At 55.9% G+C, this 230686-nt stretch carries 195 protein-coding genes, 4 tRNA genes, 1 other RNA gene and 1 pseudogene (1 of these 201 running past the window's edge); 123 read left to right on the forward strand and 78 right to left on the reverse strand.

Features of this window, described 5'->3' with window-relative positions:
* The 3 genes from RB602_RS08465 to RB602_RS08475 form a co-directional block, all read right to left on the reverse strand.
* Positions 1-675: the 5' portion of a hypothetical protein gene (locus RB602_RS08465; RefSeq protein WP_317080127.1), read on the reverse strand. Its footprint begins 435 nt before the window's first position; 675 of the gene's 1110 nt are visible here — the first part of the coding sequence; its start codon is at positions 673-675; its stop codon lies off the left edge, out of view.
* Positions 676-754: 79 nt separating this feature from the next.
* On the reverse strand, positions 755-1246 hold the full coding sequence (locus tag RB602_RS08470; protein ID WP_317080128.1) for a hypothetical protein: 492 nt from the start codon (positions 1244-1246) through the stop codon (positions 755-757).
* A complete protein-coding gene (locus RB602_RS08475; RefSeq protein WP_317080129.1) occupies positions 1246-2274 on the reverse strand; it encodes a hypothetical protein in 1029 nt (342 codons plus the stop codon). The genes RB602_RS08470 and RB602_RS08475 overlap by 1 nt, the downstream gene beginning before the upstream one ends.
* A 226-nt stretch (positions 2275-2500) precedes the next feature.
* Between RB602_RS08475 and RB602_RS08480 the strand changes: the two genes are divergently transcribed.
* Together RB602_RS08480 and RB602_RS08485 are read left to right on the forward strand one after the other, a co-directional pair.
* The gene (locus RB602_RS08480) at positions 2501-3697 is read left to right on the forward strand and encodes an AI-2E family transporter (RefSeq protein ID WP_317080130.1); all 1197 of its coding nucleotides are present in this window, start codon (positions 2501-2503) and stop codon (positions 3695-3697) included.
* Positions 3698-3754: 57 nt separating this feature from the next.
* Positions 3755-3831, forward strand: a tRNA-Asp gene (locus tag RB602_RS08485).
* Between the two features lie 56 nt (positions 3832-3887).
* On the opposite strand, the gene RB602_RS08490 is transcribed toward RB602_RS08485, so the two are convergent.
* The 5 genes from RB602_RS08490 to RB602_RS08510 all read right to left on the reverse strand — a co-directional run bounded on the left by RB602_RS08490 (position 3888) and on the right by RB602_RS08510 (position 5476).
* On the reverse strand, positions 3888-4097 hold the full coding sequence (locus RB602_RS08490) for a DUF2842 domain-containing protein (RefSeq protein ID WP_317080131.1): 210 nt from the start codon (positions 4095-4097) through the stop codon (positions 3888-3890).
* 1 nt (position 4098) lies between these two features.
* Complete coding sequence (locus RB602_RS08495; RefSeq protein WP_317084467.1) at positions 4099-4680, reverse strand: 5-formyltetrahydrofolate cyclo-ligase; 582 nt, start codon at positions 4678-4680, stop codon at positions 4099-4101.
* 75 nt (positions 4681-4755) lie between these two features.
* A non-coding RNA gene (ssrS, locus tag RB602_RS08500) (6S RNA) lies at positions 4756-4912 on the reverse strand.
* Positions 4913-4923: 11 nt separating this feature from the next.
* On the reverse strand, positions 4924-5265 hold the full coding sequence (locus RB602_RS08505; protein WP_317080132.1) for a cell division protein ZapA: 342 nt from the start codon (positions 5263-5265) through the stop codon (positions 4924-4926).
* A 1-nt stretch (position 5266) separates the two neighbouring features.
* Positions 5267-5476, reverse strand: a complete 210-nt coding sequence (locus tag RB602_RS08510; protein ID WP_317080133.1) for a hypothetical protein — start codon at positions 5474-5476, stop codon at positions 5267-5269.
* 216 nt (positions 5477-5692) lie between these two features.
* On the opposite strand from RB602_RS08510, the gene tkt reads away from it, so the two are divergent.
* The 7 genes from tkt (at position 5693) to thiE (ending at position 12719) form a co-directional block, all read left to right on the forward strand.
* Entirely contained in the window at positions 5693-7672 is a 1980-nt protein-coding gene (gene tkt / locus RB602_RS08515; RefSeq protein ID WP_406568415.1) for a transketolase, read from the forward strand.
* A gap of 69 nt (positions 7673-7741) precedes the next feature.
* On the forward strand, positions 7742-8749 hold the full coding sequence (gap, locus tag RB602_RS08520; RefSeq protein WP_317080135.1) for a type I glyceraldehyde-3-phosphate dehydrogenase: 1008 nt from the start codon (positions 7742-7744) through the stop codon (positions 8747-8749).
* A gap of 33 nt (positions 8750-8782) precedes the next feature.
* Entirely contained in the window at positions 8783-9967 is a 1185-nt protein-coding gene (locus RB602_RS08525) for a phosphoglycerate kinase (protein ID WP_317080136.1), read from the forward strand.
* Positions 9964-10473: a GNAT family N-acetyltransferase gene (locus RB602_RS08530; RefSeq protein WP_317080137.1), complete on the forward strand. Its 510-nt coding sequence runs from the start codon at positions 9964-9966 to the stop codon at positions 10471-10473. The genes RB602_RS08525 and RB602_RS08530 overlap by 4 nt, the downstream gene beginning before the upstream one ends.
* A 15-nt stretch (positions 10474-10488) precedes the next feature.
* Positions 10489-11376 carry a fructose bisphosphate aldolase gene (locus RB602_RS08535; RefSeq protein WP_317080138.1) on the forward strand — a complete coding sequence of 296 codons (888 nt, stop codon included), beginning with the start codon at positions 10489-10491 and terminating at the stop codon, positions 11374-11376.
* A 15-nt stretch (positions 11377-11391) separates the two neighbouring features.
* The gene (locus tag RB602_RS08540; protein WP_317080139.1) at positions 11392-12054 is read left to right on the forward strand and encodes an O-methyltransferase; all 663 of its coding nucleotides are present in this window, start codon (positions 11392-11394) and stop codon (positions 12052-12054) included.
* Positions 12055-12065: 11 nt separating this feature from the next.
* The gene (gene thiE / locus RB602_RS08545; RefSeq protein ID WP_406568341.1) at positions 12066-12719 is read left to right on the forward strand and encodes a thiamine phosphate synthase; all 654 of its coding nucleotides are present in this window, start codon (positions 12066-12068) and stop codon (positions 12717-12719) included.
* A 14-nt stretch (positions 12720-12733) separates the two neighbouring features.
* Here the strand turns inward: thiE and RB602_RS08550 are convergent, their stop codons facing one another.
* Complete coding sequence (locus RB602_RS08550; RefSeq protein ID WP_317080141.1) at positions 12734-12928, reverse strand: hypothetical protein; 195 nt, start codon at positions 12926-12928, stop codon at positions 12734-12736.
* 238 nt (positions 12929-13166) lie between these two features.
* Here RB602_RS08550 and efp point away from each other — a divergent pair, with 238 nt between their 5' ends.
* The 23 genes and pseudogenes from efp (at position 13167) to RB602_RS08665 (ending at position 34018) form a co-directional block, all read left to right on the forward strand.
* Positions 13167-13727 carry an elongation factor P gene (efp, locus tag RB602_RS08555; protein ID WP_317080142.1) on the forward strand — a complete coding sequence of 187 codons (561 nt, stop codon included), beginning with the start codon at positions 13167-13169 and terminating at the stop codon, positions 13725-13727.
* Between the two features lie 22 nt (positions 13728-13749).
* The gene (locus RB602_RS08560; RefSeq protein ID WP_317080143.1) at positions 13750-14574 is read left to right on the forward strand and encodes an inositol monophosphatase family protein; all 825 of its coding nucleotides are present in this window, start codon (positions 13750-13752) and stop codon (positions 14572-14574) included.
* Positions 14575-14836: 262 nt separating this feature from the next.
* A complete protein-coding gene (ndhC, locus tag RB602_RS08565) occupies positions 14837-15211 on the forward strand; it encodes an NADH-quinone oxidoreductase subunit A (RefSeq protein ID WP_317080144.1) in 375 nt (124 codons plus the stop codon).
* Positions 15212-15221: 10 nt separating this feature from the next.
* Positions 15222-15764, forward strand: a complete 543-nt coding sequence (locus RB602_RS08570) for a NuoB/complex I 20 kDa subunit family protein (protein ID WP_317080145.1) — start codon at positions 15222-15224, stop codon at positions 15762-15764.
* A 3-nt stretch (positions 15765-15767) separates the two neighbouring features.
* Positions 15768-16373 (forward strand): annotated as a pseudogene (locus RB602_RS08575) (NADH-quinone oxidoreductase subunit C); the annotation flags it as partial.
* A 136-nt stretch (positions 16374-16509) separates the two neighbouring features.
* The gene (locus RB602_RS08580) at positions 16510-17742 is read left to right on the forward strand and encodes an NADH-quinone oxidoreductase subunit D (RefSeq protein ID WP_317080146.1); all 1233 of its coding nucleotides are present in this window, start codon (positions 16510-16512) and stop codon (positions 17740-17742) included.
* Positions 17739-17966, forward strand: a complete 228-nt coding sequence (locus tag RB602_RS08585) for a hypothetical protein (RefSeq protein ID WP_317080147.1) — start codon at positions 17739-17741, stop codon at positions 17964-17966. Before RB602_RS08580 ends, RB602_RS08585 begins: the two co-directional genes overlap by 4 nt.
* A complete protein-coding gene (locus tag RB602_RS08590) occupies positions 17966-18634 on the forward strand; it encodes a complex I 24 kDa subunit family protein (protein ID WP_317080148.1) in 669 nt (222 codons plus the stop codon). The genes RB602_RS08585 and RB602_RS08590 overlap by 1 nt, the downstream gene beginning before the upstream one ends.
* Entirely contained in the window at positions 18634-18861 is a 228-nt protein-coding gene (locus RB602_RS08595; RefSeq protein WP_317080149.1) for a hypothetical protein, read from the forward strand. Before RB602_RS08590 ends, RB602_RS08595 begins: the two co-directional genes overlap by 1 nt.
* Positions 18858-20189, forward strand: coding sequence for an NADH-quinone oxidoreductase subunit NuoF (nuoF, locus tag RB602_RS08600; protein ID WP_317080150.1), 1332 nt, complete (start codon positions 18858-18860; stop codon positions 20187-20189). The genes RB602_RS08595 and nuoF overlap by 4 nt, the downstream gene beginning before the upstream one ends.
* Positions 20186-20785, forward strand: a complete 600-nt coding sequence (locus RB602_RS08605; RefSeq protein ID WP_317080151.1) for a hypothetical protein — start codon at positions 20186-20188, stop codon at positions 20783-20785. Before nuoF ends, RB602_RS08605 begins: the two co-directional genes overlap by 4 nt.
* Entirely contained in the window at positions 20785-22797 is a 2013-nt protein-coding gene (nuoG, locus tag RB602_RS08610; protein WP_317080152.1) for an NADH-quinone oxidoreductase subunit NuoG, read from the forward strand. Before RB602_RS08605 ends, nuoG begins: the two co-directional genes overlap by 1 nt.
* A gap of 124 nt (positions 22798-22921) precedes the next feature.
* A complete protein-coding gene (gene nuoH, locus RB602_RS08615; protein WP_317080153.1) occupies positions 22922-23968 on the forward strand; it encodes an NADH-quinone oxidoreductase subunit NuoH in 1047 nt (348 codons plus the stop codon).
* Positions 23965-24444 (forward strand): NADH-quinone oxidoreductase subunit NuoI, encoded by a 480-nt coding sequence (gene nuoI / locus RB602_RS08620; RefSeq protein ID WP_317080154.1) that lies wholly within the window; start codon positions 23965-23967, stop codon positions 24442-24444. The genes nuoH and nuoI overlap by 4 nt, the downstream gene beginning before the upstream one ends.
* Positions 24445-24554: 110 nt before the next feature.
* Complete coding sequence (locus RB602_RS08625; RefSeq protein WP_317080155.1) at positions 24555-25169, forward strand: NADH-quinone oxidoreductase subunit J; 615 nt, start codon at positions 24555-24557, stop codon at positions 25167-25169.
* Entirely contained in the window at positions 25166-25471 is a 306-nt protein-coding gene (gene nuoK / locus RB602_RS08630; RefSeq protein WP_317080156.1) for an NADH-quinone oxidoreductase subunit NuoK, read from the forward strand. Before RB602_RS08625 ends, nuoK begins: the two co-directional genes overlap by 4 nt.
* A gap of 5 nt (positions 25472-25476) precedes the next feature.
* Positions 25477-27468 carry an NADH-quinone oxidoreductase subunit L gene (nuoL, locus tag RB602_RS08635; protein ID WP_317080157.1) on the forward strand — a complete coding sequence of 664 codons (1992 nt, stop codon included), beginning with the start codon at positions 25477-25479 and terminating at the stop codon, positions 27466-27468.
* 1 nt (position 27469) lies between these two features.
* Entirely contained in the window at positions 27470-29026 is a 1557-nt protein-coding gene (locus RB602_RS08640; RefSeq protein ID WP_317080158.1) for an NADH-quinone oxidoreductase subunit M, read from the forward strand.
* Complete coding sequence (gene nuoN, locus RB602_RS08645) at positions 29026-30492, forward strand: NADH-quinone oxidoreductase subunit NuoN (protein ID WP_317080159.1); 1467 nt, start codon at positions 29026-29028, stop codon at positions 30490-30492. The genes RB602_RS08640 and nuoN overlap by 1 nt, the downstream gene beginning before the upstream one ends.
* Complete coding sequence (locus RB602_RS08650; protein ID WP_317080160.1) at positions 30452-31234, forward strand: biotin--[acetyl-CoA-carboxylase] ligase; 783 nt, start codon at positions 30452-30454, stop codon at positions 31232-31234. The genes nuoN and RB602_RS08650 overlap by 41 nt, the downstream gene beginning before the upstream one ends.
* Entirely contained in the window at positions 31234-32016 is a 783-nt protein-coding gene (locus RB602_RS08655) for a type III pantothenate kinase (RefSeq protein ID WP_317080161.1), read from the forward strand. The genes RB602_RS08650 and RB602_RS08655 overlap by 1 nt, the downstream gene beginning before the upstream one ends.
* A 10-nt stretch (positions 32017-32026) precedes the next feature.
* Entirely contained in the window at positions 32027-33679 is a 1653-nt protein-coding gene (locus tag RB602_RS08660; RefSeq protein WP_317080162.1) for a ribonuclease J, read from the forward strand.
* 30 nt (positions 33680-33709) lie between these two features.
* Positions 33710-34018: a DUF1467 family protein gene (locus tag RB602_RS08665; protein WP_317080163.1), complete on the forward strand. Its 309-nt coding sequence runs from the start codon at positions 33710-33712 to the stop codon at positions 34016-34018.
* A 151-nt stretch (positions 34019-34169) separates the two neighbouring features.
* On the opposite strand, the gene RB602_RS08670 is transcribed toward RB602_RS08665, so the two are convergent.
* Entirely contained in the window at positions 34170-36470 is a 2301-nt protein-coding gene (locus RB602_RS08670) for a hypothetical protein (protein ID WP_317080165.1), read from the reverse strand.
* A 122-nt stretch (positions 36471-36592) separates the two neighbouring features.
* On the opposite strand from RB602_RS08670, the gene RB602_RS08675 reads away from it, so the two are divergent.
* The 4 genes from RB602_RS08675 (at position 36593) to RB602_RS08690 (ending at position 40655) form a co-directional block, all read left to right on the forward strand.
* Positions 36593-36907: an Hpt domain-containing protein gene (locus RB602_RS08675; protein ID WP_317080166.1), complete on the forward strand. Its 315-nt coding sequence runs from the start codon at positions 36593-36595 to the stop codon at positions 36905-36907.
* Positions 36908-37004: 97 nt separating this feature from the next.
* Complete coding sequence (locus tag RB602_RS08680) at positions 37005-38180, forward strand: hypothetical protein (RefSeq protein WP_317080167.1); 1176 nt, start codon at positions 37005-37007, stop codon at positions 38178-38180.
* A gap of 34 nt (positions 38181-38214) precedes the next feature.
* On the forward strand, positions 38215-39249 hold the full coding sequence (locus RB602_RS08685; RefSeq protein WP_317080168.1) for a hypothetical protein: 1035 nt from the start codon (positions 38215-38217) through the stop codon (positions 39247-39249).
* 32 nt (positions 39250-39281) lie between these two features.
* Positions 39282-40655, forward strand: a complete 1374-nt coding sequence (locus tag RB602_RS08690; protein ID WP_317080169.1) for a sensor histidine kinase — start codon at positions 39282-39284, stop codon at positions 40653-40655.
* 106 nt (positions 40656-40761) lie between these two features.
* Here RB602_RS08690 and RB602_RS08695 read toward each other — a convergent pair whose 3' ends face one another.
* On the reverse strand, positions 40762-42000 hold the full coding sequence (locus tag RB602_RS08695) for a citrate synthase (RefSeq protein WP_406568416.1): 1239 nt from the start codon (positions 41998-42000) through the stop codon (positions 40762-40764).
* A gap of 82 nt (positions 42001-42082) precedes the next feature.
* On the reverse strand, positions 42083-43465 hold the full coding sequence (gltX, locus tag RB602_RS08700) for a glutamate--tRNA ligase (protein ID WP_317080171.1): 1383 nt from the start codon (positions 43463-43465) through the stop codon (positions 42083-42085).
* 101 nt (positions 43466-43566) lie between these two features.
* On the opposite strand from gltX, the gene RB602_RS08705 reads away from it, so the two are divergent.
* Complete coding sequence (locus RB602_RS08705; protein ID WP_317080172.1) at positions 43567-45720, forward strand: ComEC/Rec2 family competence protein; 2154 nt, start codon at positions 43567-43569, stop codon at positions 45718-45720.
* 246 nt (positions 45721-45966) lie between these two features.
* Here RB602_RS08705 and lexA read toward each other — a convergent pair whose 3' ends face one another.
* From lexA to RB602_RS08735, 6 genes are all read right to left on the reverse strand, one after another.
* Positions 45967-46656, reverse strand: coding sequence for a transcriptional repressor LexA (lexA, locus tag RB602_RS08710; protein ID WP_317080173.1), 690 nt, complete (start codon positions 46654-46656; stop codon positions 45967-45969).
* Between the two features lie 96 nt (positions 46657-46752).
* Entirely contained in the window at positions 46753-47547 is a 795-nt protein-coding gene (trpC, locus tag RB602_RS08715; RefSeq protein WP_317080174.1) for an indole-3-glycerol phosphate synthase TrpC, read from the reverse strand.
* Positions 47544-48536, reverse strand: a complete 993-nt coding sequence (gene trpD, locus RB602_RS08720) for an anthranilate phosphoribosyltransferase (RefSeq protein WP_317080175.1) — start codon at positions 48534-48536, stop codon at positions 47544-47546. Before trpD ends, trpC begins: the two co-directional genes overlap by 4 nt.
* Entirely contained in the window at positions 48533-49162 is a 630-nt protein-coding gene (locus RB602_RS08725; RefSeq protein WP_317080176.1) for an anthranilate synthase component II, read from the reverse strand. The genes trpD and RB602_RS08725 overlap by 4 nt, the downstream gene beginning before the upstream one ends.
* Positions 49159-50712, reverse strand: a complete 1554-nt coding sequence (gene trpE, locus RB602_RS08730; RefSeq protein ID WP_317080177.1) for an anthranilate synthase component I — start codon at positions 50710-50712, stop codon at positions 49159-49161. Before trpE ends, RB602_RS08725 begins: the two co-directional genes overlap by 4 nt.
* Complete coding sequence (locus tag RB602_RS08735; RefSeq protein ID WP_317080178.1) at positions 50712-52610, reverse strand: SurA N-terminal domain-containing protein; 1899 nt, start codon at positions 52608-52610, stop codon at positions 50712-50714. The genes trpE and RB602_RS08735 overlap by 1 nt, the downstream gene beginning before the upstream one ends.
* Positions 52611-52838: 228 nt before the next feature.
* Here RB602_RS08735 and tpiA point away from each other — a divergent pair, with 228 nt between their 5' ends.
* From tpiA to RB602_RS08755, 4 genes are all read left to right on the forward strand, one after another.
* A complete protein-coding gene (gene tpiA / locus RB602_RS08740; protein ID WP_317080179.1) occupies positions 52839-53576 on the forward strand; it encodes a triose-phosphate isomerase in 738 nt (245 codons plus the stop codon).
* Positions 53577-53709: 133 nt separating this feature from the next.
* A complete protein-coding gene (gene secG / locus RB602_RS08745) occupies positions 53710-54126 on the forward strand; it encodes a preprotein translocase subunit SecG (RefSeq protein WP_317080180.1) in 417 nt (138 codons plus the stop codon).
* 98 nt (positions 54127-54224) lie between these two features.
* Positions 54225-55859 carry a CTP synthase gene (gene pyrG / locus RB602_RS08750; protein ID WP_317080181.1) on the forward strand — a complete coding sequence of 545 codons (1635 nt, stop codon included), beginning with the start codon at positions 54225-54227 and terminating at the stop codon, positions 55857-55859.
* Positions 55860-56064: 205 nt separating this feature from the next.
* A complete protein-coding gene (locus RB602_RS08755) occupies positions 56065-56754 on the forward strand; it encodes a Crp/Fnr family transcriptional regulator (protein ID WP_317080182.1) in 690 nt (229 codons plus the stop codon).
* A 169-nt stretch (positions 56755-56923) separates the two neighbouring features.
* Here RB602_RS08755 and RB602_RS08760 read toward each other — a convergent pair whose 3' ends face one another.
* Positions 56924-57409, reverse strand: a complete 486-nt coding sequence (locus RB602_RS08760) for an Hsp20 family protein (protein ID WP_317080184.1) — start codon at positions 57407-57409, stop codon at positions 56924-56926.
* A 516-nt stretch (positions 57410-57925) separates the two neighbouring features.
* On the opposite strand from RB602_RS08760, the gene RB602_RS08765 reads away from it, so the two are divergent.
* The 7 genes from RB602_RS08765 to RB602_RS08795 all read left to right on the forward strand — a co-directional run bounded on the left by RB602_RS08765 (position 57926) and on the right by RB602_RS08795 (position 67896).
* Positions 57926-59164: a lipoprotein-releasing ABC transporter permease subunit gene (locus RB602_RS08765; protein WP_317080185.1), complete on the forward strand. Its 1239-nt coding sequence runs from the start codon at positions 57926-57928 to the stop codon at positions 59162-59164.
* Positions 59157-59840 carry an ABC transporter ATP-binding protein gene (locus tag RB602_RS08770; protein WP_317080186.1) on the forward strand — a complete coding sequence of 228 codons (684 nt, stop codon included), beginning with the start codon at positions 59157-59159 and terminating at the stop codon, positions 59838-59840. Before RB602_RS08765 ends, RB602_RS08770 begins: the two co-directional genes overlap by 8 nt.
* Positions 59837-60322, forward strand: a complete 486-nt coding sequence (locus tag RB602_RS08775) for a glutathione peroxidase (protein ID WP_317080187.1) — start codon at positions 59837-59839, stop codon at positions 60320-60322. Before RB602_RS08770 ends, RB602_RS08775 begins: the two co-directional genes overlap by 4 nt.
* 86 nt (positions 60323-60408) lie before the next feature.
* Positions 60409-60732: a hypothetical protein gene (locus tag RB602_RS08780; RefSeq protein WP_317080188.1), complete on the forward strand. Its 324-nt coding sequence runs from the start codon at positions 60409-60411 to the stop codon at positions 60730-60732.
* A gap of 294 nt (positions 60733-61026) precedes the next feature.
* The gene (dnaE, locus tag RB602_RS08785; protein ID WP_317080189.1) at positions 61027-64518 is read left to right on the forward strand and encodes a DNA polymerase III subunit alpha; all 3492 of its coding nucleotides are present in this window, start codon (positions 61027-61029) and stop codon (positions 64516-64518) included.
* Positions 64519-64748: 230 nt separating this feature from the next.
* Positions 64749-65273, forward strand: coding sequence for a hypothetical protein (locus tag RB602_RS08790; protein ID WP_317080190.1), 525 nt, complete (start codon positions 64749-64751; stop codon positions 65271-65273).
* A 1015-nt stretch (positions 65274-66288) separates the two neighbouring features.
* Positions 66289-67896 (forward strand): long-chain fatty acid--CoA ligase, encoded by a 1608-nt coding sequence (locus RB602_RS08795; protein ID WP_317080191.1) that lies wholly within the window; start codon positions 66289-66291, stop codon positions 67894-67896.
* A gap of 133 nt (positions 67897-68029) precedes the next feature.
* On the opposite strand, the gene RB602_RS08800 is transcribed toward RB602_RS08795, so the two are convergent.
* The 4 genes from RB602_RS08800 to RB602_RS08815 are packed head-to-tail and all read right to left on the reverse strand — an operon-like array spanning position 68030 to position 72322.
* Entirely contained in the window at positions 68030-69190 is a 1161-nt protein-coding gene (locus RB602_RS08800; protein WP_317080192.1) for a PA0069 family radical SAM protein, read from the reverse strand.
* A gap of 55 nt (positions 69191-69245) precedes the next feature.
* Positions 69246-69773 carry a molybdenum cofactor biosynthesis protein B gene (gene moaB / locus RB602_RS08805; RefSeq protein ID WP_317080193.1) on the reverse strand — a complete coding sequence of 176 codons (528 nt, stop codon included), beginning with the start codon at positions 69771-69773 and terminating at the stop codon, positions 69246-69248.
* Positions 69763-71541, reverse strand: coding sequence for a lytic transglycosylase domain-containing protein (locus tag RB602_RS08810; protein WP_317080194.1), 1779 nt, complete (start codon positions 71539-71541; stop codon positions 69763-69765). The genes moaB and RB602_RS08810 overlap by 11 nt, the downstream gene beginning before the upstream one ends.
* Positions 71534-72322: a uracil-DNA glycosylase family protein gene (locus RB602_RS08815; RefSeq protein WP_317080196.1), complete on the reverse strand. Its 789-nt coding sequence runs from the start codon at positions 72320-72322 to the stop codon at positions 71534-71536. The genes RB602_RS08810 and RB602_RS08815 overlap by 8 nt, the downstream gene beginning before the upstream one ends.
* A 175-nt stretch (positions 72323-72497) precedes the next feature.
* Here RB602_RS08815 and RB602_RS08820 point away from each other — a divergent pair, with 175 nt between their 5' ends.
* The 7 genes from RB602_RS08820 to RB602_RS08850 all read left to right on the forward strand — a co-directional run bounded on the left by RB602_RS08820 (position 72498) and on the right by RB602_RS08850 (position 80604).
* On the forward strand, positions 72498-74153 hold the full coding sequence (locus RB602_RS08820) for an electron transfer flavoprotein-ubiquinone oxidoreductase (RefSeq protein WP_317080197.1): 1656 nt from the start codon (positions 72498-72500) through the stop codon (positions 74151-74153).
* On the forward strand, positions 74153-75010 hold the full coding sequence (locus RB602_RS08825; protein WP_317080198.1) for a 4-(cytidine 5'-diphospho)-2-C-methyl-D-erythritol kinase: 858 nt from the start codon (positions 74153-74155) through the stop codon (positions 75008-75010). Before RB602_RS08820 ends, RB602_RS08825 begins: the two co-directional genes overlap by 1 nt.
* Complete coding sequence (locus tag RB602_RS08830; protein WP_317080199.1) at positions 75000-75746, forward strand: N-formylglutamate amidohydrolase; 747 nt, start codon at positions 75000-75002, stop codon at positions 75744-75746. The genes RB602_RS08825 and RB602_RS08830 overlap by 11 nt, the downstream gene beginning before the upstream one ends.
* Positions 75747-75807: 61 nt before the next feature.
* On the forward strand, positions 75808-77529 hold the full coding sequence (ilvD, locus tag RB602_RS08835; RefSeq protein WP_317080200.1) for a dihydroxy-acid dehydratase: 1722 nt from the start codon (positions 75808-75810) through the stop codon (positions 77527-77529).
* 18 nt (positions 77530-77547) lie between these two features.
* The gene (locus RB602_RS08840; RefSeq protein ID WP_317080201.1) at positions 77548-77940 is read left to right on the forward strand and encodes a hypothetical protein; all 393 of its coding nucleotides are present in this window, start codon (positions 77548-77550) and stop codon (positions 77938-77940) included.
* A complete protein-coding gene (locus RB602_RS08845) occupies positions 77930-79396 on the forward strand; it encodes an NAD(P)H-hydrate dehydratase (RefSeq protein ID WP_317080202.1) in 1467 nt (488 codons plus the stop codon). Before RB602_RS08840 ends, RB602_RS08845 begins: the two co-directional genes overlap by 11 nt.
* On the forward strand, positions 79393-80604 hold the full coding sequence (locus RB602_RS08850) for a class I SAM-dependent RNA methyltransferase (protein WP_317080203.1): 1212 nt from the start codon (positions 79393-79395) through the stop codon (positions 80602-80604). Before RB602_RS08845 ends, RB602_RS08850 begins: the two co-directional genes overlap by 4 nt.
* Here RB602_RS08850 and RB602_RS08855 read toward each other — a convergent pair.
* From RB602_RS08855 to RB602_RS08870, 4 genes are all read right to left on the reverse strand, one after another.
* A complete protein-coding gene (locus tag RB602_RS08855; protein WP_317080204.1) occupies positions 80601-81560 on the reverse strand; it encodes a carbon-nitrogen hydrolase family protein in 960 nt (319 codons plus the stop codon). The two genes, RB602_RS08850 and RB602_RS08855, sit on opposite strands and share 4 nt — an antisense overlap.
* A 78-nt stretch (positions 81561-81638) precedes the next feature.
* Positions 81639-82076, reverse strand: a complete 438-nt coding sequence (locus RB602_RS08860; RefSeq protein WP_317080205.1) for an MAPEG family protein — start codon at positions 82074-82076, stop codon at positions 81639-81641.
* A 29-nt stretch (positions 82077-82105) separates the two neighbouring features.
* The gene (locus RB602_RS08865) at positions 82106-82531 is read right to left on the reverse strand and encodes an MAPEG family protein (RefSeq protein ID WP_317080206.1); all 426 of its coding nucleotides are present in this window, start codon (positions 82529-82531) and stop codon (positions 82106-82108) included.
* 86 nt (positions 82532-82617) lie between these two features.
* Complete coding sequence (locus RB602_RS08870) at positions 82618-83808, reverse strand: type III PLP-dependent enzyme (protein ID WP_317080207.1); 1191 nt, start codon at positions 83806-83808, stop codon at positions 82618-82620.
* 508 nt (positions 83809-84316) lie between these two features.
* Here RB602_RS08870 and RB602_RS08875 point away from each other — a divergent pair.
* The gene (locus tag RB602_RS08875; RefSeq protein ID WP_317080208.1) at positions 84317-84814 is read left to right on the forward strand and encodes a hypothetical protein; all 498 of its coding nucleotides are present in this window, start codon (positions 84317-84319) and stop codon (positions 84812-84814) included.
* 89 nt (positions 84815-84903) lie between these two features.
* Here RB602_RS08875 and RB602_RS08880 read toward each other — a convergent pair whose 3' ends face one another.
* Positions 84904-86076 (reverse strand): carboxynorspermidine decarboxylase, encoded by a 1173-nt coding sequence (locus tag RB602_RS08880; protein WP_317080209.1) that lies wholly within the window; start codon positions 86074-86076, stop codon positions 84904-84906.
* Between the two features lie 320 nt (positions 86077-86396).
* Between RB602_RS08880 and RB602_RS08885 the strand changes: the two genes are divergently transcribed.
* Positions 86397-87602, forward strand: a complete 1206-nt coding sequence (locus tag RB602_RS08885; protein WP_317080210.1) for an MFS transporter — start codon at positions 86397-86399, stop codon at positions 87600-87602.
* Positions 87603-87606: 4 nt separating this feature from the next.
* Here RB602_RS08885 and RB602_RS08890 read toward each other — a convergent pair whose 3' ends face one another.
* Complete coding sequence (locus RB602_RS08890) at positions 87607-88092, reverse strand: hypothetical protein (RefSeq protein ID WP_317080211.1); 486 nt, start codon at positions 88090-88092, stop codon at positions 87607-87609.
* Positions 88093-88095: 3 nt separating this feature from the next.
* The gene (locus tag RB602_RS08895; protein WP_317080212.1) at positions 88096-89316 is read right to left on the reverse strand and encodes a saccharopine dehydrogenase family protein; all 1221 of its coding nucleotides are present in this window, start codon (positions 89314-89316) and stop codon (positions 88096-88098) included.
* Positions 89317-89376: 60 nt separating this feature from the next.
* On the opposite strand from RB602_RS08895, the gene RB602_RS08900 reads away from it, so the two are divergent.
* The 6 genes from RB602_RS08900 to RB602_RS08925 all read left to right on the forward strand — a co-directional run bounded on the left by RB602_RS08900 (position 89377) and on the right by RB602_RS08925 (position 94339).
* Complete coding sequence (locus RB602_RS08900; protein ID WP_317080213.1) at positions 89377-90369, forward strand: threonine ammonia-lyase; 993 nt, start codon at positions 89377-89379, stop codon at positions 90367-90369.
* Entirely contained in the window at positions 90366-90908 is a 543-nt protein-coding gene (locus tag RB602_RS08905; protein WP_317080214.1) for a sigma-70 family RNA polymerase sigma factor, read from the forward strand. The genes RB602_RS08900 and RB602_RS08905 overlap by 4 nt, the downstream gene beginning before the upstream one ends.
* Entirely contained in the window at positions 90905-91600 is a 696-nt protein-coding gene (locus RB602_RS08910; protein WP_317080215.1) for an anti-sigma factor, read from the forward strand. Before RB602_RS08905 ends, RB602_RS08910 begins: the two co-directional genes overlap by 4 nt.
* 126 nt (positions 91601-91726) lie before the next feature.
* Complete coding sequence (locus RB602_RS08915) at positions 91727-92269, forward strand: fasciclin domain-containing protein (RefSeq protein WP_317080216.1); 543 nt, start codon at positions 91727-91729, stop codon at positions 92267-92269.
* Positions 92270-92442: 173 nt separating this feature from the next.
* Entirely contained in the window at positions 92443-93663 is a 1221-nt protein-coding gene (locus RB602_RS08920; protein ID WP_317080217.1) for a BtaA family protein, read from the forward strand.
* A 4-nt stretch (positions 93664-93667) separates the two neighbouring features.
* The gene (locus tag RB602_RS08925) at positions 93668-94339 is read left to right on the forward strand and encodes a class I SAM-dependent methyltransferase (RefSeq protein WP_317080218.1); all 672 of its coding nucleotides are present in this window, start codon (positions 93668-93670) and stop codon (positions 94337-94339) included.
* A gap of 156 nt (positions 94340-94495) precedes the next feature.
* Here RB602_RS08925 and RB602_RS08930 read toward each other — a convergent pair whose 3' ends face one another.
* From RB602_RS08930 to murI, 3 genes are all read right to left on the reverse strand, one after another.
* Positions 94496-96094: a cisplatin damage response ATP-dependent DNA ligase gene (locus RB602_RS08930; RefSeq protein ID WP_317080219.1), complete on the reverse strand. Its 1599-nt coding sequence runs from the start codon at positions 96092-96094 to the stop codon at positions 94496-94498.
* Positions 96095-96213: 119 nt separating this feature from the next.
* Positions 96214-97242 (reverse strand): ligase-associated DNA damage response exonuclease, encoded by a 1029-nt coding sequence (locus RB602_RS08935; protein WP_317080220.1) that lies wholly within the window; start codon positions 97240-97242, stop codon positions 96214-96216.
* 49 nt (positions 97243-97291) lie between these two features.
* The gene (gene murI / locus RB602_RS08940; RefSeq protein ID WP_317080221.1) at positions 97292-98092 is read right to left on the reverse strand and encodes a glutamate racemase; all 801 of its coding nucleotides are present in this window, start codon (positions 98090-98092) and stop codon (positions 97292-97294) included.
* A 99-nt stretch (positions 98093-98191) separates the two neighbouring features.
* Here murI and plsY point away from each other — a divergent pair, with 99 nt between their 5' ends.
* The 3 genes from plsY to topA all read left to right on the forward strand — a co-directional run bounded on the left by plsY (position 98192) and on the right by topA (position 102664).
* Positions 98192-98803: a glycerol-3-phosphate 1-O-acyltransferase PlsY gene (plsY, locus tag RB602_RS08945; RefSeq protein WP_317080222.1), complete on the forward strand. Its 612-nt coding sequence runs from the start codon at positions 98192-98194 to the stop codon at positions 98801-98803.
* Between the two features lie 4 nt (positions 98804-98807).
* Positions 98808-99989, forward strand: a complete 1182-nt coding sequence (dprA, locus tag RB602_RS08950) for a DNA-processing protein DprA (protein WP_317084469.1) — start codon at positions 98808-98810, stop codon at positions 99987-99989.
* A 104-nt stretch (positions 99990-100093) separates the two neighbouring features.
* Complete coding sequence (gene topA, locus RB602_RS08955) at positions 100094-102664, forward strand: type I DNA topoisomerase (protein WP_317080223.1); 2571 nt, start codon at positions 100094-100096, stop codon at positions 102662-102664.
* A gap of 143 nt (positions 102665-102807) precedes the next feature.
* Here the strand turns inward: topA and era are convergent, their stop codons facing one another.
* The 3 genes from era to lepB are packed head-to-tail and all read right to left on the reverse strand — an operon-like array spanning position 102808 to position 105238.
* Positions 102808-103713: a GTPase Era gene (gene era, locus RB602_RS08960; RefSeq protein ID WP_317080224.1), complete on the reverse strand. Its 906-nt coding sequence runs from the start codon at positions 103711-103713 to the stop codon at positions 102808-102810.
* Positions 103710-104381, reverse strand: coding sequence for a ribonuclease III (gene rnc, locus RB602_RS08965; protein ID WP_317080225.1), 672 nt, complete (start codon positions 104379-104381; stop codon positions 103710-103712). Before rnc ends, era begins: the two co-directional genes overlap by 4 nt.
* A complete protein-coding gene (gene lepB, locus RB602_RS08970) occupies positions 104378-105238 on the reverse strand; it encodes a signal peptidase I (RefSeq protein ID WP_317080226.1) in 861 nt (286 codons plus the stop codon). Before lepB ends, rnc begins: the two co-directional genes overlap by 4 nt.
* 96 nt (positions 105239-105334) lie before the next feature.
* Here lepB and pgi point away from each other — a divergent pair, with 96 nt between their 5' ends.
* The 17 genes from pgi to alr all read left to right on the forward strand — a co-directional run bounded on the left by pgi (position 105335) and on the right by alr (position 124278).
* Entirely contained in the window at positions 105335-106849 is a 1515-nt protein-coding gene (pgi, locus tag RB602_RS08975; protein ID WP_317084471.1) for a glucose-6-phosphate isomerase, read from the forward strand.
* Positions 106850-106879: 30 nt separating this feature from the next.
* Positions 106880-108229 (forward strand): glutathione-disulfide reductase, encoded by a 1350-nt coding sequence (gorA, locus tag RB602_RS08980; protein WP_317080227.1) that lies wholly within the window; start codon positions 106880-106882, stop codon positions 108227-108229.
* Positions 108230-108274: 45 nt separating this feature from the next.
* Positions 108275-109303, forward strand: a complete 1029-nt coding sequence (locus tag RB602_RS08985; protein WP_317080228.1) for an NAD-dependent epimerase/dehydratase family protein — start codon at positions 108275-108277, stop codon at positions 109301-109303.
* 70 nt (positions 109304-109373) lie between these two features.
* Entirely contained in the window at positions 109374-110906 is a 1533-nt protein-coding gene (locus RB602_RS08990) for an acyl-CoA carboxylase subunit beta (protein ID WP_317080229.1), read from the forward strand.
* A gap of 323 nt (positions 110907-111229) precedes the next feature.
* On the forward strand, positions 111230-112231 hold the full coding sequence (locus tag RB602_RS08995; RefSeq protein WP_317080230.1) for a DUF808 domain-containing protein: 1002 nt from the start codon (positions 111230-111232) through the stop codon (positions 112229-112231).
* A gap of 69 nt (positions 112232-112300) precedes the next feature.
* Positions 112301-112600: a hypothetical protein gene (locus RB602_RS09000; RefSeq protein ID WP_317080231.1), complete on the forward strand. Its 300-nt coding sequence runs from the start codon at positions 112301-112303 to the stop codon at positions 112598-112600.
* Complete coding sequence (locus tag RB602_RS09005; protein ID WP_317080232.1) at positions 112597-112809, forward strand: hypothetical protein; 213 nt, start codon at positions 112597-112599, stop codon at positions 112807-112809. Before RB602_RS09000 ends, RB602_RS09005 begins: the two co-directional genes overlap by 4 nt.
* Complete coding sequence (gene mce, locus RB602_RS09010) at positions 112806-113240, forward strand: methylmalonyl-CoA epimerase (RefSeq protein ID WP_317080233.1); 435 nt, start codon at positions 112806-112808, stop codon at positions 113238-113240. The genes RB602_RS09005 and mce overlap by 4 nt, the downstream gene beginning before the upstream one ends.
* A gap of 118 nt (positions 113241-113358) precedes the next feature.
* Positions 113359-114156: an enoyl-CoA hydratase-related protein gene (locus RB602_RS09015; RefSeq protein ID WP_406568342.1), complete on the forward strand. Its 798-nt coding sequence runs from the start codon at positions 113359-113361 to the stop codon at positions 114154-114156.
* A gap of 110 nt (positions 114157-114266) precedes the next feature.
* Positions 114267-116399 (forward strand): methylmalonyl-CoA mutase, encoded by a 2133-nt coding sequence (gene scpA / locus RB602_RS09020; RefSeq protein WP_317080235.1) that lies wholly within the window; start codon positions 114267-114269, stop codon positions 116397-116399.
* Between the two features lie 5 nt (positions 116400-116404).
* Positions 116405-116983 carry a hypothetical protein gene (locus RB602_RS09025; RefSeq protein WP_317080236.1) on the forward strand — a complete coding sequence of 193 codons (579 nt, stop codon included), beginning with the start codon at positions 116405-116407 and terminating at the stop codon, positions 116981-116983.
* 87 nt (positions 116984-117070) lie between these two features.
* Positions 117071-118345, forward strand: a complete 1275-nt coding sequence (locus RB602_RS09030; RefSeq protein WP_317080237.1) for an O-acetylhomoserine aminocarboxypropyltransferase — start codon at positions 117071-117073, stop codon at positions 118343-118345.
* 5 nt (positions 118346-118350) lie between these two features.
* The gene (bioB, locus tag RB602_RS09035) at positions 118351-119370 is read left to right on the forward strand and encodes a biotin synthase BioB (RefSeq protein WP_317084473.1); all 1020 of its coding nucleotides are present in this window, start codon (positions 118351-118353) and stop codon (positions 119368-119370) included.
* Positions 119371-119375: 5 nt separating this feature from the next.
* Complete coding sequence (locus RB602_RS09040; RefSeq protein ID WP_317080239.1) at positions 119376-119597, forward strand: hypothetical protein; 222 nt, start codon at positions 119376-119378, stop codon at positions 119595-119597.
* Positions 119579-121549: an acetyl/propionyl/methylcrotonyl-CoA carboxylase subunit alpha gene (locus tag RB602_RS09045; protein ID WP_317080240.1), complete on the forward strand. Its 1971-nt coding sequence runs from the start codon at positions 119579-119581 to the stop codon at positions 121547-121549. The genes RB602_RS09040 and RB602_RS09045 overlap by 19 nt, the downstream gene beginning before the upstream one ends.
* Positions 121550-121615: 66 nt before the next feature.
* Positions 121616-123247, forward strand: a complete 1632-nt coding sequence (locus tag RB602_RS09050) for an MFS transporter (RefSeq protein ID WP_317080241.1) — start codon at positions 121616-121618, stop codon at positions 123245-123247.
* Entirely contained in the window at positions 123247-124278 is a 1032-nt protein-coding gene (gene alr / locus RB602_RS09055; RefSeq protein ID WP_317080242.1) for an alanine racemase, read from the forward strand. The genes RB602_RS09050 and alr overlap by 1 nt, the downstream gene beginning before the upstream one ends.
* A gap of 484 nt (positions 124279-124762) precedes the next feature.
* Here alr and RB602_RS09060 read toward each other — a convergent pair whose 3' ends face one another.
* Positions 124763-125836, reverse strand: a complete 1074-nt coding sequence (locus RB602_RS09060; RefSeq protein WP_317080243.1) for an alpha/beta fold hydrolase — start codon at positions 125834-125836, stop codon at positions 124763-124765.
* A gap of 30 nt (positions 125837-125866) precedes the next feature.
* Here RB602_RS09060 and phaR point away from each other — a divergent pair, with 30 nt between their 5' ends.
* The 3 genes from phaR (at position 125867) to rnr (ending at position 130422) form a co-directional block, all read left to right on the forward strand.
* A complete protein-coding gene (gene phaR, locus RB602_RS09065) occupies positions 125867-126445 on the forward strand; it encodes a polyhydroxyalkanoate synthesis repressor PhaR (protein ID WP_317080244.1) in 579 nt (192 codons plus the stop codon).
* Between the two features lie 57 nt (positions 126446-126502).
* Entirely contained in the window at positions 126503-128035 is a 1533-nt protein-coding gene (gene proS, locus RB602_RS09070; RefSeq protein ID WP_317080245.1) for a proline--tRNA ligase, read from the forward strand.
* A 149-nt stretch (positions 128036-128184) separates the two neighbouring features.
* Positions 128185-130422 (forward strand): ribonuclease R, encoded by a 2238-nt coding sequence (gene rnr / locus RB602_RS09075; protein ID WP_317080246.1) that lies wholly within the window; start codon positions 128185-128187, stop codon positions 130420-130422.
* 131 nt (positions 130423-130553) lie between these two features.
* On the opposite strand, the gene RB602_RS09080 is transcribed toward rnr, so the two are convergent.
* Positions 130554-131009, reverse strand: coding sequence for a universal stress protein (locus RB602_RS09080; protein ID WP_317080247.1), 456 nt, complete (start codon positions 131007-131009; stop codon positions 130554-130556).
* Positions 131010-131159: 150 nt separating this feature from the next.
* Here RB602_RS09080 and RB602_RS09085 point away from each other — a divergent pair, with 150 nt between their 5' ends.
* The 4 genes from RB602_RS09085 to RB602_RS09100 all read left to right on the forward strand — a co-directional run bounded on the left by RB602_RS09085 (position 131160) and on the right by RB602_RS09100 (position 135623).
* Entirely contained in the window at positions 131160-132476 is a 1317-nt protein-coding gene (locus RB602_RS09085) for a pyruvate dehydrogenase complex dihydrolipoamide acetyltransferase (RefSeq protein ID WP_317080248.1), read from the forward strand.
* A 111-nt stretch (positions 132477-132587) separates the two neighbouring features.
* On the forward strand, positions 132588-133982 hold the full coding sequence (gene lpdA / locus RB602_RS09090; RefSeq protein ID WP_317080249.1) for a dihydrolipoyl dehydrogenase: 1395 nt from the start codon (positions 132588-132590) through the stop codon (positions 133980-133982).
* A gap of 13 nt (positions 133983-133995) precedes the next feature.
* Positions 133996-135219, forward strand: a complete 1224-nt coding sequence (locus tag RB602_RS09095) for an APC family permease (RefSeq protein ID WP_317080250.1) — start codon at positions 133996-133998, stop codon at positions 135217-135219.
* A 68-nt stretch (positions 135220-135287) separates the two neighbouring features.
* On the forward strand, positions 135288-135623 hold the full coding sequence (locus tag RB602_RS09100) for a hypothetical protein (protein WP_317080251.1): 336 nt from the start codon (positions 135288-135290) through the stop codon (positions 135621-135623).
* Positions 135624-135665: 42 nt separating this feature from the next.
* On the opposite strand, the gene RB602_RS09105 is transcribed toward RB602_RS09100, so the two are convergent.
* The gene (locus RB602_RS09105; RefSeq protein ID WP_317080252.1) at positions 135666-136559 is read right to left on the reverse strand and encodes an alpha/beta fold hydrolase; all 894 of its coding nucleotides are present in this window, start codon (positions 136557-136559) and stop codon (positions 135666-135668) included.
* A 433-nt stretch (positions 136560-136992) separates the two neighbouring features.
* Here RB602_RS09105 and RB602_RS09110 point away from each other — a divergent pair, with 433 nt between their 5' ends.
* On the forward strand, positions 136993-150864 hold the full coding sequence (locus RB602_RS09110) for a hypothetical protein (protein ID WP_317080253.1): 13872 nt from the start codon (positions 136993-136995) through the stop codon (positions 150862-150864).
* Between the two features lie 239 nt (positions 150865-151103).
* On the opposite strand, the gene RB602_RS09115 is transcribed toward RB602_RS09110, so the two are convergent.
* Positions 151104-151193, reverse strand: a tRNA-Ser gene (locus tag RB602_RS09115).
* Positions 151194-151317: 124 nt separating this feature from the next.
* On the opposite strand from RB602_RS09115, the gene RB602_RS09120 reads away from it, so the two are divergent.
* The 13 genes from RB602_RS09120 (at position 151318) to RB602_RS09180 (ending at position 164368) form a co-directional block, all read left to right on the forward strand.
* Positions 151318-152412, forward strand: a complete 1095-nt coding sequence (locus RB602_RS09120; RefSeq protein WP_317080254.1) for a lytic murein transglycosylase — start codon at positions 151318-151320, stop codon at positions 152410-152412.
* 91 nt (positions 152413-152503) lie between these two features.
* Positions 152504-153412, forward strand: a complete 909-nt coding sequence (locus tag RB602_RS09125) for a septal ring lytic transglycosylase RlpA family protein (protein ID WP_317080255.1) — start codon at positions 152504-152506, stop codon at positions 153410-153412.
* A 34-nt stretch (positions 153413-153446) separates the two neighbouring features.
* The gene (locus RB602_RS09130; protein WP_406568343.1) at positions 153447-154595 is read left to right on the forward strand and encodes a D-alanyl-D-alanine carboxypeptidase family protein; all 1149 of its coding nucleotides are present in this window, start codon (positions 153447-153449) and stop codon (positions 154593-154595) included.
* Between the two features lie 8 nt (positions 154596-154603).
* On the forward strand, positions 154604-155242 hold the full coding sequence (gene tmk, locus RB602_RS09135; RefSeq protein WP_317080256.1) for a dTMP kinase: 639 nt from the start codon (positions 154604-154606) through the stop codon (positions 155240-155242).
* Positions 155239-156246 (forward strand): AAA family ATPase, encoded by a 1008-nt coding sequence (locus RB602_RS09140; protein WP_317080257.1) that lies wholly within the window; start codon positions 155239-155241, stop codon positions 156244-156246. The genes tmk and RB602_RS09140 overlap by 4 nt, the downstream gene beginning before the upstream one ends.
* Positions 156247-156277: 31 nt before the next feature.
* Entirely contained in the window at positions 156278-157885 is a 1608-nt protein-coding gene (gene metG, locus RB602_RS09145) for a methionine--tRNA ligase (RefSeq protein WP_317080258.1), read from the forward strand.
* Entirely contained in the window at positions 157885-158661 is a 777-nt protein-coding gene (locus RB602_RS09150; RefSeq protein ID WP_317080259.1) for a TatD family hydrolase, read from the forward strand. The genes metG and RB602_RS09150 overlap by 1 nt, the downstream gene beginning before the upstream one ends.
* Complete coding sequence (locus RB602_RS09155; protein WP_317080260.1) at positions 158658-159458, forward strand: MBL fold metallo-hydrolase; 801 nt, start codon at positions 158658-158660, stop codon at positions 159456-159458. Before RB602_RS09150 ends, RB602_RS09155 begins: the two co-directional genes overlap by 4 nt.
* The gene (locus RB602_RS09160) at positions 159455-159730 is read left to right on the forward strand and encodes a hypothetical protein (RefSeq protein WP_317080261.1); all 276 of its coding nucleotides are present in this window, start codon (positions 159455-159457) and stop codon (positions 159728-159730) included. Before RB602_RS09155 ends, RB602_RS09160 begins: the two co-directional genes overlap by 4 nt.
* 117 nt (positions 159731-159847) lie before the next feature.
* A complete protein-coding gene (locus tag RB602_RS09165) occupies positions 159848-160888 on the forward strand; it encodes a glycosyltransferase (RefSeq protein WP_317080262.1) in 1041 nt (346 codons plus the stop codon).
* Complete coding sequence (locus RB602_RS09170) at positions 160854-161291, forward strand: GtrA family protein (RefSeq protein ID WP_317080263.1); 438 nt, start codon at positions 160854-160856, stop codon at positions 161289-161291. Before RB602_RS09165 ends, RB602_RS09170 begins: the two co-directional genes overlap by 35 nt.
* A 196-nt stretch (positions 161292-161487) precedes the next feature.
* A complete protein-coding gene (locus RB602_RS09175) occupies positions 161488-162780 on the forward strand; it encodes a glycosyltransferase family 39 protein (protein ID WP_317080264.1) in 1293 nt (430 codons plus the stop codon).
* Between the two features lie 145 nt (positions 162781-162925).
* Positions 162926-164368, forward strand: a complete 1443-nt coding sequence (locus RB602_RS09180; RefSeq protein ID WP_317080265.1) for an ISNCY family transposase — start codon at positions 162926-162928, stop codon at positions 164366-164368.
* An 85-nt stretch (positions 164369-164453) separates the two neighbouring features.
* Here RB602_RS09180 and RB602_RS09185 read toward each other — a convergent pair whose 3' ends face one another.
* Positions 164454-165263, reverse strand: a complete 810-nt coding sequence (locus tag RB602_RS09185) for a hypothetical protein (protein ID WP_317080266.1) — start codon at positions 165261-165263, stop codon at positions 164454-164456.
* Between the two features lie 367 nt (positions 165264-165630).
* Here RB602_RS09185 and RB602_RS09190 point away from each other — a divergent pair, with 367 nt between their 5' ends.
* The gene (locus RB602_RS09190) at positions 165631-166758 is read left to right on the forward strand and encodes an ISNCY family transposase (protein WP_317080267.1); all 1128 of its coding nucleotides are present in this window, start codon (positions 165631-165633) and stop codon (positions 166756-166758) included.
* A 163-nt stretch (positions 166759-166921) separates the two neighbouring features.
* On the opposite strand, the gene RB602_RS09195 is transcribed toward RB602_RS09190, so the two are convergent.
* The 13 genes from RB602_RS09195 to RB602_RS09255 form a co-directional block, all read right to left on the reverse strand.
* A complete protein-coding gene (locus RB602_RS09195) occupies positions 166922-167497 on the reverse strand; it encodes a recombinase family protein (RefSeq protein ID WP_317080268.1) in 576 nt (191 codons plus the stop codon).
* 291 nt (positions 167498-167788) lie between these two features.
* Positions 167789-168196, reverse strand: a complete 408-nt coding sequence (locus RB602_RS09200; protein ID WP_317080269.1) for a hypothetical protein — start codon at positions 168194-168196, stop codon at positions 167789-167791.
* Positions 168197-168203: 7 nt separating this feature from the next.
* Entirely contained in the window at positions 168204-170144 is a 1941-nt protein-coding gene (locus RB602_RS09205; protein ID WP_317080270.1) for a hypothetical protein, read from the reverse strand.
* Positions 170145-170667: 523 nt separating this feature from the next.
* Complete coding sequence (locus tag RB602_RS09210; RefSeq protein ID WP_317080271.1) at positions 170668-170985, reverse strand: hypothetical protein; 318 nt, start codon at positions 170983-170985, stop codon at positions 170668-170670.
* 182 nt (positions 170986-171167) lie between these two features.
* Positions 171168-172001 carry an IS5 family transposase gene (locus RB602_RS09215; RefSeq protein WP_317080037.1) on the reverse strand — a complete coding sequence of 278 codons (834 nt, stop codon included), beginning with the start codon at positions 171999-172001 and terminating at the stop codon, positions 171168-171170.
* 34 nt (positions 172002-172035) lie between these two features.
* Positions 172036-175770, reverse strand: a complete 3735-nt coding sequence (locus RB602_RS09220) for a hemagglutinin repeat-containing protein (RefSeq protein ID WP_317080272.1) — start codon at positions 175768-175770, stop codon at positions 172036-172038.
* 159 nt (positions 175771-175929) lie between these two features.
* Positions 175930-176781: a hypothetical protein gene (locus RB602_RS09225; RefSeq protein WP_317080273.1), complete on the reverse strand. Its 852-nt coding sequence runs from the start codon at positions 176779-176781 to the stop codon at positions 175930-175932.
* Positions 176768-177034 (reverse strand): hypothetical protein, encoded by a 267-nt coding sequence (locus RB602_RS09230; RefSeq protein WP_317080274.1) that lies wholly within the window; start codon positions 177032-177034, stop codon positions 176768-176770. Before RB602_RS09230 ends, RB602_RS09225 begins: the two co-directional genes overlap by 14 nt.
* Entirely contained in the window at positions 177027-177860 is an 834-nt protein-coding gene (locus RB602_RS09235; protein ID WP_317080037.1) for an IS5 family transposase, read from the reverse strand. Before RB602_RS09235 ends, RB602_RS09230 begins: the two co-directional genes overlap by 8 nt.
* Positions 177794-183643, reverse strand: a complete 5850-nt coding sequence (locus RB602_RS09240) for a two-partner secretion domain-containing protein (protein WP_317080275.1) — start codon at positions 183641-183643, stop codon at positions 177794-177796. Before RB602_RS09240 ends, RB602_RS09235 begins: the two co-directional genes overlap by 67 nt.
* 2 nt (positions 183644-183645) lie before the next feature.
* Positions 183646-185277 (reverse strand): ShlB/FhaC/HecB family hemolysin secretion/activation protein, encoded by a 1632-nt coding sequence (locus RB602_RS09245; RefSeq protein ID WP_317080276.1) that lies wholly within the window; start codon positions 185275-185277, stop codon positions 183646-183648.
* A gap of 371 nt (positions 185278-185648) precedes the next feature.
* Positions 185649-185858 carry a hypothetical protein gene (locus RB602_RS09250; RefSeq protein ID WP_317080277.1) on the reverse strand — a complete coding sequence of 70 codons (210 nt, stop codon included), beginning with the start codon at positions 185856-185858 and terminating at the stop codon, positions 185649-185651.
* A 4-nt stretch (positions 185859-185862) separates the two neighbouring features.
* Positions 185863-186114: a hypothetical protein gene (locus RB602_RS09255; protein ID WP_317080278.1), complete on the reverse strand. Its 252-nt coding sequence runs from the start codon at positions 186112-186114 to the stop codon at positions 185863-185865.
* Positions 186115-186827: 713 nt separating this feature from the next.
* Here RB602_RS09255 and mazG point away from each other — a divergent pair.
* On the forward strand, positions 186828-187553 hold the full coding sequence (gene mazG, locus RB602_RS09260; RefSeq protein WP_317080279.1) for a nucleoside triphosphate pyrophosphohydrolase: 726 nt from the start codon (positions 186828-186830) through the stop codon (positions 187551-187553).
* Here mazG and hflX read toward each other — a convergent pair.
* The 7 genes from hflX to dusB form a co-directional block, all read right to left on the reverse strand.
* A complete protein-coding gene (gene hflX, locus RB602_RS09265) occupies positions 187525-188880 on the reverse strand; it encodes a GTPase HflX (RefSeq protein ID WP_317080280.1) in 1356 nt (451 codons plus the stop codon). The two genes, mazG and hflX, sit on opposite strands and share 29 nt — an antisense overlap.
* Before the next feature lie 14 nt (positions 188881-188894).
* Complete coding sequence (hfq, locus tag RB602_RS09270; protein WP_317080281.1) at positions 188895-189389, reverse strand: RNA chaperone Hfq; 495 nt, start codon at positions 189387-189389, stop codon at positions 188895-188897.
* Positions 189390-189527: 138 nt separating this feature from the next.
* Positions 189528-190910 carry a nitrogen assimilation response regulator NtrX gene (gene ntrX, locus RB602_RS09275; protein WP_317080282.1) on the reverse strand — a complete coding sequence of 461 codons (1383 nt, stop codon included), beginning with the start codon at positions 190908-190910 and terminating at the stop codon, positions 189528-189530.
* A gap of 1 nt (position 190911) precedes the next feature.
* On the reverse strand, positions 190912-193152 hold the full coding sequence (locus tag RB602_RS09280) for a sensor histidine kinase (protein WP_317080283.1): 2241 nt from the start codon (positions 193150-193152) through the stop codon (positions 190912-190914).
* Between the two features lie 95 nt (positions 193153-193247).
* The gene (locus RB602_RS09285; protein ID WP_317080284.1) at positions 193248-194645 is read right to left on the reverse strand and encodes a sigma-54-dependent transcriptional regulator; all 1398 of its coding nucleotides are present in this window, start codon (positions 194643-194645) and stop codon (positions 193248-193250) included.
* Positions 194642-195829, reverse strand: a complete 1188-nt coding sequence (locus RB602_RS09290; protein WP_317080285.1) for a two-component system sensor histidine kinase NtrB — start codon at positions 195827-195829, stop codon at positions 194642-194644. Before RB602_RS09290 ends, RB602_RS09285 begins: the two co-directional genes overlap by 4 nt.
* Positions 195802-196815 carry a tRNA dihydrouridine synthase DusB gene (gene dusB, locus RB602_RS09295; protein ID WP_317084476.1) on the reverse strand — a complete coding sequence of 338 codons (1014 nt, stop codon included), beginning with the start codon at positions 196813-196815 and terminating at the stop codon, positions 195802-195804. Before dusB ends, RB602_RS09290 begins: the two co-directional genes overlap by 28 nt.
* Before the next feature lie 124 nt (positions 196816-196939).
* Here dusB and RB602_RS09300 point away from each other — a divergent pair, with 124 nt between their 5' ends.
* Genes RB602_RS09300 through RB602_RS09310 form a run of 3 tightly spaced genes read left to right on the forward strand, consistent with a single transcriptional unit; the run spans position 196940 to position 199211 of the window.
* The gene (locus RB602_RS09300) at positions 196940-198145 is read left to right on the forward strand and encodes a bifunctional 2-C-methyl-D-erythritol 4-phosphate cytidylyltransferase/2-C-methyl-D-erythritol 2,4-cyclodiphosphate synthase (RefSeq protein WP_317080286.1); all 1206 of its coding nucleotides are present in this window, start codon (positions 196940-196942) and stop codon (positions 198143-198145) included.
* A gap of 12 nt (positions 198146-198157) precedes the next feature.
* Complete coding sequence (locus RB602_RS09305; protein WP_317080287.1) at positions 198158-198697, forward strand: hypothetical protein; 540 nt, start codon at positions 198158-198160, stop codon at positions 198695-198697.
* A 10-nt stretch (positions 198698-198707) separates the two neighbouring features.
* Positions 198708-199211: a CinA family protein gene (locus tag RB602_RS09310; protein WP_317080288.1), complete on the forward strand. Its 504-nt coding sequence runs from the start codon at positions 198708-198710 to the stop codon at positions 199209-199211.
* Here the strand turns inward: RB602_RS09310 and RB602_RS09315 are convergent.
* Together RB602_RS09315 and lipA are read right to left on the reverse strand one after the other, a co-directional pair.
* Positions 199172-199633, reverse strand: a complete 462-nt coding sequence (locus RB602_RS09315; protein WP_317080289.1) for a type II toxin-antitoxin system RatA family toxin — start codon at positions 199631-199633, stop codon at positions 199172-199174. The genes RB602_RS09310 and RB602_RS09315 overlap by 40 nt on opposite strands.
* Before the next feature lie 3 nt (positions 199634-199636).
* The gene (gene lipA / locus RB602_RS09320; RefSeq protein WP_317080290.1) at positions 199637-200581 is read right to left on the reverse strand and encodes a lipoyl synthase; all 945 of its coding nucleotides are present in this window, start codon (positions 200579-200581) and stop codon (positions 199637-199639) included.
* A 112-nt stretch (positions 200582-200693) separates the two neighbouring features.
* Between lipA and putP the strand changes: the two genes are divergently transcribed.
* Genes putP through RB602_RS09335 form a run of 3 tightly spaced genes read left to right on the forward strand, consistent with a single transcriptional unit; the run spans position 200694 to position 203539 of the window.
* Positions 200694-202163: a sodium/proline symporter PutP gene (putP, locus tag RB602_RS09325; RefSeq protein ID WP_317084478.1), complete on the forward strand. Its 1470-nt coding sequence runs from the start codon at positions 200694-200696 to the stop codon at positions 202161-202163.
* A gap of 3 nt (positions 202164-202166) precedes the next feature.
* Complete coding sequence (locus RB602_RS09330; RefSeq protein WP_317080291.1) at positions 202167-202781, forward strand: pyridoxamine 5'-phosphate oxidase family protein; 615 nt, start codon at positions 202167-202169, stop codon at positions 202779-202781.
* Positions 202782-202819: 38 nt separating this feature from the next.
* The gene (locus RB602_RS09335) at positions 202820-203539 is read left to right on the forward strand and encodes an NYN domain-containing protein (protein WP_317080292.1); all 720 of its coding nucleotides are present in this window, start codon (positions 202820-202822) and stop codon (positions 203537-203539) included.
* Between the two features lie 148 nt (positions 203540-203687).
* Here RB602_RS09335 and RB602_RS09340 read toward each other — a convergent pair whose 3' ends face one another.
* Both RB602_RS09340 and RB602_RS09345 read right to left on the reverse strand, forming a co-directional pair.
* Positions 203688-204836: a hypothetical protein gene (locus RB602_RS09340; protein ID WP_317080293.1), complete on the reverse strand. Its 1149-nt coding sequence runs from the start codon at positions 204834-204836 to the stop codon at positions 203688-203690.
* Positions 204837-204877: 41 nt separating this feature from the next.
* Positions 204878-205420: a DUF2846 domain-containing protein gene (locus tag RB602_RS09345; RefSeq protein ID WP_317080294.1), complete on the reverse strand. Its 543-nt coding sequence runs from the start codon at positions 205418-205420 to the stop codon at positions 204878-204880.
* Between the two features lie 218 nt (positions 205421-205638).
* On the opposite strand from RB602_RS09345, the gene RB602_RS09350 reads away from it, so the two are divergent.
* Entirely contained in the window at positions 205639-206202 is a 564-nt protein-coding gene (locus tag RB602_RS09350; RefSeq protein ID WP_317080295.1) for a Uma2 family endonuclease, read from the forward strand.
* A gap of 23 nt (positions 206203-206225) precedes the next feature.
* Here RB602_RS09350 and ettA read toward each other — a convergent pair whose 3' ends face one another.
* The gene (ettA, locus tag RB602_RS09355) at positions 206226-207905 is read right to left on the reverse strand and encodes an energy-dependent translational throttle protein EttA (protein WP_317080296.1); all 1680 of its coding nucleotides are present in this window, start codon (positions 207903-207905) and stop codon (positions 206226-206228) included.
* Between the two features lie 117 nt (positions 207906-208022).
* Here ettA and RB602_RS09360 point away from each other — a divergent pair, with 117 nt between their 5' ends.
* Both RB602_RS09360 and RB602_RS09365 read left to right on the forward strand, forming a co-directional pair.
* Positions 208023-209402: a M20/M25/M40 family metallo-hydrolase gene (locus RB602_RS09360; protein WP_317080297.1), complete on the forward strand. Its 1380-nt coding sequence runs from the start codon at positions 208023-208025 to the stop codon at positions 209400-209402.
* Positions 209399-209635 (forward strand): hypothetical protein, encoded by a 237-nt coding sequence (locus RB602_RS09365; RefSeq protein WP_317080298.1) that lies wholly within the window; start codon positions 209399-209401, stop codon positions 209633-209635. Before RB602_RS09360 ends, RB602_RS09365 begins: the two co-directional genes overlap by 4 nt.
* A gap of 36 nt (positions 209636-209671) precedes the next feature.
* Here the strand turns inward: RB602_RS09365 and RB602_RS09370 are convergent.
* The 4 genes from RB602_RS09370 to RB602_RS09385 all read right to left on the reverse strand — a co-directional run bounded on the left by RB602_RS09370 (position 209672) and on the right by RB602_RS09385 (position 212458).
* Positions 209672-209748, reverse strand: a tRNA-Pro gene (locus RB602_RS09370).
* Positions 209749-209906: 158 nt separating this feature from the next.
* Positions 209907-209983 (reverse strand) — tRNA-Ile (locus RB602_RS09375).
* Between the two features lie 86 nt (positions 209984-210069).
* On the reverse strand, positions 210070-211077 hold the full coding sequence (locus RB602_RS09380) for a polysaccharide deacetylase family protein (protein WP_317080299.1): 1008 nt from the start codon (positions 211075-211077) through the stop codon (positions 210070-210072).
* A 121-nt stretch (positions 211078-211198) separates the two neighbouring features.
* Entirely contained in the window at positions 211199-212458 is a 1260-nt protein-coding gene (locus RB602_RS09385; RefSeq protein WP_317080300.1) for a hypothetical protein, read from the reverse strand.
* 174 nt (positions 212459-212632) lie between these two features.
* Between RB602_RS09385 and RB602_RS09390 the strand changes: the two genes are divergently transcribed.
* Positions 212633-213100, forward strand: coding sequence for an Lrp/AsnC family transcriptional regulator (locus tag RB602_RS09390; RefSeq protein WP_317084480.1), 468 nt, complete (start codon positions 212633-212635; stop codon positions 213098-213100).
* A 101-nt stretch (positions 213101-213201) separates the two neighbouring features.
* Here the strand turns inward: RB602_RS09390 and RB602_RS09395 are convergent, their stop codons facing one another.
* Entirely contained in the window at positions 213202-214479 is a 1278-nt protein-coding gene (locus tag RB602_RS09395) for a hypothetical protein (protein ID WP_317080301.1), read from the reverse strand.
* A 299-nt stretch (positions 214480-214778) separates the two neighbouring features.
* Here RB602_RS09395 and yaaA point away from each other — a divergent pair, with 299 nt between their 5' ends.
* The 3 genes from yaaA (at position 214779) to gyrA (ending at position 219149) form a co-directional block, all read left to right on the forward strand.
* On the forward strand, positions 214779-215537 hold the full coding sequence (gene yaaA / locus RB602_RS09400; protein WP_317080302.1) for a peroxide stress protein YaaA: 759 nt from the start codon (positions 214779-214781) through the stop codon (positions 215535-215537).
* Positions 215534-216244, forward strand: coding sequence for an SDR family NAD(P)-dependent oxidoreductase (locus tag RB602_RS09405; RefSeq protein WP_317080303.1), 711 nt, complete (start codon positions 215534-215536; stop codon positions 216242-216244). Before yaaA ends, RB602_RS09405 begins: the two co-directional genes overlap by 4 nt.
* A gap of 238 nt (positions 216245-216482) precedes the next feature.
* Complete coding sequence (gene gyrA / locus RB602_RS09410) at positions 216483-219149, forward strand: DNA gyrase subunit A (protein ID WP_317084482.1); 2667 nt, start codon at positions 216483-216485, stop codon at positions 219147-219149.
* A gap of 198 nt (positions 219150-219347) precedes the next feature.
* Here gyrA and RB602_RS09415 read toward each other — a convergent pair whose 3' ends face one another.
* On the reverse strand, positions 219348-220007 hold the full coding sequence (locus tag RB602_RS09415) for a lysoplasmalogenase family protein (RefSeq protein WP_317080304.1): 660 nt from the start codon (positions 220005-220007) through the stop codon (positions 219348-219350).
* A gap of 183 nt (positions 220008-220190) precedes the next feature.
* Between RB602_RS09415 and trmFO the strand changes: the two genes are divergently transcribed.
* Positions 220191-221546: a methylenetetrahydrofolate--tRNA-(uracil(54)-C(5))-methyltransferase (FADH(2)-oxidizing) TrmFO gene (gene trmFO, locus RB602_RS09420; RefSeq protein ID WP_317080305.1), complete on the forward strand. Its 1356-nt coding sequence runs from the start codon at positions 220191-220193 to the stop codon at positions 221544-221546.
* 299 nt (positions 221547-221845) lie between these two features.
* On the opposite strand, the gene RB602_RS09425 is transcribed toward trmFO, so the two are convergent.
* A complete protein-coding gene (locus RB602_RS09425; RefSeq protein ID WP_317080306.1) occupies positions 221846-222310 on the reverse strand; it encodes an EF-hand domain-containing protein in 465 nt (154 codons plus the stop codon).
* Between the two features lie 46 nt (positions 222311-222356).
* Entirely contained in the window at positions 222357-223016 is a 660-nt protein-coding gene (locus tag RB602_RS09430; RefSeq protein ID WP_317080307.1) for a hypothetical protein, read from the reverse strand.
* A gap of 161 nt (positions 223017-223177) precedes the next feature.
* On the opposite strand from RB602_RS09430, the gene RB602_RS09435 reads away from it, so the two are divergent.
* Genes RB602_RS09435 through RB602_RS09445 form a run of 3 tightly spaced genes read left to right on the forward strand, consistent with a single transcriptional unit; the run spans position 223178 to position 226256 of the window.
* Positions 223178-224953 carry a TadE/TadG family type IV pilus assembly protein gene (locus RB602_RS09435; RefSeq protein WP_317080308.1) on the forward strand — a complete coding sequence of 592 codons (1776 nt, stop codon included), beginning with the start codon at positions 223178-223180 and terminating at the stop codon, positions 224951-224953.
* Entirely contained in the window at positions 224950-225555 is a 606-nt protein-coding gene (locus tag RB602_RS09440) for a TadE/TadG family type IV pilus assembly protein (RefSeq protein ID WP_317080309.1), read from the forward strand. Before RB602_RS09435 ends, RB602_RS09440 begins: the two co-directional genes overlap by 4 nt.
* Positions 225549-226256, forward strand: a complete 708-nt coding sequence (locus tag RB602_RS09445) for a TadE/TadG family type IV pilus assembly protein (RefSeq protein WP_317080310.1) — start codon at positions 225549-225551, stop codon at positions 226254-226256. Before RB602_RS09440 ends, RB602_RS09445 begins: the two co-directional genes overlap by 7 nt.
* Positions 226257-226265: 9 nt before the next feature.
* Here the strand turns inward: RB602_RS09445 and RB602_RS09450 are convergent, their stop codons facing one another.
* From RB602_RS09450 to eno, 4 genes are all read right to left on the reverse strand, one after another.
* The gene (locus tag RB602_RS09450) at positions 226266-227636 is read right to left on the reverse strand and encodes a pyruvate dehydrogenase complex E1 component subunit beta (protein ID WP_317080311.1); all 1371 of its coding nucleotides are present in this window, start codon (positions 227634-227636) and stop codon (positions 226266-226268) included.
* The gene (gene pdhA / locus RB602_RS09455; RefSeq protein ID WP_317080312.1) at positions 227636-228667 is read right to left on the reverse strand and encodes a pyruvate dehydrogenase (acetyl-transferring) E1 component subunit alpha; all 1032 of its coding nucleotides are present in this window, start codon (positions 228665-228667) and stop codon (positions 227636-227638) included. Before pdhA ends, RB602_RS09450 begins: the two co-directional genes overlap by 1 nt.
* 135 nt (positions 228668-228802) lie before the next feature.
* A complete protein-coding gene (locus RB602_RS09460; protein WP_317080313.1) occupies positions 228803-229114 on the reverse strand; it encodes an FtsB family cell division protein in 312 nt (103 codons plus the stop codon).
* Positions 229115-229216: 102 nt separating this feature from the next.
* Complete coding sequence (eno, locus tag RB602_RS09465; protein ID WP_317080314.1) at positions 229217-230494, reverse strand: phosphopyruvate hydratase; 1278 nt, start codon at positions 230492-230494, stop codon at positions 229217-229219.
* Between the last annotated feature and the right edge of the window lie 192 nt (positions 230495-230686).

Here is a 230686-nt window from a genome sequence, read left to right on the forward strand (position 1 = left end):
GTCGCGATTGGCATCGGTATCACCAGCGGCATCCGCGAACACGGTTTCAACCGTGTTGGCACCGTCTGCTCCAGTGTCCTCTGTCAGTACTGCACCTAAAGAACCCGCGCCAGCGCCTTCTCGACCGGTGGCCGTCAGAGTAACAGCTGCAACGTCATCCGTGACCTGGCTTACGGGAATGTCGCCAAGAACAAAGACAGTTATGCTGGCATCTTCAGCCAGTTCATCAATAAATGTCTCAGTATCGGTGCCGGCGTCATACACACCATTGCCATTGCTATCGACAAAGATCTGCAGGCCAGTTGCATCAAAATTGTCAGTGCCACCATTGGGCGCTGCACCGCCAGCCTGGTTAGTAACGCCCAGTTCAAAGTCGAGCACATCGTTAGACGTATTGGTCACGACAAAGGTGGTTACCTGGTCCTGCTGGTTCGGTGAAACCGAGGTGGTTACGGAGTCCGAGGCGGCTACCGTCAGGTTGATTTTACGGTCAACTACGAACGTATCCGAGTTATCAACCGCTGTCTGGGCGACACCGCCGACTTCAAAATTGACGGTCACCTGGTTGGTGATGTCGGTACCGGCAGTCGTACCTTCGGCAAATGCCGGGCTACTGACCCCGATGGTCAAGGCTACGGCGGAAGCAGCCGCGGCCAGTTTTAGTTTCCTGTTCATTCTGGTCTCCTGTGTTAAACTTCGTATTCCCTTGTTAAGTCCTTGCCGTTTTGGTTTATCCGAACGACAAAAATCGTGGCTATTTCACTACGCCACGAAATGTTAATTTCCCTTCAGAACCTCTTGTTATATCTTGTAATATTTTCCACCTAATGTGCGTTACATCGGCGGATGATGCCGCTCTGTAGCGGCCATCACCCAAGGGCACGCGCAACTCATCGAGGGAACCCCAGCTGTTTCCGCCATCGATGGAAACCTGTTCCTCGCCATCAAGCGTTTCCAGAAACGCGACGGCGCGAGGAAGGGGATTAGTGATGACAAAATCGGATACGCGCGTGGCGCTCGCATTGCGGTAATTGATGACAAAGATCAGACGGTCTCCGGGAAGAACCTTGTCGGGGCTCTCCAGTCGGACAGATTGACGATCACCAAGCTGAGTAATGCGTTCCACAAATACTTGGCTGTTGAGCTCAATGGCACTATTTGCCGATGCAGGAGCCGCGAAACCGCCCAGGCTGGTTATCGCGAGGGCGGCAAAAAGCTGAATCAGTCGCTTAAAGGTGTGAAGCATCAGTTGACCTCCACCTGAAACGTGATTGTTCTCGTCTGATCGCCGGTAAGATCACCCAATTGCACGGCGATCGCGGTGCCATCAAAAGCGCCGCCATCGGCGTCGGCATCGGTATCCGTCAGTGCCGCCCCTTCTAAAGTCAGGGTTTCCGGACGATAGGTGGTGTTTTCCGGGATTGGGTCACCGACAGTCAAATTGGGCAGGGTGCCGCTGCCTGTGATGGTGGCGACCAGTGTATAGGTGATTACTGACCCCGGAACGACTGTCTCCCCGCCAAAAGGATCAGCCACTTGCGCAGACTTTTGCAGGCTGACGCTCGCTGCCTGTACCAGGAAGAAGCCGGGGGCATCATCATCGGCGCCTGTGGTGCCGACAACGGCATCCCCGCCGCCATCGCCAGCGCCATCAAAGGTTGTGCCTGGTGTGCCGGTTCCGGTGACAGCGGCAGCCGCCAGTGTGACCTCGGCGCGATTGCCGTCAACCGGGTCAGAGGGGATATTGCTGATAATGAAGATGGTGACATTGCCGTCGGGGGCCAGCAAAGGATCATTTGAACCCGCAGCGTAAACTTCATCAACGCCGGGATCAAACACGCCATTATCGTTCGTATCAATAACAATCTGGACAAAATCGGGATCGAAATCATCACCCGGTCGAGCGGTATCAGGGGTCAGTGTAAACGCTTCCTGACCGTTACCGTTGTTGGTGACAGTGTAGGTCAGGACTTGCTGCGTGGCATCGGGTTGCGTGCCGACATCGCCAGGATCAGTCGATTCCACCCCCACATCCAGAATCTCGTCGACAATGATCGTGGCCGTATTTGACTCTCGTTCGATACGGTTGCCATTTGCGCCATCATAGGAGACGCGTGCGGTGTTCTCGATCGGCGTACCCGCTAGCGTGCCTGCCGACGGATTGGCATCTTGTGCCAATGCGATAACAGGCACAACAAAGGCCATGGCTGAGATGAGTGCAGCCGGCAATATGCGCAAATGCTGCGCAGTTTCAAAAGGTCGTAATGTGGTCATTGCCCCTAATCCAATTGCTCTAGGGGCTTATCTCAACAAAAGGACAAAAAAAGGTTAACGCGCGGCAAACCATAATATAGAGATGGCACAGATAAGCATCTGTAAAAAAAGGATTATAAGAAATTCTGACAGGATTTTACATCCACTATGGACACGTCTTTTCGGCCATTGCGGGGTAAAGGGAAGTAAAATTGGCAAGTCACCGCCATTGGGCTAAAGATCGGTAATGGATATTCAGGAATCTCAAGGAGAATCGCTCGAGCGTAATCGGCTATTGGCGTCTGTAGCCGTTATTGGCGGAACCGCGTTGCTTCTGGGAGCACCGTTTGCCTTGCGCGCCGGGAGCGAGTTCTTTCTGCCGCTGACTGTGGCCTTGATCCTATCCATCGCTCTGGTGCCCTTGCTGGAATGGCTTGAGCGGCATCGCATTCCGTCCGCGCTGGCTGCATTTCTGTGCGTTATAGCGTTTCTGGTGGTAGCCAATGGGGCCTTGGCATTGATCATCGTGCCTGCGACAACCTGGTTCATAAACCTTCCCGGGCGTATCCCGAAAATTACCTCAAACCTACAGCCATTGATTGATTTTTATGCGGATGCTCAACGCTATCTGGATGAAACTTTACAAATGATGCGAACTGAGGCTGTGGCGGAAGTGCAGAAGGTTACGACCGATTCCCCAACCTCGCTAATCGACGTTTTTATCAGCGCTGCACCTGCTGTCGGCATCCAGATGGTCTTTGCCATATTGGTGATCTTTTTCTTCCTGGCAGGCTGGACCCGGCTGCGGACAGGCGCGATTAACAGCCGTGGCAGTTTTACCGGGGCTATGGCGACGGCACGGGTGATACAGAATGTTGTTTCGGCAACATCGGCCTATCTGACGACCATTACCCTGATTAACATCCTGCTGGGAGTGTCAGTGGGCTTTGTCTTGTATCTGATTGGCATGGAATCTCCGGCGATGTGGGGTGGAATTGTCGCCTTGCTCAATTTTATTCCCTATTTGGGGCCGGTTCTGGCGGCAATCATGTTGGCGCTCGGCGGTTTGATGACCTTTGATGATCTGACATGGGCGCTGTTACCTGCAATTATTCAGATTAGTTTTCATACGATTGAGGCCAATCTGGTGACACCAATGATCCTTGGCCGTCGGTTGACGATGAATCCTTTGTTGATCCTAATCTCACTCAGCTTTTGGAGCTGGATTTGGGGGACATTGGGTGCGCTACTGGCAGTTCCTTTACTCATTATTATTCAAACTATCATAGCTGCGGCGGGCAAACCTGATATTGCAGGCTTTCTGTTTGAATCCGGTACTTTGACTAGGGGGCACAACGGAGAATCGCGCGCTTCATCGACCTCAGATGCGGATGGCAAAATCCAAAATGCAGCGGAGACAGGAAAAGTGACGTCGGACAGTTGACAGGCGTCCGTGCCTCCGTTAACTGCCGCGCTTCCAACGCAGATGTCGCGTACATATGCGGGTGTAGCTCAGTTGGTTAGAGCGCCGGCCTGTCACGCCGGAGGTCGCGGGTTCAAGTCCCGTCACTCGCGCCACTTTCGGTAAAGTGGCTTTTCCTTACAACATTACTGACAAACTGGATTGGCCCAGATTATTGGCCAAATTTTCCTGTTTCCATCCAGGTGAGGATAGGCCGCACCGGGAAGACCCAGACGATGCCTGCTACTAGATAAAACACCATTTGCAGCAATATCGGCCAACCGACAATGCCATCAGCGACATTGATGACAATCACCGACCAGATGGCGATAATCATTAATATGGCGATAATACCCATAGGCTTGCGCAGCGTTGGCTTCATCTTATCGTTCCTGTGTTTGCGCTGCGGCATAGACGCGCAAGCGCGATGAGGCGGGGGTGATGACACCTTCCTGGGTGATGATGCAGTCGAGCAGCTGATCATGCGCTTCCAAGGGAATTGCCTCGCATTGCTGTACAGACCACGCCAGACCGATCCGCAAGACGTCAGGGTGGCGCGCGAAGTAGTGATCATAATGTCCGCCGCCTTGGCCTAAACGCCTGCCATTACTGTCAAAGCCGACAAGTGGGGCTATCAGCAAATCTGGCGTCACTTCTTGCGCTTGTGCCAATGGCTGCATGACGTCAAAAGGACCACGCTCCAATGGTTCACCCGGGTTCCAGCGGCGAAAAACCATATCGACATCACGCGTGGCGAAATAGGGTAGTGCTAAACATTTCCCTCTATTAACAAAAAGGTTATGATAGATTTCTGTTGTCGCTTCTGAAGTTATCGCGTGGTAGCTTCCGACTATTTTCGTGTCATCGAATATGGCGCGTACCGGACCGGGGGTAGCCGAAAAGCAAAGCTCTTTCGCTGATGGCGATAATGCAGCGAAAAAGCTGTTCCGCCGCTTGCGGAGCATGGCGCGTAAGGCCGCTTTTTCGGTGCTGATATCGTTCAAATCGCAATATCCTGCCTATGCTCACAAATATTGGGTGGCGGAACCGCGTGCGTCGTTTGCTGGAATATCCTCTGACGCCAAAACGTCAGGTGGGCGCCATGTGCATTGGGCCAAGGCCCAAACAGGGACGGCTCCCTTAGGAAGATGTATCGCCTCAGGGATGTTCTCGTCAGCTCGTACGCGGCAGTCCCGCCATCTGGCTATTTAGGCGTTCGGTTCTGGCTTCTCAAGGGTGTCGGCCAGCGTCTCGACACGTTCTGCCAGGCGCTCCAGTCCCTGAATGGCACCTTCAGGCAAGGAATCGGCATCAGACTTGTCCGGGGCTGGCGCCGCGCCATTCTGCGCTTGTTGCTCCTTTACGCTGTCTGCAAGGAACAGAGCCGCATAGAGCAATCCGCGCACCTCGGTCATGCCTGTGCCGCCTGATGAGGCCCTGCGGACCTGTTCATCCACCATTGCGGCCAAAGACAGGACATTGTCCTCCTCGCCATCGGGGCAGGTTACCGGATAGCTGTGTCCGCCGATTTCCAGAGTCAGATTGGCCATTTTATGCGCTTTCGGCCTTGATGATGCGATCAATGCGGCTCACGGCATCCTCTGCCGCTTCGCGCAGCCGGTCATATTCGGAACGTGACACATAGTCCTCTTCTGAAGGCGCACTATCGTCCTTGGCCTTTACGGAATCCAAATTGCTTTCCAATCGGCTGATCGCGCGTTCCAACCGGCCAATAGCAAGAATAAGATTATCTTCGCTCATTCGGTCTGGATAGCATCGCTGCGGACAAAGTCCAATGCTTGCAACAGCATGTATTGCAACATGCACGATCATCTCATGCGCAAAGCGGCGGCGCTGTGTCTTGACGGGCCTTCTCAGGCATCGCAAAGGATCGGCTCAACTTACGAATCGCCGCTGTACTCACCCAGTGCAGCCCTGATGCAAGGAAAGCCGTTTCGCCTTATGACTGAACCGACCATGTCTCAGGAATCTGCAAGTTTTGAAGAGTGCGCTAACGCCATTCGCGCCCTTTCCATGGATGCCGTGCAACAGGCGAAGAGCGGCCATCCCGGTATGCCCATGGGCATGGCGGATGTCGCGACGGTGCTGTTTCAGGAATATCTGAAATTTGATCCGGCTGATCCTGATTGGGCTGATCGCGATCGTTTCGTCCTGTCTGCAGGTCATGGCTCGATGCTTATCTATTCGCTGCTGCACCTCACCGGCTATGCGCGTCCGACAATGGACGATATCCGCAGTTTCCGGCAATTAGGCAGCCCTTGTGCCGGGCATCCGGAGAATTTTGAGCTTCCCGGTGTGGAATCGACCACCGGGCCATTGGGGCAGGGACTCGCCATGGCGGTTGGCATGGCGATGGCTGAGCGGCGGCTTTCTGCTGAATTTGGGGCCGATCTGGTGGATCACCGTACATGGGTGATCGCTGGTGATGGTTGTTTGATGGAAGGCATCAACCATGAGGCGGTTGGCCTTGCCGGACATCTCGGTCTGGGCAAGCTGAATGTGCTTTGGGATGACAATGCCATCACCATTGATGGCGCGACAGACCTTTCCACCAGCGAGGACGTTTCTGGCCGCTATCGTGAGTCAGGATGGCATGTTGTTGAGTGCGACGGTCATGATCCCGCAGCCATCCGTGCGGCCATGGATGAAGCCATTGCCGATGCGCGGCCTTCATTGATTGCCTGCAAGACGATTATCGGCAAAGGCGCACCGAACAAGCAGGGCACCGCCGCTACCCATGGCGCGCCCCTTGGCGAGGATGAAATTTCCGCCGCGCGCCGCGAATTGGACTGGCCGCATGCCGCCTTTACTGTGCCGGACAATGTGCTTGAAAGCTGGCGTCAGGCGGGTGCACGGCATCAGGAAGTGCATAAAGCATGGCAAGAACGCCTCGCAACTGATTCAAACAAAGATGAATTTAAGCGCCGCATGGCGGGTGATCTGCCTGAGCGTCTAGGTCTGAACCGCCATATCGATGCGCTGCTTAAGGAGCCGCAAAAGGTTGCTACGCGCAAGGCGTCCGAAATGGCGCTGTCCGCGATTAACGCCAACGTGCCCGAAACCATGGGCGGTTCTGCAGACCTCACCGGCTCTAACAATACCAAAACCGGGGATATGACTGCCTTTACCGCCGATAACCCAGCCGGTCGCTATGTCTATTACGGCATCCGTGAATTCGGTATGGCAGCCGCGATGAACGGAATGGCGCTGCATGGCGGGCTGATCCCTTATGGCGGCACATTTCTGGTGTTCACTGATTATTGCCGCTCGGCCATCCGTCTTTCCGCGATCCAGAAGCAGCGGGTCATTTATGTGATGACGCATGACAGCATCGGCCTTGGCGAAGATGGCCCGACGCACCAGCCGGTCGAGCATGTGATGAGCCTGCGCATGATGCCCAATGTTGATGTGCTGCGTCCCGCTGATGTCGTGGAAACGGCGGAATGCTGGGAAATTGCGCTGCGAAACAAGGATAAGCCGACAATTCTCGCACTGACCCGTCAGGGACTACGGCAATTCCGTATGGAGCCATCGGAAAGCAACCGCTGCGCCAAAGGGGCCTATCGCATCAAAAGCGCCGGCCATGTCCGCCGCGCGGTACTGGTCGCGACCGGTTCCGAAGTGTCCCTGGCACTGGAAGCCGCAGAAAGACTCGAGAAACAGGCCATTGGGTGTGATGTTGTCTCGATGCCAAGCTGGCGTCATTTTAACGAGCAGCCGCAAAGCTATCGCGACGAGATACTCCCCGCTGAGGCGCTGATTGTTTCCATTGAGGCGGGTGTGACGCTGGGTTGGGAACGCTATATCGGTCGTGATGGTCTATCCATTGGCATAAACAGTTTCGGGGCCTCTGCACCGGGCGACGATCTGTTCAAGCATTTCGGCTTTGACGCAGAGGCCATCACCGCGAAGATTATCGACAAATTGGCCGACTGAGAGGCGGCAAGGATTAAGCGGATCACGCGCAAAAGCGCGGTTCCATAGAATGTTAGCAGGAGCAAAGACATGACAGTCAAGGTATCGATCAACGGATTTGGGCGCATTGGACGGCTCGTTGCCCGCGCACTTCTGGCCCGCCCGGACAGCGGCCTTGAGCTGGTTTCGATCAACGATCTGGCCGATGCCAAATCCAACGCCCTGCTGTTCAAGCGGGACTCGGTGCACGGCTCTTTTGTCGGAGATGTCCATGATGATGGCGACCATATGGTAGTCAATGGCCATCGCATTCGTGTCACTGCAGAGCGCGATCCAGGCAATTTGCCGCACAAGGAAATGGGTGTTGATATCGTACTGGAATGCACTGGTTTCTTCCAGTCAAAAGAAGCCGCGCAACCGCATATTGATGCTGGCGCGAAGCGGGTATTGATCTCTGCCCCTGCCAAAAATGTTGATAAAACCGTGGTCTATGGCGTCAATCATGACGTCTTGACGTCAGATGACCTTATCGTCTCGAATGCCAGCTGCACCACCAACTGCCTCGCGCCGGTTGCCAAGGTTTGCCACGAGACTGTTGGTATTGAGCGCGGCTTTATGACCACCATTCACAGCTATACCAATGATCAGCGCATTCTCGACCAGATCCACAAGGATATGCGTCGTGCCCGTGGTGCCGCCATGTCGATGATCCCGACCACTACCGGCGCTGCCCGTGCGGTCGGTCTGGTGCTTCCAGAACTGAACGGCAAGCTGGATGGCTCCTCGGTGCGTGTCCCGACACCAAATGTCAGCCTGGTTGATCTGACGTTTACGCCGTCGCGTGATACCAGCGTTGAGGAAATCAACGGCGCGTTGAAGGCTGCTGCGGAAGGCCCGCTTAAAGGTGTTCTGAACTATAGCGAAGAACCTCTTGTATCGATTGACTATAATGGCGACCCGCATAGCTCCAGCATCGATGGTCTGGAAACGGCCGTTATGGAAGGCAAGCTGGTCCGCGTGGTTAGTTGGTATGACAATGAATGGGGCTTCTCCAACCGCATGATCGATACCGCAGGCGTGATGGCGGGCTTGCTGTAAGGCCTCCAGAATAAAGCTTCGGGGGAGGGGATTATGGCTGATTTCAAGACACTCGATGATATCGGTGCTGTTGCCGGGCATCCGGTGCTGGTGCGTGTCGACCTGAATGTGCCGATGGCCGATGGTGTCGTAACCGATGACACAAGGCTACGTGCATTGGTGCCGACAGTGAGTGAGCTCGCCGATAAGGGCGCCAAAGTGCTCCTATTGGCGCATTTCGGTCGTCCCAAAGGGATAGCCAACCCTGAGTATTCGCTCCAGCCCTTAGTAGAGCCCTTAAGCAATGTGCTGGGCCGTCCGGTGGGTTTTCTCGCATCGCCTGAGCGCCATGCCATCGATATTGTCGAGGGTGGTCATATCATCGTTCTGGAAAACAGCCGCTTCTACCCTGGCGAAGAAAAGAATGATGCCGAACTGGCGCATCAAATGGCCAGTTTTGGCGATTTCTACGTCAATGATGCCTTTTCAGCCGCGCATCGTGCCCATGTCACCACCGAAGGACTAGCGCATTTGCTTCCGGCCTTTGCCGGGCGTGCGTTGGAGGCTGAACTAAACGCGCTGGATCAGGCATTGGGCAATCCCGAGCATCCGGTCGCTGCCATTGTCGGTGGTGCCAAGGTCTCCACCAAGCTTGATGTATTGCGCAATCTGGTCGCCAAGGTCGATCATCTGATCATCGGTGGCGGCATGGCCAACACCTTTTTGGCCGCGCAAGGCGTCGATGTTGGCAAATCACTGTGCGAGCATGATCTGGCCGATACCGCCAATGCGATTATGCGGGCTGCCGATAGTGCGGGATGCACCGTACACCTTCCCTATGATGTTGTTGTCGCTAAGGAATTCGCCGCCAACGCACCGAGCCGCAAGGTCAATGTGCATGAGGTCGGCGCGGACGATATGATCCTCGATATTGGTGCGTCGGCAGTCGAGGCGCTGGCGGATGTCCTGAAAACCTGCCGCACATTGGTATGGAACGGTCCTTTGGGCGCGTTTGAAACCCCGCCTTTTGATGCGGCTACCGTCTCTCTGGCGCAGACTGCAGCCGCACTCACTCAGGAAGGCCAGTTGGCCAGCATCGCTGGTGGCGGGGATACTGTGGCCGCGCTTAATCAGGCGGGTGTTGCCGAACAATTCAGCTTCGTCTCGACCGCAGGCGGTGCGTTCCTCGAATGGATGGAAGGTCGCGAATTGCCCGGAGTGGCCGCGCTCAAACAATGATTATCCGCCCGCTCAAGGATGACGACCGTTCGGTGATAGCCGATATTCATGCCTTGAGCTGGCAGCAAAGCTATCGCCAGCAAATGCCTGCGGATTTCCTTGATAACGAACTGCCGGATATCATGCGCAAGCGCTGGCGGGATGCCGAGATCAAAGACAAGGATATCGTCCTGGTCGCCGAGGAAGATGGCAATATTGCGGGCTTTGTCGCAGCATGGGATGGCGAGCCCGTCTATCTCGACAATCTGCATGTGCTGAAAAAGCATCGCTCATCGGGCATTGGTCGCCAGCTTATGGGTGCTACAGCGCGGCAGGCGGTGGAAAACGGGCGCGAGGGCATTGAACTCCATGTTGTGATTGGCAATGACCGGGCCAAGGCGCTGTATCTCGCGATGGGGGGTGAGATTATGGCGGAAGAAGACAAGGTTCTAACAGGGATAACCGTGCCGCATTACCGCATTGGTTGGGCGGATTGCGGGACATTGATTGCAAGAACAGGCATATGAGCGAAGGGGATCACCATGGCTAATGCACAAATGATGGAACAAATGGCAAAGAGCGCCGGATTTATCGCTGCGCTCGACCAGAGTGGTGGCTCCACGCCCAAGGCTTTGCGTGGTTATGGCGTTGCCGAAGATGCCTATAGCAATGATGAGGAAATGTTCGCGCTGATCCATGATATGCGCAGCCGCATTGTTACATCGCCCTGCTTTAATGGCGAGAAGGTTATCGGCGCGATCCTGTTTGAGCGCACCATGGATGGTGATGCCGATGGTACGCCGGTGCCGCAAAAGCTTTGGGAGCGCGGCGTTGTTCCGTTTCTCAAGGTTGATAAGGGTCTGGAAGACGAAGCCGATGGCGTGCAGCTGATGAAGCCGATGCCTGAACTGGATGCGCTGTGCGAACGCGGTGTTTCCAAGGGTATTTTCGGCACCAAGATGCGGTCGGTGATCCATCAGGCGTCACCCAGCGGCATCAAGGCGATTGTTGACCAGCAATTTGCGGTCGCATCGCAAATTGGCAAGCATGGCCTGATGCCGATCATCGAACCGGAAGTGAACATCAAAAGCGAGAGCCGCGCCGAATGTGACGCGATCTTGCATGATGAGCTAAAATCCGCGCTCGATGCTCTGCCCGAAGGCGAGCAGGTTATGCTGAAGCTGTCTATCCCGGCGGAAGCCAATCTCTATTCCGATCTGGTGGCGCATCCCAATGTGTTACGCGTCGTTGCTCTGTCGGGTGGTTTTTCGCGCGATGAGGCGTGCAGCGAACTGACCAAGAACCAAGGTATGATCGCCAGCTTCTCCCGTGCGCTGCTGCAGGATCTGCGTCATGATATGGATGATGGCGGTTTTGATTCAGCGCTGGGCGGCGCGATTGACGAGATTTACGAAGCTTCGGCAACCTGATTGCGGATTACGGCCATGAACGATGCTAAATGGTCAGAGGTTGATAATTATATCACCAATCATCTGATTGGCGATGATCCGGTCCAGCGGCAGGTGCTGGAGCGAAATCGTGAAGCTGGTCTACCACCTATCGATGTTTCGACGCCACAGGGACGGATGCTGGAGCTGCTTATCAAAGGTGTAGGCGGCAAGAATGTGCTGGAGATAGGCACATTGGGCGGCTTCTCGACAATCTGGCTGGCAAGAGGATTGTCTGAAGACGGTCGAGTGGTCAGCCTCGAATTAGAACCTGAATACGCCAAAGTGGCGCGTGAGAATATCGCTTCTGCCGGGGTGCTGCCCAGTGTCGAAGTAAAGATAGGGCAGGCCGCAGACTCCCTTGCAGAACTTGCAGAGAGTGGTAGCCATTTCGATTTCGCCTTTGTCGATGCTGATAAGGAGAACTATCCGGTATATCTCGATTGGTGCTGTCGGTTGGTGCGCTCTGGCGGGATGATCGTGTTCGATAATGTTGTCCGCGAAGGCGAGATACTCAATCCGCAAAGCGCTGATCCCAAGGTTCCGGGAACGCGGCAGCTTTATGAGAAGATAGCCGGTCGCGATGATGTTGAAGCAACAGCTATTCAGACTGTCGGTGAGAAGCACTGGGACGGGTTCTTGCTCGCAATAGTGAAATAGGGCGAATGTCGATGGACAACATTCCACCATGCCAGCTTTATCTGATTTCACCGCTCGACGTGGGTGGCGATTTCCCCCAGCAGCTCGAGGCAGCATTGAAAACCGGCGAGGTCGCTGCGTTTCAGTTCCGGGTGAAAGGGTTGGAGCAGCATGAGGCCGCGCGCCTTGCTGAGCCGTTGCAGGCGATTTGTGCCGAGCATGATTGTGCCTTTATCGTCAACGATGACATTGCACTGGCCAAACGGCTAAATGCCGATGGGGTGCATTTGGGCCAATCCGACGGAACGGTTGCCGAAGCGCGTGAGGCTTTGGGTAAGGATACGCAAATTGGCGTGACCTGCCATGCCAGCCGCGATCTAGGGCTTGATGCAGGCGACGCGGGCGCGGATTATGTTGCCTTTGGCGCGTTTTTTGACAGCCAGACCAAGGACACCCAGCATCGGGCATCGACCGAGCTGATCCAATGGTGGTCATTGATGGTGGAACTGCCCTGTGTCGCTATCGGCGGAATTACGCCCGATAATGCCGGGCCGATTGTGGCTGCGGGTGCCGATTTTCTGGCGGTAAGTGGCGCGGTATGGAATGATCCTGGAGGGCCAGCGGCAGCAGTCGAGCGTTTTGCCGAAACGATTGCCGCCAATCCACCGCCTAGCGTCGATGACTAATCCACAGCGCAGGGTTAGGCGGAGACCGTGCCTTTATTTCTTCGGACGTGCCGTCCCAGCCGCTTCAAATAGCTGGTAAAATCCTCCTCAAATGCGGCGCATTCCGGCACAGGTCTGTCGGCTGGCAATGGCTCGGGCAGGGGCATAGGTGTCGTCTTGCCGAACAATCCCGCTGCCTTGATACTTTTTGCTTTCACTTCCTTTTTCATTTTCGTGTCCCTCAACACCAGCCTTATAGGCCCTTATTCGCTTAACTGTAAAATTATTTAACAGATTCGCGCTGTGATGCATTGCATGAAACGGACATTTATCTCGCATTTGGCAATATTGTCAGGATCGCGGTGCTGGCAGGTCACAAACCTTGCCAATGCCGCATCGGCGCTATAGAGGCGCGCAAATACGCACAAAACAACAGGGCAATGCCCCTATCAGACAGGCAGAAATTTCATGAAAATCAGTGGTGTCGATATCCGCCCCGGTAATATCCTGGAATATGAGAACGGTCTCTGGAAAGTCGCGAAAATCCAGCATACCCAGCCGGGCAAAGGCGGCGCCTATATGCAGGTTGAGATGAAAAACCTGATCGATGGCCGCAAAACCAATGTGCGTTTCCGCTCGGCTGACACGGTGGAGAAGGTGCGGCTGGACACCAAGGACTTTCAGTTTCTCTTCGCTGATGGCGAAATGCTGACCTTTATGGACAAGGAAAATTACGAGCAGATCATGCTGCCGACTGATCTGTTGGGCGATGCAGCGGCTTTTCTTCAGGATGGCATGGACGTGATGCTCGAGTTGTATGAGGAAAAGCCGATCTCTGTGCAGCTTCCCGATCAGGTTGAGGCGGAGATTGTTGAGGCCGATGCTGTGGTTAAAGGCCAGACCGCATCTTCCAGCTATAAGCCCGCCGTGCTCGACAATGGCGTGCGCGTGATGGTGCCGCCGCATATTGAAAGCGGAACGCGTATCGTTGTCGATGTCTATGAACGTACCTATGTCGGCAAAGCCTGAGACCGAGGCAGGGACGTAAGCAATGCCAGCATTATCAGGCCTGATGCGTATCATGGAGCGCGCCGCGCGCAAGGCGGGGACGCGCCTGCGCCGCGACTTTGGCGAAGTGGAGCATTTACAGGTTTCCAAAAAAGGTCCGGCGGACTTTGTTTCCAAGGCCGATCAACGGGCCGAGCGGACTATCTATGATGAGCTGCTTTCAGCGCGGCCCGATTGGGGCTTTGTGCTGGAAGAGGGCGGTATCATCGAAGGCGATCCGACGCGCCCGCGCTGGATTATCGATCCGCTCGATGGCACCATCAATTTTCTCCACGGCATCCCGCATTTCGCGATTTCCATTGCGGCGCAGGAACCCAAGCTGGACGGTTCCGGCTGGGGCGATGTCATTGCCGGGCTGGTTTATCAGCCGCTCACCGATGAAAGCTATTGGGCCGAACGCAATCAGGGTGCCTGGCTGGGCGATCGCAGATTGCGCGTTTCAGCACGCAAGCGTCTCGATGAAGCACTGGTGGCCACTGGCGTTCCGTTTATGGGCCACGGCGATTTTGCTGAATGGTCGCGGATTTTTGGCGCCATCGGCCCGGAAGTCGCAGGCATAAGACGCTATGGCTCCGCTGCTCTTGATCTCGCCTGGCTTGCGGCTGGTCGTTATGACGGCTTTTGGGAAAGCGGACTGAATAGCTGGGACGTCGCTGCTGGAATATTGCTGGTGCGCGAGGCCAAAGGCTTTGTCACCGATTATCGCGGCACGCCCGATGCCATGGGCAAACAGCAGCTATTGGCGGCCAATGACCAGCTACACAGCCGCATGCACAAGATTGTTGCAGGAGCTTTACGCAACGCCTGATTTGCTCCTGATTGTGCGACTGCACCATTTTCGAGCTTTTTGATGCCAATTTACACCGCTTTATGCTACGCAAAGTGGCAGATGGTGCGGTGCAATAATCATTCTTTGACGGGCCTAACCGAAGCCGTTGAACGTAATAGTTTTTCACTATGCATTTGTGATGGCAAAAAAACCGAGTCTATGGCTTGCGATGCGCAACCCTCTCGCTTAGAAGCCCGTCAGTTTAGCGCGCTGCGTAGTACAGATTGATCAAGGTGTTTGTGTGGTCGACCTTATTGAATATCTGCCGATCCTGATTTTTGGCGGAATTGCTGTCGGTATATCCGTCCTTTTCGTCTTTCTGCCCATGGGCGTTTCGCGTTTAACCGGCGTGCATAATCCAACGGTCGACAAACTTACCGAATATGAGTGCGGCTTTCCGGCTTTTGAGGATTCGCGCAGCCAGTTTGATGTGCGCTTCTATCTGGTGGCAATCCTGTTCATTATTTTCGACCTTGAGGCGGCCTATCTCTTCCCCTGGGCGGTGTCGCTTGAGGAAATTGGCTGGGCCGGCTGGCTCACCATGATGGTATTCCTGTTCGAGCTGATTGTGGGCTTTGCCTATGCCTGGAAAGTCGGCGCGCTGGAATGGGAGTAAGGACAGAGCAATGAATGATATTTCCCCCAATGCTCCGCTTGCTGAAAACACTCCGCCGGATGAGGCCTTTTTCAAGGACTTGAATGCCGAGGTGAATGATAAGGGCTTTCTGGTCACTTCGACCGAAGAGCTGTTCCAATGGGCGCGTACCGGCTCTTTATGGTGGATGACCTTCGGACTCGCCTGCTGCGCGGTCGAGATGATCCATGTCAACATGCCGCGCTATGATATGGAGCGCTTTGGCGCTGCGCCGCGCGCTTCACCGCGCCAGTCGGATGTTATGATTGTCGCCGGCACGCTGTGCAACAAGATGGCCCCGGCGATGCGCCGGGTTTATGATCAGATGTCCGATCCGAAATATGTTATTTCGATGGGGTCCTGCGCCAATGGCGGCGGCTATTATCATTATAGCTATTCGGTGGTGCGGGGCTGTGATCGCATTGTCCCGGTGGATATCTATGTGCCGGGTTGCCCGCCAACCGCAGAGGCTCTGCTTTATGGCGTGATGCAGCTACAGCGCAAAATTCGCCGCGTCGGTACGTTGGAGCGGTAATCCATGGCGCATAGTGCACCCCATATCGCGCCGCGTGAAGGCATAGTTGATACGCTCAAGACTAGCCTGGGCGCGCAGCTGATTGATGTGATCGAGGCCAAGGACGAGCTTTCATTGGTTGTGCAGCGCGACGCAGTGGCGGATGTGTTGCAGATTCTGCGTGATGAGCATGATTATCAGCAGCTGATGGAGATTGCCGGGGTTGATTATCCTGATCGCGCCGAACGGTTTGAAGTCTGCTATCATCTGCTCAGCCTGACGCTTAATCATCGCATCCGTATCAAGGTGAGCACCGATGAGGATCATCCGGTTCCCAGCGTGACCCATCTTTGGCCCGTGGCCGGTTGGCTCGAACGCGAGGTGTTTGACCTTTACGGGGTGATATTCAGCGGCAACCCTGATCTGCGCCGTATCCTCACCGATTATGGCTTTAAGGGCCATCCTTTCCGCAAGGATTTCCCGCTGACCGGCTATGTCGAGATGCGCTATTCCGAGGAAGCCAAGCGCGTCATCTATGAACCGGTCGAACTGGCGCAGGATTTCCGCAGCTTTGACTTCACCTCGCCATGGGAAGGCGCAGATTATGTGCTGCCCGGCGATGAGAAGGCCGAGGGCGAGGGGGAAGAGAAGTGATGGTTTTATTCTCCCTCAATACGGTGCCGACTCTTGTTTTTATTCGTCACCCTGAACTTGTTTCAGGGTCTCAGGAGATGCTGAAACAAGTTCAGCATGACGAGGTGCTTTAATGGCGAACTATATCGAAGAAATGCTCGGCGAAGCGAGTGAAGCCGATCCCGAAGTCGGCGATCTGGAAATCCAGAACTACACTATCAATTTCGGCCCGCAGCACCCGGCGGCGCACGGCGTGCTCCGCATGGTAATGGAGCTTGATGGCGAGATTATCGAGCGCGTCGATCCGCATGTCGGCCTTTTGCATCGCGGCACCGAGAAGCTGATCGAGTACAAGACCTATTTGCAAGCGCTACCCTATTTTGACCGGCTCGATTATTGCTCGCCGCTGGCGCAGGAATATAGCTATGTGCTGGCGATCGAGAAGTTGCTCGATCTCGAGGTGCCCGAGCGGGCGCAATATCTGCGTGTGCTGTTTGCCGAGCTGACCCGTATCTGCAACCATATGCTCAATATCGGCGCGCATGTCATGGATGTTGGTGCGATGACACCAAACATCTGGATCTTTGAAATCCGTGAGCAATGCCTGGAATTTTTCGAGCGGGCTTCGGGCGCGCGGATGCACAGTGCCTGGTTCCGCCCCGGTGGCGTGCATCAGGATGTGCCGCTGAAACTGCTCACCGATATTGCTGACTGGCTCGACGAATTCCCCAAGCTGTTCGAAGACGCGATGAGCCTCGTCACCGATAACCGCATCTTCAAGCAGCGCAATGTCGATATCGCCACGGTCAGCAAGGATGATGCGATCAAATGGGGCTTTTCCGGCCCGATGATCCGCGGTTCGGGCATCGCCTGGGACCTGCGCAAATCGCAGCCTTATGATGTTTATGACCGGATGGAATTTGATGTGCCGGTGGGGACACGTGGCGATTGCTATGACCGCTTCATGGTCCGCGTCGAGGAAGTGCGCCAGTCAGCACGGATTATGCGCCAGTGCCTGCAGCAAATGCCCGAAGGCCCGATTGCCTCAACCGACCGCAAGGTCGTACCGCCCAAGCGCGGTGAGATGAAGCAGTCGATGGAAGCGCTGATCCATCACTTCAAGCTCTACACCGAGGGTTTCCATGTGCCCGCTGGCGAAGTCTATGTCGCCACCGAAAGCCCCAAGGGCGAGTTCGGGGTATATCTTGTCGCCGATGGCAGCAACAAACCCTATCGCTGCAAAATCCGTCCGACGGCGTTCTCGCATCTGCAGGCGATGGATTTCATGTGTAAAGGCCATATGCTGCCCGACGCCACCGCCATTCTCGGCGCGATTGACGTTGTATTCGGGGAGTGTGATCGGTGACTGAGAACGTCGAGAATCTGATCCTTGAGCGCCTAAAGCGCATAGACCAGCGTCTTGGCACTATGGAGGGCGACATTCAGGATCTGAAAATTCGTATGACAGCGATGGAAGAGCATATGGCTGGTTTGTTTACGTCCATGGCCGGAGTGCACAGCCGACTTGATCGTTTCGATGAGCGGCTTTCCCGTGTCGAGAAGCGTCTCGACTTGCAGGATGCGAACTGATGGCTGATACTTCCAACATCCCCGATGAAGCCGAAGTCCGCGCCCGCTGGGGTGGTTTCGCCTTTACCGCTGCCAATGACAAGCAAGCCAAGATCATCGTTGCGCGCTATCCTGAAGGGCGTCAGCGCTCGGCGGTGATGCCATTGCTTGATCTGGCGCAGCGTCAGGTCGGTGCTGAAACCGAAACACAAGGCTGGCTGCCTGTTCCGGTGATCGAATATGTCGCCGATTATCTCGATATGCCGTTTATGCGCGCTTATGAGGTCGCGACCTTCTACACCATGTACAATCTCGTGCCGGTCGGCCGTTATCATGTGCAGGTCTGCGGCACCACGCCGTGTATGCTGCGCGGATCGGATGACGTCATGGCCGCGTGCAAGAATAAGGGCATGGTCAAGGGCAAGACCACGCCGGATGGTATGTTCACCCTGACCGAGGTGGAATGCATGGGCAATTGCTCTTCCGCACCGATGTTCCAGATCAATGACGATAATTATGAAGACCTAGACTATGACAGCGCGACCGCCATTCTCGAGGCCCTAGCCAATGGCGAGCAGCCCAAAACCGGCAGCCAGATAGAGGGACGCCAGTCGAGCGAGCCGGAAGGCGGGCCGACAACGCTGAAAGATATGGTGGATGCCAATCACGACTATCGGGGAGAGTGGTGATGGCTGATAATGAGAGCCTTGTGCTGGAAATCCTAAAGCGATTGCAAGCTGATATGGCTGAGATCAAAGAAGATATATCGGATATCAAGCTGCGTGTTACAGCTACCGAAGAACATCTCTCGACTCTGATGATGTCGGTTTCGGGCGTTAATCACCGCCTCGACCGCTTGGAAAAACGCGTAGAGCGTATTGAAAACCGCCTCGATCTTGCGGAGTCTGATCAATGAGCTTCGATTTCCTTCAGGATAAAGATCGCATCTTTACCAATGTCTATGGCTTTCAGAACTGGGGCCTGAAGGCAGCGCAGGCGCGTGGTGATTGGGACAAAACCAAAGACCTGATCGCGCTCGGCAATGACAAGATCATCGACGAGATAAAGGCATCAGGACTACGGGGTCGTGGTGGTGCGGGTTTCCCGACCGGTCTCAAATGGTCATTTATGCCCAAGGAAGCGCCGAAAGACGCCAAGGGCAATCCGCGACCCAGCTTTCTGGTTATAAACGCAGATGAGTCCGAACCGGGCAGCTGCAAGGACCGCGAGATTATCCGCCATGATCCGCATAAGCTGATCGAGGGCGCGCTGGTCGCTGGTTTCGCGATGCGCGCGCGGGCCGCCTATATCTATATTCGCGGCGAATATATCCGCGAGGCGGAAACGCTGCAGGCGGCGGTGGAAGAGGCTTATGCTGCCGGGTTGCTCGGCAAAAATGCGGCAAAATCCGGCTATGATTTCGATGTCTTCGTCCATCGCGGGGCAGGGGCGTATATTTGCGGCGAAGAGACCGCGATGATCGAGAGCCTGGAAGGCAAGAAGGGCCAACCGCGCCTCAAACCGCCCTTCCCGGCAGGCGCAGGGCTTTATGGTTGCCCGACTACGGTTAACAATGTCGAGAGCATCGCCGTGGTGCCGACGATCCTGCGGCGCGGTGCCAGCTGGTTCAACGGTTTTGGGCGCGAGAATAATCACGGCACAAAACTGTTCCAGATTTCCGGCCATGTCGACAAGCCGTGCGTTGTCGAAGAGGCGATGAGCATTCCGTTCAAGGATCTGATCGAAAAGCATTGCGGCGGCATTACCGGCGGATGGGACAATCTGCTGGCGGTCATCCCCGGCGGCTCCTCGGTGCCGCTGATCCCGGCCGAGCAGATTATGGATGCGCCGATGGACTTTGACGGGCTCAAAGACCTCGGTTCGGGCCTTGGTACGGCGGCGGTTATCGTGATGGACAAGTCCACCGATATTATTCAGGCGATCAGCCGCATCAGCTATTTCTACAAGCATGAAAGCTGCGGACAGTGCACCCCGTGTCGTGAGGGCACAGGTTGGATGTGGCGCGTGATGGAAAAAATGCGCACTGGCGATGCCGATATCGGCGATATTGACACGCTGTTTGAAGTCACCAAACAGGTTGAAGGACACACTATCTGCGCCCTAGGCGATGCCGCGGCATGGCCAATTCAGGGCCTGATCCGCCACTTCCGCCCCGAAATGGAACGCCGCATCCGCGAGCGTCAGGGCGGCGGTTCCGATGCAATGATGGAGGCGGCGGAATGAGGGTCGCTTTTTTGCCTGTCGCTGTCGGAATAATGCTGACAACAAGTTCAGTCGCTGCTCAGGAGACGGCAGTTATCGATTTGAATGCGAAGCCAGCGCCTTTCTCTCAGAGCGATTATGACAACCTCCTTGCATGTACTTTGCGTGAGCAGCCGGAAAAAACGCGCCGCTATTCTGAATATCATTTGCTTAGACGTAACAATCAAACCGTCGAAGAGAATGAGGCTGATCCTGACAGTGGATTGATGATGGAAGCCATCGGCGATTGTTTTGAATTTGAAAATGGCAAGCCGATTCCGTTCTCGTTGAACGCTTTGGTTAGTGACTGGGGCAAGGCATATGAGGTGTACGGTCGAAGTGGGATACAAGGAACCATGGTTTTCAAGAATGCCGCGGAGCTTGCTGATTGTGCCGTCCTTTATCACCGGGCGTTGGTGGATGAGATGCTCTCCCTTCCCCGTCCAATGGGAGCAATCCAATATCTTAATGACTTTATGGGTTCGCAATGTCTGACCGAAGGCGCAGTGAAGTTGAACCTAGATGAATTCTATGCGGCGATTGACCAGCAGATCAAAGATGATGGAGCTGCCGAATAATGCCTAAAGTCACCGTAGATGGCGTAGAACTGGAAGTCCCGCAGGGCGCGACTGTGCTGCAGGCTTGTGAGCTTGCAGGCAAGGAAATCCCGCGTTTTTGTTATCATGAGCGCCTGTCCATTGCCGGCAATTGCCGCATGTGTCTGGTCGAGGTGAAACCTGGGCCGCCCAAGCCGCAGGCGAGCTGTGCGCTGCCTGCTGCCGAAGGACAGGAAATCCGCACCGATAGCGAGATGGTCAAGAAGGCGCGCGAAGGCGTGATGGAATTTCTGCTGATCAACCATCCGCTCGACTGCCCGATTTGCGATCAGGGCGGCGAGTGCGATTTGCAGGATCAGGCCATGGCCTATGGTCGCGGATCGACGCGTTATGAAGAGAATAAGCGCGCCGTTACCGAAAAATATATGGGCCCGATCGTCAAGACGATCATGACCCGCTGCATCCACTGCACCCGCTGTGTGCGCTTTGCCGAGGAAGTGGCGGGCGTTGAGGATATCGGCGCGATTGGTCGCGGCGAGAATATGCAGATCACCAGCTATCTTGAACATGCGGTGCAGTCTGAGCTTTCGGGTAACGTGGTTGATCTCTGCCCGGTCGGTGCGCTGACCAGCAAGCCCTATGCTTTCGAGGCGCGTCCTTGGGAGCTGAAAAAAACGCTCGGCATTGATGTCATGGATGCGGTCGGCACCAATGTCCGTTTTGACAGCCGGGGCCGCGAGGTTCTGCGGGTTTTGCCGCGGGTCAATGATGATGTGAATGAGGAATGGGCAACCGACAAGACGCGCTATGCCATTGATGGCCTGATGCGGCGGCGTCTCGATAAGCCCTATATCCGCAAATCCGGCAAGCTGGTTGAAGCAAGCTGGGACGAGGCGTTCAAGGCGATAGCCAAAAAGGCCAAAGATGCCGGCTCTTCGGTCGCGGCGATTGCAGGTGATCTGGTCGATTGCGAAACCATGTTTGCCGCGCGCGAGCTGGTCGGGGCGATGGGCTCTAACTTGCTCGAAGGCCGTCAGACGGGCATGGCCTATGACGTTTCCAATATGGCGGCGGTCAATTTCAATTCCGGTCTGAATGGCATTGAGACCGCTGACGCTATCCTGCTGATTGGCACTAATATCCGCTGGGAAGCACCGCTTGCCAATACCCGCATCCGCAAGGCGATCAAGCGCGGCGCGAAGGTCTTTGCCATTGGTCCCGAGGTTGATTTGACCTATAAGGTTGAGTGGCTGGGCGAGGACCTTAAAGTGCTGAAACGCCTGCCGAAAAAGCTCAGTGATGCGCTGAAAGCGGCGGAGCGTCCGGCGGTGATTGTCGGCGGTGCGGCGCTGGCGATTGATGGCGCGCATGGCGCGGCGCTGAAGCTGGCGGACAAGTTCAACATGGTCCGTGATGACTGGAACGGCTTTAACGTGCTGCATTTCTCCGCCGCGCGTATGGGCGGGCTGATGCTCGGCTATGCGCAGCCCGGTGGTATGGCTGACATTGTTGCGGCCAAACCTAAGCTGACCTTCCTGCTGGGTGCCGATGAGGTCGACTTCACGGCGTTTGAAGACAGCTTCAAGGTGTTTATCGGCCATCATGGTGACAAGGGCGCGCATGCGGCGGATATTATTCTGCCAGCAGCCGCCTATCCCGAGAAAAACGGCACCTATGTCAATCTGGAAGGCCGGGTGCAATTCTCCGACAAGGCGGTGTTCGCCCCGGGTGATGCCCGCGAAGACTGGTCGATCCTGCGTGCGCTTTCCGATGTGCTGGGGCATACCCTGCCATTTAACAGCTTTGCCGAATGTCGCGCGGCGATGGTGGCTGCCGTGCCGGAACTGGCGGAAGAAGGCGTAATCGATTTTGAATGGGCGCCGCCCAAGCTGGACGACAAACCCGAAGGTGCAGTGCGCTATCCGATTGAGGATTTCTACCTCACCAACGCGATTGCCCGGGCGAGCCAGACAATGCAGCGCTGTTCTGCGGAATTGCTCAATGCCGATGATATGCTGGAGGCGGCGGAATGACCGGAACCTCCATCCAACCTAATGTCGTTCCCGCGAAGGCGGGAACCCAGGGCGTAACGCACACGCTCGTTCTTGTTGCTCTGGACCCCCGCTTTCGCGGGGGTGACGGTGAAGGAGTAGTGGCGTGACCGAATTTTTCCAATCCTTCGGCCTCAGCTATGAAGCGGCCTGGTTTATCGCCACCATAGCGGGCATCCTGCTGATCGCGCTGCCGGTGATGCTGGCAGTGGCCTATATCATCTATTTTGACCGTAAGGTTATCGCCGCGATTTCGCTGCGCCGTGGCCCCAATGTGGTCGGGCCTTTCGGCCTGTTGCAGAGCTTTGCTGATGGCCTGAAGGTATTCCTGCAGGAAACCATCATCCCGTCCAGCGCCAATAAGGGCCTGTTCCTGCTGGCGCCGATCATCACCTTTACTGTGGCGCTGATGGCCTGGGCGGTGATCCCGTTCAGCCCGGAAATGGTACTGGCGGATATCAATGTCGGCCTGCTCTATGTGCTGGCGATCAGCTCACTGGGTGTTTACGGCGTGGTGATTTCCGGTTGGGCATCCAATTCGAAATATCCCTTCTTTTCCGCCATGCGCGCCGCGGCGCAGATGATTTCCTATGAGGTTTCGATCGGCTTTGTTCTGATCTGCGTCGTATTATTTGCGGGCACCTTTAATCTCAACGGCATTATCGAGGCGCAGCGCGGCCATGGGCTGGGCTTTGTCAACGCCTATGGGTTCAACCTGCTGCTCTTCCCGATGTGGGTGGTGTTCTTCATCTCCTCACTGGCGGAAACCGCGCGCGCGCCGTTTGACCTGACCGAAGCGGAATCCGAGCTGGTTGCCGGGTATCAGACCGAATATAGCTCAATGAGCTTCGCGCTGTTCTGGCTTGGTGAATATGCCAATATCCTGCTGATGTGCGCGCTCAATGTCATCCTGTTCTGGGGTGGCTGGCTGCCGCCATTCGACTGGGAACCGCTTTATGCGGTGCCGGGCATCATCTGGCTGTTTCTCAAAATGTTCCTCACCTTCTTCCTGTTCTCCTGGATATGGGCGACGGTGCCGCGCTATCGCTATGACCAGTTGATGCGTCTGGGCTGGAAAATCTTCCTGCCGCTGTCGCTGCTGTTCGTGGTGCTGACCAGTGGTTGGGTAATGTACACAAAGGTTGGGTTATGATTCAGACTATCAAAGCCTTTACGCTTTACGAATTTATCCTCGCGCATGCCAAGACGCTGCGTTACTTCTTCAAACCGAAGAAGACGGTGAACTATCCCTATGAGAAGAACCCGATTTCGCCGCGGTTCCGGGGTGAGCATGCGCTGCGTCGTTATCCCAATGGCGAGGAGCGTTGCATTGCCTGCAAGCTGTGCGAGGCGGTGTGTCCGGCACAGGCGATCACCATTGAGGCCGAGCCGCGCGATGATGGGTCACGCCGCACCACGCGCTATGACATCGACATGACCAAGTGCATTTATTGCGGTTTCTGTCAGGAGGCCTGTCCGGTCGACGCCATCGTTGAGGGGCCGAATTTTGAATATGCGACGGAAACGCGCGAGGAACTGATTTACGACAAATACAAGCTGCTGGAGAATGGCGACAAGTGGGAGCGGGCGATTGCCGCAAACCTTGAAGCCGACGCTCCCTATCGTTAAACGCTGCGCAACAGAATCAACCGGCACCATATAGGTGCGCCACTTTCGACTATTACTGCTCTGATAAGACCTTGCCTCGGGCCGGGTCCGGGGCCCACAGGGATCAGGATTTGATACAGATATTTGCCTTCTACCTGTTTGCTGCGATCCTGATTGCCTCCGGGGCATTCGTCATCCTGTCGCGCAACCCGGTGCATAGTGTATTGTGGCTGATTATGGCGTTCTTCAACGCTGCTGGCCTGATGATTTTGGTCGGTGCCGAGCTGATCGCCATGCTGCTGGTGATTGTCTATGTCGGCGCGGTGGCGGTGCTGTTCCTGTTTGTCGTGATGATGCTCGACATTGATTTTGCCGAACTGCGCGCAGGTTTTATCAAAAATGTGCCGCTTGGACTGGCACTGGCCTTTTTGTTCCTGGCCGAGTTGATCCTTGGCATTGGTGCCTATCAGGCGGGTAGTGTCACTCTGGCCGATAGTGCGGTTAATCCGGCTCGTGATGGCGCAACCAACACCCAGGCTGTTGGCGAACTGCTCTACGGCAAATATCCATTCCTGTTTGAAGCGGCGGGCGTAATCCTGCTGGTCGCTATGGTCGGCGCGATTGTGTTGACCCTGCGTCAGCGCGCCGGCGTGCGGCCGCAAAATGTTGCGCGTCAGGTCAGCCGTCGCCCGGAAGAAGCGGTCCGCAATACCCAGCCCGAAGTCGGCAAGGGGGTATCGCTATGATCGGCATTGAACATTATCTCGTCGTCAGCTCCATCCTTTTCGTAATGGGCGTTCTCGGCATCTTCCTCAATCGCAAAAATGTGATCGTCATCCTGCTGTCGATCGAGCTGATCTTGCTGGCATGCAATATCAACCTCGTCGCCTTCAGCGCCTTTCTCGGCGATATGACCGGGCAGGTTTTCGCCATGTTCGTGCTGACCGTATCGGCGGGGGAGGCGGCTATTGGCCTCGCCATTCTCGTTATCTATTTCCGCAAACGCGGCACCATCGCTGTTGATGATGTCAACCGGATGAAGGGCTGAACCTCGTGGACATTCAGTTGATCGTCTTCCTGCCGCTTATCGCGGCCATTATCGCAGGGCTGGGCAACCGGGCCATTGGCAATATTCCCGCAAAGGTGGTGACGACAGGCGCACTGCTGGTCTCCTGTGCGCTCAGTTGGCCGATCTTTATCGGCTTTCTCACCGGCGATGCCGGAGCGTATGTCGCGCCGGTACTGACATGGGTTTCTTCGGGCGCGCTGCAATTTGACTGGGCGCTGCGCGTCGACACTATGACCGCAGTGATGCTGGTTGTGGTCACCAGCGTTTCCTCATTGGTGCACCTCTATAGCTGGGGCTATATGGAGGAAGACCCGGATCAGCCGCGTTTCTTCGCCTATTTGTCGCTGTTCACCTTTGCCATGCTGATGCTGGTGACGGCGGATAATCTGGTGCAGATGTTCTTTGGCTGGGAAGGCGTGGGTCTGGCGTCGTATCTGCTGATCGGCTTCTGGTTCAAAAAGCCCAGCGCCAATGCCGCCGCGATCAAGGCTTTCGTCGTCAACCGTGTCGGCGATTTGGGCTTTATGCTCGGCATTTTCGGCACCTTTCTGGTGTTCCAGACGGTGTCTATCCCGGAAATTCTCGAGGCCGCGCCTGCTATGGCAGGCTCAACCATCGGTTTCCTCGGCTATCGTCTCGATACGATGACAGTGCTGTGCCTGTTGCTGTTTGTCGGCGCGATGGGCAAATCGGCACAGCTTGGCCTGCACACCTGGCTGCCCGACGCGATGGAAGGCCCGACGCCGGTGTCGGCTTTGATCCATGCCGCGACCATGGTGACCGCGGGCGTCTTCATGGTCTGCCGCCTGTCGCCGATGTTTGAGGCCAGCGATGTTGCTCTGACAGTTGTGACGGTTATCGGCGCTTGCACCGCGATCTTTGCCGCTACAGTCGGTCTGGTGCAGACCGATATCAAGCGGGTGATCGCCTATTCGACCTGCTCACAGCTCGGCTATATGTTCTTCGCTGCAGGCGTTGGTGCTTACAATGTCGCGATGTTCCACCTGTTCACCCACGCTTTCTTCAAGGCGCTACTATTCCTCGGCGCCGGTTCAGTGATCCATGCGATGCACCATGAGCAAGACATGCGTTACTATGGTGGCCTGCGCAAACATATCCCGATCACCTTCTGGGCGATGATGGCGGGCACGCTCGCAATTACCGGTGTTGGTGTGTACTGGCTGCACGCAGGCTTTGCCGGGTTCCACTCCAAGGATGCGATTATCGAAGCCGCCTTTGCCAGCGGCACCGGGGCAGGGCAGTTTGCCTTCTGGATCGGTGTTTCCGCAGCGCTTCTCACCAGCTTCTATAGCTGGCGTCTGATGTTCCTGACTTTCTGGGGCACGCCGCGCTGGATCCAGTCCGAGCATATTCAGCACAGCGTCCACAAAACGCCAGAAGAAGCAGGCGCGGATCAGACCGGCGGCTATCATCCGCATGAAAGTCCCTGGGTGATGTTGCTGCCGCTTTTGGTGCTGTCCGTGGGCGCGGTGTTTGCCGGTTATGTGTTCAGCCATGCCTTTATCGAGGAGGGCGCGTTCTGGAACGGTTCGCTCGCCTATAATGCCGGGCTGATGCACGATATGCATGAGGTTCCGCTTTGGGTGAAACTCTCGGCAACCATTGCGATGCTGATCGGCCTCGCCACCGCTTACTGGATGTATATGACAGGCGAGGGCAAGGCCGAAGCTTTGGCCAGCCGGATGCGCGGGCTTTACAACTTCCTGCTCAACAAATGGTATTTTGATGAGCTGTACGACCTGATCTTTGTCCGCCCTGCCTTTGCGCTTGGCCGTTTGTTCTGGAAAGCGGGCGATCAGGGCACGATTGACCGTTTCGGCCCCAATGGCGCCGCCAGTGTGGTCAGCATGGGCAGCCGCATGGTGGTCAAAATGCAATCGGGATATCTCTACAGCTATGCGCTGGTGATGCTGCTCGGCCTTGTTGCCGCAATCAGCTGGGTGATGGTGAACTGACATGAATGATCTCGGCTTCCCCATTCTCTCGCTGATGCTGGCTGTCCCGGCCATTGCTGCGGTCATTTGCCTCTATGTGCCTGCCTCGACCGCGCGCATGGTGGCGCTGCTGGCGACGCTGGCTGATCTGCTTCTCGGCGTCATCTTGTGGATGAACTTCGATATTGGCGGCGCGCAATGGCAGTTTGTTGAGAGTGCACCGCTGTTCGACCGCTTTAGCTGGGCGCTCGGCATTGATGGTATCTCGCTGATGCTGATCATGCTCTCGGTCTTTCTGATGCCCATCTGTATCGGCGCGAGCTGGCAGGCGATCCAGAGCCGTGTCGGTGAATATATGGCGGCCTTCCTGTTGATGGAGGTGCTGATGATCGGCGTCTTCGCGGCGCAGGATATCTTCCTGTTCTACATCTTCTTCGAGGCAGGCCTGATCCCGATGTATCTCATCATCGGCATATGGGGCGGCGATAACCGCATCTACGCTTCGTATAAATTTTTCCTCTATACGCTGCTCGGATCGGTGTTGATGCTGATTGCCATGTTCTGGATGGTCAATGAAGCGGGTACGACCGATATTCCGACGCTGCTCAACTATGACTTCCCGGTCGCAGCGCAGACCTGGCTGTGGCTGGCCTTCTTCGCCAGCTTTGCAGTGAAAATGCCGATGTGGCCGGTGCATACTTGGCTCCCCGACGCGCACGTTCAGGCGCCAACGGCGGGTTCAGTTATCCTTGCAGGTGTCTTGCTGAAACTTGGCGGTTATGGCTTTATCCGCTTCTCGCTGCCGATGTTCCCCGAAGCCTCGGCGGAATTCATCTGGCTGATCTTCGGACTGTCGATGGTCGCGGTGGTTTACACCTCGCTGGTCGCGCTGGTGCAGCATGATATGAAGAAGCTGATCGCCTATAGCTCGGTCGCGCATATGGCGATTGTGACTATCGGGCTATTCGCGTTTAACCGTCAGGGTCTTGAGGGCGCGATGGTGGTGATGCTGAGCCACGGCCTTGTTTCCGGTGCGCTGTTCCTCTGCGTCGGCGTTATCTATGACCGTCTGCATACGCGGGAGATTGACCGCTATGGCGGCCTGTCGATCAACATGCCGCGCTATGCGATCTTGTTCCTGCTGTTCACCATGGCGAGCATCGGCCTGCCGGGCACCAGCGGCTTTGTTGGGGAATTCCTGTCGCTGCTCGGCGTTTATGAAGTGTCCAGCCTTGTCGCGCTGGTGTGCACCACCGGTATTATTCTCGGCGCGGGCTATATGCTCTATCTTTATCGCCGCATTGCCTATGGCGATCTCACCAAAGATGATGTGAAAGCCATGCCGGACCTGTCAGCGCGCGAAATGGCGCTGCTGGCGCCAATTGCTGCGGTGGTTCTCTGGATGGGGGTTTATCCCGAGAGCTTCCTTGCGCCGATGCGCAATGACATCACCACATTGGAGGCGCGCATTGCCCGGGCCAAGCCTGAGGGTGATGCGCAGCTGGTGATGGGCGCGGCACCGGCCAAAGCAGCCGAGGACCATGGTGATACGCATCATGGTGAAGAAGGGGCGCATTGATGAACTATTCGCTTTGGTTCCAGCTTATTGCGCCGGAACTTATTCTTTCTGTTTCCAGTCTGGCGCTGCTGCTTTTCGTTGCCTTTGGTGGTGAGCGGGTAACCAAATTGGTCAGCATCCTGTCGGTGACTGCTTTGGTTGCGTCGTCGGCGGTTGCGCTCGATTTCCTTACCGGTGACGGCTTTTCCGAAGGCGCTGATGCGTTTTACGGCCAGTATCGCATGGACCGTTTCGGCTCGCTGATGAAACTGCTGATCTATGGCGCGGCGATTGTGACCCTGATTGTCTCCCCACGCTGGATGGAAGCGCGCAAGGCAATGCGCGGCGAATATCCGCTGCTGGTGGTCTTTGCCGCTATCGGCATGGGCATGATGGTGTCATCGGTCGACCTACTGACCGTCTATATCGGCCTCGAACTCAACAGCCTTGCCGCCTATGTCCTCGCCAGTATCGCGCGGCAGGATGAGCGCTCGAGCGAGGCGGGTCTCAAATATTTCGTCCTCGGCGCGCTTGCCAGCGGTATTTTGCTGTTCGGTATGTCGCTGCTCTACGGCTTTACCGGCACCACCAGCTTTATCGGTATCCAACAGGCTATGAGCGATGGCATAAGTAACGGCGCGCTATTCGGTCTGGTCTTCGTGCTGGCTGGTCTGGCGTTCAAGATCAGCGCCGTGCCGTTCCATATGTGGACGCCCGATGTCTATGAAGGTGCGCCGACGCCGGTCACCACCTTCTTCGCCAGCGCCCCCAAAGTCGCCGCCATCGCGCTGACCATGCGGATGCTCGCCGAAGCCTTTGGCGGCATGGGCGAGGTCTGGCAGCAGATCATCATCTTTGTGGCGCTGGGCTCGATTGTTCTTGGTGCCGCCGGTGCTATTGGACAAGCCAATATCAAGCGCCTGCTTGCCTACAGCTCGATCAACAATGTCGGCTTTATATTGATCGGCTTGGCCACCGCCACAGAAGCCGGCGCGAGCGGCGCGATTGTCTATCTGCTTATCTATGTCGCAATGACGCTAGGCTCTTTCCTCTGCGTGCTCGAATTGCAGGACAAGGAAGGTCGCGCGGTGGAATTGCTGCCCAATATTGCCGGCCTCTCCAAAACGCGTCCTGGACTCGCTGCGGCTTTGGCGATGTTTATGTTCTCGCTCGCCGGTATCCCGCCACTTTACGGCTTTTACGGCAAGTTTCTGGTGTTTGATGCGGCGGTGCAGGCGGACCTGTTGCCCTTGGCAGCATTGGGTATCGCCGCCTCGGTTATCGGTGCCTTCTACTATCTCAAGGTCATCAAGGTGATGTATTTTGATGAGCCTGCCGATGTCGTAGCTACCGATCGCATTGCGCCCGAGCGTATGATCATCATAACGCTGCTTGCTGCGTTTATCTCGCCGCTCGGCTATCTGCTCAGCGGAGTTATCGGCTATTATGCTGATGATGCGGCGCGCGCCTTGTTCTGGGCGCTATAATATCGCCCATTCTATCGAAACGGTTGCGATAACCGCATCGACCAATGCCGATCTTCTGCTGCGCGCACAACAAGGTGCGCCGGAAGGCACTTGGCTGCGCGCCGAGCAGCAACAGGCAGGGCGCGGACGGTTGCAGCGCAATTGGGCCAGCCCACCGGGAAATCTCTATATCAGCACCATAGTTCGGCTCAGGCACGATGACCCGCCGCCAGCGACATTGGCGCTGGTCGCGGGGCTCGCTTTTCATGCAACGGCGGCACACTGGTTCGGCAATGCTGCGCCGATGCTCAAATGGCCGAACGATCTGTTGGTCAATGGCGCCAAGCTGGGCGGGATATTGCTCGAGCGCACCGGTGATGCGGTGGTCGCAGGCTTGGGCATGAATATCACCAGTGCGCCCGATCTCCCGGATCGCGAGACAATAGCGTTGCATGACATGAAAGGCGGCAAAACCGCCACCGCAGAAGCGGTCGCCGAAAAACTCGCAACAAGCTTCGCCGCTACGCTGAATCTCTGGCGTGATCCGCAGCGTGGATTAGGAGCCATCATCCAGGAATGGGAGAATTGCGCCCATTCACGTGGAACAGCACTGTCTGTCACCGGCGCTGATGGTAAAAAGCTTGGCGGAACATTTGACGGATTGGCCCCTGACGGGGCATTACGTTTGCGCGACGGGCACGGGACTGTCCATATGGTCAATGCAGGCGATGTCGACCTGCTGGTTCAGACAGGAAATGATTGATGCTGCTGGCAATTGATGTGGGCAATACAAATGCGGTGTTCGCCATTTATGACGACATGGAACAGAAAACCCGCTGGCGTATTTCTACTGATCCGCGACGCACGGCGGATGAATATGCGGTCTGGTTGCAGCAACTGTTTGAGCTTGAGGGCTTTGACCGCTCTGCCGTCAAACAGGTGATTATCTCCACTGTTGTGCCGCGTGCGCTGCATAATCTGTCGCTGCTGTCGCAGAAATATTTTGAGCTTAAGCCGCTGATTGCGGGCAAGGGACCGACCGAATGGGGCATTGAGGTTGATGTCGACCAACCGGAATCGCTGGGTGCTGATCGTGCGGTCAATGCGATTGGCGCGCATAGGCGGCATGAGGGCGATCTGATCGTTATTGATTTCGGTACCGCCACCACGCTCGACTTTATTGACTATACCGGTGCCTATAAGGGTGGCATTATCGCGCCGGGCATCAATCTGTCACTAGACGCATTGGTCAACGCCGCAGCGAAATTACCGCGTATCGCGATTGAGGCGCCGGATAGGAGCAATGGCAATGTGCTTGGTCGCAATACCGAAGATCAGATGCATATCGGTGTCTTCTGGGGCTATGTCGGGCTTATGGAAGGGCTTATTGCCAGGATGAAAGCGCAGATCGGCCGTCCGGCTAAGGTTATCGCCACTGGCGGCCTGGCTGTACTGTTTGACGAACATACCGATATTTTTGATTCCATAGAGCCGGACTTGACCATGTACGGTCTGGCGCTGCTCGCGGCGAGAGTCGCAGACTGACGAGAATTTTATGAAACCCAAAGACGAATTACTGTTCCTGGCCCTTGGCGGTTCAGGCGAAATTGGCATGAACGCCAATCTTTACGGCTGTCAGGGCAAATGGGTCATGGCCGATCTGGGCATGACCTTTTCCGGCGGTGACTATCCCGGCGTGGATCTGGTCTTTCCGGACCTTGAGTTTATCGAGGAGCGTGAAGAGGACCTGCTCGCCATTGTCCTGACCCATGGCCATGAGGACCATATCGGTGCCTTGCCCTATCTGGCCGGCGATCTCGGCGTGCCGCTCTATGCCACCGCTTTCACAGCCGGACTGATCGCGCGTAAGCTCGAAGAGGCGGGCCTCAAGGATGAGCTCGACCTGCATATTATCGAGGAAAATACCGATTTCGCCATTGGTCCGTTCAGCTTCCGCTATGTGCCGCTGGCGCACAGTATTGCCGAGGGCAATGCGCTGCTGATCGACACGCCGCATGGCAAGATATTCCATACTGGCGACTGGAAACTGGATGATGAGCCGCTAATCGGCACGCCATCAACCGAGGCTGAACTGCGCGCTATCGGTGATGCGGGTGTGCTCGCCATGGTGTGCGATTCCACCAATGTTTTCAATCCGAACGCTTCGGGTTCGGAAGGCGATGTGCGGCGCGAGCTGTCTGACCTGATTGCCGGGATTAAGGGCAGGGTGGTGGTTACCACCTTTGCCTCCAATGTCGCACGCATGGACACGTTGGGCCAGATTGCGAAAGAGACAAAGCGGACGGTGAGTCTGGCGGGGCGATCACTCCACCGCATTCTCGAAAATGCACAAGCCAATGGCTATTTGATGGACTTCCCGGAAACCATTGATTTTCGCGATGTTGACAGCCTCGACCGCAGCCAAACCATGGTTATCGCAACCGGTGGGCAGGGTGAGACCAACGCGGCGCTGGCGCGCATGGCTTCGGACAGCCATCCGATCAAACTCAGCGCGGGTGATACTGTTATCTTCTCAACCAAGGAAATTCCCGGCAATGAGAAGTCCATTGGCTATCTGATCAACAATCTGGTGGCCAAGGGCGTCAACATCATAACCGAAAAGCAGTTTCATATCCATGTTTCCGGCCATCCCGGAAAGCCCGAGCTGGCGGCTATGTATGATTGGATACAGCCGGAGATATTGGTACCGGTCCATGGCGAGTTGCGGCATATGACCGAACAAGCGCGCTTTGGTGAAGAGTGTGGCATTGCCAAAACCGTTGTGCAGACCAATGGCGATATGATCCGCCTGGCGCCCGGTGATCCAGAGCGTGTGGATCAGGTACGCAGTGGTCGGCTTATTCTTGATGGTGATGTCATCCTGCCCGCCGATGGGCAGACGATGAACCAGCGCAGGAAAATTGCGTATAACGGAACCATCAGTGTTGCCATCGCGTTGGATGAGCAAAATCGACGCGTGGGCAATGTCGAGATCATGCCTTTTGGCGTTCCTCTGGATGAAGATGAAGATCTGTTCCTCGAGGAAGCCGATGAGGCGGTTCAAAAACTGTTCAGTCGCAAGGGTGTAGCCAAAACTGGCGATATAAACATATTGCGTGAGGACATCCGTCTAGCGGTGCGCCGCGTGGCAACGCGCTGGACGGGGAAAAAGCCAGTTGTCAAAGTGCTCATTGTCGAGCAAGGCTAGGCTAGGAAGAGGGAGCAGAGCTTAAGGGCGATGGAGTGGACCTCTATCATTGCGATTTATCTGCTTTTCTGGGTGATGGCATTCATGGTCGTGCTGCCCTTTGGCATCAAGACGCATGATGAACTCGGTATGGCCAAAATACCCGGACAGGCGGATAGCGCGCCGGGCAACTTCCGCCCCGGACTTGTGGCTATACGCGCGACCATAGTGTCGGCAATCGCTTTCGGTCTGTTTTACCTCAACTATACCAATGGCTGGATTACGACCGAAGATGTCGACTTGTTTGCCTGCGCGCCAAGCGTGACGATGGGCGAACGGACTTTGCTATTGCTGTATTGATCGGCGGAACCGCCCACTAGAGTCGATTTCATTTACAATTGATCGTCATTGCGAGGAGCGAAGCGACGCGGCAATCCAGAGCAGGTGCGTGTTGCCCTGGATTGCTTCGCTACGCTCGCAATGACGGGTTTCAAGCTAAGTGAAAAACAGTCTAGCGAAAGCGCTCAATCGCCTGGGCCAGCGCAACATACAGCTTGCCTATATCTGACGACAACAGGGCCACACTGAATGCCTCACCGTTACGCGTGGAGAGCAAGTCTCGCAGCATCGCCTCAAAATCGTGGATATAGCGGTTCACCGTCTCGCGAAATTCCGGTTCCTGCTCATAATGGCTGGCAATCTCGCGCACTTCTCCAGCGCTCAGAAGGCGGACGGCACGGCGGGTAAAGACGCCACGGTCGCCCTTGAGATAAGCGGCCCAGGCGGTGTCGGTAACATCATTGGACAGACTCTTGGTGATGTCTATCGACGCCGAATTGAGCGATTCCGTGATCAGCGCCAGATTGCGAGTAAATTCCTGATCGGTGTGCATTTCCGCGCGCTCGCGCGCATGTTCGACTCGGCTTTCCAGATTGGCGGTCAGCGCATCGACCTTGCCTAATTGATCGACCAATGAGGTTGAGGCTTCGCGGGTGGCGCCCAGGGCCTGATTAAGCGCCAGTTGCAGCTTGCCGATAACCTCTTCCGACTTACCGCGCATTGCGGTTTCCAGCACTGCTTCGCTGCGCTCGCCCATGGTTGCGGTTAAAGCGGTAATAACCTCTTCAAGCCGCTTCTCGACCTCAGAAAGGCGCTCTTCGGCATTATCCCGAATATCCTGAAACGCGCTCGACAATTGCGCATGGCTCTCGGTTGAGACGCTGTTCATCCGCTCGCTTAGTGTTTGCAGCGTGGCATCGGCATTTTGCAGTGCATCGCTGTTGCGCGCAATAAAGTCGCTGAAATCGCCGCTTATACGCTGAACATGCTGCTCCTGATCGGCAAGAGCGACCATGTTGTTCTCCAGCAGCTTCTCCAGATCACGGCCATATTGCATGACCATTTCCAGTTCCTGACGCGATTTCAGGCCATGCTGCTCGCCGCGTTCCAGCGTTGTTGATAGTGTCGCGACCTTGTCCTGTATGTCCTTGCCCAATTCGCTGGACAGCGCCGCTGTACGTTGACTCAGCACTTCACCCTGCGAGGTCAGCTGTTCCGTAGCGGCATGAGATTTTTCCAATGCCTCGGCAACGCTGGCGATTTCATTATTCAGCGCAGAGACTGCGAAGGCGATTTGCGCGGTGGTCTGGCTGGCATCATTGTCCATCGTCCCGATGTCCGAGCGTATCGCTTCCAGCTTGGCACCCATGGTATCGATTATTGCGGCGATGGCATCACCTTCAACCTGACGCTGTTGCGACATGGCTTTGATCGCCTCGTCATAGCGGTCGATATTGTGCTGCAAGGCGCTCGCGGCTTCGTCGAGACTGGAGTTGAAGCTCTGTGCAAACTGGTCGAGTCCGGTCTGCGCCGCTTCCTGTTGCTCGCTAAGCTTTTGCGCCGCGGTCTCGCTATTGTCGATAAGCTGTTGCGACGTATTGGTGCTGCTGATTTCCAGCGCGGTGATGTGGTTTTCCCATTGGGTGAGGGCGCGGGAAATGCGCTCATTGAGCGCGTCTACCTGGGTGGTGCTGGCCTGACCAAATTCATTGATCTTCTTGAAACCATTGATCATGTCGCGGATCTGGCCCTGCGCCATACGCCCGGCATTGCCGATCTGGTTGGCCATATCCTTTGCCGAGGTGGTTACCACCGGCATATGTTTGCGCAGTTCCTCCAGATTATTGGTTGCAATGGTGCTGACTTCGGCGATGGACTGCATGGATTTATCGCCACCATCAATCATATCGCGGACATTCTCCGCACGCTCGGTCAGTCGGTCGATGGCAGAGCGACCAAGGCTGTCGAGCTGGGTCGACTGGTTGTTGATAAACTCGCGCGCCATGGACAGTTCGCTATTGGTCGTGCGCAAGCGCTCGTCGAGCAAGTGGCTGGCCTCGGCAATGCCGGTGACCTGCTGCTCAAAATAGCGCGCATCGGCGCGGCGCCTGCGGCTCACCAGCATATAGGTCACCAACAGGATAAGCGGCGGCCCGGACCATGCAGACAGCATAGCGGTGGCGCTTTGCGGCGTTACCCCGCTGACCCAAAAATCAATATTGGCCCAGAGATAGAATCCTGTCCATGCCAGCGCCAAAACCGCGCAGATTATAGCAGTATTACGGCTTGGCGCATCTGTGCCTGCTTCTGCTGCGGCTGCTTCCTCAGACTCATGCCATTGGTCATCAAGGCTGGCACCTTGCTCAGGCGCAACCTGTTCGTCGCTCGTATCGAGTGTCTGTTCCACGCGCACTTCCTCATCGCCTTCGGCGGCGCAGTCACCAATAGGGTAAATTTTTGGGTCTATAGACATGGCTAAGCTGTACTCGCGCGGCAAAAATAGCACAAGTCTCAAGCGATTGGCAGTTTGGTCTCATTTGGTGGCATTGTCGAACCGCAAGCTTTGCTTAACCGATTACGATTATAGCTCCTGCTATGGCGGAGTATCACTCAGATTTCAGCCTTCTACGCGGTTCGCCGCTGGGCGATGATCCTGCACTTATCGAGGAGTTGCACTCGGCCTTGGCCGACAGCGTCGGTCGGCAAGTCGATTTGCTGGCGCGGGCACGGTGCGATGGAAACTGGCACATAGCGGCTGCGCGTCTGGCAGGCCTTGCCGCCAGTTTCGGCGTCGATCAGTTGGCGGCGCTGGCGAGCGAAGCGGAAAGCGCTGCGCCCGGAGATCCGGTGATTATCGCCAAATTGCGCGCATATCTTGCCGAATTGAGGGCGGCGTTAGCACAGACTTAGCGCCATTAGCGCAGTTTGCGTTCCACAGTTGTTCGCTCCGCCTTGGCTGTGGCATAGCATTGTCCAAACAAGACAGAATCATTTGGACAAAAGCAATATGCGCATAGCGCTAATTTCCCTTTGCCGCGAAGTATCAGGCGACGATGCAGGCTACTCCGGACTGTTGCCGATCGGCAATGACAGCCTGTTGGCCTATCAGATCAGCCTCGCCAAACGGGCAGGGGCTGACATGGTCCTTTGCCATGTCGACACAGTTCCGGGCGATTTGATGCGGCATGAAAAGATGGCGCTGGCCGGGGGCATGCAATGGCAGACCATACGCCATTTCGGCGATCTGCTGGCGAATGTCATGGCTGATGATGAGCTGTTGGTTATCGGCGACGGGATTTATCATACTATTGCTCTATTTGATAAATTCCTCGCAATTGATGCTCCATCGGTGATGGTGGCGCAGGTGGATAACGATGATCAGGGGTTTGAACGATTAGACCTTAATCATGTCTGGGCTGGGCTGTTGCTGGTCAATCGCGAACAATTAGACGGTCTCAGCGATGTGCCGTCGGAATGGAGCCTGGAATCTGTGCTGTTGCGCAGTGCGATGACAGGGGAAGCACAGTCATTCATGGTTCCGGGCGATGCGATGGACCATGGCGATGTTCGCCCGCTTGAAGGCGATGACGTCTTGAAGCAGATACACAAAGGCTTCCTCTCGCAATCCCACGACGGCGATCCATCATTCAACCATCCGCTTAGCGACATGCTTGTCACACCACTCACACGTGCCGCCGCAAACTGGATATGGGGCAATAGGTCACGTGGCGGATGGCTGGTGGCTTCCGGTATGATATTGCTGGTCGCCATGCTGGCCCTGTTTGCAGTCAAATGGTCCATTATGGCGGCGATTATTGGCTATTTCGGTTATCTCGCTGTCCGCATTGCCCGCCTGCTCGATCAGCCGGTCCCCAGCCTTAAAGCCACTGCGTACCATGGGCGTGCTATAGCTATGTTGGTGAGTCTCGGCATTGGACTGTCGCTCTATACCGATATGGTTACTATAGCCGTACCTTATACTGCCCTCATCTGGCTGTCTTTGCAGGGTTTTTCTTCGTACTTTGCGCCATTGCCAAAATGGAAGGCGGTGGCTTTTGATCCGCTGGTTTTGGCGGTATTAGCCGCGACGGCAGCCGCATTTGGTCAACTTTTGATTGCATTTATGGGGCTAACCCTCGCACAGGCGGCTATGCTTTTGGTCCAGAGTGAGAGTAAAGCCTAACCATATCTTAACCAACGCCAGATAAGGCCGCAGGATGATCGAGGAGCAGCCCGAACAGCCTGAAAATGCAGGTGAAACCGCGCGTCGAGCTGTTGATGCGGTGGGTCCGGCTTTTGTCGCAAGTGAGTTGCAGCTGGCGCTGTTTCGTTCAGATATTCTCTACATTCCGGATCAGGTCCGCGCCCGAATCTATGGCTTTATGGATGAATTATGGCGCTCCTGCTCCGCGATGATTGATGGGATTGTCGATGATGGCGAGCGGACCGTGGTCAGCAAGATGGCTGCGCGCGAGAATCTTCCTGATAAGGACAGTCTGATTGCGTCGGTGTTTATTGATCCGGCTTGCTTGGTTTTGCTGTTTTCTCGGGCATGCGAGGTTAATCTCGTCCAATGCTGGGCCGATGCTGGGCAGGCTGTGGCGGAATGTCCACCCGTCTGGCGTAATCGTGAGACGGCAGATCATCAGCAGCTGATCAATTCGCAGTCGCGATTTCTAACTAATGCCGAATTCATGCGATTGGACAGCGCGGAGTTTTCCGCGCTGCAATGGCGGCGTATAGTCTTGCGCTTTGCCGATGTTATCAGCCTGCATTGTGATGCTGATGCCACTGAGATGCGTGATACGATCCAGCAATTACTCGCCGATCATGATGAATCGCAGGCGCGATTGACACAGTTTGCCATGTATGTTGACGGCAAACGGGCCGAGACGCTTACCCATGCGCATTGGCAACAAAGCGGACCGACACTTTTCATGTTGGAACTCGCAGCGCGGTTGAATGTGCCTTATGATGCTCTCTTGGTCGCCAGCGCTATGCGCGATCCGGCTTTATTTGCACTGGCTTTGCGGGCCGCGGATGTCGCAGCGCAGGATATTGTGTTAATCATGGGCGAGACGCCTTTGGCTGCTGTGTGGTTTTCTTCGGTTACCAAGGCGCAGCAACATGCCGCGATGATAGCACGGCATGACCCGGCAGCAGCGCACAAGGCGCTGTCCGCTTGGTCGGATAATGACATGATCGCCGGTGAGGCTGTATTTGACCACTGGCCCTGGACGATGACCGTATGAACGATCAGCAAACTCCATCAAAAGCCTCTGCCATGCGGGGAAGTTTGTTGCTAGACCGTGATGACAACGTCATTGGCGGCGATCCGGCGGTGATCGATTATCATCTGATGCAGGGGGGAGAAGAGGGCAGTTGCCTAGCGATTCCGGCATTGCTGCATCTCGTTGCGACCGCGCGTGGGCTGGATATGAAGCTACACCGGCGTGTTACTTTTCCTGCTGGCAAGCGTGATATTACTGGCTGGGCTTCTGTCCATCCGGGCGAGCGCGATACCATGATACATCTTAGCCAGATCAGGTCTGAGCGGCGATTTGTGGAGGCCGGGCCTATTCCGTCGCAATTTGCTCTTAAGTTGGTGGCGGATATCTGGTTTAATGTCGATGCAGAGCATCGCATCCTGTCGGTGCATAGGCAGAGAAGTCTGAATCCGGATATAGGTCCTTCGCTGTCATTCCTCGACTCCGCTCAGGGTCATCTGTGGCACAGCATATTGCGACCCGCCACTGATGAGGATTTGATAACGCTGTATCAGCGTGGGCAATGGCCAGCCTGGCAGATGCTCGACGGCGCGAGGGTGCAGGCTGTTGAGGCCCCAGAGCAGAATTGGACCTTACGGATTTTTCAAAAGAATGAGGGAACGCTCTTTGAATGGCTGCTCCTGCCAGATAGCGGGATTACCCAATCTAAGACTGTTGAAACGCCAATCTCGAGTACAGATAGCGGGCAATCGCAAAACGACAATCGCCTGTTTGTCGACAAGGTAGCTCCGGCGCTGCGTGGGCCGGTGGGGCGGATTATGGCCAATGCCGAATCCATTCGCGATCGTGCCAATGGGCCACTGCGCCGCGATTATGTCAGCTATGCGGGTAACATCGCCGATGCAGCGGGGCATTTGCTGGCGCTGATTGAAGATGCTTCGGCGCTGGAGGAAGTGGACAGTCCGCAAGTGTCTCCGGATATTGAGGATATTGACCTTGTCGATATCGCGCGGCGTGCCGCTGGACTGCTCTCGGTTAAGGCTAAGGCGCGCAACATAAAGGTCGATTGCCCCGCGACCGATGAACAGGTGCTGTGTCGTGCGGATTTTCGCAGGGTGCTGCAGATCGTGCTTAATCTTCTGGGGAATGCTATTCGCTACAGCCCAGAAGACTCTATGGTCTGGCTACGCGCAGAGGATGACGGTGATGTATCGCGTCTGATTGTATCGGATCAGGGCAGCGGCTTGTCCAAGGAAGAACAGGCCATCATCTTTGACAAGTTCGAACGTCTTGGCCGCAGCGATGATGGTGGCAGCGGGCTGGGGCTCTATATCTCACGGCGACTGGCGCGCGCGATGCAGGGCGATATCATTATTGACAGCGCCCCCGGTCAGGGCGCCCGGTTCATATTGGAATTACCGAGCGCCTGAAGCGATTAATCCAATTTGGTTATCCGTTCGCCTCGAGCGAAGTCGAGAGGCCGGTGCGCGCCGAGGCAGTGTCTCGACTGCGCTCGACACGAACGGTGAAGACGATTTAGCGTTTATCCAGCGGGATATAATCGCGCTGTGTCGGGCCGGTATAGAGCTGACGCGGGCGGCCGATTTTCTGACCGGGATCAGAAATCATCTCATTCCACTGTGCAACCCAGCCCACGGTGCGGGCTAGCGCAAACAGCGCAGTGAACATGGTGGTCGGGAAGCCGATTGCTGACAAGATCACGCCTGAATAGAAGTCAACATTCGGGAACAGCTTCTTCTCTTTGAAATAGTCGTCGTTGAGCGCCATTTCCTCAAGCTGCCGTGCGGTTTCAAACACTGGATCGGTGACCTTCAGCGCATCAAACACTTCGCGCACCGTTTCCTGCATCACTGTCGCGCGCGGGTCATAATTCTTGTACACGCGGTGACCGAAGCCCATCAGACGGAACGGATCATTCTTGTCTTTGGCGCGCTCAATATAATGCGGAATTTTGTCGGGCGTGCCGATTTCGCGTAGCATGTTGAGCGCCGCCTCATTGGCGCCACCATGCGCCGGGCCCCAGAGACAAGCGATACCCGCCGCGATACAGGCGAACGGATTGGCACCCGAAGAACCGGCGAGACGCACGGTTGAGGTCGAAGCATTTTGCTCATGGTCGGCATGCAGGATGAAGATCCGGTCGAGCGCACGCTCGATCGCCGGATGTATTTCATAGGGCTCTGCCGGCACGCCAAAAGTCATACGCAGGAAATTGCCGGTATAGGAGAGCGAATTATCAGGATAGAGAAAAGGCTGACCGATGGAATATTTATAGGCGGCGGCTGCGATGGTTGGCATTTTTGCAATCAGGCGATGGCTCGATATCTTGCGATGTTCCGGATCGGCGATGTCTGTGGAATCATGATAGAAAGCCGACAACGCGCCGACAACGCCGCACATAATCGCCATCGGGTGCGCGTCACGGCGGAAACCCTGATAGAATTGCATCAGCTGTTCATGCAGCATGGTGTGGCGGGTAATGGTATAGGTAAAGTCGTTCAGCTCATCCTGTGACGGCAATTCGTCATTGAGCAGCAGATAGGCAACTTCCATGAAACTGCTATGTTCGGCGAGCTGGCCGATGGGATAGCCGCGGTGCAGCAATACGCCTTCGCCGCCGTCAATATAGGTCAGACCGGATTCACAACTCGCGGTGGAGGTAAAGCCGGGATCATAGGTGAAGGCCCCGGTCTGGGCATAGAATTTGCGGATATCGACAACTTCGGGGCCAACACTGCCCTGATGCACGGGCATGTCGAGATTGGCTCCGTTCAGATTTACCGTTGCGTTCTTATCGCTCACGCAAATTCTCCTTCATATTGTCTCAAAAGCGTTTTCACATTTGGTCCGCGATACGCGCCAGGGATTCATCGCGGCCTAAAAGGACCAGAACGTCAAAGATACCTGGCGAGTTACTCTGGCCGGTCAGGGCAGCGCGCATGGGCTGCGCGACCTTGCCAAGGCCAAGTCCTTCATCGTCGGCTAGCTGTTTAACGATTATCTCAAGATTTTCCAGCGTCCAGTCGCCAGTAGAGGCCAATTTTTCATGGATTTTGCCGATTATGCCCTCTGCCGCAGCGTCAAGCGCCTTTTGCGCCTTTTCATCCGGTGCCAAAGGGCGCTGGGCGAACAGGAAACCGGCACCATCGGCCAGCTCATGCAGCGATCGTGCGCGTTCTTTCAAGACCGGCATGGCTTGCAGCAGCAATTCCGGGTCGGCATTGGCAATCATCGGCGTAGCAATCTCGACCAGTCGCGCATCATCGGCTTCGCGGATATAAATGCCATTGAGATTGGCGAGCTTTTTCGGGTCAAAGCGTGACGGGGATTTGCCGACATTATCGAGCGAGAACAGCTTGATCGCTTCCTCGCGGCTGATCTTCTCGGTGTCACCATATCCCCAGCCAAGCCGCAGCAGATAGTTGAACAAAGCTTCGGGCAAAATGCCCATTTCATCGCGATAGGCGTCCACACCCAGCGCGCCATGGCGTTTGGAGAGCTTGGCACCGTCATTGCCATGGATTAGGGGGATATGGGCATAGACCGGCTCTGGCCAGCCCATGGCGCGGATCAGCGCCAATTGGCGGAAGGCGTTGTTGAGATGATCATCGCCGCGGATGAGATGGGTGACGCCCATATCATGGTCATCAACAACAACGCTGAGCATATAGGTCGGCGTGCCATCAGAGCGCAGCAGAACATAATCGTCGAGCTCTGATGCCTGCCAGCTCACTATGCCCTGCACCGCGTCTTCAATTTCCAGCTTGCCCGATTGCGGCGTTTTCAGCCGTACCACATAGGGTGCGCCTGCGGGTGCTTCGGACGGGTCACGGTCGCGCCAGCGACCATCATAGCGCATCGGCTTTTTCGCCGCGCGCTGCTCCTCGCGCATCTGTTCCAATTCTTCGGGCGTGGCGAAGCATTTATAGGCATTGCCGCTGTCGAGCAGCTGTTGCGCCACTTCGGCATGGCGTTTGGCACGCTGGCTCTGAAATACCGTTTCATCGTCCCAATCGAGGCCGAGCCAGTCAAGGCCGTCGATAATCGCGTCAATCGCTTCCTGGGTGGAGCGTTTTTTGTCGGTATCCTCGATCCGCAGCAGCGCCTTGCCGCCATGATGCCGGGCGAACAGCCAGTTGAACAAAGCGGTGCGCGCGCCACCGATATGCAGAAAGCCGGTGGGCGAGGGAGCGAAACGGGTAACTACCGGACTGGTCATAGCCTGATGCCGCTGACCCTTGCGGTCTGGCGGACTTCCTTTCATGATCGTTTTGGGCCTGAAATGGCGGAAAGGTGTTGGAGAATTGGGGGCTCCCTAACATGGCGATTGCGATCCGACAATTCCCGATATGGGCCGATCTGGCGCATCGCTGGCGGACGCTACGGCCAGCGCTTTTGGCATGGGCGAAAGAGGATGCGAAACAATGGCCGCTGGTCATTCCGCTGGCCTTTGCGACCGGGATCGGAGCGTGGTTTGCGCTGCCGGTGCGCGAGCAATGGCTTGGGTTGATTATTGGGGCAGTTCTGGCTGGTATGACGCTCTGGATGCTGGCTACACGCTGGCCGATAGCGGCGCGGTCCCTGCGCTGGTGCGGGGCCGGTTTGTTGATAGTGGCAGCGGGGACGCTGACCATCTGGACAAAATCGGAGCTGATCTCTGAACCGTCATTAGCCTCGCCATGGATCGGCACGATGGAAGGCGAGGTCGTCCAGCGCGAGATTTTGGCGGCGCGGGGGATGGAACGCTATGTTGTAAAGATCGCACAGCCTGAAGGTTTGCCATCAAAGGTGCGGATCAATGTGCCATTTCGCCTGGTGGAAGACAAAACGACTACGGTTTTCACAGGTGATCGGATCAGACTGAAAGTGCGCTTGATGCCGCCGGGGGAACCGGCTTTGCCTGGCGGCTATGATTTCGCACGTCGTGCCTGGTTTGCTGGACTGGGCGCTACCGGGAGCGCGCTCACTGCACCGGATGTTCTGGAGAGCAGCGGGCAGGGCGGTATTGCCAGTCTTCGCAGCCGGTTGTCGCAGCATATCCAGAGACAGATACCCGGATCCGAAGGCGCTATAGCCGCCACTCTCGCCACCGGCGATCGCGGCGGCATATCCGAAGCCGATGCAGAAGCGATGCGGCGTAGCGGTTTGGCGCATCTGCTGGCGATAAGCGGCCTGCATGTCAGCGCGTTGATCGGTGCGGTGTTTCTGTTGGTGCTGAAACTGTTGGCATTGTCGCCGACATTGGCTTTGCGTTGGCGCTTGCCCGTTGTCGCAGCCTTTGCCGGGGCGCTGGCGGGGATTGCCTATACTGTCTTCACCGGCGGCGCCGTTCCCACCATACGCGCCTGCATCGCTGCGCTATTGATTCTGTTAGCGTTGGTTCTGGGACGCGACCCCTTTTCCCTGAGACTGATCGGTTTTGCGGCGCTGGTGATATTGCTGATCTGGCCTGAAACACTGGTAGGGCCGAGCTTCCAACTCAGCTTTGCTGCGGTGGTGGCGATTATCGCGCTCTATGATGCACCGCTTATGCGCCGCTGGTCCGCCGAGCGCGATGAGAAGCAATTCGGCCTTGTGCAGCGCATAGGGCGCTTTGCTTTGCTGCTGTTTCTCACCGGGCTGGTCATCGAGATTACCTTGATGCCGATTGCACTCTACCATTTCCACAAAGCCGGCATTTACGGCGCGCTGGCTAATATTGTCGCTATTCCACTGACCACCTTTGTCATCATGCCGTTGGAAGCCATGGCGATGTTGGCGGACAGCATAGGATTGGGCGCACCGTTCTGGTGGCTATGCGGCAAAGCCATTGGACTGCTGTTGAGCCTTGCGCATTTCGTTTCGGAAAGCCCGGGAGCGATTATCCGCTTTCCCGCAATTAGTATCTCGACCTATCTGCTTGCGATAGTGGCGGGGCTGATCCTGTTCCTGTTGCGCAGTCCGTTGCGTTTGCTCGGCCTGGTTCCGGCTGCTGTTGCTGTGATCCTGATGCTGGCAACACCACGTCCCGACCTGCTGATTGCGAATGATGGACGGCAGATAGCAGTGCGCAGCAAGACATCGGGGAGTGGCGATTTTGTGCTTCTGAAACCGGACTCGGAATCCTTCACCACCGATATGATGCGCGAGCAGGGCGCATTTGAAGATGAGCCTGTGGGACTTGATCAATGGCCAGAGGCGCAATGTTCTCGCGAATTTTGCAGTTTTGTTCTGACACGATCAGACCGCGATTGGGTGGTATTGGTTAGCCGCAAAAACGAATATGTCCCCAAACGCGCGCTTGCTGCAGCTTGTGCCCGAAGCCATATCGTGATTGCAGGACGCTTTTTACCCGGCAGTTGCCGCCCGCGCTGGAGAAAACTGGACCGGCGCTATTTGCGCCAGAGCGGTGGGGTGGCCATCTATCTTGATGATACGCGCATTGATCAGGTTGCCGATAGCCGATCCGATCATGGCTGGAGCTATGATCGCTAGATCAGGAATTTTAGTGCGCACAAAGCCACAAAGTCACTAAGACGTTATGATGGGAATACCTCTTTGTGCCTTAGTGGCTTTGTGTGAGATATGACTATGTCGAGAAAGCCGCTAGGGCTGAACTTGTCGAAGCCCGCTTCTCAACATAGTCCAAAGCAGCAAGACGCCCTTCGACAAGCTCAGGGCTAGCGGTTTAGCATAATCGCCATGTGCACGAATATGGTGCGATTTCGGGACGGCCTGAACCTAATTATACCGTCGCAATAGCCCCGCTAACTGCCCCTGAATCTGCACTTCATCAGCGCGGTAGATTTGTGGCTCATAGCTGGCGTTAGCCGGGTCGAGGCGGATGGTGTTGTGGTCACGCCGCAGATATTTCAGCGTCGCTTCCTCGCCGCGCACCAGTGCCACGACAATCTGTCCATCACGCGCGGTGTCGGTGCGGCGGATCAGGGCAAAATCACCGTCGAAAATCCCGGCTTCGACCATCGAGTCGCCGGAAACTTCCAGCGCATAGTGATCGCCGCTGCCGAGAAGGGCGGCAGGAACAGGCAGTACTGACTGGCCCTCGAGCGCCTCAATCGGTGCGCCGGCCGCGATGCGTCCGTGCAGGGGAATTTCGAGCACATCATTGGAAGCATCGGGGATTGAGACATTCGAGCCGACCAGATTGCGGTCTGCACCGCCCATGGTGACCGAGGGTGCAGGGGTCGCTGTTCCGCCTTCGGGTAGCTTCAACACTTCCAGCGCGCGGGCGCGATTGGGGAGGCGGCGGATAAAGCCGCGTTCTTCCAATGCGCTCACCAGACGGTGCACACCAGATTTGGATTTGAGATCAAGCGCTTCCTTCATCTCTTCAAAGGACGGCGAAACGCCGCTGGCTTCGAGCCGGTCCTGAATGAAGCAAAGCAGTTCGTGCTGTTTACGGGTTAGCATTTGTCCCTCCGCATGAAACGAATAGGGAACAATTATGAAACAAAAGTGATCAAGTCAAGTGGGAAGTTTTCGTATCGCGAAAAAAGTGACCGATTATCAATTACCTTGCAGTAAATCGCGGGTTGCCTGAGCGACATCATGCTGGCGCATCAGCGTTTCGCCCACCAGAAAGGCGTGAACATTTGACTGTGCCAGTCGCTCGCAATCATCATGGCTGGCAATGCCGCTTTCGGCGATGACAAGCCGCTCTTTGGGAATCAAGGGAGCCAGAATCTCTGTCGTTGCCAAATCTGTTTTGAAGCGCGTGAGGTCGCGGTTGTTGATCCCGATGAGTGGCGTATCGAGCATCAGTGCACGCTCGAGTTCAGCGCGATTATGCACCTCGACCAGCACATCCATATCAAAGCGTTTGGCCTCTGCGACCAGATCCTGCATCAGTGCGTCGTCGCACGCGGCAACAATGATCAGAATCGCATCGGCCCCGAGCGCGCGCGCTTCGCCCACCTGCCAGGGGTCAACCATAAAGTCCTTGCGCAGACAGGGCAGCGAGCAGGCATTACGCGCCTCTGCAAGGTAATGGTCTGCGCCCTGAAAATAGGGGACATCGGTGAGCACCGAGAGGCAGGTCGCACCGCCAGCTTCATAATCGCTGGCATGCATTGGCGGGTCAAAATCCTCGCGGATCAGGCCTTTGGAGGGACTGGCACGCTTGATCTCGGCGATCAGCGCCCAGCCTCCGGCGGCGACTTTATCCTGCATCGCTTTGGCAAAACCGCGCGGGGCGGTTTTCACGGCGATGGCAGCATCTCGGTCGGCCAGCGAAAAGACCTGTTTGCGCGCCGCGACATGGGCGCGTTTGTCGTCGCATATCTGTTTGAGGCGGTCTGTCATATCGCAATCCAGCAGTTGAGCAGGGCATTGGCCAGACCTTTATCGAGAGCTTCTTCGGCTTCTTCCAGCCCTTCGGCCCAGCTTTCGGCTTCGCCCGCAATCTGCAACGCAGCGGCGGAGTTGATCAGAACCGCATCGCGATAGGCGCTTTTCTCGCCTGCCATAAGGCCGCGCAGGGCAGCCGCATTATAGTCGGCATCTCCGCCGCATATGGCCGAGAGAGGAGACAGGGTGAGATCATGCTCTTCGGGATTGAACATATGCTCGGTCATCTGGCCATTGTGCCAATTATGAATCAGCGTTGGCCCGGCGATTGAGATTTCATCCAGGCCTTCCATGCCCGAGACAATCATCAGCCGCTCATAATCAAGCATCTGCGCGGCCTCTGCATAAACCGGGACCAGATCAGGATGGGCAACGCCGATTAGCTGACGGCGCACAAGCGCCGGATTGCACAGCGGGCCAAGCAGATTGAAAATCGTGCGGCGGCCCAGCGCCTTGCGGATCGGGGCGATGGCACCAAGCGCCGGATGATGCGCCGGGGCGAAGAGAAAGGCGATGCCAAGGTCATTAAGCAGGGCGCTGTTTTCCTCTGGCGTCCGGTCGAGTCTGATACCGAGGGCTTCGAGCGTATCGGCTGCACCTGATTTACTGCTGGCCGCGCGATTGCCATGCTTGGCGACGGGCACTTCACAGGCGGCGACCACCAGCGAAACCGCGGTTGATACATTGAGGCTGTGGCTGCCATCGCCGCCGGTGCCGCAGACATCAATCGCGTTTTTTGGGGCATTGGGGAGCGGGACCATGCGTTGCCGCATGGCGCGTGCGGCCCCGGCGATTTCCGTTGCCGCTTCGCCGCGATCAGCAAGGGTAACCAGTATGTCACTGATCTCCTCGGCGCTATATTCGCCATCAAGGACAGCGCTGAAGAGCGCTTCTGCATCCTCTAACGCGAGCGGTTCATCCAGCGGAGGAACGGCGTTGCTCATACCAATGCGCCTTTGGGTGCTTTCGGGACACCGCCATGTTCGATCCCGGCAATATCGAGAAAATTGGCAAGCATCTGATGGCCATGCTCGCTGGCAATGCTCTCCGGGTGAAACTGCACGCCATGAATGGGCAGGGTTTGGTGGCGAAATCCCATAATCAGGCTGTCACCGCCATCTGCAGACGGTGTCGTTGCGTTGATATGCAGGCAATCAGGCAGGCCATCACGGGCCACAATCAGCGAGTGATAGCGGGTGGCGATAAACGGATTGGGCAGGCCAGCAAACACCCCACTGCCATCATGCTCCATCGGCGAGGTTTTGCCGTGCATTAGGCCGCCTTGTTCGACCGTGCCGCCAAAATGCTGGCCAATAGCCTGATGGCCGAGGCAGACGCCGAGCAGGGGGAGTTCTTTATCGGCACAGGCAGCGACCAGATCGAGCGAGATACCTGCTTCATTAGGCGTGCATGGGCCGGGGGAGATGATAATAGCCTGGGGATTGAGCGCTATGGCTGCGTCGGCAGTCAGCGCATCATTGCGTTCCACCCGCACCTCAACGCCCAATTCCATGACATAATGCACCAGATTGAAGGTGAAGCTGTCATAATTGTCGATCATAAGGATCATTGACCAAAGCCCCCCTCTCTTGCCCGGCTGATCGCGTCATTGGCAGCGGCAAACAATGCGCCTGCCTTGGCCTGACATTCGCGCAATTCATAGTCCGGGTCACTATCTGCAACAATACCGGCTCCGGCCTGGACATGCATGGTGCCATCTTTGACCACGGCGGTGCGCAAGACAATACAGCTATCGACCGAGCCATCGGGCGCGAAATAGCCGACGGCACCGGCATAGGCTCCGCGTTGTTCGGGTTCCAGTTCGGCAATAATCTGACAGGCGCGAACCTTGGGCGCGCCGCTCACCGTGCCTGCGGGGAAGCCAGCGAGTAGCGCTGAAACCGGGTCCATGTCATCAGCCAGATCACCGACAACATTGGAGACGATATGCATTACATGGCTATAGCGTTCGATGGTGAAGCTATCGGTTACGCTGACGCTATTGGCCTTGGCAACGCGGCCGACATCATTGCGACCGAGGTCCAGCAGCATCAGATGCTCTGCTCGCTCCTTGGGGTCAGCGAGCAGGATTTCGGCATTGGTGCGGTCTTCTGCAGCGGTTGCACCGCGCGGGCGGGTGCCTGCAATCGGGCGGATGGTAACCTCACCATCGCGGACTCGCACCAATATTTCCGGGCTGGAGCCGATCAATGCGAAATCCGGCAAGTCTAGATAGAAGAGAAAGGGCGATGGATTGATGCGTCTGAGCGAACGATAGAGCTGCATCGGAGGCAGCGGGAAGGGTGCGGTGAAGCGCTGCGCCAGCACCACCTGGAAGATATCGCCTGCGTGGATATAGTCTTTGGCCTTGAGGACCATGTCCCGATAACGTTCGGGGGCAATAACGGCTTCGGGCGCAATCTGTGACAGCGTAGCGGCATCGCCTGCTGTAGTAGCGTCGGAGCCCTGTGGTTCTACTAAAGTGCGCTCGACTTCGTCCAGACGTTCCTTGGCCTTTGTGATGTGATGGTCTGCATTGCCACTTGTCTTCGCCCATAAAGGCGTGATCAGGAACATCTCGTCCTTCAACCGGTCGAGAATAATCAGCAGCGAGGGACGGACGAAAACCATATCCGGCAGATTTAGTGGTGCATCCTCAGCACGTGGGATTTTTTCTACCAGGCCAACGGTTTCATAGCCGAAATAGCCTACCAGAAAGGCCAGTACTGGAGGTAATTCTTCAGGCACGTCCATCTGGCACTTGTGCGCCAGAGCTTTAAGGGCATCGACTGCGTTGGTGTCTTCATCGCCGTCGTTGTAGGCGTCAAACTTATCGCGCTGATGCTGCCAGTCGGGGTTGATAAACCCACGACCATTCTGGGCCCGATAGACAAGGTCCGGGTCTAAGCCGATCAGGCTGTAGCGCCCGCGTGTCTCACCGCCCTCAACCGATTCCAGTAGAAAGTCGCCGCGATCCGGGCGGAATAGCTGCATCGCCAGCGAAACAGCGGTATAGGTATCGGCAACAACGCGGCGATAGAGCAGGGCGGATTGTCCGCTTTCCAGTCTGGCGCGCGCCGCTTTCTCCTGATCGCTGCTATTCCGGTCCGGCTGATCCATTAGCGCAGCTGGTTAGTGCCGGTCAGATCGTCGATGACCGACTTGATAACAGCCTCGTTACGCTTCACCTCAATAGTAGCCTTCGCAGCCGCAACCATCTGGTCCGCATATTCGCGCGCCAGAACAGGTTTGAAGTCCTGCGCTACGCGTTGGGTGAGGGCGGGGCGCTCGCTGGCATCGCCGCGGTCGATATTTTCCAGATGGACGATAAACCATGCTTGGTTATTCGGGCCTTCCAATACCTTGGTGCTGCCCTCTGTCATGCTGAACATCAGTGCCAGTGGCGGCGGCACGCGCTGCCCACCGGCGTTGAGCTGGGCACGCCGTGCACCGACATTTTCTACCGGTGGCAGGCGTACGCCCAATGCGGCAACGGCACTGTTAAGCCCCTCACCATTTTCTGTCTTGGCGGCGATATCGCGGGCCGCTTTCTCGGCGCGTTCAGACCCCTTATCGAGGCGATAAACCGTCAGCACATCCTGTTTGACGGTTGCAAATGGCGGTGGCGCTGCCGGTTTGATCTCGCCAACATCAAAGATCGCAAATTCCAGACCCTGGGTCGTCTCAACAATCTGAGCCGTGCCAGTCGCTTCCATCTTGAACGCATCTTCCAGTACGGTGCGGGCAATGACATCGGTTTTGAATTCGGGATCAACAATCGAATTGCCATTGGCGATAAGTAGCGGTGTAGTTGTGATTGTCAGATTTTCAGACTGCGCAATATCATTGAGTGAAGCGCCGCTTTGCAGCCGATCCTCGACATTGACGGTAAAGTCAGACAGTGCCTCTCGCGACTTTTCTTCCATAATGTCGCGCTCCAATATGGCACTGACATTCTCCAAAGTGCGTTCAGGAACCTGTTCTATGTCGGTGACGCGGATAACATGCCATCCGAGCGGGCTCTGACTGATCGGTGCCATGGTATTTATCGCGGTGCCAAAGGCGGCATCGGCAACGGCATTGGAGGTTTCGCTGGCAAATTCGCCCTTGGTGATCTGCCCGATTTCGCTCGCGGCCAAGCCAATGGCTTCAGCCGCATCGACGATCGATGCGCCGCCATTGATGCGGTCCATCAGCGCTTTTGCGCCGTCTTCGGTGGGGAGAATGACCTGCAGCAGCAGCCGGGTTTCGCGTGCGGCAAATTCCTCGCGGCGCTCTTCAAAGGCGGCCTTTAATTCGGTTTCACTGACGCTAATGTCATCAATAACCTGATTGCGGGTAAACACGGTGTAGCGAATGGTGCGCTGTTCCGGCAGGGTGAAGCGACTGCTGTTATCGGTATAATATTTCTCCAGCGCCTCATCGCTTACCGCCTCATCGGTCATAAAGGCAGTCGAGGGCAGTGTAGCAATGCGTCCGCGGCGGCCTTCAAGCAGCAAAGAGGCATAGGGCAGCACCAGATTTTCCGGCGGCTTGGTGCCGATCTGGATCGGATCGATAAGCTGTTCGGCGAGCAGGGTACGTTTCAGCTGTTCGCGGAACCGTTCTTCGTTGATGTTGTTGTCGGCCAGTACCCGCCGATAGGTCGCCTCATCAAAGTTACCGGCGGCATTGCGAAAAGCGCCAAGCTTGGTGATCTCGGCATCCACAAGTCTTTTGCCCGCGCCCAGCCCTATGGAACGGCCATATTCTGCAACGGCATAGCTGTTCACTAGCTGATCAATCACCTCGTCAACACCGCCGCCCTCAATAAAGGCGGCCATGGTCAGAGTAGGGTCTTGCTGGCGCGCTTGTGAAAAGGCGTTGTCCACTGCTGTGCGCAGTTCGGACGTTGAAATACTCTGCTTGCCGATTTTCACTGCGGTCTGGCTGTTGCCGATGCCGCCAAACATGCCGCCGGTGACATCGCTGCTGGCAAAAGCAATGGCAATCAGGCCGACAAAAGCCAGGGTGAGCACAAGGCCGATCTTAGATTGAAAAATGGAACGAAAGAAACCGATCATTATACGCTACGCCATACCTTTAAGGGATGTTTCGGGACATCGTGTCTGCCCAAGCCTTTAGGGTCTGCCCCGGACAATCGCAAGAGCGGTGATGGCTTGCGCAAAATCATGCCGTTGATATAGCCCCAGCATATTGATCTTTCGGCATTTGATGCCGGACAAATACAAGAGATGAGACAGAATATGCGGCCCTATATTATTGCCAACTGGAAGATGAACGGCTCGTTTGATGCGCTTGATGAGGCCTGGGGCATTGATGAGGCCGCGGGCGAGTATCGTGATGTCGATGTCGCTATCTGCCCGCCGGCAACTCTGATTGCGCCGATGGCGGATGAACTGAGCTATGCCAAAGCCGGAGCGCAAGACTGTCATCAGGCCGAGTCCGGGGCGCATACGGGCTGCCTTTCCGCCAATATGATCGGCGAAGTGGGTGGAACGCTCGCAATTGTCGGTCATAGCGAGCGGCGCCAGGATCAAGCGGAAACCAGTGCGATCGTCGCCGAAAAGCTGATCGCGGCGCAAAAGACGGGTCTCGAAGCGATATTGTGTATTGGTGAGCCGCTGGATGTACGCGATGCGGGGGAAGCAGAGAGCTATGTCTGCCAGCAGCTGGCGGAATCGCTGGTTGGCGATATTGATCCTGCGATGCTGACCGTTGCTTATGAACCTATCTGGGCAATTGGCACCGGACGGGTTGCAGGCGAATCAGATATTGCCGCTATGCATGCCGCCTGCCGTGCACAATTAGTAGAACGGTTTGGCGATGTAGGTGCTGGCGTGCGACTGCTATATGGCGGTTCGGTCAAGGGCGAAAATGCGCCGCAAATTCTGGCTATCGATGATGTCAATGGCGCGCTGGTCGGCGGGGCCAGCCTGAAAGCAGAGACGTTCGCGCCGATTATTGCGGCGGCGGCACAATAACCGTCCTTCCGGCTAGTCCTTGCCAGCGATATTGAAACAATCGGGCGAAGTCGCTATGTGCGCTGCCAATGCAGAGGCACGCACAGTTTATCAGGCGCTGCCATATAGCTTTTACAGGACTTAGTGAGACCGCATGTTTACTTTTCTGACCGTCGTTCAGGCGATCGTCGCCGCCGCCCTGGTTGGCGTTATCCTTATGCAACGTTCCGAAGGCGGTGGCCTGACCGGAGGCGGCAGCCCGGCTGGACTGGTTTCAGCACGTGGCGCGGCTGACCTGTTGACCCGCACCACTGCTATTTTGGCGGTTGTGTTTGTCTCGCTGAGTATTGCTCTGGCGGTTCTTGCTGTTGATGAAGGCTCGGGCGAAGCTATCGACCAGAGCCTTGATCGTTCAGCACCAGCGCCTGACCCTCTGGCACCGGCTCCTGATCCATTGGCACCATCTGCACCGATCTCCGGCGATCCGCTTTCCGGCGCCGCGCAAGAAGCGCTGCAAGGCGAAGAGGGTGATGCTGCGGCCGGTGCGGCGGAAGGCGAAGCCGCAGAATAAGCCACTGCACTTTTTACAGTTGCCCACAATAAATTTTTGATTGGCGGCGATTCGGCTGCTTGTCAGATAGTGCGTATTGAGCCTAAGGCTTCCCTCCCATGGCGCGATATATTTTCATTACAGGCGGCGTGGTCTCCTCCCTTGGCAAAGGCCTTATGGCGGCAAGTCTCGGCGCACTGCTACAGGCGCGTGGCTATAAGGTCCGCATCCGCAAATTTGACCCCTATCTGAATGTCGATCCGGGCACGATGAGCCCGTATCAGCATGGCGAGGTCTATGTCACCGATGACGGGGCGGAGACCGATCTCGATCTTGGCCATTATGAGCGCTTTACCGGCGTTCCATCACGTCAGTCGGACAATGTGACCTCAGGCCGTATCTATCAGACGATTATCGCCAAAGAGCGACGCGGCGATTATCTCGGCGCGACGGTGCAGGTGATCCCGCATGTCACCGATGCTATCAAGGAATTTGCCCAGGCGGATACCGATGATCTCGATTTTGTGCTGTGCGAGATTGGCGGAACGGTTGGCGACATTGAGAGCCTGCCCTTTATCGAAGCGATTCGTCAGTTACGCAATGAATTGGGACGCGATCAAACAATCTCGATCCATGTGACATTGGTGCCGTACATTACAGCGGCGGGCGAGTTGAAAACCAAGCCAACCCAGCACAGCGTGCGCGAACTGACCGCATTGGGTGTGCAACCCGATCTGTTGCTCTGCCGCTGTGAAAAGCCGCTGCCCGAAGGCGAGCGTCGCAAAATCGCGCAATTTTGCAATGTCCGGCCTGAAGCGGTGATTCAAGCGCTTGATGCACCCAGCATCTACACCGTTCCGCTGCAATATCATGGCGAGGGCCTGGACCAGGAAGTGCTGCGCGCCTTTGGCATCGATAGCAGCGACCAGCCGGACCTTAGCCGCTGGTATGATATCAATGACCGCCACGCTAATCCCGAAGGCGAAGTCACGATCGGTGTTGTCGGCAAATATGTCGGCCTGCAGGATGCCTATAAATCACTGCATGAAGCGCTGGTCCATGGCGGCATGGCCAATCGGGTCAAGGTGAACATCCGATGGCTCGATGCCGAACTGTTTGAGGAGGACGAAAAGGATATCGCCGCGCGGCTTGAGCCGATGCATGGCATTTTGGTGCCCGGCGGCTTTGGTGAGCGCGGCAGTGCGGGCAAGATCGCCTCGGTGCGTTTTGCGCGCGAGCATGATGTGCCGTTTTTTGGCATCTGTCTTGGCATGCAGATGGCGTGTATCGAGGCGGCGCGAAACACATCGGGCATAACCAATGCCTCGACCACCGAATTTGGCGAGGCTGAGGAACCAGTCGTCGGCCTGATTACCGAGTGGATGAGCGATGAAGGCTTGCAAAAACGCGAGCAGGGTGGCGATTTGGGCGGGACGATGCGTCTTGGTGCCTATCCCGCCAAACTGTCAGAAAACAGCCATGTCGCCAGCATTTACGGTGTCAGCGATATCGATGAACGGCACCGTCATCGCTATGAGGTCAATAATAGCTATGTGGACCGGTTGGAAAAGGGCGGCCTGATCTTTTCGGGCATGTCGCCCGATGGCGAGCTGCCGGAAATTGTCGAACGTCCTGATTTGAGCTGGTTCGTCGGGGTGCAGTTCCACCCGGAACTGAAAAGCAAGCCATTCGCGCCGCATCCGCTGTTCGCGAGTTTTATTTCTGCAGCGGTTGAACAAAGCCGCCTAGTATAGAGGCTGGTGTATTAACCATATTTTGCCGCGTGGCGAAACAATATGTGTTCCATTATGCGCCATGGCTGGTTCAACAGATTGTAACTGACCTTAAACACGTTTTTTTATTTCACACTTGTAACCATCACAGTGTATATGCCTCTAAAGCCTTACTTCGCCGCCCTTGGGAATGATCGGCAAATAAGGCTTACAGGGGAGATGCACCTTGCACGCACATGAGCTGCAAAAGCTGCTTTCGCAGCATAGCCTTTTTGCGGACAGCGACGACGATGCGCTGGCGGCGATCATCCTGCGTGGGCATTTGGTGACGGCACAAGAAGGCGACGTCCTGCTGCATCAAGGCGACAAGGGTGATATTCTTTATATCATCCTGTCGGGCATGGCCCGGATCAGCATGGTAGCGAGCAATGGCCACGAGATCGTACTGGATTATGCGGAAGCAGGCCATGTCATTGGCGAGATTGCCTTTCTCGATGGCGGCGAGCGCAGCGCCAGTGTCGATGCGCTAAGCGATATGACTATGCTCACCTTGTCACGCGACGCCTTTGCGGAGATATTGGGCAGCTACCCTGATCTGGCGATGCAATTGATGAAGGCGCTGGCGCGTAGATTGCGTCAAACCAACGAGATTGTTGAGGCTGATCGCGCCTTTCGGTCTGGTCCCCGCCTGGCGCGCTATTTACTGCGGCTTATGCTGTCAGGCTCTGAAGGTGATGGCCGTTTGAAGCTCAAGCTGAGCCAGAGCGAATTGGGCAATTTTGTTGGCTTATCGCGCGAACAGATTAACCGCCAGCTTTCGGCCTGGTCCGAGCATGATGTTATCAGCATCGACAGCGGGAATATTCATATCAAGGATCAGGAAATGCTGATGGAGATTGCCGAAGCCATACCCTGAACCAGGCACAAAACGGATTATATTGCCTGATCCATGCGACCCTGGTCTGGCAATATAATGGCGTCCTAAAAGGCGTCGGGGGGTAAGGTCTTCGGACTTTACCCCCTTATATATGGAGAAGGGCGCGGCTATGAACCGCGCCCTTTAATGGTCTGATTGGATGTGATGCTCAGGCAGCGTCTTTGTCGTCGCTGCCATCGTCATTCGATAGATCCACAATCTTGCTGGCATCGCTGCCATTGATCGCGATCTTTTTCGGCTTCATCGCTTCAGGCACTTCGCGTACCAGATCGATAGCGAGCAGGCCATCGGCAAGCCGCGCATCCGAAACGCGGACGAAGTCGGCAAGCTCGAAACGGCGTTCAAAGTTGCGGTTGGCGATACCGACGTGCAGGAACTCGCCATCTGCGTCGCTGGCTTCCGCTTTGCGGCCGGTGACGGTCAGCAAATTTTGTTGCGCGGTAATCTCGATCTCATCAGTTTTGAAACCCGCAACTGCGAGGGTCACGCGATACTCGCCATCATCAAGACGGGCGATGTTGAAGGGGGGATAGTTATCGCCACTGCCATTGCGCTGGTGATTCTCCAGCAGGTCGAAAAGACGATCAAAACCGACTGTGGTGCGGCGATAAGGGGTGAAATCAAAACGCGTCATTTGTGTAATCCTCCAAAGAGCAATTATGTCGCCATGACCCATTTGGCGTCATGGTGAACCTGGTTGAATATGTGCCCCATCATGGCGGCACATAGTGAATCTGGTGAGAGATTTCATGATTTCAAGAGGCCCTAATATGCTGAAAAATAGCGCTTATTAGGATATTGCCAAATTGTTTGGACTTGCCAGAAGCAGGAAACGCCTGATCGCGTGAGCGACCAGGCGTCCCGTGACGATTTCGTTCTCGACGCCGTTAAGCGGAGTCCCTGAAATCGTATCAGTAGAAAAGCAGCTTCCCCAAACCGCTTTTCCGTTCCCCGAAAATTCGAATGCGTGTTCGAAGTCTCGTGCGACATAGATTCCGTAAAGTAACGCATTTGACCAGCGTGAAATGCCCGATACGGCCCATTTTGCTTCACAATGTGTTCATTGGGCAACAGTAAATTGCACTTTAGGCGCATTCGTGCCAACGCTGCCTCTCATCCGAATCCTCGTTCAGGAGCTGACCCGAACGTCATGCTGTCGACATTTGAATGGACCATCGCCAAGCGGTATCTGCTGCCGGCGCGATCCGAGGCGTTTATCTTTCTCGTCGCCGGGATCAGCCTGGTCGCCGTTATGCTCGGTGTGGCGGCGTTGATTATCGTGATGAGCGTGATGAACGGCTTTCGCGCGGAGCTACTCGACCGAATTGTCGGGTTGAATGGCCATGCACTGATCCAAGGCTATGGCGGGCGGCTCGACAATTGGGAAGACCTGCTTAAACAGGCGCGAGAGACCGAAGGCGTTGTCTCGGCCTCACCTCTGATCGAGCAACCGTTGTTAGGCTCTTATGAAGGCCGTGTTGAAGCGGTGCTGGTCCGCGGCAATGATGCGGACGATATTGCCGGTCTTAATGACAAGTTGGTTGCGGGGTCAGTTGCCAATATCAAACCCGGCAATGAGACCATCGCCATAGGCTCGCGTCTGGCGCAGAATCTCGGCGCGAGGCTCGGCGACCGGATGACGATTATCAATCCGCAGGGCCGCTCGACACCGTTCGGCACAGTGCCGCGAGAGATCAGCTATCAGATCGGCGCGATATTCGAGATTGGCGTTTATGATTTCGACAAGGCCTTTGTCATCATGCCGATCAAGGATGCGCAGACATTGCTGCTCACCGGCGATCAGATCGGAATGATCGAGATTACCACCGAAGATGCGGATAGTGTCGGTGAGATATTGGCACCGCTCGCGCCCAAGGTCGGCAATCGCGGCATTATCGCCGACTGGCGCACCATAAACGCCAATCTGTTCGAGGCACTGGCGGTCGAGCGGGTGGCGATGTTCGTGGTGCTGTCGATCATCATATTGGTCGCGGTGTTCAACATATTGTCGTCGCTGATCATGCTGGTACGCTCGAAAACGCGCGATATCGCCATATTGCGCACTATGGGCGCATCGCGACGATCCTTGCTCAAAGTGTTTATCTTTATCGGCACAGTGATTGGCATTTTGGGGGCGATTGCCGGATTGGGGCTCGGCTTTATCTTCCTGTTCTTCCGCCAGTCGGTGGTCAATTTCGTGCAATTCGTCACAGGGCAGAATCTCTGGGATCCTTCGGTGCGGTTCCTCACTGAATTGCCGAGCAAGACCGACCCGGTCGAGGTTACGGTGATTGTAGTGATGGCGATTGTCTTCAGCTTCCTGGCCACGCTGTATCCGGCGATGAAGGCGGCGAGCACCGATCCGGTTCAGGTTCTGCGTTATGACTGATAATAGGCAGCCTGTCGCCGAGCTGATCGATGTCACTCGCAGCTTTACCCAGGGTGATATCACCATCGACGTGCTCCGCGGTGTCAATCTGACCATCCAGCCCGGCGAGATCGTCGCTCTGCTGGGGCCTTCGGGCTCGGGTAAATCGACTTTGCTACAGGCTCTTGGATTACTGGAAGGCGGTTTTGGTGGCCAGATCAATATTGGCGGTACCAACACTGCAAGCCTCGACAGCAATGGCCGGACAAAGCTGCGCAAAACCAGACTCGGCTTTGTCTATCAGTTCCACCATTTGCTGCCCGATTTTGATGCCACCGAGAATGTGGTTTTGCCGCAGCTTATTCAGGGCACATCACGCGATGAGGCGACGGCGCGGGCCCATGGCCTGCTCGATGCGCTGGGCCTTGGTCAGCGTTATGAGCATCGGCCGAGCAAGCTATCCGGTGGTGAGCAACAACGCGTGGCGGTGGCCCGTGCGCTCGCTAATCGGCCGCTATTGGTGCTGGCTGATGAGCCGACGGGCAATCTCGATGAGGCAACGTCGGAAGTGGTGCTGGCGCAATTCCTTGAACTCGTCCGCGAACAGGGCAGTGCCGCATTGATCGCCACCCATAATGAGCGGCTTGCCGAGAAGATGGACCGCGTCGTGCGGCTGCATGAAGGAATATTGTCATGACTACTTTATACGATCTGCAAGCGCGCAAGCCCGATGGCAGCGCCATGCCGATGAATGACTATGCCGGTAAGGTATTGCTGATCGTTAACACCGCCTCCAAATGCGGTTTCACCCCGCAATATGAGGGGCTGGAAGAGCTGTATCGCGACTATAAAGATCAGGGCCTCGAGGTGCTGGCCTTTCCCTGCAACCAGTTTGGCAATCAGGAGCCAGGCAGCAATGAAGAGATAGCGGAGTTTTGTTCGCTCAATTTCAGCACCAGCTTTCCGCTGTTCGACAAGGTGGAGGTCAATGGCGATGATACCGACCCGCTATGGCGCTATCTGAAAAGCCAGCAATCCGGTCTGATGGGCAGCAAGGCGATCAAATGGAATTTCACCAAATTTCTGGTGGATCGCTCCGGAAAAGTCGTCGCGCGGCACGGTTCGATGGTAAAGCCGGAGCAGTTGCGTAAAGATATTGAAGCCCTGCTGAAACAGTAAGGCCCCAAAACTCTCAATCGCTACGCAGGCGTAACCTTTTCCGCCGCAAGGGCGAATAACCGGCCAGACTGGCAGGAGACAAGAATATGTGGGAATCACTTCAGACATGGTTTTTGAGTCTGGGTGCGGACTATGGCGTTAATCCGCTGATTTTCGGCGCGATTTATGTGGGAGCGATTCCGTTCTTCATGCTCTCGATCGCCTGGCTGGTGCGGCGCAAAAAGGCGGGGGAGTCTATTGTCCTACCGGTCCTGTGCGCGGGTAGCTGCTTTGTATCCGCCTATGTCTATCTCGCCATAGCGGGCAAGAATATCCCGCTTTGGGTGTGGTTCTTCCTCGGTGCGCTGATCGTCTATGGAGCATGGTCGACGATTAAAAGCGTACGCAGTAAGATAGCTGAAGGCGAGTAACCCTTAACAACGTCGGCCCCGCCCTTCGACTGCCTGCAAGGCAGGCGCTCAGGATAAACTCGGCTATGCCGAGGCGGGGCCTGGGCTTTTTCTTAGCGCACACAAAGCCACAAAGGCACAAAGCGGTTTAGCTTGCCTCTAAATCTTCGTGCCTTTGTGGCTTTGTGTGAAATTCAGCCTTACCCCCGCCTGCGCGGGGCTGACGGAGAGGTTGTCGGCATTCAAAGCACTTACTTGGTGTGTAAGTTTGCCTCGCCTATTGCTAGAATCGCGTAAGTTTAAATAACCTAAGGTATGCCTACCGACCCCTTCGTCCCGCTTTGTATCTTCTCGTCCTACACCATGCTGGACGGCGCTATTGACCCCAAGGCGATCGCTTCTGCGGCCAAGGAGCGCGGCTTTCCCGCCATCGCCATCACCGACAGCAACGGTCTTTACGGTTCGATGGCTTTTGCCGATGCCTGCTTCAAGGAAGGCGTGCAGCCGATAGTCGGCGCGCGCATCGCGGTTGCTCGACCCGGCGCCAGCGACAATGGTACGCCGATCATCGACTGGCTAGGGATATTGGCGCAGGATGAAGCGGGTTACCAAAATCTGTGCGCGCTGGTTTCGGCGGCGCATCTGGATCGGCCGATTGAACAGGCACCGCATATCTCGCTGAAGACTCTTGCGCAGCATGGCGAGGGCCTGATTGTTCTGACCGGAGCGGGTGAGGGGGCTATTACCCGTCTGCTTGCCGAGCAACAGACGGAAGCGGCACAAAGCTATCTCGCGACGCTGACCAGCAATTTACCGGGGCGCGTCTATATTGAGCTGGCCCGGCGCAATGATCCGGTCGAAGAAGACGCCGAGGAAGCGCTGATCGATCTCGCCTATGCCCAAAACATCCCGCTGGTTGCCACCAATCCAGCCTGTTTTGCCGAGCCCGGTTTTCACAAAGCGCATGATGTGATGCTGTGCATCGCCAATGGCGAATATCTCGAAAGCGAAGACCGTCAGCAAGGCGCGCCCGAAGCGTGGATCAAGAGCGGCGCGATGATGCGCGAGCTGTTTGCCGATCTGCCCGAAGCCATCGACAACACGCTCGTGATAGCCCAGCGTTGCGCCTTTGCGCCGCCCAAGCGCGATCCGATCCTGCCCAGCCTTGCCGGTGATCTGGAGGGCGAGGCCAAACAGTTACGCGAAGACTCTATCGCTGGCCTCGAAAAGCGCCTAAGCGTTTATGCAGACCTCAGCGAAGACGACCGCAAAGCCTATTTTGACCGGCTCGATTATGAAATCGGCATTATCGTCAATATGGGCTTTCCCGGCTATTTCCTTATCGTTGCCGACTTTATCAAATGGTCCAAGGAGCAGGGCATCCCGGTCGGGCCGGGCCGTGGTTCGGGTGCCGGTTCAGTGGTCGCCTGGGCGCTCACCATCACCGATCTTGATCCGCTGAAACTCGGCCTGCTGTTCGAGCGTTTCCTCAATCCTGAACGTGTGTCGATGCCGGACTTCGATATCGACTTTTGCGAAACCCGGCGCGGCGAGGTGATCCGCTATGTGCAGGAGAAATATGGCAGCGACCATGTGGCGCAGATCATCACCTTTGGTAAGCTGAAGGCCCGCGCGGTGCTGCGCGATACCGGGCGGGTGCTGCAAATGCCCTATGGTCAGGTAGATCGGCTGTGCAAGCTGGTGCCCAATCACCCCACCGATCCGTGGAAGCTCGACCGCGCATTGAATGGCGTTGCCGAACTGCGCCAGGAATATGAGCGCGAGGATGATGTGCGTCAGCTATTCGATCTGGCGATGCAGCTCGAAGGCCTGCCGCGGCACAGCTCAACCCATGCCGCAGGCGTAGTGATCGGCGACCGTCCACTCGATGCTCTGGTGCCGCTCTATCGCGATCCACGCTCGGATATGCCGGTAACGCAGTTCGATATGAAATTTGTTGAAACCGCAGGGCTGGTGAAGTTCGATTTTCTTGGCCTCAAAACCCTCTCCGTCCTCCACAAAGCCGTCGAGATGCTCGCACGGCGCGGGGTCATGGTCGATCTGGATGGGCTGACATGGGATGATCCGGCGGTCTATGAGCTGCTGCAGCGCGGTGATACCGTTGGTGTGTTCCAGTTGGAATCCGAAGGTATGCGTCGCACCCTGTCTGCGGTGAAGCCCACCAATTTCGGCGATATCATCGCGCTCGTCTCGCTCTACCGCCCGGGTCCGATGGACAATATCCCGCTCTTCGGCCGCCGCAAAAATGGTGAGGAAGAGATTGCCTATCCGCACCCGCTGCTCGAGGATGTGCTGAAAGAAACCTATGGCATCTTCGTCTATCAGGAACAGGTGATGCAAGCAGCGCAGATCCTCGCCGGATATACGCTGGGCGGTGCCGACCTGCTTCGCCGCGCCATGGGCAAGAAAATCCAGGCCGAGATGGACAAGCAGCGCGATATCTTCGTCAAGGGCTGTGCCGAGCATAATGATATTCCGGCGGACAAGGCCAATGCGCTGTTCGATTTGATCGACAAGTTTGCCGGCTATGGCTTCAACAAGTCGCACGCCGCCGCCTATGCGCTGCTCGCTTATCAGACGGCATGGCTCAAGGCACATCACCCACAGGAGTTTTACGCCGCCTCGATGTGCTTTGATATGCACCAGACCGACAAGCTGACCATCTTTGTCGATGATATGCGCAAGAACCAGATTGCCTGTCTGCCGCCATGCATCAACCGTTCAGAAGCAGAATTTTCGGTGCAGAAAGAGGATAATGGGCTGGCGGTGCGCTATGCGCTGGCGGGCCTGAAAAATGTCGGCACCAAGGCGATGCAGGCGGTGATTGCCGAGCGCGAAAATGCAGGCTGGTTTGAGGATATGGGCGATTTTGCCGGACGCATTAGTCCGACATTGGTCAACCGCCGCCAGTTGGAGAGTCTGGCCGGGGCAGGGGCTTTTGACCAGATCGCGCCCAATCGTGCCGCCGTCTATGCGCTGGCCGATACGGTGCTCGCAATAGCAAGCGCCGCCGAGGAATCGCGCACCAGCGGGCAGGCGGCGCTGTTCGGCGAGGATGACAGTGCGACGCGCCAGACGCTCAAGCTGGATGACAGCCTGCACTGGTCCGCCGGGGAACGCATGGCGCAGGAGAAAGAGGCATTCGGCTTTTTCTTCTCCGCCCATCCGGTCAGCCATTATGAGGTCGTCACCAGCGCCAATGGCGCGCGGCCCTTTGCGGCGGTGATTGAGGGTATGTCGCTCAAAGAAGGCGAACGCCGTCCGGCGACACTCGCGGTACTGGTCGAAGGCGCAAACCGCCGCCAGACCAAGCGCGGCCGCGATTTCGTGATGCTCGACCTGTCCGATGCCTCGGGCGGCTTTTCCGCCAGTTGCTTTGAGGAGCATCTGGTGCCGCAATTTGTCGAATGGGCGAAGGAGGGCGCGTGTGTGCTGCTCAATGTCGAACTTGACAGCAACAGCCCCGACCAACCCCCACGCGCCACCGTTCGCTCGGCGCAACCGCTGGATGGTTTGCAAACCGCAGCACGCCTAAAACTGACCTTCGAGACCAGCGAGGCGGCGACACTGAATATGCTGGCGACGATATTACAGAAACGCGGGGCAGGGCGCGGCGAAGTCGCGGCGCGGTTGATCCAGCCCGATCTGCCGCCGGTGGAGATGGTGCTGGGGCGGCGGTTCCGACTGGATAGCGAGCTGGTCGAAGAACTGGAACGGACGCCGGGTTTTGGGGATATTAGCTTGTCGGCGATACGTTCGGCGCGGCCAGAGGCGGTTGCTGGTTAGGGGTGGTTGGTTGAGGCTAATGGCGATACACGCATTCGTGTTCCCTCGCCCAACCGGCCACCACAGCAATCGGATAATAACGGCAGCAATAGCAACAATGCTGGTCAGCGCAGTACATCTAGCCAGAACAACAGTGCCGATCAGGAGGATTCTGAATAGCGATGGAGAGGCACAGATTGAACCTGCGGTCCACTCCACCCTTTGGTCGGACCCGCTGGCTATCCTTTCGTATGCATCCGGTTAATTGGATTACTATTATCGTGGGTGTTGTTGTTATCGGTAGTTATTTCGATTTATTATTGGGTGTTGACCTTCCGAAACGGGATTATATTGGAATTCCTCTGGTGATGTTGTTAGGGTGTTTAATAATATTCATCGCTGTTTACCCGGAATGTCTCTATCGCATCAGCTATGATGACGATGCGATCTATATGCGGCCACCCTGGTTTACCTGGGAATTGCGTCCCAAGCCCTTTGTCCGTCTGCCCTTTGACCATATTGGTCTGGTGACCGGAGAGCGTGCACCGATCAATCAGCTCTTCTATGGCAGCAACACCTTCACCCCGTTCCAACACGCCACTGTCTATCCCAGCATCTGGCCCGAGGACTGGGATGCAGACCAGGTGTTTCTGCTTACCGGCGCACAGTTGAAGGATCAGGAGTTTCGCGATCTTCTGTGGCTGATCAACGAGAAAGCCCCCGGCACGCTGGACGAGAATGTGATCGCTTTCCTCGAGAGTGAGCGCAGATTCTGATATGGTTTGGCACCCTTACTGGTATGAAAGTCAGCGGGATCGCGCCTTTGTATGATTTGAGGCCTGTCGCACAGGAATTACGAATTACAGTGCAGTTTACTCAACCCTTCGATCCTCTTTCCTGAGCCTTTCTGTCCTACATCAAAAGGCGCTGTTATGATTGTAGTGGCTCTTTCTCAATCTCGGTTTTGCGATTTTGCTTTGCGATAGAATAGGAGCTGGTGGCAATATCCTACGCTAGCATGCTTTTCTGAGCTTTATAGGTGTGAACTTTGTGAACTTAAGCGAGCGTGCCTGACACTCGTAACGGCATGACTTGATTCCTGATTGCCTTTTGTTTCACGCGAAGGCCGCGAAGATTTTTAAGGGGTTGCGCCTGGAGGAAACCCCTCCGCGCCTCCGTGTCTCCGCGTGAGAATAGATAGGTTGTTGCGTTAGGGTATGGCGCTTTCGTCGGCCCCGCAGAGACGGGGCCTGGGCTTCCTTTTAGAGACTCGCGCAAAGGCGCAAAGGCACAAAGAGGGTTATCCTTGATGCGGTCCCTTCGCGTCTTTGCGTCTTTGCGTGAGAATACTAGCCCCTACCCTTTAGGGGAGGGGTTGGGGTGGGGGCGTTCCAGAGGCGCGGCGCAAGTGGAGAACCCCCACCCCGCTGCGACTAAGCGCCTTCGCTAAAGCTACGGCGCTAAGTCTCACTGCCCCTCCCCTGAAGGAGGAGGGGGAGGAGTTGCGCGACCCCTTAAAAATCTTCGCGTTCTTCGCGTGAAACACTTTTGCGCAGATTCCGCAAAAACTGTCACCCACCCAAGAAAGGACAATCCCACAATAAAATACCTTATTCCCCAAAGCGATAGACAACCACACCCCGCCAAAACCCAAGGGTGACACACTGTAACCCTGTGTCACCTTTTGTTGGCTTTCGCCGCGACACGAGCCCCACAGAACCCATGGCTTGCACAACGCCAGAGAAGCGATACAGTGCGCACAAAATCACAACATATTCCAAGGAGAGAACAATGCTGGGTGCGATGCAGGATTTTGATTTGCGGGTGATGCATTTGCTCGACCATGCCGAGCGTGAGCATGGCGACAGGGAGATCATATCCTATTGGGCCGATGGCAGCGAGACGCGCAGCAGTTGGGGCGAGGTGGCCCGCGATGCGCGGCGTCTGGCCAAGGCACTGACCGCTATGGGCCTGCGGAAAACGGATCGCGTTGCCACTTTGGCGATGAACCATAGCCGCCATCTGGTGAGCTGGTATGGCGCGATTGGCATGGGTGGGGTGATCCACACCGTTAACCCGCGGCTGTTCGAGGATCAGCTCGAATATATCATGAACCATGCCGAGGATAAGGTGCTGCTCTATGATGCGATGTTCCAGCCGATCATCGACAAGATGAAGGACAAATGGACCACCATCGAGCATTATATCTGCTATGACCCACCTGCGGGCTCCGATGTTCAGGGTTTCGAGGCGCTGCTCGACACACAGGATGATGATTTTGCCTGGGTGACCGGCGATGAGCGCGATCCTTGCATGCTTTGCTATACCAGCGGCACCACGGGCAATCCCAAGGGCGTGCTGTATGAGCATCGCTCGACAGTGATCCATGCCATAGCCGAGATACAGCCGGCGGTGTTTGATTTATCGCCTGCCTCGGTGGCGCTGCCGGTGGTGCCGATGTTCCATGCGGCGGCCTGGGGCCTGCCTTTTGCCAGCGCGGTTGCGGGCGTGAAGATCGTCTATTCGGCGGTGAATGACCCGGCGGTGCTGACCATGTTGATGAACCGCGAAAAGGTAACCCACAGCGCCGGGGTGCCGACGGTCTGGCTTGCCATGTTCCAACATATGGACGCGACCGGCGAGCAGCCACAGCATCTGCAGGTGGTGACCATCGGTGGTTCTGCGGCACCGCGTGCCATGTGTGAGCGGATTATGAAAATGGGCTGCCGCGTCAATCATGCCTGGGGCATGACCGAGACCTCGCCCATTGGCACCATGGGCGCGCCTGCGCCGGGCTGGGATGAGCTAAGCCTGGACGAGCAACTTGATGTCGTTACCAAGCAGGGCAAAGTGCCATTTGGTGTTGAACTGCGCGTCGTCGATGATGACGACAATGTCCAGCCGCGCGATGGCCAGTCGAGCGGACGGCTGCAAATTCGCGGTCCCTGGGTGGTGAAGCGCTATTTCAAGGCCGAGGAGCATTCGCTGACCGAGGATGGCTGGTTCGATACCGGCGATGTCGCTGTGATCCATCCCGACAATGTGATGCAGATTACCGACCGCTCCAAAGATGTGATCAAGTCCGGCGGCGAGTGGATCAGCTCGGTCGAGTTGGAAAATGCCGCTGTCGGCATGGAAGGCGTGGCCGAAGCCGCGGCCATTGGCCTGCCGCACCCCAAATGGGACGAGCGGCCTTTGCTGATCGTGGTGCCCAATGAAGGTGCAACGCTGGAGCCGGACGCGGTGAAGGGGTATCTCTCCGACAAGATCGCCAAATGGTGGATGCCCGATGATGTGGTGTTCGTCGATGAACTGCCGCACACGGCGACCGGCAAGATCCTGAAGACGGCTTTGCGCGAGCAGTTTAAGGATCATGTGCTTTCGAGTGTTGAGGGGTAGGCGCTTGGAATAGTTTCACGCGAAGAACGCGAAGATTTTTAAGGGGTATGTGCGTTTTGCCTCTTCTTCGCGCCTTTGCGTCTTTGCGTGAGCATAATGTTTTTCTCCCCTGACGGGGAGAGACTTAGTTGGACTAAAACCCGAAATCGCCTTGTGCACCATGGTGGCGGGGCGGGATGAACAGGTCGGTACGCAGGCTGTAGCGGGTTTTGTCCATACCGTATTTGCGGCGCAAGGCGGTCATGCGTGTGGCGAGCAACTCCGCCCATGGCCCCTGTCCGCGAAAGCGGTTGAAGAAGCGTGGATCATTTTTGCGGCCGCCGCGCAGCGATTGAATGATGCTCATCACCTTTTTGGCGCGGTCGGGATAATGGGCGTCGAGCCATTCCTCGAATAAGGGCGCGACCTCATGTGGCAGGCGGACAGGAATGGCGGCAATGCCTTTGGCCCCGGCTCTTGCGGCTTCCATGGCGATGTTTTCCAGCTCATGATCGGTGATCGCCGGGATAATCGGGGCGATATTGATATTGGTGAAGATACCCGCTGCCGACAGCCGCCGCACAGCGTCCAGACGCTTAAGCGGGGAGGGCGCGCGTGGTTCCATAATCCGTGCTGTCCTACTGTCGAGCGTGGTGATAGAAATGGCGACCGCGGTAAGCTGTCTGCGCGCCAATTCTGCCAGCAGATCGATATCATCGGTCACGCGGTTCGATTTGGTGGTAATGCCAATGGGATGCAGCGTGTCGAGACAGACCTGCAAAATAGAACGGGTAATGCGATAGCGGTCTTCAATCGGCTGATAAGGGTCAGTATTGGTGCCGATCGCCAGCGGCTGCACAATATAGCCAGGCTTGGCCAGTTCGGTCAGCAACAGGTCGGCGGCATTGGGTTTGGCAAAAAGCTGGGTTTCAAAATCCAATCCCGGAGACAGGTTGTGATAGGCATGGGTCGGACGGGCATAGCAATAGATGCAGCCATGCTCACAGCCGCGATAGGCATTGATCGATCGGTCAAAGGGAATATCGGGGGATTTGTTGCGGGTGATGATAGTGCGCGGCTTTTCGACATGCACCTGGGTGCGTGGGCGCGGCTGTTTGCCGTCAATCTGTTCCTGCGCATCGCGCCAGTCACCATCCATGTTGGCTTGTTTATCGTCAAAGCGTGAGGAGGTGATGTTGCTGGCCGCGCCCCGGCCTTTATGAACGTGGCGATTGGCGTCGGGCCCCGGCGCAACCACGCCTTCGCCCGTCTCTGAAGAGCGGTTGGAGTGGGGATCGGGAACAGCTTTTGCCATGCCCCAAGGATAGAATGAGGGTTGAAACAAAACAAGAACAAAAATGTTCCTGCTGCTATTTCTCCGACAGTCTGGGCATCAGTTCGACGAAATTGCAGGGGCGATAGCGGCTATCGAGCTGATATTGCAAAATGCCGTCCCAGCCATCTTTCACCGCGCCATTGGAACCGGGCAGGGCGAAGATATAGGTTCCGCGCGCCAAGACCGCGCAGGCGCGCGATTGGATGGTTGATGTGCCGATATGTTCATAGCTCAGCCAGCGGAACAGCTCGCCAAAGCCAGGGATATCCTTCTTCTTGACCTGGTCCAGCGCCTCGGGTGTCACATCGCGACCAGTGAGGCCGGTACCGCCGGTGCTGATGATCGCATCAACATCGCGATCATCAATCCAGTTTAAGAGGCGCGCGACCAGCTTTTGCTTATCGTCTTTCTCAATGGCGCGGGCCTGCAGGTGATGGCCAGCAGCTTTGATGCGGTCGGCCAAGATATCACCGGAACTGTCGGTATCAGGGGTGCGCGTGTCGGAAACGGTCAAAAGCGCGATATTGATCGGGAGGAACCGGCGGCTCTCGTCAATCGCCACCGCTATGTACCTCGCTCAGCCGCACCAGCTCGCTGCCATTGCGATTGGGGAAGCGCGGCCACAGGCCCTGCGCCATGCCATGAGCGCTCTGGGAAGAGATGCCTGCCTGGGCCTCATATTTCCAATAGTTGCGCATCACGGTGCCAACATAGGCGCGGGTTTCATAATAGGGGATGGATTCGATATAGAGCAGCGGATCGTCCTGATCCTGGATGGTGCTGTTCCAGCGACCGACCGGAACCATGCCGGCATTATAGGCCGCCATGACTTTTGGCAGCAGGCCCTGTGTTTCGGTGCGCTTGCTGAGGGTCTCGAGATACAACTGACCCAGCGCCAGATTGACCTCCGGCTTGTTAAGATCTGCGGTGGAGACATCGAGACTATAGGCGCGCGCCATATCCTTGGCGGTGCCGGGACGCAGCTGCATCAGACCGCGGGCATTGGCCGGGCTGACAGCATTGGTGCGGAACGCCGATTCCTGCCAGACATGGGCATAGACCAGCGCCGGGTCGACCTTCCAGCCATTGACCGGCGTCCATGATGGTGCCGGGAAATTGGCAAGATCAGTCGGCGTAGCATTGTCCGGTGCATAATGGCCGAGCCAGGCCTGCAGGCGCGGCATTGCCATCTGTCCGGCGATCTTGACCAAGATATCATGATCCAGACCATTGGCGCGGCGCGCTTCATGGCGGATCAGCTCATCGGCAAGGCTGTCGCGGCCCAGGCTGGAGAGAGCGAGCGCCATCTTTGCATTGGGACTGCGTTGCAGCGCCTTGCGTTCATCAGAGGTCAGCTCGGTGCTGACGGTCTGGCTGGCCAGCGGCATACCCAGCGCCTCGCGTGCCAGCAGGCTGTAGAGAGCATCCTTCTGCTGTGCGGCCGCGCGCAGTGAGGCTTCCACCTTTGCAGGTTGGCCAGAACGCATCGCCGCGCGCGATGCCCAATAATAGCCCGCGCTCATCAGCTCGGGATTGCTGGCGAAGGTGCCAGCGCGATGAAAGGCGTGCTCGGCCCGTGCATAGTCTTTCAAACGCCATGCCGCGAGACCATGCACCCAATGGCTGTCAGCGAGCCATGGGCCAGAGCCGGTGATCGCCTGTGACGAAACATCGAGAGCCTTTTGTGGCTGGTTTTCAATATAATAGGACCAGGAAATACGCTGAAGCCACTCGGTGCGGCTTGCATCGTCAATGCCATCATCAACGGACTCAAAATAGCGCATAGCCCGATCGGGGTTGCTGTCCTTGATCGCGTCCAGAATGGCACCGGCATGGTGTTTGTGCAGACTGTTCCCGCCCTTTACCGAGCGGGGCTTGCCGCGCACCGGCGGACCTTTGTGATAAGAGAGGTGACGCTGGGCGTCATATAGCGAAATATTGGTGGCGCCGCGCCTCTCGGCAAGGCGGCTCAACTGCGCAGCTTGCGGAATATAGGGCGCATCGCGCAAAAGCTTTTCCAATGGCTCGCGCTCCACGCGAGGCGAGTTAGCCGCTAGATAAAGCTCGGCACGGAAGATCGGCGAGAGCAAATCATCTTTCGCGGTATCTGCAAGCTCCTGCGCGCGTGCCCAGTCCTGACGATCCAGCGCGGCGAAGAAATCGCGCGCGCGCCCGCGTTCTGAGCGTGACAATGCATTCTTGCTGTCTTGCGATGGACCATGTTCGGCATAATAATCAAAGCTAGTGGTTGCCGGAGCAGTAGCCATGGCAGGTGCGGCGGGTAAAGCCACACAAGCCGCCAGACTAAGTCCTATCAGCGATTTACCCATTCATCAGTCCCTTCAGCCTGAGCCAGTCTCTCCAAGCCGATCCCTTTATCGCCGGTGTTTTGGCCAGGGAACGCGGATGGAAGCTGGCGCTTGCCGGAATATTGCCGCCGTTAAGGTTAATAAAGCGTAAAGACCTGCGATTCTCGGCAAGGTCTTTTTCGGTCACAGCCATATTTGCGGTCTTGCTGCAAAGCATCACATATTCTGGCTGAAGCAATCCGGTCTGATGCGCGACCAGTTTGCGCCAGAACGGTCTCGTGCTGAGTTCTGCGTCAGCGTCAGCGCAATATTGCGGCAATATGCTGACAAATGCGCAATGATTCCGAGAGATTCCAATGGCATGCAATATCGCATCAAGCATGGTACCAGCCGCGCCGGAGAACAAAGCATCACTATCGTCCTCATCCGGCATATCGCTGATGACCAGCAATCTGGGTTTGGCCTGTACTGTCGGCGCTATGCTCGGGCCTATGCCGCTGACTGTTTTCAGTGCGTCGCTCTCGGGCCACCATTGCAACAGAGCATCCAGCGTATCGGGGAGTGCGATGTCCGTATCTGGTGGAGGCTTTTGTTCTTCAACTCTTGCAATAGGCTTTGGTGTCTGTCTAGTCGAGGAAGGCTTGGGATTGATTGGTGCAGGCGCAGTCTCTTCTTCAAACCAGCCTTGTGGTGCTTCGACATAATCCTGATCAACGCCCAGTTCTTGCCACCACTCCCAATAGCTTTGCAGCGCCTCAGCGGACATGGTGTCAGCGGCATTGGGGGCAGAATTATCGCTCATATTGGCTTTTGAACCGGTTTCTTTCCGCTTTCAGGCTGCGATGCCGTAGGGCAAATGACAAGCCCCTTGGTCAATGCGTCGCTTTTCGCTATCGGATTATGCAATCCAGCGCAATTGCGCACCATATATGTTCAAGCATTACCGCCGTGGGAGAGACGGCGATACAGGAGTGAATATGAGCGAACGGGAATCCATGCCTTATGACGTGGTGATTGTTGGCGGCGGCCCGGCGGGTCTGTCGGCGGCGATCCGATTGAAGCAGCTTGCCGCTGAATCAGGCAATGACATTGACGTCTGCATATTGGAAAAAGGTTCGGAAATCGGCGCGCATATCCTGTCCGGCGCGGTGATTGATCCGCGCTCGCTCGATGAGCTTATCCCCGATTGGCGCGAAAAAGACTGTCCGATGGCGCAGACACCGGTGACGGATAACCAGCACTGGATCCTCACCAAGACCAAAAAGTACGAAATTCCGCACTTTCTGCTGCCCTCGTTCATGAACAATAAGGGCACCTATACCGGCTCACTCGGCAATCTCTGCCGCTGGCTGGCGGAGCAGGCGGAAGAGCTGGGTGTCGAGATTTTCCCTGGCTTTGCTGCTGCGGAAATTCTTTATAACGAAGATGGTTCGGTTAAAGGTGTTGCCACTGGCGATATGGGCATTGCGCGTGATGGCAGCAAAAAGCCCGACTATGAGCCTGGTTTGGAGCTGCACGCAAAATATACCTTCTTTGCAGAGGGTGTGCGTGGACATCTTACAAAGATTCTCAAGAAGCAGTTTTCGCTGGATTCGGACAGTGAGCCGCAGGTTTATGGCCTCGGTATCAAGGAACTTTGGGATATTCCTGCCGACAAGCATTTCCCCGGCCGCGTTATTCACTCACAGGGCTGGCCACTGACTGAAGGCTCCAATGGCGGTGGTTTCCTCTATCATCAGGCCGATGGTCAGGTAGCGCTCGGCTTTGTCACCTGGCTTAACTATAAAAACCCGCATTTGCGCCCATTTGAAGAGATGCAGCGCTGGAAAACCCACCCGGAAATCCGCGCTATTCTCGAAGGCGGCAAGCGTGTTTCCTATGGCGCGCGCGCGATCAATGATGGCGGGTTGCAATCCATCCCCAAGCTGACCTTCCCCGGCGGTGCACTGATCGGCTGTTCTGCCGGTTTCCTCAACGTGCCGCGTATCAAGGGCACGCATACCGCGATGAAATCAGGCATGATGGCCGCAGAAGCCGCTTTTGCCGCGATCCACGAGCAGCGCAGCAGCGATGAGCTGACCGCCTATACGGATGCTTTTGAAAGCAGCTGGGTCAAGACCGAGCTCAGCAAGGTGCGCAATGTCGTGCCGCTGGTGAAGAAGTTCGGCGATACGCTGGGATCATTCTTTGCTGGTATCACCATGTGGGGTGAGCATCTGGGTATCAAAATGCCGTTCACTATGGGCCATAAGCCTGATCACACCTATCTGGTGCGCAAAGAGCATGCGCATGAGATTGAATACCCCAAGCCAGATAATGTCATCAGTTTTGATCGTCTGTCTTCGGTGTTTCTCTCCAATACCAATCATGAAGAGGATCAGCCGGTTCACCTGACGCTGAAAGACGCCGATATCCCGATTGCGCACAATCTGCCGCTCTATGATGAGCCTGCTCAGCGCTATTGCCCGGCGGGTGTTTATGAGGTGGTGGAAGAAGATGACGGCTCCAAACGCTTCCAGATCAATGCGCAGAACTGCGTCCATTGCAAAACCTGCGACATCAAGGACCCGACCCAGAATATCAACTGGGTAACGCCCGAAGGCGGGGGCGGGCCAAACTATCCCAATATGTGATGCCATCTGAGCTTAGCCAGATAGCGCCAGCAAAGTTAAACCTCGCGCTGCATGTAAGACGGCGGCGCGACGATGGCTATCATGATCTGGAAACGCTGTTCTGCTTTCTGGGTCATGGTGATTGCCTGACCGTGGGCGCGGCAGATGCGCTTTCGCTGGAGATTGTCGGGCCATTTGCTGATGAACTGGCGGTGGACGAGGATAATCTCGTCCTGCGCGCCGCACGCCTTATGGCTGGGCAGGCAGCTTGTGCGGCCAAAGCGCATATCATTCTGGAGAAGAACTTACCCATAGCCTCGGGCATTGGCGGTGGTTCGGCAGATGCGGCGGCTGCCCTGCGGTTGCTCAATCGCCTTTGGGGGCTGGACTGGTCGCCGGTACGTCTCGCTGAGCTCGGACTGGCGCTGGGTGCGGATGTCCCGGTCTGCGTGCATAGCCGCTATTGCGAAGCGCAGGGTGTGGGTGACGTCATGACGTTCAGTGCGCCTATATTGCCGGACAATACCCCGATATTGCTGGTGAATCCGAAGCAAGCGATTTCCACTCCGGCGATCTTCAAAGGCTGGGATGGTATCGACAAAGGGGCATTGCCTAAAGCCCGTTCACTGACAGCATTGCAGCATGAGATGCGCAATGATCTGACGCCATCGGCGGTTGCGATCTGCCCAGAAATTAAGCGGATATTGGATGCTTTGGGTGAGACCAATGCCGAACTGGTCCGCATGTCCGGCTCCGGTGCTACCTGTTTTGCCGTCTATGCCGATACAGCCAAGCGCGATGCGGCGCAGCGGACGATAGAAACACGCTTTCCCGACTATTGGACGTTGGCCAGCCATACGCTGAACCATGACTTTTAATCCGGTCGATTTCACACCATCACAACAGGGTGCGCCGCTGGAATCGCTGCTGATTATCGGCGATCATGCCTCTAACAGAGTTCCCGATGATCTTGATCTCGGCCTTGCGCCCTATGTGATGGATACCCATCGTGCGGTTGATCTGGGTACGGCGCAGGTCTCGGCGCTACTGGCCAGGCAATTTGGTTGTGCGGTTGCCAATGCCGCCGCCTCTCGCTTGGTGGTCGATCTCAACCGCCATCGCGATGACCCCGATGTTATCCCGCATGCCAGCGATGCGGTGGAGATCCCGGCCAACCAGATTGGAGAGGCTGCACATGAGGCAAGGCTGGTCACCTTTTATGACAGCTACCACGCCCGTGTTGGCGAAATCATAGAAACCATCCGGCCCAAGTTACTGATCTTCCTGCACAGTTTTGCACCGATGCTGGATAGCAAGCGGCATCAGGCGCGGCCTTGGCATTTCGGTATCATGTATGATCATGATCCAAGGGCAGGGCAGATTGCGCTCGATTATCTTTATGCCCGCGATATTCCGGTCGGCGATCAGCTGCCCTATTCGGGCAAAATCTATAACAGCACTATCAACCGCCATGGCGATGATCGCGGTATTGCCAATCTCGGGCTGGAGATACGGCAGGACTTACTGTTGGATGATCCGCGCTGTGCCGCCATGGCACAAACCGTAGGCGATATGGCAAAGATGATATTGAGCGCGCTCAAAGGGCAGATATAAATCACCTGATTCTGCACTTTGGCTCTGTTTTTTGGAAACTATCTTTCGTAAGAGGCTTTTCATGAGCAACAGATTTGACAAAAACAGCCTTCCCAGCCGCCATGTTTCTGTGGGGCCAGAACGTGCGCCGCATCGCAGCTATTATTATGCCATGGGCCTGACCGAAGAGGAGATTTCGCGTCCCTTTGTTGGTGTGGCCTCTGCCGGTAATGACAGCGCACCGTGCAACACCACTTTGAATGCGCAGGCGGATATCTGCCGCGAGGGTGTGAACGAAGGTGGCGGTATGCCGCGTCGGTTCAACACCATTACCGTGACCGATGGCATCGCCATGGGGCATCAGGGGATGAAGGCCTCACTGGTCAGCCGCGAGGTGATTGCCGATTCGGTGGAACTCTCGGTACGCGGCCATTGCTATGACGCACTGGTGGGCTTTGCCGGTTGCGACAAGAGCCTGCCGGGCATGATGATGGCGATGCTGCGCCTCAATGTTCCGGCGATCTTTGTCTATGGCGGCTCGATCCTCCCGGGCGTTTATCGCGGCGAGGATGTGACGGTCGTCGACGTGTTCGAAGCGGTGGGCCAACACTCTGCTGGAAACTGCCCGCTCAAGGAACTGACAGCGTTGGAAAAGGTTGCCTGTCCGGGACATGGTGCTTGTGGCGGCCAGTTTACCGCCAATACCATGGCCTGTGTCGGCGAGGCGATCGGCCTGTCACTGCCGAGCAGCAATATGGTCCCTGCAGCCTATAAATCGCGCGAGGAAATTGCCCGTGCCGCTGGCAAACAGGTGATGACGCTGGTCGAAAACAATTTGCGCCCACGCGATATCTGTACCCGTGAGGCATTTGAAAATGCAGCTAGGGTAGTCGCGGCTACCGGCGGGTCAACCAATGCCGGGCTGCATCTGCCCGCCATGGCGCATGAAGCCGGTATTGATTTTGGCCTTGATGATGTCACCGCCATGTTCCGTGATACGCCTTATATTGCCGATCTGAAGCCGGGCGGCCGCTATGTCGCGAGTGATCTGCATGACGCCGGCGGCGTTTATATGGTGATGAAGAGCCTGATGCGCGAAAATCTGCTGCATCCTGACTGCATCACCGTGACCGGCAAGACGCTGGGCGAAAATATCGAGGAAGTGACGTGGAACCCCGACCAGAAGGTGGTGTATGACGTCAAGGCGCCCATCACCCCGACGGGCGGCGTGGTCGGCCTTAAAGGCTCGCTCGCGCCCGAAGGCGCGATCGTCAAAATTGCCGGCATGCAGCGGTTGAGCTTTACCGGCCCGGCGCGGGTGTTTGAGTGCGAGGAAGATGCCTTTGCTGCTGTCGAAGCGCGCGATATTGCCGAGGGCTGCGTTATTGTGATCCGCAATGAGGGACCACGCGGCGGCCCCGGTATGCGCGAAATGCTGGCAACAACAGCAGCACTTTATGGTCAGGGCATGGGTGAGAAGGTCGCGCTGATTACCGATGGCCGCTTCTCCGGCGCGACACGTGGTTTTTGTATCGGCCATGTCGGCCCGGAAGCGGCGATGGGTGGCCCTATCGGGCTGGTGCAGGATGGTGATACGATCAGCATTGATGCCGAAGCAGGCACGATTGACCTGCATGTTGACGATGCTGAATTGGAAAAACGCCGCGAAAGCTGGAAAGAGCATCCCAATGAATATGGCTCTGGTGCCATATGGCGTTACGCGCAAAATGTCGGACCTGCCGCCAATGGCGCGGTAACCCATCCCGGAGCCGTAGAAGAGCGACATGTTTTTGCTGATATTTGATCAGAGGTTTGGCAAATAATGCACTATAATATCAAATTTTCTGTTCTGCTGCTTTCATGCGTACTAGTGGCCGGATGCTCTGACCCAGAGGAAGAGGCCGCTGAGTTAATCAACCGCGATGACGGCACTTTGGCCTGTGCATTGGCCGGGGCAGAAGACTTTACCCGCAATTGCGATGTTGAGCGCGTCAGTAATGATGACGGCAACCAGATGATCTTCCGTCATCCCGATGGCGGATTTCGCCGCTTTGACGTGGTGACCGACGGCCGAGCATTGGTATCAGCCGATGGTGCGGACGAAGCAAAGGTCACTATTGTCGAAGACGGGCTTATCGAGGTGCAGGTCGAGGATGACCGCTATCAGCTACCTGCGCGCGTTGCAGACACAGCTACGGACACAAATGCCAGCTGACCATCTGCGTCGTGATCTTACGGGCCGCGCCATTCTCTCGGTGGCCGAGACGCAGGCTGCTGAACAGGCGGTTTTTGACAGCGGGACATCGGTTGAAGAGCTGATGCAACTGGCTGGCGAGGGCGCTGCCGAACTGATCTGGCGTATTGGCGGCACGACCCCGACGCTGATCCTGTGCGGACCCGGTAATAATGGCGGTGACGGTTATGTTATCGCGGAATATCTGCGGCAAAAGGGTGTGGATGTTCAAGTCGCGGCTATGCGCCTGCCATCCAGTGCTGCCGCAAAATGGGCTGCCGAGCGCTATCAGGGTAAGACGGTGCCGTTAGATCAGGCGACATCAAGACCACAGGCCGTTGATGCGCTATTCGGCACCGGGCAGGATCGTGACCTTTCGCCGGAAATTGTTTCTGCCGCATGTCCTCTACTGAAAGCAGCGCATCGGCGCATCGCTGTAGACCTGCCCAGCGGCATCGACAGTGACAGCGGCGCGGACCGGGAATCCATGGTGCATTATCATCATTGCATTGCGCTTGGTGCCTATAAATATGCCCATTTTGAGGGCTATGGCGCCCATATCTGCGGCGAGCTCTCGCTGGTGCCCTTGCCGATTACTCCACCAGATATGGTGCCCTTAACGCTTGCAAAACCAGCTCTCCCGGCCCCTGAAACTGACAGCCACAAATATCGTCGCGGCATGGTTGTCGTGGTGGGTGGCCCTATGACGGGAGCGGCCATATTGGCGGCTCAGGCTGCGGCCAGCTCGGGCGCAGGCTATGTTTTGATTGCCGGGCAAGGGCAGGTGCCTGGCCAACTTCCGGCAGATATCATCTGGCGAGATACCCGGAGTGACGCATCCTTGCGCGAATTGCTGGAAGATCCGCGTATTGATACGGTAGTTATTGGTCCTGGGCTGGGCCGCGATGATAATGCACGTCAACGTCTGGCGATTGCGCTTGATGCAGATGCCAAGCTGATGATCGATGCCGATGCACTCTACATATTGGAGCGGGAAGCGCTGGAGAATGTTGCATCGCGTGCTGTTCTGACGCCGCATAGTGGCGAGTTTACGGCGCTTTGGCGCTTATTGCCCTCGGATGAGGCGAATGATTATCTCGGCAAGATCAAGCGCACCCAATTGCTGGCGGATGGGCTGGGATGCACCATTGTGCAAAAGGGACCGCTCAGCGTCATCGCTGCGCCCGATAATTCTCCGAATGTTGATGTTCTGGGTAGCAACTGGCTTTCTGTGGCCGGAACCGGCGATGTTCTGTCAGGCGCCATTGCGGCGCGACTGGCAACGGCGCGCAGCACGCCGTTTAAGGCCGCGCAACAGGGCCAATGGTTGCATAGCCATGCCGCGCGGCTCTTGCAGCCTCCGTTTACGGCATCACAGCTTAGTCATGCTTTAACAGAGGCTGTTCATGCCTGCTTGGACGAAGACAGCAGCCAATGACCGAAGATGACCGGCTGATTGTCCGCCTCGCAGCACGCGGCGATGGTGTCACTGCGTCAGGACAGCATATTCCCGGTGCTGCCCCCGGCGATAAAGTACGCGAGGATGGCGGTCTGGAGCATGGACCGCATCACGTCACGCCGCCCTGCCGCCATTATGATCTGTGCGGCGGCTGCTCGCTGCAACATGTCGATGAGGAGAGCTATGCCGGTTTTCTAAGTGATCGGGTGGCGTCCGCATTGGCGGCACAGAAGTTGACCGATATTGCGATAGCCCAACCGCATATCTCGCCGCCGTTCAGCCGCAGACGGACATCGCTGCGCGCCATTCGCCATGGCAGGAGCCTGAACCTGGGCTTCAATACGGCGCAATCACACCGTGTTGTGGATGTCGTGCAATGCGATGTTCTGCACCCCGATTTGCTCAGTCTAATTGCTGCGCTGCGAGCGCTTTTGCAGGACTGGGAAGATCCGCGGCTCAATCTGACAATTTATCTGAATCTTGCCGATCAAGGTATTGATTGTGCACTCAAGAATATCGACCCTGACAGCCTCGAAAAATATGAGAAGCTGACCGATTTCGCCAGCCAACAGCAATTGGCGCGTCTGGTGATAGATCGCGGCGATGGCTGGGAAACGCTGTACGAGCCGGAACCGGTGACGGTCAGCTTTGATGGCCATGCCGTCAATACGCCGCCGAACAGTTTCTTGCAGGCCACTGTGCAGGGGGAGGCTGCCTTGGTGGAGGCAGTGCGTCATGGTTTGGGCGACGCCAAAATCATTGCCGATCTGTTTTGCGGCATCGGAACATTTGCGCTCAATCTGGTGCAAGGGCGTAAAGTCTATGCTGCCGAGGCCGGGCGTGACGCGATATTGGGGCTGAAGGCTGCAGCGGGCAGGGCGGGGCTTCCGGTCTTTACCGAACATCGCGATCTCTACCGTCGGCCACTATCAGAGCAGGAAATATCGCGTTTTGAAGCAGTTATCATCGATCCTCCGCGCGCAGGTGCCAAAGAACAGGTGCAGATGATTGCGCAGTCTGATCTGGCCAGACTGGTCTATGTCAGCTGCAACCCGTCAACCTTTGCCCGCGATGCCAAGTTGCTTTGCGATGCGGGATGGGTTTTACAGCAGGTGCAGCCTGTAGGACAGTTTCTGTGGTCCACCCATGTCGAGTTGGTCGGGACCTTTTTGCGATCGGCCGATTAGCTCTGCCAGACCACACCATCCTGCGGTCGCCGATTGACGCTCAGTTCAAACACATCGGGTCGTGAATAATGGCCATCAACGTCCAGCGAAGCCAAGCCTTCACCGATGCTATTCAAATCCAGCTCAGCGCTTATCACTTCGCTCTGACTGCCGGCCTCGGCAAGGATTTCGGTATCCGGCGCGATAATCTGGCTGTTTCCGCGTTGTAGCTGACCTTCGGGCATCTGCTCGAGCAAGGCGCGTGCTTCGGCATTGCCACCGGCACGCTCAAGGCCTTCGAGAACATTGTCGCGATGCTGCACTGTGCCGGCCGCAAGAACAAAACATCGCCCTTCAAATGCATAATGGCGAGAGGCTATCGAATAGCTCTCACGCACCGTCGGCCATGCGGCCACATGGATTTGCTCACCCTGATTATGCATCGCTGCGCGGGCCAATGGCATCCAGTTTTCCCAGCAGATCAAGCTGCCAACCATCGTCCCATCATTGGCACAATGCGTTTCCAGTGTCGAACCATCGCCGCGCATCCAGATCAGCCGTTCACCATGGGTCGGTACCAGCTTGCGATGGTTCAGCGGGTGCTGTCCCGGTCGGAACAGCATCTGATTATTATACAAGGAGTTGCGTATCCGCTGATGCGCGCCCACCGACACCATGACGTCATGGCGGTCGACCAGTTCCTGCACCGGTTCCAAGCGTGGATCACCCTCGACAATGGCATTGTCCAGCATGATCCGATGCAATGCTTTACTGCCCGGATGATCCCATAGAGCGGCATCTGATGCCTCATCCAGCCAAAGCGGATAGCCACCCAGAAAGGTCTCGCCAAAAGCAATCAGCTGCGCGCCATTCTTTGCGGCCTGGTCGATATGTTCGATCAGCTGGTTTATGCCATCACCTATGGCGAGCGGGACTGGAGCAGCCTGAACTATGGCAGCGGTAAGAGTCTTGGGCATTTTTGATCCTTTGGGCGAAGTCCTATGCGCTTTAAGCGCTCTATACCGTGTTCGCCCGATGGACCAGAATGTTACGCCTCAGCCGTGCGAAATGAATACCGCAATGGCTGCATGCACAATCATGGCTATCAAACACAGGCTGGCCAGCGCAAACACGGCGAAACGGACAACAACCCGGTTTACCGTGACTTGCACAAGACTATGCACGATCCGCAGAACGACATAGCCCCAGGCAAGCATCAGATTGAGGCCGGTGCCCAGTCCGAGCAGATGGAGCACAATCGCAGTTGCATAGAATAGCGTAGGTTGCTCCATCAAATGATTGTAATTATGCGCTTTCCACTGGACTTCGGGCGGCAGCGTATGGTCAAAATCTCCGCCCTTGCTACCCACCATATTGGTGGCGTCGATATTGGCCTTGTTCATGGCAGGGATGCGGGTGGCGTACATCCACACCCACATCACCATGCTCCAGACAAGCAGTGCGACCACCGGCTGCAGGATAAATCCGGGCATTCTTCTCTCCTATAATCCCGTAAATACGATCACAGCATGTTGAGTAAAGCCGTCAATGCAAGCGCAATCAGGCAGATGGTCGCTGCAAGGAAAAGCATGAAGCGGATCATCACGGTATTGACCAGCGACTGCCACAGGCTGTGGGCGATGCGCAGGCCAACATAGGCCCAGGTCACGCCGATGGTGAGAGTGGAAACGCTGTCCGAAAGGGTCAAGATGATCACAGTCGCGTAGAACAGTGTCGGCTGTTCCATCAAATGCGTATGGTTATGTGACTTCCATGCGACCTGTGGCGGTACCACCGGGTCAACGTCCGGGCCGCGACCGCCGGGCTGCGCGCTCATATCGATGCCCAGTTTCTTCAGCGCTGGCAGCCGGGTTCCGGCCATCCAGAACAGCATGATAAGGGTCCAGAGAACAAGTACGATTGCGGGTACAAGAAGGGCAGTGTTCATGTGACGGAGAACTCCTGTTGATGGGAGCCCCTGACTGCTTCAATGGCAATAGATTGTCAAATGCAACCTATCTTGCGCATGCATTTTTATCGCGAAAAGCTGATGACATTGTCCGCTGAGAGCAGCCCGGTCTGGCTGCCGTCATAAAGGCTGGCCATTGGCGCATCCTCAACGTCGAACTGCAGTGTGTCGCCAAAGCCGTTAAAGGCGGTGCGCATCGCCGCGCCATAGGCACCGATCATGCCGATTTCGATATAGTCCCCGGCCCTGATACTTTCGGGTAGCAGAAACGGCCCCGCCATATGGTCGAGATCATCGCAGGTCGGCCCGAAAAAGCTGAACTCGATATAATGCTCGTCATCATTGCCGAGCGCCTTAACCGGGAAGCGCCAGCCAATATGCGCGGCATCGAACAGTGCGCCATAGGCACCGTCATTGATATAGAGCTCATGGCCGCGCCTACGTTCGACGCGGACGATCAGGCTGTTATATTCCGCACAGAGCGCACGACCCGGCTCGCACCATAATTCGGCCGAATAGCTGATCGGCAGGCTTTCAAAGGTACGGTCGATAATGCCAAAATAGTCACGCAGCGGCGGCGGGGTCATATCAGGATAAAGTGACGGAAAACCGCCACCCACATCGACAATATCCACCGTAACCGAGGCATCGACAATCGCCGCACGCACCCGCTCCAAAGCCTGGACATAGGCATGCGGGGTCATCGCCTGACTGCCAACATGGAAGCAGATGCCCAGCGTATCGGCCACTTGGCGACTTTCCTGCAAAAGCGGGGTGATCTCATCACCGACGGCGCCAAATTTTGCCGCAAGGCTGAGTTCTGCATGTTCGGACGAAACCCGGATACGCACGCAAAGCGTCAGATCATCGGCGTCATTGGTGGCCTCACGGATCTTCGTCAGCTCATCCTCACTGTCGAGGGAGAAGATGCGCACACCATGGGTAAAATAGGCTTCGCGGATTGCTTCGCGCGTCTTCACCGGATGCATAAAGCACAGCACCGCCTCAGGCAGCGTTTCCGCGACAATCCGCACCTCGGCAATCGAGGCGACATCATAATGGGTAATGCCTGCGTCCCAGAGGTGGCTGAGCAATTCGGGAGACGGATTGGCTTTGACCGCATAAAGCGACTTGCCGGGGAAATGCTCAACAAAATGGCGCGCGGCACGGTGCGCGGCATGCGGACGGTTAAGCGTTACGGGCTGGTCAGGCTGGAGCCTGTCAATCAGCGCTGTGGCATCTGGGAAGCTGGACAACTCAAGGGACCCCCAAAACATCAGTAAAGACCAAACGCTGCCTTGCGGTTTGGAAGTCCCCTTGGGGCAGCGGAAGGGCGAGATAATCTCGCAAATTGCAAAAGTAAAGGCCTAACGTCCGCACCGGTGAAAAAGTTGCAAGGCTTGTCCAACAAAAGGTGACACAAGTGACACCGTGTCACCCTGTAGATCGACGGCGGTCTCTGATTAAATATTTCTGTTTTTCAAAAGCTTGATTGCCAGATATGCCATCCACATTGAAGGTGACAGATTCTAACAATGAGCAGAAAAATCAGAAGGACAGATCAACAGATAAGAAAGAGCCATCGCGATCATAGCGATAGAGAGAGGGGTAGGACACAGCAGTGTTCTGGGACTTTTAGGGCTTTTCAATAAGCTGACGAAGCAGCATAAGAGTTCCCTGCTATTTCAGCAGAGATGGATGCGCCACCTTGGTTGTTGGCTGCCGAGCCATATCAGACCCAGCGATGATTTTATGAATAGACTAATGCAACTGCTAGATGTTCCGGAGAAAAGGAAAAACACAGATATTGACGCTGTCACCATATCCAGAATCAATGGTCTTTTTTCCGCTAGCTGTGACGAATATCTGGCCTTTTGCCGAATATATGGAAGCGTTGGGATTGCAGACTTTCTATGGATTAGAAGTCCGATAACAGAAAATGAGTTTTTGAATATTTTCTCCTCCTTTGAGAGGATTTTGCCAACTCTATTTTCACCCGAGCAAAGGATCATAAAAGACCGCACAATAAGGAGAAGCGATGACAGGTGGAATTTTCTTCCATTTGCCGTCTCTGATAATGGTGATGAGTTCTTCATCGTGGAAAACCGGGTTGTGGCGATACCTTCTCGTGATCCAGATTATTTTGACACACAATTATCCCTTGAAGATTTCCTATGCCATGTGATGAATGGTGCTTACGTAGAAGAATTATTTCCGGTTGATCTGGAATTCAGAAAAGAAAGTATAGCAGCATATGCTTAGCTGCTTTCCTGAATAGCAAACAGTCGGCGCGTTTAACCTGGCGGGATGAGCTAAGGTGGATCTGTTTACATTGGCGCGGAGATAGCCAATCAGCTCAACCGATCCCGGAATGTCGTCCAGTCAAACTCTTTGACACAGCGCAGCTCATCGGTTTCGCTGTTCCACAGCCAGATTGAGGGCAGGGCAACCCCGTTAAACGTGGTTGTCTTGACCATCGAATAATGCGCTTGATCGAGAAAGGCGAAGCGCAGGCCCGGTTCTGCGGGCCCTGGCAGGCGATAGTCGCCGATAACATCCCCCGCAAGACAGGATGGGCCGCCCAGCCGCACCGCCTCGCCATCGCGTTGTTCATGCAGCATGGCCGGGCGATACGGCGCCTCGATCACATCGGGCATGTGGCAGGTGGCGGACACATCGGTGATCGCGACAGGCATATCATTGTCAAACACGTCGAGTATTTCACCTACCAATATCCCGGCATCCAGCGCGACAGCTTCACCCGGCTCGAGGTAAACCTCGCACCCTGATGTCTCGCGCAAATCCTCAAGAAACGCGACCAGTTCCTCGCGGTTATAATCATCGCGGGTGATATGATGGCCGCCGCCAAGGTTGAGCCATTTCAGCTGATCAACATGGTCGGCGATATAGGGCACAATCGCTTCCCATGTCTCATAGAGCGGCTCAAAATTCTGCTCGCACAGCGTGTGGAAATGCAGGCCGTCTATGGTTTCAAAATGGGCTTCATTGAGTTGATCAATAGGAAAGCCAAGTCGGCTATGCGGGCTGCACGGGTCATATTTCGCAACTTCACCAAGCGGTGTCATCGGGTTGATGCGCAGGCCGATATCAAATTGCTCACCACCATCGCGCAGGCCACGTATAAGTGCGCTATGCGTTGCGATCTGACCAGGTGTGTTGAAGATCAGATGATCAGAGATTGCGGCGATTTCGGGTAGTTCAGCCGCCTTATAGGCAGGTGAATAGGTGGCGATTTCACCTTCATATTTGTCATAGCCGAGCCGGGCTTCCCAAAGGCCCGAAGCGCAGACACCATCGAGATACTCGCCGATCAGCGGCGCGACTTCCCACATGGAGAAAGCCTTGAGCGCCGACAGGATATGCGCGCCGGAGCGGTGCTTGATATCGGCCAGCACTTCCAGATTGGTGCGCAGCTTGGCCTCATCGATTACAAAAGCGGGCGAGGGCACGCGGTGCAGATCAAAATGGGCAAAGGCGCCCGGGTCTCCGGCTTTGGTTTCCATCTGAGATTTTCCTTCCCGTTCGCCTCAAGCGAAGTCGAGAGGCTATCGAGCGTCGCTAAGCGTGTCTCGACTTCGCTCGACACGAATGGAGGAGGTGTGTCAAGCGGTGCTGGTGAAGATAGCTGCCGCTTATTGTCATTGCGAGGAGCGAAGCGACGCGGCAATCCAGAGCAGGTACGTACGGCTCTGGATTGCTTCGCTACGCTCGCAATGACGGTCTTAACCTAAGGCGACAAATCAGTTCGTAATTGCAACGTAATTATCGACTAAGCATTATCAATGCGCCATAGCAGCGATGAAGGCATGAAAAAGGCGGCTAGGTGAACAAAGCGCGGACCATCAATCAGGATATACCGCAAGACAGCGCTTTGCTGTCCGGTACCCGCCTGTATCTGCTCGCCTTTGCCAGCGCGATTGTCACTGCCAATGCCTATTACATTCACCCCATCGTTGCGATGGTGGCCGAGGATTTCGGCGTCGGAAAGGCGCTGATCGGAGCGGTACCCGCGCTGAACCAGATCGCGCTGGCGGTAGGCATTTTCTTCCTGCTGCCTCTGGGTGACAGGCTCGGCAACGCCAAGCTGGCGGCATGGTTTTCTGCCGCGCAATTTGTCTCGGTCGTCATCATGGCGCTGGCGGGCAATTTTGCTCTGTTTGTCATCGGATCAATGCTGCTCGGCCTGTTCACCATCACGCCCTATCTGGTGCCTGCCTATGTCTCCAAGCGCACTGATCCGGCGAAAATGGGGCACGCCATGGCGGTGCTTACCACCGGGATTATCCTCGGCATATTGGGCGCGCGCCTCGGCGCAGGGCTGGTCGGCGAGTATTTTGGCTGGCGCAATGTCTATTATATCGCGGCGGTGCTGATGCTGATCTTCTCGGTGCTGTTGCCGATGATCATGCGCCAGCCGCGATCCGAAAGCGTGGCGATCAGCGATATCTCCTATGGCGCGCTGTTGGCCTCGACCCTGCCCATGGCGTGGCAGTATAAGCATGTGTTGCTCTCCGGCACGATACAGGGGCTTAATTTCGGCATATTCCTGTCGCTGTGGATGGGCATTGGCCTGCATCTGCCGACCATCGGCTATGGCTCGGATGTCGTCGGCTATCTCACCGCGATTGCGATCGTCAATCTGTTCAGTACCCCTATGCTCGGTCGCTGGAGCGACCGTGTCAGCGCCACCCGCGCGCGGATGACCATGGCGATGGTGCAGATGGTGGGGGTTGTCCTGCTGTTCTTTTCCGGCGGGAGTATCTGGCTGCTGATCGTGCCAATAGTGATCTTGAATATTGTCGGCCCGGTGATCGATATTTCCGGGCGCGCCTCTTTTCTCACCGAAACCCCCGAAATCCGCACGCGGCTGATGACGATCTACATCATGCTGATGTTTACCGGCGGCGGTCTGGCGAGCTGGGCCGGGACGGCGGTTTATGCCGCTGCCGGGTGGTTCGGCACGGCGATGCTGGTGCTGGTGATGTCACTATTGGTGACGGGATTGTCGGCGGTTGGGATGCGTAGGTAACTGATTAATCTATAAGCTTTAGCTGAACTTCTGCGCCTTCTGGCAAGTCCTTGAGCTGCTTATGGACATCAGACAGCATTGTATAGAGCTCACTCGCTGGAACTACGCCAAGGTTATCAGCGTGGAATTCGCACTCTGCAAATATCGGCAGAATTATAAACTGATAGCATTGACCCTTTTTTGCGATCTTACCCTGTTTGTGAGCTTGTAAAACCAAATCGGGAAGAAACCAAAGCTCTACATCCTGAGCAAATTCTCGGCATAAGTCGTCAAACTCACCGCGGGAATTGGATACGATTTCTAGAGTCCCGTCAGTGCAACATAGCCGCAGGACTTTGCCATCTTGATTTGCAAGAAAACAGTCTCCTACGACCGAACAGAGAAACGGTCTTACGTCTTTAGACGCCAACAGCCACTCCCAAGTCGATAGGATGTGTTCCGAGAGTGCCTTGTCCGGCTGAAATGCAAGATTTTCCCACTTCAAAGGCATTGCTTAAAAGTCCAACGGCCCGTCCAGCTCTTTCACCTGCCAGGGCAGGCCATGCTGGTTCAGCATCTCCATAAACGGATCAGGGTCCATCTGTTCCATGTTGAACACGCCTTCGCCTGACCACACACCATCCAATATCAAAGCCGCGCCGATCATTGCCGGGACGCCGGTGGTATAACTCACTGCCTGGTTGCCGGTTTCGGCATAGGCCGCCTCATGGTCGCAGATATTGTTGATATAATAGGTTTTTTCCGAACCATCCTTGGCGATGCCAGTGGCGATATCGCCGATATTGGTTTTTCCCTTGGTGGTCTCGCCAAGTGAGGCGGGTTCGGGCAGCACCGCTTTCAAAAATTGCAGCGGGATAATCTCTTTGCCTTCATAGATCACCGGATCGATCCGGGTCATGCCGACATTTTGCAGCACTTCCAGATGCGTCAGATAGGCATCGCCAAAGGTCATCCAGAAGCGGATGCGCTGGATTTCCGGAATATGGGTTTTCAGGCTCTCAATCTCCTCATGATACATGAGGTACATATTCTTCTCGCCGACACCTTCGAAATCGAATGTCTGCTTATGGCTCAGCGCCGGGGTTTCGACCCATTCGCCATTCTCCCAATGCCGCGCCGGGGCGGTGACCTCGCGGATATTGATTTCCGGGTTGAAATTGGTCGCGAAATGCTGGCCGTGATCGCCGCCATTGCAGTCGAGAATATCGAGCGTGTCGATGCGGTCGAGATAATGTTTCTTGAGGTATGCGGCGAAGACACTGGTCACGCCGGGGTCAAAGCCCGAGCCGAGCAGCGCCATAATCCCCGCCTCTTTGAAGCGATCATGATAGGCCCATTGCCAGTGATATTCGAACTTGGCCTCGTCGCGCGGCTCATAATTGGCGGTGTCCATATAATGCACACCGGTCTCGAGGCAGGCATCCATGATCGCCAGGTCCTGATAAGGCAGCGCCAGATTGCAGACGAGATCAGGCGCAACCTGATTAATCAGCGCTACCGTGGCGGGCACATCATCGGCATCGAGGGCATGGGTTTCTATGGTAACGCCGGTGCGCTCCTTGACCGATTGAGCAATCGCCTCGCATTTGGCAACCGTGCGGCTCGCCAGAACGATATGCGCGAAGGTATCGCGGCCCGCAGCCTGTAATTGCGCCATTTTATGCACCGCAACCGACCCGACTCCGCCTGCGCCAATGACCAATATCTTGCCCAAATCCCTGCTCCTGATAATGATGATGGAAAGCTGTTTGCGCGCACCATATAGAGGCAAGACATGACTGCACCAAGCCACTTATTGCACCCGGGCCGCAAACCCTCAGCCGAAGGCGTGGAGCGCGCGGCACACAAGATCGGCGCAATATTGCCGCCAACACCATTGCTGCCGCTGGAGGTCGATGGCCGCACCATCTGGTGCAAGGCAGAGTGCTTACAACCCATAGGCGCATTCAAGATACGCGGTGGCTGGCATCGGCTGACCGATCTGACCGAGGAACAGCGCGAGAAGGGCGTCGTTGCCTTTTCGAGCGGCAACCATGCGCAAGGTGTTGCCTGGGCAGCACAGAAGCTCGGCATATCGGCGGTGATCATAATGCCCGGCGATGCCCCGGCGGCAAAGATGCAGGCGACCAAGCAAATGGGCGCAGAGGTTATCACCTATGACCGTATGACTGGTTCGCGTGAGGCGATGGCGGCGGATATCGCCGAACAGACCGGCGCGACGATTGTGCCGAGCTTTGATGATCCCTGGATTATCGAGGGGCAGGGCAGTTGCGGTTTTGAGATATGCGAACAGATGATCGCGCAGACTGGCCAGGTGCCCGATCAGCTTATCGCCTGTTGCGGCGGCGGCGGGCTGGCAGCGGGCAGCGCGCTGGCCAATCCGGAAGCGGAAGTGGTTGTCGTAGAGCCCGAGGGCTGGGACGATATGCGCCGCTCGCTGGAATTGGGCGAGATTGTGCCTGTCGGGGATAACCCACCGCCAACACGCTGCGACGCCTTGCAGACGATGCGTGTCTCGCCACTCACCTTTGAGGTTCTGCATCAGCGGGGTGCGAAAGGGATAGCCGTTACCGAAGCCGAAGTGGAACACGCCATGCGCGTCGCTTTTGCCAAGCTGCACTTGGTGCTGGAACCCGGTGGTGCGGTCGCACTGGCTGCGGCTCTTGTGGGCAAGGTACCGCTGACCGACAGCACCGCAATCACCTTATCGGGCGGCAATGTTGATGCGGCTGTCTATGCGCAGATAGTGGCAAATGGTGACGGATGAGCGAGCAACTGCTTCACGACCTGTTGCAGCAAATTGCTGAAGGCGATCAGGCGGCATTGTCCAGCCTGTACCGCCGCACCTCGGCCAAGCTTTTTGGCATCTGCCTGATGATCTGCAAGGACCGGATGATTGCTGAAGACGTCCTCCAAAGTGCCTATGTCAAAATCTGGAACAAGGCGCGCTACTATAATCCCGAAAAAGCGAGTCCGATCAGCTGGATGGCGGCGATAGCGCGCAATGGTTCTATCGACGCTGTACGTAAGACCATGAGACTGGCCGATGGTGAGGAGTTGCAGGACACCATGCTGGCCAAAGATGCGGTTGCGGCGATGGAGCAGAGCGACGATGCCCGCCATATCCGCCGCTGTCTTGCGCATCTGGAGGCGGACCGCGGCGCGGCCATTCGATCAGCTTATTTTGAAGGACTGAGCTATAGCCAGGTTGCCGAGCGAATGAATGTGCCGCTAGGGACCATGAAAAGCTGGATAAGGCGGGCCATGGCGCAATTGCGCCAATGTCTGGATGGTGTGCGAATATGACGATAACCGGCAAAGACAAGCAAGTGCTGGCGGGCGAGTTGGCGCTGGGTGTGCTGGAAGGGCAAGAGCGCGTCGATGCGATGCGACTTATGCTGTCCGATCCGGATTTTGCCGCAAAGGTCGAGACTTGGCGCGAGGATCTGGGTGGGCTTTATGATGATTTGCCCGAAGCGGAACCGTCAGCCGCTGTCTGGGAGCGCATAAGTGCGGATATTGGCGGCGTTGCCAATGATAGTGGATCAACCAGATCATTGGCCTTCTGGCGCGGGGGTGCGCTTATGTCGGGCGCGGTCGCAGCCGCCTTAATGGTCGCGCTGGTTTTGCCGCGTGATGAGGATGTAGTGCCTGAACAGCCACAAAGCTATGCGATAGCGCAGCTCAGCAGCGATATAGAAGGGTTGAAGCTGGCGGCGCGTTTTGACCCCGCAGCCGCGCAATTGCGGGTTCGGGTTGATGGTATGCCTCAGACCGATACGGTGCCCGTCCTTTGGGTGGTGAGCGCCGATGCGACGGTGCAGCCGCTCGGGATTATCAATCGCAATGGCGAAACCGTTATGACGGTAGAGAGCGCACCGCGCGCGCTTATCCGTGACGGCGCGGCTTTCTCTGTCTCGATGGAACCGGAAACCGAGAAACCCTATGCCCAGCCCAGCGCAGACTTTGTCGCGCAGGGGACCATCACAACAATTTGAAGTTGGTTTTATCGACTATATTTCAATAGGTTGATATTTTTTCTCATCTATAGCGCATCCGTTCTTCGAAACCCTTCGTAGCTATGGCTGCATCATCCCCCGATGCAGCTATTTTCGGAGACTATTATGACCAAATCTGCTTTTCGTGTTCTCGGCCTTGCCGGCGCTGCTATGCTGGCGAGCATGTCCATGCCAGCCCATGCTGGCAATCACGGCCAGAGCCAGAATGTCGTACAAAAGGCCGCCAGCCTGGATGACTTTTCAACCCTGGTCACCGCTGTAAAGGCGGCTGATCTGGCAGGTACATTGTCCAGCAAAGGCCCATTCACGGTATTTGCGCCAAACAATGCCGCCTTTGCCAAGCTGCCCAGTGGCACCGTAAGCACTCTGGTTAAGCCGGAGAATAAGGCCACGCTGCAGAGCATTTTGACCTATCATGTACTTGCGGGCCGCGTGACTGGCGAGGATATATTGTCAGCGATCAACCTTGGCGGCGGCAGTGCGACATTGTTCACTGTGCAGGGTGGTGCATTAACCGCCACGCTGGATTCGCATGGCAGCATCGTACTGATTGACGCAAAGGGCGGCCGGTCCAAGGTCAAGGCGGCAGATATCAGCCAGTCCAATGGCGTTATCCATGTGATCGATACGGTTGTCATGCCCGGGTAACATGCGATTAACTTGATTTACAGGAGGCGGCACCGGGGAAATCCGGTGCCGTTTTTCGTTGCAATCCGTAACGACAATCTCCGTTACAAATCCGAAATTTTACTGTCACCATAGAGTCACGGGTGATGCGTAGGGCCGATCAATCAAGTCGATCACCCAGTTGGAGATGCGCCATGGCCCTTAAGCCGAAAAACACCAAAATTCGCGATGCGGTTCGTCTGCATGGGTCAGAGGGCAAGCAGGGCCTGCTGGAAAAGGCCTTTTCCTTTGCGTTTCGCGGGCTGGTCTATGCCCAGATATGGGAAGACCCGGTTGTCGATATGGAAGCGCTGGCGATCACGCCTGATACCCGCATGATCACCATCGCCAGTGGCGGCTGCAACGTGATGTCCTATCTGGTGGATGATCCGGCCGAGATTATCGCGGTGGACCTGAATACCGCGCATATTGCCTATAACCGGCTGAAAGTGACCGCGATCAAGCATCTGCCCGATCATCACAGCCTGTATCGCTTTTTCGGTCTCGCCAATCGCAAGGAAAACATCACCGCCTATAAACAATATCTCGCACCGCATCTCGACGATATGACGCGCAGCTATTGGGAGGGACGTGACCTGATCGGCCGCAAGCGGATATCGGGTTTCAAAAAAGGCATTTATCGCACTGGTTTGCTTGGTAATTTTATCGGCATCGCGCATTTGCTCGCCAAATTGTACAAGATTGATCTGAGTGAATTGCTGCGCGCTGAAAATATGGACGAACAGCGCCGCATTTTTGAGGAAAAGCTGGCGCCGGTTTTCGACAAAAAATTTATCCGCTGGCTCACCGATCAGCCCGCGTCACTCTTCGGTTTGGGTATTCCGCCCGCACAGTTTGAAGCGCTGGCTGGCGACGACAAAATGGCCAATGTCTTGCGCAAGCGTCTGGAAAAGCTGGCCTGCGAGTTTGAGATCAAAGACAATTATTTCGCCTGGCAGGCTTTTGGTCGCGGCTATGGTCGCAAGGCGAATATCGCGCTGCCGCCCTATTTGCAGCACGCCAATTATGATGTTGTGCGCGATCGGATCGAGCGGGTGCAGATTCGCCATGCCAATTTTGTCGAGTTGCTGGAGAATGAACCGGCAGCCTCTATGGATCGCTATGTCCTTCTCGATGCACAGGACTGGATGAGCGATGCCGAACTGAACCGCCTTTGGGGTCAGATCACCCGCACCGCCAAGCCCGGCGCACGGGTGCTATTCCGCACCGCGGCCGAGCCGACGCTGCTGCCGGGGCGTGTTTCCGATGATATCCTCGGCCAATGGGATTATCGCGAAGAAGAGTCGCTCGATTATACTAGGCGCGACCGCTCCTCCATCTATGGCGGTGTCCATCTTTATGTCCTGAAAAACTGACGTCATGACATCGGGGGACAGCAATGCGCATGCCGCGCAGATGGATGATATTTATGGCGGAATCCAGCGCCATATCTATGATATTACACGCAAATATTACCTCTTTGGGCGTGATACGCTCATCGCGGCTTTGCAGGCGGGGCAGGGCGAGACGATCCTTGAAGTAGGCTGCGGCACAGCGCGCAATTCGATTGTTGCGGCAAAGCAGTTTCCTGAAGCGCAGTTCTTCGGCTTTGATATTTCCAGCGCGATGCTCGCCAGCGCATCCAAATCGGTGACCAAGGCGGGCCTGAATGAACGTATTGCTTTGACGCAGGGTGATGCCACCGATTTTCAGCCTGAAGCAGCTTTCGGGATTGAGAAATTTGATCGGGTGTTCTGTTCCTACACCCTCTCGATGATCCCGGACTGGCAGGCGACCATCCGCAACAGCCTGTCCCTGCTGGCCGATGGCGGCCAGTTGCTGATTGTCGATTTCGGCGATCAACATGGCTGGCCCGGCTTTTTCCGCCGCATGCTTTATGGCTGGTTAGCGAAGTTTCAGGTAACGCCACGCACGGAATTGGCGGAGTTTTGTGAGAAACTGGCGAAAAAGCATTGCGTGCAATGCGAGGTTACACAGCCTTATCGTGGCTATGCGATTATGATCACGATTACGAATAGTCGGTCTGTCTAATCGTCGCCCCCGCGAAGGCGGGGGCTGGGCTGTTTCGATCTTTGAACCACGCGGAGGCGCGGAGCCGCGGAGAAATGATTTCAGTTTCTCCGCGGCTCCGCGCCTCCGCGTGAAATAAAGCCTTAGCCCCGCCTGCGCGGGGCTGACGAAAGAGTTTTACCGAACCATATTGCGCAGCGTTGCGATATGATCCGCCTCGTCTGCAGGCTTATCGCGCCTTATACGCGAAATCCTTGGGAAACGCATCGCCAGACCAGACTTATGCCGTTTGCTATCATGCACCGAGTCAAACGCTACTTCCAATACCAGCGTTTTCTCCACCTCACGCACCGGGCCGAAGCGGTTGACCGTGTTCTGCCGGACAAAACGGTCGAGCCATTTCAGCTCATCATCAGTAAAACCTGAATAGGCCTTGCCCACCGGATAGAGCTCGCCGTCATCGGTCCAGCAGCCAAAGGTATAGTCGGAATAGAAAGAGGAACGCTTGCCCGAGCCGCGCTGAGCGTACATCATCACACAATCGGCAACCAGTGGGTCGCGCTTCCATTTATACCACAGCCCGGTCTTGCGCCCGGCAACATAGGGGCTGTCGCGGCGCTTGAGCATAACCCCTTCAATCGCGGCGTCGCGGGTGCCGTCACGCAGCTCTGACAGTTCTTGAAAACTGCTGACATCGATCAATCGCGACAGATCAAATCGTTCGGAATCATATTGCGGCATAACCGCTTCAAGCCGCTCGCGCCGTTCGGTCCAAGATAGTTCGCGCAGATCATCTTCGCCCTCAATGAGCAGATCATAGAGCCGAACAAAAGCTGGAGACTCTTTCAACATTTTCGCCGATACCTTTTTGCGGTTCAGACGCTGCTGAAGAGCGTTAAAGCTGGCTGCGCCGCCGCCATGCTCGTCGCCGCCCTGATCCTCCCCGCGCACCATCAGTTCGCCATCCACGACACCGGGACGGCTGACATTCTCGGCTATATCGGGAAAGGCTGCGGTAATATCATCGCCGCCGCGGCTGAATAGTTTGACCTCGCTACCGGTGCTGACAATCTGCACCCGTATCCCGTCCCATTTCCACTCGGCGACATAGTCGGCCATATCGACCGCCTCATCCTCCAAAGGATGTGCCAACATGAAGGGACGGAAAAAGGCCGCGCCGCTGATATCGGGTTTGTCGGCCTTGCCTTCTCCCCAAGCGAACAGCGAAGCATAGGGCGGCGAGAGGGCATGCCAAAGCTCCTCGACCTCATCGACATTCTTGTCGAAAGCCTGAGCAAAAGCGGTTTTGGCGAGACGTGCCGAAACCCCGACGCGCATCGCGCCAGTGGCCAGCTTGATCAGCGCATAGCGGCCATTGGCATCGAGCCTGTCGAGCATGGATGCAACAAGCGCAGGCGCTTCTTTGCGCGATACCGCCATAAGTTGGTCCACGGCTTCGCTGAGTGGCAATGGCGATATCTCCGCCGTATCGCGTGTCTCCGCGCCATCGGGCCAGATCAGCGCGATGGTTTCAGCGCTGTCACCGACATAGTCACGGCTTAGCTTGAGCAGAACCGGGTCAACCCGCTGCTCCGCCGCTTTACGTACTGCCGAGATTTTAACCGCAGGGAAATCCAGATCGCCTGTCATCCCGGCCAGCGCCCATCCGCGATCCGGATCGGGGGTATTGCGCAGATAATCGGCGATCAGCGCCAGCTTACCATTGCGCGAGCGGGTGTAGACAAGCCTGTCGATAAGCTGTGCAAAAGCCTGCATCAGGCCTCACCTTGCCTTTCCCGTTCGCCTCGAGCGTAGTCGAGAGGCCCTTGCGCCAAGAGGGCGGTGTCTCGACTGCGCTCGACATGAACGGAGGATTGGGAGAATCTCATAATGGCCTAACCATCATCCGCTTCATCGCGGCCCACCAGCGCCAAAGCGCGCGCCTTGATCTGGTGCAGGCTGCACCAGTGCACCAGCGCATCCTCGCGACCATGGGTGACCCACACTTCGCGCGGATTGACCTCGCGGATGGTGCTGGTCAGCTCGTCCCAATCGGCGTGATCCGAGAGAATAATCGGCAACTCCACACTACGCTGCCGCGCGCGCTGGCGGATACGCATCCAGCCGGAAGCCATGGCGGTAATCGGATCGGGCAGGCGGCGGCTCCAGCGATCATTCAGTGCCGATGGTGGCGCGAGGACGACATGCCCGGCCATATCGGCTTTCTCAGCATCGGCTACGGCATAAATCTCGCCAAGGTCGACGCCGAGGCTATTGTAAAGATTGCACATTTTTTCCAGTGCGCCGTGGAGATATATGGGCTTATTATAGCCCAATGCCCGCAATTCAGCGATAACCCGCTGCGCCTTGCCCAGTGCATAGGCGCCGATCAGCACCGAGCGTTCGGGTTGTGCCTCCAGCAGGGCAAGCACCTTGCCCAGTTCTTCCTGTGTCGGTGGATGGCGGAATACGGGCAGGGCAAAGGTCGCCTCAGTGATAAACACATCGCACGGCACCACCTCAAAGGGCGCACAGGTTGGGTCCGGGCGGCGCTTATAGTCGCCGGTCACCACCACCGTCTCACCGCCATATTCCAACCGTATCTGCGCTGATCCCAGCACATGGCCGGCAGAGTGATAGCTGACCTTCACCCCGTTCAGATCAAAGCTCTCGCCATAGGGCACGCCATGCCCCTCATCGCCGGTGGCGTAGCGCAGATTCATAATGGCAAGCGTCTCAGGCGTGGCAAAAACCCGTTTATGTCCGCCGCGCGCATGATCGGCATGGCCATGGGTTACAAGCGCAGTATCGACGGCCCGCATGGGATCAATCCAGGCATCAGCGGGCTTCACATAAATCCCATAAGGATGCGGCTCGATCCAGTGATCGGCGATGATCCTTTGTGCGGTGTTGCCCTTGCTCATGCATTCACTATGGCGCTCATACCGATAAGTTCCAAATCAATTTCCGCAGCTACAGCGTATGAAACTCAGTGAATCCAAGGTTCTTAAAATGGCTGTGATAGGGGGTTAGCGCCTTGCTATCGCCAGTGGTAACAAACACCCCATTTTGCCGTGTTTCGGGCCATTGCCGGTCTCCGGCCAGCGAGACAATTCGCCTCGCAATGCCTTCCGCTCCGTCAATCAGCGCAACATTATCGGGCAGGAGCGATGCCAGTTCCTCGCGCAATAGCGGGAAATGGGTACAGGCGAGGACGATAATGTCCATCTCGTCGCCACGCGGTTGTTCACGCAGACCAGCCAGAGCCTTGGCCAAGACCTCCATCTCGACACGCTCGCCGCGTATCTTGGCTTCTGCCGGTTCGACCAGATCGGGTGCGGCATGGCGCAGCAGCAGCGTGTCGGGGCCATGGTCCTGATGCAGCCGATCAACATAGGGCTGACGCACCGTTGCCTGCGTCCCCAATATGCCGATCACTCCGCTCCTGGTCATCTCCGCCGCTGGCTTGATCGCCGGGACGGTGCCGACAACCGGCGTGCTGAGCGCGGCGCGGACATGGTCGAGCGCGATGGTAGAGGCGGTGTTACAGGCGATGGTGACGATCTGCGGCGCATAGCGCTCCACCAGCCGCCCCAATATCGCAGGAACGCGGGTGGCAATCTCCTCCTCGGTCTTTGTGCCATAGGGCAGGCCGGCATAATCAGCGGCATAGACCACCGGCGCAGTCGGCAATAAGGCGCGCAAAGCGGGATAGATGGAAAGCGCGCCGACCCCGGTATCGAGCAGCAACAAGGGTTGATCATCTGTCGTCATCGCCAGCCCTCTAGCATGCGCGACGCAGTGATCAACTCTCTTGCCGCTGTCGCACGCCTCGCCTAAGTCCGTGTGAGAAGCTGTGATGAAAGGGCTTTCATGTTAGAAAACAGCGCCATCTGGCTTGCAGCCCTTTTGGGCTATGCCATGGGGTCTATTCCCTTTGGCATGGTGCTGACCAGGCTCGCCGGGGCAGGCGATTTGCGGTCGATTGGTTCAGGCAATATCGGCGCGACCAATGTCTTGCGGACCGGCCGCAAGGGACTGGCCGCTGCGACATTGTTACTCGATCTCGCCAAAGGTGCGGTTCCAGTGATGATTGCGCATGCGCTTTGGCCCGATAGCAATGGCGCAATTGCTGCCGGGGCAGGGGCGTTTATCGGGCATCTCTATCCGGTCTGGCTGGGCTTTAAAGGTGGCAAGGGTGTCGCGACGCTGATGGGTGTTTGCCTCGGCCTGTCATGGATGATCGGGCTGGCTTATGCCGTGGTCTGGCTCGGGACGCTGGCGCTCAGCCGCTATTCTTCGCTCTCGGGCATGTTGGCGGCGATTGTCGCACCTGTGGTTGCAATCACTTTTTCATTTCCAAACTATGCGATGCTTCTGGCTGGCTGCGCTGCGCTGGTTGTTTGGCGGCATCGCGACAATATCGGCAGATTGATAAAGGGCGAAGAGCCCAAAGTCGGTCAGGGCAAAAAGGCGCAAAGCTGATATGATGGATCATGCCCGTCTTGTTGCTTCGCTGAGACTGGCGCGATCACGCAATATTGGCCCGGTGGCCTATCATCATTTGATCCAACGCTTTGGCAGTGCCGAGGCGGCATTGGAGGCGCTGCCTGATCTCGCCAGTCGGGCGGGCAAGAAACAGGTCATTATCGCCAAGGCTGACGATATTGAGCGCGAGATAGATAGTGTGCAGCGCCTTGGGGCTCAGCATGTTGTTAGTGGTGGCTTGGATTATCCGCCATTGCTCAGCCATATGGAAAACCCGCCACCGGTTCTTATAGTCGCGGGCGATACCAGTCTGGCAAGTCGTCCGACACTCGCCATGGTCGGCGCGCGCAACAGCTCTGCGGCCGCACGCAAGCTGGCTTTTCAACTGGCATCGGGAGTGGCGGAACAGGGCATCGTCACAGTCTCCGGTCTGGCGCGGGGGATTGATACACAGGCGCATCAGGGAGCCATACAGGGCAGTCATGACGTCAGCGCAATGACGATAGCAGTGATCGCATCGGGCATTGATCTGCAATATCCGCCGGAAAATGCCGATCTGCAGCGGACAATTGCCGAAATTGGTCTGCTGATTACCGAATACCCGCCCGGCACCGAGCCATTGGCGCGGCATTTTCCCTTCCGCAACCGGATTATTGCGGGCCTCTCCTATGCGACGTTGGTGGTGGAGGCTGCGCCGCGTTCCGGTTCGCTGATCACCGCGAGGCTGGCCAATGAGCAGGGGCGTGAGGTTTTGGCTATTCCCGGCTCGCCGCTGGACAAGCGTTCCGAGGGTTGCAACGGCCTGATCCGCGAAGGCGCTACGCTGGTGCGCAATGTTGATGATATTCTGGAAGCACTGGCCAATATCGGTGATGTTGCAGCAGTGGCTGACAGCAATCAGGCTCCCGCTGCAGCGGAACCACGTCTGTTGGAAGAGATGCTTGAGCCAACATTGGTACCTACGGAAGCCGAACCACCCATCGCCATTGATCCAGAGGATATAGCCTCAGACCATGACCGCATCTCGGCCCATCTCAGCTTCGCGCCGATCACCGTCAACGACCTTGCGGTTCTTAGTGAAATGGCGGTGGAGCGGGTGCAGGCGGTGCTGGTCGAACTGGAGATTACCGGGCAATTGACCCGCCTTGCCGGGGGTAAGGTTCAGCGCGCAGAGAGCGATTGATCGTACTACCCTGAACCACGAAAAGCTGGACGCCACTGGACAAAAGCGATAGGCGCGCCCACTTAACGGCGTGAATTGTCGCTCATGGAAAGGCTCTGGACCCTATGCAGCTTGTGATTGTCGAATCCCCCGCCAAGGCCAAAACCATCGAAAAATATCTCGGCGGAGACTATCGCGTTCTTGCATCCTATGGTCATGTCCGCGACCTGCCGCCTAAAGATGGTTCGGTCGATCCGGATGATGGTTTTGCCATGACCTGGCAGAATTATGGCGACAAGACCAAGCAGCTTAAAGCGATCACCGATGCGGCGAAAGAGTCAAGCCGTGTGGTGCTGGCGACTGACCCCGACCGTGAGGGTGAGGCGATTAGCTGGCACGTTTTGGAGGTTCTGAAAAAGCGCAAGGCGCTGCCCGATAGCGTCGACCGGGTGACCTTTAACGCCATCACCAAAAAAGCGGTGCTGGACGCCATGGCGAGTCCGCGCGAGCTGGATGATGATCTGATCGATGCCTATCGCGCCCGCCGCGCACTGGATTATCTGGTGGGCTTTACTCTCTCGCCAGTGTTGTGGCGCAAATTGCCGGGTGCGAAATCTGCCGGACGGGTGCAATCGGTTGCGCTGCGTCTGGTGGTGACGCGTGAGCGCGAGATTGAGGCCTTTGTTCCGCAAGAATATTGGTCGGTTGCAGCTGAGATGGAGCAGGGCGGTCAGCAATTTACTGCGCGTCTGGTGCAGCTTAATGGCGAGAAACTCGATAAACTCTCCATCGGTGACAAGGGCGCGGCAGACGCGGCGAAGAAGATCGTCGAGGACAGCACTTTCCGCGTCGAAAGTGTCGAAACCAAGCCCATGCGGCGCAACCCGCCGCCGCCTTTCACCACATCGACCTTGCAACAGGAAGCGGCACGTAAGCTCGGCTTTGCCGCCAGCCACACCATGCGTATCGCGCAACGCCTCTATGAAGATGGCGCGATCACCTATATGCGGACCGATGGTGTGCAGATGGACGGCAGCGCGATTTCCGCGGCGCGCAATGCCATTTCCTCGCGCTATTCGGGCGGCTATCTGCCAGAAAAACCGCGACACTATAGTAGCAAGGCCAAAAACGCCCAGGAAGCGCATGAGGCGATCCGTCCCACTGATTTCAGCCGTGACAAGGCGGGCAGTGGCGATCATGGCAAGCTTTACGACCTGATCTATAAGCGCGCATTGGCAAGCCAGATGGCATCAGCCTCGCTGGAACGCACCACGGTGTCGCTGCTTGATGGCACCGGTCAGCATGGCCTGCGTGTCACCGGTCAGGTGGTCAAATTCCCGGGTTTTCTGACGCTTTATGAAGAAGGTTCGGACGACAAGCGCGATGAGGAAGAGGGCATTCTCCCGCCAATGAGCAAGGGTGATTGCCCGACCTGTCTCTCGGTCGAAAGCACCCAGCACTTTACTCAACCGCCGCCGCGCTATAGCGAGGCCAGTCTGGTTAAGACTCTGGAAGAAAAGGGCATTGGTCGCCCTTCGACCTATGCCGCGACCTTGCAGGTGCTGAAGGATCGCAATTACGTCCGCGTAGAGAAAAATCGTTTCTTTGCAGAGGAAAGTGGGCGGCTGTTGATCGCATTTCTTGAACGCTTCTTCACCCGCTATGTCGAATATGACTTTACTGCGGATCTCGAAGAACTGCTCGACGATGTCAGCGGTGGACGTGAGGATTGGCAGAAGCTGCTGAGCGATTTCTGGCGCGACTTCAAGCCCAAGACCGATGAGGTGATGGAGCAGAAGCCGTCGGATATCACCAAGGAACTCGATATTTTCCTTGAGCCCTATCTCTTCCCAAAAAAGGAAGACGGCAGCGATCCGCGCGCCTGTCCGGCCTGTGCCGATGGCAAGCTGGCGCTGCGGGGCGGCCGTTATGGCGCTTTTGTCGCCTGTTCCAACTATCCCGAATGCAAATATACTCGCCGCTTCGCTCAACCGGGCGGTGCGGATGATGGTGAGGATACGGGGCCGCAGGTTCTTGGTCAGGATCCCGAGACCGGCGAGGATATCAGCATCAAGACCGGGCGGTTCGGGCCCTATATTGAGCGTCGGGCAGGTGAGGGCGAAAAGCCTCAGCGTGCGTCGATCCCTAAAGACCTGCCGCGCGCAGATATTGATCTCGAATGGGCGCTGAAGCTGCTGTCCTTGCCGCGTGTGCTGGGTCCGCACCCCGAAACGGGCAAGGATATCTCCGCCAGTATCGGCCGTTACGGGCCTTATCTGGTGCATGAGGGCAAATACGCTAAGTTGCAGTCCACTGCTGAGGTGTTTGAGACCGGCATGAATGCCGCGGTGGTCAAGTTGGCCGAAGCGGCGAACCGTCCCGGTCGCGGGCGGGGCAAGGCGGAACCGCTCAAGGTGTTGGGTAAGAACCCGGACACCGAAGCCGATATCAAGGTGATGGATGGCCGCTATGGTCCCTATGTCACCGATGGCACCACCAACGCCACTATTCCTCGCGACAAGGACAAGGATGCGCTGACGCTGGAAGAAGCGATAGCGCTGATCGCTGAGCGTGCTGCCAAGGGACCAGCAAAGAAGCGCAAAAAAGCAGCGCCGAAAAAGAAGGCTGCTACTAAGAAGAAAACAACGGCCAAGAAAAAGGCACCGGCTAAGAAGAAGGCAGCCGCTAAGAGCTGATATCCTCCCCGCTTACGGGGAGGGGGACCACCGAAGGTGGTGGAGGGGGCGAGCCTTCGGGCACAGCGCAAGTGGAAATCCCCCTCCGTCTCGCCTTCGCTAAAGCTATGGCGAGCCACCTCCCCGCAGGCGGGGAGGAATATCTACTGCCCCCACTCCAAGCCAATTTCGCTATATACATCCTTGGTATCGCGCCAATTGGGGTCGACTTTCACGTGCAGATAGAGATGCACCGGCGCCTCGATCAAACCGCCTAGCTCCTGGCGCGCCTTGGCGCCGATTTCCTTGATCCGGCTGCCGCCCTTGCCAAGAATAATCGCCTTCTGCGTCTCGCGCTCGACCAGTATTTGCTGGTGAATTTCCAGCGAGCCGTCAGCGCGTTCCTCATATTTTTCGGTCACCACCACACTGGCATAGGGCAGTTCGGCATGAAGCTGATGGTATAGCTGTTCGCGGGTGACCTCGGCGGCGAAGAGTCGCTGGCTCACATCGCTGACCTGTTCCTCGGGATAATGCCAAGGCCCCTCTGGCAGCGTCCGCTCCAGATAGTCGCGCAGCGGATCAATACCTTCGCCGGTTAGCGAATTGGTAAAGAACGTCTCTTCCGCACCAATCTGCGCCGACATCTCCTCCGCCAACAGCAACAGCTGTGGCTTGTCAGCGCGATCCACCTTGTTGAGGATCAGAACGACATGGCCCTTATAGCCAGTCAGAAACTCCATAATCCGCTCATCGGGATGGTGTTTTTTGCGCGAGGCATCACGCATTACCAGCACCACATCCGCGCCTTCCAGGCTATCGCGCGCGGCGGCGACCATGGCTCGGTCCATGCGGTCTTTGCCGTCGAATATCCCCGGCGTATCAAGGATCATCGCCTGGGTGTTGCCGAGCAGCGCGATGCCCGTCATGCGCGTCCGCGTGGTTTGCGCCTTGGAGCTCGTAATCGCGACCTTTTGCCCCACCAGCTGATTAACCAGCGTAGATTTCCCGGCATTGGGCGCGCCGATCAGCGCTACAGTTCCGCATCGTAAAGCCATGGTATCGCTCATGTATATTGCTTCAAAAAGGCCTGGGCGGCGGCGGTTTCAGCTTCCTGCTTGCTGCGTCCGGTTGCAGTGACCGAGCCGACAGAGGGGATAGCCGCTTCAACTGTAAAATGCAGCGCATGGTCAGGCCCAGAGCGTTCGACCAGCGTATATTCCGGCGTTCTGCGTTGGTTGGCCGCAGCCCATTCCTGCAGCAATGACTTGGGGTGTTTGTCGGGCGCACCGGCGCTGTCCATCCGTCCTTGCCAATGCTGCATGATGAACTGCTGCGCCGCTTCCATGCCCTGGTCGAGATACAGCGCGCCAATCAATGCCTCCATGACGTCACCCAATATATTGTCGCTTTCACGCCCGCCATCATCGCGCGCCTGCTTGCCGAGAATGATATGCGGCGCAAGATCAAGGCTGCGCGCAACTTCGGCACAGCTGGCGCGGGACACAAGCCGATTCAACCGTGTGGAAAGCTGTCCCTCTGGTTCATCGGGAAATTGCCGATAGAGCGCATCCGCAATAGTCAGGCCGAGAACGCGGTCGCCGAGGAATTCAAGGCGTTGATAGTCGTCCCGCTTGCCCGCACTGCCATGGGTGAAAGCGGTTTCAAACAGCGATGCATCCTTTGCCGGTGCGGGCAGTAAATCGCCGAGAAAACCATCAAGGTCGCTATCGCTCAAAACCCTTCTCCAATGCGATCCCAACGGGCGGCAGTGAACCATGTCCACGGCAGGAGCCATGACGCTGAGCCATCGGTGGAGAAAACGGTGAAGGAGGCCTTTCCGACGAGATTCTCCTGCGGGACCATGCCAATGCCTTGTCCTGCAACCTGTGGGAAGCGGCTGTCCTGACTGCGGTCGCGATTGTCACCCATCAGGAACATATGTTCCTCCGGCACGGTATAGACGCCACTATTGTCGGGGAAACCGGCATTTTGCAGGTCCAGCACCGCATAGCTTTTGCCATTGGGCAGGGTCTCGCGATAGCGCGGATAGCGGCAATGCCGCGTGCCATCCTCAGCCCGTTCCTCAAATTCCGGCCGGTAACAGGGTTCACCATCATTGGCGCTGATCATATTCTCGGTCACCGGGATGACGAAATCAGAGAGCTTCTCGCGCGGGACAAGTGTCCCGTTCAGCACCACCTCGCCATTGACGATCTGCACCGTGTCACCGGGCAACCCGATGACGCGCTTGATATAATCGACATCATTCACGGGCGGTGCCTTGAACACCACCACATCGCCGCGTTCCGGCTCGCTGGCGAAAATGCGCCCCGGGATTAGCGGCACGGAATAGGGCAGGCTGTACTTGCTGTAACCATAGGACCATTTGCTGACGAACAGATAGTCACCGATCAGCAACCGTGGCTGCATCGATTCCGACGGAATGTTGAACGGCGAGAAGACAAAGCTGCGGAAAATCAGAATGACCAGCAACAACTTTATGAGAAATTTGAAGAAATCGGTCCATTCTTCTTTTTGTGTATTGGCCTTTTCGTCCACCGTTTCGGCAGTTTTGGCACTTTCTTCGCTCATTCTTTGGCCCTTGTTGACTTTATGCCCGCTTTGGCGGCATGGCCCGACAAGGTCAAGCGGCGTCATGCCCGGCCAGTTTCTGCATGGAGTATCGAAATGACGCAATCATGGGCATGGTTGGATAAAGCCGCTGCCGCAAGCACGCCGATCGAGGATATGTTCGCGGAAGACTCAGAGCGGCTTTCGCGCCTCTCGCTCGACGTTAATTGCGGCGATGCCACGCTCTATTTTGATTTCAGTAAGACGCATCTGACGACTGATGATGTGGGCAGGTTCGCCGAGATGGCTGAGAAGTTTCATCTTTCAGCCGCACGGGAGCGGTTATTTGGTGGCGAGGTGATTAATATTACCGAAGAGCGGGCAGCTGAGCACAGTGCTGAGCGCGGCACCGGAGCCACTGAGGCGGTAGAGCGTGCCTTTAGCCTGCGACAACGCATGTATGGGCTGGTGGGCGCTATTCAGGCCGGGGCTTTTGGCGAGATCAAGCATCTTATCCATATCGGCATTGGCGGGTCGGCGCTGGGGCCGGATATGCTGTACGACGCCCTGGCGCGTGAGGATGCACAATGCGATGTTCATATCGTCTCCAATGTGGATGGCGCGGCGCTGGCAGAGGCGTTTGCCGCCTGTGATCCGCAGACAACCATGATCGCCATCGCTTCCAAGACATTCACCACGACCGAAACACTGCGCAATGCGGAAAGCGCGGTGAACTGGCTCAAGCAAGAGGGTGTCGAAGACCCCTATGGCCGTTGCATTGCGCTCACCGCCGCGCCGGAAAAAGCGAGCGAATGGGGCATTGATGATGCGCGCATCTTGCCATTTTCCGAAACCGTAGGCGGTCGCTATTCGCTATGGTCATCCATTGGCTTTCCCTTCGCTCTGGCGGGCGGGCAAGAAGCGTTTGACGCACTGCTGGCCGGCGCTGCGGCGATGGATGCGCATTTCCGCGACGCGCCTTTTGAACGCAACGCGCCGATCCTTGCTGCTTGCGTCGATCAATATTATGCGCGCGGTCGCAAGGCGCAAACGCGGGCGATATTCGCCTATGATGAGCGGCTGCGGCTGCTGCCTGATTATCTTCAGCAATTGGAGATGGAGAGTAATGGTAAGTCAGTGACGCTCAACGGTGACGTGGTTGATGTACCGACAGCCGCGATAAGCTGGGGCGGGGTCGGCACCGATGCGCAACATGCCGTTTTCCAGTTACTGCATCAGGGTACGCATATTCTGCCGATCGAATTTGTCGCCAGCGCAGAGCCGGGTCATGATCTCGACCCGGAACATCATGCGATATTGCTCTCCAACTGCTTCGCCCAAGGCGCGGCATTGATGCAGGGCAGGGCATCGGATGACCCACACCGCCATTATGGTGGTGATCGACCCTCAACCACCATCTTGCTCGATGATGTGTCACCCGCAGCTCTGGGCGCATTGATCGCCTTTTATGAGCACCGCGTTTTTGCCAATGCGGTGTTTATGAACATCAACCCGTTTGACCAGTTCGGTGTTGAATTGGGCAAAGCAATCGCCAAATCCATAGCAACTGATGCCGATACGGCATTTGATCCCTCAACACAGGCGCTGCTGAGCCGCGTTGGCTTGCAATAACCAGCCGCCGATAGAAGGAATCCGAAGATTATGACCGATTATGATTATGACCTGTTTGTCATTGGCGCCGGCTCGGGCGGTGTCCGTGCTGCGCGGGTTTCTGCCTCGTTTGGCGCCAAAGTCGCCGTTGCCGAAGAGTATCGCGTTGGCGGCACCTGCGTTATCCGTGGCTGTGTGCCGAAAAAGATGCTGGTCTATGGTTCGCACTTCTCTGAAGAGCTGGAAGACGGCAAGAATTTTGGCTGGACGTGGGACAATGCCCGGTTTGACTGGCACACCCTGCGCGATCATGTCCTGAAAGATGTGGATCGATTGAACAGTGCCTATACCGATACGCTGCAAAACCATGATGTTGAGATCATCCTGGAGCGCGCCGAGATTGCCGGACCCCATGAAGTCAAGCTGGCCAGCGGCAAAACGGTTACGGCGAAATATATCCTGATCGCCACCGGTGCATGGCCGGTTATTTCGGATTTTCCGGGCAGCGAACATATGTCGACCTCGAACGATATGTTCCATCTCGAGAAGCTGCCCAATCTCGTCATCATTTCCGGCGGCGGTTACATTGCCAATGAATTTGCCGGGATTTTCAATGGTCTTGGTAGCGAGGTGTTTGTCGTCAACCGCTCTGATGTGATCCTGCGCGGTTATGACGAAAGCCTCCGTGACCGCCTGCTGCAGATCGGCATGAGCAAGGGCATCAACTATCGTTTCAACTGCACCTTCGACAAGATAGAGAAGCGCGAAGATGGCGCGCTCGATGTCTATATGGATGGCCGTGAGATGCCGGTTGTCGCCGACGTCGTGCTGGCTGCAACCGGACGACGCCCGAAAATCGAGGGCCTAGGTTTGGAAAATGCGGGTGTCGAGATCAGCGATGATGGTGCGATTAAGGTTGATGAATATAGCCGCACCAATGTTGAGAGCATCTATGCCGTTGGTGATGTCACCGACCGGGTACAGCTGACCCCTGTCGCCATTCGCGAGGGTCAGGCTTTTGCCGAGACGGTGTTTAACAACAATCCGAAAACGGTGGACTATAACTGCATCCCGTCCGCGGTATTCTCGCAGCCGCCGATTGCCTCAGTCGGCCTCACCGAAGGCGAAGCACGCAATCGCTATGGCAATATCCGTGTCTATTCCTCGGATTTCCGCGCCATGCGCAATGTCTTTGCTGATAGGCATGAGCGCAGCCTCTACAAAATGGTAGTCGAGCATCCGACCGGCAAAATCCTGGGTCTGCATATGATCGGTCCTGATGCACCGGAAATCTTGCAGGCGGCGGCTGTTGCGGTGAAGGCGGGCCTCACCAAGGATGATTTTGACGCGACGGTTGCGCTGCACCCCAGCATGGCCGAGGAACTGGTCTTGCTGAAATAGGCAGCACCTATTACGGTCATGGCTTAATCCTGAAAGGAGAGAGCCATGACCGAGCAGCGCGTTCTGGTAACCGGCGGTACCGGCTATATTGGCGGCGAATTGATCGACCAGCTTTTGAAGAAAGGCTGGGCAGTCAACACCACGGTTCGCTCAAAAGCAAAAAGCGAGAGCAGATTGCGCAATCGCTGGCCGGATGCGGGCGACAGGTTGCAAATATTCGAAGCCGATCTGATGTCCGATAGTGGCTGGGCCGAGGCCAATCAGGGCTGCACCCATGTCGCGCATGTCGCTTCACCTTTCCCTATGGCGGTGCCGAGCAATGCCGATGAACTGATCGTCCCGGCGCGCGAAGGCACATTGCGCGCCTTGCGCTTTGCCAAAGATGCGGGCGTCACCCGCTTTGTTCAGACCAGTTCAGCAGCCGCAATTGCCTATGGCCATGGCGGAGCCAAGACGCTTTTTGACCAGAATGACTGGACCAATCTCGACGCGCCCAATGTCGCGCCCTATATCCAGTCCAAGACCGTTGCCGAACGCGCGGCGCGTGATTGGGTCTTGGAAAACGCGCCCGAGATGGAGTTTTGTTCGGTTAATCCGGTGGCTGTGCTTGGCCCGGTCGAGAATGATGATCTATCTACCTCGGTCGAGATGATCAAAATGCTTATGGATGGCTCGGTGCCGCTCATCCCCAATATGGGAATAGGCGTGGTTGATGTGCGCGACGTTGCTAAAACGCATCTGTTGGCGCTTGAAGCGCCTGCGGAAACCGTAAATGGCGAGCGTTTCCCCGCCAGCCAGAGTTTTTTATGGATGGCCGATATGGCCGCAACACTGCGCCAGCGTGTGCCGGAGCATGCCAAGAAGGTTCCTACCGGAAATATGCCGGATTTTCTGGTCAAGATTCTCGCGCTGTTTATGGCCGAGATGAAACAGGTCAAAGGTGAGCTTGGCAATTTGCGCGATGTTGACGGCAGCCATACCACCAAAACGCTAGGCTTTGATTATATCCCTGCAGAACAGTCGATTGAGGACACGGCGCGCAGTCTGGTCGCGCATGGCATCATAAAGGGCTGACAGGCCTTGCCAGCCCTTTGGCTGGGCCGTATCGCAACAGCATAATTTCAAAGAGCAAGAGGGTGCATCTATGCAGGATATTATCGAGGCGCTGGAAGCCAAGCGCGAAGCGGCGCATCTGGGCGGTGGTCAGAAACGGATCGACGCCCAGCATGCCAAGGGCAAGCTGACCGCGCGCGAACGTCTCGATATCCTGCTTGATCCGGACAGCTTTGAAGAGCTTGACCAATATGTCGAGCATAATTGCACCGATTTCGGCATGGCGGATCAGAAGATCCCCGGCGATGGTGTTGTCACCGGATCGGGCACGATCAATGGCCGTTTGGTCTATGTCTTCAGCCAGGACTTCACTGTATTCGGCGGCTCGCTGTCCGAACGCCATGCAGAGAAAATCTGCAAGGTGATGGACATGGCGATGAAGGTCGGCGCGCCGGTTATTGGTCTGAATGACTCGGGCGGTGCGCGTATTCAGGAAGGTGTCGCATCCCTGGGTGGCTATGCCGAAGTGTTCCAGCGCAATGTGCTCGCAAGCGGTGTGGTGCCGCAATTGTCGCTGATCATGGGGCCGTGTGCTGGTGGTGCGGTTTATTCGCCCGCGATGACCGACTTTATCTTCATGGTGAAGGACTCGAGCTACATGTTCGTCACCGGCCCCGATGTGGTCAAGACGGTGACCAATGAGGTGGTGACGCAGGAAGAGCTGGGTGGGGCGGTGACGCACACCACCAAAACCTCAGTCGCAGATGTCGCCTATGACAATGATATCGAGGCGCTGCTGGCGGCGCGGCGCATGATTGACTTTCTGCCGCTCTCCAATCGCGAGGATGTTCCCGAACGCCCCACCGCCGATGCCTGGGACCGGATTGAGGACAGCCTTGATACGCTGATCCCCGATAACCCCAACCAGCCCTATGATATGCATGAGCTGATCCGCAAGACACTCGACGAAGGGGATTTCTTCGAGATTCAGCCAGCACATGCGGCCAATATCATCTGCGGTTTTGGCCGGGTGGAGGGGCGCACTGTCGGTGTGGTTGCCAATCAGCCGATGGTGCTTGCCGGCTGTCTCGATATCGGCGCGTCGAAAAAGGCCGGGCGCTTTGTCCGCTTCTGCGATGCTTTTGATATTCCGATCATCACCTTTGTCGATGTGCCGGGCTTCCTGCCGGGCACGGCGCAGGAATATGGCGGCATTATCAAACATGGCGCGAAACTGCTCTTCGCCTATGCCGAGGCGACGGTGCCGAAAATCACCGTCATCACCCGCAAGGCCTATGGCGGCGCCTATGATGTGATGGCCTCAAAGCATCTGCGCGGAGACCTCAACTATGCCTGGCCCAGCGCCGAAATCGCGGTGATGGGCGCAAAAGGCGCGGTGGAGATTATCTTTCGCAAGGAGATGGGCGATCCGGAAAAGATCGCCGAGCGCACCAAGGAATATGAAGACCGCTTCGCCAACCCGTTTGTGGCGGCGGCCAAGGGCTTTATCGACGAGGTGATTATGCCGCATTCGACGCGGAAACGGATCGCGCTGGGGCTACGCAAGCTGCGCAACAAGCAGCTGGAGAACCCCTGGAAGAAGCATGATAATATTCCGCTATGAACTCCATAGCAGTTATCTTTGGTATCGTCTCTTTGGGGATATCTTACATAGGGTCTAAAACCCTCATTAATGGGCTTAAGACTGGCCAAATGTACTTCATTGTTCCGAAGCTATTTCACGCAGGGCAATTTGGTCCTTTCGATAGGCAAGACACTCCATTTTTCTTCTGGATTTCAACGTTGTGGGCAAGTTTTTTTAGTTCAGCCTTTGTCTTCTGGTTGATTTCATATTTGGGAGGCAGGTTTGAAGAATATTAATAGGGACCGAGATCGTTAGATCTTAGTCAAAACTTTGCTCATTTCCGAACACACACGAGATTTCTAATGCCCTCAGGCCTAGTTGCCCTTCTCGATGATGTAGCCGCCATCGCTAAAGCCGCCGCTGCATCGATCGATGACGCCGCCGCGATGGCCAAAGTCGCTGCGGCCTCAGCCGATGACATCGGCACAGCCGCAGCGCGGGCAGGGACCAAGACTGCCGGGGTGGTGATTGACGATGCGGCGGTGACGCCAAGCTATGTCACCGGCTTTTCGCCGGCGCGCGAATTGCCGCTGATCTGGCGCATCGCCAAGGGCTCGTTTTTCAACAAGCTGGTGATCCTGTTGCCGATTGCGGTGCTGCTTGGCCAGTTTGCGCCGTTTCTGATCCCGATCATTCTGATTATCGGCGGGCTGTTCCTCAGCTACGAGGCGGCGGAAAAGGTGCTGGAATGGCTCAAGGTCGATGAGACCAATGTGCATGAGGAACCCGCTGTGGCCGTCGGGCCAGAGCGCGAGGAGGAAATGGCATCGGGCGCGATCCGCACCGACCTGATCCTGTCGGCGGAGATCATGGCCATCGCCCTCTCCGAAGTAGCCGAGGAAGTCTGGTGGCAACAAGCGCTGGTGCTGGCGCTGATCGGCGTTGCGATTACCGTGGTGGTCTATGGCGCGGTCGCACTGATCGTCAAAATGGATGATATCGGCCTGCATCTCGCCAAGGAAAATACTGGCGCAACCGCCGCCTTCGGTCGCGGCCTAGTCGCGTTTATGCCCAAGCTGCTGACCACCATCTCGATTGTCGGCACCCTGGCCATGGCCTGGGTCGGCGGCGGATTGCTGGTGCATAATGCTGCGGTACTGGGCTGGCACGGGCCTGAGCATTGGATTGAGGGGGCAGGGCATTGGCTTTCCGCTATTGCTCCCGCCGGGCTCAGTGGTTTTGTGGAATGGCTGGTGTTTGCGGTGCTGTCCGGCATATTGGGTATTGCCATCGGCGCGATTATCGCGCCTATCGCGCACAAGCTGCTGCATTCGAGCGATCATGAGGAAGAGCAGATTGCTTAAAGGGTGGTGACTGTGCTTGAAAATTCTCGCAAAACATTATAATATCCTTATAATGATAAGGAGCTTATAATGCACAATGAGCGTGTTACCTATTTGACCAGCGCGGAACGTAAGGCAGAACTCGAAGCCTTTGCCAAGGCGCGCGGCGAATCCGTTGGCAGCGTGCTGCGCGAAGCTACCGCGCGCTATATAGCGGAGCCGCAATCTGGCCCTACACCAGAAGAGGAAGAGGCGCTGAAAGCGCTTGTTAATGAGGTTAACGACGCTATCCCGCTTATGAATGCTTCACTTGAAGATATGAGCAAAACCATCCGCAAGACCCGCAGCAAACTTGACAAGACATTGCGCGAGGCAGGAATCCGCAAATGAGCAGTTTTTCAGATGCGTTAGGCGCGCTGAAAAATGTCCTTCTTCTGCAAGATAATATGAGTCAGGTGCGACAGGATATTGCTGATCTGACCGACGATGTGGATGACCTGAATGATTATGTTGTCTCGATAGACAAACGTGTCGTCCGCATTGAAACCATGATCGAGATGTCGCAGAACGCACCTTCACAGAAAAGGTTGGAAGAATGAAACTCGGCCCCCTGAATCATGTCGGCGTTGCCACGCCATCCATTCCCGAAAGCATCGCCTTCTACCGCGATGTGATGGGTGCAACAGAAATCCATGAACCGTTCGATATGCCCGCACAGGGCGTCAAGGTGTGCTTTGTCGACACGCCTGCGCAAGACGGCGGCCAGGGCACGCAGATCGAATTGATTGAGCCACTGGGCGAGGATTCGCCAATTCACGGTTTTCTCAAAGCCAACCCCAAAGGCGGGCAGCATCATATGTGCTATGAGGTGCCCGATATCCATGTCGCCAAGGCCGAATTTGAAGCCATGGGCAAAAAGGTTCTCGGCGAGCCGCGTATCGGCGCGCATGGCACACTGATTTTCTTTGTGCATCCCAAAGATATGGGTGGGGTCTTGACCGAGATAATGGAAACGCCGAAAGACGGGTAGCAAAATAAAACCGTTGTTATCTTGAGCTTGTTTCAGAATCATATTCCCCATGCCCTAACTAACGTGGCGCCAGATGCTGAAACGCGTACAGCGTGACGAAAAAAGAGAGAGGATGTCCATGTCAGAGTTTCAGACCATCAAATATGACCTCAGCGACAATATCGCCACCATCACCCTGAATCGCCCCGAGCGGCTCAACGCCGCACCGGTGGAAATGGCCACGGAAATCAGCGATGCATTGGCACAGGCAGTCAGCGAAGGCGCACGCTGTGTGCTGATGACTGGCGAGGGCCGCGCCTTCTGTTCGGGTGCCGATCTGGCCGCTGGCAGCGACGGAAGCTCGCGTGGTCTTGGCGGTGATGGTGCCAAATGGTCGCTCAACTATGCCTATAACCCGATGATGCGGGCGCTGGCGGAATTGCCTATTCCCTTGGTCACGGCGGTCAATGGTCCGGCGGCGGGCGTCGGCTGTTCCATGGGGCTGGCTGGTGACTTTGTTGTTGCATCAGAAAGCGCGTATTTCCTGCAAGCATTCGTCAATATCGGCCTGGTGCCCGATGGCGGCGCGACATGGATGCTGCCGCGGCTGATTGGCAAGGCGCGGGCGATGGAGATGATGATGCTGGGCGAAAAGATTCGCGCGGACAGAGCCTATGAATGGGGCATGGTGCACAAGGTCGTCGATAATGACAGCCTGATGGACGAGGCACTTGCGCTGGCCAAACGTCTCGCCGAAGGGCCGACCATGGCGCTGGGTCTCATGCGCCGTCTGGCTGTGGAAAATCTCGACCGCAGCTATGCCGAAGCGCTTGATGCCGAGGCGAATGCCCAACGCGAGGCAGGCAATAGCGACGATGCGCGTATTGGCGCGGTGGCGTTCCTCAAGAAGGAAAAGGCGCAGTTTACAGGGAAGTGAATTCCATACCGCCAGTGCTGATCCTGAGCCTGTCGAAGGATCGAAGCACGTTTCGCGCAACGGACAGACGCCCTTCGACAAGCTCAGGGCCAACGGTTATATGATTGCCCATGACAGACAAACCGACTCTGAATGACTGGAATGCCCTTAAGGACAAGGAAGTAAAGGGCCGTGCTCTCGGTTGGGACACGCCTGAAGGCATCCATGTCAAACCGCTCTATACCGGCGAGGATGCGCCTGATCCGGGCCTTCCCGGCTTTGCGCCCTATACCCGTGGGGTGAAGGCCAGCATGTATGCCGGGCGGCCATGGACCATCCGCCAATATGCCGGTTTCTCAACCGCTGAAGAGTCCAACGCCTTTTACCGCCGCAATCTCGCCGCCGGGCAGAAGGGGCTGTCAGTCGCTTTCGATCTCGCCACCCATCGTGGCTATGACAGCGATCATGAGCGCGTGACGGGCGATGTCGGCAAGGCGGGTGTCGCCATCGATACGCTCGCCGATATGCAGATTCTCTTCGACCAGATTCCGCTCGACAAAATGTCCGTCTCGATGACGATGAACGGCGCGGTGATCCCGTGTCTGGCCTTTTATATCGTCGCGGCGGAAGAGCAGGGCGTGGCGCAGGATCAGCTCTCGGGCACGATCCAGAACGACATCCTCAAAGAATTCATGGTGCGCAACACCTATATCTATCCGCCTGCGCCCTCGATGCGGATTATCGCCGATATCATCGCCTATACCGCCGAACATATGCCGCGCTTCAACTCGATCTCGATTTCGGGCTACCATATGCATGAGGCTGGTGCGACGGCGGTGCAGGAGCTCGCCTATACCCTCGCCGACGGCAAGGAATATGTGAAGGCTGCGCTCGACAGAGGCATGAATATTGATGCTTTTGCCGGACGCTTAAGCTTCTTCTTCGGCATCGGCATGAACTTTTTTATGGAGGTGGCCAAGTTGCGCGCGGCGCGGACCTTATGGTCCAAGATCATCGCCGATTTTGGCGGCAATGCCCGCAGCCAGATGCTGCGTACGCATTGTCAGACCAGCGGTGTATCGCTCACCGAGCAAGACCCGTATAACAATATCATCCGCACCACGATTGAGGCGATGGCCGCGACCTTTGGCGGCACCCAGAGCCTGCACACCAACAGTTTCGACGAAGCAATTGCGCTGCCCACCGATTTCTCGGCACGTCTGGCGCGCAACACCCAGCTGATCCTGCAGGAAGAGACCGGCATGACCAATGTCGTCGATCCGCTGGGTGGCAGCTATTATATCGAGGCGCTGACCAATGAGCTGGTCGAGAAGGCCGAAGCGCTGATTGCCGAGGCTGATGCGGCAGGCGGCATGACCGAAGCCATTGCCAGCGGCTTGCCCAAACAGCGGATCGAGGAGTCTGCCGCTGCACGTCAGGCGCGGGTCGACAAGGGCGAAGATGTCATTGTCGGCGTCAATAAATACCGCTTGGAAGACGAGCCGCCGGTCGATATTCTCGAAATCGATAATGCCAAGGTCCGCGCTGAACAGATCAAGCGCATCGAAAAGACGCGCGCCGAACGCGATGAGGTCAAGGCACAGGCAGCTCTGACAGCGATTACCGAAGGTGCCAAGGCGGATGGCAATATGCTGGGCCTGGCGGTTGAAGCGGCACGCGCACGCTGCACCTTGGGTGAGATCAGCGCCGCTATGGAAGCGGTATTTGGCCGCTATGCCACCCAGCCAAATCCGGTTCGCGGAATCTATGGCGCGGCGCATGCCAATGATGCCCGCTATGCGCAGGTCGTGGATGCGGTGGAAAGCATCAAGGCGCGCAATGGTAAGGCACCAAAAATCATGGTCGCCAAAATGGGACAGGATGGTCATGATCGCGGCGCAAATGTCGTCGCCTCAGCCTTCACCGATATGGGCTTTGAGGTGGTTTCCGGCCCGCTTTTTCAGACGCCGCAGGAAACCATGGAGCAGGCGATTTCCGAGGATGTCGATGCCATCGGCGCTTCCAGCCTTGCCGCCGGACATAATACGCTGATCCCCGAACTGATCGGCAAACTCAAAGAAGCGGGCAGGCCGGATATCAAGGTGTTTGCCGGTGGCGTGATCCCGCAACAGGATTATCAGCATCTGCGCGATAATGGTGTGATCGGGATTTATGGCCCCGGTTCCAATATCGTCGAATGCGCCGCTGATGTGTTGCGTCTGTTGGGCCACAATATGCCGCCGCTGGACGAAGCGGCGGAATGATTGCCTTGCGGCTCTTTCTCATCGGCGGTGCCATAGCTCTGGCTGCACCCGCCTTTGCGCAGAGCAATGATTTCAGCGATCAGGATGCGGCAGAAGCGGAAAGCGAGCCGCTGCTCCCGGCGGCATCTTCCAGTCAGATGATCGCGGTTTTTCGTGACCTCTGCTTTGCGCCTTTCCCGTCACGCGAGGATTTTATTCGCGGCATGGAGGATAATGTGTCCGGCTTCCGGCGTGACCGCACCCGGCGCGGGCCCTGGCGCTGGGACAATGGCCGTTTTCAGCTCGATTATATCAGCGACCGCATGGCCCCTGCTGGTGTTCCTGCGCCACAATGCTCGGTTAGCGCCACCATAGCGGCGGACCCCGATCACCTCTCACTGGCGCGAAGCCTCGATAGCAAGCTTTTGATTGGCAAAGGCAAATCCTCAGGGCGCCGAGGCCGCAATTCGACTATCTGGACATTGGATTCCGGTGAGGACAGCCGTTTCCGCATTTTTTTGAAGAGCGAACCCCATGGCCCGGAACGGCTCAAGGCGCGCATGATCATTATGAAATTACCCGAATATGTGATTGAAGGGGAATAATTTCCCTTTACAGTGAAAAGCGCCCTCAGCGCATCATGCGCGTTTCCCTTGCAGGGCCCATAGCGACAAGAGGATGGTAAGGAAGCGATGACCCACAAGCCCGAAACGCTCGCCGTTCATGCCGGGACCGAGCCCGATCCGACGACCAATGCGCGCATCACGCCGATCTATCAGACATCGTCCTATGTCTTTGACAATGCCGAGCACGCAGCCGATCTTTTTGCGCTCAAAGAGTTTGGCAATATCTATTCGCGGATTATGAACCCCACCAATGCTGTGCTGGAAGCCAAGATAGCGGCATTGGAAGGCGGCGAAGGCGCACTGGCGGTGGCATCGGGCCATGCGGCGCAGCTCATTGTGTTCCATACGCTGATGGAACCAGGCTGCAATATTGTCGCGGCGAAAAAGCTCTATGGCGGATCGCTCAACCAGTTGGGTGAGAGCTTTCTGAAATTCGGATGGGAAACGCGTTTTGTCGATGCCGATGACCCCGCCAATATCGCCGCAGCGATTGACGACAAAACCCGCGCTGTCTTTATCGAGAGCCTCGCCAACCCAGGCGGTGTGGTGCAGGATATCGCTGCCATCGCGAAAGTCGCGCATGATGCCGGCGTGCCTTTGGTCGTCGACAACACTATGGCAACGCCGATGCTGTGCCGCCCGTTTGAGCATGGCGCGGATATTGTCGTCCATTCGGTGACCAAATTCCTCAACGGCCATGGCAATTCGGTCGGCGGCGTGATTGTTGACAGTGGCAAATTCGACTGGACCGCTTCCGACAAATTCCCCAGCATGACCGCGCCCAGCGGTTCCTATCATGGCGCGGTATTGAGCGAGGCGGTTGGGCCGATTGCCTTTATCATCGCCTGCCGCGTTCTCGGCCTGCGTGATTTGGGGCCTGCCATGGCGCCGATGAATGCCTTTCTGACCCTAACCGGTATGGAAACGCTGAGCCTGAGAATGGAGCGCCATTGCAGCAACGCAATTGCGCTCGCCAAATGGCTTGAGGCGCATCCTAAAATCGATTGGGTCTCCTATGCCGGACTGCGCTCCAGCGCTTATCACGAGCTTGCTCATACCTACCTAGGCGGACGCGGCGGATCGGTTTTCACCTTTGGCCTGAAAGGTGGTTATGATGCCGGGGTCAAGCTGGTGAGCAGCGTCAATCTGTTCAGCCATCTCGCCAATATCGGCGACACCCGCTCGCTGATTATCCACCCGGCATCGACGACGCACAGTCAACTGGATGAGGCCGCGCTGGTCGAGGCTGGTGCTGGACCCGATGTGGTGCGTGTGTCCGTGGGCATTGAGCATATTGATGACATTATCGCCGATATGGAACAGGCGCTGGGGACGATTTGAGCGCCATGACCGATATCCGCACCGAGTGGACGCGCGAAGAGATCGCTGCGTTGTTTGACAAGCCGCTGTTGGACCTGCTGTTTGAGGCGCAGACTGTGCATCGTGAGGTCCATGCGGCCAATGAGGTGCAGCTTTGCACGCTGTTGTCAATCAAGACCGGTGGCTGCCCGGAAGATTGCGGCTATTGCTCGCAATCGGTCCATGCCGATAGCGGGGTGGAAGCCACCAAGCTGATGGATGTGCGCGCAATCCTGCAAATGGCGGCGCAGGCCAAGGATAATGGCTCACAGCGTTTCTGTATGGGGGCGGCCTGGCGCAACCCCAAAGACCGCGACATGCCGGCGATTGTCGAGATCGTCAAAGGCGTGCGCGATATGGGGCTGGAGACCTGCATGACGCTGGGCATGCTGACGCGCAAACAGGCGGATATGCTGGCTGAGGCGGGACTCGACTATTACAACCACAATATAGACAGCTCGCCCGAATATTATGAGCGGGTGATTTCGACACGCAAGTTCGACGAGCGGATTGAGACGCTCGAGCATGTGCGCGAAAGTGGGATCAATGTCTGTTCCGGCGGCATTGTCGGCATGGGCGAAACCCGCGAGGATCGCGTCGGCTTTATCCATACGCTGGCGACGCTGCCGAAACATCCTGAAAGCGTGCCGGTCAATGCACTGGTCCCGGTCAAAGGCACAGTGCTGGGAGATATGCTCGCCGATACGCCGCTGGCCAAGATCGATGATATCGAATTTGTCCGTACCGTTGCAGTGGCACGGATCGCCATGCCCATGTCTATGGTCCGCCTCAGCGCAGGCCGCGAAAGCATGAGCGAGGCAACACAGTCGCTATGCTTTATGGCGGGAGCGAACTCGATCTTTACCGGCGACAAGCTGCTGACCGCTCCCAATGCTGGCGATGATAGCGATGCCGAGCTGTTTGCCAAGCTGGGCCTTAAAGCGTTGCAAGGTGAGGAGCCTATGCGGGCGGAGAAGATGCAGCAGGTTGTCGAGGCAGCTGAGTGAGTAGAATGGCCAAAATGGCAGTTAACTTTCTTGGCACTACCTTAGGTATGCTATTCTGTCTGCTTACAAATATTGCAATAATTGGAGCTGCGATTTGGCTTGCCAAAAATGATATTGGTGGCAGGTATGCTCCAATCCTGTTGTTTGTCGCTTGGTTGACATTCAATTTTGCTGTCGGCGTTGCAAATTCCATAAGGAACGAAGCTGAATGTTCAAAAAAATCTTGATCGCCAATCGCGGCGAAATCGCCTGTCGGGTTATCCGCACCGCCAAGAAAATGGGCATTGCCACGGTTGCGGTGTATTCCGACGCCGATGCGCGGAGCCCGCATGTGCAGATGGCGGATGAGGCGGTGCATTTGGGGCCGCCGCCTGCTGCGGAATCCTATCTGCTTGCCGACAAGATCATCCAGGCGTGCAAGGATACCGGCGCAGAGGCGGTGCATCCGGGCTATGGTTTTCTCTCCGAGCGCGAAAGCTTTGCCAAGGCGCTGGCGGAGAATGATATCGCCTTTATCGGCCCGCCGGCCAATGCCATTGCCGCGATGGGCGACAAGATTGAATCGAAGAAGCTGGCGCGTGAGGCCGGGGTCAATATTGTGCCCGGCTATGTCGGAGAGATTGACGACACCGACCATGCGGTGAAAATCGCCAATGATATCGGCTATCCGGTGATGATGAAGGCCAGCGCTGGCGGCGGCGGCAAAGGTATGCGGCTTGCCTGGTCCGAAGAGGATGTGCGCGAAGGCTTTGAGGCGACCAAGCGCGAGGGGCTGAACAGCTTTGGCGATGACCGGGTGTTTATCGAGAAATTTATCGAGCAGCCGCGCCATATCGAGATCCAGGTGCTGGGCGATCAGCATGGCAATACGCTGTATCTCGGGGAGCGCGAATGTTCGATCCAGCGGCGGCACCAAAAGGTTGTCGAGGAAGCGCCATCGCCTTTCGTTGATCCGGAAATGCGCAAAGCCATGGGTGAACAGGCAGTCGCTCTCGCCAAAGCCGTGGGCTATTACAGCGCGGGTACGGTCGAGCTGATCGTCGGCGCCGACAAGAGCTTCTACTTCCTCGAAATGAACACCCGGCTTCAGGTTGAGCATCCGGTGACCGAGCAGATTACCGGGCTTGATCTGGTCGAGCAGATGATCCGTGTTGCCGCAGGCGAAAAACTGGAACTCACACAAGATGATGTGACGCTCACAGGCTGGGCGGTCGAGAACCGTGTCTATGCGGAAGACCCGTATCGCGGTTTCCTGCCCTCCATCGGACGCCTGGTACGCTATCAGCCGCCGGAAGCGAAGGACGGGGTGCGCGTCGATGATGGTGTCGCCGAGGGTGGCGAGGTCTCCATCTATTATGATCCGATGATCGCCAAGCTGATCAGCTATGCCGATACCCGTGAAGAAGCCATCGACAAGCAGATCGCTGCGCTCGACCGCTTCGTTATCGAAGGGCTCGGCCATAATCTCGATTTCCTCTCGGCAGTAATGCAGCATGAGCGTTTCCGTTCGGGCGATATCAGCACCGCCTTTATCGCCGAGGAGTATCCCGAAGGCTTTGAAGGCGCACCCGCATCGGCACAGCTCTTGCGCCAACTTGCGGCGATTGCGGCGTTTATCAAGACCGCCGAAGCCGATCGCGATCTGCGCATTACCGGCCAGCTGGGCAAGCGCCTGCGACCGTCATCGGAGTGGCAGGTGGTCAGCGGCGATGCTGCAATGGAAGTAACTATCGGCGAAGACGTTATTATCGTTGACGGCACCGAGGTTGACCTCTCCATGGCCTATACGCCTGGAGATGGTCTGGTGATTGCCGAAGTTGATGGCGCGGAATTGGCGGTCAAGGTCGCGACGTCCGAAACCGGACTGACCCTGACAACGCGCGGGGCAATCCACACACTGCGCGTCCTGCCCGATCATGTTGCACGTCACGCGGTGCATATGCTCGAAAAAGTGCCGCCTGATCTTTCCAAGCTGCTGATATGCCCAATGCCCGGCCTGTTGGTGAAAACCATGGTGGAAGAAGGCGACAAGGTCGAGGAAGGCCAACCGCTTGCCATTGTCGAGGCGATGAAGATGGAAAACATCCTGCGTGCCGAGAAACCGGCGACCGTAGTGTCGATCAAGGCCGAGGCGGGGGACAGTCTGGCGGTCGATGAAGTGATCATGGAACTGGACTGATTGCGACAAAGCGGGCATTGCAGAATATCCGACGCAGGGTAACATTGCGCGGACAGGGGAGATAAAATGGCTGAGACACTCAGCAGCGATGCCGCCGCATCGGGCGCGCAAGACGTTTACGTACCATCGAAAAAAGATATCCGCCTCGTCATAGGCGCGTCTTCGCTCGGCACAATTTTTGAATGGTATGATTTCTTTATCTACGGCACGCTTGCAGCGATTATCGGGCGGACATTCTTCCCCAGCGATAATGCGACACTGGAAGTGCTGCTGGTCTGGGCAGGCTTTGCTGTCGGCTTTGGTTTCCGACCGCTGGGCGCGATTCTGTTCGGTTTCCTCGGCGACAGGTTGGGGCGCAAATATACCTTTCTGGTGACAGTGACACTGATGGGCATTGCTACCGCGGGGGTGGGTATGATCCCTTCGGCGGAAACCATCGGCATCGCGGCGCCGATCATCATTATATTCTTCCGGGTATTACAGGGATTGGCGCTGGGCGGCGAATATGGCGGCGCGGCGATCTATGTCTCTGAACATGCGCCGCCAGAAAAGCGCGGTTTTTATACCAGCTTTATTCAGGCCAGCGTGGTCGGCGGCTTTGTGCTCAGCCTGATTGTTGTCCTCTCCAGCAAGGCGCTCATGAGCGATGCAACATGGAATGACTGGGGCTGGCGGGTGCCGTTCCTGTTGTCGCTGGTATTGCTTGGCATCTCCTTGTGGATGCGGCTGATGCTCTCTGAAAGTCCGGTGTTTCAGGCGATGAAGGCTGAAGGCACCATTGCCAGCAATCCATTTAAAGAGAGCTTTACCTATCCGGGCAATATCAAGCGACTTGCGGTTGCGCTGTTCGGCATTGCGGCTGGTCTGACTGTTATCTGGTACACTGCTATGTTCTCGGGGCTCAGTTTTCTGCGCGGACCGATGCGCGTAGAGGATACGACTGCCGAGATATTGGTGGGTGTCGCCGCCGCTCTGGGCATGGGTTTCTTCATTCTTTTTGGCTGGCTTTCGGACAAGGTTGGACGAAAGAAACCGATTGTCTATGGCTATGTGCTGACTTTGCTGCTGCTTTTCCCCTGTTTTTGGCTGATGGGCAGCGTTGCCAACCCTGATCTGGAAGCGGTGAAGGAGAAAGCACCAATCACCATCAGCGGTAGCGATTGTGAGTACAGCCCCTTTGCCGAGCTGCAAGCCACGGATTGCGGCAAAACGATCAGCTATTTCACTACCAAAGGGTTACCCTATACGCTGAATGAGGAAGACGGTGCAGGCTCTGAGGTCTTGGTTACGATAGGCATGCAAAGCCTGGCAAACCCAAGTGATACCGAGCTTGACAATGCCATTGCTGAAGCAGGTTATGACTTTACGCCTATAGTGCCAACACCGGGCGCGATGGCAGGAATCATATTCGCTCTATTGGTTCTGAGCGGCTTGTCGGGTGCGACCTATGGTTCGGTCGCGGCGCTTCTGGCGGAGATGTTCCCGCCGCGTATCCGCTATAGTTCCATGTCGATCCCCTATCACATCGGCACTGGCTATTTTGGCGGCTTTCTGCCGTTTATCGCCAGCTATATCATCGCCAAGACAGGCGACCCTTATGCCGGGCTGTGGTACACCATGGCGGTGGTCGCCATGGCGTTTGTGGTGACGGCCTTTGGCCTGAAGGAAACACTCAACGCCAATGAATGGGATGATTGATGCGCACCTTGCGGCTTGACCTGGATAGCGACGCGCTGGTGGAGAACTGGCGCGTGCTGGACCGTATGAGCGGTTCCGCCAGCACCGGCGCAGCGGTTAAGGCAGAGGGCTATGGCCTTGGCGGGCGTGCGGTCACCGAGAAGCTACGCGAAGCAGGATGCAGCGATTTCTTCGTAGCACACTGGACCGAGGCGCGCGATATTTTACGGGCAACATCCGAGGCGGGCATATCGGTGCTGCATGGCGTCGGCAGCAATGACCTTGATCTTGCCAGCCAAATGCCTGCCAAGCCGGTGATTAACTCGCTGGCGCAGGCCAAAGTCTGGATTGAGGCTGGTGGCGGGCTTTGTGATCTGATGATCGACACCGGCATGTTCCGCTTGGGGCTGGCACCCGAAGAGGTGTCCGACCCGCTTATCGGGAAGCTGAAAATCGATATCTGCATGAGCCATCTGGCGTCTGCTGATGAGGATTGTGCAAAAAATGCTGCGCAGCAAAGTGCGTTTTCAGCGCTCAAGGATCAGGTCAGAGCCAAGCGCTATAGCCTCGCCAATAGCGCCGGAATTGCGCTGGGAAGCGATTATCATTTTGATCTCACACGCCCCGGCATTGCCATTTATGGCGGTGTGGTGCGTCCCGAATTGTGCGACAACATCAGACAGGTTGTCTATCCCAAGGCAGCGATATTGCAGACGCGCGATGCGCCTAAAGGCTCAACCCTGGGCTATAACGGCATCTATACCGCGCCGCATGATATGCGTCTGGCGACGATCTCGCTGGGTTATGCCGATGGTTATTTGCGTGGGTTTTCCAATAAGGGCCATGTGCATCTTGGCGGACAGGACTTGCCGGTTGTCGGACGCGTGTCGATGGACCTGACAATTATCGACATTACCGAAGCGACCGATGTCGGTGAGGGCGATTGGGTTGATGTCGATTATAGTTTGCCTGAGGCTGCTGCAGCATCGGGTCTGTCGCAATATGAGCTACTGACGGTCTTGGGCAGCCGCTTCCAACGTCGCTGGTCCTGAGTCTTGAAGCATATGCATATACCTAGCTGATCGGAGTTTCGATGCTGTTGCTATTTGCCAAATCACTCATGTTTTTCAATGCATTACATGGGCTTGTTGTACTTGTGTACGGTCGCGTAATCACACAGCAGTATCCAGAGTTATTAGTAGCTATGCTGGCTTTGGCTACTTTGCTTGCGCACTTCACTTTTAAGACGGCATCTCCTAGGCTCTTAACGAAAGCTGGCAACTGGTTGTTTTACGCTATAATGGCAGTTTTGACTGTGTTCTTTTTGGAAACTGTATATTCATTATATAAATCAATATATTATGGTTATAGCCTTCAACCATATGGAGTTAGACTGATCCTGCTCTTAACAGGCAGCGCCGATTATGCTGAAAGCGATAGCATCTATGGATTTATCGAGATTTTAGGGTCTATTACACTTGCGCTAATTATAAACCATAAGATGACCCCATCAGACCAGAAACCTTAATGATTTCTCTAATTGTTGACCAGCCACTCACTAATATCTTTCCAGCTTCTCTGCTTGGCGCTGCCACCGACAACCATCCCGACATGCCCGCCGGCGTAGACATGGCGATTGGCAAAGCCCGCTGATGTCGCCATTGGCGTGATCTGATCGCTTGCCGACACCAGTTCCAGCGCAGGTGCCTGGACGGCATCTGGCGAAATCTGTGTTCCATCAATCTTCCACTGTCCCTCAACCGAAGCATTCTTCTCGATAAATTCGCTAAAAAGCTGATCCGCAAAAGCAAAGGGCAGGGGCTCGCCGCCATTGGCCCAGTCTTCAATTGCGACAAAGATCGCTCTGCCAGGGCTGTCGGCATCCATTTTGCCAAAGGCGCGATATTTCTCTACCACGCGCCTTTTGTCGAGTGACCAGAAACCCTGCTGCACCATTTCGATGGGGGCGACCCGCATGGCTTTGCATTGCGCCCGGTTACGCGCCCATAAAGCCATCATCTCGCTGCGGCGATCAGGTCCATAGCCGGAAAAATCCCAGGGGCTGGCGATCAGGGTCAGGCTGCGTATCTCGCTCAAACACGCCGCGCCCAACGCCAGTAATCCGCCGAGACAATAGCCGACAAGATGCACCGGGCGTTTTTGCCTTTGCAGCAATGGGCGCAGATAGTCGGCAACAAAGCTGCTGATTGTTTCATCACCACGCTGTGGCGTAATCGCACCCCAATGTAGCAATCCGCAGCCAAGGCCCTGCGCCTCCAAATGGGCTATTAGCGAGCGCCCCTCGACCATATCGAGTATCTGTGGAGCATTAATAGGCGAGGGGACAATCAACACGTCGATATCGCGGTTGAGATCAGCACTGGCATGGCGCGTCACCGTAACCGGCCCCTGTGTTCCAATGACGAAAGCCTCAGATTTTGCTGCAGGTCTTGCTGCACTTTGAAATGCGCTCAACCCGTGCAGCAATTCGGCCATAGCCTCAGGATCATGCTGCAATTGCTCACGCGCCATTTCCAGAAAAAGCGGCAAAGGGCGCGGACCATGTTGCGGTGCATCATCTTTGGATGCTAGAGGGAGATTACCGGCCACTCATGCCTTCCTTTTTGGAGTCTCGCCCCTATGCCCGCTTCGAAACACAAAAGCGATGATGGCGTTATCATCATCAAAAAATATGCCAACCGTCGGCTCTATAACACCCATTCGTCAAGCTATATCACACTCGACTATATTGCGACGCTGATCCGCAATGGCGATGAGTTCAAGGTAATTGATGCCAAGAGCGGCGATGATATCACCCGCTCGATCCTGACCCAGATCATCATGGATGAGGAGAGCGGTGAGGAACAGATTTTGCCGACCAGCTTCCTGCGCCAGATTATCGGCATGTATGGCAATTCGATGCAGGCGATGATGCCGGGCTATTTGGAAGCTTCGATGCAGGCGTTTCGCGACAATCATCAGAAGCTGCAAAATGCTGTCGGTGATAGCATCGCCAATAACCCGTTCGCCAAAATGGCGCAGCGCAATATGGAAATGTTTGAAGCGGCGACACGGGCTTTCACTCCCGGTGTTGGCTCAAAGCATAAAGAGCCCGAGGCTGAAGATACACAGTCGGCTAAAAGCGACGATATTGATGCATTGAAGACGCAATTGGCGGCGATGCAGGAACAGCTTGACCGCATGGCTGACAAGAACTGAAAAGCGTCGCTCGCCGATTAGCGAAACCAATTTATCTGACCTAGAAAGACCATAGTCTTGCCCAAGAAAAATGCCCTGCCTGTCACCCGGGCGGAAGATTTTGCCAAATGGTATCAACTTGCCATCTCCGAGGGGGAGCTGGCCGAGGAATCCGGCGTGCGCGGATCAATGATCATGCTGCCATGGGGCTATGGCATCTGGGAGCGGATGCAGCGCTTGCTCGATGACCGGATCAAGGCCAGCGGGCATGAGAATTGCTATTTCCCGCTGTTCATTCCCTTGTCCTATTTCGCCAAGGAAGCCGAGCATGTCGAAGGCTTTGCCAAGGAAATGGCGGTGGTGACCCATCACCGGCTAAAGGCGGGTGAAAATGGTCTCGATGTCGATCCAGAGGCCAAGCTGGAAGAGCCGCTGGTGGTGCGGCCGACATCGGAAATGATTATCGGCTCAGCCTTTGCCCGCTGGCTGCAAAGCTGGCGCGATCTGCCGATCAAGATCAACCAATGGGCCAATATTGTCCGCTGGGAGATGCGCACCCGCATGTTCCTGCGCACCAGCGAGTTTCTTTGGCAGGAAGGCCATACCGCTCATGCCACCGAGGAAGATGCGGTCGATGAGACTCTGGAAATCCTGGAAATGTATCGCAGCTTTGCCGAAGAAGATCTGGCGATGCCGGTGATTGCTGGCGAGAAGCCGGAAAACGAACGCTTCCCCGGTGCCGATGCGACCTATTCGATCGAGGCGATGATGCAGGATGGCAAGGCACTGCAGGCGGGTACTTCGCATTATCTCGGCCAGAATTTCAGCAAGGCACAGAATATCCGCTATCAGGACAGGGAAGGGCAGTTCCAGTTCGCCTATACCACCAGCTGGGGTGTTTCGACGCGGATGATCGGCGGCGTTATCATGAGCCATGGCGATGATGACGGCCTGCGCGTGCCACCCGCCATTGCACCCTATCAGGTCGTGATTATCCCGATGCTGCGCGATCAGCCCGAGGATGAGGCACTGCTTGAGTATTGCCGCGAGGTGGCGGCTTCGCTCAAAGGCGTCAGCGCCTTGGGCGAGCCGGTGCGTGTGCATCTCGACAGCCGTCCGGGCAAGGCCGCGGTCAAACGCTGGGCATGGGTCAAGAAGGGCGCGCCGATACTCGTTGAGGTCGGTGGCCGTGATGCTGACGGTGGCAATGTCACCGTGCTTAACCGCACCGCACTTTATCAGGACAATGGCAAGATCGCCAATGATGTGATGCCGCGTGGAGCGTTTGCCGACAAGGTTACGCCGATGCTCGAAGCGATCCAACAGCAACTGTTCGATGAGGCGGCGGAACGCACCAAGGCGAATATCCGTCATGACGTCACCACCATGGAAGAGCTGACCGCGCACTTTAAGCAGAAGGGACATATTGGCTGGCTTGAGGTTAGCTGGAGCAAGCCGACTGGCGATGCACTGGAGAAGGTGGAGGAAATGCTCAAGGATCGCAAGCTGACACTGCGCAATGTGCCGCAAAATGCGCCTGCCGCAGAAGGTGCCTGTATCTTCACCGGCGAGCCAGCGGTTGAACGCATCCTTGTCGGCAAGGCCTATTAGAGTCGCATCCATGTCTAAATCGTCATTGCGAGGAGCCGAAGGCGACGCGGCAATCCAGAGCGGCACGAGATGCCCTGGATTGGTTGACCTTCGGTCGCCTTCGGCCCGCTGCGCTCGCAATGACGATTTAAGTTTGGTTGTTTAGCCGTATGTCCCGCAAGACATCTGCCGGTCACCTACCTAGCCGCGAGGCGATACTCGACTTTATCACCCAGTCCGATCAGCCTGCAGGCAAGCGCGAGATTGCCAAGCATTTCAAACTGCGCGGGGCAGACAAGATCGCGCTCAAGGCGCTGCTCAAGGATATGGCCGATGAGGGCCTGATCGACAGCGCACCGGGCCGCGCTTTCCACAAAATGGGCGGCGTGCCTAAGGTCACTGTGCTGCGGATTGTCGAGGTTGCCGACGGCAACGTGATTGGGGTGCCCGAAACCTGGCATGCGGCGACACCGGCACCCAAGCTGCGGATCATCGAACGCGGTCGCCGTTCGGCCTTGGGCAAGGGCGACAGGGTGCTGGCGCGGACCGAGGAAGCGGGCAAGGGCTGGCGTGCTTATCCGATGAAGAAGCTCGCCAATGCCTCGGAGATGCTGCTTGGCGTGGTGCAGGAGGATGAGCGCGGCAAGCCTGTGCTCACCATGACCGACAAGTCCAAGCGTTTTAGTGTGCCGATATCCGATATGGGCGATGCGGAAATCGGCCAGCTGGTCCGCGCCGAGCAGAAAGGTACGCGTGATCGTGCCCGTGCCTATGTCCGTGAGGTCATTGGCGATGCAATGGAACCGGGCGCGTTCTCGGCGGTGGCGATCCACAAATATGGCATCCCCGATCATTTCAGCGAGAAGGTGCTGGACGAGGCGGAGCGGGTCTCGAAACAGCCGCTGAAAACCGACAAACGCGAGGATCTGCGTCATCTGCCGATTATCGCTATCGACCCTGCGGATGCGCGAGATCATGATGATGCAGTCTGGGCTGAACCCGATGACAGCGCCGACAATGCAGGCGGCTTCCGCCTGATTGTCGCCATTGCCGATGTCAGCTTCTATGTCCGCTCCGGCAGCGCGATTGACCGCGAGGCGCGCAAGCGTGGCAACAGCGTCTATTTCCCGGATCGTGTGGTGCCGATGCTGCCGGAAACGCTGTCGGCCAATATGTGCTCGCTGAAACAGGGCGAAGACCGTGCGGCGATGGTCTGCCATTTGCGCATTGACGCAGAGGGCGAGTTGAAAGACTGGCGCTTTGCCCGCGCCATCATCAAGCTGACGCACAATATCGCCTATGAGGATGCGCAGGCGCAATATGATGCGGGCGAGACGGCGCTTGCCAAAGAGGTGCTGACCCCGCTGTGGGATTGCTGGAAACTGCTGCGCGAGGCGAGGGCGCGGCGCAAGCCGCTTGATCTGGAACTGCCCGAACGGCGCATTGTCCTGAGCGAAGAAGGCAAGGTCACCGGCGTTGCCATGCGCGAGCGGCTTGATGCGCATATGCTGATCGAGGATATGATGATCGCCGCCAATGTCGCCGCAGCCAAGGCATTGGAGGCGAAGAAACAGCCGGTCGTCTATCGCGTCCACGAAACCCCGGCGCGCGAGAAGTTGGAAGCGCTGCGCGATTATCTGCGCAGCATGGAGATGAATCTGGCGCTTGGTCAGGTGATCCGCCCCGAACTGTTCAACCGGGTGCTGGAGCGCGTTGAGGATGAGGATATGCGCATGCTGCTCACCATGCAGGTGCTGCGCAGCCAGACCCAGGCCTATTATGGCCCGGACAATCTCGGCCATTTCGGCCTTAATCTTGGCCATTATGCGCATTTCACCAGCCCGATCCGCCGCTATGCTGATCTGCTGGTCCATCGCGCGCTGGTGCAGGGCTATGGGCTTGGTGGCAAGGAGGAAGGGTTGAGCAGTGATGATGCCAATAAGCTCAGCACCATATGCGAGGCGATCAGCGGCTTTGAGCGCCGCGCCATGGAAGCCGAACGCGAAACGGTGGACCGCTATGTTGCCGCCTATCTCGCCGAGCATATCGGCAAAATCTATCATGTGCGGATCACCGGGGTGCAGAGCTTTGGCTTTTTTGTGACTATTGTCGATTTTGGCGGCGACGGGCTGGTGCCGGTCTCAACCCTTGGCCGTGAGCGTTTTGCCTATGATGAGGCGGCGCAAAGCCTGACCGGCGAAATCAGCGACACCAGCTACAAGGTCGGCCAACGCCTCAAAATGCGATTGGTCGAAGCCAATCCGGTTTCCGGCGCGATGAAGTTTGAGCCGGAAAAACTGGAACCGCTGCCTTATGAAGCGAGCGCCAAACGATTGCGGCCATCTGGTCGTCGTGCGGGCAAATACCGTCAAGGCAAACGCGGTAAGCCTAGGAATATTAGAAAATAAACCAGGTTCAGTGCAGACGGAACCAGAGTGTCTTTATAGTTCACACTAAGCCACAAAGGCACAAAAGTGGATTTTGCTATAGTCGCCTTCGTGCCTTTCTGGCTTAGTGTGAACTAAAATTCGCACCCTGTTTAACTCAACCGATCAATTTCCTCATTGGACAAGCTACCGGGAATAACCATCACCGGACAGGGCAGCGATCCCGCCTGACTGCCGGCAAAATAGCTGACCAGCGGCCCTGGCGCACCGCTGGCGGCGGCTCCGAGCACCAGTGCGGTGATGTCGTCATTTTCCTCAAGGAATTTTTTCAGGCTTTCCACCCCTTCACCGCGCTTGACCGAGATAGCGGGGCGCTGGCCCGATTGATTGAAATAATCCCCGGCTGCACTCGCCACCAAAGCCTCGGCACGGCGCGCTGCTTCGTCTTCCATGGTTGCCTGCACCGCGCCCCAGGCGACGAAATCCTCTTTCGGCACCAGCGCCAAAATATGCAGCGTGCCATTGGTTTTTGCCGCCCGCCGCGAGGCAAATCGCAGTGCAATTCGCGCTTCTTCGGTCTCGTCAATCACGACCAGATATTTGCGCATTGTCTGTCCTCCCCCTTTTTCGGGACTGAATACCTATAGATTGTGTCAAAAAACGCATCGGTGCAAGCGATATGGGCTTGACCATGATACGGTATAAACGACACAAGGGCCTTCATCTCAATTCCTCCCCGAATGAAAGAGGTTTCCGACATGCCTATCGCACTGAAAATGCCCGCGCTTTCTCCGACGATGGAGGAGGGGACATTGGCCAAATGGCTGGTGAAGGAGGGTGATGAGGTCACCAGCGGCGATTTGCTGGCGGAGATTGAAACTGACAAGGCGACCATGGAATTCGAAGCGGTGGATGAAGGCACCATCGCCAAAGTGCTGGTCGATGAGGGCAGCGAGAATGTTGCTGTCGGTGAGGTCATCGCGATTCTGGCTGAGGATGGCGAGGATATTGCCGAAGCGGCGAAGATGGATGTTGGCGGCGGTGCGGTCCCTGCTGCGCCTTCTCCAGCGCCTGCACCGGCACCGGCCGCACCAGCCCCGGCTCCAACACCTGCGCCTGTAGCCGCACCGGCCCCAACACCTGTTGCAGCAGCACCTGCGCCCGCTCCAGCGGCATCAGCCGCTACCCGCATAAAGGCCAGCCCATTGGCGCGGCGTATTGCGGCGGACAAGGGGCTTGATCTTGCTGCGATCAGCGGCACGGGGCCGAAGGGACGGATTATCAAGGCCGATGTGGAAGGCGTTGACGCATCCGGCATTGCCGCACCCGCAGCCACCGAAAAGGCTCCTGCTGCTGCCCCTGCGGCAAGCGAGTTTGTCACCGATATCCCGCATGAGGCGGAGAAGCTGGGCAATGTCCGCAAGGTGATCGCCCGCCGCCTGACCGAGGCCAAGCAGACGATCCCGCATATCTATCTCACGCTCGACATCCGGCTCGATGCGCTGCTGAAACTGCGCAAGGAACTAAATACTGCGCTTGAACCAAAGGGTATCAAGCTCTCGGTCAATGATCTGCTGATCAAGGCGCTGGCCAAAGCACTGATGGAAGTGCCGAAATGCAATGTCAGCTTTGCCGGCGACCAACTCATCAAATATAGCCGTGCCGATATCTCGGTCGCAGTCGCCGCGCCTTCGGGCCTGATCACGCCGATTATCAAAGAAGCCGATACCAAATCGCTCTCTGCCATCTCGACCGAGATGAAGGAGCTTGCTGGCAAGGCGCGCGACGGCAAGCTGCAACCGCATGAATATCAGGGCGGTACGGCGAGTATTTCCAATATGGGCATGTTCGGCATCACGCAATTTGATGCGGTCATCAACCCGCCCCAGGGCATGATCTTGGCGGTAGGAGCAGGGGAGAAGCGCCCTGCGGTCATCGACGATTCCTTACAGATCGCCACAATGATGAGCGCCACCGGCAGTTTCGACCACCGCGCGATTGATGGTGCAGATGGTGCAGAACTGATGCAGGCGCTGAAGCAGCTGATCGAAAGCCCGATGGGATTGGTGGCGTGATCATCAAACCCTCTCCAAATCCCTCTCCGACTTCGCCTAAGGCGCTCCGCACCTAAGGCTCCGTATCCTCTTCCGTAAAGGGAGAGGATGGGTATTGTTAAAGGATATGTAATGCCCGAAAAATTCGATCTTGTAGTCCTCGGTTCCGGCCCCGGTGGCTATGTCGCTGCCATCCGTGCGGCGCAGTTGAAGATGAATGTCGCGATTGTCGAGCGTGAGCGGCTTGGCGGGATTTGCCTCAACTGGGGCTGTATCCCGACCAAGGCGTTGCTGCGGACGTCGGAAATTTTCCACTATATGAGCCATGCCGATGCCTATGGCCTGAAGGTGGAGAAGGCCGGTTTCGAGCTCGACAAGATCGTACAGCGCTCGCGTAAGGTTTCCGGCCAGCTCAACTCCGGCGTTAAGACGCTGATGAAGAAGAACAAGATTACCGTGGTCGAGGGGACAGGTACGATCACCGGGGTCGGCAAACTCTCGGTGACACAGGGCGATCAAACCCGCGAATTGGAAGCACCTGAAATCCTTGTCGCTACCGGAGCGCGGGCGCGGGATCTGCCTTTTGCTCAAGCCGACGGGAAACGCATCTGGACCTATCGCCATGCGATGACGCCCGAAGTGATGCCGGAGAAGCTGCTGGTCATAGGTTCCGGTGCGATCGGAGTCGAATTTGCCAGCTTTTACAGTGACATGGGCGCGGATGTTACCATTGTTGAGATGCTCGACCGTATCCTTCCGGTCGAGGATAAAGATGTCAGCGCGCATATGGAAAAGACGCTGAAAAAACAGGGCATGACTATCCTTACTGGCGCTGGAGTTGAGGAACTCAAGACCAGCGGCAAGGGCGTTACCGCCAAGATCAAGACCAAGGATGGCAAGACGGCTGCGCATGAGTTCAGCCATGCGATTGTCGCCATCGGCATCGTGCCGAATACCGAGAATATCGGGCTGGAAGCGCTGGGCGTTGAAACCGATCGTGGCCATATCAAGGTCGACGGCTTTGGCCGCACCAATGTGAAGGGCATTCGTGCCATTGGCGATGTCACCGGCCCGCCCTGGCTGGCGCATAAGGCGAGCCATGAGGGTATTGTCGCGATTGAGCATATGGCCGGCCTTAACCCGCATCCGTTCGACACCTGGAATATCCCGGGCTGCACCTATTCGCGGCCGCAAGTTGCCTCGGTGGGCCTCACCGAAGCGAAAGCCAAGGAAGCCGGGCATCAAGTCAAAGTCGGCAATTTCCCCTTTATCGGCAATGGCAAGGCGATTGCGCTGGGCGAGGCCGATGGTTTTATCAAAACCGTTTTTGACGCCAAGACCGGCGAATTGCTCGGCGCGCATATGATTGGCGCGGAAGTCACCGAACTGATCCAGGGCTATGCCATTGCCCGCCAGTTGGAGAGCACCGAGGAAGAATTGATGCACACCGTCTTCCCGCATCCGACACTTTCTGAAATGATGCATGAATCTGTGCTATCAGCCTATGACCGGACGCTGCATATGTAAGTAAGGGGGCATCATGGCGGGCAACAAAGATCAGGAACTCGCCCGTGTCGTGTCCCCCAATATGCTCGCGGTCTATGGTCTGGCGACCATCTTGGGCGCAGGTATCTATGTCGTTATCGGCGAGATAGCAGGGGAGGCGGGGTATCTCGCACCGCTGTCCTTCCTTATCGCCGCCATTGCCGCGGGTTTCAGCGCGCTAAGCTATGCTGAATTGGGCGCGCGCTTCCCGCATAGCGGCGGTTCTGCTGTCTATATTGATGTCGCTTTTGGCTATCGTTGGCTGACATGGATCACCGCCTGGGCAGTTATTGCGGCGGGTCTGGTGTCTGCGGCGACGATTGCGACCGGTTTTGCGGGATATCTCACCGCGTTCCTGCCGATCCCGAAAGAGGTTTCTATTCCAGTGCTGCTGATCGCGCTGACCACCATCGCGGCGATTGGCATCAAGGAATCGGTCTGGTTTATGCTGCTGTGCACCGGCGCTGGATTGCTGGGCTTGACCATTGTCCTGATCGTCGGCGGCCCAAATATCGTCGACTATCCATCGCTTGTCGCGCAAGGCTTTGGCAGCAGCGAGGGTTGGGCCATGGGCGTTCTGATCGGCAGCTTTCTCGCCTTTTATGCCTTTATCGGTTTTGAGGACCTGGTGACTTTGGGCGAGGAGGTCCAGGACGTTCAGCGCTCATTGCCGCGTGCCATCTTAATCGCACTCGCGATCTCACTATTCTTTTATGTCTCCATAGCTTTGGTCGTTGTTTCTACACTGTCTCCTGAAGAACTTGCCGCCACCGGCGCACCGCTGGTCGAGGTGGTGCGCGCCAGCGGCTATAGCGGCGATTTTCTGGCGGTGCTTGGGCTGTTGGTCATCGTTGACGGTGCACTGGCGCAGATCGTCATGGCATCGCGCGTCGTCCATGATCTGGGTAAGCGCCGCGGCGGCGCTCCTGCATGGATGGCTGCCATTAACAGCCGCACTCAAACGCCTCTTGTTGCGACATTGCTCGCAGGCGCAGTTGTGCTGCTCCTGGCCCTGTTTTTCCCGACCGGCGCGCTTGCCGGGGCTACCAGCTTTATCACCTTATGCGTCTTTATCGCCATCAATGCGGCATTGCTGCGGCTGAAACTGACGGGCAGGGCAGGTGGTGACGGGATTGTCAGCTATCCGCTGCTTGTCCCTGTTTCCGGGCTAGTATTGAGCGTCGTCCTGCTTGCCGCGCAGATATTCGCCGCATCTTGAGCTTGGGTTATGGCTCTTTTCTAAAGCAATGATCTGGTTTATAAATCGGCGCATAAAGGGGAAGGAAAATGCTGATTACCGCACTCACCTTGATGGTCACCGCACAGGCTATGGACGCCGATTCGCTGCGCAAAGCCTATTCCAACTGTATGGTCGATGTGACCATTGAAAATCTCGACAACAAGGTAAAGGAACGCGCCTTTCGCAAGGTCGCAGAGGGGGCCTGTCCCGCCGAACGCGCGGCCTATATGGAAGCCATTGTCAAAGACGAGATGGAATATGATGCGTCCCAGGAAGACGCGGAAGCCTATGCCACTGAAGAGGCGAACGGGATAATCGAGGCCATGGCTGGCGGCTATCGTGATATGGCTGCAACCAACACACGGCCTTCAAAAGAAGACTAACTGCATAATTAGAGGTTGAGCTAAACCACTGGCGCGCGCCGCTTATGGCGTAGCAATATGCTGCGCACAGGCGGCGAATATGTCGTGCCAGTTCTCGATATTCAGATGCCCCTTTCCGGGCACCATATGCAGCTCGGCATTCGGGATATGCTGCGCTAAATAGCGGCCCATGGATTGTGGCACGAAAATATCCTCATCGCCGAGCCAGATATAGGTCGGCACCCGCACGTCCGTGATATCAAAGCCCCAATCCTGATAGGCAATCAGCGCTTCATGCGCCGGGCCGCGGCTGCCCTGACGGAAGGCTTCTTTCTCGGTTTGGCGGAATATGTGGAGTATCTCCGGCTGCTCCAGCATCGCCTTGTCTGCCGCGGAAACATTGGCTTTCATGATGCCGAAGAAGAGATCAGGCCAATAGAGCGCCGCCCAACCAATGGGCGCAAAAGCGGCGTGCATGGTCCATGGTAGCTGTCGGGCAATCGCCATATAGCTGCGGTCCAGCGCGTTAAGGCTGTTCGCGGTATCCGCTGTGGCTATCGGTCCCCAAGGTCCCAATGCTCCGATAAACTTCAGTCGCTCCGGGCTGATCATGGCGCCACAGGCAAAGAGATGCGGCCCCGCACCGGAATGTCCGGCAACCCCGAATGCCCCGACGCCGAGATAGTCGGCCAAAGCGATCACATCATCGGGCCAATCGATAAATTTGCGACCAGGCAGGAAATCGGATTGACCAAAGCCGGGGCGATCAATCGCAATTAATCGTAAGCCATGATCAAGTGCGGCGGCATCGGCGAAACCCGCTTCCAATCTGCTGCTGGGCGTGCCGTGAAAATAGAATGTCGGGAAGCCGGAAGCATCGCCGAAGCATTGATAGGCAAGCGCCCGTCCATCCTTGAGGCGGAATATAGACGCGCTACGCTGGTCGTCAGGTTGCAATATTTCTGTCCCGATACGTTCAGTAGATCAGATCATTACCGCAACGCGCAAACTCCGGAAACGGGGTATTTGCAGTGATATTGCGCAGTGTTGTCCCTACAAAAAGATCTTGTAGCCACTGTATCATTATGAAACTTTGTGTTTAGCCATTACTAAAAGATACACTCAGTTCAGCACATTGACAATTGCTGTAAGTCCAGCATTTGTGCGCGACTTAGCAAAAATTCCAAAAACATCCTCCTCTTTAAAGCATTACAGTCCGTAATGGAGTGTTTCACGCCATAAAGAACCATTCCCAACCTTGTTGAAATTGTAACGCCCTCTTGTCCCTTTACACATTGTCGCTGGAGAATACGCGCGTGATGCGGGGAGTCTTTCTGTCAGTTTACGCGCAGTTTTCAGGAACAGGGCAAGTAAAAAACAGGGGATGATCATGCGTAAGGTTGTAAATGGCGACTCACTGAACGGTAGCGATTCGCATATTCCATATAATCAGGATCGCGGCGGGCGCGTTGTAAAGACGCATTGGGGCGCGGGCAGCTATGCGCCGACCATGCGCTTCTTCGGCGGCCTGATGTCGGGAGCCAGTGCAACCTCCATGGCGCTTGCGGCGATGTTTGCCGGCACGATGATGGTGGTGCCTGGTGAAACGGCGCTTGCCAATACCATCCCGTCTAATGGTAACTGTGTTAGTGGCCCTGGCACGCAAGTGGGGAACGAGCCAGGTGGCTCACCACCTACGACTGGTAATGCGGTCGATGGCAGCGGCACATATGCGACGGTTGCAGGCTGCGGTGCTGATGGCAACAATACGCTGGCGTCCACGGTGTTCGGCTCTTTAGCGGAAGTCACTGGCACTGGCGGCGTAGCTATCGGTTTCTCCACTACTGCCGAGCGCTGGTCAACGGCACTCGGGCTTCAGGCGGACGCCAATGCCGGCGGTGTTGCTCTGGGCTTTAGCGCGCGGGCGCTGGGCACAAATTCTGTATCCATCGGTAGCGCCAACGGAGATGGCACAACCCCGCTATCGCGCGCCGACTCAACCACTGCAACTGGCGCAAACGCCATTGCGATCGGCAGCAACGGTGTGCGCGGCGCGCAGGCTGTGGGTAATGACACGATAGCCATTGGTGGCGAATCGGAGGCCCTCGATCTTGGGTCTATCGCTATTGGTGACAATAGCCGTTCCGCCAGCTTGAATTCGGTTACGTTGGGAGTTGATACTAATGCCACGGGTCAAAATGCCATATCTATGGGTACAGACGCTCTCACCGATGGTGCCAACGCCGTAGCGTTGGGGGGATTTACCGATGCCGTCGGAAATTTTGCGGTAGCTATCGGCTCTGATGCTCAAGCTCTAAATGATCGGGCTATTGCGGTGGGTCGCCTAGCTCAGGCAACTGGTGTTCGTTCGATAGCTGTAGGCTTTGATGCGCAGTCAACCAATGAAAACGCGATTGCAGTCGGTAATGAGTCTCGCGCGAGTGGGAATACTTCTTCCGCGTTTGGCTGGCAGGCGCAAGCCGGTGACAACATTGCGACGGCCATCGGGGATCGCGCAAATGCTGCTGGCTTTGCTTCGACATCGGTTGGTGGACAATCAAGTGCCGCCGGTGGCAACGCGTCCGCCTTTGGTGCGGGCTCAAGTGCCAGTGGGGACGATTCGACCGCCATCGGTTGGCGCACCACGGCATCAGGCGAGGCGTCCGCAGCCGTCGGTGATCGCTCTAGGGCCACTGGGGTCAGAGCAATTGCCATTGGCGGCGATGGTGATCTTGATAACTCAACAGGAGACCTTGCTGGTTCTGGCAACCCGCTTCAAATTGGCGCAGAGGCTCTTGCCGACGATGCTATCGCTATTGGTACGGATTCGGTTGCCAATGCGACCGCTAGTATCGCAATGGGCCAAGGGGCGTTGGCTCAGGGTGCCAGCAGCATCGCTCTGGGCGATGGTGCCAGTGTAGATGCGGCCGGAGGCAACTCTGTGGCGATCGGTGCTGCCGCTTCCGCTAACGGAGGCAATGGCGTCGCCATTGGCAACCTGGCGAATTCTGTCAATAACAGCGTTGCCGTCGGTGATGGCGCTCGATCTGGTGCCTTGGGCGTTTCCGTGGGCGCCGGAGCCTCTACCGTAACCGGCGCGTCTGTTATGATCGGCAACAATGCGGGCAACTCCTTTGGCGGCGGAACAGCGTTCCTAGGCATCGGTATTGGTCAGGACGCAGCGCGTTTTGTTAACGGCTCCAATAATATCGGTGTAGGAACCAATACGGGCGCAAATGTTACCGGCGATGACAATGTTGCCATCGGCAATGGTGCGGGTGATGCGATTACCGCATCACGCACGGTCTCTATTGGTCAGGATGCCCAGGCCAATGAAGATGATGCCATTGCCATTGGTAGCGAGGCGCGCGCTTTGGGCGCTTCGTCCACCGCTATTGGCGATGGGGCTATTGCCTTTGGCTCCACCTCATCGGGTGCGGGCGCACAAGCCGGTGGCGATGGCACGGCTATCGGTGAAGACTCGCGTGCTGGCGTTGTTACCGCTGGTGGTGCGACAGATGGCTCGACCAATGGCACCGCTCTTGGCCGTGGTGCCGTAGCCAATGGCACAAACTTCACCACCGCTTTGGGCGATGGTGCCGTGGCCGATACCGCCGATGGCAATGTCGCTCTGGGCGCAGGCGCAACGACAACCAGTGCGGCAGGTACGCAATATATCGTTGGCGGCACACAACCTGATGCACAGGTTTCCGTTGGCGGCGGCGCCTTTGCGACGCGTCGAATCACCAATGTCGCCGCCGGTTCCGCGCCGACCGATGCGGTGAATGTCAGCCAGCTAAGCACACAAACCGAAGCGCTGGACGGCTTTATTTCGCCAACCAATGACCTGTTTGACGCCAATGGTGTGCCCACGGCAACGGGCAATGTGGTGACCGTCGACATTGGCGGTACCTCTACCAACTTTGGTTCTGTCGAAGAGGCGGTTCAGGCTGTGGCCAACGCTTCTGGCGGAGATTCGCAATTTGTTACCGAGGACTTTGCCAATTCCGATGCGCCCAGCGCGACGGGTGTAGATTCCTCTGCGGGCGGCGATAATGCCAATGCGGCGGGTGATCGCGCGCTGGCTCTGGGGCATGATTCCTCGGCTGCCGGGCTTGAGTCGGTCGCTCTGGGTGATGCCGCGGTTGCCGATGGCAATGGCTCAGTCGCTATTGGTGATGCTGCCGATGCTGGCGGCAATAACTCGGTTGCCATCGGTAATGAAAGCGATACCGGCATTAACGGTGTCGGCATCGGTAATGATGCGGATGCGACAGGCGGCCAGTCGGTCGCTATCGGCGCAAACGCGGATGCTAGTGGCGGTAACGGTATCGCCATTGGTAACAATGCCGATTCGAATACCGGCAACTCAATCGCCATCGGTAACTCCTCCGGGGCGACCGCGAACAGCGCCGTTGCCATTGGTAACGGTTCAAGCGCAACACAGGGAAGCGCGATTGCCCTTGGCAATGGTGCCAATGCGGGCGTTGCCGTAGGTGATGTTGCTCTGGGTTCGGGCTCATCGACGGTTGCGGTCAACAATGTTGGCTATGGCGGGGTCGCGAACACCGCGACATCCGCTGTGGCCGTTGGTAACCGCCAAATTCAGGGCGTTGCAGCGGGCACACTCGGCACCGATGCAGTCAATGTCAGCCAGTTGCAGGCGCAGGGCGACAATCTGAACTCGGTCATCGGGCAGACGGTTATCAACGCCGATGGTACTTATACCGATCCTACGTTCACCGTAGGCGGCAATAATTTCAACAATATCACTGATGCGCTGACCGAAGTGGAGAATGTCGGAACCCGCTATTTCCAGGCGAATTCGACAGACCCGGATGCTACGGCTGCAGGAAATGACTCGGTCGCTATCGGCCCGAATGCGGTCGCCAATGGCAATAACAGCCTGGCCGCCGGCAATGGCGCCAATGCGGCACTCAACAACACGTTGGCACTGGGTAATGGCGCTTCGGCCAATAACCAGAATGGCGATGTTGCCATCGGTGCGGGGTCGGATACGGCGGCAGTGGGCGGTCTCTCCTATGGCACCCAGGCTGCTGCGCCGGGTTCTGTTGTGGCCTTTGGCAATCGCCGTTTGCAGGGCGTTTCCGATGGTGTGAATGGCACCGATGCGGTGAACGTCAACCAGCTGCAGAACAGCAATGAAGCGCTGGATCGCTTTATCTCGCCGTCGCAAAATCTGTTCGACGATGCGACCGGCGCGCCGACACCTGGACCGGTTATTGATGTCGCTGGAACCACCTATAATTCGGTGGAAGAGGCGGTAAATGCTGTGGCGACAACGGCTGCAAATGTGCCGTTTACCTCGAATCAAGGCGCAGGCCTTTCGACAGCGCCAGTCTCTAACGGCAATAACAGCACAGCAGGCGGCTTCCGCGCCAATGCGGGTGGTAACAACGCCACGGCAATTGGTGTCGATGCCGATACCGGCAATAATGAGGATGCAACCGCGCTTGGTCAGGGTGCAACCGTCAATGGCCAAAACGGCACCGCGCTGGGCCAAAATGCGAGTGCCGATCAGGCCGGTCTGGCCGTCGGTACCGATGCTTCGGCCAATGGCTTGGGGGCAACCGCGCTGGGTCGCAACGCCAATGCACAATATGCCGATAGCATCGCCATTGGCACCAATAGTGCTACCAGCGGATCGGTTCCGACCGTTGCCGGCTATGGCACGGGTAATGCAGCGCCTGCGTCGGAAGCCTCTTTCGGCACCGCAGGCGATGAGCGTCGTCTGACCAATGTCGCCGATGGTGCGGCGTTGACCGATGCGGCAACCGTCGGCCAGCTTGTCAATCAGGCGAGCGATATCAATACGCTGGTTGGCCAGACTGTGTTTGATGCCGCAGGTGTATTCACCGCGCCGACCTTCGTAACCCCCAATGGCGGTACCGCAGGCAATATCAGTGACGCTTTCCAGGCGGTAACCACGCAGGTGGACACCAACACCACCAATATCGCCAACATCACAAATGGCACAACGCAACTGCCTTACTTCAAGGCGAACTCGACACTGCCGGGTGATGCGGATGCACAGGCCACTGGCGCAGATGCTGTGGCGATTGGCACGCGTTCGCTCGCCGATTCTGAGCAAGCCGTTGCGATTGGTGATGGTGCGACTGCCAGCGATGTTTTCGGAATTGCGATCGGCGCGCAGGCTCAGGTCTCCGGTGGAGGCGGTCAGGCTATTGCTATCGGCCAAACAGCTGAGGCGGTCAATGCAAGGGCATTGGCTGTGGGCACGCAAGCTCGTGCGGGGGGGACCGACTCAATCGCAATAGGCTCCTTTGCAGGTTTTGGCACCGGAACCGGATCATCAGACACAGTTTATGTTGGCGGCAGTGCCGGACAGAATGCCTCTGGTGCAGGTAGTGTCGGGATTGGCTCATTAGCAGGCACCGAGAGCAATGGGGTCTTTAACACGGCGGTGGGCCGGTCCTCGGGTCAACGCGTCAATGGCAGTCAAAACGCCGGTTTTGGCTACCTGGCGGGTAATGATGTGACAGGGCCTAGCAATGTTGCGATGGGTACCCTTACGGGCAATAGTGTTGTTGGCCAATCCAATACTGCATTAGGAAATGGGGCAGGGACGACCGTAACTGGTTCCTGGAACTTTGCAGGTGGCGGCTTTGCTGGCACGCTGGTTGAAGGGGACAGCAATGTTGCCATCGGACTCGGAGCTGGTACTGGAACCAGCGCGACCGACCTTTTGACAGCCTCTCGAACGATTTCCATCGGTGAACGCTCCCGTGCTTCTTCTGATGACGGGATTGCCATTGGCACGGCGGCGGTCGGTAGCGCGCTCAACACCATCGCCATCGGCAACACCGCCGCCGCCACTTCCGACGGCGCGGTTGCCATTGGCCAGAACGCCACGGCGCAAAATGGTCAGGCGGTTTCCATCGGTGTTGCCAACATCGCCGACGGAGATGGTGCGGTGGCCATTGGTGACCCGAACCTTGCCACCGGAACCGGAGCGGTTGCGCTGGGTGCGGATAATACCGCGACGGGTGATGGTGCGACGGCGATTGGTGATACCAACACCGCTATTGGGCTTGGTTCGGTTGCTCTCGGCAGCAATGCGCAGGCAAATTCCGGCGGTGCTGCTGGCGATGTCGGCGCAGTTGCCCTGGGCGACCAGGCCAATGCGCAATATGCCAATTCGGTTGCACTGGGCTCAGGCTCGGCCACCAGCGCTGATCTCGGTACGCTGCAGGGCGGCGTTGCCTACAATCCTGCCACCGGCACGCTGGCTGGCGTAACGCCTGCGGGCGAAGTCTCGGTCGGCTCGGCAGGCAATGAGCGCCGCGTAACCAACGTGGCAGCAGGCTCGGCAGGAACCGATGCGGTGAATGTCAGTCAGCTGCAAAGTCTGGCGGACTCTGTGACCGCAGGCGCAGGCAGCCAGTTTGTCACCGAGGACTTCGCTGGTTCGACGGCTCCGGTTGCCAGCGGAACCAATGCTTCTGCAGGTGGTGATGGCGCTGTTGCCAGTGGCAACAGTTCATTGGCTCTGGGTGAAGGGGCAACCGCCAGCGAGACTCGCGCAATTGCGCTGGGTGCAGATGGCGATGAAAATGGCGGCCCAGATGATCTGCTCGCTGCAACGGCTTCGGGCGTAGACAGCATCGCCATTGGTACCGACACTACGGCATCCGGTGAAGATGGTGTGGCCATCGGTCGCTTCGCATCAGCTACGGCTGAAGGGGCAACCGCAGTTGGCTCGGAATCGCTTGCAAGCGCAGCTGGCGCTTCGGCCTTTGGTGACGATGCCAATGCACAGGCGGACTTCTCAACCGCATTGGGTGATGGCGCTGAAGTGAGCGGCGCTGCCAGTGTCGGAGCGGTAGCGATCGGTGCGGATTCGGTCGTCACCGACGCGCTCAGCGCCATAGCCATTGGCTCTGCAACCAGCGCCACGGGCGATCTTGCCACCGCTTTGGGTACATTGGCCACCGCGACCAATCTGCAAGCGACAGCTTTGGGTGCCGGAGCTGATGCGACCGCCGATCAGGCAACCGCCATCGGTGCCAGCGCAGTCGCTAGCGGTGACAGTGCCGTGGCGATTGGCGGGGCCGGATTACTTGATCCGAATACAACTGCATCAGGCGTCAATTCGGTCGCTTTGGGCACCGGCGCACAAGCAACCAATGATGATGCCGTTGCTCTTGGTACAGACTCTGTCACCGCAGCGGCTAATGCCACGGCCAACACGACGATTGCTGGTACAACCTACAATTTCGCCGGCGATGCACCGACCAGCGTTGTCTCGGTTGGTTCGGTCGGCAATGAGCGTCAGGTCACAAATGTCGCTGCTGGTCAGATCACGGCAACGTCAACCGATGCCATTAACGGCTCACAGCTCTTCGCTACCAATCAGGCGGTTGAGCAGCTTGCAACCGGCGCGGTTGGTCCGTTTGTTTCTGAGAATGCAGCCGGTGATCCAGCGCCATCGAACACGGGAACCGATGCCGTGGCAGGTGGCTTTGGTGCTGAGGCTAACGCAGATCAGGCAACGGCTGTCGGTAATGATGCAACTGCGACAGGTGCGGGCGCCACAGCGATTGGCTTTGATGCCGATGCAGGTCAAAATTCCGCAGTTCTGGGCGCCAGCGCATCTGCTGGCACTAACGCCGTTTCTGTGGGCCGAGGCACAACCGCAAATGCTAATGCAACAACCGCCATTGGTGCTGATGCGGTAGCAAGTTACGAGCGTAGCGTTGCTATTGGCGCGGGCAGTCAAACCGGCGGCGCAGCGCCGACCGATGCCGCCTACGCAACAAGCGCCGCAGCTCCAGATTCAGAGGTCAGCTTCGGCACCGCTGGCAATGAACGTCGTTTGACCAATGTAGCTGCTGGCGCTGCTCCGACCGATGCGGTCAATGTCAGCCAGCTGGATCAGCAAACCCAGGCTATTGACGATCTGCTTTCAGGCGACGATCTATTCGATGCTGACGGTACACCCACAGGTAATGGCTTTGACTATGATGGTCCAACCGCTGTTGCCGATGGCACTGTTCAGACTGTTTTTGATAATATTACGACCGACATAACCAACATTGCCAATGGCGATGTTGGTCTGGTCCAGCAAGCAGGCATTCCGGGTGCAGGCAATGCTAACCCGATAACGGTCGGCGCTGCCACTGGCGGAAATCTGGTGGACTTCACCGGAGCCGACGGTGCGCGCACTTTGAGCGGCGTGGCCGATGCTGTGGACGCGGATGATGCAATCACCGCAGGCCAGGCACAAACCATTGTCAATGATGCTTCGGCAGCCATTGGCGGCGGCGCAGCCTATGATGTTCTGACCGGCGCGGGCACTTTGCCGACGATCAGCGTCGGCGGCACCGCGACGCCGCAGAGCGTCGCCGATGCGGCCAATGCGCAGGATGCGATTGTGGTCCAGCAGGGGAACACAACGGCAGCCTCATTCGGCGGAGCTTCGACCTATGATGCCGCAACCGGCACGGTCTCTGCTTCCATCGATTATGATGGCAACACCTTCACCAATGTGCAGGATGTTGTGAACAGCATCGACACCAGCATTACCAGTGGTGCAGGCAGCCAGTTTGTGACTGAAGGCTATGATCAGACGACAAATGCACCAACTGCTTCGGGTACGGCTGCATCTGCGGGCGGTCAGAATGCTCTCGCCGAGGGCAATGGCTCACTGGCTTTTGGTGTAGGTGCTGAAGTCACCGATACCACTGGAGGAGCCACGAGCGTTGGCAGTATCGCCATCGGTCAGGGCAGCACGGTAAACGATGCGCCGCTCAGTATTGCTCTGGGTCAGGGCAATACGATCAACGGCGGCAATGGCTCGGTTATCGGTGCGGGCAACACGCTCAATGCCAACAATGTGGTCTCTGTAGTAGCGTCCACAAGCACCGTAAGCGACAGCGAACGCGTGGCAGTTTTCGGAACGGGTGCGACCGTATCCAATGTCACGGATGCGACCGTATTTGGCTCTGGCAATACCGTTAGCACTGTAGAGGGTGGCTTTATCGCAGCCGATAGCGAGGTGAGTGACAGTAGTGACGTTCTCGCCATTGGCCGCGGCAACAGCGCGATTACCAATGCTCAAAATCTCGGAGTTATTGGCTCCGGGAACACCATTGGTGACGAAGTTAGCGATACGGTTGTTTTTGGCGACGGCGGTACCGTTGCTGATGGCACAGAAGGTGGCGTGTTGATTGGTAGCGGCGGGTCGGTAGACTCATCCAGTGTTGCTATCGGTTCGCTTGCTAATGCTTCAATGGGTAGCGGCGTGGCAATTGGTGCGCAGTCAGCAGCGGGCAATGAATCGATTGCTATTGGCCAGGATTCTGATGCCACTCAAGCGTCCAGCATAGCGATTGGGACCGAGAGCGGGGCCAACACGGAAGCTGTTGCTCTAGGTATCAATGCGAACGCCGTAAATGCTGGCGACGTTGCCCTTGGCGCGAATAGCGTAACCGCAGCAGCGGTTGATACGCCAAATACCACCTTGGCTGGCACGACCTATACCTTCGCAGGCAGTTCTGCTGGTGCGGGTGCGCCGACCAGTGTTGTCTCGGTTGGTGCCGCAGGCGCTGAGCGCCAGGTCACCAACGTCGCCGCTGGTCAGATCACGGCAACGTCAACCGATGCCATTAACGGCTCGCAACTTTTCGCCACCAATCAGGCGGTTGAGCAGCTTGCATCCGGCGCGGTAGGTCCGTTCGTTTCTGAGAATGCCGCCGGTGATCCCGCTCCTTCGAATATAGGCACGGACGCGGTTGCCGGTGGCTTCGGCGCGATGGCTGATGCGGATCGAGCGACGGCTGTCGGTAATGATTCAAGAGCAGGAGTCGAAGGTACCGCGTTTGGCTTTGGTGCGGCTGCAGCCGAAGACGCTGTCGCTGTGGGTAATATCGCATCAGCAGGTGGGCGCAGCACAATTGCTATCGGGTCTAACTCCTTCGCGGATGATGACGATAGCATTTCCATAGGACGCAACGCCTCATCACCTGGTATCCAAAGTGTTGCATTGGGTGCGGACACGAATGCAGCCCCAACTGCTGTTGCAGTGGGCTTTAACGCCAATGCTACAGCGGTTAACGACGTTGCGCTTGGCGCGAACAGTATAACCGCAGCAGCGGTTGGCGTCACCGATGCGACGGTGGGCAACACAACCTTTGGCGGCTTTGCCGGTACGACGCCGGGCAGCGTCGTCTCGGTTGGTGCTGTTGGCGCTGAGCGTCAGGTTACTAATGTCGCTGCTGGCCAGATCACCGCGACCTCGACCGATGCGATTAACGGCTCGCAGCTCTTCTCGGTTGCGACAGTTGTTGACCAGATTGCATCAGGTGCAACCGGCCCATTCCAGTCGGATGACACAGCGGCTGCCGGTGATCCGACGGTTGGCGGTGCCAATGCATCTGCAGGTGGCTTTGGCGCTACCGCTGATGGCGATGCCTCAACGGTTCTGGGTAACAGCGCAAGCGACAATGCCGTGGCCAACTCGACGGTCCTCGGCAATGGCGCAAGCGTTGCCGCTGGCACTGCTGGCTCCAATGTAGCTCTGGGCCAAGGCACTGCGGCTTCGCGTGGCGAGCAGACCAACTATACCGGCTATGGCCTGTATACGCCGGGCACCGGCGCGCCTTTGGGCACGGAAAGCTCGGTTGGTGAAGTAGCTGTCGGCGATGCGGTAGGCGGTAACCGTCAGATTACCGGTGTAGCTTCAGGCACGGATGCCAATGATGCGGTGAATGTGTCGCAGCTCAATGCGGTTGCTCAGGCTGGCGCTGAAGTGCTGGGCGGCGGCGCAGCGGTTGACCCGACCACGGGTGCAACCACGGCACCAACCTTCACCGTTGGTAATGTCGACAGCAACACAGTTGCTGACGCGATCACCGCAGCGGACGACAAGGCTGATCTGCAGGGCACCACGCTGGCCGGAGACATTCTGGGCGGTGATGTGACCTATGATCCAGATACCGGCGCATTTGCCGGTGGTCTCGACTATACCGCGCAGACCACTGCAGGCACCAATGTCGATGACGGCACGGTGCAGGAAGTGTTTGACGAAATCGGCAATGATGTCGGCCAGAACCGCACGGATATCACCAATATCCTGAACGGTGATGTTGGTCTGGTGCAGCAAGCGGGTGTTCCGGGGGCTGGTAACGCCAACCCGATAACGGTCGGTGTAGCCACTGGCGGCACGGTCGTTGACTTTACCGGTACGGACGGAGAGCGCACGCTGTCCGGTGTTGCTGGCGGTACAGCTGGCACCGATGCGGTGAATATCGATCAGGCACAGGCTGCGGCGGATGCGGGTGCGGCTACCTTTGGCGGCGGCGCTGCCTTTGATGTCGCAACCGGCGTTGCAACAGCACCGACCTTCACTGTGGGTAATGTTGACTCCGACAATGTCGCCGATGCGATCACCGCAGCGGACGACAAGGCCGATCAGACCGGTGGCGACACCGCGACAGCCTTTGGCGGAACGTCTACCTATGATCCCGATACGGGTGCGCTGGTTGCAGGTCTTGAATATGACGGCACCACGGAGACCAGTGTTCAGGATGTCATCACCAATATCGAAGGTGACATTACAAGCATCACCAATGGCGATGTGGGCTTGGTCCAGCAGGTTGGCGTTCCTGGTCCAGGCAATGCCAACCCGATAACGGTCGGTGCGCAGACTGGCGGTACGCAGGTTGACTTTACCGGTACGGACGGAGAGCGCACGCTGTCCGGCGTAGCTGGCGGTACTGCTGGCACCGATGCGGTGAACATCGATCAGGCACAGGCTGCGGCGGATGCGGGTGCCGCGACCTTTGGCGGCGGTGCTGCCTTTGATGTCGCAACCGGCGTTGCAACCGCACCGACGTTCACCGTGGGGAATGTCGACTCTGACAATGTCGCCGATGCGATTACCGCAGCGGATGACAAGGCTGACCAGACCGGTGGCGACACCGCGACAGCCTTTGGTGGAGCATCAACCTATGATCCGGATACCGGCGCTCTGGTTGCGGCCATCGATTATGATGGCAACACCTTCACCAATGTGCAGGATGTTGTGACCAATATCGAAGGTGACATTACCAATGTCACCAACGGCACAGCCGGTCCGTTCCGTTCGGAAAACGCGGCGATGGATGCTGAGCCTTCCAACACCGGCACTGATGCAGTAGCAGGCGGCTTTGGCTCACAGGCCAATGCGAATGAGGCAACTGCCATCGGTAATGATGCCCTTGCCAATGCAGAGGGCGCAACGGCGCTCGGCTTTGGGGCACAGGCTACCGGTGCCGGTGATCTAGCTCTCGGCTCTGGCACAGTGACAGCGGCTTCGACCGATGCCTCATATGGCACCGCAGAAGCCGCACCAACCAACGGCGTTGCCTCGGTTGGCGGTCGCCGTATCCAGGGTGTTGCTGCTGGTGCCGCAGATGATGAGGCGGTCAACGTCGCGCAGCTGCGTAACCAAGGCGATGCCATCAATGAGGTGATTGGACAGGATGTGATCAACCCGGATGGCACCACCACACCGCCGGTGTTCACAACGCCCGATGGCACCACCGCCGGTGATGTCACCACGGCGATTGAGAACATCACCACCTCGGTTGACAATAACAGCACCGAGATCACCAATCTGACCAACGGTACCACTGGTCTGGTGCGTCAGACTGGCGGTGCGCCGGGCAATGGTGACATTACGGTCGGTGAGGCTACAGGCGGCACGGTGGTTGACTTTACCGGCACCGATGGTGCGCGTCAGCTTACGGGTCTCGCCAATGGCAATGTCGCCGCCGGATCGACCGATGCGGTGACCGGGGATCAGCTCTTCGGTGTTGGCAGCAACATCAACGATTTCCTCGGTACCGGTGATGTCTTCGATGGAACAGCGCCAGTGTTCAACGTGCCCAATGGCGGCACGGAGAGCAGCGTGGCTGACGCCTTTGACCAGATCACCGATCAGGTTGATGGCAACACCACCAATATCGCCAATAACACCACCGCAATTGAGAACATCAATAATGGTACGACCGGTCTGGTCCGCCAGGTCGGTGGGGCGCCAGGTGGTGGTCTGATCACGGTCGGTGCGGAAACCGAAGGTACCGAAATATCTCTGGCCAATTCCAATGCCGAAGACCGCACATTATCCGGCGTTGCCGATGGTGAGATCAGCGATACGTCAAACCAGGCGGTCAATGGTTCGCAGCTGTTCGAGACCAATGAGAATGTCGCGGGTAACACCACGGCCATCGAAAATCTCGACAACCGCGTGACCACCAATGAGACCAATATCGCAGGCAACACCACAGCGATTGAAAATCTCGACGATCGTGTGACGACCAACGAGACGAATATTGCGGGAAATACCACCGCGATCGAGAATCTTGATGGGCGGGTTACGACCAACGAGACCAATATTGCGGGCAACACCACCGCGATTAACAATCTCGACAATCGGGTCACCGACAACCGCACCGATATTGACAATCTGGTCAACGGTACCGCCGGTCTGGTTCAGCAGGACCCGACCACCCGCGATATTACTGTCGGCGCGGATACCGATGGCACAAGGGTTGATCTCACCAACAATGCCGGGGAAACCCGGACAGTGGCGGGTGTCAGCGATGGCCTGATTGCGGCAGACTCAACTGAGGCGGTGAACGGCTCACAGCTGTTCGCCACCAACGAGAAGGTGACGCAGAACATGATGGACATTGCCGCCAATCATGTGAAGATCCAGGGCAATAGTGATGCGATCAATGATCTGAACAACACCGCGGTGCGCTATGACACCGATATGAACGGTGATCCGATCAACTCCATCACCCTGGGTCAGAGTGCGGGTCTCGACGGTCCGGTCATCATCCGCAATGTCGCCACCGGCGTTGCTGACACCGATGCGGTCAATGTCGGCCAGCTCAACAACGCACTGGCACAGGCCAATGGCTATACCGATGCACAGGTCGGCTTGCTGCGCGATGAGGTGAACAACCGCTTCGCCCAGGTGGACTTTGACTTGAACCGTCTGCGCAATGACATGGATGCCGGTCTTGCGGGGGCAGCCGCCATGGCCGCCATCCCTGACTCGCAAAATCCGAACAAGGTGATGTTCGGCGGCGGTGTCGGTGTGCGCAATGGTCAGGCCGGGTTTGCGGTCGGTGCATCCTTCCGCAGCGACGATGACCGCGCGACCTTCAACCTGCGCGCCGGTTGGGACAATGACTTCACTGCCGCTGCAGGCTTTGGTGTCGAGTTCTAAGGGCTAACCAGATACGCCACATAAAAAAGGGCATGGAGTTTATCTCCATGCCCTTTTTTTTATATCGGCTATGATGCTTGGTTCGGCAGATTATTGCATCCAGCAAAACTATTGAGCGGCCTCAGCACCCAAGCAACGCACCAAACACGGGTTTAGAACGGCGCGCATACTCTGCTGGAAAGCTGCCAAAATGCGATGCTTACGCTTCGATGCGTGCAACAGTTTCAATTGAGGGGAAGTGGCGGACAGGGTGGGATTCGAACCCACGGTGGGCTTGCACCCACGCCGGTTTTCAAGACCGGTGCATTCAACCGCTCTGCCACCTGTCCGCGTTCCGCCTCCCTAAGCGCATATGGCCCAGGTTGCAAAAGCAAAATTCATGCTGGCGTATAATGCTGTCACTTTATGGGTTAGGCCTTTGGTAAATCATGTTGCTGTGCCAAATATACGGTCATGAACTTCACGACATTTATCCTTCGCCGTTCGCGTTTTTCCCGCACTAGCTCTGCTGCGTCAAAGCCTATCGGCCGCATTGCCAAGGTCGCGGCCTTGTCTATCGTGGCTCTGGGCACCAGCGCTTCAGGGCAATCCAGCGAGACTTTCAACAGCTACCTCCCCAAATTGCTGGCACAGTCGCGCCAGGCGGGTGTGTCGCAGGCGACGCTGGATCGGGTGGCGCCGACGATCAGCCTCAGCGAATCGGCTCTGCGTATCGAGCGGCGTGCCAGAGGCGGGGGAGGTGGCCCCAACCGGCGCATTCCGCCCTTTACCGGATCGGACGAACAGCGGGCGATTATTGGCAAGCGCGCCAAGGGGCAGTCCAAATATCTCCAACTGCGCCCGATATTTGACCGCATCAAACGTGACACGGGGGTTCCTGCCGGCGTGATCCTGGCGATCTATGGCAAGGAAAGCAATTTCGGCAGCTATACCGGCAATTTTGATATCCCAAGCGTGCTTGCTTCGCTGGCTTATGAAGGCCGTCGGCGCGAACTCTTCTCGGGCGAATTTATCGCAGCGATGAAGATGATTGATCGCGGCGTACCGCGCAGCCGCCTGACCGGCAGTTTTGCCGGTGCCATGGGCAAACCGCAATTCCTGCCGTCAGTTTACTTGAGGCTGGCGGCAGATGGTAATGGCGATGGCGAGGCGGATATCTGGAACAGCGAGGCCGATGCCATGGTCTCGATCGCCAATTATCTCAGCAATGCCGGATGGCGACGCGGTGAAAGCTGGGGAATGGCTGTTTCGGTTCCCTCCAGTCTGGACCGGGACGCCGTTGCCAATCACACCGTTCCACAGCGCTGCCCGCGCGTCTTTGCACGGCATAGCGAATGGAAAACAGTCGCTGAATGGCGCGCTTTGGGGGTTTTGCCCAAATCGGCAAAGCGTCTGGACGATGGCGTTTTGACCACTTTATTGGAACCTGATTTCGAAGGCAAAACAGCCTATTTGCTCACAGGGAATTATCGTGCCATATTGGACTATAATTGCTCCAATTTCTATGCATTATCTGTGGGATTGCTAGCCGATGAGATTGCAGGTTGAGACACGCCGTCCAGTTTTTCTGATATCTGGCAAGGCTTTAGCCTTTGCCTGCATCTTCCTGCTTCCCGCATGTGTATCATCAACGGACCGCTTGCCACCCGCACCAAGCGGCACCGCACCGATAGCCGGTGTCAGTGATACGCCGGTTAAAATCGGCACTCCCTATGAGGTCGGCGGCAAGGAATATGTGCCGGCCGACACGATGGATTATGACGAGGTCGGCTATGCCAGCTGGTATGGCGATGAATTTGCCAACAAGCCCACCGCCAATGGCGAGAATTATGTTCCTGCAGGTATCAGCGCGGCACACAAAACCCTGCCTTTGCCCAGCTATGCCGAGGTAACCGCGCTGGAGACAGGTCGCACGATATTGGTGCGTATCAATGACCGGGGGCCTTTTGCCAAAGACCGGATCATCGATTTATCGCGCGGTGCTGCGGATCAGCTTGGTATAACCGATCAGGGCGTTGCCGGGGTCCGCGTCCGCCGTGTGTTTCCGCCCGAGACTGATCGCGCCTTGCTGCGCAGCGGACGGTCCGCTTATGCACGTCCGGTAACCTCGGATGGTTTGCTCAATGTCCTGCGTAAAAAGCTGGGCCTGATGCCGAAACCGGTCGCTCCCGTTCAACAGACAGCAGCAGCGGAAACTCCGCCGGCTGCCGCCCCGGTGACTCGCGCCAAGCCTGCCAATAATGGCCGCTTTATCGTGGAAGGGGAGGGCGCTTCTCCAGTGACGAACCCCAAGCCGCAATATTGGAGCGGTCCGGCACGAACGACCTTACCCACAGGCTTTATGGTTCAGGTTGCGGCCTTTGGATCCAAGGCGCGTGCCGACGCTCTGGCCAGCAAATTGGGCGCTAAAGTCTATGCCAGCAGTGACAGCAATATATGGCGGGTTCGATATGGGCCATATTCCTCTGCCACAGACGCGCAAAGCGGCTTGCAACGGGCGAGGCAAAATGGCTATTCGGATGCGAAAGTAATCCGCGCCGACCGCTAGGGTCAGGCCAACAATCTGCCGAGTACAGACCCGTATGAAAATGATCCGTACCTTGTCGCTCACTGCCTCTGCATGTGCGCTATTTGGCACTGCGGTATTTGCTGCCAATCCCAGTTATGACAGCAACGCGCCTATCGCTTATCTGACTGATCTGTCATCGGGCGCAGTGCTGCTGGACAAGGATGCAGACCGCAAGATTCCGCCTGCGTCTATGGCCAAAATGATGACGGTCTATGTCGCTTTTGACCTGGTAAAAAAGGGCGAACTGTCACTGGAAGATAATTTCACCGTTCAGAACAGCACCTGGCAGAAATGGAACAATCAGGGCTCGACCATGTTCCTCAAGGCTGGACAGAAGGTCTCTGTTGGCGATCTGCTACATGGCATCATCACGCTTTCGGGCAATGATGCCTGTGTCGTTCTGGCCGAGGGGATTGCCGGGACCGAGCCAGCCTTTGTCGATATGATGAATGATACTGCAGCGCGTATCGGCATGAAGAACAGCCGTTTTGGCAACAGCAATGGCTGGCCTGATGAAGGGCGGACATTGGTAACCGCGCGTGATCTGGCGAAGCTGGGCGCGCGCAGCGTGATGGATTTCCCCGATCTCTATACCGAGTTTTATGGGCAGGAGAGCTTTAGCTGGAACGGTATAACCCAGCAGAACCGCAATCCGATCATCGGTAGGATCAACGGTGCGGATGGCCTGAAAACCGGTCATACCGAGGAAGCAGGCTTTGGCTTTGCCGGAACTGCTGAACAGAATGGCCGTCGGCTGATGATGGTGGTGGCGGGGCTTGATACCTATAACGGCCGGATTGAGGAGTCAGTAAAGCTGCTCAATTGGGGCTTTCGCTCATGGAAGAGCGAGCCGCTATTTGCCGCCGGCGATATCATTGGCGATGCGCAGGTTCAGCTTGGCAGTTCGCGTTCGGTGCCGCTAGTGGCGCCGCGCAATCTGGCGGTAACCCTGCCGCGACGCGGCGGCGAATACAGCATGAAGATCGTTTATGATGGCCCGGTCAAAGCGCCTTTCAAGGCGGGCGCCAATATTGCCTCGTTGGTGATTACGCCGGAAGAGGGCAAGCCGCAGATATTGCCGCTGGCTGCTGGCGAGACGGTAGAAGAAGCGGGCTTCTTCTTGCGCATCTGGAACGGTATTGCCGCGCTGTTCGGCGCATGAGCAGCGATTTGCCAGTAGTCCCTTTTATTGCTTTTGAAGGCGGTGAGGGCGCTGGTAAATCAACCCAGATAAAGCTTTTAAGTGAGATGCTTAAGGCGGACGGTATTGGCCATATCGTGACCCGTGAGCCGGGCGGAACCCCTGCGGCCGAAGCCATACGCGAATTACTCCTGTCCGGTGCCGACGAACGCTGGAACGCCCGCAGTGAGGCGTTGCTGTTTGCTGCGGCCCGCGCCGATCATGTGGCTCGGGTTATCCGTCCTACCATCGCTGCGGGGCAATGGGTGCTGTGTGACCGTTTCGTCGACAGCAGCCGCGCCTATCAGAGTGCAGGGGAGGGGCTGGATGACGATGCCATCATGCAGCTTCATGCCATCGGCAGTGAAGGGCTATTGCCCGACCTCACTATCCTCTTGGAGATTTCGCAGGATGCAGCAGCAGAACGCATCCGCGCCCGCGACGGCGATGATCATGATCGTTTCCAGCGGCGTGATACGGATTTTCACAAGCAGGTTGCAGAAGCGTTTCACCAATTTGCCGAGGCTGAGCCTGATCGTTTTCTGGTGATCAGCGCTGAGCAGAGTCCGGAAGATGTCCATGCTGAAATTTGCGGATATCTGGTGAAGAAGGGCCTGGTGACGTCATGACACCGCTAATCGGCCATAGCGCCAATCAACGGCAGTTTTTGGCGGCTATTGCCAGCGGCAAGATGCATCATGGCTGGATTTTGGCGGGGCCGGAAGGCTTGGGCAAACATCTCTTCGCCCGCCACGCCGCGACGCAGCTATTGGCGCCTGATGGTCCTATTTCTGATGACCTGTTCGATATCAACGCCCTGCCAAAACCGCAGTTGCAGATGATCGACAGCAAAACCCATCCCGATTGTCACGAGCTAGAGCGCGAGCCGAAAAACGACACTGAGCGCAAAAAACAGGAAAAGGGGCAGGATTATGAGCGCCGCCGCAATATCCGTATCGATCAGGTGCGGGCGTTGCAGCAGCGCTTTGTCACCCGGCCCAGCCTGTCCGACCATCGGGTTGTGATCATTGATGCCGTCGATGATCTGGAACGCAATGCCGCCAATGCCCTTTTGAAATCGCTTGAAGAACCGCCTGCCAATACGGTGTTCCTGCTGATCTCGCATAGTCCGGGCCGGTTACTGCCCACCATACGCTCGCGCTGTCTGATGATGCGGTTTCATCCCTTGGCAATGGAGGAAATGCAGCAGGCCATTGTCGTGATGCAGCCCGACCTCAACCCCGCACAATTTGAGGCCCTGTTAAAGGCTGCTGGCGGGATACCGGGCAATATTACCGGCTTGCTCGATGCCGACATTGGAAAGCTGCTGCAAACCGTCCAAAGGATCTTGCAGCAGGGCGACAGGGATCATCAGCAACGCCTTGCGCTCGCCTCATTGCTCTCAGGAAAAGGCGCGGCCGAGCGGGTAGGAGCCTTTCTGGCGCGTCTGCCGAAAATTCTTGCCGATCATGCCCGTACCAGCCAGGGCGCGCGTCGAATGGCGGCTATCGACGCCCGCAGCGAGGTTGAACAGCTTGCATCCGAGCTTCCGCGCTATAATTATGACCCACAGACACTGGTTTTTCGCATAGGTGGCTTGCTGGCATCGGTCGCGGCGACTAGTGACGGCTGAAGATTAGAGTTACACAGCGCGAAAGCACAGCATGTCTGAGCCTTTTTATATCACAACGGCGATCAGCTATCCCAATGGCGCGCCGCATATCGGCCATGCCTATGAGGCGATTGCCACCGATGCGATTGCCCGTTTCCAGCGGCTGACGGGCCGCGATGTGCGGTTTCAGACCGGCACCGATGAGCATGGACTGAAAATGGCACAAAAGGCGGCAGAGCAGGGCATCACGCCGCGCGCGCTGGCCGATGAAATGAGCCAGCTTTTCAGGGATATGTGTGATGCGCTGAATGTCTCTTATGATGTGTTTCAACGCACAACGGATGAGGCGCATCACACCGCCAGCCAGGCGATCTGGAAAGCGATGGAAGCCAATGGCGATCTTTATCTTGACCGCTATGAAGGCTGGTATTCCGTCCGCGATGAAGCCTACTATGATGAAAGCGAGCTGATCGACGCCGAGGATAGCGAAGGCGAGAAGGTTCGCTTGTCACCCCAAGGAACCCCGGTGGAGTGGACCGCGGAGGAAAGTTGGTTCTTCCGCCTGTCCAAATATCAGCAGCCCTTGCTTGATCTCTATCGTGACCATCCGGAGTTTCTCCAACCCGATAATCGCCGCAATGAGATGATCCGATTTGTCGAAGGTGGTCTACGCGATCTCAGCATCTCACGCACCAGCTTCGATTGGGGGGTGAAGGTACCGGGTAGTGATGATCATGTGATGTATGTCTGGGTCGATGCACTGACCAATTACTTGACTGGCCTCGGCTATCCGAAAACCGACAGTGACTTTGGCCGCTATTGGACGTTAGATGCAGACATATTGCACATTATCGGCAAAGATATAGTCCGTTTTCACACCGTTTATTGGCCTGCTTTTCTGATGAGTGCAGGCCTGCCGCTGCCTAAACAGGTGTTCGGCCATGGTTTCCTGCTCAATCGCGGTGAGAAAATGTCGAAATCGGTCGGCAATGTCGTCGATCCCATGGCGCTGGCTAAAGGCTTTGGCGTGGATCAGTTGCGCTATTTCCTGCTGGCCGATGTCGTCTTCGGAAAAGATGGCAGCTATTCGGCAGAAGCCATTGTTACCAAAACAAATGCCGATCTCGCCAACAGCTTCGGCAATCTGGCCCAGCGCACGCTTTCCATGATCTTCAAGAATATGGATGGTCGGCTTGCTGATAACTATCAAGCCGAAGCGGCAGACAAGGACCTGCTCGATCTAGTGGCCAAAACAACGCGCGAGGAATTTCCTCAAGCTTTCAATACGTTAAACCTCTCCGGCGCGATTGAGGCTTGGCGGCGTGCCGTTTTCGCCTGCAACCAGTATGTCGATGAACAGGCACCCTGGGCGCTTAAGAAAACAGACCCACAGCGCATGGCGATGGTGCTGATGACGCTGTTTCAGGCCATTCGCGATCTGGCCATTTGTATTCAGCCAATAGTACCCGAAGCCGCCAATCAGCTGCTCGATCAGATGGGGATAGATGCGGACCAGCGCAGCTATGCGGAGCTCGCCAATAATGAATGGTATCAACAACTTGTGATGCGAGATTGGGCGCTGGAAAAGCCCATGCCCATCTTCCCCCGCCTTGAAATGCCCGAAGGTGCAAGCACAGAAGCCGGGAAGGACGCTGCCTGATGCTCGTCGATTCCCACTGCCATCTCAATTATGAAGGCATGACCGAGGATCAGCCCGAATTGCTGGCGCGCGCGCGGGGGGCAGGGGTGACCGCCATGCTCAACATTTCGACGCGCGAGAGCGAGTGGGGTGATGTCATCGCCACGGCCGAGCGCGAGGATGATGTCTGGGCCAGTGTCGGCATTCATCCGCATGAAGCCGATGATCATGAAGATCTGGCGCTGGAGCGGCTGATTGCTGCTTCTGAGCATCCGCGCGTTGTTGGTATCGGCGAGACAGGTCTTGATTACTATTACGACCATAGTGATCGCCAGCGCCAGCAGGACAGTATGCGGCTGCATATCGCTGCTGCACGCGAAACTGGTCTGCCTATGATTATCCATATGCGTGATGCTGAAGAAGATACCATCCGCATATTGGGCGAGGAGCGGGAGAGGGGGCTATTCCCCTGCCTTATCCATTGCTTCACCGCCGGTCAGGCCTTTGCTGACCAGATGCTGCATTGGGATATCCCGCTGTCGCTGTCGGGTATTGTGACTTTCAAGAATGCGCGCGAATTGCAGGATGTTGCCAGGAAAATCCCTTCCGACAAGCTGCTGATTGAAACAGACTCGCCATTTCTCGCACCAGTCCCACATCGCGGCAAACGCGGCGAGCCGGCATATGTGCGCGATACCGGCGAATTCGTCGCCAATCTGCGCGGTGAAGAACCGCAAAAACTGTTCGAGGCGACAGCGCTGAATTTCTACCAGCTTTTTAACAAGGCACAGCCGTGAAGCTAACATTGCTCGGATGCGGAACCTCTGCAGGCGTTCCGCGGATCGGCAATGACTGGGGTGATTGTGACCCAAAAGAACCGAGAAATCGCCGCAGCCGCGTCTCACTTCATATTGAAATACCATCAGAAGCTGGTGATAGTGCGAGTATCATCATCGATACCTCACCGGACCTTAGAAATCAGTGCCTTGATAATGACATCCATGATCTTACCCATGTGCTGTGGACGCATGATCACGCCGATCATTGCCATGGCATAGATGATCTGCGGCCCTTTGTTTTTCGTCGCAAAAGTCAGCCACTCCAGGGCTATGCGCGGCCATATACTGCAGATGCACTGAACCGACGCTTCGGCTATGTTTTTGCCGGAGATGGTGGTTATGTCAGCATTGCCGATATGACGGTAATGGAGAATACCGGGCGCGACAGAGCCGTCACGGTCGCTGCCAATGTAGAGATCGCTGCGGTTGATCAACCCCATGGCCCGGTCCAATCAACCGGTTTTCGTATATCGCACCACGGCAAGAGTGTTTGCTATGCTACGGATTTTTCAGAGATAACCGATGATATGGTGAGCCTGTACAAGGGCTGTGACTATCTGATCAGCGATTGCCTGCGCCGCGAGCCGCATCCAACCCATGCACATCTTGCGCTGGCGCTGGAACTGGCTGAGCGATCTGAAGTAGCGCATGTGGTGCTGACCCATCTCGACAAATCCATGGATTATCGCACATTATGCGCCGAGGTCGGCAACCGCGCCATTGTCGGCTATGATGGCTGGCAGGTGGACCTATGAGCGAATGGGACAATATCTCGCTGGTGCACAGCATTGGCGCTTTGGTGCTGGTTGGCAGCGCGCTGCTGGCATATCGCTTGCCGCTTGGCAAAGCTCTGAGGATGGCGGCTATATGGGTGCTGATTTTCGGTGCCGCTTTTCTGGCCGTTTCGTTTTTTCAGAGTTATTCTGCAGAAGATGCAGCACCCCCATCAAATGATGAGGATAGTGTAGGGCCATGGGTGCACGAAACTACACGGCATAGACTGTTATCGGTTAGGGATAATTGTTAATAATCCCTAATGTGTTTGCATTGCAGGCATTATTGCAACACAATACGCCCTCTTTATAGAACTGATATAGTCATTCCCGACGTCTGACAGCAAACCCGAATATTTACAGAGGACGCAATGACCAAATTGGCCGTTATTATCCCCTGTTACAAAGTGCGCAGTCATATTCGTAATGTCATCGCGAATATCGGCCCCGAGATTGAGCGCATCTATGTTGTTGATGATAAATGTCCCGAGGAGAGCGGACAATTTGTCCGGGATTTTATCACCGATAAGCGCATCCATGTCATTATGCATGAGTATAATAAGGGTGTCGGCGGTGCCGTCGTCACCGGATATAGGGCTGCGCTTGGTGATGGGATGGATATTGCCATCAAAGTGGATGGTGATGGGCAAATGGATCCGCGTCTTGCCAGCGTCATTGCCGAGCCTGTGATTGCCGGCAAGGCTGATTATTCAAAAGGCAATCGCTTCCATTCAGTCTATAATGTCCGCAAAATGCCTGTGGCCCGCCTGATGGGCAATGCGGCTTTGTCATTCATAACCAAATTGTCGAGTGGCTATTGGAGCATATTTGACCCGACCAATGGCTATACCGCTATCCATCGCACAGCGCTTTCCAGACTGGAATTTGCCAATATTGATGAGCGCTATTTCTTTGAAACCGATATGCTTATCAACCTGGGCAATAGCCGCGCTGTGGTGAAAGACGTCGCCATGGAAGCGATTTATGCTGACGAAGAGAGCAATCTAAAAATTAAGAAAGTGCTGGGCCAGTTTCTTGGGAAGAATCTGAAGGAAATGATCAAGCGCATCGTCTATACCTATTATCTGCGCGACTTTAGTCTTGCTTCTGCACAACTTCTCCTAGGCGCTGCTATGCTGTTATTCGGGCTGGTCTTCGGTGCAATCCATTGGACAGGCTCGATCACAACAGGCGAAACCGCCAGCACAGGAACTATCATGGTGGCAACCTTGCCGATCATTTTGGGATTTCAGCTGCTGTTGAGTTTTCTCGGCTTCGATATATCCAATGAACCCAAGGATGTTCTTCAACATTATCGCCATTTTCCTGAAGAAAAGGCTTTATCGCGGTCTGCAGTGACTATGCATAAAGCGCGTAATGAGCGCAGTGATGCCCGCATCAATGAACGCTAAATCGCTGTTGTACCAGTCCACGCGTTTTCTCATCGCCGGCGTGGTCATATTTCTGTTTGATTATGCTGTGTTCTGGTTGAGCTACGCCCATCTCCATGAGACGCATTTATTGGCGGCCAACATCTACGGTAAAGTTGCCGGCGTTATTTTGGGATTTTTCCTGCATAAATATTGGACATTTGCTGGCCAGCAACGCCATGGATCGCTCGCGCAATCGATCAGCTATGCGTTGCTATTTCTCTTCACTTTAGTGTTTTCCAGCGCTCTGCTCTATAGCTTGGCGACGTTTTTGATGCTGCCTGAAGCGGCCAGCCGGTTATTCTCCGACATCGCCAGCGTGGCGGTATCTTTTGCGGTCAGCAAATGGATCATCTTCCGGCATGCAGATAACCCGTTTGGATAGTCGCTCCTCTCTGGCTGCAAGCGGAGCAGGGTGGTGGCTGTGCCTGTTGCTGCTCCTGCTCATTATCACAGCATGGTCCTGGGTCGGTTTTCTTGGCTCTGACGACGCGACCTATGCCAAAGGCGCCTATGGCTGGCTTGAGCAATTCCCCTATGTCGGCGGTCATGGCACTATCCGCTATACCATCACCATACCCATGGCGATCAGCTTTGCACTATTTGGCGAGAATGAATACGCCATGGTGCTGCCGAGCTATCTCTATTATTTGGCACTATTGGCTGTAATCTGGTTACTGATGCGGCGTCTGGCGGCGCAGCTAACGGCAAATCTGGCTCTGCTTTTCCTAATCACTATGCCGCTAATGGCTATTCAATCGACCATCGCCAATATTGATATTGTCGAGTCATTCTTCCTGTTTCTTGGTTTCGCCTTCTATCTCAAAGCAACCAACAGCGAGACGCCATTACGGTGGGCATTTTTATCAGGCGCTTGTGTCGGTCTGGCATTTCTGACGCGTGAAACAGCCATTTTTATCATTCCATTTTATGGCCTGCTGTTCCTGTTCGGCTTTGGCATGCATCGTCTGCACTATTTTGCCGTCGGTTTTGGGTTTTTCGCTGTTTGGGCAGTTGAATTGCTCTATCTTGGCATCATGACAGGTGATCCGCTTTACCGGTTCAACATTTCGCTCAACCATGACAGTTCCATTGACCGGTCAATCGATGTGGCAGGCAATATGATTATCCACCCCGCTATTGATCCATTGCTTGTTCTCCTTATTAATCAGGAGTTTATGCTGCTTTTCTGGCTGGCAATCCCAAGCGGCTTGTGGCTTGGCTTTTCACAGAGTATTTCAGCGGAACAACGGAGATTTATTCGGCTTATTTCGCTTTTTGGCGTCGTCTGGTTTCTCTGCGTAGCTGCTGCAACAACGCTGCTGCCGCTCAATCCACGCTATTTCATGCCCACAGCCATATCGGCGTGCATAATATTGGTTCTGGCTATTCAGCAGATATCATTTCCCGTGCTTAGAAATACGCTGATAGCAGCTCTTATCTGCACCAACTTGGTTGGAATCATGATCGAAAACAAGGCGCCGCTTTTTGGCGAACGCACGCTGGTAGCGCTGGCCGATGCATATGAAGAGGATGTCTATACTGATCCGATGTCTCGCTATCGGGCAAACATGTTGTTACGATGGAAGGGACGAGCGGAACAGGTCAGGGGAGCGCCGCCGGTACGCGGGCAGCTTTTTTTCTACAACCCGGGCAAAGTTGAGAGCCCCAACCGGCTAATGGACGCATCGCAGCAACAGCAATACACGCCGAATGAGAATTGGACTCTCATTTCCGAGTTTCAAGCAAAACCTGATCCGGTTATTGCTATTGTTGAGCGCATAGGCTTTCACAATGTCATGCCAAAGAAGATTTGGAATAGGTTGCGCTATCGCCATCCTGATGTGCGACTTTATCGCATCCCGGCGGAATAGAAGATATATTTATTTAACATAATATATATTATCAGATTAAGGTGTTGTAAGCGTTCATTAGAAGTGAGACGTTTCCGTTCATTAGAAATAAGACTCTCTTCGATGGAATTGCAGTTTTGTGCTGCAATCAGCCGGAGTGCTTACAATGCCTGGAGATATTGAAGCTAATCAGGAAGACTTTGTTAACGTTGAAGAAGATTACCGTGTCGCTGCGATAGAAGCCTATCTGGCAAAGCAGATACGCATTATGGACTTGATGGCAACCTTGGGCAAAAGCAGGTCTCATGTATGGCGCATGATATCGCGCTATAAATCTGATGGTGTCAAAGGCCTTCAATCCAAGAAGACAGGTGGCAATAATCGTATCGATCCCAATTTCAGGGCTAAGGTAGTTGCTCTTGTCAAAGAGCATTATCGAGACTTCACCCCACAATTTGCTTCAGAGAAGCTTCTTGAACGTCATAACATAGCCGTAAAACCTGCCACTTTGCGACGATGGATGATGAAAGCAGGCTTATGGAAACAGCGCTGTGAGATCAAACCGAGCGTCTATTCCCCACGTCAAAGACGTGAACGCATCGGTGAATTGATCCAGGTTGATGGCAGCTATCACCGTTGGTTTGAAAAACGTGGTAATGAAGCATGCCTTATCGTCTTTATCGATGATGCTACCAGCCAAATAATGCATATGCGCATGGTCGAGCATGAAAGCTCTTTTAATTATATGCGCTGTTTAAAATGGTACATTGAACAATATGGGCGGCCCCTAGCTCTCTACTCAGACAGGCACAGCATCTTCAGGGTTAATACGCCAGGCAATAGCAGTCGCCAATCCCCTACCCAGTTCTCGCGAGCATGTCACGAGCTTGGTATAGGCGTGATTTGTGCGTCGACACCTCAGGCAAAGGGCCGCGTTGAGCGCTCTTTTAGAACACAGCAGGACCGGCTCGTAAAAGAGTTTCGTCTGCGAGGTATCTCGACGATCGAGGAAGCAAACTGGTTTCTCGAGCACTACCGACAAACCCACAACACAAAGTTTGCAAAATCCCCGCTCGATCCAGAAGATGCGCATGGACCGCAAGGCAGTTTCAACATAGATCGTCTTTTAACATTTACCGTTACACGTAAAGTCTTCAAGGATCTCACCATAAGTTTCAATAAGATACGATTTATACTGGATGACACTCCCCTTGCCCGCAGGGTAATCGGCAAACGGGTAACGGTTGCCGTCTACCTCGATGGACGGATTGAGATTTTTCACGATGAGACCACCCTAGCCTATAAGTGCTTCGACAAACTCAGGCTTATTGCTCAACCTGCTGTCGTTGATCGCAAAAGGCTAGGCACAGCGTTGCAGATGGCAAAGGCAATTCGCGAAGTCGAACCACATCACTTTATACGTAATAGACATATCATGGCAGGCTTCAGAGATTTTTTCCCGCAACCAACGGATGTTAAGTCTCGGACGCTTCAAAACCCTACTAAAACCGTTAGACGCAAATTTAACGGAAGAGCGAGAGCACCATTAGGACGCCACCCTATTGTGATAAGTGATAGGACACTCAATCAGGAACCACCTGAAGATTAACGGTCATGTTTCCAGCGATCTTTTCACTGTTAGGCTTAAAGCGCTTCAATAGCACAATTATCTTCGGTCATATTGTAATTAAATATCAAGATTGGTTTGGATCTAGCGGAAAGATATAGCGAAACTGTGGAAACAAACCTGCAGCAATTGTGACCAGCGCAAATATCATTGCGCCTGAACCAGCGACCCCGTCCACCGCAAAAGCTGCGATCACTAGAAAGCAAAAACCAGCCAGCAAGTAACGCCAATCCCAGCCAGAACGCATGTTTGAGATGCAGTTTAGGTCCAGCCATGCCTTCTCATATTCACCCCATTCATTCAGCAAAACCTCTAAGTCTGATGCTAATTCAGTAAAAATCCCATCAGCCGTGAGCTCATTGACCAGCAAAGCAATGGATTGCTGAGCCTTATTGAATGAGAAAAGGTCGCCTTTGTCCGCAGAAACTCGCATAGCCTGCAGCGCATAACCAAGCCTATCAAAAATCGACAAACCGGTGGCACTAATCAGTGCTGGTAAACGTAGTTGGATGAACTCGCGCCACTGACGTCTCTTGGCCCCTGTTGCCATGCGCTTTATATCATCATGCAGCCGGAACAAATCACCTCGCAGGATAGACCAAAGCGCGTGCTCGTAAATCTGAGTTGATCCTTTAACAACTGTTTCAGCCTGTAATAAAGTTGCCGCGCTTGGCTTTGTGGATTTAGTTTTCAGCTTGTGAAACTTGCCACTGTTTTGGTCAGAATCACCCTGTTTTTTGCGTGCTATGGCAGTCTCTAACGCATTAATTGTTTCTGTATTTGTCTTGTCACATAGATATGCGAGCCAAAATTGTTTAGCGAGCTGCAAAACCTTCGCTTTCCAATCTTTGCTATATAAATCAGAGGCTTGATTCACGGAAATTTCCTGAGTGATCTCTGTTTATGAACCTATTCCAACTATACAGTTGCAATACAGAGGCTCGATCTATCAAAATTCTGATTGCTTGGCATCTCGATTGTCAAATGCACGGTCTGACATAATTGGAGGCACTGATGTAAGAAACTATAACCGCTCATAAACGAGAAAAAGGCCCGGCTCTGAGAACCGGACCCTAACGACCTTTCCTTTTTCTCTCAAAGCGACATCGCTGTCAAGCATTACATGCTTCTCGGCAGATGCTTTTGTGCGCACAATTTTCAGATCAGCAGTCCCTGCTCTCTGCGGACAAACTGAAACTATTAGTCTGGGCCGCGTCAGAGCGGTTCCATAAGGGGAAAAACTCATGAATAATAAAGAATCGCAGCACGAACGCCCAACCGTTTACACGCCTAACGAGATTAAGCGCATCGAATGGATGACTCTGGTTTCGTACGGTGGGGCTTCTTTACGAGAGGCAGCAATTGCTCTTAGTCTTTCCCGTGCGCAAGTCTATCGCGTGTTCCAAAGATATTGCGAAAGCGGCGGCGCAGGGCTGAGACATCAATTGCGCGGTCGAAGAAGCAATCGAGCTTATCCGACTAAGCTGAAAGAGCAAGTATCTGATATTGTCATCAAAAATTACTCGGATTTTGGCCCTACCCTGACACAGGAAATGCTTGAGAAATACCATGGCATCCAACTTGCTAAATCAACGATAAGAAGATGGCTAATACAAGCAAGACTTTGGTTCGTAGACAGACTGAAACGGCGCAGGATACATCGTCCACGCAAGCGCAGTGCACGGTTTGGGCAGCAGATTCAGGTCGATGGCTCCTATCATCATTGGTTCGAAGAACGTGGCGCGTCTTGTGTTCTGATGCTACATGTTGATGATGCGACTGGTGCCATTTTGCACGGACAGTTTTTTCGTTCCGAAACCACAAATGCATATCTCGAAAGTACCAGATCATGCGTACGCCGACACGGCAAGCCGATTGCGATAGTAACGGACCGCCACGCAGCAGTCGGAGAGCATTACAAAGCCGCGCTTGACGAGATCGGAACCATCCACAGTTTTGCAAACAGCCCACAGAGCAAGGGTCGTGTCGAACGCATGAACAGAACTCTACAAGACCGGTTGGTGAAGGAGATGCGGCTAGAGAACATTTCCTCAATCGAGGATGGCAATAACTTTATTGGCCGATATATTATTGGTTTCAATGAGAAATTTGCCAGGCCCCCAAAAGACAAGAAATGTGCATTCAGAACGATAACAGCGCATGACAAGCTCGACCTAATCTTTTCAAAGCGTTTTAGGCGTAAGGTCTCTCGGCAACTGACCTTCTCAATTGATGGCGATATCTTCGTCATCGCGCCAAGTGCTGCCGATCACCATCTCGCCGGAAATTGGGTAGATATACGTCTTCTAACCGATGGTTGCATGGCTGTACTATTTGATGGTGTATGTTTGAATGCAGCTTGTGCCTATTGATGGATAGACTGAAATGTGTGGTAGTTTGGCCATGGCTGTTGGTGTAGCTCGAAAGCGAGGCGCGGTGTAGAAAGGTGCCATCACCAATAATCCGCAAGGAAGGCCGAGTTGCTTTTCTGAGCGACCTCACCTCCTCCTGCATTCTTAATCCGAGTCGAGATTGTTATCCTTGACCGCACACCCGCATAATCGTTTGGCGCGAAGTTTTGAACTGGCGGGCCAGGGCCGACACAGTCTCGCCAGCTTTGAGCTTTTCGCGGACCATCTGCTGCTGATCGGCTGATAGCGCAGGCGGTCTGCCCAGTGCTTTGCCTTGTGCTTTGGCACGCGCCAACCCGGCCTGTGTTCGTTCGATCAGCAGATCGCGCTCAAACTGGGCTACCGCGTTGATGACATTCATCGTCATCTTGCCGGCCGAGCTGGTGAGATCAACACCACCCAGAGCAAGACAGTGAACCCGAATGCCCATGGTCTCCAGATCAGTAACGGTGGAGCTGACATCCACCGCATTGCGGCCGAGCCTGTCAAGTTTGGTGACCACCAACACATCGCCCTGCTCCATCTTGTCAATGAGGCGGGCAAAACCTTTGCGCTGCGCAATGGCAACCGAGCCCGAGACTGTTTCGGTAATGATGCGATGCGGCTCGATATGAAAGCCAGCGGCCTTTATCTCGGTGAGCTGGTTCTCAGGTGCCTGTTCCAAGGTAGAGACACGGGCATAGGCAAAGGTTCTGGACATTTGATCAGCAGTCTTGTTCCGAAAATGATGTCCGAAACTATAGGCATGTCCAGTATATAATCAAGCTATTTTTCGGACAGTCTATAAGAGACTGTCCGAAAAGGTTCGGTTATGGGCAGGTTGCTAGATAGTGCCCACCTGGCTAAGTTCGCTTCGCTGTAATTCAATCACCAAGTTGAATACTATTATCGCCCCCGTAACATGGCTGCCATAGCTACCGGCAAAGGCCATGGTCGAGGCCCTGTAGTCCTCAAAATTCTCAATGTTGCTGTGACTAAAAGTGCCGATAGACTAGCTGCTCTTTTCTGCATCCGCACCGCTCAGTCGAGCGTCTAGGTAATTTCTGATCGCCGGTATCGCGGCACTAAGCTGCTGGTTCTGTATGTCATTTAGAGGATGATCATAGACTTGGCCGTCAATGCTTGTCCCTTCCTCCCAAAAGTCACACATGAGTTGATGAATAAATTTCACTTCATCAGTATCCAATTCATCAAAAGAAATAAAATCGTATCGATAATCTGCTGATTCTGGGTCCAACCAATTAGCAATTTTGGACAAAACAGAATGAGTGCCATACGGTTGCAATATCCCATGCTCCAACCGGGCAGCACAGTATTTTCTTAGCCCATGCTCAATTAACAACTCTAGCATTCCGAAAGCTATACTTTCTTGCTGACCTAAACCCAATAATAGTGGCATAAAATTTTCATTCTCCAAACGTAATAATATCAATACCCTTGGCACGAAGTTCATCTACACGTTTCAACAGACTTTGGCGTCTCGAAGGCGGAATATTTGATACATCTATTGCTATAGTAGTTTCAGGATATCTCTTAGCTTGGCTATTAATTGAACTAATAAACTGAGTTTCATTATAGCCGTTCGGATTGTTGTTGCCTTTTAGGTCAATTTCACCCCGATCAGTCATAATATCAGCATTTGAACCCGTCGCTCTCCCCGTAACATTTATTCCAGTCTCATTTTGTAACCTTATCGACTGAACAGCCTCATTTGGCCGATATTTCTGAGTAGCTGGATCCCACATCATGTCTAACAACTGCTGATCGCTTATTCCACTTGCATCAATTCCTGCCTCTTCTAAGTCTTCGCGGGCCTGCCCAACTGCCAAGTTTGGATCGCGTGCACGTCTATAGCCGGGAGCACTTGGATCACCGGTTGCATAAGGATTATTCGCGTCGATCGTTCTGCTCGTGGCATCCTCACCCAAGCTGTCATTCGCATTCGTAGTCCCCCCCTCATACTCTTGAAGCGAAATCCGCCGACCATTTTCATCCTTAACATATTCATTGCCCGATTGGTCTCTATAAATCGTCTTTCCATCACGCGTTACACCGATTTCTTTCTCGGGCGTCGGGCTTTGCTCTAGTCGAGCTTTCGCGGCCAAATAGTCTTTAACAACATTGCTTTGTAACGGAACATCCTGACGATTGCCTTGTTCATCCAAGACATAATACTCGTCCGTTCCCGGGTCCTGGAACAGCGGTTGGTCATCGGCAGTGTACCCTACCTGATCAGGCATAAACGGAGGCGGATTGCCCAGATCAACATCTGCGCCCTGTGCCGCAGCATAAACGGCGAGAACCATCCCCATAATTATGGCGTTCTGTTTATCCTTTGGATCATTGGGGTCGCCTGATGGCGTTGTTTCGGTTTCAAAGTCAGGTTGAACTTCATCACCCGACGAGAACAGGCTGACAACTGAGTTATAGAGCTGGCCTATAGTGCTCTCATCCCATTCTCGCTGTTTAAGTTCCGCTAGCTTTGCCTCCAGACCTGCCGAGGTTATACTGCCATCGGCAAGGAACTCCCTTGTCAGTTGTTTACGGACTTCATCATCGCCAAAAAGCTGATCCAATGTGCTTTCGGCTGCATCAATTTGCGCAATGCGCTGAACAATAGTATCTGCGTCTAACTGCTGCCAGCCAGCACCTAAGGCCGCACTCAGCTCATTGTATCGCTGGCGCACAACGCCACATTCAGAGCTAGTATCCGCTCCAGCACATTTTATAGCGAGTTCCTTATCGCCACCGGCCGCCTGTAGTGCGAGTTGCCCCAATGTCGTTGTGGTGAGAAATATAACATTATTGGTGTTGCAAACAGCTTCTTGCCCTGGTGGACATAGACTGGTTTGAATCAGGTTGCCCTTATTTTCTTGTCCTAACTGATTATTCTCGGTCTCAATCTGCCCCGCTGTGCTGGCGGCATTGGCATCGAGCCCAAGGCCCTCTGCGATGAGACCGATCAGTGCAGTGACGTTCTTGCTGTGTTGCAGGTCGCCTTCGGTATCGGCGTCAGTCTGGTTGCCATCCTTGTCGAAGGTCGCTTCGTCCTGCTCATCGGTCAGGCTGTTGATCAGCAGGTTGACCGCGACACTGCCTGCTGCACCCATGGCGGCAGAGCCACAATCGCCTGAGCCACCCGCAGCCCCTGCCGCACAGCCGACAATGCCCTGCAATGCAGAGCGCAGCAGCTCGCTCTCGGTGGTGGGGGTGAAGGTTGTGGTGGTGGTGCCGTCTTCGTTTTCGGTGATGGTCTCCTTCCCCAAACCATCGGCCAGTTCCTTGATCTGCTGCGCACCCAGGCCCTGCAACACATTTACCGCCGCTGATCGCGCCGGACTGATCATTCATAAATGCTGAAAGGTATCACTAATTGTACATATGGCCTCCAGCTCCAACAATCGCTAGAATCACAAACTGCACATTGAGCCACGCTAAAGCAATCAATAATACGGTAGGCACTCTATCAATGAACAAAACCAATGCTGCGACTGACAATGCGGGGCTCAACATTGCAGAAATGTACAAATAAGTGTGGAATATACTATGATTTCCGTCAATAATGTCTATTAAAATAGACGGAAAAAATAACCAAAACATTATGAAGGGGTACGCCCCTATCACTATAGAAATGATAAATAAAATCTTAGCTATATAAATCATTCTGAATCACAACCATTACACCATGTTCCAGGTATATAATCGAATTACGGTGACAGTTTACTGAATCCCCAAATTCGGGCGATAATTAAGTGTAATTAGTAAACTGGCACCGTAATCGCTAATCTAAGTGTAATTAGTAAACTGTCACCGTAATCGCGTAATCGCAAATATTTCAGGTCCGCCTCCCGGCAGCTCTGGCAATGTCGGTTAAGCGGGCGGTCCTATCCGAGGCTTACCATTCATATCCCAGGTTACTGATCGTATTTCGCCGGTTAAAACACCATTCTTCTTTAAGAATTCCGCTTCCATAAAAGCATTAGTCTTTAAATCGTCAGCGAAAGGAAATTCTTTATCAATGCATTGCTGTAGAAAGGCATTTAACTCACCTTCATTTTCGAAACGATTAACAACATCACCTTTGCGTATTTCAGAAATATCGGTCTGGTATTCAATGGCATTAGCGCCACCTAAAGTAACAGATCTCAAACCAATATAAGCAACGTAAGGAAAAGGCGTTCTTTGCATTAATCTATTACCTCGATAATCCAGCTTTCTGTTATGTTAGGGTTATCTACACGCGGTTGAGCGGGATGGACTACAATCTCAGGACCACCACCCGGCAAGTGCCTTCCGGGTCCCCTGAAGGAATCGTTACCGAACAGAGGGCTGGCGGGGCTATTATTATTAGAGCCTGATTCGAAAGTATCTCAAGCATAACAGTATTTTGCGGTTCTTCGTATAATCATACGGATGGAAGCGATGAGCGCCCATGCGGTTGAGCTTTCGATGGATGTTTCCCAGTCTTTGGCGAGGCGTCGGCATCGCCCTAGCCATGCGAAGGTGCGTTCGACGACCCATCGGCGTGGCAGGGCTTGAAAGCCCTTGGTGTGATCGGAGCGCTTGATGATTTCCATGGTCCACGCCCCCATGCCAGCCAACGTAACCCCCAGTTTTTGCCCTGCATATCCTCCGTCAGCAAAGACGTGTCGCAACCAGGGGAAGCGGTGGCGAGTTGCCGCCAGCACATCGACAGCCCCGTCACGGTCTTGAATATCGGCACTGTGGACGAGGACGAAGATCAGGAACCCGCATGTGTCGGTTATGATGTGCCGCTTCCTGCCTTTCACCTTCTTGCCCGCGTCATAACCCGATATTCCACCGCTCTCGGTGGTTTTCACGCTCTGGCTGTCGATCACGCCAGCACTGGGCGAGGCTTCGCGCCCCTCGATCTCGCGCAGGTTCATCACCAGCACCATGTTGAGCGTATCGAACAGGCCAGTGTCCCGCCATGCGTAGAAATAGCGCCGTACCGTCGACACTGGCGGAAAACACTTGGGCAGCAACCTCCATGCACATCCGGCAGAGGCAATATAGAGCAGCGCATTGACCACCTCGCGCATATCCGCCGTCCGCGGCCGACCACCACGCCTCGCCGGGGGAATGAACGGCTCCAGCAACATCCACTCCCTATCCGTCATATCCGATGGATATCGCAAACCTTCCCGGCTATGCTCAGCCCGGGCAATACCAGTCCATGCCATGCTTCACTCCTACTCTTCGCAAAGCAGGTGTGAATCACAAATGGCTGGTATTGTTCAATAACTTTCGGATCAGGCTCTTAACGCCCTTAATCTGTCGTAATACTGAGCCAGAATCAAGGCTGCCTGCTCTAAGCCCTAAACTGTCTTCTAATTGATTTAGCTGTTCACGTGTTACCTTTATCGTTCCTCCTCCTTCCGGCAGGCCGCCCAAGATATCCTCGAAAGCTTTCTTATCAGTCAAGAAGGTTGCGCCGCCTACTGGGCCTTCGCCAGGATTAGGATTGCCAAGAGTTCCATCTGAATGATTAATTTCATCCTTAGCGCCAGAAACATTATAGCCTTCATCAGCATCCAGCAACTCTCCCTGGCGTTTCTGCCCTTCAAGTGCAATCTCGTCAAAGCGTGGGGCCTGCAGCGCCAATTGATTAGCCCCGAGCAGATCATCAGTTTTCCCAACGATCTGCGTTCCATCGGGAGTGATTGCCTTTATCGCGCCTCCGCTTTCTGTGACAATCGAACCTGCCGGGATTACCTCGCCACCTTTTGTAACGATATTCTGATTAAGCTCAACCGTGCTGTCTTTTACAATGGCCGGACCGCTGGGAACGTAACTATCGCCAACTGGGACGCCCGAACCACTGCTGCCGCCCTCCCCATCAACTCGTTGCGATGGTCCATCCTTAGATGTCGAAGGACCTGTATCAGCATCCGTATCCGGTGCATCGGTTTGGCCGTTCGGCGGATTATTGGCATCATTGTTCCGATGCGGGGTGCCACCGCCAGTATCGTTGTTTGCGCTACCGCGGCCGCTCCCGCCAGACCCTCGGTCGCGTCCATTGATTGTTTCCTTTGCCGCGCTGCGCAATGCAGCGCGGGTGGCGACACTGGCTGCGCCGCCAGTGGCAACTGTAGCTGCGATCTCAAAGCTTGCCCGTCCGCGAAGTTTGCCCCTGAATGTGGCTTGTTCTTCGGGTGAAAGCGCAAGATATGCTTCATATTCCGCAGAACCTGCTTCAAATAGATCAGTGGCAATCTCCATCGGAGTACGCCGATCATTGAGAACGGCATCGACCACACCAGCGGCAGAGCGTGCAGCATTCACAGCAGCTTCTCCCGGGTCGTAGACGATGGTGCCAATACCGCCAGCAGTATCGAGTGCCGCTAAAGCAAATTCTTCTTCAGCTGCGATTTCCTCAAATGCTTCCAACCGAGCGGCTTCGACCAATTCTGGACTAACCCCCCTGTCAAGCGCTTCCTGTGCAGCATCATTGGCGAGTTTTCTTGCAGTATCGGCCGTCGTTGTGATTGCGCTGCGAGAAGCATCCATCCCGGCCTCGCCTGCGATGCGTGCTTCTTCTCTGATAATCAACAGGCGCAACGCATTGTCTGCGCCGACCACCTCACCAAATGCGGTGGCAGCCAGATCGCTGAGAACGTTGCCTTCGCCTTCCCCGGCGGCCTCCTTTGTCTGCGCATAGATCGCCCGGCGGACTTCTTCGCTGGTGCCCAAAAGCAACTCAGCAACACGCTGATCTTGCAGGTCATCCGAGGCGGCCAGGGTTTGAATTAGTTGCTGATCATATTCTTTGAAGGCAACATTCTGTTCAATGGCAGCAAGCTCTTCAGGAGATGCATTTCTGATGCGCTCTTCTTCTTCCTGGCTAAGCCCAAAAGCCGCTTCGCGCTTAAGCAAATCATCCCTTCGTGCCTCCAGTCTTAATGCATTCAGCTTCTCTTGTACCGCTGCACAGCCGCTGCCTGGGCTGCTGCCTAAACAATTTCTCACAAGCTTACGATCATTGTCGGCAGCCTCTAGAATTAGCTTGCCTTCTCCTTGGGCAAAATAGTTATCCCAAAGTGCATCTGCCTCCTCTTGCGTTATGTTGGCCGCCTTTGAGCCGACCCACCGCCCGTTGACGAAAAGATCATTATTTTCCGTCTCAGTCTGCCCCGCGACAGAGGCGGCATTGGAATCGAGGCCAACAGCTTCTGCGATAAAGCCAACAATGGTGGTGACATTGCGGCTGTGTTCCAGATCGTCTTCGCTGTCGACATTAACCAGATTGCCCTGTGCGTCGCGAACAGCTGTATCCTTGTTCTTCTCCAGGCTGTTGATCAGCAGACTGATGGCAACGCTGGCGCTCGCACCCATGGCTGCAGAGCCGCAATCGCCTGATCCGCCGGCGGCACCTGCGGCGCATCCGGCAATGCCCTGCAACACCCCGCGCAGCAGCTCGCTCTCGGTGGTCGGCTCAAAGGTGGTGACATCCCTGCCCTGCTCGTCCTTGGTGGTAGTCTTCTTGCCCAGACCGTCGGCCAGACGCTTGATCTGCTGTGCCCCCAGGCCCTGCAGCACATTGACCGCAGCACTTTGCGCCAGACCATTCAGGCCATTGGTGACATCACCGCCTGCCGCGCCGTTAAGCGCGGTGGCGACCAGACGTGCCATGCTGCCCGCGCCAAAGGTGTCATGTATCCGCGCCGCATCAGCTCGCGCCAGCTCTGCGTCAGCGATAAATGCCGCCGCCAACGAACCTTCAGGGGCAGTGAGCTTGCCGGTTTCCTCATCAACTACGGCACCGGCCGCTTTGGCATTGGCTTCCGCCTGCTCCGCCTCCTCCTTCTTCTCCGCTTCCTCCCTCGCCCGGTTGACGAAAAAGGTATTGCCTTCCGCCGCCAATATCCTTGCCGCGGCGAAGCTGTCGTTGATCTCTTTGCGGGTCTCGTCGGTAAACGCCTGATCCAGAGCGCCATCATTGGCGCCATCGGTATCATTGTTGATGCCCGGATCATCGGAGCGGTCCTCACCGCCGATAATGATCGTGCCATTGGCAATGGCGCTGTAGGTTGTGCCGCTTTGTTCATCCCCGGCGGTGAAGAAGGTCGGCAGACCGGCATTGAGGCCCGGGCGCTGGGTGCCCGGCAGCCGGTCCTGCCCGGTGGTGGCTTTGCCAAGACTGTTGATCCCGCCCGACAGGCTGGCCGAGACGTTCATCTGGCTGGCATCGAACGTCTCCCGATTGGCAAGGTCGTTCATCTCCAGCTCGGCAGACCGGAAGCTGTTGAGATCGGGCGAGGCTTCAGAGGCGACAACCGCGCCGTTCAGCGTCGCCTTTTCCTCGATATTGATATCAAAGCCGCCCTCTCCGGCGAAGATGCCCGACTGTTCGTTGACCGAGACAAAGTCACCATCAATATCGGTCTTCGAGTAGCTGCCGCCGACGCTCAGCGTCTTGTCGGCAAAGTCATAACCGACATTCACACCGGTTGAACGGGCATCGCTGGTAAAGGTGGAGGAGTCCTGCGGGCTGGTAATCTCCAGCGTTTTCGCATCGACAACCACGCGATCGGCCTCAACCCGTGCCCCGTCCATGGTAAACGCCTCTTGCGTGCTGACTGTCGCCGTGCCGCCAGCGCGCACCACGGTTTCTATGTGGCTGATATCCTCGCTGTCATAGCTGCTGCTGGAGCTGTTAAAGCTGGCAAAGGCGCGGGCGGAGGCCGGGGATTTGTCCTGACTGTTTTTGTCTTGGTCATCCTTGCTGAGACTAAGGCCTATAGCGGCACCAGCCTGAAAACCGCTCGACTTGCTGCTGCCTGTGCCGATATCGGTTTCTGTAGCGGAACGGAAGGTCACCGCCCCTTCAGAGTCAAAGGTTACATTATTGGTGGCCTCGACAACACTGCCGGTGACATCAATGGTGGAATCCGCCCCTGCCCCCCTGGCCGTGATATTGACATTGCCGCCAGAGACCAGCGAGGGAACCACGGTTTCATCAATGCTGAAATCTTCCGAACGCGATTTGGAATCACAGTAACAGCTTACTGAATCCCCAAATTTGGGCGATAACTCAGTGCAATTAGTAAACTGCCACCGTAATTCCCAATTTGCAAACTGTCACCGTAATTCGTAATTCGGTAATTCAACTCAGTCGCAATAACGCTCGATCTCAAAGGCATCAGCAGGTTGTCCCGAAAGCAAATATGCGCACCATTCATCAATGCTTTCGATCGGATCTTTCAGTACTTGCATATTGTCAACATCGTCAGCCTTCAAAACATAAAATTCTTTAAATTTCTGCTTCGTTTTGAACATAATCGAAAAGCTATTCCTAGGATCTTCACAAAGATAATGCGTTTCAATTAGGGCGCCAAGCTTCCAAAAATCGTCTTTATCTTTTGGCGCAATATCAGGAATCAGGTCAGCCAATTTTTCGAGATTCTTCTTTGAATTCTTCCAACGCTTCAAAATAGTATCAACTCTTTGCCAAACAAATGAACCACCATAGGGAAGGCCTGAGTGTGACGTTTCAGCAAAAGTGGCAAAAGGGTTCTCAAATCCATTGAACTTTGTGTAATAAGCGTGGACCAAAGGCTCAGGTAGCGCCTGGAACTTTTCTTTGCGTCCTTGCACCCAATCCGGCCTATCTTCGTTTAAGTAGGGATCGTCCCAAATTTTTAATGGCTTAACGCAAATCGCTCGTTCATGAGCTTCAAATACTGTCTTAAAGCTTTGAACCCTGCCTTTGGGCCGGTCACTTCGTAAACCAACAAACGTTGGTAGACACTCCTTAAGCAAAGTACCTGTCCGAGGTGTAACTTCACATATTTCCGAAAAAAGTTCATCTTTGGGTGTTTCAAAAATGTGCCTAATGCGCGAAGAGATGCCTTCAACTTCTGACATTACATATTCGGGCATATCTTGCCAATCTTCCACCTCAACAAGATTATAGCGACGCACTAGATCTCGAATACTACCATGCTTACTAAGTGTTGCCATCTCTCTCTTTCATTTGTTGAATTTTCCTTTCAAGCTCTTCTGCTTTCTCTAGCTGTTTATTGGCCAGCCAATCAGCATAATCTCCATCTATCGCCTCGCCTTTATAAGTTGTCCAATTTGTGCCATCTGTTGAACATTTATTACCTTTAGAGCAGTTGAGAGGGCCCTCTAGAGGCTGCCTATTGCTTTCATAAAGATCCAACTCTCGCTTCTGGGCATCTGTTAGAGCCTGATTCGAAAGTATCTCAAGCATAACAGTATTTTGCGGTTCTTCGTATAATCATACGGATGGAAGCGATGAGCGCCCATGCGGTTGAGCTTTCGATGGATGTTTCCCAGTCTTTGGCGAGGCGTCGGCATCGCCCTAGCCATGCGAAGGTGCGTTCGACGACCCATCGGCGTGGCAGGGCTTGAAAGCCCTTGGTGTGATCGGAGCGCTTGATGATTTCCATGGTCCACGCCCCCATGCCAGCCAACGTAACCCCCAGTTTTTGCCCTGCATATCCTCCGTCAGCAAAGACGTGTCGCAACCAGGGGAAGCGGTGGCGAGTTGCCGCCAGCACATCGACAGCCCCGTCACGGTCTTGAATATCGGCACTGTGGACGAGGACGAAGATCAGGAACCCGCATGTGTCGGTTATGATGTGCCGCTTCCTGCCTTTCACCTTCTTGCCCGCGTCATAACCCGATATTCCACCGCTCTCGGTGGTTTTCACGCTCTGGCTGTCGATCACGCCAGCACTGGGCGAGGCTTCGCGCCCCTCGATCTCGCGCAGGTTCATCACCAGCACCATGTTGAGCGTATCGAACAGGCCAGTGTCCCGCCATGCGTAGAAATAGCGCCGTACCGTCGACACTGGCGGAAAACACTTGGGCAGCAACCTCCATGCACATCCGGCAGAGGCAATATAGAGCAGCGCATTGACCACCTCGCGCATATCCGCCGTCCGCGGCCGACCACCACGCCTCGCCGGGGGAATGAACGGCTCCAGCAACATCCACTCCCTATCCGTCATATCCGATGGATATCGCAAACCTTCCCGGCTATGCTCAGCCCGGGCAATACCAGTCCATGCCATGCTTCACTCCTACTCTTCGCAAAGCAGGTGTGAATCACAAATGGCTGGTATTGTTCAATAACTTTCGGATCAGGCTCTGAGATATCGAGCGCGCCGCCACTGGCAATCAGACCAAATGTCTCAACGCTTGTGACGGTGTCGGTTTCGGGATCGATAACGCCATCTGCGCCTGGATCATAGCTGATCACCGGCTCGCGCGTGGCAACATTGGTAAGCGTCCCGGCAATGCTGATGATGGCGCTCTGCCCAGCGGTAATCTGGCCATCGCTGTTATCCAGCGCCAGCGCGTTCAAGGCCAGATTGGCATTGGTGGCAATCCGGCCATCGCGATTATTGATGCTGTCAGCGCTGATGCTGAGCGTGCCGCTGCCGCCATGCAGCAGAGCGCCGCCCTGGTTGATCAGCTCGGCCGCCTCGACAGTAAAGTTGGTGCCGGCAGAAAATACCTTAGCGCCGGAATAGTTGAGCGTGCCCTCACTGATCAGCGCAAAGTCACCACTGCCTGTATGATTAAGACTGGTGCCCTGCAACGAGATGCTGGCAGCAGCAAAGTCAAATTCTTCCGCCTGGATAATCGCATCATCGAGAATAAGCGTCTCAGCGGCAAAGTTCGCGGCGCCTTCTTCGCTCAAAATCTGCGCGCCGCTGCCGTTCAGCGTGGCCGCAGCGCTGATCGTCACATCGCCTGTAGAGCCGACAAAGGCGTCGACGCCAAGCACCAGATCACCGGCAAGCGCGCGCACTATGAGCGCCTCACTGCCCGAGACCGTGCTGCCGCCCAAATCCATATTGGCTGCGATCAATGTGGTGCGAGCGGTGCTGCGTATCTCCGCGCCGTCAGCGCTGATCGTGCCGCTGCTCTCCAGCTCCAGCCCGCCTGCCCCCAATGCAATCATCCGGCTATTGCCAAGCGCCATGCTGTCAGCACTGATCGCCATGGCTGTGCCTGCCTCAAACTGGCTGGTGATGGCATCACCCGCGCTACCGGCAACAATATCCGCAGCGGCGATGGTGAGTGCATCTGCGGTCAATATCTGGCCGCTATTGGCAAGATCACCCTCAAGCGTGATATCGAGCGCGCCCAATGCGGTGATCGCGCCTGCATTATCAAGCGATGCGGCGGTGACACCAAGCGCGCCATTGGAACCGATGCTGCCACTATTGGTGATGGCATCAGCAATAGCCAGCGTAAACGCTCCATCGCCGGAATGGCCGATCTCGCCGCTATTATTAAGGCTGCCCGCCTCCAGCGTGATATCGGCGCTGTTGAGCGAGATGCGTCCGGCATTGTCCAGCAGCTGGGTGGTAATGGACGAGCCTGCCGCCCCTACAGCGGCAAATTGTGGGTCCGCATCGGGATCATCGCTGGGCAGCTGCACCAGGCGGCCACTGGTGATCACGCCTTGTGTACCCAATTCAATCGCAGCGGCATGCAAAGTAAGCAGATCAGCCTGCAGCGCGCCATCAGCAATGCTAAGCGCGCCGCCAATGGCGATATCCGCGCTATTGGCCCCGGCGACAACAGCGCCACTGTCAATGCTGACACTGTCCGCCACAGTAAGCGATAAATCGCTGCCCGCCACCAGCTGACTGCCCAGCCCTGCCACAGTAAGCGTCCCGACAGTGCCGCTTACCGCGCCATTGCCGCCAAGCACAGCATTGCTGTTGCTCAGCCTGTCCGCGACATCAAGGCTAAGGGCTGCATCACCGGCTGCAATGATCCGCGCTGCTAGAACCTCACCTTCCGCCAGCTGCTCAGCTGTCAATGTCTGGCTGCTGCTATTTTCCAGCGTGTCTGCTGCAATTGAAAGACTTGCCGTGGCCTGGACCAGCCCGTCCACATTGCTGATAGTATCTGCGCGGAGCGCCAGCTTATCACCAAGGATCGTGCCGCTATTGCTGAGGCTATTACTCGCTATATCAAGCGCGCCGGTGGCAACAATCACACCGCTGCTCTCTGCTGTCGCTAGATTATTAATTGCACCGCTAATGCTGATTGTAAGGTCTGCTGGTGCCCCACCGCTTTCACCGGCGGCCAGCACGCCGCTATTTTCAAGCGCAGCAGCGTTTATCGTCGCATTGCCAAGGCTGAAGATGGTGCCACCTGCATTGTCGAGGCGACCGCCAAGCGCAATATCCATGCTGCCGAGCGACTGCACCAGCCCGGCCTGATTGCTCAGCTGATCGGCAGTGAGCGCAAGCGAAGAACCAGCCTGAACCGTACCGCCTGCAAGCGAAACGGTCTGAGCATCCAGGCTAAGCGCCTCGCTTGCGAGCAGCACGCCGTCAGCGCCCAAAGACACCATGCCATTGGCAGCAGTTAGAGCCGCATTGCCGCCATCAATCTGCCCATTGCCAATGGCAATATCGCCAGCAAACGCGGTGATGCGCGCATCGCCCAGCGCGCCGATGCGCATATCATCACCAAGCGCAAAATCTGCGGCAATGATGTCAGCATCACCTGCAGAAAAAAGTGTGCCCACAGCATCCGCACTGCCGCTCATGGTGACATTGAGGCTGGCACCATCACCCTGGGCGATAATCCGCCCCTCTGTGCCCTCCAGGCTGTCGACATCGAGGCTAAGCGCGCCCAGCGCTTCAATACTGCCTGCAGCATTGCTAAGGGCTCCGGCATGCACATCAAGCGCACCAGAGCTCGCAATCAGGCCAAAGGTCTCGATAGTGGCAATGGCATCAGTTTCAGGATCAACGATACCATCTTCGCCCGGATCATAGCTGATCACCGGCGCGCGGGTTGCATCATTGATAAGGCTGTCGGCAACCGTAATCGCACCACTCAGCGCCGCGGTAATCTGCCCATCGGTGTTATCCAGCCTTATGGCATTAAGCGTTAAAGCGCCATTGGTCGCAATCCGGCCATCGCGGTTGTTGATGCTGGCCGCATCAATGCTGAGCGCGCCTGAGCCTGCATGCAGCAGCGAACCGCCCGCATTGATCAGTTCGCTCGCACCAATGGTAAAATTGGTGCCGGCAGAATAAATCTCTGCGCCCGAATAATCGAGCGTGCCAGCACTTTGCAGCACAAAATCATCGCTGCCATTATGGCGCAGGCTGGTGCGCTGCAAAGAAAGGCTGTCAGCATCAAGCGCAAAACGCTCCATCTGGACAATCGCATCATCGAGCACCAGATCGCCCGCGCTAAAGCTGGCAAGCGCGCCACTGATAATCTCGGTGCCGCTCGCCTCTATCCGGTTGGCCGCGCCGAGCACGATATCGCCATCAGAACGTAAAGACGCACCCGGTGCCAGCACCAGATCGCCCGTGGCCGCATCCAGCGATATGCCGGTGACGCCGGTTAGCTGACTGTTGCCAAGATCGATGCTGTTGGCCGCCATGGCCATGGCCGCACCTGCCTCAAACTGGCTGGTCGCCGCATCGGAGCTGCTGCCTGCAACAATCGTGGTTGCTGTGATGTCGAGCGCGCCGCCCGACAATATCTGGCCGCTATTTACAAGATCAGCCGCAAGCGCGATATCGAGCGCGCCCAAGGCCGTGATTGCGCCGCTATTATCGAGCGATGCTGCGGTCAAACCCAGCGCGCCATTAGAGCCGATACTGCCGCTATTGGTGATGCTATCGGTAACCGAGAGAGCAAACGCACCATCACCCGAATGCACAATCTGGCCACTATTCTTGAGGCTTCCAGCCTCCAGCGCGATATCTGCGCTGTTAAGCGAGATACGTCCGGCATTCTCAAGGGCCTGGGTGGTAATGGACGAGCCTGGAGCGCCCATAGCAACCAATTGCAGCGGCGCATCGGGATCATCATTGGGCACAGCCACCAGGCGGCCAGCGGCAATCGCACCCTCTGCGCCAAGGCTAATCGAAGCTGCATTGAGCGTCAGCAGATCGCCCTGCAGCGCGCCATCAGTGATAGTCAGCGCGCCGCCAATGGCGATATTGGCACTATTGCCACCGGCAATAACCGCCCCTGTATCGATGCTAACATCTTGCGCCACATCCAGCGTCAGATCGCTACCAGCGACCAGCTGAGCCCCCAGCCCCGCCATATCGAGCGCGCCGACACTCGCGCTCACCGCGCCATTGCCGCCGAGTATCGCGTTGCTGTTGCTAAGCGCGTCTGCCACATCAAGATTGAGCGCGCCGTCATTGAGCGCAACAATTCTCGCTGTAACACTTTCACCATCGGCAATCTGCTCAGCCGTCAGCGCCTCACTGCCGCGATTATCGATGCTCGCAGCAACAATATCCAATGTGCCGGTCGACTGGATCAGGCCATCCACATTGGAAAGCGCATCAGCAGTAATCGCCAGACTGGCCCCTTCCAGCCTGCCTGCAAGATTTTGCAATTCGCCCGTGTCAACGACCACCGCATTGCCGCTAATCAGCCCGGCATTGCCAAGGCTTGCCGTCTCGATATCCAGCGTGGTCGCGGATCTCAGACCGCCATTGGCATCCAGCACAATATCGCCGCCTGTCACCACAAGGCTGCCTGCTTCGACACTGGCATTGATCGCCATGCTCTCGCCTGCAAGACTCACCGCCTCGCTTGCAACAGCACGGGCATTGATGCTGAGCGTATCTTGCGCATTGAGCGTCAGATTGCCTGCTTGCGTTAACCGGCCATCACGCGCCAGCCCGGCAGCCCAGGTGGCAGATGAACTGATATTCTCAGCATTGACCGCAATATCGCTGCCACTCGCCACCAGCCCGCTGGTGCTGACCTCGGCCGCATCAATCCCGACCGCGCCATCGGCATAGACAAGCCCTGTATTGTCAAAACCGCTCGCACTGGTGAACTCGGCTTGCGCTTCGCTGGTCACAAGACCGTTTATGCTGATCGTGCCGTCTGCGCTTAAAGAAAGTCCGGAATCAAAAGCCGCCAAACGGCCATCGACATTGACGCCCAGCCCGGCTTCGGTGCCGATCATCCGGATCGCGCGCGCATACATGCCGCCTAATGCTGCCACATCCAAGGCAAATTGCGGCGCATCGGCAAGCGCGGTTTGCGGCGCGGTGACGGTAATCGTATCGCCATCAACCCGGGCTTCGCCGGTGCCGGTGACCATAGTGATCTCATCTGCCCAGACTTCGGCATTGAGCGTCACTGCCCGGGCGAAAAGGTTAAGCCGTGCACCGCTGGCGTTCAGACCCGTGCCACCGACCGCAATCGTGCCCTGGCCTATATCATAGCCGGTGAGATTACCCGCCGCATCGCGCAGCGTGCCTGCTGCAGCGAGACTAACGGTCGGGCTATTGATAAAGCCGCAGCCATTACATTCCAGACCATTAGGGTTAGCGATCACCAATTCAGCAGGCGCACCGGCAATTTCGATAAAGCCGTTGAGGTAGGACCGCTCGGTGCCGACAACCTCATTGATAATCAGCGAGGCCGTGCCGCCACGCAGATTGCGGTTGCCATCAATATAACCGGCTAAATTGGTAAGAACGATATCATCGCTGTTGTTGAGGATAAGACCCCTGTCATCGACATTAAACCGCTCATAGCTGTTATAGCTGGTGCCATTGCTATTGGGCGTCGCAATATTGACAATCGGCGTGCCATTAGCCCCGGCTTCCAAATTGGTGCGACCCGAAGAGGAACCTGGTGTTGGTGTAATGATGACAGGGGTATCGCGCACCATGCCGGTGCGTGATTGAGCAAGCGCAGGCGTGGCAAGCGGCGAACTGACTACCGAAGCCATCAGCACCGAAGCAATAAATTTGCGTAAGTGCGAGTGCGAGCGCGCAGGCTTTGCAGCGGCGTGCGAAGCGCCCCGATGTGAGGAGGTTCTGGTCATTTTCATATACTCCAACCCAGGGCTACGCCAAAGCGCAGATCATTTTGCTGGAACGCTGCCCGTTTAATCGGCAATGCCGCAAAGCCATCCAGCGTCAGCCCCTTCCATGCGGCGCGCAGGCCTAACCCGGCCCCGGCAATGCCGTCATTGCCATTCACTTTGCCCATATCGAGAAAGGCGAAAGGGCTAAAAATATCGCCCAAAGGCCCAGGCAACCGTCCGCGCAGTTCCTGGCGCATAAAAAAACCGCTGCGCCCGATCAGCGCCCGATCAACATCAAAACCCCGCACGGTAAACGGCCCGCCAATCGCAATCGCATCGGCGCCATAAAGATTTTGATCGCTATATTGCGCCCGGATCGTGGTGTTCCAGCTGTCAAAGAACCCTTCATTCGCGCCGGTGTTAAACGGAATGGTGACGCTAATATCGGCGCTGGCAATTCTGTAGCGCGCTGTGGGCAATTCTTCAGGACGGCTATCATTTTCATCCTGCGCGCCGAATATGTCGAGGCCAAAGCGCATCGCAAATTGGCTATCCACACGGATATCGCCAAAATAGCGTCGATCGAGCAGTGCTGCGGTCAGATCCGTCACATCCTGACGCTGAATGCCAATCTCGACATCATCGATAAAGTTGCGCGCCCAGCGGCGCGACAATGATCCGCGTACCGCCGTGCGCGAGGTCTGAGTGCGGCCAATCACCCGCTCGGCAAATCCCGACACGGTGCGCAAGCGACCACTGGTCTCAAAGTCACGCACCTCACCCAGCACCTGTTGGCTATAGTCATTGGCCGAACCCGACACCCCAAAGGTCCACCAGCCTAAAGGAAAAGTAAGACTACCAAAAAAGCCCGAACTATCACCCGGCACATCCGGTTCAGCTATGCGTGTATTATAGGACAAGCTTAAAATTTCTGATGCGCCGAGCAGGCCCAAGGTCGCAATCTGTGCATTGCCCTGCCAATTGCCAACCGTATCGCCCGCATAATTATTAACGCCCAGCGAAGCAGACAAATAGCGCGGCTGCTCAGATGTGACCGCCAGCACCGTCTCGCCCGGCGCTTCGCCGGGCTCTAAATCGACATTAACCTCGCGCCCCTGGATGCGGCGCATCTGTTCCAAGCCCTGCTCCAACGCCCGTAAATCAACAATATCGCCACCATCCACAGGCGAGGCGACATCCCAGGTAAAGGCTTTTGCCTCCCCATTGGTGGTAACGCCGCTGGCAACGCCCGGCACCACCTGAACAATCAGAGTTCCACTGGCGAGATTTTGTTCGGGCAGGCCCGCACGGGTTGTTATCAACCCGCGATCCAGAAAGGCAGCTTGTAAAGAGCGCAGGATATAATCGAGACCCTGAGAACCGGCACAGCGGCCGCGATATTGCTCCAGAAAGCCCGGCACCCATTGCAAGCGGCTATGCTGCGCGCCGGCAACTGCGATCTCTTTAATCGCAAAACAGGCCTCTTCTTCAGGGAACTCACCCAGCACCGGTGCTTTTGCATCATCAAGCCGCGCCACCGGGGCCCGCTCACGCGCCGCCCGCTCCGCCGCCTCACGCTGTGCCTTGATCCGCGCCTGCTCTGCCTGTGCCTGAGAGTTCTGAGACAATCCCGTCTGCCCTGTCTGCGCCATGGCCAAAGACCCCGACAACAAAAACCCAGCCATGCCCATTAATAGAGCAGCACGTGTAATCATAAATCGCCCAGTTTATAGTAAAAGATGTGCGCCCGATTTTATTATCTGCGCAGCAAATTTCTAAAAATTGGCGTTTCTTACAATTAAAGAGTCGTAACTGGCAATGTAGCATTGGCCCGTTATCTACATATATAGCGTATTATTCTGGCGCAATAGGGTGGTTTGCAAGCCAAAATGGATGTTGTTGGATGCGTGGCCAGCAGCGGTCGGGGGCACTTAACCATTAGCCGAGTTCTGACGGCCATTGGACTAATGAAGTCCCGCTCGCCCTTGCATACAACACTTCTAGCCGGGAGCTGGCGAAATTCCTATTTCTTCTGAATGCAGGACTTGCTGCAAGGCCAGATACCATGCCCACCGGCGATGAAGTCCGCCTCCTCATCGGTGATCTGGTATTTGCGTCCGATCCTGAAAAGGATGGAACCCATATCCATGTTCCTTTCATCAAGGAAGTATTCTACGCTCCAGCGCCAATTTGGGTTTGTTCGCGCAGAGTCTTCCGTTTTCTTCTTGGTCATCGCATCATTCCTTTTCAAAAACAGGCTGGACCCTGGGCGACATCCTGACAAACTCACGCTTGCGTCTTCCCTGATAGTCCAGCAGCTGGAATTCCTTCCCCATATCCTGATCATGAAACGCCAAAAGCTCACAGTGGCGATATGGATTGATATAGATATTTGCGCTGCGGATCTCATCCATCCCATTGGCCACCAGTGTCTGTACGATACAGTCCACGGCGTCCAGAAACTCATGCGCGCTATAAGCGCCGCTCATCCGAATTCGCATTGATTACCTCCTAAGCCGACCTTCAAAAAGCCGGGTCGTGGTAACACCCGCGACTGAGTCCGAGCGCGCTGCCGTCTTTGGGCAGAGCCTTGGACATGCACGACAGCGACCCGGCCAGAATGCTCTGGCCAAGGCTCAGTCGTGCATCAGGGTTACCACGCCCCGTGCCGCGTTTTCGATGCGGCAGGGTTATGTTGCATAGATGAAAGCCGATGTCATCTCCCCACGCAAAACAAGCAACGAGAAGCTGAGACAAAACTGTATTCACACTCCTGCGTGCTATCCGAGCAAGCATTGTCTCCTATGAGTCAAATCAGTTATATCAATAAATGGCAGCGGACCTGCACAACCGCGGGATGAAATGGTCCCAGTTCTAACCACAAACCCTACTCGCCAAGCGTGGCTTGGTTAGTCCTTGCGCGATGATGAATCTTGATTGCGCTGAAGCCCGTCGCAGTGCGACGGGTCCAAAGAAGAAGCAGGCCAAGCGCTGCGCTAGTTTGAGGGCTGCGCGCTAGCCCTGCTTCTTCGGGCATTGAATAGCCCATAGCTTAAGGTTGATCTTGAAGAGTCTCATTTCTAAAAAACTTGAAACTGTCTCTTTTCTAAAGCACGCTAACACATATATGTCATCTCAAACTAAGCCCCTCTCTGACAAGCCTGTGCAAGTTGAAGCTGACCTTCGACCTCTTGCGACAATCATGCAGCGGCTTCGTGATCCTGATGACGGCTGTCCATGGGATCTGGCTCAGGATTTCTCGACCATTGCGCCTTATACCGTTGAGGAAGCTTATGAAGTAGCCGACGCGATTGATCGTGACGATATGGACGACCTTCGTGGCGAGCTTGGCGATCTGTTACTGCAGGTCGTGTTTCACAGTCAGATGGCCAGCGAAGCCGGGCATTTCACACTCCAGCAAGTGATCGATGGCATCTGCGGTAAGATGATTGCGCGGCATCCGCATATCTTTGCTGATCAGGCGGTTGAGCAATGGGATTGGGAAGACATCAAGAAACGCGAACGCGCCGAGAAAGGCATGTCGAGCGCGCTCGATGGCGTAGCGCAGGCGCAACCTGCACTGATGCGCGCCGAGAAACTGCAAAAGCGGGCCGCACGGACTGGCTTTGACTGGCCTCAGGCGCAGAGTTGTGCGGCTAAGTTGGAAGAAGAAATGGCTGAATTGGCCGATACCCGAACCGATGTGGAGCGCCATGAAGAGGCGGGCGACCTGCTCTTCGCCGCGGTTAATCTGGTGCGGCATTACGGTGTTGATCCCGAAACCGCGTTGCGTGATGCCAATCGCAAATTTGAGCGGCGCTTCAAAGCGATGGAAAGTGAAGCCAAAGGCGCATTTGAAACGCTGTCGCTTGATGAGCAGGAAGCGCTTTGGCAGCAGGTCAAGCGTTCGGAGGCAAAGACTGGCTAGCGGCGCGATACATGCGCCAGAAACGCGACCAGTCAGCCGGAGCCATCCCGACGGTCAGGTCACAATATTCAGCATCACTGCTGCTGTTGAGAACATGTCCATGCTCATGCAACCATGCAATTTGTCGGCCTTCGCTATGGGCTATGCGAACGGTTTCTACCTTTTCACCGCTGCGCAACATCGCCGCCATGACGTCACGCAGCTGGTCCAACCCTTCCCCGCTTTGGGCTGATACCAATATTGCAGGCTCTTCAGACTGTTGCATGGCAAAATGTGCATCGGCGCGCTGGTCATCGTCAAGCAAATCGGCTTTGTTCCAGACTTCGAGCAGTTGTGCCCCCTCGCCTCCGTCTTGATCACGTAAAACAACGCCGATTTCTGACAGCACTGCTTCTACATCAGCTTTCTGCTCACCGCTTAAAGGGTGCGCGATATCACGCACATGCAGAATAAGGTCGGCGGCCAACACTTCCTCCAGCGTCGCGCGGAAAGCAGCGATGAGTTGGGTTGGCAGATCAGAGACGAAACCCACCGTGTCCGACAGGATGGCCTTAGCGATGCCGGGTAATTCAATCGCGCGCATGGTTGGGTCAAGCGTAGCGAACAGCATGTCACGCGCCATGACATCGCTGTCGGTCAATCGGTTAAACAGCGTCGATTTGCCTGCATTGGTATAGCCAACCAGAGCAACCAGCGGCCACCCTTGCCTCTGGCGGCGATTGCGCTGAATACCGCGGGTGCGAGTGACTTCGCGCAATTCGCGCCGCAACCGGGCGCGGCGTTCATTGAGCATACGCCGGTCAGATTCGATCTGCGTTTCGCCGGGACCTCCGAGAAAGCCGAAACCGCCGCGTTGCCGCTCCAAGTGAGTCCAGCTACGCACAAGACGCCCGGCCTGATAATCGAGATGCGCCAATTCAACCTGCAGCCTGCCCTCTTGCGTGGCGGCACGATCGCCAAAGACCTCAAGGATCAGCCCGGTGCGATCAATCACCTTGACCTTCAACTCGGTTTCGAGATTGCGTTGCTGAATAGCGCTGAGCGCACCATCGACGATTAGCAATTCTGCCTCATATGCAGTTATGAGCGCGCTCAGCTCGTCCAACTGGCCCTTGCCCAGCAACGTCGCCGGTCGAATTGTGCGCAGCATATAGGCCTTGCTTGCCACGACATTGATGGCAATGGCATCGGCGAGTCCCCTCGCCTCCTCAAGCCTTTCTTCATGGCTTATGCCGGGATGTTGGCCAATGTCAGGGTAAACAAGCAGCGCGCGGGCTCCATAGCTGATTCCCTCACGCTCATCCAACGGTACAAAGGTATCACTCACAAAACGGTAATTTCTCAATCATTTACGGCGCCGTCGTCCCATTCACTGGTGAGGTCAATCGGGCCGCCAGGCTGCACGGTAGAAACAGCATGCTTATAAGCCAATTGTGCCATGCCATCGCGCTGCAGCAACATACAAAACAGGTCATAGGCGGCTACATTGCCCTGCAGCATGACGCCATTGACCAAAAACATGGTCACAGGGGTTTCGGAAGTTTGCACCGCGCTCAGGAAAATATCCTGTAAATTCTTATTCTTGCTGCGGCTTTCTGAGGAATAGTTGTAGAACTCTTCAAGGTCCATTTGCTGTGATGGCATGATAGTCGAGATCGCATGCTTGTAAACCAGTTGCGATTGGCCATCGCGGCGCAGCAATATGGAAAAGTTATCGAACCAGGTCACGACGCCCTGAAGCTTTACCCCTTTGACCAGAAACATGGTCACCGGCATACGGTTCTTGCGTAAAGTGTTCAGGAACAAATCCTGTAATGAAGTAGCCTTTTCGGTCATTGGACCCCTTTCTTATATCATTATCAAGGTCACTTAGTGTCACAACACTGATTTCATTATCCGATCTGCAATGACAATTCCACTATCTTGTAAAGCCCAAGTTACATTATTGTAAAGCTGGTGTTACAGCAGTTCTGCTCAAGCTTGGCCGTCCGTCTTGCGCTCATTCAGACCAAGCAGCTTCAGTTTGCGGTGAAGCGCCGAGCGTTCCATGCCAATAAAGGTCGCAGTCTTGGAGATATTGCCGGAGAATCTGCGGATCTGAACCTTGAGATACTCGCGCTCGAAATTCTCTCGTGCCTCACGCAGCGGCACGCCGGTCAATGTAGACACGCCAAGGCCCTGATCGCTGTCTCCCTGGACAATCTCGGTCGGAAGCATGTCGATCTCGATCTGCGATACCTCTCCATGCGGTGCCAGGATGACCATGCGCTCGACCAAATTACGCAATTGCCGCACATTGCCGGGCCAGTCATAGCTTTGCAGCGCCGCCATTGCTTCGCTACTGACGACAGGAGACGTCATGCCGTGCTCAACCGCCAATCGGGTGAGATAATGCTCAACCAGAGGTGGAATATCATCACGACGTTCGGTCAATGGAGGAATGGCTACGGGAACCACATTCAAACGATAGAACAGATCTTCTCGAAACCGGCCCTCGGAAATCTCGGTCTGCAGCTCCTTTGATGTCGCGGAAACGAAGCGCACATCGACCTTGATCTGGCGGTCGCCACCGACGCGCATAAAGCTCTGTTCGGTAAGCACCCGCAGGATTTTTGCCTGTGTGGAAACCGGCATATCGGCGACTTCATCAAGGAAGAGTGTCCCACCGTGCGCACGTTCCAGGAGCCCGGTTTGGACCAGCTTTCCGTTTTGCTCCTGGCCGAACAGCTGCTCCTCAAACCGATCCGGCGTCATCCGGGCGGAGCTCACAGTAATAAAGGGCGCATCTGCCCGCGGGCTCCAGCTATGAAGCAATCGTCCCGCTACCTCTTTGCCCACGCCTGCAGGGCCAGTGATAAGCAAACGGCTTCCTGTGGTTGCCACCTTCTTAAGGGTCGCGCGAACAGAGTTTATCGCCGAGGAATTGCCATGAAGCTCCTCGGCTACCCCTATCCTTTGACGCAACTGGGCGTTTTCCCGCCGCAATCTGTCGGTTTCGGTGGCGCGGGCAACCAGGTGGATCAGGCGCTCAGCTTCAAACGGTTTCTCGATAAAGTCCATTGCGCCGCGCGATACGGCGGATACTGCCGTGTCAATATTGCCATGGCCAGAGAATATCAGCACGGGCAGTTCCGGATCACGCTCCTTGACCGCGTCCAGAATTTCGAGGCCATCAAGCTTGCTGCCCTTAAGCCATACATCGAGGAGCAATAGCGCGGGACGGCGCTCATCTATCGCCTGTAGAGCGGAATCGCTATCCCCCGCGGTACGGCAGGTATAGCCCTCATCCTCAAGCACGCCCGCGACAAGCTCGCGGATATCTTTTTCATCATCAACAATCAGTACGTCGAGCGCCATATTATTCACTTACCGGGTCAGGAGAAATGCTTGTATCAAAGGTTAGGGTGACCTTTGCACCGCCAAGATCAGAGGTGGCAAAGGCGATGGTACCGAAATGCTCCTCGACGATCTTCTTAACGATCGCCAAGCCAAGGCCCGTGCCCTTATCTCTGGTGGTCACATAAGGTTCGATCAGATGGTCATGATCGTCCGGAAGGCCAATGCCATCATCACTGATAATCACATCAACCGAGTTCTCATGCGCCTCAATTGATACTGAGATATTGCCCGTCGGCATTTGCTCAGAGTCACCATGGTCCACGCTCTCATTATCGGAGTCGGATCGTGTTTCAATCGCTTCAGCTGCGTTTTTGAGAAGGTTGATAATCGCTTGTGAAATCTGCCTTCGGTCGCAGGAAAAGCCCTGCTCTGCGACATTGTGATCTGTCGTGTAGGTGATACCCGGATTGGCAACGCGTTGCATAAACACCGCCTGACGCACCAGATCGACCAGATTTTCGTCGCGAAAAACCGGCTTCGGCATCCGTGCAAAGGACGAGAATTCATCAACCATATTGCGCAGATCGCCCACCTGGCGGATAATGGTTTCGGTGAGTTGCTGGAAAGTATCCGTATCCTCGCCAATCGCTTTGCCAAAGCGGCGTTTGAGCCGTTCCGCAGCTAGCTGGATCGGTGTTAGTGGGTTTTTTATTTCGTGCGCGATACGGCGGGCTACATCGGACCAGGCCGCCTGTCTTTGATCGAGTAGCTGCTGGGTAATGTCATCAAAGGTTATCACCTGCCCCATGCCACCCGGGCTGCTGCGCGCGGCCAAGGTCAACATGTCATTGCCGCGACGAAACTGGACCACTGCCCTGCCCTCATCACTCTGGGCAACGTCCGCCAGAAATGGCGCAACATCGGATAAGGGGCGATCCACATAGCTTTGATTGTCATCGATCAACAGCTCTTGTGCCGAGCTGTTCATCAGCTGGATAACGCCTTTTTCATCCACCGAGATGATCCCGGCGCTGACTGACTCCACAACCGTTTGCATAAAGGCGCGGCGTTCGTCGAGCTGATGGTTGGCGCGGATCAGAGCCTGCCGCTGATCGTCCAATTTCTCGGTCATGCTGTTAAATGCACGACCCAACATGCTGACTTCATCGCGCGCGCCGGTATCGGTAACGCGTGTCGCCAGATTGCCACGGCTTACCTCACGCGAAGCGCCCACTAGATCGCTGAGCGGTGCCACCATCCGGTCGGCAAATTTGACCGCTACCCAAAGCGCAATTGTCAGCAGCAGCAGCGAGACCAGATATAGCGCAACATTGAAGCGTAGCTGTAATGATCGGGTGCGTCCGGAAAGTTCATCATAGTCGCTAAGCACTGCCCGGGCCCGCTCCCATTGACTAAGCGCCAATTGGCTTGATGCTCTTGATGCATAAAGCAGCACCTCGCCTTCAGCATCGAGCGCGGTGACAGACTCAATGCGGTCATCAGTGAAAGACAGAGCTACATCATTGCCAGACGCCAGTTCTTGCAACATCTCCGGAGTCACGCGAGAAGCAAGGTTGCGGTTTTCCGGATCGACAATAACAGCGGTGCGCAGCATACCATCATCGCCGCGTTCCAATATCGCGGATTCATTGAGCTGGCGGTATACCACTTGATAGGAATAGCCCTCGGCAAATTCCGGACTGTCAATCTGCGCCTGCGTTAGATAATCACGTAAATCCCCTGCCATAGCGAGGGTTTCATTGCGCACATCGCGGGCACTCTGGTCATTATAGCCTAGCGCCAGTTCGTTGGCGTTTTCCAGCACCCCTCTGGCGCGGTCTGAATACCAGAATTCGACGCCATACTGGAACAGCAGTGAAGCGAAAAGAACCACCAAAAGTGTAGGCACCGCTGCGACAATCGCGAACAGACCAACCAGTCGTGTGTGATAGCGCCCGCTGGACCCGGCAATCGCCTTTTCCGCACGACGTTTGGCAATACGGCGTGCCATCAGTACCAGGATCATCATCGCCGGGATCAAATTGGCAATCAACAAGCTCGATGCCCAGATGGCGGGCAAGACCCTGTCCGCGGCATCTTCAGTGGTTAATATCCGTACCGTGATGGCCAGCATGACCAGCAGTAAAGCTGCCATGGACCATTCGGCAACAACATAGGGTCGCTCATTCTCGATGCCGTCATCACTGTCGGAAACGCGAAACCAGTTTGCAAAGGAGGGAAGGATATTTGCCGATGCCATTGTCAGCTTATTACAACAGAGCTGTGACAATTAAAACACAAATTGGCGCCCGCGCAATCGCTTCATCCATGATGCCGGTCATTCCACCGGATAGACTATGGCAACATATCGTACAATTTGAGTTTTTTGCGTAATGTGTTGCGATTGATACCCAGCAACTCTGCAGCTTTTATCTGATTGTGATCAGTTTGCATCATAACACGCTGTAACAGCGGCTTCTCCATCTTTTCCAATGCCTCAGCATAGAGCGCGCCACCGTCAATTGAGGCTTGTTGCAGAAACGCATCAACAGCAGATGTGAACAAGGCACTATCAGAGCCATTGCTTTCCTCGGCCGTGCTATTGCCAAGCTGTTGCGCCACCATGGGGCGGGTAATCGTCTCGCCGCTGCTCAAGGCAACAATGCGCATTACGCTATTGCGTAGCTCGCGAACATTGCCGCGCCAATCGAGCGATTGCAGTAACGCCATGGCCTCGTCGGCGAAGTACTTCTCTTCTAGACCTTCGGAAACGGCCTGCGAAGCAAAATGACGAACCAGGTCAGGAATATCCTCGCGCCTGTCACGCAGTGCCGGCAGCGTGATCGGCAGGACGTTGATGCGATAATAGAGGTCCTCACGAAATTTACCGCTGGCGATCAGCTCCTCAAAATCCTGATGCGTGGCGGCAATGATGCGGGCATTGATGCCGATTTCCTCGCGACCGCCAATGCGATTGATACGTCCTGATTGCAGAGCGCGCAGTAGCCTCGTCTGCGCTGCCATCGACATATCGCCAATTTCGTCGAGAAACAGTGTGCCGCCATTGGCCTGCTCAAACATGCCTATCTGGCGATCCACAGCGCCGGTAAATGCACCCTTTTCATGGCCGAAGAGAACGGATTCGATCAGCTCGGAGGGAATGGCAGCGACATTGACTGGGACGAATGGCCCTGCATTACGGTGCCCGGCATTGTGAATGGTCTCCGCAACCAGTTCTTTGCCTGTACCGGACTCGCCCAGCAGAAGCACCGACAAATCGTTCTTCAGCACCTTGCCTATGGTGCGATAGACTTCCTGCATTGCGGCACTGCGGCCGACAATGGCCATGGAACCGCTGGCGATGCCGCTATCGTCCTCGGAGAGTCTTTTGCCCGGCGTCACCGCTTTCTGCGCGGCTATAATGAGAGCTTCCAGATCAAACGGCTTGGGGAAATATTCAAAGGCATCAGCATTGCTGGCCCGCAGGGCAGTATCGAGCGTGTTCTGTGCCGACATAACAATCACCGGCAGGTCAAGCGTCTCCTGCTGCAACCATTCGCCCAGATCGTCCAGACCATCACCATCCTCGAGGAGAACGTCGGTAATCAGAAGGGAATAGTCACCGCTTTTCAGGCTCTCATTGCGCCGATCACGACGTTTAACCACATCTACGTCCCAGCCCTCGGCGTTAAGCGCTGTTGTCAATACATGCGAGATGGCCTTGTCATCTTCAGCCAGCAAAATGCGCGTCATGGCTGCTCTTCCATCATATTCTCCTGACGGTCTACAGAAGCAAAGAAAAGCCGGAACTGCGTTTGCCCTTTTTCTTCATGTCGACGCTGCACGATCCGTCCCTGCATTTGTGTCACCATCTGGCGCACCAGTGCTAAACCAAGCCCCTGCCCTTTTGTCTTGCTGGTCACAAAGGGAGTAAACAGATGCGGCTTTATGCTTTCTGCTATGCCGGGGCCATTGTCCGATACGCGTATTTCAACCGGGAGACGGATCATCCCGTCACTCTTGCGATTGGCGATGCTTAGGCCAGGAGCATAATGACTACTCAAAGTAATCACTGGATCGGGCTGATCACAGCATGCATCGGCGGCATTGGACACAAGATTGAGCAGAATCTGCGTCAACGCCGGCTCGGATGCCAGAATCTCCGGAAGCGAGGGGTCATAGTGCTCAATTATGCGTATCTTGCTGCCGTGCTCAGCAATACAAAGCATCTTTACGCGACTGAGCACTTCATAGAAATTGACCGGCTTCATTTCGCCAACAAGATCACGTCCCAGAAATTGCATACGGTCGATCAGCTCAGCGATATGGTCAACTTCAGTTGAGATAAGAGAGACAAGATCAGCCTCGGCTGCATTTCCAGCCTTTTTCTGCTTACGCGCCAGAAGTTGGGCAGCGCCGCGGATACCAGCGAGGGGGTTCTTGATTTCGTGAGCCAATATCTCTGGACCGCGAAGCGCCAGCATATCGGAGTCTTTTTCAGCGTAGCTCGCAATGCCGTCAGGCGCATAGGACGGTATCATCGCAGCCACGCGCCAACCGGGCCACTCTTCCATTGGGGAAAGCGATAGGTCGATGGTAAACGGTTTATCGATGCCCTTTATCCGGCAAGGGGCCGCCCGCACCGTAACATCGGCCTCGGGATCATCGAGAGCCCGTGCAAGTCGAGGATCGGCAAAGCGCATAATGGTGGAAAAGGCGTGCCGAGTGAGCTTTTTGCTGCTTGCTTCCAGCATTGTTTCGGCCGCAGCGTTAGCTTCAGCAATCTTGCCGTTCGGGGCGATCACCAGGATAGCAATGGGTAACGCCCCGGCAGCATCCGATAGTCCGGGAAGCGACTTTTCGGTTATTGCGCTCTCAGCATCTTTCAACTCCGGGCGTGCCACCTGCCTCAGGCCGCCTGTCGCTGTTCCAGCCATGGCTCGTAAAAAGCGGTCAGGCTGTCGATCACGGCTTGCGGGTCTTCCAGACGGTTGACTGCATTACGGAAATCCGCCGAGCCGTGAAGGCCTTTGGTGTACCATCCGAGATGCTTGCGCGCGACGCGGACACCGACATCCTCGCCATAAAGCTCCAGCATGGCGCGATAATGTTCGATCAGAACATGATATTGCGTCGCCAGATCGGGATCGGGCAAGCGGGTGCGGTCCTCGCCGTCCTGGCTGAACCAGTGCATCACCTGCCCCAACAGCCATGGCTTGCCATAGGCACCGCGGCCGATCATCACGCCATCAGCACCGCTTTGCTCAAGCGCGATCTCGGCATCCTCAATCGAGCAGATATCGCCATTGACGATCACCGGGATTGAGACAGCGTCTTTCACCTTGCGGATAAACGCCCAATCGGCACTGCCCTTATACATCTGGTTGCGGGTACGACCGTGCACAGTGATCATCTTGGCGCCCAGATCCTCGGCAATATGCGCCAGTTCCGGGGCGTTGAGGCTGTCATGACACCAACCCATGCGCATCTTGACGGTGACGGGCACATCAACAGCATCGACCGTCGCTTTGATAAGCGCCGCCGCCAGCGGCAGATCGCGCATCAAGGCCGATCCTGCATCGCCATTGACGACTTTTTTGACCGGGCAGCCCATATTGATATCGATAATCGCCGCACCGCGATCCTCGTTGAGTTTAGCGGCCTCGCCCATCCGCTCTGGCTGACAACCGGCAAGCTGCATCGAGACAGGCTCTTCGGAAGGCGCCCAAGCGGCTTTTTGCAGCGATTGCCGGGTTTCGCGGATCATCGCTTCGCTGGCAATCATCTCGGTAACGTTCAGCCCTGAACCAAAGCGCCGCACCAATGTGCGGAACGGACGATCGGTCACACCCGTCATCGGTGCGAGGATCACCGGACAGGCTATTTCATGATCGCCAATGTTGATCGGGGCCAGAGCCATAATGATTATATATCCATGTGCTGAAAATTTAGGCAGCGGATAGCTGTTAATACGCATTTCTGCAAGTTTTGATCCACGCTACTGACACAAATGTCATTGGCGATGGACAAGGCTAAGCTGATTTGTCATGGGGATTGCCACTGTGACAGCCTTTCATGCCATCATTGTAGCCGCGGGTAGCGGATCACGCGCGGGCGGCGATATTCCCAAGCAATATCGCGATTATCAGGGGCAGCCGCTGCTTCGTCATAGTGTGCGAAATCTGCTGTCTCATCCGCTAATTGGCCAAATTATTGTCGTTATCGGCGCTGGACAAGATGCCATGGCGCAACAGGCCCTGCCCCAGGATGATCGTATCAAGACAGTTTTGGGCGGTGACAGCCGCATGGCCTCGGTTGCTAATGGCCTGCAAGCACTTTCGGCATTAGAAATCGCCGCAGATACAAAGGTGCTGGTGCATGATGCAGCCCGGCCCGGTCTTTCCCATGACGTGATTGACCGGCTGTTGCTCGCGCTTGATGAGCAACCCGGCGCCGTGCCCGTATTGCCGATGGTCGACAGCATGACCAATAATGCTGGCGAATTGCTCGGCGAAGCTGTTGATCGCAATGATTTTGTCAGGGTACAAACGCCGCAAGCCTTTCATTTCCACGTATTGCAAGCCGCGCATCAGCATTGGCAGACAAAATCTGGCGATGCACCAACCGATGATGCACGTATGGTTCAGGATTGCGGCTATAAGGTTGCTGCTGTTGCCGGTGATGAAAAGCTGGCAAAGATTACCTTTGCCGAAGATTTTGACGGGGGCCTAACGCTAATGAACCATCAGAGCGAGAATCTGCGCGCTCCGATACGTATAGGCAATGGCTTTGATGTTCACCGCTTTGAGCCGGGCGACCATATCTGGCTGTGCGGTGTGCAAATCCCCCATAAGCAGAGCCTGAAAGGACATAGTGACGCCGATGTCGGCCTGCATGCCTTGACCGATGCTCTCCTTGGGGCGCTGGCGCTTGGCGATATTGGCGACCATTTCCCCGATACGGACCCGCAATGGGCGGGTTCTTCTTCTGACCGTTTTCTCGAACATGCGGCGAATTTGGTCGAAGAAAAGGGGTATCGCATCGGCAATGTGGATATCACTCTGATCTGCGAAGCCCCTAAGGTTAAACCCCATCGCGAAGCCATGCGCGAGCGGGTGGCTGCTATTCTCAGCCTTGATGCTGACCTGGTCAGCATCAAGGCAACGACTACCGAGGCCCTTGGCTTTACCGGAAGACGCGAAGGCATTGCCGCGCAAGCCAGTGCCACACTTATTCAACACTCGACAAGATAGGATATCAAGATCATGACAAAGATGAGCAAAATTCTCGCGGGCGCGCTGGCACTGTCGGCACTGGCCTCGCACCAAACCGCTATGGCGCAGGACAAATGTGTTACAACCGAGGAAGCGAAAGCCGTCGCCACCGTGGTTATGCCCGGTATTGTTACCTCGCTTGCGGATTCCTGCAAGTCCACCTTGCCCGATACCGCGGCATTGTCACAATCCTCCACCTTTGTCGACGAGGTGCTGGCTCCGGCTGCTCGCACAGCATTCCCCAGCGCATTCCAGACTTTCCGTTCCGCATTTGGCGATGGCCTGCCAGAGGGCCTCGGCTATGACGATATGGCACCGCTAATGGACGCGTTTATTGGCCAGGAAGTGGCGAAGGGAGTCAAACCCGAAAGCTGCGGCGCAATCAACGCCCTGTTTGAAACCGTTCAGACGATGACGCCGGATCAGACATCGTCTCTGCTGGTCGGCTTCTTCCAGCTGGTAGCCACCGCTGAAGAAGACCCGACAAAGGACCTGCCATTCAACGTCTGTCCGGTAACGGTCTCCGAGTGAATTCCGGTCTATGACAGAGCTTCTTCCTGACAATATTGCCGCGCTTGCCGAGCAGGTGCTGGATAGCAACCGCGAGGCGGGCCGTCGCATCGCGGTTGCAGAAAGCTGCACCGGGGGTCTGGTCGCCGCTGCCCTAACCGAATGGCCGGGCAGCTCGGAGGTGTTCGAACGCGGCTATGTTACCTATTCAAACGCCGCCAAGCAGGAAGAGCTGGGCGTCAGCAGCGATATCATCGATGCCTTTGGCGCGGTTTCCATCGCTGTAGCCTGGGCCATGGCCAAGGGCGCCCTACAGAAATCGGGCGCCGACATAGCCGTATCGATCACCGGGGTCGCCGGCCCCGGTGGCGGTACCGAGAAGAAGCCGGTGGGCACGGTTGTCTTTGCCTGCATAAAAAAAGGCGACGACCCGGACAAGGTCGTAGCTGAGCTCAAGCGCTTTGGTGAAGATTTAAGTCGCGATGAAATCCGGCGTCAGGCAGCGTTATGCGCGCTGGAGCTTTTTCTACCATAAAGTTGATCCGCCCGATCCTCAAAAGCGGCGACCATCTTCCTGAAAGCCTTGTCAAAATACTGTCCAGCTAGCCGCTCAAAAAAGCGGTTGTGGAAGTTGAATGACACGAAGAAATCGACGCGGCACTGACCATCGCCATGCGGCGCAAAATTCCACTTGTTTTCCAGATTGCGCAGCGGCCCATCGAGATACTCGACGATAATCGCCTCGTTCAGCACCTTGGTAACATGCGAGGTGAATCTCTCGCGCAGCTGCTTAAAGCCGACAATCATATCGGCCACCATCTCAGTGTCGCTGTCTGAACGAATGCGGGTGCCGATGACCCAGGGCAGAAAATCCTCATAGGAATCAACATCGGCCACCAGTGCGTAAACCTGTTCTGGCGTATAGGGCAGATAGCGGGTTTCGCTATGCGTTGGCATGGGTCAGACTGTGGCAGCCTTTTTCGCCAACTGCTCCTCACGCGCCGCGCGAAGCCGCTCAAAATCATCACCGGCATGATAGCTGGACCGGGTCAGCGGGCTTGAGGCCACCAGCAAGAACCCTTTGGCGCGGGCAATGGCGGCATAGGCATCAAAGGCCTTGGGCGTCACGAAATCCGCGACCTTGGCGTGCTTCGGCGTTGGCTGCAGATATTGGCCCATGGTCATGAAATCGATATCGGCCGAGCGCATATCGTCCATCACCTGATGCACTTCCAGGCGCTCCTCACCCAGCCCCAGCATAATGCCCGATTTGGTGAAGATTGATGGATCATGCCGCTTCACCTGCTCGAGCAGGCGGATTGAGGCATAATAGCGCGCACCCGGGCGGATGGTGGGATAGAGACGCGGTACCGTCTCCAGATTGTGGTTATAGACATCGGGCCGCGCGGTAACGATCGCCTCAACCGCCGCCTCGGACTTGTTGCGGAAGTCAGGGGTCAGAATCTCAATCGTCGTATTGGGTGTATTGCGGCGCAATGCCTCAATCACCTTCACAAACTGGCTGGCGCCACCATCGGGGAGATCATCGCGGTCCACCGAGGTCACGACAATATGCTCCAGCCCCATTTTGGCCGCAGCCACCGCCAGATTTTCCGGCTCCATCGGATCTACCGGCCGCGGCATGCCTGTCTTGACGTTGCAGAATGCACAGGCTCGGGTGCAGACATCGCCAAGGATCATCACCGTCGCATGTTTCTTGGTCCAGCACTCGCCGATATTGGGGCACGCCGCCTCTTCACATACGGTGTTCAGGTTGAGATCGCGCATCAGCTTGCGCGTCTCATGAAAACCCTTGCTGACCGGGGCTTTGACCCGGATCCATTCAGGCTTGCGGACACGCGGCTCGCGCGGAGCTGGCTCAGGCTTGGCAGACATATCGTTCATGGCTTTGCAGATAGCGATGCGCGGGCGGCTATGCAATGGGCGCGATGGACCGAATATGATTGCATTGGCCTATCATTGCGGCGGCTGCACATATCGTCTAGGCCCCGCGCCCATGCAAAGCGGAACGCTCATTACCCTCGCCCTCTATTTCCTCGGGATGCTTGGCATCGGTCTTTATGCCTGGCGCAAGTCCACCAGCGACAGCGCAGGCTATATGCTCGGCGGGCGTCAACTGTCTCCAGCGGTTGCGGCTCTATCCGCCGGCGCATCGGATATGTCGGGCTGGCTGCTGCTCGGCCTGCCCGGTGCGCTCTATGCCAGTGGTTTGGTCGAAGCATGGATTGGCATTGGCCTGTTTATCGGTGCCCTGCTCAACTGGATTATCGTCGCGCCAAGACTGCGCGAGCAGACCGAGAAGCTGGATAACTGTCTCACCATACCGCAATTTCTGGCCCGCCGCTTCCCCGATAAAACGCTGTTGCTGCGCAGTATTTCGGCGATTGTGATCGTGCTGTTCTTCACCGTCTACACCGCCGCCGGACTGGTCGGCGGCGGCAAGCTGTTCGCCAGTGCCTTTGGGCAGGATTATCTGCTCGGCGTCTGGCTCACCGCCGGGGTGGTGCTGGCCTATACCATGTTTGGCGGTTTTCTTGCGGTGAGCCTCACTGACTTTATTCAGGGCTGCATCATGGTGGTGGCACTGGTGTTGATGCCGATTGTCGCGCTGTCTGATCTCGGCGGATGGGCAGCTACGACGAATATCCTGACAGAGATTGATCCTGGCCAGCTCAGTCTTACCAAAGGGCTGACACTGGTCGGTTTCCTCTCGGCCACCGCATGGGGGCTGGGCTATTTCGGGCAGCCGCATATCATTGTCCGCTTTATGGCGATCCGCAGCGTCAAAGATATTCCGACCGCTCGCACCATCGGGATGAGCTGGATGGGTGTCTCTCTACTTGGGGCGATTGGCGTCGCATTGGCGGGTCGCGCCTATGTCGAAGCCAATGGCCTGACACTCGATGATCCGGAGACGATCTTTATCCTGCTTGCCGATCTGCTGTTTCATCCGCTGATCACCGGCTTTCTCCTCGCGGCCCTATTGGCGGCAATTATGAGCACCATATCCTCCCAATTGCTGGTGTCTTCTGCCTCGCTGACCGAGGATTTCTACCGCGCCTTTTTCCGTCGTGAAGCCAGCGAGACCGAGCTGGTGACAGTGGGACGCCTTGCCGTGGCTGTGGTAGCGATATTGGCCGGGTTGATTGCGCTTGATCCGAATAGCCAGGTACTCGGGCTGGTCGCCAATGCCTGGGCCGGATTTGGCGCGGCTTTCGGGCCGCTGATTCTGCTATCTCTTTGTTGGTCGCGAATGACCGGGACCGGGGCGGTGGCTGGCCTACTCACCGGCGCGCTGGTGGTGATTGGTTGGATAGCCATGGGCTGGAACAGCGATTTTTACGGACTGGGCGGCGTGTATGAGATTATCCCGGGTTTCATTCTATCCACGCTCACCATTGTGCTGGTGTCAATCCAGGTTGACAAAGGTTACGAAAGTTCCGCTCAGGAACCGCAGAAAAGCTGAACTATGATGGACTATTCCAACACTGATAACTTGAGCCGGATCGCACAGGATTGCTGGCACCGATTGAACAAAGCCGCCAGTGACAGACGCCATGCGTTTCACCAACTGACCATAGCCAATAGCGATGCTGTAGGACAGCCACATCAGCGGATCATGGTGCTGCGCGAGGCCGATGGCGATGCGCGTCGCCTGCGCTTCCACACCGATGCCCGCGCCGCCAAGGTGGACATGGTCGGCGATGGCGCGCCGGTTTCTGTACTGGCCTATGATATGCCAGCGAAAATCCAGATCAGGATGAGCGGCAAGGCACATATTGAGACCGATACGCCGAATGTCGACAAGGCGTGGGAAGAAGCGACTTTATATGCCCGACGCTGTTATCTTGCCGACCCCGCGCCGGGAAGCTTTACCGATATGCCGATATCGGGTCTACCAACAGAGCTTGAGGGCGTGGAGCCTACTGTGGAAGAAGCAGAGCCAGGGCGCACCAACTTTGCATTGCTCTATATAACCATCGACCGGATGGAATGGCTCTATCTTGCCCATACAGGGCATCGTCGGGCACTGTTTGACTATGAAACCGATAAAGGTTGGGACGGGCGCTGGATGGTGCCGTAAGCGCTTGCACCGCCAGCCCAAAGTCATACAACAGCTTCATGCCCAATCGTGATTCCAACAATTCCAACATTGCTCTGTTGATCGACGCGGACAACGCTTCCCCAGCGGGTATTGACCCGGTGCTCACCGTTCTTGCCGAGCTTGGCACCGTCAATGTTCGCCGTGCCTATGGTAATTGGCGCAAGCAGAGTCTCAAAGGCTGGGTCGATCTGGTGCATCGCTATGGCATTGATCCGCAACAGCAATTCGACATCACCAAAGGCAAGAACGCCACCGATATGAAAATGACCATCGATGCGATGGACCTGCTGTCGCATGGCCGTGTCGATGGCTTTGGCATTATGAGCTCGGACAGCGACTTCATGCCGCTCGCCATGCGTATCCGGCAGGAAGGCATTCCGGTCTATGGCTTTGGCGGTCTGAAAACGCCCGATGGTTTCAAACAGGCCTGCACCCGCTTTATCGACGTCAACGCCCTGATCCGTGCCGAAAAGGCCGAGCAGGAAAATGGCAGGCAGGAGACCGAGGGCGTTGATGAAGCTCTGCTACACCTGCTGATTGACGCTTATCAGGCCAGCAAGCGCGATTCTGAGGGTTTTGCAAGCCTGAGCGCTGTGGGCAAGATCGCCGGCAATCGCTCCAGCTTTGACGTCCGCAACTATGGTTTCGCAAGGCTGTCGGACATGTTTGAGGCCGTACCGAATTTTCAGACCAGGCGTAACGAGAATGGCCAGATTTTCGTGAAGCGGGTGAATTGAGCAACTAGCCCCTCCTCTTCAGAGGAGGGGTTGGGGTGGTGGAGTCACAAAGTGCAATGCGCGCCGCAACACCACCCCGCTGCGACTAAGGGCCTGATGGCCCTAAGTCTCACTGCCCCTCCTCTGAAGAGGAGGGGAGATATATGTGCTACAACCCCCGCTTCACCAACGCCGGCATAGCAATTTCACGCATCCCACATGCCATGGCCCGCATCGCCATTTGCCGTGTCTTGGGCAGATGCGCGATATAGCAGGCCATATATTCGATATGCGATCGCGCGCCGCGGGCGGCTTTGAAGCTGCCCGCCCCGGCGGAGCAGTTGAGCCGCAGGTTATGTTCGATTGCATAATCGCCGAATAACAGGCTGGCGATGCGATACAGCGCCGCCTCGCGCGGGGCGGTCATATCATAGCCGAGCACCGGCACCGTCAGCACATCGCCGCGGGCAAAGCATCCGGCGACGCCCATAATGGTCCCTTCCCTATCGCGCACCACCTGAAAATCGACCAGCCCGCTTGTCGAAAGCAGCCTGATCCATTCGGGCGTAAATTGCGGATTGAGCATCGAATATTTGTCGAGATACAGCGCCTTATAGAGCGCCGCGATCCGCTCGGCATCGCCGGGCGTCATGACGCTGATGCCCTCCGCGACCAGTCCCGATTTGCGGAATTTGCGTCGGTCGCTCTTGGTGTGACTGCGCGGACGCCATTGTGCCGCGACATCATCGATCACCCATATCTGCCGCGACGGGATCATCAGCCAGCCATCATCGTTGAGCGCCTGATAGAGCGCGGGTGAGGACCAGTCATCGACACTGCGGATCGCCAGCATATGATCGGCATAGTCCGCCAGCACCGCCTCGCGCATCGCGGCAATCCCCTCGCCTTGCCAGTTACCATGCAGATTGGTGGCAAAGAGGAAATTATCGAGCATCGCCACCCGGTTGATATTCGCCGCGCGCAGCAAGCCGCCAATCGCACTCAACCCCGCACCCACCAACGGTGCCGCCATGCCGAGTCCAGCCTCATGCAGCTCATCCTTGGCATAGCCGACATAGGCGCTATGCGGCTGCACCACATAGCTGCCTCCCATGCCGCTATGGCTGATGGTGACGGGGAGAAGATGCGGGCCGTGGCGGATGGCGCGCAGGTCAATGCCTTGGGCATTGGGGATATGCACCGCTAATGGCTGATCCGCCGCCTTTTGCAGGAAAGCCGCAATCGCCGGATCGCTGTCTTCCGATAATGGAAGCGGGGCATCGGCCGGATCAAAAAAAAGAGGCGCGGAAATCGTCATCCCCGCGCCTCTATGACATCAATACGTCAATTGAGAGACAGTTATTTCCACAGCACCAGCTTCAGGCCGTTTAGCATCGACTTGGCCTCAACCATATCACGCACTTCGGTAAAGTCCGGCTTCCCCTGAACCGCACCCATTTGCAATTTCATATCCAGCAATACGCTTTTATTGGCTTCAAGAGTGATCTCGTGAGACCGCGCTGAGCCTTTGGTTCCACTGGACATCTGTGCAGTGACAGTATGCGTGCCCGGCTCAACCTCAGCCATCAGAAAATATTTGGTACGTATCTGGCTATTGAGGTCATCATTGATCGTGATGTTCATGCCTTGCTGACCACCAACAAAGCCTTTGCGCATGACATAGATACGCGCTTTACCCTCAGCCGGCATCATGGTCATGGCTTCAGCGGTCTGCGCCGGATCAGCCTTTTCCCCGGATTTGTTGCGCAGCAATATAACTACAACAAATACAACCAGCAGTGGGAACAATAAGAGGCCGAGCGATGGCACCACAAAGTACAAAGCCACGCCAAGTAACAAAGCCCCGACAAAAAGGCCGATATTCAATGGTGTCATTTTCATAGAATCAATCCCCCAAATGCATCGCCCATGGCGACGGCAAAACATAACCCCGAGCGAGAGGCCCGGGGCGCGTTCGGGCCCTCTATCAGGGCAATACATTTATGCTGGTAAAGACTGGTAACATCCACCGGAGCGGAGAAGTCTCCGCTCAAGAACGTCTGCACTTTGGACACGCTGACTAGCTTGGGAAGCCCTTCATTCTGTGATATGTAACAGACATGACCGCACATGAGATCATCGATACCCTGCAAAAGCATCGCATCAGCGTGGATGAATTTCTGTTGCTCGACCGTGAAGGTGCCTTTGGTGATCGTAACACCGAGCTTTTCGACGGGGAAGTCTTCTACATGAATTCCAAATATTCGGATCATGCACGCTGCATGGCGTATCTTTCTCATGCTTTGTTTGAGCAGTTGAAAGGCAGCGAGTTTGAAGTGCTGACCGATGTTTCGGTGCGGATATCAGACTATGACTGCCCTGAGCCTGACCTCGTTATCTGCAGTAAGGTAGAAAGCAACGGCATTGTCCCGCTCGACAAGGTAAAGCTGGTTATAGAAATTGCGGCAACGACGCTGCGCTTGGACCTTGGGCCAAAAGCCAATCTTTATGGCAAAGCGGGAATTACGGAGTATTGGGTCGTTGATGTGGAAGGCAAACGTGTTACCCAAATGTGGGCACCGCAGGAAGCGGGCTATCAGAAACAAAACGAAATCGCTTTTGGTGATAATGTGATAGCTCAGACCATTTCTGATCTGAGCATTGCGCTTCCCATGGACCGGTAACTCCCGCTTTCCCGGAAAAGCGCTTATCGCGTCAATTTCTTATAAGCCAATCGTGTAGGCCGATCCGCAGCATCGCCCAGACGGCGGCGCTTGTCTTCCTCATAGCTTTCAAAATTGCCCTCAAACCATTCGACATGGCTATCGCCTTCAAACGCAAGGATATGCGTTGCCAGGCGGTCAAGGAAGAAGCGGTCGTGCGAGATCACCACGGCGCAGCCGGCGAAGCTCTCGAGCGCATCTTCGAGCGCGCGCAGGGTTTCCACATCGAGGTCGTTGGTCGGTTCGTCGAGCAGCAACACATTGCCGCCTTCTTTCAGCATTTTGGCCATATGCACGCGGTTGCGTTCACCACCCGATAGCTGGCCGACTTTTTTCTGCTGGTCAGTACCCTTGAAGTTGAACGCGCCGACATAGGCACGGGTCTGCACCTCATGCTTGCCGAGCTGGAAGAAATCGAGGCCGTCGGAAATCTCTTCCCAGACATTCTTGTTGGCATCGAGATCATCGCGGCTCTGATCAACATAGCCGAGCTTGACTGTCGAGCCGACCTCAATCTCGCCGCTATCGGGCTGTTCCTGCCCGGTAATCAGCTTGAACAGCGTTGATTTACCCGCACCATTGGGGCCAATCACGCCGACAATCCCGCCCGGCGGCAGTGTGAATTGGAGATTTTCAAACAGCAGCTTGTCGCCATAGGCTTTGGTCAGGCCCTTGGCTTCGATCACCTTGCCGCCAAGGCGTTCCGGCGTCTGGATAAGGATTTGCGCCTTGCCCGGATCACGGTTTTCCTGTGCCTCAACCAGCTGATCGAAGCTCTTGATACGCGCCTTGGATTTGGTCTGGCGACCTTTGGGGTTTTTGCGGATCCAGTCGAGCTCTTCGTTGATCGCTTTCTGGCGTCCCTTGTCCTCACGCGCTTCCTGTTCAAGCCGTTTGGCCTTTTTCTCCAGATAGCCCGAATAGTTGGACTCATAGGCAAAATAGCGGCCGCGATCGAGCTCCAGCACCCATTTCACGACATTGTCGAGGAAGTAGCGATCATGGGTGACCATGATGACATTGCCCTTATATTCGACCAGATGGTTTTCCAGCCAGGAGACGCTCTCCGCATCCAAATGGTTGGTCGGTTCGTCGAGCAGCAGGATTTCCGGTTTTTCCAGTAACAGCCGACACAGCGCGACGCGGCGGCGTTCACCGCCGGAGAGATTTTCCACCGAAGCATCACCCGGCGGGCAGCGCAAGGCTTCCATCGCTATTTCCAGCTGGTTGTCGAGTGTCCAGCCATCCACCGCGTCGATCTTTTCCTGAAGCTCGCCCATTTCCGTCATCAGCGCGTCAAAATCGGCATCTTCGGGCGGATCAGCCATCAGGCCGCTAATCTCGTTGAAGCGATCAACCAGATCAGCGACAGGCCGCACCCCATCCATGACATTCTCTTTGACCGTCTTGCTGGCATCCAGCTCCGGCTCCTGCGCCAGATAGCCGACGCGAATGCCCTCACCGGCCCAGGCCTCGCCCTGAAATTCGGTGTCGATCCCGGCCATGATCTTCATCAGTGTCGATTTACCCGCGCCATTGGGGCCGACAATGCCGATCTTGGCATCGGGCAGGAATTGCAGATGAATGTCATTCAGCGTGGGCTTGTTGGCGCCGGGATAGGTCTTGGTCAGACCCTTCATGACATAGCTATATTGTACGGCCATTGGGGGAGTCCTGTCTCTCAATATGCGGGAATATTTGCAGCGCTGCCTAGCGAAGCGGGAGGCGGCCTGCAAGGGAGGCGTTGGCAAATATTGCGTGTCTGGCCTATCCTCTTTTGCATGAAGAGAAAAACATACGGATTCGCGACCCTGATACCGGCGCTATTGCTCGCCAGCCCTGCCCTTGCCCAGCATGACCCTGCCGCCTTGCAAGCCAAGGCGCTCGAAGATGATACCGCTTATGATATTGTCGAAGGACTAACCACCGAAGTAGGCCATCGCTTAGCCGGTACCGAGGATGAGGCGCGTGCCCGAGATTGGGCGGTCCAGAAGCTGGCATCGCTCGGCTTTGAGAATATCCGCGTCGAGCCCTTCACCCTGCCCGTCTGGGTTCGCGGTGAGGAAGAGGCCTATATTACCTCGCCCTTCCCGCACAAAATGCACATCACCGCTTTGGGCAACAGCGCCAGCACAGGCGAGGATGGGCTGGAAGCGGAAATTGCCTATTTCCCGACCCTCGCCGATCTAAGCGCCGCGCGTGATGGCAGCCTTGAAGGCAAAATCGCCTTTGTCAGCCACAAGATGACAAAGACTATGGATGGCTCCAGCTATGGGGCTTTCGGTGGTGCGCGGTTTATCGGGCCGCGCATAGCCTCACAAAAAGGCGCGGCTGCGATTATCATCCGCTCGGTCGGCACTGACTATCACCGCAATCCGCATACTGGCGGCACCAGCTTCGCCAATGGCGACCCGATACCGGCGGCGGCAATTTCCATTCCGGATGCAGAGAATCTGGAACGGGTGATCGCCCGGGGCAAGCCGGTAACGGTCAAGCTCAAGCTGACTCCGCGCACATTGGGCGAACTGGAATCAGGCAATGTCATCACCGAAATTCCCGGCAGCGACCCCAATGCGCCGATTATCGTTATCGGAGGCCATCTCGATAGCTGGGACCTCGGCACAGGCGCCGTGGATGATGGCGCAGGCGTGGCCATCACCACCGCCGCGGCCAAGCTAGTCAAGGATGCGGGGCAGCCAAAGCGCACCATCCGGCTTATCTGGTTCGGCTCGGAAGAAGTCGGCATTTATGGTGGTCGTGCCTATGCGGAGAAGCATGGCGCAGCAGGTCATGCCATTGCAATGGAATCCGACTTTGGCGCCGGGCGCATCTGGCGCGTTGAGTTTAAACTGCCCGAAGGCAATGACGCATTGAAAACCGAGATTGCAAATGCCCTGGCACCACTGGGCATAGGAAAGTCAGAGATTATGGCCAGTGGTGGACCGGATAATGGCCCGCTTGTGCGCCTCGGTGTCAACGCCATCGACCTGCAACAGGACGGCACCGACTATTTCGACCTGCATCACACGCCTGACGATACGCTCGACAAGATCGATCCCAAGGCGATGCAGCAAAATGTGGCTGCTTGGGCCACGGTGCTGTCGATTATTGCCAATAGCGACGCCGATATCGCCGCGCGTCCTGTGGAGCCGGAAGGATGAAGCCAAGCGTCTCAACCATCTCAGTGCTTATACTATTGTCTTTAGGTGCCTGTAGTGAAGGTGAAGAGACCATCACCGATGATGGTTCCACCGCTTCCATAGAAGCACGCACCGAGAAGCAGGCGCAAAGCCTCGAAGAAGCTGCCGATAAGGCGATGCAGATAGAAATTGAGTCAATGCAGCCGGAGAATGCGACCAATGCGGAACCGGAACAAGCCTCCGCCGCAGAATAAGCAGAAGCAGACACTATTTTCGATTATTTCTGAAAGTGGTCGGGGAGACAAGATTCGAACTTGCGACCCCCTGTACCCAAAACAGGTGCGCTACCAGGCTGCGCCACTCCCCGACACTTTCTGTTGCTGCCCCTAGCCAATCGCACGGGGAAAGCAATGCTTTTTTATCAACCGGCTTTGCGGATGATTGCGTCCTCCTACGCCTTTGGCTTCGGCGGACAGCCTTCGCAAAATCTCCGGCTGGCCTGCCAGCCTTAGCTTTAGCGAAGGCTGGTGGGCCCGGAGGGACTCGAACCCCCGACCTAGCCGTTATGAGCGGCCAGCTCTAACCAACTGAGCTACAGGCCCATCCGAGAGCGTGCCGATAGCCGAAAGCCCCGGCCTATTGCAAGCGCCAAACGCGTTGAATCCAAAAATGCTCGTCTGATCGCTGATTACAGCGACAATTTTGCCGCTTCACTCAAGTCGTCAAGGGAGGCGGGTCGAACATTGCGTTGCGCGCAATAGGCAAGAACACTCCGCCACCAGTCATACAGCCTGTCCACATGCGCCTCAGAGCGGACATAGGGCGTGTGTCCAGGCTGTAACGAGGGTGAGTGAAAGGAGAAATTGAGCAGCGGTAAACCATCATCCGTCGCAATATCGATGGCGCGAATAGCTTCTTCCGCGCCAATGCCTTCCGGCGTCAATGCAATACGCTCCAAAAAACCGGTGCGCGAAAGCAGAGAACGAGCCAATGGCGCGTTGCGCAGTTTGGGATATAGCATCTGCGCTTGTCGTCGCAAAAGCCCCCAAAAAGTAGTGGTTAGCGGCAACTCCATCAAAGGCGCGTCTCGATCCAACCAATAGGGGCGCAGCGGGTGGTGTGCATAATCCGGCCCACCTTTGGCGCTATAATCGAAGCCAGAACGTACTGAACTATCAAATACTATCCCCGCTTCTGTTAGCAATTCTGCTGTATGCGGCCCTGCGCCATAGCGCCCTGCCCGGTAAATAATCGGCGCGACCCCGATGGTTTTTTCAATCTCTTCCGTAAGAGTCAGTATCTTGGCCCGTTCCAATTCGCGCGGAAGGTTGCCGGCAAAACTGTTCCGCTCGTTCAGCTCCTCTTGCTGCGGCGGATTGACCCATGGATGCAGTTGCATGCCAACATGCGCTTCACCCGCATCGACCGCTGATTTCAGGCGCTCAGCAGCCGGGGCATGGGTAATGATGGGATAATCTACTAGATAGATTGGCGTGACAGACTGATTTTTGCAAAAGAGCTGGAACCGGTCGAGCAGGGCTGCGCTTTCCAGACCAAATTCAGTATCGCTGAACGGCTGATTCCAGTCGAAATCCTCTTCGGTATCGACAGTAATGATGAAGCGCTGACCAAATTGCGCGCCCCAGTCGACATAGTCGACACTATTCCCGGATTGTAAAATCGAACGGGTTGGCATGCGCGGCGGGCTTTTCCTGTTTATTCGTCCAGAATAGACCTTCCCTATCCCCTCGCCCCTTAGAGTGGCAAGCGGTGCTGCTTACTATCTGTTTATAATCCGGATATCGGGCGGTTAGGATTTATGCGTCTTCGCGCTTACCCAGCGGCAACTCGGCAAGTTGCGCCAGCACGATATCGGTATCTGCAATAATGGCATGTGCCATATCCCGATAGGGTGACGCGACCGGCCCAAAGAGCTGCGTCTGGAGTATCTCGGCAAAGCCCTTCAATGCGCCGGCGGGTGTTCTTAGTTCATGTACCAATTGCCGATAATCCTCATGAGACAGAGTTCTGGCATGATCCAATGCCTCCGGTTCAGCGTCTTGTGCTTCGACCAGTCGCGTCAAAACACCGCAATAGCCGATAAACTGACCATCATAGCCCGATGCGAAGCGTGGCCAAGCGTCAACGCGCCATTCGCCAGCCAGGGCCGCACTGCCACGATGGACATAGCGACCATCCACTATTGGCCTAAACTGTCCCGCCAGTCGCGCCGTGTTGGCATCGCAGCCACAACTGCCCGCCATAGCCCTTACAAAGACAGGAAGCCCGTCGGCCATGCCGTCACAATCGGGATCGACCGACACCAGATATCCGCCCTTGTCACTGACAAAGCAGATTTCCGATATGCCGGTCATGTCATTTTCGGTGAACCCTTCCAGCGGCAAATGCGGTGCATAGCTCGCGTCACGGCGGGCTGTGAAGTCGGCTATGCGGTCAACAAGATCGCCGATGTCGGTCGCTGATTGATCAGTTTGTGGGCCATTATCCGCCTGTTGCTGATCATCATCTGGCTCGTCGGCAGCGCTGGCACCGATAGCGGCCGTGCTGTCAGCATCTTCATTTCCAGCAATCGTCGACGCGGGCGCGGTATTGTCCCGCTGTTCGGGCGTCTGCACTATGCCAACCCTGTGCATCAGCTCAGCGCGCTGCTCCGGTGACAGGGTTTTAATAATCTCAAGCCATTGTTCCGCCGGCAAACGCGCTTTGACTAGGGCTGCATCGCGCACGGGCTTCGCCTGCTCCAACAAATACCGTATCAAGGGAGGTGACCGGAAAAAACGGCGACTCTCTCTCAAGGCATCGGCCTGTTTTTCCAACGGGATTTTCTGACCCAATGCATTAAGGCGGACAAGCGCAGCGGCAAAATCCACTTGTGAATAATAGCGGCCCTGATTGCCATGGCGCATTGTTGCGGCTTGATCTTCGCTAATGGCCGGTGTTGCGTCAGCCAAAAGGTCAATGATCTGGCGATACTGAACCGCGGCCAGCGCGGCATCGGGTAATGCACCGGAAATCGCCGTCGCCAAACGATCATCATAATAGGGACTATGCGGCACTATCCAGCCTTATCCACGAACACATAAAAGACCGCACCATATTAGCCGCGGTCATAAAAAATTAAACATATCAATTAATATTGTCGCAAAGTGGGACAATTGCGCTGGAAAATAATATAATTATCGCTAAGGTACCAATCATAACCGGATATTACGGGAGACGGAGCCATGACTTTGGCGAATCTTGACGAAATTGATCGTAAGTTGCTTGGCGAACTGCAAGCCAATGGCCGCATAACCAATGTCGAACTGGCAGAGCGAGTTGGCCTGACCGCGCCGCCCTGTCTGCGCCGGGTGCGCGCATTGGAAGAAGCAGATATCATCAATGGCTATCATGCGGATATCAATCCCGCTGCATTGGGCTTTGCTATCACGGTATTTGCAATGGTCAGCCTGAAAAGTCAGGCAGAAAGCGCCTTAAAGGAATTTGAAGACCATATCATGGAGCTTCCCGAAGTGCGCGAATGCCATATGTTGAATGGCGAAATCGACTTCATCCTGAAGATCGTGTCGCATGATCTACAGACGTTTCAGGAGTTTCTGACTTCGCGATTGACCCCAGCTCCCAATGTCGCGAGCGTCAAGACATCGCTGACCATCAGGACGGCGAAGAACCAGCCGGGTGTACCTTTGGAGCGCTAAGTTAGCAGCCTTTTGCTAGGCGTTCGATGTGCGCGAAATGATAAATCAGTAATGGCCGGTGAAGGATCGCGATCCCTCGCCGACCATTGCCGATAATCGTCTTAACCGCCGGTGGCAGACTGCTGATCCAGCCAGATTGTCCAAAATTCCGCCAGAGGCTGGCGCGGACCAGTCACTTTAGCAAAGGAACTGCGCGCAGAGGCATAGTCACCGCCCATGGCTTGGGCAATTGCTAAGCGGGTGTTCGCCAGATTGGCGTCAACGCCCGGTTTGCCAAGCGCAACTGCATAAAGCTCAGCCGCTTTGGCATATTCACCATAGCCCAGATAGGCATCCGCGGTGCCCAGGGCGACCATCGGATTGCTTGAGCTACGCGCCGCACTTTCACCTGACCCCAGCGAACCGCGGTCATCCGGAATCCGCTGTTTCGCCATCGACAAACTCTCATTGAAGAACGCATTTCCAGCTTCAAGCTGGCCCTTTGCAATGCCTTCCTCAATCACGGAAGCCACCTCGCCCGGCAAAGCGCGTGGGTCAGCGTTTTCTATATACTCGGCATAATCCTGCTCACTAACCATCGCTTCGCTCACCCGCATCAGACGCATCAGGTCAATATTGACAGCGTTTGGGAAGCTCGCATTTTGACGGAAAAGCGTAAGCGCATCACGCCAGCTGGTTGCAGACGGATAGTTTGCCACCCATTGCTGCGACCAGTAATTGGTTTCCTGCATCAGGCCAGCATTGGCTGAGTTACGAACTCCAGACCGATAAAAACCCTCATCAACCTGGGCACCGCTTGCTTTAATGCGCTCGACCGTTGCCTTTAGGGTCTGCAAGCCTTCTGCCGTCCTGTTCTGACGGAAAATAGTATCAACATATAGACGCTCGATATTGTCCTGCGAGAATCCAGAATCGATCGCGGTTTTGAAGCGCTGTTCCGCTTCGGGGTATTCTTCATTCTCATACGCAAAAACCCCGGCCAAATAGCTAAAACGGCCTATATTTTCTGGCGGCGCTTTGCCGCTGTCCAGCATTAGCAATATGCCTTTGCGTTGCATGACACGGTCATTTTTTAGGCCGCCAAGGCGAACCGTGGCGTTGCCCAGGAAAAAATTCTCATCTGGTGTATCCGCAAGAGGCCCTGCAATCGCCAATTGTGCTTCGGCTGTTGCTATGTCCTGGGCATCAATCGCATCATTCGCCTTATTGAAAGGCTCAACAAAGTCGCTGCTGACATCAGGCCGTTCGGACTTTTTCTTCTTTTTGTCTTTCTTGCTCCGTTGCGCAGATGCGCCGTCCACCGGCAGGGCGAGCGACAAGGTGGTCGCTCCAGCTAGCAATGCCGCCATGGACAGCGAAAAAAGGGATTGTGAGCGCATTAAGTCCTCCTGAAAACGTCTCTTATTATTGTTTAGGATGAATGGAATATCGCAATGACCGGGCAATCCGCATCGTCGCGACTGTTAAGGATCGAATTTGTCTGTACCTTTCATCCGCTGAACCTGCATTGAACATCTTCGTTATTGCGCCATTCATGTGCAATGCGCTTGGCCGGGTCAAGAGAGATTTGGCGACCGGATGCATAGCGCTGGCGTATTGCCAGCGAGCAGCGTCAAATATGTTGATATACCGCACTTCTCCTCTGGTCTAAGCCACAAGGCTTTCCTACATAAGCTGTATGATCATTCTCATATCTCCCGCAAAATCGCTTGACTTTGATACGCCCGTGAACGGTGCCGAGGCTACACAGCCACGCTTCGCCGAAAAAACCGAGAAGCTGGCCAATGCGCTATCGCGGTTCAGCAAGCCCAAGCTCAAGAGCATTATGCCGGTGTCGGACAGCCTGATTGCGCTCAACCATGGTCGCTATAAGGACTTTTTCGCGCAGCCGGAAAAGCAGGCGCTGTTCGCCTATAATGGCGATGTCTATACCGGGCTGGAAGCCAAGACGATGGATGAGGCGACGATAGATTTTGCGCAGGATCATTTACGCATATTGTCAGGGCTTTATGGCTTATTGCGGCCATTGGATCAGATCCGCCCGCATCGGCTGGAAATGGGCACAAGATGGGCGCCGCGACGCAAAAAGCTGGTCGATTATTGGCAAGATGATATCGCGCCGATGATTGCCAAAGATGCAGAAGCGATTGAAGCAAAAGCGATTATCAATCTTGCCAGCCAGGAATATTTCGCAGCCGTGGAGGCCGGACAAAAGGCGCTTACCCTACCAATCATCAACATCGATTTCCGTCAGGATGGCCCCGATGGTCCGCGCTTTATAAGCTTCGCCGCTAAACGCGCCCGTGGCACTATGGCGCGCTATATCTGTGAGAACCGCTTGACCGATCCCGAAGCGCTCAAGGATTTTGACTGGGATGGTTATCGCTTTGACCCGGAGAGCAGCAACGACACAAATCTGCGGTTCATCCGCTCATGACGTCAAGCCGTCAGGCGGCAGTCATTATCGGTGCAAATGGCGGGATTGGTGGTGCTTTGGCCGATGCGCTTGATGATGAAGGCGCTTTTGCAACTGTCCACCGCCTTGCCCGCAGCGCACATGGTGATGCCCATATCGACCTGCAGGACGAAGCCAGTATAGAAGCGGCTGCAAAACGGATCGAGGCCTTAGAGATGCCTGTAACGCTGATTATCTGTGCATCTGGCTTGCTGCATGATGGTGGAAAGCAACCGGAAAAGGCCCTGCGTGATCTGGATGCCGATTGGCTTATGCAAAACTATGCGGTCAATGCCATCGGCCCTGCCCTTGTCGCCAAGCATTTTCTGCCGCTAATGCCGCGCAAGGAACGCTGCGTTTTCGCCGCCATCAGTGCCCGAGTTGGCAGCATCTCGGATAACCGTCTTGGCGGATGGCATGGCTATCGTGCGTCCAAGGCTGCGCTCAATATGCTGATCCGTAATATCGCGATAGAATGGTCACGGCGGAACGAGCGGTCAATCGCGGTCGCTTTGCATCCGGGCACCGTCGATACGGCGCTCAGCACGCCATTTCAGGGCAATGTGCAGCCGGGCAAGCTGTTCAGCCCGGAGCGCGCCGCCATGCAATTGCTTGATGTGCTGGACGAATTGCGGCCGGTTGATACCGGCAAGCTTTTTGCCTGGGACGGGCAGGAAATTACGCCTTGAGGGCAGCAAGATGAGCCCGCCCAAAATGGGCATAATTAGCTGTCGATAACCTTGGGTCACAGGTCGCAATTGCTGGTCAAAACAGCCCGTTTCCTCTAAGTCTGACAATCAGGTCGCAAGATGCGAAAAAGTAATAAAATATCATATTTGTGAGTAGTTTAACGTGAGTGAGATAGACACAGGTTCCAACCCGGAAAACGGCCCCGACGACATCGCCCCGATCGATATCGTTGATGAGATGAAATCGAGCTATCTCGACTATGCCATGTCGGTGATTGTCAGCCGCGCGCTGCCCGATGTGCGCGATGGTCTGAAGCCGGTACATCGCCGCATTCTCTTCGCCTCAAAAGAAGGTGGATTTGTCGCCGGGCGACCCTATCGCAAATCAGCGAAAATCGTCGGTGATGTCATGGGTAATTATCACCCGCATGGCGATGCCGCGATTTATGAAGCGCTGGCGCGGATGACGCAGGACTGGTCGATGCGTGTGCCGCTCATCGACGGTCAGGGCAATTTCGGCTCGATGGACCCTGATAAGCCGGCGAGCATGCGTTATACTGAGGCAAGGCTGGCCAAGGTCGCCAATACACTGCTCGATGATCTCGATAAGGATACGGTCGATTTTGCGCCCAATTATGACGGCTCGATGCAGGAGCCACAGGTACTACCGGCGCGTTTCCCCAATTTGCTGGTCAATGGCGCGGGCGGCATCGCGGTGGGCATGGCGACCAATATCCCGCCGCATAATCTCGGCGAAGTGGTCACAGCCTGCCTCGCCTATATCGATAATCCGGGGATTACGATTGAGGAATTGATCGAGATTATTCCGGGGCCGGATTTCCCGACGGCACCGCTGATCCTGGGCCAAGCTGGCGCGCGCGCTGCCTATCAGACCGGGCGCGGTTCGATCCTGACACGGGCACGGCATAAGATTGAGGAAGGCCGCGGCGACAAACGCGCCATCGTCCTGACCTCTATCCCCTATCAGGTCGGCAAGGCCGGACTGGTCGAGAAGATCGCCGAAGCCGCCAAGGATGGCCGGATTGAGGGCGTTTCCGATATTCGCGATGAATCAAGCCGCGATGGCGTGCGTGTGGTGATTGATCTGAAACGCGATGCCACCGAGGAGGTGGTGCTCAACCAACTCTGGCGCCACACCCCTGCTCAGTCCGGGTTCCCGGCGAATATGCTTGCCATTCGCGGCGGTCGCCCGGAAATCCTCAATCTGCGCGATATTATCGAGGCCTTTGTCCGCTTCCGCGAAGAGGTCATCACCCGCCGCACCAAGTTCGAGCTCGCCAAGGCGCGCGAGCGAGCGCATCTATTGCTTGGCCTGGTGGTCGCGGTCACCAATCTTGACGAGGTGGTGCAAATCATCCGTGGCTCTGCCAGCCCTGTTGAAGCGCGCGAGAAGCTGCTGGCGCGCGAATGGCCGATGGGCGAAATCGCGCCCTATATCCGTCTGGTCGAAGCGTTAGAGGATGATGTTTCCGGCGACAGCTATCAACTGAGCGAAGCACAGGTCAAAGCCATTCTTGATCTGCGTCTGCACCGCCTGACCGCGCTTGGCCGCGATGAAATTGGCAATGAACTCAAAGGGCTGGCGACGGATATTGAGGGCTATCTTGAGATTCTGACTGATCGTGCTGTGCTCTATGGCGTGATGCGCGAAGAATTCGAGCAAATCCACGCAGAATTCGCCACACCGCGTGTCAGCGAGATTGCCCCCGCATGGGATGGTCTCGAAGATGAAGACCTGATGGAGCGCGAGGATATGGTCGTCACCGTCACCCATGGCGGCTATATCAAGCGCACCCCGCTGGCAACTTTCCGCGCTCAGGGCCGTGGCGGCAAGGGCCGCGCGGGCATGGCGACCAAGGATGAGGATGCGGTGGTCGAGATGTTTGTCACCTCGACGCATAATCCGGTGCTGTTCTTCTCCAATCATGGCCGCGTCTACCGCCTCAAAGTCTGGAAACTGCCCGAAGGCGGACCGCAGACCAAGGGGCGGCCTATGCTGAATATGCTGCCGCTGCAAGAAGATGAGACCATCACCAATGTCCTGCCTCTGCCTGAGGATGAGGGCGAGTGGGAAAATCTCAACATAATCTTCGCCACCGAACAGGGCATGGTGCGGCGTAACTCTATGGATTCCTTCACCAATATCCCGTCCAACGGCAAATACGCCATGGGCTTTGTTGAGGATAGTGGTGACCGGTTGATCGGCGTGCAGTTGCTTAACGAGACGCAGGAGGTCTTCCTCGCCAGCAGCACCGGCAAGGCGGTGCGCTTTGCCGCGACTGATGCCCGCGAAACCAAGAGCCGCACCGGCATTGGCGTGCAAGGCATGGGACCAAAGGGCGACATAGAGGTCGTCTCGCTGGCGATCCTGAACACCACCGGCACCACCGCCGAGGAGCGCGAAGCCTATCTCAAAGCCGCACCATGGAAGGATAATGAGAACGCACCGGAGCTGTCCGCCGAACGCATGGCGGAAATGGCAGAGAAGGAAGAGTTTATCCTCACCATCTGCGCCAATGGCTATGGCAAGATTTCCTCCGCCTATGAATATCGCACCATCAAACGCGGCGGGATGGGCGTGGTCAATATCGACAATATCGCGCGCAATGGCGCTGTCGTGGCCAGCTTCCCGGTGAAACATGGCGATCAGCTTATGCTGGTTACCGATCAGGCCAAGCTGATCCGTATTGCGATTGATCTCAGGCATCTGCTGGGTGAAGATGATGATCGTGGCTACCGGATTATCGGCCGTGGTTCAGCCGGGGTGCGGATTTTCAATGTGGCTGATGACGAGCATGTCGTCAGCGCGGCGCTGATTGACGAGACCGAAGAGCCTGAGGATGGGGAAGAGTCGGGTGAAGAGACAGGCGAAACAAGGCATTAGAGGTTTCTAGCGCTCTTCCCTGTAGCGGAGAGGTGATTGCAAGTTCAAGCGACGCGCTTGGGGACATCCCCCTCCCTTAATCCCTCCCCTAGAGGGGAGGGAGACTATTGATCACGCAAAGACGCAAAGGCGCAAAGAGCTACCATGGAGCGATAACCTCTTGAAAATCTTCGCGTTCTTTGCGAGAAATTCAGTGTGCTAAGCACTCAAATAAGGCCGCACACGCAGAAACCGCACCACGCCCATGGCAATCATCAACTGGCCCGCATAATAAAGCGGCCAGACAGCCTGATTGACTAGCCAGCCATCTTTACTGATCCCCATTCCTGCAAAGATACAAAGATCGGAAACAACAAACAGCACCGCACCAATCCCGACCCGATAGCGCGGGAAGCGACTTGCCCAGGCCATGCCTGCCATCAGGCCGAGGCCCAAGCCGTAAAGAATAAGCCCCCATCCTGCTTCGCCAAAAGACACCAGGTGGGACAGCAACGGCACGATGATGACCAGCAATATGCCCAGAAGCCGTTGACTGGGCGCAACCTGTTCGCGCCGATTACGCGCATACAGTGCTATCGCCACGATATGCGATGCCAGAAACGCAATTGCCCCGGTCGTCAGATCAAGGATGATCAGCGCATCGCCGAGCGCGGATAGCGCCAGTGCGCCGCATAACAGCCAACCGTCGAGGCTTTTCAGCCGCCGCAATGCATAGAGCGCGAGCATCGCCACCGCACCCGCTTTCCACACCATCAACAGGCTTTCGGGCAGCGCCCCGTCGCGCAGAAAGGGAAAACCAATGGCAAAAACCAGGCTGAGGATCAGAAAGGGCCTGTCTTCAACCAAAGCCTGTTTCATGGATGTTGCCTCCCCTAAACCTTTAGCCCTGAGCCTGTCGAAGGGCGCTTCTCAATTTGAGAGACAGGCTTCCACAGGCTCAGCCTTAACGGTGATGGGACGGACCTGTCCATACTGCCGTTACGCCATATCCGCCAAATTGTGCCATTGCCGTTTAGCCGCGAAATTGGCATAGGCTCGGGCATGACAGACACACAATCGCACGACGTTCATATTATCGGCGGTGGCCTTGCCGGCTCTGAAGCCGCCTGGCAACTCGCACAGGCCGGGCTGAAAGTCCGCCTGTCGGAAATGCGAGGATCAGGGGATATGACCCCGGCGCATCAGACCGATGGTCTTGCCGAACTTGTCTGTTCCAACAGCTTCCGCTCGGACGATGCCGAACGCAATGCGGTGGGCCTGCTGCATGCGGAAATGCGTGCCTTGGATTCTATCATCATGGCGGCCGCAGAACTCGCCAAGGTTCCCGCGGGGTCGGCGCTCGCTGTAGACCGTGATATCTTCTCTGATGAAGTCAGCAAACGGCTGACAAATCACCCGAATATTATCATTGTGCGTGAGCGCGTGGACAGCCTACCGAGCGAAGGCGCAACGATTGTCGCTACCGGCCCACTGACCGCTGCATCGCTTGCCGAGAGCATTGGTGCCGCCACCGGATCAGAGTCCCTCGCCTTTTTCGACGCGATTGCGCCGATTGTGCATCATCACAGCATCGATATGGATATCGCCTGGAAACAGTCGCGCTGGGACAAGGGCAGCGCCGATGGCGACGGCAAGGACTATATCAACTGCCCGATGGACAAGGAGCAGTATCTCGCTTTCCATCAGGGCCTGATGGACGGCGAAAAGACCGATTTCAAACAATGGGAAAAGGATACCCCCTATTTTGAGGGCTGTATGCCGATTGAAGTCATGGCGTCACGCGGCGTTGATACGCTGCGCTATGGCCCGATGAAGCCGGTCGGCCTGGACGATCCGCGTACCGGGCGCTGGCCCTATGCCGTGGTGCAGTTGCGGCAGGATAACCGGCTCGGCACGTTGTGGAATATGGTCGGCTTTCAGACCAAGCTCAAATATGGCGCGCAGGTTGAGCTGTTCCGTACCATTCCCGGGCTGGAAAATGCCGAATTTGCGCGATTGGGCGGACTGCATCGCAACACATTTATCAATTCGCCGACATTGCTTGATCGCTCGCTAAGGCTCAAAAAAGCACCGCATATCCGCTTCGCCGGGCAGATTACCGGCTGCGAAGGCTATGTCGAAAGCGCTGCCGTCGGCCTGATGGCGGCACGCATGACCGCGGCTGAATTGCGTGGATCACCGCTTGATGCCCCGCCTCAAACAACAGCCTTGGGCGCCCTGCTCTCACATATCACCGGCGATGCCGATGCCAGCGATTATCAGCCGATGAATGTCAATTTCGGCCTGTTCCCGCCGCTGGAAGGCAAGGTGAAGAAGAAGGAGCGCAAAGAAGCCTATACGGCGCGCGCGCGGGCGGATCTGCAAAGCTGGTTGGGTGCTTTTTCGCAAGCGGCATAGACACCCGCTATCGTTCGCCCTGAGCTTGTCGAAGGGTCGTTCTTCTAATGCTTTTATTCTCACGCAAAGACGCGAAGACGCTAAGAATTATCACTTTGCGTCTTCGCATCTTTGCGTGAAACGAAATGTTCTAGAGTCGAATTCATTTACATTGAATCGTCATTGCGAGGAGCGAAGCGACGCGGCAACCCAGAGCAGGTGCGTGTTGCCCTGGATTGCTTCGCTACGCTCGCAATGACGTGTTTCAAGCTAAGTGAAAAACAGTCTAAGACTTCCGCTTGCGCGGAGTTAGCAATTCTTCAGCACCGACAGCGCTCTTTCTTGCTCTTCCGCTTGGGCCGGGTCGTCGCAAACTCTTCCGGTGTCAGTTCCGCATCACCATCAGCATCCGCGTCTTCAAAGCGGTTGACCGTCGCCACCGCCCATTCCTCGAATGTCAGTAGATTATTGCCATCAATATCCAGCTTGCGAAACGCCTTGCTGCGGCTACTCAGCATTTCATTGCGGGTAATACGCAGGTTGGAATCGCGATCATAACGGGCAAAGCGGCGTTGCTCGCGGGTTAGCTCGGTTGCCTCAGGCGGCTCAGGCCCTACCAGATCCGAAACATCGGCTTCGGGGAGTTCGCTATCGGGTGGTGCAATATCCTGCGGCGGTGGCTCGGCCTGAACGGCAACCTCTTCCTGTGCGTTGCCCAGCATATAGAGAAACCCGGCCAGCATCAGCATAAGGGTCGCAACGCCACCGATCAGATATTTGCCCATCTGTCACCTCATCTATTGAGAGGTAAAGGGATATAACAGGCAAAGCCTAGCCTGTCAGGCCGCGCCTGATAATCCGCACCGCCATGGATGGGCGCATAAGGGGTTTGTCCCAAGCATCATACAGGCCATCGCGGATAATCATGTCGCGGATAATCGCAACCAGTCTCAGCTTGCGCTCCAGCTTTACCTTGGCAAGCGGGGTAATCTGGCTGATCAGCGCTTCCTTTGCTGTCACCGCAGCCGCATCATCATAGCGGCCCATGCGCAGATCATCCCATAACGCATAACAGCCCATTAGCTGTTCTAATTCGGCAAATGGTGCAATCTCGCTTACCTCAGCCAATGCCCTGCCCAGCATGGTCCCGCGCTGTTCGGCATGGACACCCGCTTCTTCGCCCTCGCTATCGGCAATATAGCCTTCCCAGGCATCGATAATCGGCACCAATATCAGTTTTGGAAAGCCGGGCTGTTCATTAAGCATCAGCAGCAGCGGATGACCGGTGCGGCGATCTTTGGAGGTGCCATTGATGACGTCACGCCACCATGCATAACGCATCTGACCAAGCAACATCTCGCTGGTGCTGTCACAGATCTTGCCGCCAATGGCATCCATCGCAAGCACGGTTTCCTGAGCCTTGCGCACCGATGCCGGCGCATAGGCCAGAGCCAGTCGCTGCCATGGCGCCAGATGTAGCGGATCATCCATCGCGGCCTATTCCGATGCCTCGCTGCGGAAAGCAAGTTTAATGTCATTTTAACCCTGTTCCTTAGAAACCCGATCATCACTTCCCCTCTATAACTCCGCCGAATGATCGCGCGCATGGGGCCTCATAGGGCCAGATGCAGCGTGAACGGATGGGTATGAGCATGATGAACAAAAAACTCGCAATCTTTGCTCTGGTGGATTTGCTGATGCGCCTACGCCGCAGCGTTGCGGGTAACACATTGGCCATGGTCGCTGCAGGACTGGTGCCGCTTACCGCGATGATAGGCAGCGGCGTTGATATGAGCCGCGCCTATATGGTGAAATCACGCCTGCAACAGGCCTGTGATGCGGGCGTATTGGCGGGCCGCAAGGCAATGGCCGATGGCGAATACACCACCGCCGCAAAAGGCATTGCCGAAGACTATTTCGATATCAATTTCCCCAATGACTATATGGAATCGACCAACGCGTCGTTCACCACGGACAATCCCGCTGGTGGATCGACCGTTGTCGGCAATGCCTCTGTCACCGTGCCTACGGTGATTATGCGCATGTTCAATATCGATGGCATGGATATGGCGGTTAACTGCACCGCACAGCTGGAAATCGCCAATTCGGACATCACCTTCGTGCTCGATAACACGGGATCGATGGCGTGTCCGGAAAACTCAAATACGGACCAATGCAATCGGTACTTTGTTGCGAATGGATATGTCCCTGTAGAGGGAGTTGCTTTTGAGGGGCTATCACAAACTTCCCGATTGGCGGCCCTAAGGACCGCGATGGACAGCTTTTACAGTACCATCGATGACGCTGCTGAAAATAGCGGAGCAAGGGTGCGCTATGCTTTTGTTCCCTATTCGCAAACCGTAAACACCGGCTATCTATTGCAACCAGACCATATTGTTAATGAGCATAGCTACCAGTCAACCGAACTCGAAACTATAGAGTATTTTCGCAGCCAAAATCCGACCTATACGGCAGATTGCGATAGGTATTTTGGAACCTGGCCGGGCTATCGCGTCTATGGCCGTTACGATGCCACTTATGGTGGTTGTATCTGGGATGAGGAGCGCCGTGTCTATCGGCAGGTAACATTTGACGTATCGAATTATAAGGCCGGCATAGCAACACAAGACCCGACTGAACGGACGAGTAATAGCTATACTTGGGCCGGCTGTATCGAGGAGCGTGACACGATTGGCACCGGTGCGATCTCCTTTGATATCGGCAGTGGCCAGTTTTCTCCATCAGGATTGTTTGACCTTGATATAGATGGTGCGCCCTTTGACGACGCAACCCGTTGGAGACCGTATTGGCCGGAAATATCGGTTCGCCGGTTCTTCGGTATAGAATCTACGACCGATGTTGACGAGACGCGCACACCGCAGGTCGCGTGTCCCGCACGATCTGCAACCCTAGCGCAATATGCAAATCTTGCAGACTATCAGACCTTCAATCAGAGCTTGATACCCGATGGAGGTACATATCACGACATCGGCCTTCTTTGGGGAGCAAGACTGTCGTCAACAACGGGTATCTTCAGTGCAAATGTTCAGGAAGCCCCTAATAATGGTGGTTTTGTCGGCCGACACCTTGTGTGGATGACGGACGGTGATCTTGGGGCCAGCACCAGCGCCTATAGTTCCTATGGAATTGAGCGCCATGATGGTCGCATAACCGGGGTCGTAAACGGAGAATCTGACGAATATGGTGCTCAAGTGCCAAATATTGAAACGCGATATACCGAGCTCTGCCGCGCCATAAAGGCAAAGGGCATCCGTCTTTGGGTTGTCGCTTTCAACACAGCACTCACGACCGAGTTGACCGATTGCGCCAGCCCGAACAGTTCCTATGTCGCAAATAATGCGTCAGAATTGAACACTGCCTTCGCCATAATCGCCGAGCAGATTGCAGAATTGAGGCTTACCGAATGATGCCCGGTTTTTCTCTGCTGCATCGCCTAAAAGGGTGCCGCAAAGGCGCCACGCTCATTGAGTTCGCGATTATTGCGCCAACATTTCTGTTGTTGCTTATGGGCGCTTTTGACATCGGCTATTCGGTATTTCTGCGCGCCACATTGGCAGGTTCAGTGGCTGAGGCAGCGCGCTCTTCAACGCTGGAAACTGCACCGGGCAGTGTTAATGCCATTGATGCCGAAGTGACCAGCCAGATGCAAAACATCAACAACAGCGCCCAACTGACCTTTGAACGCACCAGCTATTATGACTTTGCCGATATTGCCCGTCCTGAGGTGATCGTTACCGACGATAATAGCGACGGTTTCTGCGATCCTGGTGAGACCTTTGACGACGAGAACGGCAATGGCAATTGGGATGCCGATCTTGGCGAAGCAGGTATTGGCGGCCCGCGCGATATCGTTCTGTATCGCGTAACCATGACCTATCCGCGGATATTTCCACTTTATGGACTGTTGGGTATCTCGCAAACCGGCCAAATGGTGCATGAATCGGTGCTGCGAAACCAGCCCTATGGCCAGCAGGATATTCCGCCTGAAGTTAGCAGGGAGACATGCTGATGACCTCCACCGCTTCACCTGAAACATTGCGCAAACGCCCATTACGAGGACTGTTCAAGCACCTTGGCAAAAGCAAGAGCGGACTTGCTCTAACGGAATTTGCCTTCAGCCTCCCGATCTTTCTCGGGCTCGGCATGTTCGGTACCGAGATGGCCTATCTCGCGATTACCAGTATGAATGTCAGCCAGGCCGCGCTCAGCCTTGCCGATAATGCATCGCGTATGGGCCAGACCGTTACCGGTTCGTCCTCAAAAACCATCTATCGCTCGGATGTGAACTCGGTTTTTGCCGGTGCGCGCTTGCAAGGGGATGAGATTGATTTGCTGGAAAATGGTCGAGTGATCCTTTCCAGTCTGGAAACCACCAATAACGGTCGCTGGCAAAGAATCCGCTGGCAGCGTTGTATTGGAACGAAAAACTACAGTTCAGATTATGGCCCTCAGGGGATTAACGAGCGCAATGACAGCTCATTTGTCGGCATGGGCCCTGCGGGTGAGGAAATCCGGGCAGAGCGCGGCAGCGCTGTGATGTATGTCGAGATATTCTATGAATATCCGGGCCTTTTTGGCGACAGTTTTGTGTCCGGTCAGGTGATCAAGCACGAAGCCGCCTTCACCATCCGCGATGATCGCAATCTAGCCGAAGGCGTCGCAAATGATGGTGCGCGGAACCCGCACTGTAACCGCTTTACCGCGTCATAAGAGCCGCGCTCAGCCGTCGACGTAACAAACCTTGCGCACCGCCGCGATTACGCGCTCGGCATCGACCAGCGCCAATTCTTCCAGATTGGCGGCATAGGGCAGCGGCACATCTTCATTGGTGACGCGTAATACCGGCGCATCGAGGTCGTCAAAGCCTTCTTCCATGGCGATCGCGGCGATTTCGCTGGCGATGGAACAGGTGGGCCAGCCTTCTTCAACCACCACCATGCGGTTGGTCTTGGCGAGGCTATCGAGCACAGCCTGTTTATCCAGCGGACGCAGGGTGCGCAAATCGATGACTTCGGCATCAATGCCCTGCCCCGCCAGCGCATCGGCGGCTTCGAGCGCTATGCCGACACCGATGGAATAGCTGACAATGGTGACGTCAGCACCCTCGCGCATGGTGCGCGCTTTGCCGATGGGCAGCACATAATCGTCAATCTCGGGAATATCGAAGCTGCGGCCGTAAAGCAGTTCATTTTCCAGGAAAACCACCGGGTCTTCGGTGCGGATGGCCGCCTTGAGCAAGCCCTTGGCATCGGCGGCGTCATAGGGTGAGATCACGATCAGGCCGGGGACGCTGGCATACCAGGGGCCGAAGTTCTGGCTATGCTGCGCGGCAACGCGGCTTGCTGCGCCATTGGGGCCGCGAAACACCACCGGGCAACGCATCTGCCCGCCAGACATATAGTTGGTCTTGGCCGCAGAGTTGATGATATGGTCAATCGCCTGCATGGCGAAGTTGAAGGTCATAAACTCGACAATCGGACGCAATCCGCCCATGGACGCGCCGGTACCAACGCCGGCAAAGCCATATTCGGTAATTGGTGTATCGATCACCCGGCGGTCGCCAAATTCTTCCAGCAAGCCCTGGGTAACCTTGTAAGCACCCTGATACTCGGCAACTTCCTCGCCCATGACGAAAACACGGTCATCGCTGCGCATTTCCTCGGCCATGGCGTCACGCAATGCTTCGCGGACGGTGATCGGGACCATGTTGGTACCTTCCGGCACTGCAGGATCGCTGGCACGCTCAATGGTTGCAGGAGCCACAGATGCTGGTGCAGGCGCGGCGCTGGCTGCTGGCGCGGGAGCAGGTGCCGGTTCAGGCGCTGCAGCGGCAGGCGCAGCTTCCTCGCCCTCACCTGCCATGCGCGCAATCACGGTGCCGACGGCGACATTCTCTGTGCCTTCTGCGACCAATATCTCGACAATCTCGCCCTCGTCGATCGACTCAAATTCCATCGTCGCTTTGTCGGTCTCAATCTCGGCGAGAATATCGCCGGACTCAACCGTATCACCAACCTTGACCAGCCATTTGGCAAGTGTGCCTTCTTCCATGGTGGGCGAAAGCGCGGGCATTTTCAGATCAATAGCCATCAATATTGCTCCACCAGCACGTCAGTATAGAGCTCATTCGGCTCCGGCTCGGGCGAAGTTTCTGCAAAATCAGCAGCTTCCGCGACGATCTTGCGAATTTCCTTGTCGATCGCTTTCAGGTCTTCTTCCTTGACCTTCTTCTTGATCAGCTCCGCCTTGGCCGCCTCAATCGGGTCAGACTTTTCGCGCACTGACTGGACTTCGTCACGGCTGCGATATTTGGCCGGGTCAGACATGGAGTGACCGCGATAGCGATAGGTTTTCAGTTCCAGCAAGATCGGGCCATTGCCGCCGCGCACATAGTCAAGCGCCATTTCCGCCGCACCGCGCACTTGCAGCACGTCCATGCCATCGACCTGCACGCCCGGGATACGGAAGCTCTCGCCACGGCGATACAGCTGATCCTCGGCCGAAGAGCGGTTGACGCTGGTACCCATCGCGTATTGGTTATTTTCAATCGCGAAAATCACCGGAAGCTTCCACAGCTCGGCCATGTTGAAGCTCTCATAGACCTGGCCCTGATTGGCTGCACCATCACCGAAATAGGTGAGGCAAACGCCGCCATCATCGCGATATTTATGGGCAAAGCCGAGGCCGGTCCCGAGCGATACCTGCGCGCCGACAATGCCATGCCCACCATAGAATTTCTGCTCAACGCTGAACATGTGCATCGAACCGCCCTTGCCTTCGGAGATACCCGCAGCGCGTCCGGTGAGTTCGGCCATAATCACTTTTGGATCAATGCCATAGGCGAGCATATGACCATGGTCGCGATAGCCGGTGATGACGCTGTCTTCACCTTCATTCATCGCCGATTGCAAACCAACCGCAACTGCTTCCTGACCGATATAGAGATGGCAAAAACCACCGATCAGACCGAGACCATATAGCTGACCCGCCTTCTCCTCAAACCGCCGGATAAGCAGCATCTGGCGATAGAATTCGAGCAGTTCATCCTTGCTCGCTTTATAGCGCACCAGCTTTTTCGGCTTGGCTTTGGTATCAGCTTTTGCAGATGGTTTTTGCGCCATGGCAAAGTCCTTGTTCCGGGGAGGGATGACGGAGCTATATGCGATATATCCCCGATAGCGCAATGGCTTATCCAGCGCATTCACCGTCTTTGAATATGTATACAAGAAAAGCGCGGGCAACGCGCTGCCAAGGGCTTAGTTCAGAGGAACAACAATTTCGTCGGGATGGACGACATTCAGCTCTTTGCGGATCAGTTCACCGGCCAGATCAGGGTCGGCTTTGCCCGGTTGCAGCAGATTGATGCGGTTTTCCAGAGCAGCCTCTTTCTCGGTCAAGGCGGCAAGTTCGGCTTTGCGCTCCTGCAATCGCTGCTGATAGTCGCCCCATGCCAGCACGCCGGTAGGCCCCAGCACAGCATAGGCGCTAATGGCCAGCAGACACAAAAGCGCCAGACCGGACCCCAATTTGGAGCGCACTTTAGCTGCAGGAGTTTGTTGCTTAACCATCGCAATCTGTTGAATCACAAAAGATTCCGCGTTGCAAGCACCAATTGGAGAATAAGGCCCGAAATACGTCAGACAGAGTATTTCAGGCCATGTATTGCGAATTTAGCCGCCAAATATAGCCGCACCCGGATAGTGGGCGCTGTCGTCCAGCTCTTCTTCGATGCGGATCAGCTGGTTATATTTCGCAAGACGATCCGAACGCGCCAGGCTGCCGGTTTTGATCTGGCCGCAATTGGTGGCGACTGCCAGATCGGCGATGGTCGAGTCCTCGGTTTCTCCCGAGCGGTGCGACATAACCGCCGTATAACGCGCACCATGCGCCATGCGCACAGCGTCGAGTGTTTCTGACAAGGTGCCGATCTGGTTGACCTTGACCAAAAGACTATTGGCGACACCATCCTTGATACCGCGCGCAAGGCGTTCGGTATTGGTGACAAACAGATCATCACCGACCAGTTGCACGCTATCACCCACGGCTTGCGTCAGCGCCGCCCAGCCCTGCCAGTCATCTTCAGCCATGCCATCTTCAATCGAGCGGATCGGATAGTCAGCGCACAGCTTGGCGAGATATTGAGCCATCTCCTCGGAACTCAGCTCGGCATTCTCACCCGAGAGCTTGTATTTGCCATCGCTAAAAAACTCAGTCGCGGCGCAGTCAAGCGCAAGGACGATATCCTTGCCAAGAGTGAATCCTGCCTCACCTACAGCCGCTGCAATATAGTCGAGTGCCGCGCGGGTCGAAGCAATATCGGGTGCAAAACCGCCTTCATCGCCGACGCCCGTTGCCAGACCATCGCCATGCAGCTTCTTTTTGAGCGCATGAAAGACTTCCGCACCCCAGCGTACGCCCTCGGCCAGCGTCTCCGCACCTACCGGCATAATCATAAATTCCTGAATATCGATAGGATTATCAGCATGTTCGCCGCCATTGATGATATTCATCATCGGCACCGGCAGGATATGCGCGCTAACGCCGCCAATATAGCTGTAGAGCGGCAAGCCCCGCGCATCGGCCGCAGCGCGCGCTGTCGCCAGCGACACGCCTAGAATGGCATTCGCCCCGAGCCGGGCCTTATTGTCTGTGCCATCGAGCGCAATCATCGCGCCGTCAATATCGCGCTGATCCTCGGCATCCAGTCCGACCAGCGCCTCAAATATCTCGCCATTAACCGCATCAACGGCTTTCATCACGCCTTTGCCGCCATAGCGATCCTTGTCGCCATCGCGCAGTTCCACCGCCTCATAGGCCCCGGTCGATGCACCCGAAGGCACCGCTGCCCGGCCAAAGCTGCCGTCATCCAACAGAACATCAACCTCAACCGTCGGGTTGCCCCGGCTGTCGAGAATTTCACGGGCATGAATATCAATAATCGCGGTCATGATGTCCTCCTGAACGGTGCATATTGCCGCAGCCTGTTCACCATCGGCGCTCGGATTGCAAGCACACAATGCTCCCCAGCATTCCTATACCCAGCGGGATAAACATTATTGACAAGAAAAGGATTGATTTCATGCTATAAGCCAGCAAGGGCAAGCGCGAGTGCGGGCGGTTTTCCGCTTGATGCACATAGT

This window comes from Parasphingorhabdus sp. SCSIO 66989 (assembly GCF_032852305.1).
Taxonomy (GTDB): Bacteria; Pseudomonadota; Alphaproteobacteria; order Sphingomonadales; family Sphingomonadaceae; genus Alterisphingorhabdus; species Alterisphingorhabdus coralli.

Coding starts and splice junctions, on each gene's coding strand:
- RB602_RS08470 (WP_317080128.1), bottom strand. CDS start 1,246: ATGCTTCACACCTTTAAGCGACTGATTCAGCTTTTTGCCGCCCTCGCG.
- RB602_RS08475 (WP_317080129.1), bottom strand. CDS start 2,274: ATGACCACATTACGACCTTTTGAAACTGCGCAGCATTTGCGCATATTG.
- RB602_RS08480 (WP_317080130.1), top strand. CDS start 2,501: ATGGATATTCAGGAATCTCAAGGAGAATCGCTCGAGCGTAATCGGCTA.
- RB602_RS08490 (WP_317080131.1), bottom strand. CDS start 4,097: ATGAAGCCAACGCTGCGCAAGCCTATGGGTATTATCGCCATATTAATG.
- RB602_RS08495 (WP_317084467.1), bottom strand. CDS start 4,680: ATGCTCCGCAAGCGGCGGAACAGCTTTTTCGCTGCATTATCGCCATCA.
- RB602_RS08505 (WP_317080132.1), bottom strand. CDS start 5,265: ATGGCCAATCTGACTCTGGAAATCGGCGGACACAGCTATCCGGTAACC.
- RB602_RS08510 (WP_317080133.1), bottom strand. CDS start 5,476: ATGAGCGAAGATAATCTTATTCTTGCTATTGGCCGGTTGGAACGCGCG.
- tkt (WP_406568415.1), top strand. CDS start 5,693: ATGTCTCAGGAATCTGCAAGTTTTGAAGAGTGCGCTAACGCCATTCGC.
- gap (WP_317080135.1), top strand. CDS start 7,742: ATGACAGTCAAGGTATCGATCAACGGATTTGGGCGCATTGGACGGCTC.
- RB602_RS08525 (WP_317080136.1), top strand. CDS start 8,783: ATGGCTGATTTCAAGACACTCGATGATATCGGTGCTGTTGCCGGGCAT.
- RB602_RS08530 (WP_317080137.1), top strand. CDS start 9,964: ATGATTATCCGCCCGCTCAAGGATGACGACCGTTCGGTGATAGCCGAT.
- RB602_RS08535 (WP_317080138.1), top strand. CDS start 10,489: ATGGCTAATGCACAAATGATGGAACAAATGGCAAAGAGCGCCGGATTT.
- RB602_RS08540 (WP_317080139.1), top strand. CDS start 11,392: ATGAACGATGCTAAATGGTCAGAGGTTGATAATTATATCACCAATCAT.
- thiE (WP_406568341.1), top strand. CDS start 12,066: ATGGACAACATTCCACCATGCCAGCTTTATCTGATTTCACCGCTCGAC.
- RB602_RS08550 (WP_317080141.1), bottom strand. CDS start 12,928: ATGAAAAAGGAAGTGAAAGCAAAAAGTATCAAGGCAGCGGGATTGTTC.
- efp (WP_317080142.1), top strand. CDS start 13,167: ATGAAAATCAGTGGTGTCGATATCCGCCCCGGTAATATCCTGGAATAT.
- RB602_RS08560 (WP_317080143.1), top strand. CDS start 13,750: ATGCCAGCATTATCAGGCCTGATGCGTATCATGGAGCGCGCCGCGCGC.
- RB602_RS08570 (WP_317080145.1), top strand. CDS start 15,222: ATGAATGATATTTCCCCCAATGCTCCGCTTGCTGAAAACACTCCGCCG.
- RB602_RS08580 (WP_317080146.1), top strand. CDS start 16,510: ATGGCGAACTATATCGAAGAAATGCTCGGCGAAGCGAGTGAAGCCGAT.
- RB602_RS08590 (WP_317080148.1), top strand. CDS start 17,966: ATGGCTGATACTTCCAACATCCCCGATGAAGCCGAAGTCCGCGCCCGC.
- RB602_RS08595 (WP_317080149.1), top strand. CDS start 18,634: ATGGCTGATAATGAGAGCCTTGTGCTGGAAATCCTAAAGCGATTGCAA.
- nuoF (WP_317080150.1), top strand. CDS start 18,858: ATGAGCTTCGATTTCCTTCAGGATAAAGATCGCATCTTTACCAATGTC.
- RB602_RS08605 (WP_317080151.1), top strand. CDS start 20,186: ATGAGGGTCGCTTTTTTGCCTGTCGCTGTCGGAATAATGCTGACAACA.
- nuoG (WP_317080152.1), top strand. CDS start 20,785: ATGCCTAAAGTCACCGTAGATGGCGTAGAACTGGAAGTCCCGCAGGGC.
- nuoI (WP_317080154.1), top strand. CDS start 23,965: ATGATTCAGACTATCAAAGCCTTTACGCTTTACGAATTTATCCTCGCG.
- nuoK (WP_317080156.1), top strand. CDS start 25,166: ATGATCGGCATTGAACATTATCTCGTCGTCAGCTCCATCCTTTTCGTA.
- RB602_RS08640 (WP_317080158.1), top strand. CDS start 27,470: ATGAATGATCTCGGCTTCCCCATTCTCTCGCTGATGCTGGCTGTCCCG.
- nuoN (WP_317080159.1), top strand. CDS start 29,026: ATGAACTATTCGCTTTGGTTCCAGCTTATTGCGCCGGAACTTATTCTT.
- RB602_RS08650 (WP_317080160.1), top strand. CDS start 30,452: ATGCTGATGATGCGGCGCGCGCCTTGTTCTGGGCGCTATAATATCGCC.
- RB602_RS08655 (WP_317080161.1), top strand. CDS start 31,234: ATGCTGCTGGCAATTGATGTGGGCAATACAAATGCGGTGTTCGCCATT.
- RB602_RS08660 (WP_317080162.1), top strand. CDS start 32,027: ATGAAACCCAAAGACGAATTACTGTTCCTGGCCCTTGGCGGTTCAGGC.
- RB602_RS08665 (WP_317080163.1), top strand. CDS start 33,710: ATGGAGTGGACCTCTATCATTGCGATTTATCTGCTTTTCTGGGTGATG.
- RB602_RS08670 (WP_317080165.1), bottom strand. CDS start 36,470: ATGTCTATAGACCCAAAAATTTACCCTATTGGTGACTGCGCCGCCGAA.
- RB602_RS08675 (WP_317080166.1), top strand. CDS start 36,593: ATGGCGGAGTATCACTCAGATTTCAGCCTTCTACGCGGTTCGCCGCTG.
- RB602_RS08680 (WP_317080167.1), top strand. CDS start 37,005: ATGCGCATAGCGCTAATTTCCCTTTGCCGCGAAGTATCAGGCGACGAT.
- RB602_RS08685 (WP_317080168.1), top strand. CDS start 38,215: ATGATCGAGGAGCAGCCCGAACAGCCTGAAAATGCAGGTGAAACCGCG.
- RB602_RS08690 (WP_317080169.1), top strand. CDS start 39,282: ATGCGGGGAAGTTTGTTGCTAGACCGTGATGACAACGTCATTGGCGGC.
- RB602_RS08695 (WP_406568416.1), bottom strand. CDS start 42,000: ATGCCCGTGCATCAGGGCAGTGTTGGCCCCGAAGTTGTCGATATCCGC.
- gltX (WP_317080171.1), bottom strand. CDS start 43,465: ATGACCAGTCCGGTAGTTACCCGTTTCGCTCCCTCGCCCACCGGCTTT.
- RB602_RS08705 (WP_317080172.1), top strand. CDS start 43,567: ATGGCGATTGCGATCCGACAATTCCCGATATGGGCCGATCTGGCGCAT.
- lexA (WP_317080173.1), bottom strand. CDS start 46,656: ATGCTAACCCGTAAACAGCACGAACTGCTTTGCTTCATTCAGGACCGG.
- trpC (WP_317080174.1), bottom strand. CDS start 47,547: ATGACAGACCGCCTCAAACAGATATGCGACGACAAACGCGCCCATGTC.
- trpD (WP_317080175.1), bottom strand. CDS start 48,536: ATGAGCAACGCCGTTCCTCCGCTGGATGAACCGCTCGCGTTAGAGGAT.
- RB602_RS08725 (WP_317080176.1), bottom strand. CDS start 49,162: ATGATCCTTATGATCGACAATTATGACAGCTTCACCTTCAATCTGGTG.
- trpE (WP_317080177.1), bottom strand. CDS start 50,712: ATGGATCAGCCGGACCGGAATAGCAGCGATCAGGAGAAAGCGGCGCGC.
- tpiA (WP_317080179.1), top strand. CDS start 52,839: ATGCGGCCCTATATTATTGCCAACTGGAAGATGAACGGCTCGTTTGAT.
- secG (WP_317080180.1), top strand. CDS start 53,710: ATGTTTACTTTTCTGACCGTCGTTCAGGCGATCGTCGCCGCCGCCCTG.
- pyrG (WP_317080181.1), top strand. CDS start 54,225: ATGGCGCGATATATTTTCATTACAGGCGGCGTGGTCTCCTCCCTTGGC.
- RB602_RS08760 (WP_317080184.1), bottom strand. CDS start 57,409: ATGACGCGTTTTGATTTCACCCCTTATCGCCGCACCACAGTCGGTTTT.
- RB602_RS08765 (WP_317080185.1), top strand. CDS start 57,926: ATGCTGTCGACATTTGAATGGACCATCGCCAAGCGGTATCTGCTGCCG.
- RB602_RS08770 (WP_317080186.1), top strand. CDS start 59,157: ATGACTGATAATAGGCAGCCTGTCGCCGAGCTGATCGATGTCACTCGC.
- RB602_RS08775 (WP_317080187.1), top strand. CDS start 59,837: ATGACTACTTTATACGATCTGCAAGCGCGCAAGCCCGATGGCAGCGCC.
- RB602_RS08780 (WP_317080188.1), top strand. CDS start 60,409: ATGTGGGAATCACTTCAGACATGGTTTTTGAGTCTGGGTGCGGACTAT.
- dnaE (WP_317080189.1), top strand. CDS start 61,027: ATGCCTACCGACCCCTTCGTCCCGCTTTGTATCTTCTCGTCCTACACC.
- RB602_RS08790 (WP_317080190.1), top strand. CDS start 64,749: ATGCATCCGGTTAATTGGATTACTATTATCGTGGGTGTTGTTGTTATC.
- RB602_RS08795 (WP_317080191.1), top strand. CDS start 66,289: ATGCTGGGTGCGATGCAGGATTTTGATTTGCGGGTGATGCATTTGCTC.
- RB602_RS08800 (WP_317080192.1), bottom strand. CDS start 69,190: ATGGCAAAAGCTGTTCCCGATCCCCACTCCAACCGCTCTTCAGAGACG.
- RB602_RS08810 (WP_317080194.1), bottom strand. CDS start 71,541: ATGGGTAAATCGCTGATAGGACTTAGTCTGGCGGCTTGTGTGGCTTTA.
- RB602_RS08815 (WP_317080196.1), bottom strand. CDS start 72,322: ATGAGCGATAATTCTGCCCCCAATGCCGCTGACACCATGTCCGCTGAG.
- RB602_RS08820 (WP_317080197.1), top strand. CDS start 72,498: ATGAGCGAACGGGAATCCATGCCTTATGACGTGGTGATTGTTGGCGGC.
- RB602_RS08825 (WP_317080198.1), top strand. CDS start 74,153: ATGCCATCTGAGCTTAGCCAGATAGCGCCAGCAAAGTTAAACCTCGCG.
- RB602_RS08830 (WP_317080199.1), top strand. CDS start 75,000: ATGACTTTTAATCCGGTCGATTTCACACCATCACAACAGGGTGCGCCG.
- ilvD (WP_317080200.1), top strand. CDS start 75,808: ATGAGCAACAGATTTGACAAAAACAGCCTTCCCAGCCGCCATGTTTCT.
- RB602_RS08840 (WP_317080201.1), top strand. CDS start 77,548: ATGCACTATAATATCAAATTTTCTGTTCTGCTGCTTTCATGCGTACTA.
- RB602_RS08845 (WP_317080202.1), top strand. CDS start 77,930: ATGCCAGCTGACCATCTGCGTCGTGATCTTACGGGCCGCGCCATTCTC.
- RB602_RS08850 (WP_317080203.1), top strand. CDS start 79,393: ATGACCGAAGATGACCGGCTGATTGTCCGCCTCGCAGCACGCGGCGAT.
- RB602_RS08855 (WP_317080204.1), bottom strand. CDS start 81,560: ATGCCCAAGACTCTTACCGCTGCCATAGTTCAGGCTGCTCCAGTCCCG.
- RB602_RS08860 (WP_317080205.1), bottom strand. CDS start 82,076: ATGCCCGGATTTATCCTGCAGCCGGTGGTCGCACTGCTTGTCTGGAGC.
- RB602_RS08865 (WP_317080206.1), bottom strand. CDS start 82,531: ATGAACACTGCCCTTCTTGTACCCGCAATCGTACTTGTTCTCTGGACC.
- RB602_RS08875 (WP_317080208.1), top strand. CDS start 84,317: ATGCAACTGCTAGATGTTCCGGAGAAAAGGAAAAACACAGATATTGAC.
- RB602_RS08880 (WP_317080209.1), bottom strand. CDS start 86,076: ATGGAAACCAAAGCCGGAGACCCGGGCGCCTTTGCCCATTTTGATCTG.
- RB602_RS08890 (WP_317080211.1), bottom strand. CDS start 88,092: ATGCCTTTGAAGTGGGAAAATCTTGCATTTCAGCCGGACAAGGCACTC.
- RB602_RS08900 (WP_317080213.1), top strand. CDS start 89,377: ATGACTGCACCAAGCCACTTATTGCACCCGGGCCGCAAACCCTCAGCC.
- RB602_RS08905 (WP_317080214.1), top strand. CDS start 90,366: ATGAGCGAGCAACTGCTTCACGACCTGTTGCAGCAAATTGCTGAAGGC.
- RB602_RS08910 (WP_317080215.1), top strand. CDS start 90,905: ATGACGATAACCGGCAAAGACAAGCAAGTGCTGGCGGGCGAGTTGGCG.
- RB602_RS08915 (WP_317080216.1), top strand. CDS start 91,727: ATGACCAAATCTGCTTTTCGTGTTCTCGGCCTTGCCGGCGCTGCTATG.
- RB602_RS08920 (WP_317080217.1), top strand. CDS start 92,443: ATGGCCCTTAAGCCGAAAAACACCAAAATTCGCGATGCGGTTCGTCTG.
- RB602_RS08925 (WP_317080218.1), top strand. CDS start 93,668: ATGACATCGGGGGACAGCAATGCGCATGCCGCGCAGATGGATGATATT.
- RB602_RS08930 (WP_317080219.1), bottom strand. CDS start 96,094: ATGCAGGCTTTTGCACAGCTTATCGACAGGCTTGTCTACACCCGCTCG.
- RB602_RS08935 (WP_317080220.1), bottom strand. CDS start 97,242: ATGAGCAAGGGCAACACCGCACAAAGGATCATCGCCGATCACTGGATC.
- murI (WP_317080221.1), bottom strand. CDS start 98,092: ATGACGACAGATGATCAACCCTTGTTGCTGCTCGATACCGGGGTCGGC.
- plsY (WP_317080222.1), top strand. CDS start 98,192: ATGTTAGAAAACAGCGCCATCTGGCTTGCAGCCCTTTTGGGCTATGCC.
- dprA (WP_317084469.1), top strand. CDS start 98,808: ATGGATCATGCCCGTCTTGTTGCTTCGCTGAGACTGGCGCGATCACGC.
- topA (WP_317080223.1), top strand. CDS start 100,094: ATGCAGCTTGTGATTGTCGAATCCCCCGCCAAGGCCAAAACCATCGAA.
- era (WP_317080224.1), bottom strand. CDS start 103,713: ATGAGCGATACCATGGCTTTACGATGCGGAACTGTAGCGCTGATCGGC.
- lepB (WP_317080226.1), bottom strand. CDS start 105,238: ATGAGCGAAGAAAGTGCCAAAACTGCCGAAACGGTGGACGAAAAGGCC.
- pgi (WP_317084471.1), top strand. CDS start 105,335: ATGACGCAATCATGGGCATGGTTGGATAAAGCCGCTGCCGCAAGCACG.
- gorA (WP_317080227.1), top strand. CDS start 106,880: ATGACCGATTATGATTATGACCTGTTTGTCATTGGCGCCGGCTCGGGC.
- RB602_RS08985 (WP_317080228.1), top strand. CDS start 108,275: ATGACCGAGCAGCGCGTTCTGGTAACCGGCGGTACCGGCTATATTGGC.
- RB602_RS08990 (WP_317080229.1), top strand. CDS start 109,374: ATGCAGGATATTATCGAGGCGCTGGAAGCCAAGCGCGAAGCGGCGCAT.
- RB602_RS08995 (WP_317080230.1), top strand. CDS start 111,230: ATGCCCTCAGGCCTAGTTGCCCTTCTCGATGATGTAGCCGCCATCGCT.
- RB602_RS09000 (WP_317080231.1), top strand. CDS start 112,301: ATGCACAATGAGCGTGTTACCTATTTGACCAGCGCGGAACGTAAGGCA.
- RB602_RS09005 (WP_317080232.1), top strand. CDS start 112,597: ATGAGCAGTTTTTCAGATGCGTTAGGCGCGCTGAAAAATGTCCTTCTT.
- mce (WP_317080233.1), top strand. CDS start 112,806: ATGAAACTCGGCCCCCTGAATCATGTCGGCGTTGCCACGCCATCCATT.
- RB602_RS09015 (WP_406568342.1), top strand. CDS start 113,359: ATGTCAGAGTTTCAGACCATCAAATATGACCTCAGCGACAATATCGCC.
- scpA (WP_317080235.1), top strand. CDS start 114,267: ATGACAGACAAACCGACTCTGAATGACTGGAATGCCCTTAAGGACAAG.
- RB602_RS09030 (WP_317080237.1), top strand. CDS start 117,071: ATGACCCACAAGCCCGAAACGCTCGCCGTTCATGCCGGGACCGAGCCC.
- bioB (WP_317084473.1), top strand. CDS start 118,351: ATGACCGATATCCGCACCGAGTGGACGCGCGAAGAGATCGCTGCGTTG.
- RB602_RS09040 (WP_317080239.1), top strand. CDS start 119,376: ATGGCCAAAATGGCAGTTAACTTTCTTGGCACTACCTTAGGTATGCTA.
- RB602_RS09045 (WP_317080240.1), top strand. CDS start 119,579: ATGTTCAAAAAAATCTTGATCGCCAATCGCGGCGAAATCGCCTGTCGG.
- RB602_RS09050 (WP_317080241.1), top strand. CDS start 121,616: ATGGCTGAGACACTCAGCAGCGATGCCGCCGCATCGGGCGCGCAAGAC.
- alr (WP_317080242.1), top strand. CDS start 123,247: ATGCGCACCTTGCGGCTTGACCTGGATAGCGACGCGCTGGTGGAGAAC.
- phaR (WP_317080244.1), top strand. CDS start 125,867: ATGCCCGCTTCGAAACACAAAAGCGATGATGGCGTTATCATCATCAAA.
- rnr (WP_317080246.1), top strand. CDS start 128,185: ATGTCCCGCAAGACATCTGCCGGTCACCTACCTAGCCGCGAGGCGATA.
- RB602_RS09080 (WP_317080247.1), bottom strand. CDS start 131,009: ATGCGCAAATATCTGGTCGTGATTGACGAGACCGAAGAAGCGCGAATT.
- RB602_RS09085 (WP_317080248.1), top strand. CDS start 131,160: ATGCCTATCGCACTGAAAATGCCCGCGCTTTCTCCGACGATGGAGGAG.
- lpdA (WP_317080249.1), top strand. CDS start 132,588: ATGCCCGAAAAATTCGATCTTGTAGTCCTCGGTTCCGGCCCCGGTGGC.
- RB602_RS09095 (WP_317080250.1), top strand. CDS start 133,996: ATGGCGGGCAACAAAGATCAGGAACTCGCCCGTGTCGTGTCCCCCAAT.
- RB602_RS09100 (WP_317080251.1), top strand. CDS start 135,288: ATGCTGATTACCGCACTCACCTTGATGGTCACCGCACAGGCTATGGAC.
- RB602_RS09110 (WP_317080253.1), top strand. CDS start 136,993: ATGCGTAAGGTTGTAAATGGCGACTCACTGAACGGTAGCGATTCGCAT.
- RB602_RS09120 (WP_317080254.1), top strand. CDS start 151,318: ATGAACTTCACGACATTTATCCTTCGCCGTTCGCGTTTTTCCCGCACT.
- RB602_RS09130 (WP_406568343.1), top strand. CDS start 153,447: ATGAAAATGATCCGTACCTTGTCGCTCACTGCCTCTGCATGTGCGCTA.
- RB602_RS09140 (WP_317080257.1), top strand. CDS start 155,239: ATGACACCGCTAATCGGCCATAGCGCCAATCAACGGCAGTTTTTGGCG.
- metG (WP_317080258.1), top strand. CDS start 156,278: ATGTCTGAGCCTTTTTATATCACAACGGCGATCAGCTATCCCAATGGC.
- RB602_RS09150 (WP_317080259.1), top strand. CDS start 157,885: ATGCTCGTCGATTCCCACTGCCATCTCAATTATGAAGGCATGACCGAG.
- RB602_RS09160 (WP_317080261.1), top strand. CDS start 159,455: ATGAGCGAATGGGACAATATCTCGCTGGTGCACAGCATTGGCGCTTTG.
- RB602_RS09165 (WP_317080262.1), top strand. CDS start 159,848: ATGACCAAATTGGCCGTTATTATCCCCTGTTACAAAGTGCGCAGTCAT.
- RB602_RS09170 (WP_317080263.1), top strand. CDS start 160,854: ATGAGCGCAGTGATGCCCGCATCAATGAACGCTAAATCGCTGTTGTAC.
- RB602_RS09175 (WP_317080264.1), top strand. CDS start 161,488: ATGGCGATCAGCTTTGCACTATTTGGCGAGAATGAATACGCCATGGTG.
- RB602_RS09180 (WP_317080265.1), top strand. CDS start 162,926: ATGCCTGGAGATATTGAAGCTAATCAGGAAGACTTTGTTAACGTTGAA.
- RB602_RS09190 (WP_317080267.1), top strand. CDS start 165,631: ATGAATAATAAAGAATCGCAGCACGAACGCCCAACCGTTTACACGCCT.
- RB602_RS09195 (WP_317080268.1), bottom strand. CDS start 167,497: ATGTCCAGAACCTTTGCCTATGCCCGTGTCTCTACCTTGGAACAGGCA.
- RB602_RS09200 (WP_317080269.1), bottom strand. CDS start 168,196: ATGCCACTATTATTGGGTTTAGGTCAGCAAGAAAGTATAGCTTTCGGA.
- RB602_RS09205 (WP_317080270.1), bottom strand. CDS start 170,144: ATGATCAGTCCGGCGCGATCAGCGGCGGTAAATGTGTTGCAGGGCCTG.
- RB602_RS09210 (WP_317080271.1), bottom strand. CDS start 170,985: ATGCAAAGAACGCCTTTTCCTTACGTTGCTTATATTGGTTTGAGATCT.
- RB602_RS09215 (WP_317080037.1), bottom strand. CDS start 172,001: ATGGCATGGACTGGTATTGCCCGGGCTGAGCATAGCCGGGAAGGTTTG.
- RB602_RS09225 (WP_317080273.1), bottom strand. CDS start 176,781: ATGGCAACACTTAGTAAGCATGGTAGTATTCGAGATCTAGTGCGTCGC.
- RB602_RS09230 (WP_317080274.1), bottom strand. CDS start 177,034: ATGCTTGAGATACTTTCGAATCAGGCTCTAACAGATGCCCAGAAGCGA.
- RB602_RS09235 (WP_317080037.1), bottom strand. CDS start 177,860: ATGGCATGGACTGGTATTGCCCGGGCTGAGCATAGCCGGGAAGGTTTG.
- RB602_RS09240 (WP_317080275.1), bottom strand. CDS start 183,643: ATGACCAGAACCTCCTCACATCGGGGCGCTTCGCACGCCGCTGCAAAG.
- RB602_RS09245 (WP_317080276.1), bottom strand. CDS start 185,277: ATGGCGCAGACAGGGCAGACGGGATTGTCTCAGAACTCTCAGGCACAG.
- RB602_RS09250 (WP_317080277.1), bottom strand. CDS start 185,858: ATGACCAAGAAGAAAACGGAAGACTCTGCGCGAACAAACCCAAATTGG.
- RB602_RS09255 (WP_317080278.1), bottom strand. CDS start 186,114: ATGAGCGGCGCTTATAGCGCGCATGAGTTTCTGGACGCCGTGGACTGT.
- mazG (WP_317080279.1), top strand. CDS start 186,828: ATGCAGCGGCTTCGTGATCCTGATGACGGCTGTCCATGGGATCTGGCT.
- hfq (WP_317080281.1), bottom strand. CDS start 189,389: ATGACCGAAAAGGCTACTTCATTACAGGATTTGTTCCTGAACACTTTA.
- ntrX (WP_317080282.1), bottom strand. CDS start 190,910: ATGGCGCTCGACGTACTGATTGTTGATGATGAAAAAGATATCCGCGAG.
- RB602_RS09280 (WP_317080283.1), bottom strand. CDS start 193,152: ATGGCATCGGCAAATATCCTTCCCTCCTTTGCAAACTGGTTTCGCGTT.
- RB602_RS09285 (WP_317080284.1), bottom strand. CDS start 194,645: ATGACGCGCATTTTGCTGGCTGAAGATGACAAGGCCATCTCGCATGTA.
- RB602_RS09290 (WP_317080285.1), bottom strand. CDS start 195,829: ATGGCTGGAACAGCGACAGGCGGCCTGAGGCAGGTGGCACGCCCGGAG.
- RB602_RS09300 (WP_317080286.1), top strand. CDS start 196,940: ATGGGGATTGCCACTGTGACAGCCTTTCATGCCATCATTGTAGCCGCG.
- RB602_RS09305 (WP_317080287.1), top strand. CDS start 198,158: ATGACAAAGATGAGCAAAATTCTCGCGGGCGCGCTGGCACTGTCGGCA.
- RB602_RS09310 (WP_317080288.1), top strand. CDS start 198,708: ATGACAGAGCTTCTTCCTGACAATATTGCCGCGCTTGCCGAGCAGGTG.
- RB602_RS09315 (WP_317080289.1), bottom strand. CDS start 199,633: ATGCCAACGCATAGCGAAACCCGCTATCTGCCCTATACGCCAGAACAG.
- lipA (WP_317080290.1), bottom strand. CDS start 200,581: ATGAACGATATGTCTGCCAAGCCTGAGCCAGCTCCGCGCGAGCCGCGT.
- putP (WP_317084478.1), top strand. CDS start 200,694: ATGCAAAGCGGAACGCTCATTACCCTCGCCCTCTATTTCCTCGGGATG.
- RB602_RS09330 (WP_317080291.1), top strand. CDS start 202,167: ATGATGGACTATTCCAACACTGATAACTTGAGCCGGATCGCACAGGAT.
- RB602_RS09335 (WP_317080292.1), top strand. CDS start 202,820: ATGCCCAATCGTGATTCCAACAATTCCAACATTGCTCTGTTGATCGAC.
- RB602_RS09340 (WP_317080293.1), bottom strand. CDS start 204,836: ATGACGATTTCCGCGCCTCTTTTTTTTGATCCGGCCGATGCCCCGCTT.
- RB602_RS09345 (WP_317080294.1), bottom strand. CDS start 205,420: ATGAAAATGACACCATTGAATATCGGCCTTTTTGTCGGGGCTTTGTTA.
- RB602_RS09350 (WP_317080295.1), top strand. CDS start 205,639: ATGACCGCACATGAGATCATCGATACCCTGCAAAAGCATCGCATCAGC.
- ettA (WP_317080296.1), bottom strand. CDS start 207,905: ATGGCCGTACAATATAGCTATGTCATGAAGGGTCTGACCAAGACCTAT.
- RB602_RS09360 (WP_317080297.1), top strand. CDS start 208,023: ATGAAGAGAAAAACATACGGATTCGCGACCCTGATACCGGCGCTATTG.
- RB602_RS09365 (WP_317080298.1), top strand. CDS start 209,399: ATGAAGCCAAGCGTCTCAACCATCTCAGTGCTTATACTATTGTCTTTA.
- RB602_RS09380 (WP_317080299.1), bottom strand. CDS start 211,077: ATGCCAACCCGTTCGATTTTACAATCCGGGAATAGTGTCGACTATGTC.
- RB602_RS09395 (WP_317080301.1), bottom strand. CDS start 214,479: ATGCGCTCACAATCCCTTTTTTCGCTGTCCATGGCGGCATTGCTAGCT.
- yaaA (WP_317080302.1), top strand. CDS start 214,779: ATGATCATTCTCATATCTCCCGCAAAATCGCTTGACTTTGATACGCCC.
- RB602_RS09405 (WP_317080303.1), top strand. CDS start 215,534: ATGACGTCAAGCCGTCAGGCGGCAGTCATTATCGGTGCAAATGGCGGG.
- gyrA (WP_317084482.1), top strand. CDS start 216,483: ATGAAATCGAGCTATCTCGACTATGCCATGTCGGTGATTGTCAGCCGC.
- RB602_RS09415 (WP_317080304.1), bottom strand. CDS start 220,007: ATGAAACAGGCTTTGGTTGAAGACAGGCCCTTTCTGATCCTCAGCCTG.
- trmFO (WP_317080305.1), top strand. CDS start 220,191: ATGACAGACACACAATCGCACGACGTTCATATTATCGGCGGTGGCCTT.
- RB602_RS09425 (WP_317080306.1), bottom strand. CDS start 222,310: ATGGGCAAATATCTGATCGGTGGCGTTGCGACCCTTATGCTGATGCTG.
- RB602_RS09430 (WP_317080307.1), bottom strand. CDS start 223,016: ATGGATGATCCGCTACATCTGGCGCCATGGCAGCGACTGGCTCTGGCC.
- RB602_RS09435 (WP_317080308.1), top strand. CDS start 223,178: ATGATGAACAAAAAACTCGCAATCTTTGCTCTGGTGGATTTGCTGATG.
- RB602_RS09440 (WP_317080309.1), top strand. CDS start 224,950: ATGATGCCCGGTTTTTCTCTGCTGCATCGCCTAAAAGGGTGCCGCAAA.
- RB602_RS09445 (WP_317080310.1), top strand. CDS start 225,549: ATGCTGATGACCTCCACCGCTTCACCTGAAACATTGCGCAAACGCCCA.
- RB602_RS09450 (WP_317080311.1), bottom strand. CDS start 227,636: ATGGCTATTGATCTGAAAATGCCCGCGCTTTCGCCCACCATGGAAGAA.
- pdhA (WP_317080312.1), bottom strand. CDS start 228,667: ATGGCGCAAAAACCATCTGCAAAAGCTGATACCAAAGCCAAGCCGAAA.
- RB602_RS09460 (WP_317080313.1), bottom strand. CDS start 229,114: ATGGTTAAGCAACAAACTCCTGCAGCTAAAGTGCGCTCCAAATTGGGG.
- eno (WP_317080314.1), bottom strand. CDS start 230,494: ATGACCGCGATTATTGATATTCATGCCCGTGAAATTCTCGACAGCCGG.